Here is a 229,576-nt window from a genome sequence, read left to right on the forward strand (position 1 = left end):
GCCCGGCGAGCATGCGCAGCAACGTCGACTTGCCGCAGCCCGAGCTGCCGAGCAAGGCGAACAGCTCGTTCTTCGCGATCGTCAGGTTCACGTTGTCGACGGCGGTGCTGTCGCCGAATTTCTTCACCACGTTTTCGATGCGGACGAACGTGTCGTTCGGCTTGAGCATGCTCGTCGCCGGGCGATGCATCGCATCAGGTGTACTGAATGAATCCCGTTTCATGATGGTCCGTTTTAGGCAGGTAAGCGAATCTCAGGCGTCAGGCGCGACCGGTCCGACGGTCGCGCGGTGCTGGCGGAGAGGGATCGAGCGATTCCTCTTCCGGAACGAATGGCGCAGCGAAACAGGTGTGGGCAAGCGCACGGCGATCGGCGGCAGTCAGTCTCGATCGACCGGAGCCGCCGCGTTGGCTGTCATGAAGATTTCATCGGTTTTCATCGGGCTTTCCGCACGTTTCTGTCGTCTCCAGTGCGAATTTTTAAACCCGTCAAAAACCTTTTGGATCGCGGATTTCCGTTTCGGACATTGAACGGGATCGATGTTTGAGGAGGCGGGAAAACGGGGGCACGAGCCGGCCCCGTGCAGCAGCGCGGGCGCCCGGCGGCACGGGTGCCGCCGGGTAAAACGGAGGGTGGGGAAAACGAGCAGCCGGGAGGCTGCCTCGCGCGGCCGGAGCGCCGCGCGGGTCACGTCACTTCGCGTTCAGTTCCTTCCAGCGCCGGTAGACGTTGATCGCGTCGCCGTGCTTCTGCTGCACCATCGGCAGCCGGCGTTCGCCGATCGGCTTCGCATATTCGGCGTAGAACGTGTCGAGTTCGAAATACTTGCGGTCGTCGCGGTAGAACGGCGCGTAGTCCTCGCGCGTCGTGATGTAGATCACACGCTTCGGGCTGCAGTAGTACAGCGAGCCGAGACACATCGGGCACGGGCTCGCGAGGATATAGATCTCGCAATCGGTCAGGTGCTCGGTGCCGAGCTTGCGGCATGCGTCGCGCACCGCGAGGATCTCGGCATGCGCGGTCGGGTCGCTGGTCTGCGCGACGAGGTTCGGGCTCTCCGCGACGATCTCGCCGTCGCGGACGATTACCGTCGCGAACGGGCGGCCGCCCTCCTCCACGTTCTTCATCGCAAGATCGATCGTGCGTTTCACAAAATCCATGGCTGCGTCCTCGTCGAAACGGAATGGCGGGAACGTGCGCCGGCCGGCGGCCGGTGCACGTCGAGCGGAAGACTATGCGGCACCGCTGCCGCGGCGCCGCGCCGGCGTCAGAACGGCTTGGTCGGCAGGTACTTGCCGTCGAGCGTGATCACCGCGCGCGAACCGCCTTCGGGATCGTCGACCTTCTTCACGTCGAGCCGGAAATTGATCGCGCTGATGATGCCGTCGCCGAACTTCTCGTGAACGAGCGCCTTCAGCGTCGTGCCGTACACCTGCAGCATTTCGTAGAAGCGGTAAATGGTCGGATCGGTCGGCACGCGATCGTCGATGCTGCCGCGCAGCGGGATCGACTGCAGCAGCAGCACCGCGTCGTCGTCGAGGCCGAGCTTGTCGGCGACGCAGCGTGCCGCTTCCGCCGGCAGCGCATGCTGGCCGAGCAGCGCGGCCGTCACGAACGCTTCGCTCAGGCCCGTACCTTCGGTGAGCTGCGCGAACGACAGGTTCTTGCGCGCCTTCGCAAGCACGACGGTTTCGGCAAGCGCGTGGCGGGCGGTCTGGGTGTGCTGGGACTGGATCATGGCAATTCCTCGTGGTTGGGTAGGGGCGATTCAGGCCGCGACGGGAAGCGTCGCGGGTGTGGCGCGGACCTCGGGATGGTCCGCCAGGGAGACGAACCGGCCGCTCGCGCCGTCGTAGGCGTCGATGCAGCCCGATTCGATGTCGTAGATCCAGCCGTGCAGTGCGAGCCGCCCTTCTTCGAGCGCAAGCCGCACGGCAGGGTGCGTCTTCAGGTTCGCGAGTTGTGCGACGACGTTCTCGCGCACCATCGAGTCGATCCGCTCGCGTTCGCTGCGATGCGTGCGCGCCTCGTTCACGACGCGCGCCGAATCGGCGTAGCGCAACCAGTGGCCGACGGCCGGCATGTGGTCCATGCACTGGCAGGTGGCGATCGCGGTCATCGCGCCGCAATCGGAATGGCCGCAGATCACGACGTCGGTCACGCGCAGCGCGGCCACTGCGTATTCGACCGACGCCGACACGCCGCCCGGCTCGGGGCCGTACGACGGCACGATGTTGCCGGCGTTGCGGATCACGAACAGGTCGCCCGGTTCGCGCTGCGTGACGAGTTCGGGCACGAGCCGGCTGTCCGAGCACGAAATGAACAGCGCACGCGGGTTCTGGCTGCGCGCGAGATCGCGGAACAGCGCGGCGCGTTCCGGATAGGCGTCGCGCTGGAACTTCAGGAAGCCTTCGATGATGTCCTTCATCGTGTGTTCTCCGGTGTGGGTGAAATCGATGAAGGGCAGGTTACGCCGGACTTCCAATAACGTAAAAGACTGATTTATGATCTAGTGGATAAGCAGGACTTATAGGAACCGCCATGCTGCTACGCCATATCCACTACTTCCTGGCCGTCGCCGAGCACCGCAGCTTCACGCGCGCGGCCGCCGCGCTGCACGTGTCGCAGCCCGCGCTGTCCCAGCAGATTCGCCAGCTCGAGGAGACGCTCGGCGCGCAACTGTTCGACCGCACCGGGCGCGTGACGCGACTGACCGACGCCGGCGACGTGTATTTCCGCTATGCGCGGCAGGCGCTGCACGATCTCGCGGAAGGCCGGCGCGCGATTCACGACGTGCAGGATCTGAGCCGCGGCTCGCTGCGAATCGCGGTCACGCCGACCTTCACGAGCTATCTCGTCGGGCCGCTCGTCGAGGCGTTTCACGGCCGCTATCCGGATGTATCGCTGTCGGTGCGGGAGATGTCGCAGGAACGCATCGAGGCGCTGCTCGTCGACGACGAGCTCGATGTCGGTATCGCTTTCGAGGAAGTGCAGACGGCGGATATCGAAGCGCAAACGCTGCTGGTCGAAACGCTCGCGCTCGTCGTGAACCGCGAGCATGCGTTCGCCGGGAAGCGCAAGGCCGGCCTGCGCGCACTGCACGACGCGCCGCTCGTGCTGCTCACGGCCGAGTTCGCGACACGCGTGCAGATCGACCGATATTTCCGCGAGCACGACGTGCAGCCGCGCGTGCTGATGGAAGCGAATTCGCTGGGGGCGGTGATCGAGATCGTGCGCCGCACGAACCTCGCGACGCTGCTGCCCGCGACGATCGCGACCGGGCACGACGATCTCGTCGCCGTCGCGCTCGATCCGGCCGTCCTGCGGCGCACGGCCGTGCTGCTGCAGCGCAAGGGGGCGTACCGGAGCGCAGCTGCGCGCGCGTTCGTCGAACTGGCGCTCGCGCAGCAGGCGGGGAAAGGGAAAAAGGAAGGCGAACCACGCCCGGCACGTTCGAGGACGGCCGGGCAATGAACGCCAGCGGTGCCCCGGACCGGGGCAGGAACTCGCGTCAGTTGTACCCGAGAATCGCCACCGCCGCGACGTCCGGCCGGTCGATCGTATTCCCGACGAGCGACGTCATCGGCTCCTGCAGCACGGCCTGATACGACGTCACGCGCGCTTCGTCGGGCACACCCGCGTCATCCGGTGCCGGTTCGTCGAACGCGGCATCGAAACCGCTGTAAAACCCCGATTGCTTCTGCAAAAAGGTCATCTCCACTCCTTTACCTGATCATGTTTTAGATGTTCTAACCGACTTGCTTCAATGCCGCCGCATGCACCGGCGTGCCGTCATGCGCGGCCTCCGATCGTGCCAGCTGCGCACGCGTGCGCCGCGTGATGTGAATCACCGCGAACACGACCGGCGCGATCAGCAGGCCTTCCGCCAGTTCGGGATCGACCGGAAGGTTCATCACGTGCAGCGCCTTGAACGCCGCCGTCGCGAGCGACAGCACGTAGTACGAAATGGCCGCCACCGACAGCCCTTCGACCGCGTGCTGCAGATGAAGCTGATTGCGCGCGGTGCGCTCCATGCCCGCCAGCAGGCGCGTCACGTCCTTTTCCTGCGCGAGGTTCACGCGCGTGCGCAGCAGGTCGACCGCCCGCGCGATCCGTGCGGCGATCTGCTCGTGGCGTGCCCATACGCTGCGGCAGGTTTCCATCGCGGGCGCAAAGCGCCGCTCCATGAATTCGGCGATCGTCGGCATTCCTTCGATGCGCTCCTCGCGCAGCTCGTGGATGCGCGCCAGCACGAGCTTTTCGTACGCCCGCGACGCACTGAAGCGCGCGCCCGATCCCGACAGCGATTCGACCCGCACCGCGAGATGCGTGAGCTTGACGAGCAGCGCGGTGTCGTCGCCGTCCGCGCCGCTCGCGTCCATCCGCTGCATCAACGCGTGCAGCGCCGCGTGGATCTCGTCGAGCTCGCGGCTCATCCGGCGCGCGACGGGCAGCGCCAGCAGCGCCATCATCCGGTAGGTTTCGATTTCATACAGGCGCTGCAGCAGCCGGCCGCCCTGCTCCTCGCGGAAATCCTCGTCGACGACGAGAAAGCGCATGAAGCCGTCGTCGCGTACGTGCCAGTCGCAGAACACCTTGCCGCCGCCGAGCACGTTGCTGCCGACGAGCGCGGGGCCGTCGATCCAGCGGCGCAGGTCGCCGCAGACGAGCCGCGCGGCGTCGCCGGTCAGCAGCTCCATGCGCACCGCGACGAAGCGGATGCCGGCCAGCCGCGCGAACCACGCGGCCGGAATGCCTTCGATCGCGAGATCGTCGAAATAGCCGGTGTCGCGACGCGGCGCGACGAACGTGAAGGTCGAGAATTCGGTGTGGCGCTCCCACTTCAGGTGCCAGCCGCTCGGCGACTGCACCGCATAGTGTGTCGCGCCTTCGTGCGGCGCGGGGATGCCGGTATCGCGGCACAGCGCGTGCAGCAGCGTTTCGTGGATGTCGGGCTGGCCGTCCGCATAGATCGCGTAATGCGTGAGCGACACGGCTTCGGCGAGCCGCAGGAACGGCCGGGCATGCAATTCCGCGGCCAGTGCGGCGCGCAACGGATGGTCCATCATCGATACACCACGCTTTCCTGTTCAGTCCTGCACGCCGGATCGACCGGCCCGAACGCCGCGCCACCCTCGGGCGAAACGTCAGCGTGATCGCACTATGGCAGACACACAGTAACAATAAAAACGCATAATGCTGATCGTTACGTTCAGTTTTCCTGATACCCATGAAGATGCTCGATCACGACGTGCTGGCCACCGTCGTCGCCGTCGCGGAAACCGGCAACATGACCCGCGCCGCCGAGGCCGTGAACCGCTCGCAGTCGGCCGTCAGCATGCAGATCAAGAGCCTGGAAGACGCGATCGGCCGGCCGCTGTTCGTGCGCAAGCCGCGCAGCATCGTGCTGACGCGCGAAGGCGAGGTGCTGCTGGGATTCGCCAGACGAATGCTGGCGCTGCGCGACGAGGCCTGGGCGGCCGTGGTGCGGCCGGAAGTGACCGGCAAGGTCGTGATCGGCGTGCCGGACGACTATGCGTCGTCGCTGCTGCCGTCGGTCCTGAAGAAATTCTCGGCGACCTACCCGAAGGTCGAGATCCAGGTGATGGGGCTGCCGAGCAGCGCGCTCGCGCCGCTGATCAAGGACGGCACCGTCGATCTCGTGTGCGGCACGCGCATCAAGGGGCTGTCCGGCGACTTCATCCGCCACGAGCCGATGGCGTGGGCCGCGATGACGAACGGGCCGCGCGTGTGGGAAGAGCGGCCGCTGCCGATCGCGGTGTTCATGCCGGGCAGCGTCGCGCGCGAGAACGCGATCCGCAGCCTGGAGCGCGCGAAGGTGCCGTACCGCACCTCCTATGAAAGCCCGAGCCTGCTGGGGCTGCTCAGCATGGTCGAGGCCGGCCTCGCGGTCGCGCCGCTCGCGCGCTGCGCGATTCCCGCGCAACTGTCGATGCTCGGCCGCACGCACGGGCTGCCCGACCTGCCGCCGCTCGAGCTGATCCTCGCGCGCAGCACGAAATCGAAACGGCCGCCGTGCGACTTTCTCGCGGAACAGCTGATGGAAGACCTGCAGCGGCAGACCGGGCAAACCGGCGACGCGTGATCAGCGCATCGCGCCGAACCCGGCCGCGCCCAGCGCCGCGTTGACGTTCGCGGCCACCGCATCGACGAGCGCTTCGAGCGTATCGCCGCGCACCTGCGCGTGTTCCGGCGCGAGGTGCTCGGTGCGTTGCCAGCCCCACTGCGCGCCCGACGCGACCGACAGCGTCGCGCCGAACCGGTTGCCGTGGCGCAGGCCGAAGGTACTCACGCGCCGCCCGGCCACATAGTCCTGTTCGGGCAGACAGAGCCGGATCTCGACCGCGACCTGGTCGCGATCGTTGACGCGCGCGGCCGGGCTCACCGTCGCGGCGAACACCTTGCCGATCCGCCAGGTCACGCAGGTTTCCCACGCCGCGAGCGGCCCGCCGTCCGCGTCGACCCGCTCGGTGTCGACCGACCACTGATGCCTGTCGGGCACGACGATCGCCTGATGCAGCAGCACTTCGGCCACGCGCACCGTCGTCACGAGCTGACGCGCGAGCTGCTGGCCCGACGGCAGCGACGCCGTCCGTACGCGACGGTTTGCCGGCCGAGCGACCGGCACTTCTTCCGCGAGGTACATGGACACTCCGTATTCAGGATCGGCGCCGCGCACGCGGTGTCGCTCGCCTGTCCGTTATCCGAGGGCGGACAGCACGGCGACCGGCGATCGGGCGGCGGATCACACGACGCACAAGCGAACGGGCAACGCCCGCCGCCGCTTCACCGCGCCTTCGGCCCGAGACGCAAACGGCGCGCAACCGGCCCGATCACCGCATCGGCCTGCTGCGCGATCAGCATGTGCAGCGTGAAATCCAGGTCTTCCGGTGCGATGTCGAAGTGGACGTGAACCACGTCGCGCACGGCACGCGCGCTGACGACGTACACGCCGAGCGGGGAATGCAGCAGCGCCGCGAGCCGCGCGTGCGCGAGTTCGCCGGAATCGGCCGTCAAGGTGACGGGCAACTGCAGGCGCGGGCGCGGCGGCGGGAACGGAATGACGTTGTTGCGTGCGCCGGCGCGCAACCGGCGGCCGGCGACATCGAAGGCGGGAACGGGATGAATGAAGGTCATGGAGCGGACGGAAGCCGTCTCGGCTGTTCGACACATCCCCAGCTTAGAAGAGACCGCATAAACGTCGTGCAAAAAAACGCGCCGCCGATGCAAAAAACGGCATGGGGATACAACACGTCACCGGCCGGCGGCCGGCCTCGCAGTCGTCATGCGTGCGCGGCGGTCGCGCGCCACGACTCGCGTCAACCTCGCCTGCGCTGCGTTCGCGCCTGCGTTCGCCCCGTTACGCGGCGAACGCCTCGAGCGACGCGCGCCGCCGCTCGTCGACCATCGATTCGATCAGCGACACCAGATCGTCGGTCAGCGGATCGCAGATGCCCGGCGAGCGATGCAGTTCGAGATCGGCCGCCGGCAGCGACGGAAAGCCGTCCGCCTCGTCGAGCACGCGCCAGTTCTCGGGCAGCGTGCAGCGATCGATCATCGTCACGGCCGCGCCGTGGTTCACCGCGATCTTGATGCCGGTCGGGCTCTGGCTCGTGTAGACGACATGAAACGACCGGTCGGCCGTCGCGAGCGCCTGCAGCCCGCGCTGCCGGTAGCAGCACGTTTCCGGGAACAGCGCGAGCGGCACCGACGCATGGCTGTCGAGCGCGAAGTCGCGGTGCGCGGCCCACACGACGTCGTGCCGGCCGAGCACCCGCCCGCCCGCGCCGGGCCCATGCCGTACGACGAGCGCCACGTCGAGCTCGCCGGCCTGCAGCCGTTCGAGCAGTTCGAGCGACATCCGGCAATGCACGTGCAGGCGCGCGCCCGGCCGCCTCGCATAGAACGACTTCAGCAGGTCGGGCAGCCACAGCTCCGCGTAGTCCTCGGGCAGCCCGAAGCGCACGACACCGCGGTCGCTGCTCGCCTGCTTCAGCGCGAGGATCGCGTCGTTCTGCACCTGGATGATCCGGCGCGCATGGATCAGGAAGTTCTCGCCGTCGCGCGACAGTTCGAGCCGCCGGCTGTTGCGCATGAACAGGTGCGTGTCGAGCCGCTCCTCGAGCGTGCGGATGCGCAGGCTGATCGTCGATTGCGTGCGATGCAGTTGCCGGGCCGCCGCGGTGAAGCCGCCGCTCTCGACCACGGCGACGAATGCCCGGATCAGCTCCGGATCGAGCGAACTGAGCTTCGACCAATCGGGCTTTTGAATGGCAGCCATCGAAATTACTCGCTTTCGAAAAAAGAAGGGAAGACGAAAGATAGGGCTCGGAGTACGCCGATTGTTGTCCAGATGCGCCCGGCCCTCCAACCCCTGCCCGGGTATGACAAACCCGGAGCCGGTACGCGAATGTCCGCCCGCCGATCCCGCCCCGTCCGCCGTCACGGCATCGGCCGAGGCCCGCCCGGCGGGCGTCCGCGAGCCGGCCCCAGGGCTTTCCCGGAGACGACGAAAACTCATAGCCCGATCAGAAAACATCGATTCACCGGCCGTGCCGCGGCCCACCACAATCGCCTCACACCCAACTTCAACGACGAGACACCGCAATGACCGCATCCCAACCCAGGCAGCTTTACATCGGCGAAGGCTTCGAAGGCCCCGGCGTCAACCTCGCGCACATCAACGTGCTGGTCGGTCCGCGCAACGGCCCGGCGGGCCAGGCGTTCGCCACCGCACTCGCGACGCCGTCGGCCGGCCACGCACCGTTCGTCGTGATCGCGCAGCCGGGCGTGCCGACCAAGCCGCTCACGCTGTATGTGAACAAGGCGCAGATCGCCAACGATTTCCATGGCAATGCCACGTGGGGCGCATCGCAGGCCGGCATCGCGAAGGCCGTGGCCGAAGCGCTCGAGAACGGCACGCTGCCGCCCGAAGCGGAGAACGACTGGGTCGTCGTGTCGGCGAACTGGGTGAACCCGCAGACCGACGATCTCGACGCCGTGTTCGAGAACAACTATCGCGCGTGCTGCAGCGCGATCGTCGCCGCGATGGAAGGGCTGCCGCATCGCGACGCGGTGTTCGCCGCCGCGCGCGACGTGTCGAACCCGTTCTACACCCCGAAGAAAAACTGACGACGACAAGCGGCCGACACAAAGCCGCACCTGGAGGAAACATGGAATACGTCCGCCTCGGCCAGTCCGGCCTGAAGGTGTCCCGCCTGTGTCTCGGCACGATGAACATGGGCACCCCCGAATGGAAGCCCTGGATCTTCGACGAAGCGCAGAGCGAGCCGATCGTGCGCCGCGCGCTCGACGCCGGCGTCAACTTCATCGATCTCGCGGATTTCTATTCGACGGGCGTCGGCGAGGAAGTGGTCGGCCGCATCCTGAAGCGCAACGCGCGCCGCGAGGAGCTCGTCGTGACGACCAAGGTCGGCTACGACATGGGCAGCTATCCGAACGCGGGCGGCCATTCGCGCAAGCACGTGCTCGACGGCATCGACGGGTCGCTGAAGCGGCTCGGGATGGATTACGTCGACATCTTCATGCTGCACTTCTTCGACGTGAACACGCCCGTCGAGGAAACGATGAGCGCGATGCACGACATCGTGCGCGCGGGCAAGGCGCGCTATATCGGCGTATCGACGATGTACACGTGGCAGTTCGCGAAGATCATGCAGGCCTGCGAACGAAACGGCTGGGACAAGCCGATCAACATGCAGCTGCAGCTGAACCTCGCGTATCGCGAGGAAGAGCGCGAGATGGTGCCGTACTGCATCGACCAGGGCGTCGGCGTATCGGTGTTCAGCCCGCTCGCGCGCGGCCTGCTCACCTGCGAACCGCAATCGACGCGCAACCAGACCGACTTCTTCACCGCGCAGATGTACGGCGATGCATCGTCGCTCGCGATCGCGGAATCGGTCGCGAAGGTCGCGAAGCGCCGCGGCGTGCCGCCCGCGCAGATCGCGCAGGCGTGGGTGCTGAGCCGCCCCGGCATCGCGAGCATGCTGGTCGGCGCGGATTCCGTCGCGCAGTTCGACAGCGCGCTCGGCGCGCTCGAAACGCAGCTCACCGAAGAAGAGCTGCACGAGCTGGAACGCAACTACACGCCGTGCGACCTGATCAACGACTACACGGCCGGCAAGCGCATCGCGCGCGCGTCGCGTCCGGCGCAGGGCAGTTTCGCGACGGACTGAAGGGCTAACGGATAGATGTACTGAGAGGCTCCGAGGCATTGAAGGAACGACACACAATGAACGAATTTCTGAGGACCGGCCATTTCATCGGCGGCGAATGGCATGAATCGCATGGCGCGAGCGATGCAACCTACCCGGTGCTGAACCCCGCGACCGGCGACACGATCGCGAAGGTCGCGAAAGGCGGCGCCGACGACACGCAACGCGCGATCGACGCCGCCGCGCACGCGTTTCCCGCGTGGCGCGCACTGACCGCAAAGGAACGCGGCGCCCGCGTGAAACGCTGGGGCGAGCTGATGCTCGAAAACCGGGATGCGCTCGCCGAACTGCTGACGCGCGAGCAAGGCAAGCCGCTCGCGGAAGCGCGCGGCGAAGTCGCGTACGCGGCGAGCTTTCTCGAATGGTTCGCGGAAGAAGCGAAGCGCATGTACGGCGACGTGATCCCGAGCCCGAAGCCGAATTCGCAGATCGTCGTCACGCGCGAGCCGGTCGGCGTCGTCGCGGCGATCACGCCGTGGAATTTCCCGCTGGCGATGATCACGCGCAAGGCCGGCCCCGCGCTTGCGGCCGGCTGCACGATGGTGCTGAAGCCGTCCGAGGAAACGCCGCTGTCGGCGTTCGCGCTCGCGGTGCTCGCCGAGCGCGCGGGCGTGCCGGCCGGCGTGTTCAACGTCGTGTCGGGCGACGCGGTCGCGATCGGCGAAACGCTGACGAGTTCGTCCGTCGTGCGCAAGCTGTCGTTCACGGGCTCGACGCGGGTCGGCAAGCTGCTCGCGAAGCAGTCGGCCGACACGCTGAAGAAGCTGTCGCTCGAACTCGGCGGCAACGCGCCGTTCATCGTGTTCGACGATGCCGACCTCGATGCGGCGGTCGAGGGCGCGATCGCGTCGAAGTTCCGCAACACCGGACAGACCTGCGTGTGCGTGAACCGCTTCCTCGTGCAGGACGGCGTGTACGACGCGTTCACGCGCAAGCTCGCGGACGCGGTGCGCAAGCTGCGCGTCGGCAACGCGCTCGCGGGTGAAGTCGACCAGGGGCCGCTGATCAACGAAGCGGCCCTCGGCAAGGTCGAACGGCATGTGGCCGACGCCACCGCGAAGGGCGCGCACGCGCTCACCGGCGGCAAGCGTCATGCGCTCGGCGGCACGTTCTACGAGCCGACCGTGCTGACCGGCATGACGGCCGACATGCTGATCGCCGAAGAGGAAACCTTCGGCCCCGTCGCCGGCTGCTTCCGCTTCACGACCGAGGAAGAGGCCGTGGCCGCGGCCAACGACACGCCATTCGGGCTGTCCGCGTACTTCTACACGCGCGACCTCGGCCGTGCATGGCGCGTGTCGGGTGCGCTGGAGAGCGGGATGGTCGGCGTCAACGACGGGATCATCTCGACCGAAGTCGCGCCGTTCGGCGGCGTCAAGCAATCGGGGCTCGGCCGCGAAGGCTCGAAGTACGGCCTCGACGAATACGTGGAACTCAAGTACACGCTGATGGCCGGCCTCGGCCGCTGACCACCGGCCGCTCCCCGCGGTCGATCCGCGCCGCGCGCCGTCCGGCCGCGCGGCGCCTCGCACGGCACTCGCGGCGGCGTTCCGCCTGCGTGCGCCGCCGTGCGCCCGATAACAATCCAGGAGGCAGCTTGACTCAAGCCAACGTTCAATCCGGCACCGCGCGCGCATTGCCGCTGTCGCGTGGCGCCGATGCGCCGAACCGCCCCGTCGCGCTCGACGACGTGCCGCTCAACCGCTTCCACGTGAAGATCGCCGGCCTGACGTTCGGCGCGCATTTCACCGAGGGCTACACGCTCGGCACGATCGGCTATGCACTCGCCGCGCTCGGCAAGCAGATGCCGATCGATGCGTTCTGGATGGGGATGATCGGCAGCTCGGCGCTGATCGGCATCTTCTTCGGCAGCCTCGTGTTCGGCTGGCTGTCCGACCGCATGGGCCGGCAGAAGATCTTCCTGACGAGCTTCGTGATCATCACGGCGGCCGCGTTCGCGCAGTTCTTCGTCACGTCGCCGCTCGAACTGTGCATGCTGCGCGTGCTGATCGGCTTCGGGATGGGCGGCGACTTCACGGTCGGCCACGCGATCCTCGCCGAATTCTCGCCGCGCAAGCATCGCGGTGCGCTGCTCGGCTCGTTCAGCGTGATCTGGACAATCGGCTATGTCGCCGCGAACGTGCTCGGCCTCGCGTACAGCGACGTCACGCCGGACGCCTGGCGCTGGCTGCTCGCGTCGGCTGCGTTGCCTGCGCTGATCGTGCTGGTGCTGCGGATCGGCACGCCCGAATCGCCGCGCTGGCTGCTCGGCAAGGGCCGCGTGCAGGAAGCGCGTGCGATCGTCGCGAAGCATTTCGGGCCGCACGTGATGCTCGACGGTTCGACCGAGCCGCATGCGTACGGCGGCTTCGCGCGGCTGTTCCAGCGTGACCTGATCCGCCGCACGATTTTCAACTGCGCATTCTTCATGTGCCTCGTGATTCCGTATTTCGCGATCTACACGTTCCTGCCGACGATCCTGAAGACGATCGGCCTCGCCGAAGGTTTCGGCGCCGACCTGCTGCTGAACGGCTTCCTCGTGCTCGGCGCGCTGATCGGCATCTGGCTGACGATCCGGCTGTCGCGGCGCGGCTTCCTGATCGGCTCGTTCGCGGTGACGTGCGCGTCGCTCGTCGCGCTGGCCGTGCTGCCGTCGTCGGCGGCCATCGCGATGATCGTCGCGTTCGCGATCTTCACGCTGACGATGTCGGCGTTCAGCAATCTCGTCGGCGTGTTCCCGCCGGAGTGCTTTCCGACCGAGGTGCGTGCGAGCGGCGTGGGTCTCGCGATCGCGTGCAGCCGGCTCGGTTCGGCGATCGGCACGTTCCTGCTGCCGGTCGGTATCGCGACGCTCGGCTTTCACGCGACGATGTTCGCGTTGGCGGGTGTGCTGCTGGTGGGGATGATCGTGTCGATCGCGTGGGCGCCGGAGACGAAGCATCTGACGCTGGAGGAGGCGTCGGGGCATTGAGGTGGCGGGGGCGGGTTCGGCTACGCAGGGCAGCCAACCCGCCATAGGCCTGGCCGTTTGGTGGACTCGGCCGACAGGAGGCGCGGCGATATGCTGGGTGCGTTCCGTTTCTCGTCCACCGCCATGCCCGCTCAACCTGTCGATCTCAGTCACGTGTTGCCGTACGAGACGACGTACTTCGACGATCGGCTCGAGGTCAATCGAAACGATCTGGATATCTCCACGTTTCTTGGTGTGAACGGCGACGTCCCCGACGAACTGCTCGTTTCGTTGTGCGGAGCGCCTGCCGGATCGGACATTCAAACCTATCTCGACAGCAGAGGCCGGTTGACCTTCTCGGTCACGAACCCCACCTGGATCCGATCCGAAAACCGCGTGTCGGTACGTCGAGAATCGGACACATCCCTACTCGAACTCAAGACAATCGATCTCGTCGATCACGCAATCGCGGGATTCGGTGCGGCGATGCTGTGGCGGATCGTCAGGGCGTCTGATACGTTGGGCATCACCCGAATCATTGCATTCGCAGCGGGGGGCCGGAAGGCAGCGCCCAAACCGGGCGGGCGCCGGCTATTCGGGTACTACGCATGGCCACGATTCGGTTTCGACGCGCCCATTCCCGACAAGCGCGGTGATGAAGCGGCGCTGTTCCAGTATTTCCAGGGGCACCCGGTCGGTCTTGCCGACGGATCGCTCCGGTCGCTGCGTGCGCTTTATGCAACGCGATTCGGGAGAGATTTCTGGCGCGTAGCGGGATCACATCGCTGGATGACATTCGACGTCACACCGCACGGCACGTCCGTACAGGCACTGCAAAGATACTTGATCGAAAAGGGGATTTACGAATGAACGCAAAGCACACGCCGATTGCCGGATTCCGGGTCACGCGCCCCACGGCGAAGCGCGGCCGGCCAGCGAGCCGGCATCGTCTCGCCCTCAGCTCCGAAGCCAGGCAACTCCTCGATGCACTCGTCGCAAACGAACTCCATCACAGCCTGGCACGCGTCATGTGCAAGTCCGCCGTCGGGCACGACACGCGGCCGGACGACATGCCGGTATCCCCGCCGCGACGCGCCGTCTTCAACGTCGGGCGTATCGATCTCTCGAAGTGCCAGATGCCGGTCGAAACGATCGCCGACATAGAATTCTGGGGGCGCCGGGAAACACTCATGCACTTCGGGCACGACCCCGACCGGTAGCCGGCAACGACGAGAAGAAGCCGCATGGCCCGGGCCGTCAACGATCGTGACTTTCGCGGTTCCTGGTAACGATCGTTGACAGACGCCAACACCCCGAGAACTGCACGACAGGCGCGTACTGATCCGATTGTTTCCACGGAGGAATCAGCCGCGTCCCAAGCCCCCTACCCCCTCCTCCCCGCCTGCTCCCGCAACCACGCGGCAAACGCGACCACCGGCTCGACCGCGACGCTCTCCGGCTCGACATCGAGCCAATACCCGAACGGCCCGATCGGCTGCACCGGCGACAGCCGCACGAGGCTGCCTTCGCCGATCTCCTCCTCGATCATGTTCAGGTCGACCACCGCGAGCCCCGCGCCCTTGCGCGCCGCGCGGATCGCCTGTTCGAGCGTGGAAAACTCGATGCCGTCGCCGATCCGCGCCAGCGGCACGCCCGCCTGCTCGCACCAGTCGGCCCACAGCGCCAGGCGCTTGCCTTCGTGCAGCACATGCAGCGACGGCAGCCGGCCGAGCAGCACATCAAGCGCATCGCCGCGATAGCGCGGCGCGCCGACGAGCGCATGCCGCTCCATCATCAGCAGCTCCGACTGCATCCCGGCGCGCGCCGCGCGCCCGAAGCGGATGTGGCAATGGCAATCGTCGGCCGGCTCCGTGCGGATCGACAACTCGACGTCGGGCAGCGTCTCCGCGAGCGTGCCGAGCCGCGGCGAAAACCACTGCGTCGCGAACGTCGGCGGCAGCGACACCGTCAGCCGCCGCTTCGCACCCGGCCGCGTGGCGGCGATTTCACCGACGCCGCGCTCGATCGTGTCGAACGCCTGCCCGACGAACGGCAGCAACCGCTGGCCGGCATCGGTCAGGCGCACGCCCCTGTGATCGCGCTCGAACAGCCGCGCGCCGAGCGCTTCCTCGAGCAGCCGGATCTGCCGGCTCACCGCCCCCTGCGTCACGCACAGCGAGACCGCCGCGCGGTTGAAGCTCAGGTGACGCGCGGTCTCCTCGAAAAATCGCAGCGCGATCAACGATGGCAGGCGTCGCATGATGTGTGTCCCTTTCGTTCGTATCGTTCGTGTTGTTGCCGGCCGGCATCGCCGGCCTTCCTGCGGGCAGCCTTGTCGCAACCCGGCGCGCCCTCCGTCGCATCCATTCATCGTCCCCGCGCCCGCGCCACCCGCCTACAATAAGCATCCCGCACCAAACACGACACCGCCCCGTGAGACGCAAGATGCCGGCGCTGAATGCGCTGAAAGCCTTCGAGATGGCCGGCCGCACCGGCAGCTTCACGCGCGCGGCCGAACTGCTCAACGTGACGCAGAGCGCGGTGAGCCGCCAGGTTCGCCAGCTCGAGGGCCAGCTCGGCGAAACCCTGCTCGAGCGCCGCCATCACCAGCTCGAACTGACGGCGGCCGGCCGCGTGCTGCTGCGCGCGCTGCAGCAATCGTTCGACAAGATCGAGCTGACCGTGCGCAGCCTGCAGGAAAAAACCCACCTGAACCGCCTGCGCGCGAACGTGCCGCCCACCTTCGCCGCGCGCTGGCTGATGCCGCGCCTCGGCCGGCTGCGCGACGCGCATCCCGAATTCGAGCTGAGCCTCACGACCCGCATTCACGACAGCCTCGGCGAATCGCGCGTGCTCGACTGCGCGATCCGGTTCGGCGACGGCGAATGGGACGGTTTCGACAACGCACTGCTGATGCAGGAGCAGCATATCGCCGTCTGCGCGCCCGCGCTGTATGCGCGGCTGCGACAGGACGGCGCGCCGATCGACCTGAACCGCTTCACGCTGCTGCACGTGCTCGCCACCGACGACCAGCGCTACCTGACCTGGCAGCACTGGCTGAAGGCCGCCGGCATCGCCGACGTCGACACGCGCGGCGGCTACGAATTCGACCTGCTCGACCATGCGATCCGCGCGGCGATCGACGGCCTCGGGATCACGATCGCCGACCGTCACATGGTCGCGCGCGAACTCGCGACCGGGCAACTGATGCAGGTGCTCAACGTCCACGTCGACGGCCACCAGTCGTACTGGTTCGTCACGCGGCCCGAGCAGACGAACCTGCCGCACATCGTGCAGTTCCGCGACTGGCTGCAGCAGGAAGTGTGGCTCGCGAAGCGCCATCTCGAACCGTCGTCGCCGCTGCCGCAAGTGCCGCTGGCCTAGCGCGCGATCCGTCCCCGGCCGGCTTCGATCACCGGCCGCGGGCGACACCTTACCGGCTTCCCCGCCCGTCCGCATTCGGCCCCGTCGGAAAATACGACAGGCCTTCCCCCGCCCTGCCGCCGGCCCGCGCCACCGCCGCCTTACCGGACGGGCGACTCCAGCCGATTCGTCGAGTAACGTGCGTTTTTCTCATGCTCGGCGCGAAAATAAGTCGTTTGTCGTGCGCTAAACGCATGAACAGAATGGCCTCTGTCCCGTGCCGCGCGTGTCGCCACCCGAAGCGACCCGCCTGCATTCATCGGAGGAGTCACTTCATGCGCACCGAACGCAACTACGTGAACGGCCGTTTCGTCGCCCCGGAAAGCGACACGTTCATCGTCGTCCACAATCCCGCCACCGAAGCGCCGTTCGCACGCGTGCCGGCTGCGACGCCAGCCGACGCGCTCGCCGCCGTCGACGCCGCTGCCGCCGCGCAGAAGGCGTGGCGCAAGCTGCCGAGCGCCGAGCGCGCCGCGTACCTGCACCGCTTCGCCGACGCGCTGACCGCGCGCGCACCCGAGATCGGCGCGGTGCTCGCGCAGGAATCTGGCAAGAGCGTCGAGGACGCATCGAACGAAGCCGTCTACGCGGGCCAGATCACGCGCTACCACGCCGAGTGGGCGCGCCGGATCGAGGGCGAGATCATCCCGAGCGACACCCCCGACGAGAACCTGTTCCTGCAGCGCGAGCCGATCGGCGTCGTCGCGTGCCTGATCCCGTTCAACTACCCCGTCTACACGCTGCTGCGCAAGGTCGCGCCCGCGCTGATCGCCGGCAACACCGTGGTCGTGCGGCCGAGCAACCACACGCCGGTGTCCGCGTTCGAGATCGCGAAGGCTGCCGACGATGCCGGCTTCCCGCCGGGCGTCGTCAACATCCTGACGATGGACCACGCGACGGCCGAAGCGCTGTGCACGCATCCGGCGGTCGGGATGATCACGCTGACCGGCAGCGTGAACGCGGGCCGCAAGGTGCTCGACTACTGCAAGGCGAACATCGCGAAGCCGTCGCTCGAACTCGGCGGCAAGACGCCCGCGATCGTCGAGCCCGACGCCGACCTCGAACGCGCGGCCGCCGCACTCGTCGCGTCGAAGACGACGCACTGCGGCCAGCTCTGCACGGCCATCGAGCGCGTGTACGTGCACGACAGCGTGCACGACCGCTTCGTCGCGCTGCTGAAGGAGAAGATGGCGGCCGTGCGCATCGGCGACCGTGCCGAAGACGCGACGCGGATGGGCCCGCTCGTCAGCGCATCGGCGCGCGCGCACATCCACGGGATGGTCGAACGCGCGATCGCGGCCGGTGCGACGCTCGAAACCGGCGGCGCGATCCCCGACGGCCCCGGCTTCTTCTACCCGGCCACGCTGCTCACCGGCGTGCGGCAGGACATGGAGATCGTGCAGGAGGAAACCTTCGGCCCGATCATGCCCGTGCTGCGCTACACGACGATCGACGAAGCGATCGCGCAGGCGAACGACCATCAGTTCGGCCTGTCGTCGGTGCTCTACACCGAGCACTACCGCACCGCGATGACCGTCGCGAACGCGATCGAAGCCGGCGAGCTGTACGTGAACCGCACGCCGGCCGATCCGTACCAGGGCTTTCACGCCGGCTGGAAGCGCTCGGGGCTCGGCGGCGACGACGGCAAGCACGGGATGCTCGAATTCACGCAGACGCGCCTCGTCGTCATGAAGTACTGACGCCGCAACGCCGACGCACCGTTTCCGGCGCGCGCACCACGACACCACACCGCGCGCGCCGCCCCTGATCCAGCCAGAACATAAAAAACCTGCAGGCGTCCGCTTCAAGGGCGCCTCATGGAGGAAGACATCATGCCGACCCAACCGTCGACGCCCGCCGCGTCGCTCGCGTTGCACGACGACGCACATGCGTCGCAGCATTCGCGTGCACAACGTTACCTGCAACTGCTGCTGCTCGTGATTGCCGCGGGCGCGATCTACCCGATGCTGTATCTGCGGCAGGTGTACCAGCCGACGATGCTGCAGTTCTTCCATATCGACGACGTGCAGCTCGGCTACCTGTATTCGTCGCTCGGCACGATCTTCCTCATCAGCTACCTGCCGAGCGGCTGGCTCGCCGACCGCCTGTCGCCGCGCTGGCTGATCTGCTTCTCGCTGCTCGCCACCGGCGCGCTCGGGCTCGTGTACGCGACCGGGCCGTCGTTCAACACGCTCGTGCTGATCTTCGGCGGCTGGGGGCTGACCACCGGCCTCACGTTCTGGGCCGCCGTGATCAAGCGCGTGAACATGATCGCGGGCCCCGATGAACAGGGCCGCTTCTTCGGGCTGCTCGACGGCGGCCGCGGGCTCGTCGAAGCGCTGCTCGCGACGATCGCGATCACGTTGTTCGCGTACGTGACCCAGGCGCGCGGCGGCACCGATGCGGCCGGCTTCAAGCTCGTCGTCCACCTGTACGCATTCTTCTGTATCGCGCTCGGCGTACTGCTCGCGCTGGTAAAAGATCCGTCGCGCACTGCGGACCGTGCGGCGGGCACGAAGCGCACCAAGGGCAACGTGCTGACCGACCTGAAGACGCTCGCGGCGATCCCCGAGCTGTGGCTCGTCGCGGCGATCGTGTTCTGCGGCTACCAGGTGTTCTGGGCGACCTACAGCTTCTCGGCGTACCTGCACGAAGGCAATTTCGGGCTCAGCGCGACGGCGGCCGGCTTCATCACGACGCTCAAGCTGTGGATGCGCCCCATCGGCGGCATCGGCGGCGGCTTCCTCGGCGACCGCGTGTCGAAGGTGTCCGTGCTGTTCTGGGCGCTGGTGTTCGCCGCGCTGTCGCTCGTCGGGCTGATCGCCGCGCCCCCGCACAGCCCGCAGGCAATGCTCGTCGTGCTCGTGCTGTTCATCGGCATCCTCACCTACGCGATCCGCGGCCTGTACTGGTCGCTGCTCGACGACTGCAAGGTGCCGACGCATTGCGCGGGCCTCGCGATCGGCCTGATCTCGGTGCTCGGCTACTCGCCCGACGTGTTCGTGCCGCTGATCAACGGCTACGTGACTCAGACCTACCCGGGCGCGCACGGCTACCAGCTCTATTTCGGCTATATCGCGGCCATCGCGCTCTGCGGCGCGGGCGCCGCCGCGTACCTCAAACACCGCCTCAACCGCATCCAGGAGTCCGCATGAAGATCGTTTCGCTCGAAACCCATATCGTCGCCGTGCCGCCGCCGCATGTCGGCGGGATGTACTGGATCTTCGTGAAGCTGAAGACCGACGACGGCATCGAAGGCGTCGGCGAGATCTACTCGGCGACGTTCGGCCCGAAGGCGATGGCCCCGATCATCGACGACGTGTTCGAACGCCACCTGCTGAACCGCGACCCGCATCACGTCGAACGGCTGTTCCGCCAGGCGTATTCGAGCGGCTTCACGCAGCGGCCCGATCTCACGATGATGGGCGTCGTCAGCGGCCTCGAGATGGCGTGCTGGGACATCATCGGCAAGGCCGCCGGCAAGCCCGTGTATGAACTGCTCGGCGGGAAGATCCACGAGCGGCTGCGCTCGTACACCTACCTGTACCCAAAGAACGCGAAGGGCGAATACGACTACGACGATCCCGACCTCGCGGCCGAATGCGCAGCCGAGAACGTGAAGCTCGGCTTCACGGCCGTCAAGTTCGATCCGGCCGGCCCGTACACGGCCTACTCGGGCCACCAGCTGTCGCTCGAAGTGCTCGACCGCTGCGAGACGTTCTGCCGAAAAGTGCGCGAAGCCGTCGGCAGCAAGGCCGACCTGCTGTTCGGCACGCACGGGCAGATGGTGCCGTCGTCGGCAATCCGGCTCGCAAAGCGGCTCGAGAAATACGACCCGCTGTGGTTCGAGGAACCCGTGCCGCCCGGCCAGGAAGAAGCGATCGCGCAAGTCGCAAAGCACACGTCGATTCCGATCGCGACCGGCGAGCGCCTGACGACCAAGTACGAATTCCACAAGCTGCTGCAAGCCGGTGGCGCGTCGATCCTGCAACTGAACGTCGCGCGCGTGGGTGGCCTGCTCGAAGCGAAGAAGATCGCGACGCTCGCCGAAGTGCACTACGCGCAGATCGCGCCGCACCTGTACAACGGGCCGGTGGGCGCGGCCGCGAGCATCCAGCTCGCGACCTGCACGCCGAACTTCCTGATCCAGGAAAGCATCATGACGTGGGGCGGCTTCCACGCGGAAGTCGTGAAGACGCCGATCCGCTGGGAAGACGGCTACATCATCCCGTCGAACGAGCCGGGCCTAGGCATCGAGCTCGACATGGACGTCGTGAAGCGCCACACGCCGTACACCGGCGAACGGCTTCACCTGCAGATGGGCGAAAACCCCGTCGACGTGAAGGATCTCGCCCCCGCGAAGGGCTGAGCGCAAAGGACAGACATGAGCTACGACTACATCATCGTCGGCGCAGGCTCGGCCGGCTGCATCCTGGCGAACCGCCTGAGCGAATCGGGCCGGCACTCGGTGCTGCTGCTCGAAGCGGGCGAACGCGACGCATCGTTCTGGTTCAAGGTGCCGGTCGGCTTCACGAAGACCTACTACAACCGCCGCTACAACTGGATGTACTACAGCGAACCCGAGGCGCAACTCGCCGACCGCAAGCTGTACTGCCCGCGCGGCAAGGTGGTCGGCGGATCAGGCTCGATCAACGCGATGGTCTACGTGCGCGGCCAGCGCAGCGACTACGACGACTGGGCGAATGCCGGCAATCCGGGCTGGGCGTACGACGACGTGCTGCCGTACTTCCGCAAGCTCGAAACCCACGCGGCCGGCACGACCGATCCTCAGCATCACGGCGCGACCGGGCCGATCCACATCACGTCGATGAAGGCCGACGTGCATCCGATCGTCCACGAGTTCCTGAAGGGTTGCGGGCAACTGAACCTGCCGCGCACCGACGATTTCAACGGCGCGCAGTTCGAAGGCGCGGGCATCTACGACCTGAACACGAAAAACGGCGAACGCTGCTCAAGCAGCTTCGCGTACCTGCGCCCCGCGCTGGGCCGTTCGAACCTCACGCTGCGCTCGGGCGTGCTCGTGCGGCGCGTGACGTTCGACGGCACGCGCGCGACCGGCGTGGTCGTCGCGGGCGAGCACGGCGACGAAACGCTCGTGGCCAAGCACGAGGTGATCCTCGCGGCCGGCGCGGTCGATACGCCGAAGCTGCTGCAACTGTCGGGCGTCGGCGATCCGTCGCTGCTCGCGCGCGAGCGCGTGCCGCTCGTGCATGCGCTGCCGGCCGTCGGCCGCAACCTGCAGGACCACCTGTGCGTGAGCTTCTACTTCAAGGCGAACCGGCCGACGCTGAACGACGAGATGGGGACGCTCATCGGCAAGATGAAGATCGGCTTGCGCTACCTGCTGACGAAGCGCGGCCCGCTCGCGATGAGCGTGAACCAGGCGGGCGGCTTCTTCCGCGGCACGGACGGAGCGTCGGAGCCGAACATCCAGCTCTACTTCAACCCACTGTCGTACCGGATTCCGAAGAGCGACCGCGCGAGCATCAAGCCCGAGCCTTATTCGGGCTTCCTGATCGCGTTCAACCCGTGCCGGCCGACGAGCCGCGGCACGATCGAGATCGCGTCGAACCGCGCGGAAGATGCCGCGAAGATCCACATCAACGCGCTCACCACGCAGAAGGATCTCGACGAGGCCGTGCAGGGCAGCAAGGTGATTCGTGCGCTGATGCGTGCGCCGGCGCTGAAGTCGATGACCGTCGAGGAAATCTCGCCGGGGCCGCAGGTCGATTCGGACGAAGCGATGCTGCGGTACTTCCGTGAGCAATCGGGGTCGATCTATCACCTGTGCGGCTCGTGCGCGATGGGTCCGGACGCGGCGACGTCGGTGGTCGATGCCTCGCTGCGCGTGCACGGGTTGCAGGCGCTGCGGATCGTCGATGCGTCGGTGTTCCCGAACATCACGTCGGGCAACATCAACGCGCCGACGATGATGGTCGCGGAGAAAGGCGCGGATCTGATCCTGGCGGATGCGGGGCGGGGCGACATGGCCGGCACGCACGCAATCCGGCAGGAGACGGTCGCCCACTGAAGCACCCGGCCCGCGCCACGCGTATCATCGTGCGCGCGTGCCGGCGTTACCCGCCGGCCACCTCATTCGAGGAGGCCACCTCATGCTCGTTACCGTTCACCTGTTCATTTCCAGCGGTCGCTTCCACTCGTTCACTGACTTGCGCGCGTTTATCGACGCGCGCTGCACCGAGGACGGGGACGGCAGTCCTTCGGCGTTCATGACGGAAATCGGCCTGCGCGACTATGAGCCCGGATGCATCGAGGCGATTCATTCGGGCGAGCCCGTTCCCGTCCCGCAACTGCTGAGTGGTGCTTCCGGGGAATCGGCGTGGGTGCATGCCGTTCCTGCCAGCCTCGTCGCCGACAGCGCGATCTGCGTGTACTCGCCCAACATCGTCGCGACACCCGAAAATGCATCGGTAGACTACGTGGGTACCTACGAATTCGACACGCGCGCGGGCTGATTCCGGGCCGGGCGTGCATGAACGCAAAAGGGGCGGCACACCGTGCCGCCCCTTTTGCATGTTGCTGCAATACGTCAATTCACACTCGACCGCTTCTCCACGAACCGCCGCACATACTCATCCGCCGGCCGCGACAGGATATCGTCCGGCGTCCCGACCTGCACGAGCGTGCCGTCGCGCAAAATCGCGATCCGGTCGCCGATGCGCAGCGCTTCGTCGAGATCGTGCGTGATGAACACGATCGTCTTCGACAGCGTCGCCTGCAGTTCGAGCAACTGATCCTGCATCTCGGTACGGATCAGCGGATCGAGTGCGGAAAACGCCTCGTCCATCAACAGCACATCGGTATCGGCCGCCAGCGCACGCGCCAGCCCGACACGCTGCCGCATCCCGCCCGACAGCTCGTCCGGATAATGATCGCCATAGCCGTCGAGCCCGACCTTCGTCAGCCAGTTGCGCGCGGCCTCGGCCGCATCGTGCCGCTTCTCGCCGCGCGTGCGCAGCGCATACGCGGCGTTGTCGAGCACGGTCTGGTGCGGCAGCAGCCCGAAGTTCTGGAACACCATGCTGACCTTGAAGCGGCGCAGCTCGCGCAGCCCGTGCGCGTCGAGCTTGATCACGTCGCTGCCGTCGATCACGATCTCGCCTGCCGTCGGCTCGATCAGCCGGTTGAAGTGCCGCACGAGCGTCGATTTCCCGGAGCCCGACAGCCCCATGATCACGAAGATCTCGCCCGACTCGATGCCGAGGCTCACGTCGTTGAGCCCGACGTTGCAGCCCGTTTCGGCCAGTACGTCGGCCTTGCGCTTGCCCGAGCGCAGCAGGTCGAGCACGCGCGCATGCGCGGCCTGCGGCCCGAACAGCTTGTACACATGTTTGACGTCGATGGTCGCCATGTCTGTCTCCGTTCCTATGCACGCGACGACTGCGTCGCCTGATTCGAATCGACGCCCGCCGACGACGCCTTGCGCGGCAGCCGGTACGGCACGCGCGACGCGCCCTTCTGCCGGCGCTGCTGCGCGAGCCGCCGCCGTGCGCGGCGCTCCTGGCCGAAGCCCTGGCTGATCCGGTCGATCACGATCGCGAGAATCACGATCGCGAGGCCGGCCTGCGTGCCCTTGCCGACGTCGAGCGTCTGGATGCCCGCGAGCACGTCCTCGCCGAGCCCGCGCGAACCGATCATCGAAGCGATCACGACCATCGACAGCGCCATCATCGTCGTCTGGTTGATGCCGGCCATGATGCTCGCCCGCGCAAGCGGCAACTGCACGTTGACGAGCAGTTGCCAGCGCGTCGTGCCGAATGCGCGCGCGGCTTCCGTCACGTCCGGATCGACCTGGCGGATGCCGAGATCGGTCAGGCGGATCAGCGGCGGCAGCGCGTAGATGATCGTCGCGAGGATCGCGGGCACCTTGCCGAGGCCGAACAGCATCAGCACCGGGATCAGGTACACGAAGCTCGGCAGCGTCTGCATCACGTCGAGCACGGGCAGCAGCATCCGGCGCAGCCATGCGCTGCGCGATGCGAGGATGCCGACCGGCACGCCGATCGCGACCGACAGCACCGTCGCGACGAGCATCAGCGCGAGTGTCTGCATCAGCTTGTCCCACAGGCCGAAGCAGCCGATTGCGTAGAGCAGCAGCATGAAGAGCACGCCGAGGCCGATGCGGCGCGTCGCATTCCACGCGATCGCGCCGACGACCAGCAGCACGAGCCACGGCGGCGCCACGCGCAGCGCGCCTTCGAGCGGTACGAGCAGGTAGCGCAGCACCAGCACGCTGAAGTGATGAAAGCCGTCGCCGTATTGCGCGACGAACGTCTCGAGTGCGCTGTTCACCCAGTCGGCGATCGACAGGTGCAGAAAGAAGCCGTTCATGATGATTCTCCGTCGCGCCGCGAAGGCGCGTGACGGCGGCGGCAGGCGCGGGCCCGCCGCCGCGCGCAGGTTACGCGCCCTTCAGGCTGCCGGCGATCTTCTGCGCGACGTCGGCCGGCACCCACTGCTTCCACATGTCCTGGCGGGTCTTCAGGAACTGCGTGGCCATCGCCGCGCCGTCGATCTTCTTCGTGGTCATCTCGAGGATCGTCTGGTTCAGGAAGTCCATCGGGAAACGCACCTTGCCGAATACGCCGACGAGATCGGGGTTCGCATCGGCGAACGGCTTCGACACGCCCACCGTCAGCCGCGACACCATGTACGACGACGCGCACTGGTGCGTGCTGCTCTCGTCGCGCAACGTCTTCCAGCATGCTTCGTTATAGGCCGGCATCTTCAGCGCGGTGAACTTGTATTTCGCCATCAGCGCGGCGGGGCCCCAGTAATAGAACACGATCGGCGCGCCGCGCTGGTATGCGGACGCGATCGCCGCGTCGAGCGCCGCACCGGTGCCCGGGTGGAAATTCGTGTACGACTGGTCGAGCTTCAGCACGCGCAAGAGGCGCGTGTTCACGCGCTCGCAGTCCCAGCCCGTCGGGCAGTTCAGGAAGCGGCCCTTGTCCGGTTCCTCCTCGTCGGCGAACACCTGCTTGTACTTCGGCAGATCGTCGACCGACACGAGCCCCGGCGCGACCGGCTTGATGTTGCGCGCCGGATCGCCCTTCACCACGTAGTCGGGCACGAACCAGCCTTCCGTCGTGCCGCCCGGCAGCGTGTCGCCGATCAGCTTCACGGCGCCCGACGACACGGCCTTCGCGGTGATCTCGCTGCGGCCCGTCCATTGCTCGGCCCAGATCTGCAGGTCGTTGCGCGCGAGCGCCGTTTCGGTGGCGGCCGTGCTGCCCGGCACGACGTCCGTCTTGCAGCCGTAGCCCTTCTCCATGATCTGCCGCAGCACTTCGGTCGCGAACGACCCGCTCTCCCACGTGATGCCCGCGAAATGGACCGTCTTGCCGTCGGCGCACGCGCCGCCGGCCGCGTGGGCCGCGGGCGCGGACAGGATCGCCGCGGCGGCGAGAAGGACCGTTTTCAGTCGTCGAATCTGCATGGTGGGTCGTCTCCAAATCGAATCTGTTGTTTGTGCGTCGCGGCATGCGCGGCGACCGGCGAATCGTGAATCCAGTCACGTCCGGTCAGCCTGCATGTTTCAGCCGCCAAATTATTTAGGGAAACGAGTAATTCCGATCATTGCAATCGGCAGCGCCAATCGATCTTCTGGCACCCTGCCAGGCCCGCCGGACGGGCCTCCCGGCCAATTTCCCAAGCTCGCTCACGGTCCCGCACGGGCTGTGTCGCAACCTCGCGCGACGCTTGCCCGGCCCGTCTCGAACCATGACGCCGCGCACCCCGTTTCGACTGTCGAAACGGCCTTTCGCGCCCCCATTGGCGAACCCGATCCCATCCATCGAAATTACTCGCTTTCGATTCTGTTTCGGCTTGGGAAGAATGCGCGGTGTCATCGGAGGAGACACGACCCGACGCTGCCGTTCACCGCGCCGCCGCGCCTTGCGCGTTTCCGGCGCCGCACGCGTTGCGCCGGGTCGCCCCGGATGACGGGGCGCGCCTCGCCGGACGCGCTCACGACAACCGATACAAGCTGGATATCCCGGAGATCTCAATGAAAAAGACCCTGACGGCGCTTGCCGTAACGGCAACCTTCGCAGCCCCCGTATTCGCGCAAAGCAGCGTCACGCTGTACGGCGTGATCGACGAAGGCCTGAACTACACGAACAACGTCGGCACCGGCCACGTCTACGAGATGGCGAGCGGCTACGCGCAGGGCAGCCGCTGGGGCCTGAAGGGCAGCGAAGATCTCGGCGGCGGCATGAAGGCGATCTTCCAGCTCGAAAACGGCTTCGACGTGAACACCGGCCGGCTCAACCAGGGCGGCCGCATGTTCGGCCGCCAGGCCTACGTCGGCCTGAGCCAGACGCAGTACGGCACGTTGACGTTCGGCCGCCAGTACGACTCCGTCGTCGACTATCTCGCGCCGACCACGGCCAACGGCAACTGGGGCGGCTACCTGCTCGCGCACCCGTTCGACAACGACAACACCGACAACTCGTTCCGTCTCGACAACACGGTGAAGTACGCGAGCCCGAACTTCGGCGGCTTCCAGTTCGGCGGCGCATACAGCTTCAGCAACAGCACGAACTTCTCGGACAACCGCGCGTACAGCTTCGGCGCGCAGTACCAGAACAACGGCCTGCTGATCGGCGCCGCGTACCTGCAGGCGAACCATCCGGGCGACGGCTCGGCCGGCGCGATCACCGCGAACGACGCGAGCTATATCGCCGAGCGCATGCGCGTGTTCGGCGCGGGCATCAACTACACGTTCGGCCAGGCGACGGTCGGCTTCGCGTACACGAACTCGAACTACAAGAACCCGACCGGCAACGGCTACCTCGGCACGCCGGGCGCGATCATCGCGCCGGGGGCGACGGTCAGTGCGATCAAGTACCAGAACTTCGAGCTGAACGGTTCGTACCAGATCACGCCGGCGTTCATGGTCGGCGCGCAGTACGTGCTGTCGCTCGAGAAGTACGACGCATCGACCGGCAACGCGAAGCCGAAGATCCACTCGGCCGGGCTGATGGCCGACTACAACCTGTCGAAGCGTACCGACGTGTACGTGCAGGCCGCTTACCAGCACATCGCCGGCGACAAGACGAACTCGATCCTCGACAACGCGTTCATCCCCGGTACCGACGCGCCGTCGTCGACGTCGAACCAGGTGGCCGTGCGCGTCGCGCTGCGCCACAAGTTCTGACGCAACCCGGTTCTCCGTTCTTCACGCGACACCCGCGCCGGTCTGCCCGAGGTGTCTTTGCCCGCCCGCAAGCGCAAGCCTGCCGGCGGGCTTTTTCATGTGCGCCGCAACGCGTAACCGGCCGATGCCGCCGGAGTCGGTAAAAAACGCGCACTTGTCCCGTCAACCGTGACAGGTCAACAAACGACCATCCGTCGATACACTGTGCGCTTCCGCAACGGCCGCCATCCACACGCTCCTCGATGCCGGCCGTCGCCTTCATTGCGCACGGCCTGCCGCCTTCCGCCCGCCTGACGCACATCCCCAAGGAGGGTCACTTGAAACACTGGCGCAACGCGCGGATCGACCTGCTGCGCGGCGTATCGATCGTGCTCGTGCTGCTGCATCACTTCAACATCCCCTACTCGCTGCGCGACACGTCGCTCGCGCGCATATTCGGCTGGGACACGGTGCATGCGGTGGCGCGCAACGGCAACTACGGCGTGACGATGTTCTTCGTGATCTCCGGCTACCTGATCACGTCGAATGCGCGGCGCCGCTGGGGCAGCCTCGGCGCGGTCGACGTGCGCGCGTTCTACGTGTCGCGCGTCGCGCGCATCGTCCCGTGCCTGCTCCTGCTGCTCGCGCTCGTCAACGGCCTCGCGGCGGCCGGCGTGCCGATCTTCCAGAACCACGCGCCGGAGGGCATCGCCGTGTCGTTCTGGCTCGTGAACCTCGCATCGCTGACGTTCTGGATGAACGTGCTGATCGGCGCATACGGGTGGGTCAACTACGCGCTCGGCGTGCTGTGGTCGCTGTCGGTCGAAGAGGTGTTCTACCTGTCGTTTCCGCTGCTGTGCATCGCGCTGCGCCGCGATGCGCGGCTGGTCGCGTTCTGGGTGGTCATCGCCGCGATCGGGCCCGTGTACCGCTTCACGCACGCCGGCGACGAAGGCGGGTTCCTCTATGCGTACTTCGCGTCGTTCGACGGGATCGCGATCGGCTGCTGCACCGCGTTGCTGGCCGAACGCACGAACTGGCAGCGGCTGGCCGCACCGTTCGTGCAGTGGCCCGTCGCGGCAGCGATGGCCGTGCTCTATCTGGCCTGGCCGATCGCGGAAAGCCATGTCGCCGGCGTCACCGCGATGGCGCTCGGCACGGCCGTGCTGCTGATCGGCGCGCACGTCAACGGCGAGCACGTGCCGGGCCGCCTCCTCGCGCCGTTGGGCCGCGCCGGCAAGCTGAGCTACGAACTGTACCTGTTCCACCTGATCGTGCTCGGCGGGCTGCGCACGTTCTGGCCGCCGTCGGCCACGCATGGCGACGCGAAGCTGCTGTTGCTGATTGCGTATCTGGTGCTGTCGGCGGCGCTGAGCGCGGCGATCGCACGCGGCTACGCGACACCGCTCGACCGCTACATCAAGCGGGTCGCGTCGCGGCCTTCAGCGCGCGTGCCGGACGGTGCGCGCTTCTAGCGTGTCATCGGCAATGGCTGCCGGTCAGCCTCGAAAAAAACCGGCCAGGGCCCGGCCGTATCGCTTGACGATACCGGCCGGCCTGACCTCAAGCCCCGCGTACCAACGGTCAAAATCGTCGATCAGTCGAGATAGTCCGCGTATTCCTTGCGCGTATAGCTGGCGAGCGTCTGCCACGGCAACGTCTCGCGCCGCGCGGCAGGCGCCGGTGTCAGCGTCAGCTTGCGCACGACGCGGCCGTCGGCGCTCCGGTATTCGACCGACAGCGGCGCCTGCAGCTTCTCGCTCCACAGGATCCGGTTCACGCCGCGTGCACCGGGCGTATCGACCGCCTGCTCGTACCAGCGGGTACCGGGCGCGTCGCCGCGCTTCACCACCGCGAGCCGCTTCAACTGCGACGGCGGCGTGACGTAGTACGCGTTGTCCCACGAGCCGTCGAAGCCCGTGGTTTCGTACTCGGCCGGCGGCACGCCGACGACCGTCCGGTTCGCCGCGTCCACGTACTCGATGCGCGCCGTCTTGCCGTCGTACGTCACGTGCCGCGCGGCCGCCTGGAAGTTGAAATGCTTGTGGCCCGCGTGCGCGGCGGCCGGCTGCACGCCGGCGCGCGGCGGGGTCTCGCGTACACCGCCCGCGTCGTGGTCATGGTCGTGATCGTCGCCGTGTCCCGCTGCCGCCGCGACGGGCAGCACGCGTTCGACCCACACGTGCCCGTCGCGCCGCACCATCCGTTCGCGATACATCGTCGTGCGCGTCACGCCGTCGGCCGACACCGTGCGGCTCTCGTGCAGCAGCACGGCGTCGAGATCGGCCGCTGCAAGGGCCGGCAGCGCAACCCACCCGCAAGCGAGCGCGCAGAGAAGCTGACGTTTCATCGGGCGTTCCCGTTCTTCACGAAGTCAACGGATTCAGAAACCAAACGCCGAGCGCACGAGACCGAACACCTTCGTGTTGTCGATCGTGCCCTTGAACGCCTTCGCATCCGCACCGTCGGCGAACAGCATCACGTCGCCGCCGCCGTGCGTCTCCGAGCCCGCGCTGCCCATCCGCACACCGACTTCCTGCAGATACGCCTCGTTCGTCGCGGTGGCCGAATCGACCGACGCGCGCACGTTCGGCCGGTTCGCGCCGTTGCCGAACACGAGCGTCGTGTAGGTGTTGCCGTCGGCGTCCTTGCTCGGCTGGCCATCGCGGTAATTGCGGCTGATGTCGAGAATCGGGTTGCCGCGCTTCGAATAGCCGTTGATCGTCATCGTGTGGTCGTGGTCGGCCGTCACGACGATCAGCGTGTTCGACAGGTCGACCTTCGACAGCGCGACGCGGATCGCCTCGTCGAACGCCGCCGTGTCCTCCAGCGCGCGCTTCGCGTTGGTGCCGTGCAGCGCGTGATCGATCCGGCCGCCTTCGACCATCAGGAAGTAGCCGTTCGAGTTCTTCGACAGCACGTCGATCGCCTTCGACGTCATCTCCGCGAGGCTCGGCTGCGTCGGCCCTTCGCCCTTGCCCGCGACACGATCGAGTTCGTACTCGAGGTGGCTCGTCGAACTGAAGAGGCCGACCAGCTTGCCGTTGCCGGCCTGCGCGAGTTGATCCTTGGTCGCGACGACCGTGTAGCCCTTCGCCTTCATCTCGTTGAGCAGGTTGCGGCCGTCCGCGCGGCCGCGCTTGTTGGCCACCGGATCAAACGGCGTCCAGTGATTGCGGCCGCCGCCCATCAGCACGTCGACACCGTCGCCGAGCGACGCGTTGTAGCCTGCACCGCCCGGCGCGGCCTGCGCGGCGATGTCGTACTGCGCATCGCGATGGCAGATGTGCGAATAGGTCGCGGCCGGCGTCGCGTGCGTGAGCTCGGTCGTCGTGATCGCGCCGACCGCCTTGCCGCGCGCCTTCGCCAGCTCCAGCAGCGTCGCGACCGGCTGGCCGTTGCCCGCCGCGCAGTTGTTGACGGTCTTGTTGCCGTTGGCGTCGTTGCCCGGCGCGACCGCGCGCGTGTCGGACGACATCGACAGCACTTCGTTGTTCATCTTCACGCCGGTCATGTACGCGGCCATCGACGGCGCGCTGTCGGTCGTCTGCGCGTCGTTCGAGAAGGTCTTGACGCGCGCGGTGCGGGCCAGCTTCTCCATCGTCAGTTGTCCCGACTCACCGACCTTGTAGATCCGGCTCGCCGTCACGGTCGTCGGCCCCATGCCGTCGCCGAGAAAGAAAATCACGTTCTTCGCCTGGCCGGCGGCCTGCGCGGCGCCGCATGCGAAACCCGCGACGGCCAGCGCCGCCGCGATGCACTTGATGGTCGACATCCTGTATTCCCCTGTACCCGTATGGTCGGCGCTCACAGCTGCACCGCGTTGCGCACCAGCTCGAAGACCTTGTTGTTCTCGATCACGCCGTGGAACGCATCCGCGCCGCGGCCGATCGCACCGAGGAACACATCGGTGCCGCCGTGCGTCTCGTTGCCCTTGTCCATGCGCACGACCGCCTCCTGGCGATAGTCATCGGCGCCCGTCACCGCATCGGTGAGCGCGGTGCCCGCGCGGCTGCCCTGCACGCGGTTCTCGCCGTTGCCGAAGCCGATGATCGTGTACGGCGCGCCGTCCGCGTCCTTCGCGACCGCACCCGTCTGGTAGCTGCGCAGCACGCCCAGCACGCCGGGCTTGCCCGCCTCGGTCTTGCCGGTGCGCGCCGCATAGCCGTTCAGCACCAGCGTGTGATCGTGGTCGGCCGTGACGACGATCAGCGTGTTCTTCAGGTCGGGATCGGTCTTGCGTACCTTGTCGATCGTGGCCTTGATCGCGTTGTCGAACGCGACCGTGTCCTGCAGCGCGCGCTTCGCATTGGTGTCGTGCAGCGCGTGGTCGATCCGGCCGCCTTCGACCATCAGGAAATAGCCGTTCGGGTTCTTCTGCAGCACGTCGAGCGCACGCGTCGCCATGTCGGTGAGGCTCGGCTCCTTCGTCGCGCCGCGATCGAGGTCGTAGCTCATGTGGCTCGACGAGAACAGGCCGACCAGCTTGCCGCCCTTCGTCGCATCGGCGGCGAGCAGGTCGTCGCGGTTCTGCGCGAACGCATAGCCCTTCGCCTTCAGCTCGTTGACGAGGTTGCGCCCGTCGGTACGCTTGCCGCCGCCGTCCTTCGGCACGAAGAATTGCGTGCCGCCGCCGAGCACGACGTCGACGCCGTCGCCCAGCGCGCCGTTGTAGCCCGCGCCGCCCGGCACGAGCTGCGCGGCGATGTCGTTCTCGGCGTCGCGATGGCACACGTGCGCATAGGTTGCGGCGGGCGTGGCGTGCGTGACGCGCGTGGTCGTCACGACCCCGGTGGCCAGCCCCTTCGCCTTCGCGATCTCGAGCAGCGTCGTCGCCGATTTGCCGTTGTTCGCGCCACAGTTGCCGGTGAGGCTCGCGGCCGGCTCGATCGCCTTCGTGTCGGGCGACATCGAGATCACTTCGTTGTTGGTCTTGACGCCGGTCATGTACGCCGACATCGACGGCGCGCTGTCCGTCACCTGCGCATCGTTGGAATAGGTCTTCACGAACGCGGTTTCGGGCAGCGTGTCGATCGTGAGCGCGCCGTCTTCACCGACCGAGTAGATGCGCGCAGCCGTCATCGTCGTGATCCCCATGCCGTCGCCGAGGAAGAAGATCACGTTGCGCGCCGCCGCCTGCACGGGGCCGGGCGCCGTGCTGGTCGGGCCGTCGTCGCTGCCGCATCCGGCCAGTGCAAAGGCGCCGGCACACAGCAGCGCCGCCAGTTTGATTCGATTCATGTTGCCGATTCCCCCCGCCATTGATGCTTTCGAAATGAAAGGCGATGGTAGGAACCTGATGTGACGTCAATGTGAATGGTAATTGGAAGGTTTGGAAGGGATTACGAAAGGAGATGGCGAGGTGCCACGACCGGGCGCCCCGCTCACGGCGGCATCATTCCGCGTGTTCGGCGGTGATGCTGCGCACGGTCACGATGCGCGCAGGCGGAATGTTTGCCCACACGATCCGGCTGCCGCAGGCAACAAATGCCGAATCGCCGAGCGGATGTCGGCCGGGCGGCCGCAGGTCGTACGTGAACTGGATCATCACGCCGTCGGCCGACAGCACGCGACGGCACTGGTCGACGATGGCCGTCACGTCCTGACGTGGCAGCGTGCGCAGCGGCAGGCACGACACGATCGCGTCGACGCGCGCATCGGGCGGCAGCAGCCGCTCGAGCTGCCGCGCGTCGCCCGACACGATCGAGATGCCCGGAAAGCGCCGCCGCAGGTGCTGGACGAACGCCGGCGAACGCTCGACCACGACAAGCCGCCGCGGCGCGACGCCGCGCTCGAGCAACGCCGCGGTGATCGCACCGGTGCCGCCGCCGAGCTCGACGACCAGTCCGTCGCCGTCCGGCACCGCGTCGGCCATCTCGCGCGCCAATTGTCTCGAACTCGGGCACAACGCGCCCACCGCGGCCGGACGGCCGACCCACTCGCGCACGAACAGTGCCGAGACACGCCACGCGTTCGGCCACATCATGGGCGGCCCTCGCGCGGTTGTGCTGTCGGCCTCGACGTGCCGACGGCTTCGTGGAACAGGGCTACGGCGACACGGTGCTTCGGCATGCGCATCCTCCTGGACGAATCGGTCCGTCGCAGGAAGAGCGACGTTCAAATCGATTCTAGGAAACGCAAACTTAAGGCGACGTGAAGATTGTCCCTGATTCCCCTGATCAATTCGTGCCAGATGGGCCGCCGGATGCCCGGTCAGCGGTCGACGCGTTGCTGGAAGTGCGCGGGGTAGCGCTCGCCAACGATCCTGATCTGCTATTCAGCCTGCGCACAACGCCGACACCCGACTACGGTAATCGACGCGCATAGGCGAAAGTCAGGCATAAGCGGCTTACTGAATGGTTCTCCGGCTTTCCCGACCACCAGTCGTTGTCGACTGTTCGGCCACTACCTACAGCGATACCAACGTGCCAATGAGTGTTAGGGCATCGTAATATGCCAGTGCGTCGTGGTCGCCAAAACACCACATCACCGGGCTGAAGATCTTCGATCTTCGTGACCTTCGGCCAGCGAGACAACGCCGCATCAACAGCCGAGACTGAAGCAAGATTGCCGATCGGATGGCATGCAGCCCGGAAGATGGCACTCACCGTGTATGCGCACGATAGCAATCCGGGAAATTCCAGGCCGAGATAGTTGGCACGTGTCTCTACGGTCCAACGTTGTACACCGTAAAGAGAACCATCTCGTAGAACGGCGTCGGGCGATGCGAGCGCAGCCCGTGTCAGACGCTGCGCGAGTGGCTGTTCGCATTGCCTCGACGACATCTCATTGTTCATCCCATGTGTGCTACCGATTACCAAAGCCTGCGCCGCCAATGCGGTGACACAAAGGCGCATCAACGCGCTCATTCGATAGCTTGGCATTATCATCATCTGACGCACCACATTTGAAACAACCTTGATGCATTTCATGCATGTCTGCCGGTCCATTTAACCGCGATTCGCCCATATCGACTAGCTTCTTACGTCCGCCACAATAGTTTCAGCCGATACTGGGCCACAAGAATATACGCCGCCATTCGTCGAAATGATCCCGACCTACCGGAACCCGAAATTGACGCTCGCAACCCAAACGTCAATCTGTAACGATCACTTCAACACGACGATTTCTTGCTCTTCCCAATGCGGTACGGTTGTCCGCCAGCGAACCGATATCGCCGTTTCCCTCCACAGTAATACGTGGCGCAGATACACCAGCCGCAACGAGAATTTGGGCCACATGCCGGGCGCGTGCCTCGGAAAGCGCCTGGTTAGATGCTTGACGTGTCGAACTGATCGGTGTGCTATCCGCGTATCCCGCCACACGGACGGTTGCGCCCTCGGTCACAGCCGCGATTTCCCGGCCGGCCGAAGCCACCACCGAAGCGCCCCACGGCGCCACCGCTGCCTCGCCTGGCCCAAACATGCCGCTGAATCGGAGCGTCAACGCATTGCGCCCGGAGTCGCGGATCAATTCGAGATTCCCTGCGGCGACCTCGTCGCGAAGTTGCTGCTCCAGGTTTCGAGCGAGCGCATCGAGCGGCGAAGCCCGGAGCCTCTCTTTCGTGCGCACCCAACGGTTCGCCGCCGCGTAGCCCCCGGCCCCCAGCAATAACGCCACCGCGAGACCGCCTGCGAACCTCGCTCGCGACCGACGCACCGCCACCGGACGTACCCACGGATCGACCGTCTGTCGCGGACGTTTCAGCGGCTTTCTGACGCGACTCACGCTCTGCCCACCGGTCGTCACCACGTCGTGTACGTGTTCGCGAATGACCTGCAAGCGCTCTGGACCGCCTGCTTCAAACCGGTATCGCCCACGAAATCCAAGATCGAGTACGTTTTGGTACACCTCAATCAGATCGAGGTTCTCGTGCGGATTACGCATTGCGTCGTCGATCAGATGGAACACACGGTCGCCGCCTTGACGATCATGCCCCAACACACTCGCCAGGCTGTTGTCCTGCCATTCGACGCCCGTTGTTTCGCCCTTCCCAGGCGCCTGCATCGCCGCCTCGTCGAGTGCGGAGCACAGACAATAGCTTGCGCACCGGACATGCTCGGGTCGGATCTGGAGCTCATTGCAGACCCGGGTGAAGAGACGAACTTCCTGCACCAGCCATCGACGCCACCGTGCAATGGCATCGGCATCGAGCGTTTCAGGCGTATCGGCCAACGCCTGCAACAGGACGCGCGACGCTTCGAGCAGCGGGTTGATCGCTTGCTCCGCGGCCTTCAGCCGTGCAGCAACAGGTGGCGACGCCACGGCCCCTGCGTGGCCCTGCGGATCAGTTGTCGAAAGAATCATCGATCGATCCCTCCCGGTTCAGCGGGAAGCGCTTCCCGCGCTTGCCGGCAACATCCCTCGCGGCAACCCCGGCGGCGGGCCACTATCCGGCAGACCGAACACCGGCATCGTGCTGGGACACCGGAATGTCTTCAGCACGTCGCTCGTCAGCGGATTCGCGACACTCCCGGCACTCGCGACGTCGAGTGCCGCTTGACGACCGTCGAAACTGAACGCGACGCGCGTGCGGCCCGGTATCGCCGTCTCCGCCACACGACCTTTCTGGAGCAGTCGCATCAACGCCCACGGCCCGTCCGCTGCGATCGTCGACGTATCCGGCCGGATCCGCGGACTGGCCGTGATTTCCGTGTGGGCGCCGCCGCGCGGCCCAGGCCACGTGATCGTGAAAGGCGCGACCGGACCATGCTGGTAAAGCGTCGTCTGTCCGTCGATGTCGAGCGACAGGCTCATGATCGTCGGATCGAGTTCGGGAATCCGAATGTCGGCCTTCCAGGTCATCTGCTTGTGGCCGGGATCGTTGAAGAAAACGTCGCGGATTGCCTTCGCATGCTCGAACGGATCAAGATCCGGCCCCTGCACAGGTTCGGTCGCACCCGGCAGCGTCCGGTAGCGCCAAGGCTTCGCGGCCGTGTCGACGAACGGTGCAAGCGTTTTCGTGAAGAAATCATCGATCAAGCCCCCCTGCGCAAACACCCGGGTGAAATCATCGATGCTGACATCACGCTTGCTGTCCGGTGAAAACGGATAGTTGCCCTCGACAATCAGCCTGCATGTGTCGCCGACCACCGCCTGCATCTGGCGCGACAGCAGTTGGCCGATCCCCTGATTGACTTCTCGCGACCCATCAGCGGCAAGCTGCAGCAATACGGCACGAAACGGCGCTGGCATCGTGTCGGCCGTCATTTTCAGTTTCGCGGCTGTGTCGCTCGCCGGTGGCATGCTGTTATTTGATAGCGCATTGTCGGCAACAGTGAGCGCCGTGTAATAGTCGTTCAACAGGTTGGTGACGCCGTCCAGCCCCGTCTTGTCCGCCTGCGTGGCGACAGGCTGCGTATCAGATTGCACATCCACTCTCCCTGTAACGACCTCGCGCAGCGCCGCGAAGTGATTGTCGACGAGCTCGCGTTCAATGCGTTCCGACACCCGAATGCCCAACGCCTTGTCCGCCTTCTGACTGAGCTGATCGGCGGCCCGCTGAAGCAGCGAACCGTCCGACGCAGCCATCGGCTGCGTGAGCGTCGTCTCGTGCACGGCTGCGCGCGCAAGCCGCACGAGCGGTGAATCAGGCGCTGCGAAGCTGCGCAGCACCTTCAGATTGAACGCAAGGCTCGTGCCGCTCACGGTCCGGATGTCGTTGAGAAACGCGTCCCACTGCTGGGCATATTCCATCAGGTATTCGCGGCGGACCGCGTCGGTCAACGCATCGTCCGCGCCGGTCGCGTTGCTCACGATCTCAGCCGTTTTTTTTTGAGCCGAATCCGACAAACCCGCCAGATACGAGCGTCCCATCACCCACGCATCGTCGTCTCGCGCGATCTGCACGAATTCGGGTAATCGCTTGTCGAACAGATTCCGATAACCGTCGAACGTGAAAAGCCCCGACACGCCGCGCGACAACGGCGCGTCGCTCGCCCGCGTGAACACGGTGCCTGCCTGCGGGCCGACCGCGCGCAGGAGCGTAAACTCGTCGGGCGCTTCCTTGAGCATTGCCGCCTTCGCGCGCTGGTAAAGGCGATCGGTTGCATTGCTACCGTCGAGAAACGCGCGCGCCTGCTGCACCAGGGCATCGTTTCGGATCAGCGGCGACTGCACCACACGCTCTCCGGAGAAAAGCTGCTGCACGTGGTCGATCATCGACGCACGTCCACCAAAAACCGCCGCGCTGTCGGTCTTCGCCCAGTCGTCGAGCACCCAGGCCTTGACGTCGGTGGCATTGAACTTCGCCTTGTCGTACAGCATCAGGTATACGCGCAGTGCGTCGTAAGCGGCCTTTGGATCCTTGTTGGCAATCGCACCGGACATGACGTCTTCCAGGCGGTGAACGATCTGCGGCAGCAGCAGGTTGTCCTCAAGGGCGTCGTAGGCATGGCGGCTTTCGATTGCGATGTCCCGTGGCGTATAGAGACCGTAGCGCCACGTACTATCCGGATCCGACAGGTCCAGGCCCGGGAAGGTCGGCAGATAGCGTGCGTCGGTCAGCGTGTCCGGCACGGCTTCCGGTTTGGGTTCCTTGTAGAGCTGGGTGACGCGAGCCGTGAGCGCCTTCACCTTGCGGCCAACCGCATCGAGATAGTCGCTGTTGTGGCCGAAGCTCGCGCGGAGTCCGATTGCCAGCCACACGAACAACAGCAGCGCCAATGTGTGGCCGACCAGACGCAAAAACCGGTAGCGGTATTCCCAACGCAGGTTGGGGCTCACCAGATGCGCTTCCGGGAACACGACACGGGTCAGGAGGTCGTGCAGGAAGAAACCCTGGTTACCTTCGGCACGCGCCGACGAAACGGGAGCGTGGTCCTGAGTAGACAGAAGGCGTTGAACGACCGTACTGCGCTCCACAACGATCTCGCTGTCCCGTTGCCGCGCACTCGTGAAATACACGCCGCGCAACGTCGAATGGAGCTGGGTATCGTCGTACCGTGAATCGAGAAACACCCGGTCTATCAGGTCGAGCAGCGGTCCGAGCAGCGCAGAAAACTCCTCGGGTAGCGCAGCAAGCGACCGGCGCTTACGCGGATCGTACTCATCCTGCAGATGTGTGTCGATCGAACCGCCAAGCCGTTGCGCGAGTTCGGCAAGTTCCGCGTGGCAGCGCTCGCGCAGCCCTTCCTTCGCAACCGCTTCCTTGCCATACGGAAGCGTGAAACCCCATGCCTGCGCCCTTCCCTCGGCTGTCAGCGCCCCGAAATATTCGGCAAAACCCGTCAGACGGTCCATCTTCGTGACCATTACATAGACAGGGAAGCGAATACCCAGCTCCTGTCTCAGTTCGGCCAGCCGCGCGCGCAACACTGCAGCCTCGGCCACACGCGCCTGTTGGTCGGCGGCTGCCAACGTGGCAAGATCGATCGTCAGCAACGCACCGTTGATCGGCGCGCGAGGCCTGTTTCGACGCAGCAGGCTAAGAAACCCGAACCATTCCGCACGATCGACCTCGTGCCGACGGTCACCCGTACCTTGACCTGGCGAAACGACGTGGTCGCTGGCCGTTGACACGGCGGCGGCTTTCGATTGCGACGCCTCTTTCCGTTTCGTTTCGTCTTCAGCGCCCCCCACAGCTGGCTTGGCATCGGTGCCGTTCTTGCCCGGAACGCCGGTTGCGGGCTTTCCAGTTTCCGCGGTGGGTGCATTGACGTCATCGGCCGTCGACATACCATGACGCGTGTAGTAGCCGGTCGTGTCGATCAGCACGGCGTCGTTGGTCATCCACCAGTCGACCGAGGCAGCGTCGCCGACAGACGTCCCGGCCGCGCGCTGCATCTGCTCGGCAACGGGAAACGCCAACCCACCGTTGATCAGTACGCTCGTCTTGCCGGACCCTTGTGAGCCGAGCGTGATGTACCACGGTAGTTCGTACAAATAGCGCTTGCCCTGGAACAACTTGCCAAGGCCGCGCGCGCCGGTACGCATCGATTTAAGGCGCGCGAGCGCGCTCGTCACGATCCCTTCAATTTTTCGCAAGCGTGGTGCAGCAAGCGATTCATCCTTGCGGCGATCCATGCGCAGCATCTTCTTCAGGAACGCATCGTCTTCGCGCATCTTCTGCCACAGACGGAACATCCCGAAAAGAACGAAAACGGCCACCACCACCGCGATCGCAGTGAGTCGGGCCGACACCGGCTCGAATGGCGCCACGCGACCGAACGAGAGCAGCGGCGCCGCATACCAGATCAGCAAACACAGCAACGAGACAAACACGACGCTCGTCGACCAGCCCACCAGCCAGAGCAGCACGCCGGCGAGCAACAGCGCGATCGTCAGCACGCGCATGCCGGCCCCGGCGAGCGGCTTGAGCCCGCCGAACGCGAAAAGCGGGCCGACGAACCAGATCACCAGTGCGACGACAATCAGTGCGAGGAACGCGAGGAACTGGCGCGAGGCCAGAAACGACAGGAACTGGAACTTCTTCATGTGTTATTCCGGAAACGGATCTGGCTTATCGTGCGACGTCGATCTCGACGCGCCGGTTTTGCGCACGCCCCTGCGCACTGCGGTTGTCGCCGACCGGATCGGCATCACCCTTGCCGACGGCTTCGAGACGGTTCGCCGGCACCCCCGCGGCTTGCAGCATCTGCATGACCTGGATGGCGCGTTCTTCCGACAGCACCTGATTCGATGCGAAATGCCGGCTGCGAATCGGCACGTTGTCCGTGTAGCCGATGATCGTTACCTTGCCCGGCACCTTGGCGATCTCGCCCGCGATCTTCGAAATCAGCGGATTCATCGATGCCTGAACCGAAGCGCCGCCGGGCTTGAACATCGCGTCGCCGCGGAACGTGACGGCGCTGTGGCGGGCATCCTCGTCGACGCTGACGGTGCCGGCCGCGATTTCATCCTTGAGCAACTGCTTGAGGTGCAGTTGCTGTGGTGGAGCCGGCGGCGGGGTCATGCGGGCGATGTCGGCGATCTGCTTCTGAATGTCCGCGCTGCGACTGAACAGTTCGTACTTGAACCATCCGAAAAGTCCAAGCAGGATCACCGACAAGACGGTTACGGTGGTCCATACCGGAAAATCGGTGACCGACAGGCGCTTGCCACTCGCGGTCGATTGCCAGTGGGGCGATAGCGTCAGCGGCACAGGCTCGCGCTGCAACGTAATCACGTTGTAGAGTCGCTGACGAATCGCGTCGTGCTTGCGCTTGCCGTCGGTCACGCCTCGATAGCGGCCTTCGAAACCGAGACTGAGGACGCGGTAGATCACTTGAAGGAGGTCCCGGTGCTCATCCGGGTCCTCCAGCAAGCGGCCAATCAGAAGATAAACCTTGTCGCCGCCCTTGAGATCTCCGTGGAAAGTGGTTGCAAGACCGCCATTGATCCATTCGATCGCCGATGAGCCATTCTTGCCCCATGCGGTTTGCGCTACCGCTTCGTCGAGTGCCGTACACAGACAGTAGCTCGCGCCGATCATGTGATCGCGTCGAATATTGGCCCGTTCGCATAGTCTCTCGAACGCGCGGACCTCTTCCACGAGAAGCGTTCGTAACAACACGGTTGCATCTTTCGATTCGAACGTTTCGGGCATGTCGGCCTGCGCACGCAGCAAGACGCGCGATGCCTCGAGCAACGGGTTCCGTGCAGCCAGGATTGCATTCAGTCGCTGCGATTCCACTTGTCCCGGCGGGATGACGTAAGTCTTCAGGTTTCGATCGGGGTCGACGGTATCGGCAAACGTTGGAGCATCGGCGGGAATCGATACATCCTGCTTCTGGCCACCCAGATATTTCGCACGATCCATCATCCGATCCTCGCAACGGTATTGCTGACTAGTGCACATCCACACTCGGTTCGATGTCCGTGCAAAGCCACACGAATTCCACCGACCGTCAGCGTCGGATGAGCTTCGATAATCCTGTTCACTCCGTGCGGACGACCATCCGGATAACGTTGCGGACAATCAACCAGATCGTGAAGTCGTGCGATAGGCTTGCCGTCAATCGTGTGTGTGGCGGAACCCGTAATGATCTGGCCTCCGTGATCGGTGCCGTCTCCTAGTACTGCGATGGGAAGGGACATGAAATCGCCTTTGGTCATTATTCAGCCATATCGGCACTTTGAAATTCATTATTTCGATGAAGCTATGCCTTCACATCGGCTCCATCGGAATTTTCTCCGGGTTGCGCGACGCATCGCGAAGATATGGATCAAAAGGATCCACCTGGCACGCAGCCTCAATTTCAGCAGGCCATACCGGAATCTTGCTCGTGCGCATCGCGAACCATCGGCCCAACGACGCCACAAAGAAAACGGGAGAAAGTAATATCTGGCCGATAGGTTGACCATTTAGCGAAAAAAACATGTACCTGAGACCAACCCTGTATTTCTCACGTCGCTCGGCAATATCATGGCACCAGTAGACGTCGCGATAGACCGTGGCAGGACCTTCCTCCATGTATCGGCGGACGAACTCCCAACTGTGCTTCAACTGATCCACTAGCATCGTGTCGCCGGGCAAAGCGAATGTCTCTCGTACCGTTTCTCCATCTGCATCGAGTATATGGCCGCGGATATCCCAATTCTGCCGGCCTGCCGTTCGCTCACAACGTCCGAGGGTGAAGAATATATCATCCCACTTAGCTTCCAGAACCGTTCCATTTCGACGAAACACATACACTAGACGATTCCCATAATTAAATCTTATCGGAAAATGCGTCCACGAAAACGCCTCCTTTAGTAGCAGCCACACCATCAACATCCAATATGGAACAGATACCCCAAAAAAATATCAAAAACGCAAAAAACTCGATCCCGACCCTCATAAACAGCGGAATAAAAAATGAATAAATCGGCACCGACAAACCAAACAAACAAACGACCACCATCGACCCCCTACAAATAAACCAGCGATCAACACATTCGAGATACGTCGAATTCATTCCGACCACGGAAATGTTGTAGAACGGTGAAATATCGAGCGATATTCCTTGACAGAGCCGATTGGACCTCTCCTCGTCGGTCAGCTTTCAATTGATACGGTATTTCTTCGCATAAAGTCCCGTGTAGTCCATGTCACCCCCCAGTCGCGACCGCTAGATCGCTCATTTTTTCGATGAAGCTATGCCTTCACATCGGTTCCATCGGAATTTTCTCCGGGTTGCGCGACGCATCACGAAGATATGGATCAAAAGGATCCACCTGGCACGCAGCCTCAATTTCAGCAGGCCATACCGGAATCTTGCTCGTGCGCATCGCGAACCATCGGCCCAACGACGCCACAAAGAAAACGGGAGAGAGCAATATCTGGCCGATAGGCTGACCATTTAGCGAAAAAAACATGTACCTGAGACCAACCCTGTATTTTTCACGCCGCTCCGCAATATCGTGGCACCAGTAGACGTCGCGATAGACCGAGGCCGGACCTTCCTCCATGTATCGGCGGACGAACTCCCAACTGTGCTTCAACTGATTCACTAGCATCGTGTCGCCGGGCAGCGCAAATGTCTCTCGTACCGTTTCTCCATCTGCATCGAGTATATGGCCGCGAATATCCCAATTTTGCCGACCAGCCATTCGCTCACAACGCCCAAGGGTAAAGAATATATCACTCCATTTCGCTTTCAAAATCGAACCATTCGGCTTAAAAATATACACCATACGATTTCGATAATTAAATCTAATTGGAAAATGCGTCAACCCAAATGATTCCTTGAGCAGCCCCCACAGAAGGAGCAGCCACAATGGAGCTGCAAAAGGAAGAGCAAAAAACATGAAACCAAAATCCGATATTTTCGGAATTAAATGCACTGGCGAGAGCATGTACAACGGCATTGCAATCACGCTCGCAGTTATTGAAAAAAAATACAGACACATAGCCGTCATAAATCCCCGATGAATAAACCAACGATCAACACATTCGAGATACGTCGAATTCATTCTGACCACGGAAATGTTATAGAACGGTGAAATATCGAGCGATATTCCTTGACAGAGCCGATTGGACCTCTCCTCGTCAGTCAGCTTTCGATTGATACGGTATTTCTTCGCATAAAGTCCCGTGTAGTCCATGTCACCCCACAGTAGCGATCACCAGGTCGCTCATTTCAGCATCTACATTTTGATAGCGGTCTTTCGCGTCCAAGACTCCCCAGTAGCAACGCTTCAGCCACTTGTCGATCTTGTCGTCCTGCAGAAATGTGGCAATCACGCCCGATCCAACGAAAACCAAAATCGCAAAAATCGACCAAAGTACAGAACCGACTGCGATCAGGAGTGCGGCAGCCATTCCCGAAAACGCCGAAACAAAAAGTGCTCCCGATAGCGCGAAGTTTTTCTGCTGATAAGCTTCAAACGCATTTTTTCCATCCCAAAATGCATTAATTCCAGCGGCCAAGATTCCCAGACCTTTCGATACAACCCCGAACACACGTCCGACGACCTCCAACATCACGGCCCGCCCTCTCAGCAAAGTCGTCTCGGCCAAACTGCCAGTAGCCCTCGCTATGGAGTCGGCCACCGTGGAGCCCAACGCGATCACTGCGCTACCCAGCCTGTACTGACTTTCCAGCATGTCGTCTTTCATCGAACCCGCCAGATCTTTCGACACCTTTTGATATGCAGCCCACTGAAAGAGTCCCGCTAGCATGTTGCCGATAAACGGTATCGCTTTACCCGCGGTTGCTACCCTCTGCGACAGATTGATCCGCTCCCGCCAAGCCGACAGATTCAGTCTCTCGATCTCCTCGGCGGAACGAATCGAGTTCGCAAGCCATTTGGCCTGTTCGGTCTTGCTCAGTCCTTTTGGCATGCCTTTGATCGACTCCTCGTCGATCATCACCAGGAACTTCGACGAGACAACCGTACTCATCGGCTCCCCCCGAATCTGGAGACGGCGCAAGGCGAGCGACACCTCTCTCTGGAGAGCATTTTTGCCAATATTCTTACTGCCCGATGATTTCAAGAGTTGGCGGATAAGCGACGCGCGATATGTCTTGTACGAGCCAGTCAACTCGACCGGCACGACCGCTCGACCGCTAACCACGCCGCATGCGACCAGGGCATGACGGACCGGCCCATCCGCTGCACTTTGCAACACCTGGGTGATCGACCCGCCGAGCGATGCCAGCAATTTACCCAGCACCTCCGGCGCCTGCTTGGCCACGCCATCGATGGAATTGTTGAACGCCAGCATCAGGCCGTCCCAGCCGACGGCCTGCCACGTGACCTCCGGCTTGAGGCTTTCCGAAAATTTCTTCTTGTTGCTTTCAAGATTCAGAACGATGCCGCGCAACACGATATTCTTGTCATCGGAAATCACGCCGTTAAGCCAGCGCGCATACAACTGCGCGCAAGGCTTGAATTGCTCCGTGCCCTGGATGCACGCGGTGAGAATGCGAGCGTAGACGAGCCCAACTTCGGCCGAAGTGTCGTCGTGTGTGCAGTCCAGATAGTTCCGCATCTGGTTGCTTGTCATCCACTGAACGTGAGACGCTGCCAACGGATGCAGTATCTCGTCGAGGAACCGACCATACTCTTTGTTGAACTCACCCTGCCATTTACCACGCGCATCTTCGTCGTAGTCGAGCGCATACTTCGCCCACGATTTCGATGAAACTTTGCGTAGATCCGCCACCGTGGTATCGGGAAGTTTCGGTGGATTGGCCACGTAAGTGATACGCCCAAGCCCATCCGGAACGTAATGTCCGTCTTGCTCAAGTTCGTCGCCCGCCACAATCTCATTCATCTCCGCCCGATCGGAGACCGCACCCCGAAGGCTCAGAATTGCGGTAGAGACGCTCAGTTTTCTGGATCGGTCGGCAACGGTCATAAAGCTGTCATGAAGCTCGATGGTTCGAGCACCGATTTCCGTGGCCACGCTTGCCGGATCATCGATGACCAGCATGGCCGCAGGTTGAGGCCCCAGTGACGAGGCGGCGCGCAACAGGCCGTCTGTTGTCGATGCCCGTGAGTTGAACCCGTAGGGTGAAAAAGCAAAGGTTTCGACCTTCGCTTTCGGCGAATACTCCGCCACAACGGATGCCACGTCGTTCAAGGTCTCGGCATGAGATGCCTTACGGTTTCCCATCCACTTTTTCACATCGAATACGCGCATGTGGCGACTACGATACCCCTCGTCCTGATGGAGTTGAAGCACGCGCATCGTCCATTCTGCATCGGAATAACCAACCCAGATTCGCCTCGCGCTAGTCGGGTTTTTTACCGTAATGCAGGCCGCTATTTCCCGATGTCCTGTCTTGTCGCAAGGTTCACGGCCCACGGTATAAGCACCATTCAACGGCACGCCTACCGGCACCTTCATCAGATAGCCATGCTTGGTAATCCAGTACTTCTCCCACACCCCGCGTTCGTCGTACACGTATAGGAAGCCACTGCGCAATGTCCGGCCCGTATAGGCGGCCGCTCCTTTCAACGGAAGATTCTTTCCCCCATCACTATCGACGGGATGCAGATTGTCAGGCAGCTCTGGTGCGCGAGAATCGGGATGCATGACTGCTGCGCGAATCGGGAGAATTGCAAGACCTGATTTTCGGCAAAACTCGCAGTCGCCCAACGCAGTCTCTTTTGCCTTAGCCAATGATGTCGATGAAGAACTTGCGTTGGTCACGGTGCCTCCTGCTTCTGGTTAATCCGTTCGATGTATGTAATTAAGTTGTTCCATTCTTTCTCCGAGAACAATGCCGTCGCTTGTGCGTAGAGTCCGGGCGTTTCGACCGCATCTCGGAGATGAGGCACCAGCTTCGGGTGCTTGCTGAAACCGCGGCCGAGAAGGCAGCCGTGCCGAGCAAAAGCCACGCAGTCGTGCGCATTCACCAAACCGAACTCGCTCTGAGCTGCGCCCAGCCATTGATTTATCTCCTGACTGCAGCGCCACATTTGCTTTATGTCGTGCGGTTCCGGCATCGTCGCAAGCACGTCATTGACCAGTCCCACGTTGGTCAACGCAATCGATTGGAACTCGTCGAGCTTGCTCCACCGGGCTTCCGGTCTGTCACTGAACTCGAGCTCATACCAGAGGCCCTGGAAGGGCACCCACCAGCGACTCGCACCGTCGCAAAGCGAGGCAAGATGTGGAAGTGGCAGCACCCACAGCAAATGAACGAACACGGCAGGGTCTGCAAAGCGCAGCAGCGCACGCGAGTCATCGTCCAATGTGATGACGACGTGGCGAGCCAATTGACGCGCTTGGGCCTCGGCACTCAATTCGCTGCAGATCAACATCGCCGACGCGACCTCTGCAGAGTCTTCTGTCAGATACTGCTCGACCCTTTCACGTTGGGTATCGTCAAGCTCATCAAGGCGAAGCACTACCGGGAGCAAATGGTGTTCATTTGAAAGCCATTCAGGCACGACATCATGCCAAGGCAAATCGCCCGCCCAATCCTGAATGAGGAGACGATCAGCGAGCAGATGCGTAGTGACCGACATTGCATCGGAAAGTGAGTAGCTTTGCATGCGTCCCTCACGAAAGCGGCACGATCGCCGCATGCTGAGCCGCCGCTTTGACCGTACTCAACTCACAGACCTTTAGTTCGGCGGCCGGCACATCTCCCGGCGAACTTTTCGGTCCCGGCATCTGGTGAGTTGCGGCATAGGACTGCCACTGTCCCGGCGTGCCGTTGGTAATACCGGAATGATTGAGCGTGATGAAGCTCTTCCCGCCACGTAGCGATAGTTCCTCTTCGGCCCAGATTTCAATCCGCGTCGCAGTCTGCCGGATCCTGATTTTCGCCATCAGGTTAATGGCGTCCTTGAGGGCTTCGATGTCGATTGAGCCAGCGCCCGCAATAAGCTTGATCCCCGCCTCGTAGACAAAGATCCGCAATTTTTCCTTGACGGTTGCAAACAGTGATCGTCCAGTCGCAATGGCAAAATGCTCGCCCGTCGTCAACGCCAAGTGCTCACCGCTTGCGACGTGCGTGCTACCCGCTGTCGTTGTCTGGATGCCAACCGGACTGGCAAGCGTCAGGTGTGGCTCGACAAACTCCGGAAACGGGGCATCGTCTGACATTGCTCCACCTCGTATCGCATCGTTCTGGGCCCTCAACGCGGCCGTGACCTCACTTTGATCGGCGTTCGCGTCCTGCGCCAAGTTTTGCTGAGCCAGCTCGGCCAAACGTTCGTGGGTATCGCGCGCGTCCGTGAGTCGCTGGACCGTCTCACCCATATCCTTGGCATGTCCCTGCGTATCCGGCCGTGCCTCAGTCGTAATCAGCATTCCCATCGCCGAGCGCACCACGCCCCACTGGCTCGTTACCAATTCGAAGCCCCGACCGCGCTCATCCTGCCGCCCCGCATTGCCGGCAATGCGCGTGATATACCCCAGATTCAACTGGGAGGCACCTTCGTCGCTCGACAGGTGCGCCTGGATTTTTCCGTTCGTATCGTCGAAAGCAAGCGTATTCGCCCGACGACCGCCGACCTCTCGGCTGCGATAACCCGCCAGCGTCTGGTTCTTTGGCAACGCGAACGGCGGCATGTTGAACGCATTGGTCGCACTACCTACGATGATCGGCAAGTCCGGATCGCCGTTGACGAAAGCGACCTCGACCTCATGCCCTCGACGCGGCAGAAAAATTCCGCCGAACTGATCGCCATGCCACGCACCGGCCACGCGCACCCAGCAACTCGATCGCTCATCGTTCTGGCCCAGCCGGTCCCACAGAAACTGCAGCTTCACCCGCCCATATGCATCGGTCCAGATTTCCTGATTCTCCGGACACGTTACGACGGCATATTCGACGCCGTTCATACGTGGCTTTGCAATCGTACGCAGCAGCCTGAACGGCTCATTGGTCGGCTGCACCGTAAAATCCGCTTCGCAACGGTATCGCTGGCCGGATCCCGACGCTTCGCCGATCTCCTCGATCGTCAGCTTGCAGGCGATCACCGCATACTCGCGATTCGCCGCATCCTGCGGATAGTGCGACAGCACGAATGTCTGGCCGGTTACCACGCCCCGCAGGTTGCCATTGCCGTAGGCTCTCAGCCCCTGACAACGCCGAGCCTCCATCTGCACCAGCGTCAGGTATTCCGCTTCCGTGCGCGGCTCGTTGTGATCGCCCGAGAGCCCTGCCGCGCCAGCTTGCGGCTGCGCGTAATCGCCCCATGTGTAATGCTCCTGGTGGGCGAGCCCCGTGTCGCGAGGATCTTCCTGCATCACCTTCAGATCCGCCCGTGGCAACGTATAGTCGTAGTCGATGCTCGTCACCGCGCCCGTGGTCAGCGCATGGGAGACTGAGAAGTCCTGAATGTGTTCCTCGTCAAACCGTCGGCCGGTCGGCGGCTCGTAGCGAAGCGTGGCATAAGCGTCACCCAGCGGCTTGAGCGCGCCCATCGAGTCGCACAGCACAAGGCGATGCTTGCCTTCGCTATGCTCGAAGAAGTAGTAGATGCCCCACTCTTCCCACAGGCGCTGCAGGAACGTCCAGTCGCTTTCGAGGTGCTGGCGTTGAATGTCCCGCTTGGGCCATACCTTGTTCGGTCGCGGTGTCGTGAGACGTTTTTCGACCGGGAACGGATAGGACGAGAGCACGGTATCTGTGATCTCGACCACGGACATGTCCTGAAAGATTCGGCAGTCGCAATTCTTGGTTGCATGCCAGAGCCACGGCCGCAGCGTGAGCGCATACACGATCGAACGGCCATCCTCACGCACGATCGTCGCGTGGCTGACGATACCGGTGATCTCGCGCTCGCCGGCACCGAGATTGGCCATGCCGGCATTGCCGGCCAAGCCGGGGATGAAACGGCCCTTGCCCTCGATCTGAATCGATACGGTCACTTCCGTGCCGATCAGCTTGTCGAGTTTGACGTTCGCCGCGATGCTCTGCGAAAACCCGAGCGCGTCCGGCGTTTTCAGCTCGAGCCTGTACTCGAACAGCTCGCCAATGGTCTCGCCACCGGTGAGTTTCACCGGCGTAAGGATCGACTGACCACCGTACAGCGGCAGCGCAGCGCCGGAAACCGATAACGTCCGTGGTGCATCAAACAAAGCCATTCCGACATCTCCATTGAATCATTTGCGCCGCGGCTTACCTATAGCGCGTTCGGATTTCGACGCCTACGCTCCGATTCATTTCCAACCGTTGACGATTTGAGGTGGATTATTTGAAAAATAGATCAGCAAGATAATCGCAAAAGCGGTTAGCACACCAATTATCGATATAAGGCCAAGAAAGACGCCGCCTGCCACATCAGACTTTCCAAACAAAAACAAAATAATGGCGATACCAACAGCAACCAACTGCGGCGCGAGAAGACCATAGAGAGCCGAAGGCAAAAACTGCCCCATATCAAAAATAGAGGTGACGACGTAGCCCAAGAGTACAGTCAGCCAAGCCAGACCAATACCGCGTCGCATCGATTTTTTGGGAGTTGGCTCCGAAGACTGCTTAGTGAGATTTTCCATTTTTCATATTCGAGTTAATTAACGCGCGATCTTGGATCAATTCGCTATCTAGCTCGCTCGCAACTGGCGTACTTATGCGCGTACGCCCTACAATTCGAGCTTGAGTGACGGGAAATCGCCTGCAATGTGCAACGCGCCCCTTGATGCGCATGACCGCCTCTCAAAGCGGCCCGGCCTGCGTCAATACCGTTGTATTGGCCGGGTTGCGCAAATGCAGTGCGACGTCAACTCACATCTCGAGCCCTATGCTGATGGATCAAACTCTGCTTTCTGAATCTTGAGTCTCGAAAGTTGAATTCGACTCCGGGAATGTCGATCGCACTGCCTGAATGTCGCGAGTATTCTTCTGGACAGCAACCGCACCGAATAGGCCGAGCACAAAAGCCATGGCATAGAAACCCTTTTCGCTCAACGCGCGCGTTGCGTTGACCAGCCCGACGCAGAGCAGCAGAATCGCGAGAACCAGCGAGGTCCAGCTCAGGCCGTAGTAAATTCCCGTGACCGGAATCCCCTCGACGCGATCGCGAACGCTCTTTTGCAACGAAATGGCCGCGTAGAGTCCGTACGCCAGCACCGTGAAGTAATAACCGCGCTCGTTGAGCTGCATGTCTGAGTTCCACAAGCCAATCAGGTATGCACATGCGCCAGCAAGCAGCGCACCCCATGAGGCTGCAACGAATGCAAACGAAGGCTGTTGAGCTGAACGGTCGACCATCGGATTTCCTTTTTGAAGGTATTCGGTTCTTCGCGTGACCGCGCTTATGCGCGCACGCCCCACAATTCGAGCTTGAGCGACGGGAAGTCCCCCGCGACGTGCAGCGCAACGCCGCCGTGACGCACGACCTCCTCCCAAAGCGGCCCGCCCTGGGTCAATTCGTAATAGATGTAGCCCGCGTTGAATGGAATCTGCCGCGGCGGCACCGGCAGCGCCTCCAGGCCGATGCCCGGCAGGTGGCTACGCACGAGGCTCGGCAACTTCTCCGACGGCCCCGCCTTCGCCTGCGCAAGAAACTGCTGTTTCAACACATCGGCCGGCATTGCCGCGTGAACGGCCAGTACCAGAGACGCGAAACCCTGCATATCAACCGGATCGACCACCGCGTTGCGCATGCCGTGACCACGATCCTCGAGCACGATGCTCTGTGCGCTGCGCACCAACACGGCGTTGAGCAGCCGGTGCGTGTCGTCGACGACCGGTTTCAAGCACACGTGCGGCGTCGTATGCTGATAGGGCGGGTGCGTCTCGAGCGGCCGGCGCGTGTCGGTTCGCAGATGCGTCGACAATTCGCCCGCCATGCCGATCAGCAGCGCGTACACGTCGGCCGGCGACGTCGCCGCCACGCGCAGCAGATGCTGCAGCAGCGGCTCGTAGCGGTTCAGAATCTGCAGCAGCAGGTAATCGGTAACTGTCGCCGCACTTGCGGTCGTCTCGTCGGTGCCGGCGAGCCGCTGCGCAAGCGCATTCGCGCGCAGGCGCGCGAGATCATGAATCTTTGTGACCCAGCTCGTCAGTAGGTCGCTCGCGCCGTAACCGGATACCGGCGGCACGAGCGTGTCGTCGAGCACGATGCTTCCGTCCGCGCGGATCGTCTTAACGCACGTGAGTGCGAGACCGATCCAGGCATCGCCCAGCTCCTTTTCCGGCAGCAGGCGTACGCGCAAATTCGACAGCTGCACCGATTCGGGCGCAAGACCGATCGAGTTCGTGTCGCGTAGCTCCGTGTCGAACACCTGATAGCGTGCGAGCGAATCGGGTGTGTTGTCGAAGGTGGTCTCTTCGCAATTCGGCAACCGGATGGGCACGGCCAGGTAGATGACCTGGTCGAGATGCTCCTGCCGAATCGTCAACGGCGGCGGCAACGGCGTGTTGCCCGGTGCATCGAACGGCGTGCCGTCAGCGAATACACCCGCAGCCGATTTGACGATGACCTTGCCAAGCGCGAGCGCCTCGATGTCCAGCGCGAAGTGCGTGAAACCAAAAAAGAACGGCGACAGCGGCGCCGCGCGTTGATGCGCGTATTTCTCGAAATAGCGGTCCTGCTGCTGGAACAGCTGCGGACGGAAGAACAGCCCTTCCTGCCAGGCGACCTTGGCGTACCAGCTCATGCGTGCCGTCCGTTTTGTTGCGCGACATGTTTCATTTCTTGGCTTCCGTAATCCTGACAGCCTTGGCCTCGATATCGATGGTCAGTTTCAGCTTTGGCGTGAACAGGCGGTACCACGCCTTGTCCGGTGCGGCCGGCATTGCGTAGACTGCGCGCCATACCGTGTTCGGCAAGTCACGATAAGCCGCGATCACGCCGATGGTCTTCGTCGCCGGATCGGGCCGGCGTACGAGCGTCTGGTGCTCGCCAGGGCGCAACTGCAGTTCGTCGCGTTTCACAACGTCGTCGGCCAGCACCGTTTTGTCCTGGGTCTGCAGCGTAAAAAAATCGGCTGACTCGAAGGCACCGTCGCTCTTCAGTTCGTAGATGCGCACGACGATCGGCGCAGCCCTTCCCCGGTCGTCCGGATTGGCGTCGGGCAGCGCGTTCACGCGCATGTCGAGCCGAATCGGCTCCTTCGGCTTCGGCTCGCCACTGCTCGCGCAGGCGGAAAGCGCAAACGCGCAGGCGAGTGTGGTAACGGTCAGTAGCGAACGCATGCCGCGATGAACCCTCGTTGACAGTACGAGACACCCGACAACCGGCGGAGGCGATGCGCCTGCGCCAGTTGCGAGGCATCCACGTAATTACGCTTCCTTGTTGCCCTTGATGTCGAAGCTCGCGGTCACGGCGCCACCACTGCCGCCCTGCGCGTTCTGCACGACGTATTCCTGCTTGACCTTCGCGAACGACAACGACACCGATTCACGGCTCTTTTCCGCGTCGTTCTTGCTACCCGACGGTTTCACGCGCGTGACGATCACGTCGCTCATCGTGAGCTTCAGATATTCGAGCGGGTTGCCGCCGGCCTTGCGCATCACCAGCGTCGCCTGGTCGATGTGTTTACCCGTGAGCGCATACTTCATCAGGTTCGGACTTGCGCGGTCGATGTTGTGATCGAACGTCATATCCTTGACGGTCGCCTTGCCGGCACCGCCGCCGCTTCCGGCGTGCATCGTCGATTCCTGCTGGATATCCCACTCCCAGTTCAGAACCTCGATTTCGTCCTTGTGCTTGTCGTCAAGCGACTCGCCGTTGATGCCGTCGATCTTCAGGAAAATGTCCTGTGCCATGAGTAGTACTCCTATTGTTAAATGATTGAAAACTGACTGATCGTCATCTACTGAAGCAGTTCGATGTCCGCCCCTGCCGGACCTACCGTATGGTTAAGCCGCTTCCTTGATCGACGGCAGCTTCGTCACGAGCCGCAGCGAGACGGTCAGCCCTTCGAGCTGGAAGTGCGGACGCAGGAAGAATTTCGAGTTGTAGTAGCCGGGGTTGCCCTCGACCTCCTCGACGACCACTTCAGCGGCCGCGAGCGGCCGACGGGCCTTCGTCTCCTGCGACGAGTTGGTTGGATCGGCGTCGACGTAATGCATGATCCATTCGTTCAACCACCGTTGCATGTCCTCACGCTCCTTGAACGCGCCGATCTTGTCGCGGACGATGCACTTCAGGTAGTGCGCGAAGCGCGAGCACGCGAACAGGTACGGCAAGCGCGCAGACAGGTTCGCGTTGGCCGTCGCGTCCGCATCGTGATACTCGGCAGGCTTCTGCAGCGATTGGGCGCCAATGAAGGTCGCGTGATCGGTGTTCTTGCGGTGTACGAGCGGAATGAAGCCGTTCTTCGACAGCTCGGCCTCGCGCCGGTCCGAGATCGCGATTTCGGTCGGACACTTCATGTCGACTCCGCCATCGTCGGTCGGGAACGTATGGGTCGGCAGATTCTCGACCGTGCCGCCCGACTCGACGCCGCGAATCAGCGAGCACCAGCCGTACTGCTTGAACGAGCGGTTGATGTTGACGCCCATCGCGTACGCCGCGTTCGCCCAGCCATAGCGCCCATGGTTCGAACCGTTCGTGTCTTCCTCGAAATCGAATTCGTCGACCGGGTTGGTTTTCGCGCCATACGGCAGGCGCGCGAGGAATCGTGGCATCGCGAGCCCCACATAGCGCGCGTCCTCGGTGTTGCGCATCGAGTTCCACGCGGTGTATTCGAGGTTCTGCATGAAAATCTTCGTCAGGTCGCGCGGGTTCGCGAGCTCCTGCCACGACTCCATCTGCAGAACTGACGGTGCGGCACCGGTGATAAACGGTGTGTGCGCGGCAGCCGAGACCTTCGCGATCGAGCCGAGCAGATCTACGTCTGGCGGCGTATGGTCAAAGTAGTAGTCCGCAACAAGGCACCCGTATGGCTCGCCGCCGAGCTGGCCGTACTCCTCTTCGTAGATTTGCTTGAAGAGCGGGCTCTGATCCCAGGCAAGGCCCTTGTAGCGGCGCATCGTGCGATGCAGTTCGGCCTTCGAGACGTCCATGAAGCGGATCTTCAGGTGCTCGTCGGTTTCGGTGTTCGACACGAGGTGATTCAGGCCGCGCCAAGCGGATTCGAGCGCCTGGTAATCCTCGTGATGCAGGATCAGGTTGATCTGCTCGGAGAGCTTGTGATCGATCTGCGCGATGATCGCCGCGATGCTCTTGTAGGCGTCGTCGCTGATCGTCGCCGTTTGCACCAGCGCCTGCTCGGCGAGCGTCTGAACGGCCAGTTCAACGGCTTCGCGCGCGTCGTCGGTCTTGGGTCGGAACTCGCGTTCCAGCAGCTGACTGAAATCGGATTGGGTATCCGTCTGCGCAACCGCGGCCCGTGCTTCCTGTTTCGCCATGATGGTCATCCTTTATCGGTTCATCGGTCAGTTCGCGCCGTCTTGATCGGCAGTTTCGTCCGCTTGCCGCTCGGGCTTCGGCGCGGCGGCCAGCGACTTGAGCAACGCCGGGTCCTGCAGCAACTGCGTAACGAGCGCCTCGGCGCCCGATTTGCCGTCCATGTAGGTCTGCAGATTGGCGAGTTGCGTACGCGCTTCCAGCAGTTGGCGCAGCGGCTCGACCTTGCGCGCGATCGCGGCAGGCGAAAAATCCTCCATGCTCTCGAAGGTCATATCGACCATCATCTGGCCCTCGCCCGTCAGCGTATTCGTCACGGCGAATGCGACGCGCGGCCGGATCGCCTTCATGCGCTCATCGAAATTATCGATGTCGATTTCGAGAAAGCGTCGGTCCGATACCGCCGGCAGCGGCTCGATCGGATGCTTGCCCGACAGATCGGCAAGCACGCCCATCACGAACGGCAGCTCGACCTTCTTCTCCGAGCCGTAGACCTCAACGTCATACTCGATCTGCACACGCGGCGCACGGTTGCGCGCAATGAATTTCTGCGAACTGCGGGATGCGGCCATGAATGAAGCTCCTGAACGGTGGTGGTTGGATGACAAGCTCAGAGAACCGGCTCGTCTGAATGAAGGACGTTCGCCTCGAACGCGAGGGCCTGTGCTGGTGGGCGGGATGGGTCGGCCACGCCGATCGCAATACGCGACAGCATCTGCTTCGACGTAGAGGCATCGAGCCACAGCGCGGCCAGTCGAGGCAGCACGTGCTGCTCGATGAATCCGATCAACACGCGTGCGCCTGTCTCCTGCACGAGACAGCGGTCGACGATGTAATCGACGACCGCGTGGTCGTACGTCAGTGCGATGTCGCGGCCGTGGGCCATACGCTTGGCGACGCGCCCCAGATGCAGGCGGACGATGCTGGCGAGCGCACTGTCGGCAAGCGGCCGGTAGGGCACGACGGTCACGCGCCCGAGGAACGCCGCCGGGAAAACCTTGAGCAGTTCAGGCGTCAGCGTCTCCCTCAGGCCATCCTGATCCGGTGCGAGCAAGGGATCAGCGCAGAGACTCGTGCTCAGTTCGGAACCGACGTTGCTCGTGAGCAGGATCGTCGTGTTGCGGAAATCGATGTAACGACCGTCGCCGTCTTCCATGTAGCCTTTGTCGAACACCTGGAAGAACATCTCATGCACGTCGCGGTGAGCCTTCTCGATCTCGTCGAGCAGTACGACCGAATACGGACGGCGGCGCACCGCTTCGGTCAGGACACCGCCCTCGCCGTAGCCGACATAACCCGGAGGCGCCCCTTTCAGGCCCGAGACGGTGTGTGCCTCCTGAAACTCGCTCATGTTGATCGTGATCAGGTTCTGCTCGCCGCCGTAAAGTGCTTCGGCGAGCGCCAGAGCCGTTTCCGTCTTGCCGACGCCCGAGGGGCCGGCGAGCAGGAACACACCGAGCGGCTTCTTCGGGTCGGTCAGGCCAGCGCGCGCGGTTTGCACGCGTTCACCCATTTGACGCAGCGCGCCGGTCTGGCCAATCACGCGTGCCTCGAGCGTGTCGGGCAGCATGCGCACAGCCGCGACCTCGTCGGTCACCATGCGGCCCACAGGGATGCCGGTCCAGTCGGACACGATTTCAGCGACGATTGCCTCGTCGACCTCGGGGAAGACCAGGGGCATCTCGCCCTGTAGGTCGGCAAGCGCACGTTCGAGATCGCGGAGCTTCGTGAGCGACGCGGCCTGATCCCGTAAACACTCACCCTCGTCAGGCGCAATGGTCTCGCGGGCGGCCAGCAATGCCCCGGCGGCGGCGGCCTGAGCACGCCAGCGATCCTGGACTGCCGCCTCTTCCGTTACCAGCGCATCGATACGGCCCCGCACGCCGGCCAATGCCCTGTCGGCATCCAGACCGATGCGCGCTTCCTGCACGAGCAACGCTTCCTCGGCACGCGCGGCCGCAAAACGCTGACGCACGTCGTCCAGTTCACGCGGCGCGGCATGCTGCGACAACGCCACACGCGCGCAGGCGGTGTCAAGCAGGCTGATGGCCTTGTCCGGCAGCTGACGCGATGGGATATACCGGTGTGACAGCGTCACCGCCGCACGGATCGCTTCGTCAAGCACCACGACGCCGTGATGCCGGGAAAACGTATGTACGAGCCCGCGCACCATATCGACGGCGGCAGCTTCGGACGGCTCCGCAATCTGCAGCACCTGGAAGCGTCGCGTGAGCGCCGGATCCCTTTCGATGTGACGCTTGTACTCGGCCCATGTCGTCGCACCGATCGTACGGCTCGAGCCGCGCGCAAGCGCGGGTTTCAGCAGATTGGCGGCGTCGCCCGTGCCCGCCTGCCCGCCTGCGCCGATCAGCGTGTGAATCTCGTCAATGAAGAGGATCACCGGCGCCTGCGATTTTGCAGCGGCTTCGAGCAACGCTTTCAGACGCGCCTCGAACTCCCCTTTCATGCTCGCGCCGGCGAGCAATGCGCCGACGTCGAGCGACAGCAGCCGCACATCGGCAAGCTTCGGCGGCACGTTGCCCGACGCAATCGCGCGCGCCAGCCCTTCCACGACGGCCGTTTTGCCAACGCCGGCCTCCCCCGTCACCAGCGGATTGTTCTGCCGACGGCGCAGCAGCACGTCAATCATCGTGCGAATCTCGAGTTCACGGCCGATGACCGGGTCGATCTCGCCCGCGCGAGCGCGCGCCGTCAGGTCGGTGCAATATTGGTCGAGCGAACCACCCTTCAATGCGACTGGCATTGCGCCGGACGCCTCGCCCGGCGTTGCCGTCGAAAAGTCGCTGTGGTCGTACGGCGCATCGGCGGCTTCGGGCGAGCCGTCGATCCATGCGGGCAGTTGATCGTCCAGCCCGTCAACCGGGATCTTGCCGAACGCGGGGGAGATTGACAGCAGAACGCGCCGCAGCTCGGGCGTCGAGACAAGCGCAGCAACGAGCCACGCGCCGCGCACACGACGATCGCCATGACTCAGCGTCGCAAGCACCCATGCGCGCTCGATCGCCGTCTCGATGTGCCACGAGAAATCGCTGATCGAACTGGCGCCGGCCGGCAGCGCGGCCAACGCCCTTGCGAAATCCCGATCCAGTGCGTCGCGATCGATGCCAGCGTGGCGCACGATGCGATGCAGGTCACTGTCGGGTTGCTGCAGGAGCTGATGCAACCAGTGGACGAGTTCCACGTACGGATTGCCGCGCAGCTTGCAGAACTGTGTCGCCGATTCGATGCTGCGGTAGAGCTGAACTCCGAGCTTGCCGAACAGCGCCTGGCGTGAAATCGTCATGCGAACCTTTTTCTTGTTTATTCGGTATGTTCCCGGCCTCGGCCATAGCGATCGGGAATTCTATTCATGCGACATTTATCTACTGCCGCATTTCGCACACAAGGAAAATGAAAGCTTCTCAGGTCGCGCATTATTTCAACCAATTCGCGTCGCCGTCAACCCATGTGAACGATAAAAAACCGAGCCAAATCTCACCTCATCGCTTCTCACAAACCAAAGATGCGACATTCAAAAACCGTGTTAAAAATGCACAAACAGAACAAAAAGTACAACACGCAAACTGTTGTTTTAATTGACTAATTCAGACTGAAATGTGAATTATTTTTAACAAAAAAAACCATTACCAGACCCGCTATCTTGATATTCAGCAAGTCCGACAACACCCCTTATTAATTAATAAATTATTTCGAGACTTAATCTCGATAATATTTTCAAATAAAGACATCACACTTCAATTTGAAGAATTACCCGATCTCATGGGTAAAATGCGCATTCCTTCATATTCGCATCCTCCATGCGCTCATTCCGTATGCCGTGGCACCGCCGCCCCGACACCTCGCTTACCGAGCCCGAGCTGCGCAACGAGCCACCCGATTCCGAGAAGCGGGAGGACAGCGCGGACTTTCTCCTGTTCGAACCATCAGATCGCGTGGGCAGCAATACGTCGATCCTCAATCTGATCGGCAGCCACGGCGTGACTGCCGATACCGCGCGGGGAAAACGCGGCACCGGGTCGCAGGCGATGCCATTGCCTGAGCGCACCGACGACCTCGTCGAAACGCTTCACGCGCAATACTGGCGCGCGCTGACGGATCCACACACCGCCCTTTCCGGCTCATGGGGCGAACAACTAGACTCGCATGCGACACCTGTTGCCTCAGTCATGCCCGATTCGCACGACCTCTGGCCAACGCCGACAAACGCAGCCGCCTCCGGTTCGATCGAAGTGATGCTGTCAGGCAAACGCAACCTCGAGGACGCGTTCGGCCACCTGAACACGGGTTTCACTCCCGAGCTTGAGATCGAACCCGTGCCAGAAGTCCTGCGCCTCTTTGCGCCCCCCGAATTCCATGCGGCCGAAGCTCGCCGTGCGCCGGCCTTACCGCCCGCGCTCACCCGGCGCGAGCATCACGCGCTATCGGTCGATAGCCCGCTGGCCGCGCCTGTACGCAAGGACGACGCATGAACATGCCATTTGCTGCCGAAGAGCCGTTTAGCCGCGGCCTGGACAACCTGCCGATCGCCGCGCAGATCGAGCGGATCGAATCGCATATTCGCGCGCAGCCGGCCCTCGCCGCCCATCGGTGGGCGCTGTTCCAGTGGCTGTGCGTAACGGGCGACTGGACACGCGCCGTGATTCAACTGCAGACGTGGGCAAAGCTCGAGCCGCAACAGGCGCAGGCCGCCCAGGTTGTTCGTGACCTGATCCGGGCCGAGCGCTGGCGTCATAAGGTCGTCGTAGGGCGGGAGCGTCCAGGGTTCGTTCTCGAACCTGCGTCGTGGGTCAAGGAGCTGGTGGGTGCATTGGAATTGGCCGCGGACGGACACGACGAACTCGCCGATGACGCCCGCGCAAAGGCGCTCGACGCGGCGCCGCTCATTGCCGCACGCACACCGGGTGGCGTCGCAAGCTGGATCGCCGACAGCGATTCGCGTTTCGGCCCGGTGTGCGAAGTCATCACGGCCGGGCACTATCGATGGGTACCGTTCGCCGATCTTGCCGCGTGGCGCATTGCCCCGCCTGCGAACCTCATTGATCTAGTCTGGGCGCCGTGTGTGCTGACACTGAGCGACGGCAGTACCGTGCGCGGCTTCATGCCTGCCCGCTACCCCGGCTCGGAGGCCGCGATCGATGCCCTGCGTCTGGGGCACGAAACGGCCTGGCATGACGCTGGGCGTACCGCCGTCATCGCGCTCGGACAAAAAACCTGGACAACGGATCAGGGGGATTTCGGTCTCTTCGAACTGGCCCACGCGCAGTTCGGCTCGCGTATCGCGGACGGCGCCACCGCCGGAGAGCCGGTCGATGACTGAGCGCAAGCGGCATCCCACTCGGGGCGACTCGCTCGTCGCCCGCCCACCGCGGCGGGCAAACGCACACCTGATGCCGACTCTGCTCGACCGGCTGCGAGACGACGCACCGCATCGGCTCGTCGAAGCACCCGAGGAATATGCCATCACACGCAAGCAGATGCGCGACATCGTCCAGCGCGATCTCGCCTATCTACTCAACACGACAAGTATTGAAGACCGGATCGAGCGCGTACGCCACCCGCAAGCGGCCGCGTCGACCGTCAATTTCGGCGTGCCGCCGCTCGCGGGCACCTTTCTCGCGTCGCGCCAGTGGAATGACATCGAGCAAATGATCCGGAAAGCCATCACTGATTTCGAACCGCGGCTGATCCCCGATTCGCTGGTGGTGACGCCCCGCCAGGACGACGCCGCCAGCGGCCATCACAATGTGCTCGCGTTCGAAGTGCGCGGCCTGGTTCACATGGACCCGTATCCACTTGAATTCATGGTGCAGAGTTCGCTCGATCTCGATACGAGCGAAATCCAGATCACCGGCATGCGCTCCCGGTAGGCACCGCATAACGACAAAACGAGACCTTTCCGATGGATCCGCGACTACTCGACTATTACAACCAGGAACTCATCTACATGCGCGAACTCGCCACCGAGTTCGCGCAGGCGCATCCGAAAATCGCGCGCCGGCTCGGCATGCAGGCCGGTGAGGTGGCCGACCCCTACGTCGAGCGCCTGATCGAGTCGTTCTGCTTCATGGCCGCGCGCATGCAGCTCAAGCTCGATGCGGAGTTTCCGCGCTTCACCGGGCGGCTGCTGGAAGTGATCTACCCGAACTACGTCGCGCCCACGCCGTCGATCGCGGTCGCGCGCCTGTACCCCGGTCAGGCCGAAGGCAATCTGGCCGCAGGCTACCGTATCGCACGCGGCACGTCGTTCAAGGCGCGGGTTCCCGATGGCGAAAAAACCGCTTGCCAGTTTACGAGCGGGCAGGACGTCACGCTCTGGCCGCTCACGATCACCGACGCGCGCCTGACGGGCATTCCGCCCGACATTCCGGCGCTCGACCGCTATGTCCCGCCCGACCGACAGGTGCGCGGTGCATTGCGGCTGCGGCTGGCGACGACAGGCAACGTGCGCATCGCCGATCTGAAGGGGCTCGACCGGCTGCCCGTGTATCTGGCCGGCGACGAACAGGTCGCCTCGCACCTGTTCGAGCTGCTGCACGTCGCCGGCGTCGCGTCCGTGATTGCCCCTCCCGGCGAATTCGGCTCACCGGGCCGCCCTCCCGCCGCCGTGACTCACGGTGCGGTCGAACACGAGGGCTTGCGCACCGATCAGAACTTGCTGCCACTCACCTGGACGAAGTTTCACGGGCACAACCTGCTGCACGAATACTTTGCGTGCCCGGCACGGTTCTGGTTCTTCGCACTCAACGGTCTTGCAGAAGGGCTGTCCCGCGTGAACGGTCGCGAAGTCGAAATCGTCGTGCTGCTCGACCGGGTGCCGGGCCAGCTCGCGAACCTCGTCGACGCGTCGCGCTTCGCGCTGTTCTGCACGCCCGTCATCAACCTCTTCAAACGGCATACCGACCGCATCGAGATTTCCCCCCGCGAGACCGAGTCTCATCTGGTGCCCGCCAGGCTCGCACCGCTCGACTACGAAGTGTTCTCGGTGGAGACCGTGCATGGACAGGTCGCAGCGACTTCCGACGAACTGGAATTCCGTCCGCTTTATCAGACGCTGAACAACGACGAAGGTAATCACGGGCGGTACTTCTCGACACGGCGCGAACGGCGGCTCGTGTCCGATTCGGCCCGCCGTTACGGCACGCGTACCCCCTATGTCGGCACCGAAGTGTTTCTCTCGCTGGTTGACCAGAACGAGGCTCCTTATGGCGAGGACATCCGTTTCCTGTCAGTCGTTGCGCTGCTGACGAACCGGGATCTCGCCACGCTCGTGCCGCGCAACGGCGTGCGTGACCTGGAGACAGAGGAATCGGCGCCAGTCGAGAGCATCGGGCTTATTCGCCCGCCGAGCCCGCCGAAAGCGCCGTATGCGGAGCGAGAGATGGCGTGGCGACTGATCCGCCAGCTCAACTTCAACTACCTGCCGCTCGAAGGTCTCGATCACCGTGACGGCGGTCAGGGACTACGCGACCTGCTGCGCCTTACCCTTTCGAACGACAACAACGAGCATCTGCGGCAAGTTGAAAGTCTCGTCGGCGTCAAGACGCGCCCGGTAACACGCAAGCTGCCGGGCACGGGCCCGATGACGTTCGGGCGTGGCATCGAGTGTGCGGTAACGGTCGACGAGGCCGGTTTCTCCGGCGTGAGCCCCTATCTATTCGGTACGATTCTCGAACACTGGCTGGCACGGCACGTGTCGATCAACAGCTTCACACAGACCGAATTGCATTCGATGCAGCGCGGCCGTATCGCTCGCTGGCCCGTGCGCACCGGGACACGCGGAGTGCTGTAATGAAACGTGCCACCCTGCCGGCGCTCGTGCGCGACAGCACGCTTTCGCCCGACTTGCTAGAAAGTCTTCAAATGGAGCCGTGGCGCTTCGGGTTCCTGTCACTGCTGCGACGCATCGGCTCGAACTCTGCGGTCGACCCGGTCGGCACCGCGCGCCGACCGCAGGCCGAGCCGTTCCGGCTCGGACAACAACCGAGTCTCGCTTTCGCGCCGCGCGAAATCGCCAGCGTCCAGGAAACGGCGGGACGGCTCAAGGTGCGGCTCTTCGGTCTCGGTATGCTCGGGCCGAACGGGCCGCTGCCGATCCACGTGACCGAATGGGCGCGTGAACGCGAAGAGGGCCGTCACGACACGACGACGGTCGACTTCTTCGACATCTTCCATCACCGGTTCCTGACGCTGTTCTATCGCACGTGGGCATCGGCACAGTCGACAGCCGGCCTCGACCGGAAAGACGACGAGCGGTTTTCGTTCTACATCGCGAGCCTCACGGGCCACGACACCGCCGAAATCGGGCGGCGCCCCCTGCCCTCGCACGCGCGACTGGCAGCGTCCGCGCATCTCGTACGCGAGTCGCGCAACTCGGACGGACTGCGCGCCACACTCGAGCACTACTTCGGCGTGCCGGTCGCGATCGAGGAGAACGTATTCCACTGGATCGCAATCGCCCCGGCCGATCAGGGACGCATGGGCCGGCCGGGCCCCGCCGCGACGATGGGACAAGCCGCAATGCTCGGCCGCGTGGCGCCGGACCGTCAGCACCGGTTCCGCATCGTGATCGGCCCCATCGATCTCGACGCGTATCTGCGCTTCACGCCGCAGGGCGAGGATCTGCCGCGTCTCGTCGAATGGGTGCGTGCGTTCGTCGGCTACGAACTGGAATGGGAGCTCGAACTGCGCATCAGGCCCGAAAGCGCGCCGCCGGCCGTCATGGGCGGCCAGCAACGCATGGGATGGTCCGGATGGCTGGGGCGCCCGAGACCCGACCGGCCGATTACCGGCATGCGGTTCGAACCAGAACGTTATGTGAGGCATTTCGAACAACGCGCTACTGAATCCGACAATCGACCATGAGCAAAAAGCAGTCACCCCGACAGTCCGTATCCGGTAAAGGTACCTCGAAGGACACGCCGCATCCCGACTGGCTCGCGCCAGCGAGCGATTCCATGCCCTGCGGCCCGGACCTCGAATACGACCACGATTTCGTCGTGCTGTTCGCGACCGCGGCGCCCAGACAGGACGTGCAGTACGGCGCATTCGTCGGTGCCCCCGACCCTGTCAACTGGAGCGAGCTTGAACGCGACTGCCAGCGGCTTATGCTGCGTACGAAGGATATTCGGGTCGCCGTCCTGTATACGCGGTGCCGCACGCGGCTCGCCGGTGCCACAGGCCTTGCAGATGGCACAGGGTTGCTGGCCGCCTGGCTCGATGCGTTTGCCGAGCAGGTGCATCCGCAACCCGATGTCGACGGTGGGCGCGACGCCGCACATGAAATGCGAATGAATGCAATACAGGCGCTCGCCGATCCGGACGGACTGCTCGCCGACGTGCGCGAGATCGTTCTTTCGAAGTCGACGCGCGCTCGACTGCAGGTACGCGACGTCGAGCGTGCCTTTGCGCACCCTCGCCCCCCCGATGCCCTCGCGCCCGAGTCCGTTATGCAGCAGTTGCGGGATGTGTGCACGCAGCAGCCCGATGTGATGGCGGGGTTCGACGATACGATTACGTATCTCGCAACAATCGAAGCATGGTGCGCCGTGCATCTCGAAGGGTGCCTGCCAGACCTGTCGTCGCTCACGCGGCTCATCGGCAGGTTGAATGCGCCCGCGTCGATAAACGCGGTCGAGCAGTTGGAAGAATCCCGCGATCCCGCGCCGGCCTCCAACCAATCATCAGGAAGTGATGCGTCGGTGCAGCTCGAACCGGTGAATGACAGAACGGTTAGCGCCACCGAGCGCATAACGACCCAGCCGAGATCCGCACCGGCAGACCGCCAAGCCGCACTCACTCTGATTCGTACGGCGCGAACGTGGTTCGAGACCCACGAACCCAGCAGCCCGATTCCCGTGTTGCTCAAACGTGCGGAGCGGTTCGTCGGCAAGCCTTACGCCGAGGTCGTCACGGCGATTCCAGCCGAGCTTCTGGCGCAGTGGGAAGAAACCGAGCTTGGCGAATAGCAACGGACAGCCGCTATATGGCACGAGTGGATGTCTCAGGTGCGCAGACGGCTCGGCAGCAAGGGCCAAAAAGTTTTTCGAATTCCTGCCCTATCTAGCACAACCACATTCGCTCGATTCGGTCGCCGCCGAAATGTGTGTCACGCGTGGAACAGTGGCGTAGTGGCGACGGCGTTTCCGCACTTTGCTGTGGACGCTCGACCCGTCGGGACACTACGTGGACCGCGTGCGCCTCGGTCAAAAACCCGCGCTGCGCAAACGCACGTTTCCGTATTGCAAAAGTCAGGCTGACCAAAGATTTTCACGTGCATCCCCCTGGACGAATCGGTCCACCGCAGGAAGAGCGGCGATCCAATCGATCCCAGGAAACGCAAACTTAAGGCGACGTGAAGATTGTCCGTGATACGCCTGACCAATATGCGCCCGGGCATCTGCCCGCGGCCGGATGCCCGCTGCCAGCCCCCCCGCTGCCGGGTACCGGATGCCCGGTCAGCGATCGACGCGTTGCTGGAAATGCGCGGGGTAGCGCTCGCCGACGATCCTGATCTGCTGCAGCGCCGTCTCGATCGCGGCGAGATCGTCATCCGTCAGCACGACTTCGGCCGCGCCCACGTTCTCTTCGAGCCGGTGCAGCTTCGTCGTGCCCGGAATCGGCACGATCCACGGCTTGCGAGCCAGCAGCCACGCCAGCGCGATCTGCGCGCGCGTCGCCCCCTTGTCTGTCGCGATCCGGCCGAGCAGGTCGACGAGGCCCGCGTTCGCCTTGCGGTTCTCCTCGGAGAAGCGCGGCACGACATTGCGGAAATCGTTCTCTGCGAACGTCGTATTTGCATCGATCGCGCCGGTCAGGAAACCTTTACCGAGCGGGCTGAACGGCACGAAGCCGATCCCGAGTTCCTCTAGCGTCGGCAGGATCCGCGCCTCCGGCTCGCGCCACCACAGCGAATACTCGCTTTGCAGCGCGGCGACCGGCTGCACCGCGTGCGCGCGGCGAATCGTCTGCTCACCGGCTTCCGACAGCCCGAAGTGCACGACCTTGCCCTCGCGGATCAGGTCCTTGACCGTGCCGGCCACGTCCTCGATCGGCACATTCGGATCGACGCGATGCTGGTAGAACAGGTCGATGCGATCGACCTTCAGCCGCTTCAGCGCCGCGTCGGCCACTTCACGGATATGCGCGGGCCGGCTGTCGACGCCCTTCATCGCCTGGCCGTCCTCGAAACCGAATTTGGTGGCGATCACGACCTGGTCGCGAAACGGCGCGACCGCCTCGCCGACCAGTTCCTCGTTGATGAACGGGCCATACGCTTCCGCCGTGTCGAAGAACGTCACGCCGCGCTCGAACGCGGCACGGATCAACGCGATGCCGCTCGCCTTGTCGGTCGCGGGGCCGTAGCCGTAACTCAATCCCATGCAGCCGAGCCCGATTGCCGAGACTTCGAGGCCGCTCTTACCAAGCATGCGTTTTTGCATGACGCTCTCCTGCTGAAGATGAAAAAGTTCGACTGAATGCCGCGGAAGCCAGTGTAGGTTGATGGATACACCTCAACAATCGGCGTACCATTTCATGCGTTACTGAGGAAAATTCACAAATGCTCCGCACCGGCATCGGCGAACTGACGACCTTCATCACGATCGCGGAGCAGCGCAGCTTCAGCGGCGCGGCCCGCATCCTGGGCGTGTCGCCGTCGGCGCTGAGCCATGCGGTGCGCCACCTCGAAGCACGGCTCGGCGTGCGACTCTTCAACCGCACCACGCGCTCCGTCGCGCTGACGGAGGCCGGCGAGCAGTTGCTGCTGCGCGTGCGGCCCGCGGTGGCCGATCTCGAGGACGCGTTGAACGACGCAGCCACCGCCCGCAACCGTCCGTCCGGCCAGATCCGGATCAGCGCATCGGAAGCGGCTGCGCGCCCGCTGATCCGGCATGTGCTGCCCGCGTTCGTCGCCCGCTATCCGGACATCCACGTCGAGTTCGTCACCGATTCGCGATTGATCGACATCGTCGAGCACGGCTTCGACGCCGGTATCCGCGTTCACGAAGACGTGCCGCGCGACATGATCGCGGTGAAGTTCGGCGACACGATCCGCTTTATCGCGGTGGCGTCGCCCGACTACCTGTCGCGGCACGCGCCGCCGGAGCGGCCGCAGGACCTCACGCATCACCGGTGCATCCGCTACCGGTTCGAAAGCGGCGCGCTCTATCGATGGGATCTGATCCGCAAGGGCAAGCGCGTCAGCGTGGATGTCGACGGGCCGATGACGCTCGGCAACCAGGGGCTGATGATCGATGCCGCGCTGGCCGGCATCGGCATCGCGTGGGTCACGGAATCGCGCGTGACCGATCACGTCGCCGTCGGTCGGCTCGTGCGCGTATTGCCGGAATGGAGCCAGGATTTCGGCGCGCTGTGTCTCTACTACCCGGCGAACCGGCATCCGCCGGCGGCACTGCGGCTGTTCGTCGAGGCCGTGCGCGAGTGGGTGGCGGCCGGGCGCGAAGCGGCGCCGGCTTGAGCGCACGCGCAAGCACATACGCACATCATCGCGGCTGATGCCGAGCAGCGCGGCACACGGGTCCCGCCTGCGCTCCAGCTCAGCGCGTGGCGCGCATCAGAATGTTCGCGAACGGCAAGCCTTCGTCGTCCTCGGCGCGCCTAGAAATTTCCTCGAAGCCGAGCCGCGCATAGAACGCGCGGGCATCGCGATTGTCGGCGTATACCTCGAGATCGAGCGTGCCCTTGAGCGCGAGCGCATGCTCGACCAGCGCGCGGCCGATCCCGTGGCCGTGCATCGCCGGCGCGACGAACAATCCGCCGATCGACGCGTCGACCAGGCCGATGAACCCGACCGGTTCGCCGGCCCGACACGCGACCCAGGTTTCCGCCTTGGGTAGATAAACCTCTTCGATCAGCGTGCGCTGCTCGCGCAGCCGCGCGTCGCCGAGAAACGGATGCGCGAGCAGCGATGCGTCGAACCAGATGGCCGACAGCGTGTGCAGGTCGGATGCCTCGTAGGCGCGAATCTCGATTGCCATGTTTTTCTGTTGTTCCATTCGTCCTGCGACGACGAACGCACCCCGGCGCGTTCGTCGATGCGGTATGCCGCGCACGTTGCTCGAAGCATTGCGCGCAGCACTGCATTACCGCAGGTTGGTTCTCGCCAGCTCGACGATCTCGTCGCCGCGCCCGCTGAGGATCGCGCGCAGCATGAACAGGCTGAAACCCTTCGCATGCGCGAGTTCGATCTTCGGCGGCATCGCGAGCTCGTACTTCGACGTGACGACATCGACGACCGCCGGCCCGTCATGCGCGAACGCCATGCGCAATGCTTCCTCGACGTTCTCCGAATGTTCGACTCGCACGCTGAAGATGCCTGCGCCCTTCGCGATCGCCGCGAAATCGGTCGGGCTCAGGTCGACGTTCGTGTCGAGATAGCCGGCCGCTTTCAGCTCCATCGACACGAAGCCGAGCAGGCTGTTGTTGTACACGACGATCTTGATCGGCAGCTTGAGCTGGCGTGCGGTCAGCAGATCGCCGAGCAGCATCGACAGCCCGCCGTCGCCGGACAGCGACACCACCTGCCGCCCCGGATGCGCACCCTGCGCGCCGAGCGCCTGCGGCATCGCGTTCGCCATCGAGCCGTGATTGAACGAGCCGTGCAATTGCCGCTTGCCGTTCATCGTCAGGTAGCGCGCGGCCCACAGCGTCGGCGTGCCGACGTCGGCCGTGAAGATTGCGTCTTCCGTCGCGACTTCGTCGACGATCTTCGTCAGGTATTGCGGGTGAATCGCGCGGCCTGGCGGCTCGGCCACCGCGAGATCGTCGAGCCCCTTGCGCGCGGCCGCGTAATGCTTCAACGCGTTTTCGAGGAAACGCCGTTGCGTCTTGCGCGTGAGGCGCGGCAGCAGCGCCGCGATCGTCTCCTTCACGGTGCCGACGAGACCGAGCGCAAGCGGCGCGCGATGGCCGAGTTGCGAGCCCTTCCAGTCGATCTGCGCGACCTTCGCGTTCGACGGATAGAACGGCCGGTACGGAAAATCCGTGCCGAGCATCAGCAGCGTGTCGCACGATTCCATCGCGTGATAGCCCGAGCTGAAGCCGATCAGCCCCGTCATCCCGACGTCGAACGGGTTGTCCCATTCGACGAACTGCTTGCCGCGCAGCGCATGCACGACCGGCGCGCCGAGCGTATCGGCCAGCGCGACCACTTCATCGTGCGCGCCCTGCGTGCCGCTGCCGCACAGCAGCGTGACCGCGTCGGATGCGTTGAGCAGTGCCGCGAGCCGGTCGAGATCGGTGTCGGCCGGCAGGATCGACGGCGGCGCCGATTCGCTCCACGCCGGTGCCTCTTCCGGGCCGTCGCCGAGCGCAATGTCGCCCGGCAGCACGATCACGGCCACGCCGCGTTCCTCGATCGCCGTGCGCATCGCGCGCGCGAGCACGCGCGGGAACTGTGATGCGTTCGTCACGAGTTCCGCGAAGTGGCTACATTCGCGGAACAGCTCCTGCGGATGGGTTTCCTGGAAGTAGCCGAGGCCGATCTCGGTCGACGGAATGTGCGCGGCGATCGCGAGCACCGGCTGGTGATTGCGGTGGCAGTCGTAGAGCCCGTTGATCAGGTGCAGGTTGCCGGGGCCGCAACTGCCCGCGCATACCGCGAGCCGCCCGGTCGACGCGGCATCCGCGCCGGCCGCGAACGCGGCACTTTCCTCATGCCGCGTATGCATCCAGCGGATCGAGCCGATCTGGCTCAGGCTGAACGACAGGCCGTTCAGGCTGTCGCCCGTCACGCCCCAGATGCGCTCGACGCCCGCTGCCGCCAGCGTCTTCGCCAGATATTCCGCCATCGTCTGTTTTGCCATGCTGTCCTCGCTCGTTGATGGGTCGTCACACGAATGAATCGGCTTCGGTGGCCGCCTTCGCCACCGAACGGACGAGCATACGCGATCGCTTCGCGCGGCGTCGTGAAGGTGCGCCGCGCTTGCGCGCGTTTCGTTCGGTCCCTTTCGGCGGTGTCGGGCGACTGTCTCCGTTTCGTCGGCCAGCCGGCGGTATCGCTTGCGAAGGCGCGTTCAGCTCCAGTCGGAAGCCGACTCGTCCGGATCGACCAGCGTCAGCCCCGCCGCCGGCAACGGCAGCGCGGTCTTGTAGCGCACCTGCTTCAGCGCGAAGCTCGACCGGATGTTCGACACGCCGGGAATCGTCGTCAGGCGCTCGATGATGAAACGCTCGAGCGTGCGCATGTCGGGCATCACGACGCGCAGCAGGTAGTCGGCGTCGCCCGACATCAGGTAGCACTCCATCACCTCCGGCCGCTGCGAGATCGCTTCCTCGAAGCGCTGCAGTGCATCCTCGACCTGCTTCTCGAGGCTGACCTGGATGAACACGTTGATCCGCAGCCCGAGCGGTTCCGGGTCGAGCAGCGTGACCTGCTGCCGGAACAGCCCGAGCTTCTCGAGCGCGCGCACGCGGTTGAAGCACGGCGTGGCCGACAGGTTCACCGCCCGCGCGAGTTCCGCGTTCGTGATCCGCGCGTTCTGCTGAAGCTGGTTCAGGATGCCGATGTCGATGCGGTCGAGCCGCCGCGGGTTTGCGCTCATGGTCGAAATATTCCGGAAGAGTGGCCGTAACCGGAATATTTACACTATCCACACTGGAATTCCCAATGAAATCAGACGCATATTTTGCGGATCGGCGGGTAGCATGTTTCGACCGATTGCCACTGATTGCGCGCCGCTCCGAACCGGTGCGCGGGAGACCTGCGATGACGGACCTGTCGAACGGACTCGAAGCCACGCGGCGCGCGAACCTCGCGCACGCCGACGCCGACCCGGAAGAAACCGCCGAATGGCTTGAAGCGCTCGACGCGGTCGTCGCGCACGTCGGCAAGGATCGCGCGCAGTTCCTGCTCGACCGGCTCGCCGCGCATGCGCACGCGAGCGGCCTCGCGGCGGCGCGCGGGCCCGTCACGCCGTACGTGAACACGATCGCCGCGCACGACCAGCCGCCCTACCCGGGCGATGCCGAGCTCGAAGAGCGGCTGTCGGCCGCGCTGCGCTGGAACGCGCTCGCGATGGTCGTGCGCGCGAACCGCGCGTACGGCGAGCTCGGCGGCCACATCGCGAGTTACGCGTCGGCATCCGACCTGTTCGAAGTCGGCTTCAACCATTTCTTCCGCGCGACAACGGCAGAGGGCAGCAGCGGCCCCGGTGAACGCGGCACAAGCGGCGACCTCGTCTACTTCCAGCCGCATTCGTCGCCGGGCGTCTATGCACGCGCCTATCTCGAAGGCTTCCTCGACGAAGCGCACCTGAAGCACTACCGCCGCGAGATCGCCGGGCCCGGCCTGTGTTCGTATCCGCACCCGTGGCTGATGCCCGACTTCTGGCAGTTCCCGACCGGTTCGATGGGCATCGGCCCGATCAACGCGATCTACCAGGCGCGCTTCATGCGCTACCTGCAGCATCGGGGCCTCGCGAACACCACGAACCGCACCGTATGGGGCTTCTTCGGCGACGGCGAGATGGACGAGCCCGAATCGCTCGGCGCGCTGTCGCTCGCCGCGCGTGAGGGGCTCGACAACCTCGTGTTCGTGATCAACTGCAACCTGCAGCGGCTCGACGGCCCGGTGCGCGGCAACGGCCGCGTGATCGACGAGCTCGAGGCGCTGTTCGCCGGTGCCGGCTGGAACGTGATCAAGGTGTTGTGGGGTTCCGACTGGGATCCGCTGTTCGCACGCGATCATGCGGGCGCGCTTGCCCGCGCGTTCGCCGACACCGTCGACGGCCAGTTCCAGACCTTCTCCGCGAACGACGGCGCGTACAACCGCGCGCGCTTCTTCAGCCGCGACCCGGCGCTCGACGCGCTCGCCGCGCAGCTCACGGACGCGGAAATCGACCGCCTGCGCCGCGGCGGCCACGACGCGCGCAAGCTGCACGCCGCGTATGCACGTGCGTTGGCCCATCGCGGCCAGCCGACCGTGATCCTCGCGAAAACGATGAAGGGCTACGGAATGGGCACGGCCGGCCAGGGCCGGATGACGACCCACCAGCAGAAGAAGCTCGACGTCGACGACCTGAAGGCATTCCGCGACCGCTTCCGGCTGCCGCTGTCGGATCTCGACGTCGAGCAGCTCACGTTCTACAAACCAGCCGAAGACAGCCCCGAGATGCGCTACCTGCACGCTCGCCGGGCTGCCCTGGGCGGCTATCTGCCCAGAAGGCGGATGGTGGCGTCGGAGGGGCTCACCGTCCCGCCGACGCCGGCCTGGGGTGCGTTCGCGCTGGACGCGGGGGGCCGCGAGATGTCGACGACGATGGTGCTCGTGCGCATGCTGGCCGCGTTGCTGAAGGATCCTGCGCTCGGCCCGCGCGTCGTGCCGATCGTCGCGGACGAAGCGCGCACGTTCGGCATGGCGAACCTGTTCCGGCAGGTCGGCATCTACTCGCCGCTCGGGCAGCGCTACGAACCCGAGGATCTCGGCTCGATGCTCTACTACCGCGAGGACACGCGCGGACAGATTCTCGAGGAAGGCATTTCGGAGGCTGGTGCAGTGTCGTCGTGGATCGCCGCCGCGACCGCGTACAGCGTGCACGACCTGCCGATGCTGCCGTTCTACATCTACTACTCGATGTTCGGCTTCCAGCGCATCGGCGACCTGATCTGGGCCGCCGCCGACCAGCGCTCGCGCGGCTTCCTCGTCGGCGCGACGTCGGGCCGCACGACGCTCGGCGGCGAGGGGCTGCAGCACCAGGACGGCAGCAGCCATCTCGCGGCGTCCACGATCCCGAACTGCCGCGCGTACGATCCGGCGTTCGCGTACGAAGTCGCGACGATCGTCGACGCCGGCATGCGCGAGATGGTCGAACAACAGCGCGACGTGTTCTATTACGTGACGGTGATGAACGAGAACTACGCGCAGCCGTCGATGCCCGACGACGATCCTGCCGCGCGACGCGAAGGCATCCTGAAGGGCATGCACCGGCTGCCGTCGAGTTCGAATGCAACGGCGCGCGTGCAGTTGCTCGGCGCGGGCGCGATCCTCGGCGAAGTGCTCGCCGCGCAGCGGATGCTGAAGGACGACTGGGGCATCGATGCCGCCGTGTGGAGCGTCACGAGTTTCAGCGAACTGCAGCGCGACGGGATGGCAGCCGAACGGCTGTCGCGGCTTGGCGATGCGCCGCGCAGGCCGTATGTCGAAGAGTTGCTTGCGTCGACACAAGGCCCGGTAATCGCGGCGACCGACTACGTGCGCGCGGTGCCCGAGCTGATCCGCGCCTACGTGCCGCGCCGCTACGTGACGCTCGGCACCGACGGGTTCGGTCGCAGCGATACGCGCGAGGCGCTGCGTGCGTTCTTCGAAGTCGATCGGGCAAGCATCGTGCTTGCTGCGTTGAAGGCGCTGGCGGACGAAGGCGAGATCGATGCGGCGATCGTACGCACCGCACGCGAACGGCTCGGCAAGCAGCATGGCACCGCACCTTGGCAGCGCTGAGCGGTACTTCGTTCGCCTTCGCGCCGCGCGTCTGAGCGTCGGCCTTCGACACATCGGGAGCGCATTCCATCCCGCATCGCCGGCGAATGGCCCACACCCGCGCGCCATGCCATGACCCGACTCGCGCATCACCTCCGCTGAAATCCCCCACCGCGACCGACGTATCCGTCGGTCGCACCTTCACCGCTCGCGCACGCCTACACCGGCAGCGCATGCGTCGACAGAATCTCCTTGAGCACCATGAACGAGCGCACCTGCCGCACGCCCGGCAGGTACAGCAGCTGTTCCGCATGCAGCCGGTTGAAGCTGTCGTTGTCGCGCGTGCGCACCAGCATGAAGTAGTCGAATTCGCCGGTCACGACGTGGCACTCGACGCACCCCGACACCTTCTGCGCGGCCTTCTCGAACGCGGCGAACGCCTCGGGCGTCGAGCGATCGAGCACGAAGCCGATCACGACCAGCATCCCGGCACCGAGCGGCTTCGGATCGAGCAACGCGACGATACCGCGGATCAGCCCCATTTCCTTCAGACGCTCGACGCGCCGCAGGCACGCCGGCGCGCTCAGCTTCACCTTCGCCGCGAGGCTCACGTTGGAGATCGACGCGTCCTGCTGCAGTTGCCGCAGGATCGCGCGGTCGATGCGATCGAGCGCCGGTGTGGCGTCGGCCGGCGATGCGCTGCCTCGATCTAATTTCATTGCGTCATCCTCCTGCTCAACGAATCAAAATTGTTTATAGCGTTCTCGTATCGTCGATAACGTAGGCCAACGCAATTTATTTCGCAAGCTCATTTCTCGCGCTTCTCCCTATCATTTTCCTCGTCGGAACACGGCCTGCCGGCCGCACCCGAACGATTCCGTTTCCCGCCCACCGCTTTCCGGAGCACGCCGATGAACCTGCAACGTTTCCCCCGTTATCCGCTCACGTTCGGCCCGACGCCGATCCAGCCGCTCAAGCGCCTGAGCGAGCACCTCGGCGGCAAGGTCGAGCTGTATGCGAAGCGCGAGGACTGCAACAGCGGCCTCGCGTTCGGCGGCAACAAGACGCGCAAGCTCGAATACCTCGTCCCCGACGCGCTCGCGCAGGGCGCGGATTCGCTCGTGTCGATCGGCGGCGTGCAGTCGAACCAGACGCGCCAGGTCGCCGCCGTCGCCGCGCACCTCGGGATGAAATGCGTGCTCGTGCAGGAGCACTGGGTCAACTACGAAGATCCGGTGTACGACCGCGTCGGCAACATCCAGCTGTCGCGCATGATGGGCGCGGACGTGCGGCTCGTGTCCGACGGCTTCGACATCGGTATTCGCCGCAGCTGGGAAGAAGCGATGGAGAGCGTGCGGCAAGCGGGCGGCAAGCCCTACCCGATTCCGGCCGGCTGTTCCGAGCATCCGCTCGGCGGGCTCGGCTTCGTCGGTTTCGCGGAAGAAGTGCGTGCGCAGGAGGCACAACTCGGCTTCAAGTTCGACTACATCGTCGTGTGCTCGGTCACGGGCAGCACGCAGGCGGGGATGGTCGTCGGCTTCGCGGCCGACGGGCGCGCCGACCGCGTGATCGGGATCGACGCGTCGGCAACGCCCGAACGCACGCACGAGCAGATCACGCGCATCGCGCGGCACACCGCCGAACTCGTGGATCTCGGCCGGCCGATCACCGCGGCGGACGTGGTGCTCGACACGCGCTACGCCGGCCCCGAATACGGGCTGCCGAACGACGGCACACTCGAAGCGATTCGCCTGTGCGCACGGCTCGAAGGCATGCTGACGGATCCGGTGTACGAAGGGAAATCGATGCACGGGATGATCGACAAGGTCCGGCTTGGCGAATTCGAACCGGGGTCGAAAGTGCTGTATGCGCATCTCGGCGGCGTACCGGCGTTGAGCGCGTATAGCGAGATTTTCCGGAACGGCTGAACAATTCGAGATGAAACGCCGGCGCGCCATGGATCGCGTGCCGGCGTGTTGATCACGACGATCGCCCGGATCGTCGTCGTTGCTGCGCCCTCTACGCGCCCTCCGTCCCGCACGCCATTTCTTCGGCTGCCATCAACCCTCCCTTCCTCGCGCGCCACGCTCCGCTTGTGGCGAATCGTTCGCCTCGACGATCCGACATTGCGCGTCCTTCTAAAGACAAGTCCGACTCAGTCAATCTGTCATTCGGACGCGAATCCGACTGATTCGTACACGTACCAATCCATTTCCACGGCATTTAGTAGGCGTTCTATTTAAATCAGGCCCCTGCTTCCTGAAAATTAACCCCGTCGAGTCGGCCGCAACGTTTCGCAAGCATTCGTCCTTCATGGCACGAGGCACGGAACGCACCGTTTCAGCTGATCAGGTCGACCGGCACCCCAGGCAGCGTCTCCTTCCCCGATGGCATTTCCCATGCAGTGGAAACGGCGGCCGCGCTCTGCTCCGGCCGAGCGTGCGATTTCGCGTCGCAATCGGGACGACGGACGTCCCTTTCAATCAGAACGGCAGCAGAAGGGTATATGGATATTTCATTCGAACCACGGCACGCGCATTCAGCGCGTGCCGCAGGCGGCCTGATCGCGCGCATTGCTGACGTCGCCCTGATCTCGTTCGGCGCGCTGGCTGCCGCGCTGGTGTTGCCGGGCTCGGACAGCAACCGGTCGTCCGAACTGGCCGCCGTCGCCTGCGCGGCGACGTTCGCGCTGGTGCTGTTTCCCGCATTCCGCCTCTACCCGGCGCCGACGCGTACGCCCAAGCACCGCATGACGTTGCTTACCGCGTTTGCCTGGCTGATCGCGCAGGCTGGCGCAGCGATCGTGATGCTGGTGCTCGCGCCGACCCTTGCCATTCCGTTGCCCTGGTACCTGCTCTGGACCGCGACGAGCGGCGTCGCCCTCGTCGCATCGCGCCTCATCGCCGGCACGACACTCGAACGGATCGGCCGCCCGCAGGAAAGCGATCGCCTCGTCGCGATCGTCGGCACCGGCGCCCATCGCGACGCTGTCCTCGACCGCATCGCCAGTGTGCCGTCGGCCGGATTCCGCGCAGCAGCGATGTTCGATATCGCCAGTGCCAACACGACGAGCCCCGACGGCATGCCGCGCTTCTGCGAGCTCGATACGTTCGCCCAGCATGTCCGCACGCACGCGATTCCCGAAGTCTGGCTCGCGCTGCCGATCGGCGAGGCGCGCATCGTGATGGCCGTGCTCGATGCGTTCCGCGACGATCTCGTCAACATCCGCTTCATGCCGGACGTCAGCAAGCTCGCGATGTTCGACGGCGAAATGATCGACCTCGTCGGCGCACCGGCGATCAACCTGGTCGCGTCGCCGCTGTCGTCGCGCGCGCTGCTGCACAAGGCGATCTTCGATCGCGTGTTCGCGGCCGCCGTCCTCGTCGGGATGGCGCCGCTGCTGCTCGCGATCGCGGCGGCGGTGCGGCTGTCGTCGCGCGGCCCCGTGCTGTTCCGCCAGCAGCGCAAGGGCGCGGACGGCCAGGCGTTCACGATCTTCAAGTTCCGCACGATGCGGCTGCACGACGCGGGCAGCGAAGTGCACCAGGCGACGCGCAACGATCCGCGCATCACGCGGGTCGGCGCGTTCCTGCGCCGCACGAGCCTCGACGAGCTGCCGCAGTTCATCAACGTGCTGCGCGGAGAGATGTCGGTCGTCGGCCCGCGCCCGCATGCGCTCGAACACGACGACCTCTACCGGAAGATCGTCGACGGCTATATCCACCGCTACCGCGTCAAGCCCGGCATCACCGGATGGGCGCAGATCAACGGCCTGCGCGGCGAGACCGACCGCGTCGAAAAAATGCAGCGCCGCGTCGAAGCCGATCTTCACTACCTGCGCAACTGGTCGTTCGCCCTCGACATGCGCATCGTCCTGGCCACCGCCCTGCGCGGCTGGTCCCACCGCAACGCGTACTGATACGCACGCGGCACCGCCACCGTGCATCGCCGCATCACGATAAGGATGACTGATGACTTCCGCCATGATCGAGCGGGCCGGATCCGCACGTCCCTACCGCATGCGCACGCTGCTGGCCGCAACGGTCAGCGTCGCGCTGTCGGCCTGTGCATTCGCGCCCGGCATGCAGATGAGCCCACCGCCCGCCGCCGCTACCGACGGCCAGCCTGCCGGGCACGCGAACACCAGCGGGAGTGCCCTGCCGTTCCGGATCACGACGATCGACGCCAGCCTGATTCGCCAGCTCGACGTACAGGCCGCGCAGCAGCAGAACCTGCCATCCGACCGGCTGGCGGCTGCACCGGGCGCTTACCGCCTCGGCCTCGGCGACGTGCTGCAGATCACCGTCTGGGATCACCCCGAACTCGCTGCCGCGCAAGGCCCCGCGCAGCAGAACGCGCCGCGCACGGCCGATCCGGTCGCGGGCTTCGTCGTCGATCCGCACGGCAACGTGGCGTTCCCGTTCGCCGGCAGCGTGCCGGTCGCCGGTCTCACGGCCGACGCCGCTCAGGCGCGCATCGCCGCCGCGCTGTCGCGCGTCTATCGCAATCCGCAAGTGACGCTGCGTGTCGCGTCGTTTCGCTCGCAGCAGGTCTATATCGACGGCGAAGTCCGCACGCCGGGGGCGCAGCCCGTCAACGACGTGCCGATGACGCTCTACGAAGCGCTCGGCCGCGCGGGCGGGCTCGCCACGGCCGCCGACCAGAGCCGCATGACGCTCGTGCGCGACGGCGTGTCCTATCCGCTCGACCTGACGCGCATGCTGCGCGACGGCCGCAATCCGGCCGACGTCGTGCTGGCCGCCGGCGACCTGCTGCACGTGCCGGCGCGCAGCGACTACGGCGTGTACGTGATGGGCGAGGTGAACAAGCCGTCGCTCGCGGTGCCGCTGCGCGACGGCCGGCTGACGCTGTCCGACGCGCTGTCGCAGGCGGGCAGCGTGAACGCGAATACCGCCGACGCCGCGCAGATGTTCGTGATCCGCGGCTCGCAGACCGGCGACCCGCAGGTGTTCCACCTCGACGCGCGCTCGCCCGTGTCGATGGTGCTCGCCAACGAGTTCGCGCTGCAGCCGAAGGACATCGTCTATGTCGACGGCAACGGCCTGGTGCGCTTCAGCCGCGTGCTGAGCCTGCTGCTGCCCGGCGTCAACACCAGCGCCACCGCCGCGCTCGCCGTCAAATGAGCGCCGTCGCCACGCTGCTCGTCGTGTGCGTCGGCAACGTCTGCCGCAGCCCGATGGCGCAGGCGCTGCTCGCAGCGCGCCTGCCCGGCGTCGACGTGCGGTCGGCCGGCATCGGCGCGCTCGACGGCCAGCCGGCCGACCCGCATGCCATCGGCCTGATGCACGAGCGCGGCCTCGACCTCGCCACGCACCGCGCGTGCCAGGTGTCGTCACGACACGTCACGCGCGCCGACCTGATCCTGACGATGGACCTCGGGCAGAAGCGCTGGCTCGAGCGCCGCCACCCGTTCCTGTGCGGCCGCGTGTTCCGCCTCGGCAGCGCCGGTCATGGCTTCGACGTACCCGACCCGTATCTCGGCCCACGCGCGTCGTTCGAACACAGCCTGCGGCTCATCGAGCGCGGCGTCGACGCGTGGTGCGCGCGCATCGCGCCGGCCGCCGCCCCCTCCACCCCGCTTTCCGGACCGAATTGATGACCTCTCCCGTTTCCCGCGAACGATCGCACGATCGCGGCGCCGAGCTCGACCTCGCCGGCGTCGTCGACGTGCTCGTGTCCCAACGCTGGTTGATCGCACTGGCAGCCGCCGCCTGCGTCGGCGCCGGCACGCTGTACGCATTTCTCGCCCCACCGCAATACCAGGCCGACATCCTGCTCCAGGTCGAGGACAGCGGCGCCCCGTCCGCCGCGAACAGCATGCTCGGCGATGTGTCGTCGCTGTTCGACATCAAGTCGAGCGCGTCGGCCGAAGCGCAGATTCTCGCGTCGCGGCTCGTCGTCACGCGTGCCGTCGACGAGCTGCGCAGCTACATCGTCGCGCAGCCGAAGCGTTTTCCGCTGGTCGGCGATTTCGTGTCGCGCTTCAACACCGGCATCGCGCACCCCGGCCTCCTCGGTTTCGGCGGTTATGCATGGAGCGAGGAAACGATCGGCGTCGCGCGCTTCGACGTGCCCAGGCCACTCCAAGGCGAGCGCTTCGAACTGACGCTGCTCGACGGCCAGCGCTACCGGCTGACCGGGCCCGCGCTGCCGTCGGCCGTCACCGGCCGCATCGGGCGCCTGGAAACCTTCCCCACCGCGAGCGGCCCGATCGCGCTCGACGTCGCGCGCATCGACGCGAATCCTGCCACCCGCTTCACGCTCGTGCGCGAATCGCGCGCCGAGACGATCGACGCGCTGCGGCGCGGCCTCGACGTCCAGGAAAAGATCAAGCAGTCGGGCGTGATCGTCGCGACGCTGCGCGGCCCCGACCCGCAACGAATCCAGGCGCAGTTGCAGGCAGTCGCGGACCACTACGTGCGCCAGCACATCGAGCGCAAGTCCGCCGACGCGGCGCAATCGCTCGCGTTCCTCAACGCGCAGCTGCCGGTGCTCAAGCGCCAGTTGCAGGACGCCGAGCAGCGCTACACCGACATGCGCAACGCGAACGGCACGATCGACCTGACCGAGGAAGCGAAGCTGATCCTGCAGCAGACGGCCGACGCGACCACGCGCCGCCTCGAACTGCAGCAAAAGCGTGACGAGATGGCCGCGCGCTTCGCGCCGGGCCACCCCGACATGGTCGCGCTCGACGCGCAGATCGCCACGCTCGGCCGCGAACAAAGCGGGTTCGAGCGTCAGGTGCGGCGGCTGCCCGACCTGCAGCAAAACGCCGTTCGGCTGATGCTCGACGTGAAGGTCGACACCGATCTCTATACGGCGCTGCTCGCGAACACGCAGCAGCTCGAACTGGTCAAGGCCGGCAAGACCGGCAGCGTGCGGCTCGTCGATACGGCGATCGTGCCCGAGGATCCCGTGCGCCCGAAGCGGCCCGTCGTAATCGCGGCGGCCGCGCTGATCGGGCTCGCGTTCGGCATCGCGCTCGCCTTTGCACGCGACTTCCTGTTCGGCGGCGTCCGTCACGCGGACGAGATCGAGCGGCATCTCGACATCGACGTCTACGCGACGATTCCCGATTCGGCGGCCCAGCGGCAGATGGCGCGCCGCATCGCGCAGCACGCACCGGGGCCGAACCTGCTGAGCGCGCGGCACCCGCACGACCCGGCCGTGGAAAGCCTGCGGAGCCTGCGCACGGCGCTGCGCTTCGCGATGCAGGGCGCGCGCAACAACGTGCTGCTGCTGACCGGCCCCGCGCCGGGCGCGGGCAAGTCGTTCGTCGCGGCGAATTTCGCGGCGCTGCTCGCGGCCAACGGCGAGCGCGTGCTGCTCGTCGATGGCGACCTGCGCAAGGGGCATCTGCACGAATCGCTCGGTGTCCCGCGCGAGCGCGGTTTCGCCGAGCTGCTGTCCGGCACCGCCGCACCGGCCGACGTGACCTGCCGCGACATGGTGCCACGCCTCGATTTCATCCCGACCGGCACGGTGCCCGCGTATCCGTCCGAGCTGCTTGCCGACGAACGCGTTGCCGCGCTGCTCGACGTGCTGTCGGCCCGCTACGACGTCGTCGTGATCGACGCGGCACCGATTCTCGCGGTGACCGATGCGGTCACGCTCGGCCGCCATGCCGGCACCGTGCTGCTCACGGCGCGCGCCGCCTCGACACGCGTCGCCGAACTGGACGAAGCCATGCGGCGCCTCGCGCACAACGGTGTCGCCGCGAGCGGCGTGCTGCTCAACGGCGTCGATCCGCACGTCGGCCGGTACGGCTCGCGCTACGGCGCCTATCGCTATACGCAGTACCGTTACGCGCCGCCGCGTCGCGGCCTGGCAGCGTCGATCGGCCGCACGCTGCGCGCGCTCGTGTCCGGCCGCCGGGGAGAGCCGCGATGAGCGATACCCGTCACCTCGAACGCGTCGCGATACGCGATGCCGCGCCGGCGGGCGCTTCCGCCACGACCGAATCGTGCTCACCGCAAGCCCCGGCCCGTGCGGCGCGCCTGCGGATCGCGCTCGTCGTCGAAGCCGCGGGCGGCGGCGTGGCCGTCCATCTCGCCGACCTGATCGACGGATTGGGCGCCACCGACGGCATCGAACTGCACCTGATCGTGCCGCACGGCCCGCGTTTCGACGCAACGATCCTCGATGCGCGCGTGCTGTCACGCTGCGCAAGCGTGCATACGGTGCCGATGCAGCGCGCGATCGGCTGGCGCGACGCGCTCGCGATCGCCCACGTCTATCGCCACCTGCTGCGTATCCGTCCCGACATCGTGCACAGCCACAGCTCGAAAGCCGGCGCGATCGCGCGCCTGTGCCAGGGGCCGTGGCGGCAGGTGTACACGCCGCACGCGGTCTATACGCTGAACCCGACGCTGGGCAACCGCCAGCGCCGTTTCTACGGAACCATCGAGCGGCTGCTCGGCCGCCTGTTCACGCACCGGATCGTCGCCGTCTCGCGCGACGAGGCGCAACACCTGAACGAAGCGCTCGGCATTCCGGCTGCGCGGATCGACACGATCGTCAACGGCGTCCGACCGCCCGCACTGATGCCGCGCGAGGCGGCAAGACGGGCACTCGGCATCGCGTGTGATGCGCACGTCGTCGGTTTCGTCGGACGCTTCGATCATCAGAAGGGCATCGACCGTCTCGTGCGGATCGCGCGCGGCGTGTATCGCCAATGCGGCCGCACCGTGCAGATCGTCGCGATCGGTTCCGGCGACTTCATCACGGCGGCCGGCAACGAAGCCGACGATCTTCCGCCGAATCTTCACGTCGCCGGCCGCGTGAATCACGCGAGCCGCTATTTCTCCGCATTCGACCTGTTCGCGTTGCCGAGCCGCTACGAAGGCTTTCCGTACGTGTGTCTCGAAGCGATGGCCGCCTGCGTGCCGATCGTCGCCACGCGGGTGTCCGGCGCGACCGAGCTGATCGACACGCATGGCATCGGCGTCGTGGTGCCGAACGAAGACGACACGACGCGCTTCGCCCGCGCAATCGTCGCGCTTGCCAACGATCCGGCCGCACGCGACGCGATGCGCGCGAACTGCGCGGCGGCCTTCGGTCACTTCTCGGCCGAAACGATGGTCGCGCACACGCTCGACCTCTATCACACCCTTTCCCGACGAGGCCCGGCATGACTTCCCCCACTCACGTCGCGCTGCTGCACGCGTACAGCGCCCGCAATTCCGGTGACGGCCTGCTGGTCGACCTGTCCGTCGGCCTGCTCAATGAGGCCTTCGGCGATGCCGTCCGCGTGTCGATCGTCGCGGCCGATCCGGCTTCGTTTCCGGCATACGACGACGTATGCGCGGCGCCCGTGCTCGCGGCGCGCGGCACGGACCGGCTGGTCGGTGCCGCCACCGCCGCGCTGCCCGTTCGAATGAACGGCAGGTTGAAAGCACTGCGCGGCCTGCTCGACGAAGTCGACCTGATCGTCGGCGTGGGCGGCGGCTATCTGCGTGCGCGCACGGCCATCGAAGCGCTCAAGCTCGAAGCCGGCCACCTGCTGCAAATGCGGGCCGCGCTCGCTTCCGGCAAGCCCGCCGTCTATCTGCCGCAAAGCATCGGCCCCGTGCTGTCCTCGCGCGCCGTCGGCACGCACCTGCAGTCGCTGCTCGGCGCGTTCGATTCGGTGTTCGTGCGCGACGACCGCTCCGCCGCCTTCCTCGCCGCGAATCCGAATACGCGGCGCGCGCCCGATCTCGCCGTGCTCGACTTCGGGCATCGCAGCGAGACCATCCTTCGGCATGCCGCGCCGACAAGCGATACCGCCCGCCATGTCGCGTTCGTGCTGCGCCGCGCGCCCGCCTGGAGCGCGGAGCGACGCGCGCGCTACGACGCGTCGATCGCGCGGATGGTCGAACAGGTGCGTGCGACGTGCCGGGTCAGCTTTGCCGTGCAAAGCACCGGGCGCGGCAACGACGATCCTGCGTACTACCGCGGCCTCGGCATCCAGGAACCGCTGACGCCGCTCAAGACGCTCCTCGAAACCGACCGGCCGGACGTCACGGTGTCGGTTCGCCTGCACGGCGCGCTCGAATCGATCCTGCATGGCGTACCCGCCTTCCACGTCAGTTACGAACGCAAGGGTTTCGGCGCGTATGCGGACATGAAGCTCGGCGACTGGGTCGTCAACGGCGCGGACTTCGATCCGGCGCGCGTCTGCCGGACGATCCTCGCACCCGGCGCGGCTATGGCGTTCTGGAATGCCGCACAGGGCGGTTTTGCGAGCATCCGTGCCGCACGCGCGCGCGTGATCGATGCGCTGCGCGCGGCCCATCGTGCCGATTCCGACCCCGACCCCGACATCGAAACGAAAGCCAAAGCCAAAGCCAAAGCCAAAGCCGACGAGGCCGTACCATGCTGACGCGCCTGCTCCTGCGCGGCCTGGCGCTCGGCCTGAAATTCGCGCTCGCGATCATCGTCGCGCGCACGCTCGGCTTCGACGCGGTCGCCGCGTACGGGCTCGCGGTCGCCGCCGCCGTGATCGCATCGAAGCTGCTCGGCCTCGGCTTCAGTCCCGAACTCAACCGGCGACTCAGCGAACCCGATCCGCTGCCCGCGTTCGGCGCAATGCGCACCCTCTGCATCGTGTACGGCGGGCTCTCCCTGCTGCTCGTCGCGACGCTCGCCATTGCGACCGCCAACGGCGATGCGGCCCTGCTCGCCCGCTTCGGCCTATCGACGCGGCTCGCGTGGTGCGTGCTGCTCGTCGCGCTGTCCGAGCATGCGGCATTCGAGGCGAACGGCTGGCTGTTCTCGCTGAATCGCCCTCGCGCCGGCTCGCTGCTGCTGTTCGTCCGCACCGGCGCATGGGCCGGCGTCGCGGGAACGGGGTTGCTCGCCGGCACCCTGCATTCGATCGAATCGGTGTTCGCGCTCTGGTTCGCGGCCAATGCGTGCGTCGTCACGCTTTCGTGGTGGCGTATCGGCGCGGCTGCGCGCCGGGTGCGCGGCAACCCGCAGGCTACTCGCTCACCGGCCGTGCGCGAGCGCGGTGTGCTGTCGGTCTGGCGGCACGGGATGCCGTTCTACGTGGCAGGCATCGTCCTCGCATCGTTGCAATACGCGGAGCGGTTCATCGGCGGCGGCCACCTCGGCGCCGATGCGCTCGGCCGGTACGTGTTCGCTTGGTCGATCGCCAATGCGATCCAGGCACTCGCGTTCTCAACCGTCGTCGTGACGGCCGGCCCGCGCTTCGTGCGCGTGCTGTCCGACGCGCCGCACACATTCTCCCGGCTTGCCGTGCGCGCGACGGTGGCCAGCGTAGCCGTCACCTCGATCGCGGCAGCCGTGATCCTCGCGCTGCATCGCGACCTGCTCGCGCTCGCGCACGAGCCGGCGGGCACCGGGCAGTTCGCGCTGCTCGCGATCCTGCTCGTGTCGTTCGTGCTGCGCGGCGCGGCGGACGTGCTGTGGACGGCCGCGATCGCGCTGCGTACCGGCTGCACCGTGATGCTGTCGATGATCGCGCTCGCGCTGTCGTACCTGCCGCTTGCGTGGAGCCTGATCGTCCACGCTGGCGCGATGGGGGCGGCCATCGCGCATCTGGCGGCCAGCGCCGGCATCGTCGCCACGCTGGCGCTGATCGTCGCACGCACCGGCCGGTCCCGCGCGGCCGTCAGCAAGGAGACTGCCCTGCATGCTGCGTAACCTGATAGCCGGTGGCCCGGCACTGAGCCGCGGCGTGACGCGCACCGTCGGCGCGATGATCGTGTTCGTCTACTGGATCGTCTACGCCAAGGCCGGCACGCTCCTGCCCGAGTTCGTGTTCCGTGACGCGGAGAAGATCCAGAGCCAGATCGGCGGCGGCAGCACCTACGAGGGCACGTCGTTCGATGCGGTCGCGAAATTCTATGCGCTGCTCGGCCCGGCCGGCACGTCGCTGTTCGTTGCCGCGATCGGCACGGCGTTCATCTGGCGGATCGTCGGCGAAGGCCGCCGCCTCGGGTCGGTGGCCGCGACCATCGTCCTGCTGGCGCCGTGCGTGTTCTTCAACCTGTTCGTCGCAAGCAAGGACACGCTCGTCGTCCTGATCGCGCTCGTACTGGCCAGTACTGCGCGACGTCGATCGACCGCGTGGACCCTCGCGGCCGTCGTCGCGCTCTACGCCGGCTACGCGGCCGTCGTACGCAGTTACTTCGCGCTGGTTCTCGCGATCGCGCTGGCCGCCTTCCTGTTCCGGCACGTGTCATGGCGCGGCAGGACGTTGCTGATCGGCGCGGCCGCGATCACGCTGTTCCTGCTGCCGTCGGACGTGTACTACCTGCTCCAGCATCCTCGCGACATGGCCGCCGACTATCTCGCCTACGGCTCGCCGTTCGGCGCACGCACGAGTTTCTACAACCCGGTCGCTCCCGATTCGTTCATCGCCTTTTGCGCGAACTATGCGTATGCGGTGCTGCGGTTGAATCTGCCGCTGCTGTTCGACGTGGGCCTCAAGGAATGCGCGATGCAGTTGTTCGTATGGATCGCGCTGGCTGCCGTGTGGCGTCGCGCACGGCATCACGCGCATCCAGCCCGTGACCTTCTCGCCTGCGTCGTCATCGGTCACGTCGCCGTATCGATGTTGTTCGAACCCGATCTCGGCAGCTATACACGCCACCTGTCGAGCGTCGCCTTGCTGTGCGCGCTTCAGTTCGCGGGATTCGATTCGCGTGCCGGTCGACGCGGACCAAAGCGCGATGCCGCGACGAACGACACACCGCAACCAAGCGTTCCCGCCGCGCCGACGCTCGCCCGCCTGGCGCACGAGGACACCCCCCGCTGAACCCGACATGCAGACCTTCCCCATCCATTCCGGCATCTTCCGGAATCTCCAGTGCGCACGCGCATTCGCGGCGCTCGCCGTCGTCGGCTATCACATGGGCGTGCTGCCATTCGGGCAGGCCGGCGTCGATATCTTCTTCGTCATCAGCGGCTTCATCATGTCCGTCGTCGCGCCACGCGAGGGGCACGCGTTCCTGCGCAGGCGCCTGATCCGGATCGTGCCACTCTACTGGCTGACCACGCTAGGCGTGTTCGCGATCGCGGCCGTGAAGCCCCAATGGCTGAATTCGACGACAGCCGGCCTCGGCTATCTCGTCAAGTCGCTGCTTTTCGTGCCGTACGTGAAGGAGAATGGCCATTGGGGGCCGCTGAACCTCAACGGCTGGACGCTCGAATACGAGATGCTGTTCTACCTCGTCATCGCCGGATCGATGTGGTTCGTCCGCGCCCGCCATGCAACGACGTTCGCGGCCTTCGCGCTTGCGCTGTTCTGCGCGTACGTGGCCGCCGGCGGCCCGGCAGGCGAAGTCGCCGCCCATCTCGGCCAGCCGTTCGTGCTCGAATTCGGGCTCGGTGTACTCGCCTGCCGTCTGCTGGAAACCCGCATCGCCGGGCGCATTCCGCGCTTCGCGTGGCTCGCTGCGGCCGCGGCGGCGCTCGCGGCGATACCGCTCGCCGCCACGTTGTCCGGCACGCCGGCCGGCTTTGAACGTGTTTTCTGGTGGGGCATGCCGGCCTTCGTGCTGATCGTCGCGGCGGTCGCGCTCGACCTGCGGGGCTGGTCAATCGGGAGCGCGACGCTCGCCCGCCTCGGCGATGCGAGCTATTCGATCTACTTGCTGCATCCGTATGTGATCGGTGCAGCGAACAAGATCGTCGGGGTGCGCCTCGATACCGGTACGTGGCTGGGCACGGCGACCGTGCTCGCGACGCTGGCTACAGTCTGCGCATGCGGTTGTGCCTGTCATGCGTGGATCGAACGGCCAATGCTTGCTGTCTTGAAGCATTGGATGTCGCGGAAGCGCCGCGCATCGGCGGGCTCGTCGGGATCGACAACGGTGTGATCGACCATTCGCGGCGTACCGGCAGTGCCATCGCCGACCGCAATTTCGCGAACGTTCGACGTGTTCGGCAATTCGTCCTTGAGTGAATATCGCCAGAACTACAGCGCTCGCCGGTGTCGACTACCGGGCGCTATGGGGCAATCGTGCAAGCGGAAGCAGCGATGAACGGATCGGCAGCAACCTCGGCGTATTGATCCGTTCAGAATGAATTACTTGTTCGTACGGGTCGTGCCACGGCGGGCGGCGAAGCGCCATCGCCGTGGCACATCCGCTGTCGGTCGAATCGGCTAGGCGCCGCGGCGCCTCGCGATCGCGTCTATCCCCGCACGACGCGTTTGCTTTCCTTTAATGAATGCACCGCTGCCCGATTTTGCTTCCAGTCGTTTCCATCTGCGCGCCGACCGACATCATGACGCCCAGTCCGGCAGGATGCGCGACGATCCTTGACGATCACCGCGCCGCCTCAATGGCCGATCCGCTCCAGCGCATGTTCGATCGCAACCCGGAACGCGTCCCAGTGCAATGCGAACGCCGCGGCGCCGCCCGAATTCACGGTCGCTTCCATCTGTGCACACGCGTCGCGCGCGACACTGTCGCCGGCCAGCGCGAAACCACCGCGCATCGAGTGCAGTTCTATCGCAAGCGCATTCGCGTTGCCGTTCGACAGCGCCGCCTCGATCGTACCCAGCGAGCGCAGTGTGGCTTCGCGCAACGCGTGGCGAATTTCGTCGGTCACGACCGGTGACTGCTCGCGCGCAGCGGATTGCGCATGCTCCGCCCGCACGCCGCGTTGCCCCCCATGCCGCTGTAATGCCGCGTCGAGCACATCCATCGACAACGGCTTGAGCACGACCGCCGCCACCCCCACCTGTGCACAGCGGCGACGATCTTCATCGGTCGCGTGAGCGGTCATCGCAATCACCGGTACTTGCGCGCCCTGCTCGCGCAGGAAATTCGCCAATGCGAAGCCGTCTAGCTGCGGCATGTTCAGATCGGTCAGCACCACGTCGAACGGGTGCTCGAAGTACGCACGCATCGCTTCGACACCGTTCTCGACGATCGTCGCGTCGTGGCCGAGCGCGTCGAGTTGATCCCGCAGCAGCGCGCGGCTGGCCGGGTGATCTTCGGCCACGAGCACGCGTAGCGGCGGCAGGTCATCGTGTTGCTGCGGCGCGTTCGGAGCGTGCGCCGCATCCGGTTCCGGTTCTGCCCCCCGCCAGCCGGCAGGCGCGGCGGGTAGCGGCAGTGTTGCCACGAACGTCGACCCCGCGCCTACCCGGCTCTCGACCGTCAGCTCGCCGTGCATCAACCGCGCAATGCGCCGGCACAGCGGCAATCCCAGCCCGGTGCCGCCGAAACGGCGATAGATCGAAGCATCGGCCTGCATGTAGACGTCGAACAGCGTCGGCAACGCCTCCTCGGGAATGCCGACGCCCGTATCGCGCACGGCAATCTCGACGTGGCCGGCGCCGATGTCGCCGCGAGCGAGTCGCGCGTCGATCGCAATGGCCCCGCGCTCCGTGAACTTGATCGCATTACCCACGAGGTTCGACACGATCTGCCGCAGCCGCGTCGGGTCGCCGATATGGCCATCCGCCAGTTCGGCCGCGATACCGCACTCGAGCGTCAGCCCTTTCGCTTCCGCGAGCGGCCGGAAAATCGCAGCGACGTCCTGCAGCACGCGCTTCAAGTCGAACGGAATCTGCTCCAGCGCCATCTGGTTCGATTCCGCCTTCGACAGGTCGAGCACGTCGTTGATCACGCGCAGCAGCGCATCCGACGACGAGACGATCGTCTTCAGGCGGTGCCGCTCGACCGCCGGCAATTCGGCCCGCTCCATCAGTTCCAGGTTGCCGACGATCGCATTGAGCGGCGTGCGGATCTCGTGACTCATCGTCGCGAGGAACGTCGATTTCGCCTTGTTGGCATCGTCCGCGGCTACGCGCGCTTCGCGCAGCTTGTCCTCGGTCAGCTTGCGGGCCGTGACGTCGGTCAGCGTGCAGAGCAGCACGTCGACGCCGCGGAACCTGGTGCGGACGATGTACGCCGCGAGATACGTCGTGTCGTGACCGGTACGCTCGACCGCCAGTTCCTGCTGCATGACAAAGCGCCGCTCGTCCGCGCCGGCCCGTTGTCGCTCGCGACAGGCCCGCCAGATACGTTTGCCGAGCGGGAGCCCCGATACGCCATCTTCGTACGCGAGCGCGGCGTCGTTGCGCACCATCGTTTCGCCATCGGCCGCCGACAGCAGCAGCAGCCCGGCCGGTGCGTTGCGGATCAGCGTCCGGTTGAACGCCTCGCTTTCGATCAGGCGGATCGCGCGCCGGTTTGCCGGGCGCAGCGCGCGACGATCGAACACGACGATCGTGAACCAGAGGAGCGCAATGCCGAACAGCGCGATGCCGAGTGTCACACTCGCGCGGACCCAGATCGCTTTCGCCACGCTGCGCCACGAGAAAGTCGTCACCATGACGAGGCTCGAATCGGGCAGGCGGTCGCTGACGACGAACCGCGTGCCGATCCTGCGCACGATCACGTGCTCGCCGAACGGATCGCGAACGCCGGCCAGCGCATGCCCGATCATCGCCGGATCGCGCAGGTTCCCGAACACGATATTCCGGCGCGCATCGACCACCGCGATATCCTCGTCGTCCGAGTCCGGCGACATGACGTGGCCGAGGTTGAACGTGCCGTTGAACACGACCCAGCCGAACGGCCGTCCGGCCGCGTCGTCCAGCCGCCGGGCGAACCGCACGAGCGTACGCCCGACGATCGGATCGAAGCGGCGATCGAGCATGAACGTGGCGTCCTCCATGTCGGGCTTCTGCTTCGCCGCACCGGTGGGCATCAGCGCGGCAATCAGCGCCTTCACGTCGATATCGGGCGGAAGCGCACGTGCGCGCGCGACGAGCCCTTCGCCCTGCACGGCGAAGAACGGGGCGTCGAGCCCGATCAGATAGCCACCGAAGGGCTCGGCGTCGGCCGGCTTTGGCCGATATCGCGTATTCGAGCCGATTAGCCCGAGCGCGGTCCCGAGATACCGTGCATACGATTCGGCGGGATGGTCCACCCCGATCCCGGCCACCAAAAGAATCGGCTCTCCGCCGCCCTCGGTCCGCAGGGGCAACCGGCCCTGCTGCGCCGATAATGCCCGCATCGCTTCCGGCGACGGTCGCAAATCCCGATTCCAGGCCTGTTCCACTCGGTTCCCGAGGTTCAACAGCATCCGGTCCGCACTCTGCTGTGTCGCGTAAAACACGGCTTCGCGCTGCAGAAACGTCGAACGCGCCCGCGAGTAGTAGTCCTGCACGTCTAGCCACAGGACGAGCGCCGTGCAGACGAGCATGAACAGCGTGACCGCCGTGCCGCCGCCGTACAGCAAAAGCGCCTGCTGACGCCGGACCCGGTACGGATCGAACGCCTTGTGGCCGGTCACGGGCCTGGCCGCGTGCGACGCGAGTCGTTTCAGTTTTGCGGGCATGGATCCATTATCGGTGGCGGCGAACGCGGCAATCACGCGCCGGACGTGCGCATCCGGCAGACTGCCCGGCCGGATCGCCCGCCGCCGCGCTCGGCACTTTTCGATACATTCGGCGCGCCCCCGTTCAGCGCGCCGGCTATTCGCCAGCGGCCGGCGCGTCGGGCGCCGAAGCGTCGACCAGGTTGCCGTCGCTCGCATATCGGATCAGATCGGCATCGCGCACGATGCCGAGCTTCTTCATTGCGCTCGTCTTCTGCGAGCTGATCGTCTGCTTGCTGCGGTGAAGTTGGGCGGCAATCTCGCCAACCGTGTAGCCTGCGCCGAACAGCCGCACCACCTCGATCTCGCGCGTCGTCAGCGGCCGGGCCGAATCGGATGTGCCCGCGGACTCCAGCAGTTGCTTGATATGCGGCGACAGGTAGTTGGCGCCGACGTACGCCGCGTGCACCGCGCCGACGAGATGCGAGATCGCATCCGACTTGCTCAGGATGCAGCCGACGCCCTGCTTGCGGATCGCGTGCAGCACACTGGGATTATCGATCATCGTGATCGTCACGAGCTTCAGCGCCGGATAGCGGCGCTGCAGGAACGACAGCAGCACGAGCCCGTCGCCGAACTTGCCGCCGGGCATCACATAGTCGACCACCAGCACGTCGCTCGGTTTCTCGTCGAGCGCTGCCACGAGATCGGTCGAATTGGACACGGAGCCGACGAACCGGATCGTGCTGCTATCGGCGAGCGCCTGCGACATCCCGATTGCGGATGACGGGTGGTCATCGGCCACCATCACACGCACAAAGAATTCATCCATCGTCCCATTTCTCCCCGAGGCTTTTGATCGCGCATCCACCGACAGCCGCAGGATTCGGGCAACCGTTCCGGCTCCGTTCCATCCAGCCGACAGGCCGTCGATTCGACCCGTCGCATTCGACACATCGGAGAATGCAAGCGCGACTCGATTTTAAGATAAAACGTGGGCAAGACCATGAGCATTGGCCGACAGGCCGAAGCAGACTGCATGTCGCGTCGCCCTGCCGCATGCCTGGCATGGCCGCGCTGGCCGAACGCGTACGGGCGTTGCCGATCGGCATGCCCTACCGGGCCGGCGCTACGCATCAGAGCGAGACACGCGCCAACGCATGCGGCGGCTTCCCGGACCGGAACGCCGCATCGCACGTCACCCCGCCCCGTCCCGCTCCCTTGCCGCCGCAGTCACTCGCGCAGCAGCGAGCCTGCCGCGCATCGACCGCTTGCCGGTATCCGGATCGTCGTTATGGTCGGTGGACACCCTCGCCCGATTCGCCCCGTTCCTCGACCGCCTGCTTCCATTCGCTGATCGCGCGCCGCTTCTGCATGGGCGACATGATCAGGAATTCGTTCATCCTGCCTAGAAAGTCCTTTCTGGATTTCTCGGGAAGCGTAGCGAAATCGAGCAACATTACGAAGACTTTCACCATGTAGCGCACGGTCTTCCCCTCTTCTCACCTGATTGATCTGCTCCGCCGTTGCCGATGCGTCGCGCCGCCTTCCATTCTTCGGACCGCGTCGTCACCGCCCACGACAATCGACACGCGTTCATGTCGTGCCGCCGTGTGCGAAACGCGCGACGTCCTGTTCTTGTATTCCCGCTCCATGCTCCGACGCACCACGCCGTCGAGCGATGCCGGCCAACGCGCCGCGCAGATGCGCGAGCGTCACCGGCCTGGTCAGCACGCAGCCGATTCCGGCGTCCGCATAGCGCCGCCTGTCGACGGGCGCGACATGCGACGTCACGACCACCACGTCGCAGCCCGCGCCGACATCCCGCACGGCGTTCGCCAGCGCGCAGACCGACATGTCCGGCAGGTCGGCATCCACCAGCAGCACCTGCCATGCACCGGTGGCCAGCAGGTCGAGCGCCGCTTCGGCCGACCTCGCCGTCCGTACCTCGCAACCCAGCACGTGGAGTTGCTCCAGCAACAGCGTGCCGCTAACGGAATCGGTGCTGGCAAGTGCCACACGCCATGCGCGCTGTCGAACCGCTTCGACGTGCGTGCTCGCCGGCCGCTGTACGACAAGGCCGCCGGTGTCGGCCATCGCCTGCTCGAACGCGGCCTTCAAGCCGCGAAGTGCATAACTCGACACGCGTATCGTCCTGCCCGCCCGATACGCTTGCGGCGGGCCGTCCGGTGTGGCGAACACGACAGGGCAGTCGCCATCCAGGCTGTCGAACTCCGCGCGCGACCACGCATCCGAATCGCCGAACAGGACGATCGCGGCGGCCCGCGCACGACGGTCGGCCGGGATCCGAGCCGGGCGCTCGTACGCGTCGACGTCGAAGCCCCATGAACGCAGATGCGGCAACGCGAAGCGCTGCCATTCCGTACGTGCGACGACGATCAGCGGCGTGCGCGCGCCGCGCGCGGGATGCGCGTCGAGCGGCACGACAGCCATCCCGAGCGGCACCGTCAACGTGAAACGGCTACCGGTGCCCGGTACGCTCGCCACGTCGATCCGTCCGCCCATCGCGGCTGCGAGGCGATCGCACAACGCGAGCCCGAGCCCGGTGCCGCCATAGCGGCGCGTGATCGACGCGTCGACCTGCGAGAACGCCTTGAACAGCTTGTGCCGATCGGCGCCCGCGATGCCGATACCGGTGTCTTCCACCGCGATCGACAGCTCGGCGTCGCCGCATCCGGCCGACGCCACCGACACACGCACCAGCACGTGCCCATTGGCGGTGAACTTGACCGCGTTGCTCAGCAGGTTGCCCATCACCTGCCCGAGCCTGGTCGGGTCACCACGCATCCGCTGCGCGTCGCTCGCGTCGATTTCGCAGAACAGCGACAGCCCCTTCGCCTTCGCGACGGGTGCGAACGCGCCGAGCGTGCGCTCGATTACGCCGATCACGTCGAACTCGATCGCTTCGACCGTCATCGCACCGGCTTCGATCTTCGAGAAATCGAGGATGTCGCTGACGAGGCCGAGCAGCCCCGACGCGGCGGCACGCAGTGTTTGCACGCGGCCGTGCTGTGACGCATCCAGCGCAGAGCGGTCGAGCAGTTCGAGATTGCCGAGAATCACGTTGAGCGGCGTGCGGATTTCATGCGTGATCGCCGCCAGGAACGATGACTTGGCTGCGTTCGCCGAATCGGCCGCGCGCACCGCTTCCTCGAGCTGCTGGACGAGTTGCCGCCGTGCAGTGACGTCGGCGACCGCGACGATCAGCACGTCGATCTCCTGGTAACGCGCGCCGCACGCGCTCACCTCGAGATGCAACGGCGCCGCGCCGGCATCCGCATCGGCCAGCACGACATCGGTCTGCAGCGTGCCGCCGGCCGTGCCGCCCGCGATGAACGCGTCGTAGCGTGCCACCGCCTGCGCGGACAGCGTGCGATAGTCGCTGCCGAGCCGCGCGAGCATCTCGGCCAGTGCGGGGCTGACGAGCATGAAATGTCCGTCGGCGCGCGAGATCAGACCGAGGCCGATCGGCGCCGTCTCGATCACGCTGCGGCACAGCGCTTCGCTGTCGAACACGCGCTGCGAACGCGCGTAGACGGACGCGAACACTCGGCGATGGAAACGCACGAGCATGATCCACATGATCGCGATGGTGAGCAGCGACGCGCCGAGCAGGAGGCTCGCGCGCAACGCGACGCTCGCGACGACGTCCGCCCACGGCAATGCATACGCAAGCGTCCAGCCCGTTTCATCGAGGGTACCGTGGAAGATCACGAAGCCGTCGCGGAACACGGCCTGCTCGGGCTTCGTGCGATCGCGCAACGGATCGAGCGCCAGCAGGCGGCCGGTGCGCGCTTCGTCGCCGGCCACGCCGGGGCTCGCGGCGACGAGGCGGTTGTCGCCGGTCGTCACGAAGAAAACGCCGTCGACCGGATGCTCGGGAAGCCACGACAGCAGATGTTCGGGCGCATATTCGGTGACGAGCACCGCGAACGGCTCGCCGTCGACCTGCGCCTGCGCGGCGATCCGGATGCGTGCGGCGCCCGACACCGGATCGGTGAACGGCGGCAACCAGCGCACGTGCGGGCGACCGGCGGTACCGGCCACCTGCGCCGGGTCAGTGCCGAAATCGATCCGCAGTGCCTCCATCACGCGCGCGCGGCCTTCCGGCGTAGCAAGCGCGCCGCCGCCGGCCCCCGAATCCGGCACGAGCCCGAGCAGGCTCGTGCGCGTGCTGTAGTGATAGCCGACGAGCGTCTGCCCGCGATTGATCGAGCTCGCCGCGCAGATGCGCGCCAGCAGCACCGACAGCGACAGGTAGCGCGCCACTTCGGTTCGGTCGGGGGGCTGCTTCGACACGCCGAACACGACGGACGGATATGGCTTGATCGCGGCCCGCTCGCCCGCTTCATAGAACGCGTCGACCACACTGTCGGGCACCGGCCCGGTTTCCCGCCAGATCAGCTGTGCATTGGTCACGCCGTTGCGGAACGACGTCTCGCTCACCTTGATCTCGTTGAGCGTCTGCACCATGCCCGTCAGGAAATTGTGCCGCTCGCCGTCGAGATAGCCGTACACGATCGAACCCATCCCGAGCGCGCAGGCGATCAGGATCAGGATCGTGACGACGATCCCGCCGCCGAACACCGAGATGTTCTGATAGCGGCGGATGGATTGGAGCGGGCTGTAAGGCATGTCGCAATGCGACGATGCCGGATGCCGGCATGCGTACGTCTCCGGCTCCGGCATCGTGCAGGAAGGTGGCTCAGGACGATTGGAGTGCCACGATCATGCCAAACGACTTGCCGAAAATCAGTCCGTTATGAACGGTTTAGTACATGTCCAATATGATTTGGAGGCAGATTTGAACTTGAACGAAATTTGCACCCCCGCCCGGTCGTTGGGGGTCAGGATGCGGCCATGATTGCCGGATCGGCGCCGGACGAAAGAAAACGGGGCGGACACCGTCTTGCCGGTGCCCGCCCCGCCTCGAAAAAGCCGACAAGCGGCCGCGCGATGCAGCCGCCTCGTTCGCTCAGTTCTGCGTGAGCGGATTCAGCGTCGTGCACAGGAAGCCCGTGCAGTTCTTTGGCGTGAAATAGAACGACGCCATCACCGGGCTCGACGTGCCGAGCGCGATATCGCTCAGATAGGCGGCCCCCTGCGCGCCGAACGTGTTCGCCTGCTGGACGAAGCTCGCACCGGTCGACTGGATCGCGGCAGACTGGTACGTGAAGGTCGGCGACTGCGTCTGGTCCTTCACGTAGACCCACGAGATCGCCATGCCGAACGCCATCGCGCCCTTCGCGCGATAGCCTTTCGCCCCTTCGCTGTTGGCCTGCGCGATGAAGTCGCCGACAGTCGAGGTCGGCGCCAGCGCGTCGTACGTATAGGTCGCGTTCGATGCGTTGTTCTTCATGTAAATGTTCGCCTGCACCGACGCCACCGCGATCGGCCCCAGGAACCAGTAGCCCGACTGGCCCTGGCCGTTCGCCTGCGTGAGGAACGCGTTCGCATCGGCCGGCAGGCCCGTCGTCGTGTACGTGTAAGTGGCCGACGATCCGCCGTCCTTGCGATAGAGATCGCCGTACGTAAGCGGGCCTTCGTAGCGGTAGCCGCTCGCCCCTTGCGCGTTGGCCGCGTTGACGAAGGATGTCATGTCGGCCGGCGCCGTCTGCAACTGGTACGTGTAGGTCTGCGCGGTGCCGTCGTTCACGAAGATCGACTGCGTACCGCCGCTGGAAGCGTTGTAGTAGTAGTCGCCCAGATAGCGGTAGCCCTTCGCGCCTTCGCTGTTGACCAGCGTCAGGAAGCTCGCCTTGTCGGCCGCGACAGGCTGCGCCTCGTAACGCCACGTCAGCGTGCCGCCACCCGAGCCGCCCGAGCCGCCACTGCCGCCGCTTCCCGTCCCGCCCGAACCCGTGCCGCCGCTGCCGCCGTTGTTGCTCGTGCCCGATCCGCCACCTGACGATGCGGGCGAGGAATCGTCGCCGCCGCAAGCGGTCAGCGCCAGACAGGTCAGTGCGATCAATGCAACGGCTTTCATCGGGATCACCTCAATGCAAAAAGGACGAACGAAGCCGGTACGCGCGGATCTCGCCGCACGCACGGACAGTCACGAATCACGAATCAGGCATCGGCCGGCGGCGCACCGCCGGCCCGGGAGCGTCAGTTGACCTGGAGCTGGCCACCGCGGCCGAGGCCGCCCTTGACGTCCTGCGCCTTGTAGCTGCGCAGCGCAACGACCATCTTGTTGTACGCGTCGATGAACGCAACGACCGTCGCCTTGCCTTCCGGCGTCGCCGAGAAGCCGGCGAGCGCGCCGCCCACGCCGCCGCCGAAGCCGCCCAGCGCCGCGCCGTAGTTGGTCGCCGTCGAGCTGCCTTCCGACGCCGCGATCTGCACGGCCGAGCGCACGTCGAACAGCGTCAGCGTGACGACCGATGCCTTCGTCTGCAGGTGGCCGGCCACCGCCGCGACCGCGCCGTTGCCGATCAGCCCGCCGATCATGCTGCCGATGCCGCCGATCGGCGAATCGTTGATGACGATCTGCGGTTCCATGTAATAGTCGGCCGCGACACGCTGGCCCTTCTGCTGCTTCGAGCCCGCGCGGTATTCGCCCGAGTTGCGCTGCAGCTGCGTGATGCGCGACAGGCGCGCGTCGCTCTTCTGGTTGCCGATCGACGTGATCACGAAGCAGTTCGACTGCTGGACGGCCAGGCGCAGCAGCGGGTCGATGGTCGTCATCTTGGTCGCGCTGCCGAACGGGCCCCACCAGTCGGCGTTGCGGCCGTCGTCGACGGCGATCGTGCCGAGCGGCGACGCACAGCGCTGCAGCCCCGAATCGGCGCCGGCGCTCGTGCCGCCCGCGGCGGCACCGGTTACGCCCGCATTCTGGCCGCCGGGCGTCACCACACCGCCGCAGCCCGCGACGGACGCGCAAAGCGCTGCGACCAGCGCACCTTGAGTGAGACGTTGGGAAAGGATGGTCTTCATGTCGTTATCGATCGATTAGAGTCGTTGTTCGGCTTATGTGTTCGTGCGAACTTCGATAAGCCCCCCGGCTGGCGCGCGATGGTGGTCTCCCCGCTGCTGCCCCCGTTGCTTCAGGCCCGGTCAGTAGTACCAGTACGTCTGCTGCCAGACGCCGTAGTACGGATAGCCCGAGTACCAGTAGCCGTAATAGACGTCACGCCATTGCGTGCGCCATTTCCAGTCTTCTTCGTCTTCCTTCTTGGCCTTGCGCGCGAGATCGAGCAGCTTTTTCGATTCCTTGTCGCCGCGGCCGGCCGCGATCGACAGCCACTTCTCCGCTTCGCGTGCATCCGAGCCCATTTCCTCGAGGCCGAACAGGTAGAAGCTGCCGAGCGCCTTCTGCGCCTGCAGGTCGCCGCGCTCGGCGGCGTCGCGCATCCACTTGAGTGCCTGATAGCTGTCCTGGCGCACGCCGTCGCCGCGGAAATAACGCAGGCCGAGGTCGTAGGCGGCCTTCGGCTGGGTCTTCGCGGTCTGCTTCAGCGCAGCGATGCGGGGGCTTTCCTGGTCTGCCGAATCGTCCCTTTTTTGATAGGACACCTGATCTTTAGGACGGTCGGAACAACCTGTGTCGTCGCAGATCCGCACCGTGTTGCTGGTGAGGGACGGATCCTGCGCGCACGCGGCCAATAGCAACAGCAGCCCCGGTGCGAGTAAACGGCGGTACATTGTTACCTTCCTCAAGTTTTATTGGCGCCGCAATTCTTCGAGCTATCCCACCCCCGCGAGCTCGCACCCGGCTGCGCGCGGCGCAACGGATACAATCCGTCAACGCCGACACGCACTCCAAGGCTCTCTCAGGTTCTCTCTTCGAATCGTTCCGTCACTGCTTCATTGTTGTCGCTTTTCGCTGTGCCGATCATGGTCGGCATCGACCTCCAAACATGACGCGACAAACAATAGTGACGTGGTGAGCAATAATAATGAAGAAAAAAGGCATGTCAAGGTCATTCGCATTTTCAAAGTTTGCATGACGCGTCAGTTTTGATATGCTCACCCTCGCCCAAAACCCCTGGAGACCCCATCGAGATGTCCAACAGCGAGCAGGCCAACGTCGATCTCATCACCGCCAACAAGGTGCGCGACCTACTGAACCGCAACGGCATTCCACCGCGAAGTCACAACACGACGATCGCGAATGTGCTCGGCCTGAGCTTTTCGGTCGTCACGCGCAAGATGAAAGGTCTGATCCCGTGGAACCTGTCGCAGTTGCAGGACATCGCGACGCACTTCGGCGTGCCGCCCGCGATCCTGCTCGACGACAAGGGCACGCAGCCGGCCGCCGCCGAGATGATCGACGCGACGCTCGTGATCGAGTCGCGGCGTTTCCGCTGCCGCGCCGCGATCTCGTCGAAAGCCAGTAGCCAGGCCGAGACGGACTTCGTCGCGCTGCAGTGGCAAGGCGAATGGCTCATCACCGAGCGTCAGCACGCGCGCGAGGGCCGCACGTATCCGGTCGACGTCATTGAGCTGCGCTCGGCCCAGCCGAACGTGTATGCGGCGCGCATCGCCGTGGTCGACGATTCGCAGGACGTCGCCGAGACGGTATGTGAATATTTCATCGAAAAAGGCGTGAATGCGATCCCGTACTTCGACGGCGCGACGTTCCGCAAGGCGCTGGAGGTCGAGGATTTCGACGGTTACATCCTCGACTGGATGCTCGGCGACCAGACGGCCGCCGAACTCGTGCGCGGCATCCGCTCGAGCGAGAACAGCGGTGCGCCGATCTTCCTGCTGACCGGCAAGATCTCGACCGGCGAAGCCAGCGAGGACGAGATCGCGCACATCGTGTCGCACTACAACGCGCGCTGCGAGGAAAAGCCGGTGCGCCTGCCGATCCTGTTCGCCGAAGTGGCGCGCGAGCTGAAGATCACGCTGCCGGCCGCGGCCGCCGCGAACTGACACCACAACGACAAATCACCACCGCACGACCGAGGGCACGACATGCGAATTTCGACCATCTGGACCAAGAGCCTGCTGACGGCCTGCCTGCTCGGCATGGCGGCCGCGACCTGGGCCGCTTCGTCGTTTACGTTCACCGTCGACGGCAAGATCGACAAGCACAACCAGCAGGGCAAGACGGCGTACGTGTTTTCCGAGCAGGCGCTGATGGCGCTGCCGCAGCACACGATCGTCACGTCGACGAGCTGGACGCCGAAGGCAGCCTTCACCGGCCCGCGCCTGTCCGACATCCTGAAGACCGTCGGCGCGCACGGCACGCAGATCGAGTTCCGCTGCATCGACGAGTACACGTTCACGATTCCCGTATCCGACGCCGATCGTTACGGCGTGATCCTCGCGCGGACGATGAACGGCAAGGTGCTCGGCAACGACAACTACGGCCCGCTGTGGATCATGTACCCGCGCGACCAGTATCCCGATGAACTGAAGACGCCGCTCGGCGAAGCCAAGTTCGCGTGGCAGATCATCGGCCTGACGGTGAAATGAAACGCCGGCGATGGAAAAATAGAAAGATCATCCTGGTCCTCGGCTCGCTGTGGATCATGGGTTTTGCCGCATGGGCGTTCCTGCTGTGGGACCTCCTCGCCACGTCGGTCAACGAGGGCGTGCTCGAAGGGCCGCGCGAAGGCGTGTTCTGGACCGCCGCGCAATACCGGAACGTCTATGTGCGGTTCGACCGGCAACTGATCCTCTACGCGACGCGCGAGGACGACGACTTCAATCACGTGCAGATGCAGCTCGACAGCCTGTCGGTGTCGTTCGGTTTTCTGCAGCGGCCATCGGAAGTGTCCGAATACTGGCTGCGCATCCCGCGCGCGCGCAACGAGATCGACGCGCTCGGCGAATTCATGACGCGCCTGAAGCGCGAAGTGCCGTTGCTGCGCGACTCGCCGAAAAACGCGCAGCAGGTGATCGACGAAGTCAATGCGTACTGGCCGAAGGTCAACGGCCTCGCGAACTATTTCCGCGCGATCGAGATGGCGCAGCGCGACTTCACGTTCCATCAGCTGAAGGAAAAGCAGCGCGCGATCCTGATCCTCGGCATCGTGCTCGGCGTGATCCTGTGCGCGCTGTTCCTGCTGCTGTTCTATACGATGCGCACGCGTGACGACCTGCTCGAACGACAGGACGCGGCGCTCGACGCCGAACGCAAGGCGTCCGACCGCGCGTTCGAAATGATCGAGGCGAAGAACGCGTTCCTCGGGATGGTCAGCCATGAGTTGCGCACGCCGCTGCAGGCGATCTGCGGATCGGTCGAGATCCTGCTCGCGCGCCCGCAGTCGGACGCGAACCTGAAGACGATCCGGCGGCTGCAGAATTCGGCGTTGTCGCTCGAAGCGCTCGTCAAGGACCTGACCGACTACATCAAGCTGCGCTCGACGAAGCGCCTCGCCGAACGGGAAACCGTCGGCATCGCGTCGCTGCTCGCCGAGGTGCTCGACCCGCTGCGCGAGAAAATTGCGGCCAAGCGGATCGCGGTCGCGCAGCAGGTCGAGCCGCACGACCTCGCGATCCGTTCCGATCGCAAGCTGCTGCGCCAGGTGCTGTCGAACCTGATCGAGAACTCGGTCAAGTACACGCTCGGCGGATCGATCCACGTGTCGATCACGCTCGCCGACGCGCCGGCCGGCCAGCAATTGAAGATCGCCGTGCGCGACACGGGCACCGGCATCGCGAAGCCGCACCTGTCGAAGATCTTCGAGCCGTTCTACCGCGCGAACGACGCGGTCGGGCTGCACGTGGACGGGATCGGCATGGGGCTCGCCGTCGTGCGCGAAATCGTGACGACGCTGCGCGGGCATGTGGACGTGCGCAGCGTGGTCGGCGAAGGCAGCGAGTTCGTCGTGACGCTGCCGGCCGAAGTGCCCGGCATCGACACCGCAGGTAACGCGGCCGGCGACACGCCCGCGCTACCGCACGCGGCCGCGCACCGCGACCGGCGCGCACTGGTGGTCGACGATGACGACAACGCGCGCGAAACGCTCGGCGCGATGCTGTCGGCGCTCGGCATCGAAGCCGATCTGTGCGGCACCGGGCAGGAAGGCGTCGCGCGCTTCGGTACGAGCCGTTACGACATCGTCGTGCTCGATCTCGAACTGCCGGACTTGAGCGGCTTCGAGGTCGCGCGGCGCATTCGCGCGGTCGCGGTACCCGACGACGACGGCCGGCATCCGGCAATCCTCGGCGTCAGCGCGTATGAATCGACCGCGCTGAGCGAGAACAAGCAGGTGTTCGACGAATTCCTGCCGAAGCCCGTCCACCTGCGCGAACTCGGCGCGCTCGTCGAGAAGCTGCTCGCCTGAGCCGGCGCGCAGGCGAAGTGCCGCTTGTTGCCGCTTGTTGCCGCTTGTTGCCGCTTGTTGCCGCTTGTTGCCGCTTGTTGCCGTGTGTAGCCGCTTACTCGCCGATCAGATGCAGCACGATGTCGCGCCGGTGCGCCGCGCGGCGATGCTCGAACAGGTAGATTCCCTGCCACGTGCCGAGCACCATGCGCCCGTGCTCGACCGGGATCGACAATTGCACCTGCGTGAGCGCCGTGCGCAGGTGCGCCGGCATGTCGTCTGCCCCTTCGGTGTCGTGCTCGTAGCGCGCGGCGTCCTCGGGCGCGAGCGCCGCGAAGTAGCGCTCGATGTCGCGCTGCACCGACGAATCGGCATTCTCCTGGATCAGCAGCGATGCCGACGTATGGCGGCAGAACACGGTGAGCAGGCCCGTGCGGATCGCCTGCTGGTCGACGAATGCGCGCGCCTGCGCCGTGAACTCGACGAGGCCGCTGCCGCGCGTGTCGATGCCGATGTGCGTGATCGCCTGTTGCATCGCCGTGACCTCAGGCCAGCGCGGCGAAGCCGTCGGCTTCGATCTGCTTCGCGTCGGCCGGACGCACGACGCGTGCAACTTCGACACCGTCGCGCAGGAACACCAGCGTCGGCCACAGCTTCACGCCGAACGAGCGGCCGAGCGGGCGGCCCGGGCCATCCTCGATCTTCAGGTGCCGCACGGCGGGATGCGCGGAAAACGACGCCACGATCGCCGGCTGCGCGCCCGCGCAGATCCCGCACCAGTTCGCGCCGAATTCGATGACGGTTGCACCGCCCAGTGCGTCGACTTCCGCGCGCGTCGGCGCGTTGGCGGTGTAGCGTTGCTCGGTATCCATCAGGCCCTCGTGTGCGTTGGCGGAGCGGGGCCGCGCGCACCCGTGCGATCCGGCGGGCGCGGCCTGCGATCTCCTACTGTAGCGGAAAAGCACGCGCGGTGCCGACGGGTTCGGCCGGCGCACACGCGGCCTTCGCGCCCCTTCCGGAATGACACGACAAGATTCGGAGCGCCGCACCGCCGCGACAGGATCAGCATGCGGACTGATCCCTCAACGAAGGCACCGACCATGAATGCTCCGCATTGCGTCACCGAACCGAACATCCTCTATTTCGGCACGCCCGTCGTGCTGGTCAGCACGCTGAACGAGGACGGCACGGCCAATCTCGCGCCGATCTCGTCCGCGTTCTGGCTCGGCTGGCGCGGCGTGATCGGCATCGCCGCCAGTTCGCAGACCACCCGCAACCTGCTGCGCACCGGCGAATGCGTGCTGAACCTGCCGTCGTCGGCGCAGGCGCACGCGGTCGACCGGATCGCGCGTACGACGGGCACCTACCCGGTGCCGGACGGCAAGCGCGCGAAGGGCTACGTGTACGAACCCGACAAGTTCGGCACGGCCGGGCTCACCGCAGCCGCGTCGCAAACCGTCGCGCCCCCGCGTGCGCTCGAATGCCCGGTGCACATGGAAGCGGTCGTCGCGGCCACGCACGGCATCGGTGAAGAAGCGCCCGACGTGCGCGGCCACATCCGCGTGTTCGAGGTGCGCATCCAGCGCGTGCATGTACATCCCGACCTGCTGATGGACGGTCATCCGGACCGCATCGATCCGGACAAGTGGTCGCCGCTGATCATGAGCTTCCAGAAGTTCTACGGCCTCACGCCGCATCAGGTGCACGCATCGCGGCTCGCCGAGATTCCCGAGCGGGCGTATCGCAGCCCCGACATCGAGCGCTCGCGCGACGCGGGCGTGCCGGCCGGCGCGATGGCCGGCGTCACGTCGGACGGCTCGACCTGACGGACCGGCTGCACGGAACGGGGAGGTCGATCGCACAGTTGCGCGCCTGGACGACGCTGGTGAAACACGGCCCGCCGTCGAGGCGCGAGCCGCGCGGCGGCCAGTGCGCAAAGGCCGATCGGATAAGATACGGCCGGCCATGCTCATTGGCCCATGACCGAACCGACGGAGTGTTTTCAGTGATTCAACCGACCCAAGTATTCAAGGACAACCTCGCGCAACTGCCGGCCATCGACGGCGTCGCGCGCATCGATCTCGTCGGCGCGAACGGCGACGTGGTCGCGACCATCGAGAACCAGCCGGGCAAGCAAGGCTCGCTCGCGGTGTACAACTATCTGAAGCAGGCATTCGGCACGCTCGACGCGCAAGCCGCCGAGCACGGCCTCGCGGTGTTCGCCGAACATACGGCCGACGCACGCAACCGCCCGGGCGCGCATCCGAACGTCGATCGCCTGCTGGCGATCGTCGACGGCGGCGAAGCGCTGCGGATCGACGTCGTCGCGAAGGGCTGAATCGCCGGCGGCACGCCGGTGCGCTGCCGGCCGGTGCGCGCGACCGTGACACGCGGGCGAAAAACCGCGATCATCGCGCCCGTATCCCTTTCCCCGGAGACAGCCTGCGTGTCCCGCTTCGTTGCGTTGTCGTTTGCCCGCCGTCTGGCTTCGATCGTGTCGATCGCGGCCGTTACGTGTGCCGCGCTCGGCGGCACGGCCTCGGCCGATCCGCTGCGGACGGCCTCCGATATCGCCGGCGCGTCGCTGGTACCGCTCGGCGTGCTGCCGCACTCGCCGGAGAACGGCTCGCTCGACTCGTTCTGCACGCAATACCGCGCGAAGACCACCACCGCGGCCGGCCGCGAAGTCGCGAAGCGCGACTGGATCGTGACGTCCGAGGCGCCGCTCGGCCGCTACACGGTTGTCACGTTCGCGAGCGGATTCAGTGCCGGCACGAGCGCGATCTGTTTCGCGCGCAACGGCAACATCGGCGTGTTCGACGGCACGACGCTCGTCGCGCTCGGCTACACGGCGCGCAAGGCGGGCTGGCAGTTCGGCATGGCCGACCGGCTGGAAAACGGCGCGCTGCTGATCTGGGGCGGCGACGGCCCGGCTCCGCCCGTCGGCGAATTGCACGAAGAGAACGGCGGCCTGCGCCTGACCCGGGTAGCGGCTGAAAGCGCTTACTGCCAGGGCCGCGCGGTCGTGCCGAACGTGTACGGCAAACCGCTCGACGTCGCACGCCGGATCCTGATCGCGAAAGGCTGGCAACCGCTGCGTCCGCGCGAGAAACCGGATGCGACGGACGGCGCGGCGACGCTCGCGAAGCACGGCATCATCGAAGCCGAAGCGTGTTCAGGTACCGGCATGGGCTATTGCGCGCTGCGCTACCGGAGCGCGGCCGGCGTGCTCGGCGTGACGACGGTCGGCGGCGAGCCGGACAAGCCGTCGGCGAACACCGTGATCGACTATCAGGTGGCCTGCCGCAAGCCTTGAGCCGTGCGGCGATCGTCCGCACAAGGCGCTGCATCGGCGTGTACCGTTGACGCGATATCGAGCATTGTCGGCGCGCCAAGGGCAGCGCACGTGCATTGACGATCGGCCTCGACGGCCTGCCAGATCATCGTCCGTTCGTTCGATTGACCGGCCTCGCGCGCCCTCCTAAACTGACCTCCCTTTTACGCTGCATCCACGAAAGGGACTCCCATGATCGACCTCTCCACGCTCGCGCTGTTTTCCGGCGCGTGTCTCGCGCTGACCGCCACGCCGGGCCCCGACATGCTGCTGATCGCGTCCCGCAGCGTGAGCCAGGGCCGGCGCGCAGGTTTCGCGACACTCGCGGGCATCCAGGCCGGCACCTACTGCCACGCGCTGGCGGCTGCGCTCGGGCTGTCGCAGCTCTTCGTCGCGGTGCCGCTCGCCTATGACGCCGTGCGCTTCGCGGGCGCCGCCTATCTGCTGTATCTCGCGTGGAAGACGTTCCGTTCGGATGCGACCGCACTGTCGCCCGTCGCGTCGCAGCGTCGCCACTCGACCGCGACGATCTTCCGCCAGGGGCTGACGACGAACCTGCTGAATCCGAAGATGGCGCTGTTCGTGCTCGCGCTGTTTCCTCAGTTCGTGCGACCCGAGCACGGTTCGATCGCCGTGCAGATTCTCGTGCTCGCGACGGTGCTGAACCTGATCGGCATCGTCGTGAACGGCGCAGTCATTCTGTCCGCGAGCCGGCTGAGCCAGCGGATCGGCGCGCGCCGCCGCTCGTCGAAGCTGCCGCAGTATCTGCTCGGGTCGGTGTTCGTGGGGCTGGCGGCGCGGTTGGCGGTGGCGGGGCGGAACTGAAGACAGGCATCAGTTGCGCATCACGATTGGAACCGCGCACAGCCTGCTGATACACGCGGGTATCAAGCGCCGTAATCGGCGACCGGCTCGCGCGTATCCGCCACCACCCGCAACGCCTCGCTATCGAGCAAGCTCGCCGGCGTCACCGTGCGGCGGCGCCACGGAATCCGGCCGAAGTACCAGATCTTCCAGAAGCCGAGCGGATGATCGGGATTCCGGCGCAGCAGCATGTCGAAGGTTTCGACATCGCCGAGCACGATCCGCGTCGCATCGCGCACGACTTCGCGCACGAACCGCGAGCAGAACTGCCGGCGCGACGCGAGATTGAACCCCGTGTCGTACACCACGCCGATCCGGCGCATCGCGGCCGCCACGAGCCGGCGCCGCTGCGCGGCATCGAGCGGCTGCTTCAGCCGTGCGATCACGCACGCGCCGCGATCGGAGCGCGCGAGAAACCGCGACATCGTCGTGACGCGCGACAGCGGAAACGTACTCTCCGCGATCATCGGCTCGCCGCCGCGCTCGCCGACCACGATCCCGACGTGATTCGTCCACGAGCGCGTCGCGCTCGCCACTTCGAGGAACGGCCGCACGGTCACGCGGATGAAGACGATGTCGCCGATCTCCGGCTCGATCGGCAACGGCATGTCACGCGGATGGGAAGAACCCACGGAGAAGAAACGCCGCCGGCCCGCTTCGGGCGAGCGGATCATGAGCGGCTGGCAGCCGGTATCGACAACCATACGGACCTCGCGCGAGTGGAGATGGCGCGAGCATGTCAGCAGCTGCCGCGCGCCGCATCCGCTTCTTGCGCGAGGGCGGGTATCCGCGCTGCCGGGTGTCGGATTTCGATACCGGTGCGCGTGCCGCCGCGCTGCCGTCAGCGCGTCGCGCCCAACGCCACGCGCAGTCGCTCCATCAACTGCGTGTAGTGCCGCAGCACGTCGTCCTTCGGCACGACATTCGCGGTCGCGAAACGGTCCGACCACGCCGGTTTCCATTCATACGAGCCGTGCACGCTGCGATCGCCGTCGGGCGCCTGGATCAGCGAGCGGATCCGCGCATCGCGGCCCGGGCCCGTATGCACGTCGAACAGCGCGTGGATGTACGTGTGATACGCGTCGTACACGTCGTCATCGAACAGGTAGCGGTAGATGTGGAACGTGCGATCGAGCTCGCGCTTCGCGCGGATCACATCGTCCGGCGAGATGTCCTTCCAGTAGCCGATCCACGTGTAGAAGCACAGCAGCGCATTGAGCTGCGGCGCGACCGCGTCGTACAGCGCGAGCCGCTTCTCGATCAATCGCTGGTTGGTCCACTGCACGAGTTCGAGCCGCTTCAGCCGGCGCGCGACGAGCCAGCCGAGACACGCGACCGACAACGGCGTCAGCACGCCCAGCACGAGCTTGACGATTTCCAGCGAATTCCACGGATTGTTGATTGGCTGCATGAATGGCCCGACAAGAAGAAACGCATCCGCGCCGGCGCATGACCCGGCGCGCAGCGCCGCCTGCCCGATCGCGTCGACGTTGATCGTTAGTTGCTTGCGCATCGAACGTCGCGTGACGACACAAGCAATAGGTTCGAAGCGGCGTGATTCGTCAGTCTATCGGTCGATTGTCACCGAGCCGTGACCGTTCGTCGACCCGTCGTCGCGTAGTCACGCACGCCGCTCGCGCTAGGTCGGTAGCGCCGACGTGAGCTTGACCTTCTGCATCGGAATGTCGGTCTTCACGCTCAGCACGCCCGGAATGCGCGTGAGGTATTCCATCTGGAAGCGCCGGTAGTCGTCGATGTCGGCCGCGACGACGCGCAGCAGGAAATCGCAATCGCCCGCCATCAGGTGGCATTCGACGACTTCCGGCATCTGCTGGACGGCCTCGGCGAAGCGGTTCACCGATTCCGCGTCCTGCCCCTTCAGCCACACGCGCGTGAAGATCGTCAGCCCCTTGCCGACTTTCGCGGGATTCAGCACGGCCACGTATTTCTCGATCACGCCGGCTTCCTCGAGAAGCCGCACGCGCCGCAGGCACGGCGACGGCGACAGCCCGACCTCGTGCGCGAGCTCCACGTTCTGCATGCGACCGTCGCGCTGGAGCGCGCTCAGGATCCGGCGGTCGATGGCGTCAAGTTTCATTGGCATTCGATTCCAAAAAATTTTCAAATCACGTGTTCAATGCCAAATTCTGAGAAAAATCTGGCCACAACGCAACCCGATTCGAGTCAAAAAAGCAGACAATTCCTCCCCCGAAGGAGGAGTAATGAGCAGTAGCGTTTCAACGTCGTCAGGGCTTCGCGACAAGCCCGCCTATGTCGCCGAGATGGGTCGCGGTTTGCGCGCGGCGCTGCCCGTCATGCTGGGTTTCGTGCCGTTCGCGCTCGTGCTGGGCGCGCAGGCCGCGCAGAAAGGGCTGAGCCTGTTCGAAGTGCCGATGATGACCGGCATGAACTTCGGCGGCGGCTCCGAATTCGCGGCGATCCATCTGTGGACGTCGCCGCCGCACATCGCGCTGATCGTCGCGATGTCGTTCCTCGTGAATTCGCGCCACATCCTGATGGGCGCCGCATTCGAGCCGTATATCCGCCGCCTGCCGCGCCGCCGCGCGTTCTTCGCGCTGTTCTTCATGTGCGACGAAAGCTGGGCGATGTCGCTCGCCGACGCAAGGGCGCGCTCGGCCACGCACATCAGCGTGCCCTATTACGCGGGCATCTGCGTGGGGCTCTACCTGACGTGGATCTCGATGACCACGCTCGGCGCGGCGGTCGGCCCGACGATCGGCAACGTCGAGCAGTACGGCTTCGACATGGCGTTCACGGCCGTGTTTCTGGTGCTGCTGCGCGGGATGTGGAAAGGGATGCGCGCGAGCCGCCCGTGGTTCGTGAGCCTCGTCGTCGCGGCGGCCACGCACCTGGCCGTGCCCGGCGCGTGGTACGTCGCGGCCGGCGCCTGCGCGGGGCTGATCGCCGCGCTGCTGTGGGAGCCGCGCGATGCCTGAGCTTCCGGATTTCAGCACGGTCGCGACGATCGTGCTGATGGCGTCGACCACATATCTGTCGCGCATTCTCGGCTACGTGCTGCTGCGCAACCGCACGCTAAGCCCGCGGATGGCGTCGGTGATGGAGAACGTGCCCGGCTGCGTGCTGATCTCGGTGATCGCGCCGGCCTTCGTGTCGACCCGCCCTGCCGACCTGCTCGCGCTGGCCATGACGCTGCTCGCGGCGACGCGCCTGTCGATCCTGCCGACCGTCATCGTCGGCGTCGTGTCAGCCGGCCTGCTGCGGTACCTGCTCGGCTGATCGGTTCCGAGCCGCCGCGCACGCCGCGGCACGACCACCGACGAACGGGCGCACGATGCGCCCGTTTTCACATCCGCGCCGACCGCGCGACACGACGATCATCACGCGGGAATGCTAGCCTTGTGGCTTGCGCCACGCTGCACTCCCCTCTGATTACCCATCTCCGCGAGGATCGTCCCGATGCAAGAAACCCGCCCGCTGTTCGATCGTGTCCTGCTCACCAACGACGACGGAATCGACGCCCCCGGCCTTGACGTGCTCGAACAGGTTGCCACGCAACTGGCGCGCGAAGTATGGATCGTCGCACCGGCGGAAGACCAGAGCGGCACGTCGCATTCGCTGAGCCTGCACGAACCGCTGCGCGTGCATCGCAAGGGCGAACGCCGCTTCGCGGTGCGCGGCACGCCCGGCGATTGCGTCGCGATCGCGATCAGCCACCTGATGAAGGACGCACGGCCCGACATCGTGCTGTCTGGCGTGAATCGCGGCGGGAACCTCGGCACCGAAACAGTGTTTTCCGGCACGGTGGGTGCCGCGATGACGAGCATGCTGGTTGGCGTGCCGGCCATCGCGCTGAGCCAGGCCTTCACCGATCGCAATGCGGTGCCGTGGGACACGGCACTCGCGCTTGCGCCGGACGTGATTCGCCGGCTCGTTGCGGCCGGCTGGGACAGCGACGCGTGCCTGAACGTGAACTTCCCGCCGCGGCCCGCGCAGGACGTGCGCGGGCTGAAGGTGACGAACCAGGGCGCCGGCACGCTGCAGGGCGTCGAGATCGTGTCGGGGCGCGACCCGCGCGACATCGAGTATCACTGGCTGAAGCTCGCCCGCGCGCCGCGCGACGACGATGCGGATTCGGAGACGGTCGCGCTGGGTGAAGGGTATGTCGCCGTCACGCCGCTGAAGTTCGAGCGCACGCACGATCAGGCGCTCGCGCGGTTGCGGTCGAGCCTCGGCTGATCGCGCAGTCCGGCAAGCAAGCGGTCGCGGCAATCGCGCGTGGTACCTGCGCGCGGTTGCCCGGCTGCATCACTGCATTACCGCTTCGCCGCCTTACCGCCTCACCGCCTCACCGCCTCACCGCTTTACCGCTTTACCGCTTTACCGCTTTACCGCTTTACCGCTTTACCGCTTTACCGCTTTACCGCCCCACCGCTTCATCGAATGACCGAATCGCCACATCACGTCAGATTCATTCCCCCGTCGAGCATCACGACCTCGCCCGTCACGTAATCGGACGCGACGAGCATCGCGACCGTCTGCGCGATGTCGTCCGGTGTCGCCGCGCGGCGCATCGGTGCGCGCTCGCGCCAGAGCTGCTGCGCGTCCGTCCAGTCGGCCGTGAGCGGCGTATCGACGAGCCCCGGCGCGACCGCATTGACGCGAATCGCCGGCGCGAGCGTGCGCGCGAGCAAGCGCGTCGTGTGATTGAGCGCGGCCTTCGCCGCCGCATACGGAATCGATGCGCCCTTCGGCCGAACGCCCGCATGCGAACTGACGTTCACCACGCACCCGGCCCGCCCGTGCGACGCCGCCTCGCGCAATGCAGCCTCGGCCTCGGCGACGAGCCGGAACGGTGCGATCACGTTGATCTCGTGCATCTCGCGCCATACGTCGGGCGTCGCCGCGACGAGGTCGTCATGCGGAATCACGCGGCTGACACCCGCGTTGTTCACGAGCACGTCGAGCCGCCCGTGCACGGCCAGTGCGTCGCGGATCAGCCGCACGCGTTCGGCATCGTCGGCGAGATCGGCCTGCACGTAGGCCGCGCCGAGTTCGCGCGCCATCGCGCGCCCCACGTCGGCCGAGCTGCGCGAATGCAGGATCACCGCATAGCCGTCCGCCGCGAGGCGGCGCGCGATCGCCGCCCCGATTCCCGACGTCGATCCGGTGACGAGCGCGACCGGCCGATGCAGACGCGACGCACGCGGCTCGGCAACGGCTTCGGTTTCAGGTTCCGTTTCGGGAATCGGGGCAGAGATCGGCGGAAGCGGCGCGTCCATATCGGGGAACCCTGTCAGTGGCGTTCCCGCATCATAATCGCGACGACGCCCCCGGACGCGAACGTCACGGCGGCCACCACGAGGATCGCGGCGGCGAAGCCGAAGCGGTCGGCCATCAGGCCGGCCGACAGCGCGCCGATCGCATAGCCGAGATCGCGCCAGAAGCGGTACACGCTCAGCGAGCGCGCCCGCCAGCCGGGCTCGGACGCATCGGACACGGCCGCGATCAGGCTCGGATAGACCATCGCCGTGCCGAGACCGAGCAGCACGCTCGCGACGAGCCACCAGCGGAACTGCCCCGTCAGCGCGGTCAGCGCCAGCCCGGCCGCCTGTACCCACATCCCGGCGACGATCAGCCCCTTACGGCCCCACCGGTCGCTCAGCGGCCCGGTGACGATCTGGCAGCTGCCCCACACGACCGGATAGACGGCCTTCAGGATGCCGATCCGCTCGATGCCGAGCCCGAGCGTCGTGAAGAACAGCGGGAAGATGCCCCAGCTCATCCCGTCGTTGAGGTTGTTGATCATGCCGGCCTGCGATGCCGCGAACAGGTTGCGGTTGCGGAACGACGTCAGCATGAAGACTTCGCGGAACGACAGCGCGGACGCGCCGGCCGGCCGGCCGCTTTCCAGCCGCACATGGTCGCGCGTGTCGCGCACGACGAGGATCGACAGCAGCAGGCCCGCGACCGCGTAGATCACGCCGAGATAGATCGGCGTCGGCCGCAACCCGTAGCGGCTCGCGAGATAGCCGGTCGCAAACGCGGTCGCGCCCACCGCGAAATAGCCGGCGAATTCGTTCAGTCCGACCGCGAGGCCGCGGCTCTTCGGGCCGACGAGGTCGACCTTCATGATCACCGTCATCGACCACGCGAACCCCTGGCTCAACCCGAGCAGCACGTTCGCGGCGATCACCCATTCCCAGTTCGGTGCCGCGATGATCATGAACGGCACGGGCAGGCCGAGCAGCCAGCCGGCGATCAGCACGCGCTTGCGCCCCCACGTGTCCGCGAGCTGGCCCGACACGAGGTTCGCGAACGCCTTGACCAGCCCGAAGCTGACGATGAACGACGTGATCAGCGCGGTCGATTCGAGATGGAACTGCTCGGCGCCGATCAGCGGCACGACGGTGCGCTCGATGCCCACCATCCCGCCGACGAATGCGTTGACCAGCACGAGCAGCGCAAATTGCCGCCAGTTCTCGCGCAGGCCGAGCGCCACTGCGCGCCCGCCGCGCGCCATCGCTACGTTTGCCATCGCGCTAGCCCGCCGCGACGCGCGGACAAGCCCCCCGATCGGCGACCGGTTCGACCACCGCGCCGGTCGCCTTGCCGCCGCAACCGAACAGGTATGAAATGCCTCCCGTATCGGGATGCAGGAATGGTCTGACGATCATCGGATTGCCTCCGTCCAGCGAATGCGATAACATTCAATCAATTTGATGAATGATTGATCAAGGAGAGGCCACGTGTCAAGCACGGGACCCAAGCAAGCGATTTATGCGAGCCTCGCCGAGGTCGCGCAGGCGCTCGGCCATCCGAACCGGCTCGAATTGCTGGAGCACCTCGCGCAACGCGAACGGTCGGTCGAGGAACTGACGGCACTGTCGGGGATGACGTTCGCGAACACGTCGCGGCACCTGCAGATCCTGCGGCGCGCGCGCCTCGTCGATACCGAGCGGCGCGGCAAGCACATCGTGTATCGCCTCGCCGGCGACAGCGAGGTGGTCGTGCTTATGAAGGCGCTCGGCCGCGTGGGCGAACGCAACGTCGCCGAGGTCAACAAGGTGATGGGCGACTACTTCCATGCGCGCGATGCGCTGGAGCCCGTGTCGCGCGACGAACTGACCGCACGGCTCGCGGATGGCCTCGTCACGCTGCTCGACGTACGTCCGCACGACGAATTCGCGCAAGGGCACCTGCCGGGCGCGCTGAACATCCCGCTGTCCGAACTCGATGCGCGCGTGAGCGAGTTGCCGGCCGGGACGGAGATCGTCGCCTACTGCCGCGGCCCGTACTGCGTGTTTGCGGTCGAGGCGGTCGCCACGTTGCGCGCGCGCGGCTTCAAGGCCGCGCGGCTGGAAGACGGATTTCCGGAGTGGAAGGCGGCCGGCCTCGCGGTCGAGACGGGCGCCGCCGGATGAAACAATGCGGCCCGCGTCGATGCGGGCCGCTTGCTGGTGCCTGCCGGTGCCTGCTGCCAGCTGCTACTTGCCGGCCAACGCCAGCGACGGCGCGAGCGCGCTGTTGGGATCCTGTCCGTTCCAGGTGCCGACCCATGCGTCGTTCGGCGTCGACCCCATCACGAAGTCGAGTGTGCCGCCGGCCTTCATCTCGTCGTACGTGATGTACGGCCGATGCAGCGGCGTGCCGTTCAGGCTGACCGACTGGACGTAGCGATTCACCGATGACGGTGCGCCGCCACTCGCCGTGTGCGCAGTCACCTTGAAACGCCGCGTCGCGCCGAACTTCAGGCCCTTTCCGTCCCCGCCTCCCGAGGCGACCGGGATGTCGATCGTCGCTTCCTCGAACAGCGGCGTGCCGAGGTAGAACACGCCGCCCACCGGATTCAGCGAATAGATGCCGAGCGCGGACAGCACGTACCACGCGGACAGCTGCCCGCAATCGTCGTTGCCGGGAATCGCCGAATCGCGCACGCGGCGCGGGTCGGCCACCGCGGCCTTCAGGCTGTCGCCGCTCAAGAGCGCGCGATCGCCGGCGGTCAGCGTCAGCGAGTACATGTCGTCCATCACCGTGCGTACGCGATCCTGCGTCTTCGACGGCATGCCTGCGACGTCGTACAGGTACGGCAGGTGGTTCGCCGGCTCGTTCCCCGCGAAGAACTGGCCGCTGCGGCCGGTCAGGTCCGGAAAGCCCTGGTTGTAGAGGAAGGTCAGCGGGTTGGCCGGATCGAACGTGCGATCGAGCTGCGCGATGAACTGGCTCTTGCCGCCGAGCAACGCAACGAGGCCGGGGAAGTCGTGGAAGATGTTCCACGTATCGACCCACGAATTCGATTCGGAGAAATCCGTCTTCTCCGCGGCCGTCGGGTCGAAGCCCGCCACCCAGTTTCCTTGCGAATCCTTCGGCTGCGCAAACTTCCAGCCGTTGTTCGGCACCGGGTTGAACACGTTCCGGTAGTTCTGGCTGCGTTGCAGGTAGGGCCGGTAGTCGGCCGTGCTCTTGCCGGCCGCCTTGCCGACCGCGGCCGTCGCCCAGTCGTCGAACGAATAGTCCTGCGTGGTCGACACCGATGCGTTGTCGCCCGCGTACACGTAGCCGCTCTGCCGGTACTGGTCGAAGCCGTGTGCGCTCGCACTCTGCGTGGTCGTCAGCGCGGTCCAGATGTCGTCGATGCCCGCGCTCGTCAGGTGCTTCAGGTACGCATCGGCGATCAGCGGGATCGACGGGTGGCCGGCCATCGTGAAGGTTTCCGTCTGCGCCAGCGGCCACACCGGCAGCTCGCCCTTGCCGTTCTGCTTGAACTGCGTGAGCAGCGACTTCACCCAGCCGTCGACGCGCTCGGGCTGCACCAGCGTCATCAGCGGCGACTCGGCGCGGAAGGTGTCCCACAGTGAGAACGTCGACGAATAGTCGAAGCCCGGATTCGCATGCTTGCTCGTGGTCGGCGGCGACGTCGTGCCGTCGTTGGTCGAATCGGTGCCGACGTAGCTGCCGTCCGCATTGTTGTAGACGGTCGGCGCGAGCATCGTGCGGTACAGCGACGTGTAGAACATCGTCCGCTGGTCGGCGCTGCCGCCCTTGATCCGGATCCGGTCAAGCGCGGCGCTCCACACGCGCTCGGCCGCACCGCGCACCTGGTCGAACGACTTCGTGCCGACTTCCGATGCGAGATTGGCCTGCGCATCCGCGATGCTCGACGGCGAGATGCCGACCTTCACCGTGACCGCGCCGCCGCTGTCATTGCCGTCGGCGAACGTCAGGTACGCCTTGAAGCCGTCCGCGCTGAACGCGACGTGCTTCGTATCGAACGGCTTCGAGAAACGCGCGGCGAAATACGTCGGCTTGTTGTTCGCCCAGTTGTTCGTGAACTGCCAGCCGGCGATCGTCTGCGCATCGATGACCTGGATCTTGCCGCTCGCGGTCGAGCCGCCGATCGGGTTGTCGATGCTGACGATCATGCTGCGCTTCTGCGCGGCCGCGCTCGGGAAATACGTGTAGCGATGCACGCCCGCATGCGAAGTCGCCGTCATCTCCGCGAGGATCTTCGCGCCCTGCACGTTCCACGGCGTGTTGCCGCTGCCGACCGGCGCCATCTTCACGCGGTAGTAGCCGGGGCTCGCGGTTTCGTCGTCGTGGCTGAACGACGCGTTATAGGTGATCGACGCATCGGCGGCGACCTTCGCCAGCGTCGCGGTATCCACCGGCGCGAGCGTCGGCAGGAACCGCACTTCGCCGCCCGAGCCGATGCCGGTGCCCGACAGGTGCGTATGCGTGAAGCCGGTGATGAACGGATCGTCGTACTGGTAGCCCGACGTGCGATCCCAGTTCCACGGCAGCGTGTGCGCGCCGCCGGTCGTGTCCGGCCCGAGCTGCACCATCCCGAACGGCACGGTCGCGCCCGGGTACACGTGGCCGTGACCGCGCACGCCGCTGCTCCAGTCCGCGTTGATGTCGAGATTCGCGGTGCCGATCATCGGATCGACGCTGTGCAGCACCGACCGTTTGGTTGCACCACCGTTCCCGTTCTGATCGCCCTGGTCGTTCTGGTTACCTTGATCGTTCTGGTTGCCCTGCGCGTTCGACATCTGCGCGAGCACGCTCGCATCCGTCGAAACCTGATCGCCCCCGCACCCCGACAGCACGGCAAGGCACCCGATACCCACCACATGACGTAGCTTCATCCGTTCGTCCCTCCCTCTCTCTGCGTCGATCCTGTTGGCAAGAACCGCTCGTTGATCTTCGTGACTGTTACGGCGCGCTGGCCGCCTGCGGGAACGACGGCATCGCGGATGCGTCGGTGCCCCACGTCGTGGCGCTCGCGTCGGCCGTCATCGCGTACGACAGCTTCCCGCCCTTCGCGATCTGCTCGAACGGCAGCCACGCGGTCGAGTAAGGTGCGCCGTTCAGCTTCAGCGACTTCACATAGAACGACGCGCTGTCGCCCGAGCCGGCACCCGGCGCGACGATGTGCAGCAGACGGTAGCTGCCGTCCTTCTGCCCGACGCGCACCGTGATCTTCTCGAACTGCGGGCTCGACAGCGCAACGCCGCTCACGCCGGGCACGACCGGATAAAGACCGAGCGCGGCCCACACGTACCAGCCCGAGATCGCGCCGAGATCGTCGTTGCCCGGCAGCCCGGCCGCGCCGGTGCCGAACTCGTTTGCGAGCGACGCATGCAGCACGCGCTGCGTATGCGACGGCGCGCCGGCCCATGCGTAGGCCCACGGCACGGCCATCGTCACTTCGTTGCCGACGTAGAAATACGGCTGTACGGTGCCGATGTTCAGGTGCGTGAAGAACGTGTCGAGCCGCTTGACGACCGGCGCGGCACCGCCCGCCTGCGCGACCACGCCGGCGAGATCGTGCGGCACGTACCACGTGTACTGCTCGGAATTGCCTTCCATGAAACCCGTGCCGTCGGTGACCCATGCGCCGGCCGACGTCTTCGGCTGGATCGCGCCCTGGTCGAACAGGTTTTGCCAGTTGCCGCTCGACTTCAGCAGCGTGCCGGCTGTCGCCGTGTCACCGAGCGCCGTCGCGAAACGCGACACCGCGAAGTCGCGCACCGCATATTCGAGCGTGTTCGAGGCGGTCTGGTTGTCGCCCGAGCCCGACGACGGCACGTAGCCGAGCCGGTCGTAGTCCGCGCGGCTGCCCATCACCGGCGTGCCGGCGCACGCGGCGCCCGGCGCCGTGCTGCTCTTCATGATCGACAGCGCGGCCTGCGTGTCGAAGTTCGTCGCGCCGAACGCATGCGCGTTCGCGACGATGATCGAGCCCGCATCACCGGGCATCACGGCCGTCTCGGTATTGAAGTACGCCCAGCGCGGGAACGCACCGCACGCTTTCGCGTCGAGCACGAGCGACTGCACGATGTCGCTGGTCCGCACCGGGTCGAGCAGCGCCTGCAACTGGATGAACGAGCGGTCGATGTCCCAGCCGGAGAAGTTCGCGTACATCGTGCGGCCTTTCTCGACCTGACGCGTCGGCGCGGCCGGTGCGCCGTTCGACGCATAGAAATCCGGATACTGGCCGTTCACGTCGTTGAACACGTTCGGGTGCAGCGACGCGTGATACAGCGCGGTGTAGAACTTCGTCTTGTCGGCGTCGCTGCCGCCCGTGACCTGGATCGCGTTCAGACGCGCGTTCCACGCGGCGCTCGCCGCGCTGCGCACCTTGTCGAAACGCCAGTTGCGGCTGCCTTGCGCATCCGATTCCGGATTCTCCGCGCGCAGGTTCGCCTTCGCATTCGCTTCACTGACGAACGAGATGCCGAGCTTCATCATCACGTCGGGATGCTTGCGGTCGACATTGAACGTCACGGTCACCGGGCTGTTGTTCGACAGCGCCGGCTTCGCCGCGAACGGCTGGCTGAATTCCGCGTAGTAGTACACGGGCACCGCATGCCCTGCCCAGCAGAACCCGCCGCCCGCGATCGTGCCGGACAACGCGCGGTCGCCGACCTGGCTGATCGTGTCGCGCGTCGAGCCTTGCGCGCGGTTGTTCAGCACGGTCGGATCGATCGCGATCGTCGCCTGCTGGCCCTGCGCGAGTGCCGGATACGTGAAGCGTGCGAAGCCGGTGCGCACCGTCGTCGTCAGTTCGGCCTTGATGCCGTTGCCGAGCGTGACGCCGTAATAACCGGCCTGTGCGGTTTCGTTCGCGTGGCTGAAGCTGGCCGGCGAGCCGGCGTCGCCAGGCGCGAGCTGCGGCATCACGTTCAGGTAGCCGCCGTTCGCCCAGCAGCCGGTGCCGCTCAGGTGCAGGATGCTGAACGCATTGATCGACGTGTCGCCGTACCAGTAGCCGCCGGAGAAGCCGGAGCCGTCGCCCTTGCTGCTGTCGTATTGGGCGGTCGGTGTCATCGGGCTCCACTGCATCATCCCGAACGGCACCGTCGGCCCCGGGAACGTGCCGCCACCGAGGCCCGAGCCGACCGGATCGGCCGGCTGGTCGGTCGCGTAGTCGGTGCCGATCAGCGGATTGACGTATTGCGCGACGCGGCTGTCGGCGTTTTTCCTTGCCGCTTCGTTGCCGTTGCTGTTGTCGTTTTCATTGCTGTTATCGTTGCCGCCGTTGCCGTCCTGGTTGCCTTGCGAATGCGCCGCGGCCGACAGATTCGACGCCGCTACCGACGGCGAATCGCCGTCACCGCCACAGGCAGCCAAGACAACGCTCAGCGCCAGCAGCGCCGTTCCCAACCCCCAGTTCCTCGACATCGCCTGTCTCCGTTTCGCTCTTGAATCAAGCCATTTGTTCGAACTACTGATCTTTAAATCAGGAATCTTTTCGTGACTTGTCGCGTACGCGGTCAATCGGTCGAAACTGCCGGACGCGTGTATTTATTTCCGTACTCGAGTGCCTGGAAAGAGACGCGCCGGCATATGGCAATACCGGCGCCCAGGAACGGACAATGCGCACAAGCGTGCCCAAATAAACGCGTTTTCTCTACCCCGTGTTTTTACGAATTTTTATTTTGTTTATCTAAACAAGAGGTTAATGATTCCGTTTTTATGTGGAATGGGTCATTGAATGAACGATTGGCCATCAAGGCTGTTTCGGCAGATCGACATAGTCTTCGAGTTCGCCGGCGATATAAAGCCGCTTGCCGATTCGCGGGTATTCGCAGACATCGTGTTCGAGCCGCTGCCCGCCGACGAGCAGCTCCAGCGGCGTATCGCCGGTGTTCTGCACCGTATGCGCTTCGCCGCCGCGCGGAAAGCCCAGAAAATCGCCGGGCCCGATTGCATCGGTGCGCTCGCCGATCGTGACCGCGCCCGTACCGGACAGCACGTACACGAACTCTTCTTCGTACAGGTGACGGTGATACTCGGCCGATTCGTGACCGGGCATCAGCGTGAGCAGGTGAACACCGAATTGTGTCAGGCCGGTCAGGTCGCTGAGTTGTCGCTTGAGACGAACGGCATTCGGGTTCAGCGAATGCACCGCGCGCGCCGGTTCCATCTTCGCGATATCGGCGGCCTTCAGCAGTTCCCGGGGAAAGGGGGTCGACATGGGGATCTCGCAAGCGTGAATGCTTCGGTTGAACGCTGCGCCGGCGTGGCGCGCGCAGCGGCCATTGTCCGACATTTTCACGCTTGCAGAGGTGTCGCGAGCCCCACCATCGCACGTAGCTAGCGCGCGCAATCGGCCAGCAGGTTCGCCAGCACCGACGCGCCTTGCGCGAGGTGCACCGGGTCGGCATCTTCCGCTTCGTTGTGGCTCAAGCCGGCCTTGCACGGCACGAACACCATCGCGGATGGCGCGACGTACGACAGGTTCACCGCGTCGTGCCCTGCGCCGCTGCACATCTCCATGTACGGATAGCCGGCGGCAGCCGTGGCCTGCCGCACGCGCTCGATGCATTCCGCATCGAACACCACCGGCTCGTATTCGGCGATCGTCTGCACCTGCACGCTGGTGCCGCGCAGCGCGGTGCGCTCCAGGCAGATCGCTTCGATGTCGGCGACCAGTTGCTGCAACGCCGCCTGCGACGGGTGGCGTACGTCAACGCTGAACCGGACCTTGCCCGGAATCGTGCTCGGCGAATTCGGCTGGCACGCGACATGGCCGACCGTCACGCGCGCATCGGCGTCGAACGTATGGCCGTGCTCGACGATCGCGGCAATCATCGCGGCCGCCACGCCCATCGCGTCACGGCGCACGCTCATCGGCGTCGTGCCCGCATGCGACTCGAAGCCGGTCACCGTGACGTCGAGTTCGTAGATGCCCTGCACGCCCGTCACGACGCCGATCGGCAACCCGGCCTGCTCCAGCACCGGCCCTTGCTCGATATGCGCTTCGAAATACGCTTTCGGCATCTGCCTCTCGCGCGCGGGACCGGCGAAGCCCGTGCGTTCGAGTTCGTCGCGGAGCAGCACGCCCGTCTGCATGCATGGGCGATCCAGTGCGTAGTCGAGATCCAGCGCGCCGGCATAGACGGCCGAGCCCATCATGCCCGGCGTGAAGCGCGACCCCTCTTCATTGGTCCACGCGACGACGTCGATCGGATGCCGCGTCGCGATGCCGTGCTCGTTCAGCGCACGAATCGCCTCGAGGCCCGCCAGCACGCCATAAACGCCATCGAAGCGGCCGCCGAGCGGCTGCGTGTCGAGATGGCTGCCGCACGTCACGGGCGGCAGGCCGGGTTCCGTGCCCGGCCGGCGAGCGAATACGTTGCCGATCGGATCGATGCGGATCTCGCAGCCGGCTGCTTCGCACCACGCGATGAAGCGGCGCCTGCCGAGCGCGTCGTCGTCGCTCAGCGCGAGCCGGCAGCTGCCGCCGTGCGCGGTCGCGCCGATCGCCGCCATCTCCATCAGCGAATTCCACAGCCGTTGCTGGTTAACGAGAATCATCGTGACCGCTCCTGAAAAGCACCGAGCATATACACTCGACCCAATAAGAAAAATCCAAGATTTCGTTGTGGACGATAACTTTTACTTGTCACCCGGCGTTCCGCCCGGCCCCCCCCGCTTCCTTCGCACCCGGATCGGTCATTCATGAAGCTCAAGCAGCTCGATGCGTTTCTCGCGGTCGCCGAGCATCGCACCATTCGCGGCGCGGCGCGCGCGCTCGGCGTCACGCAACCGGCGATCAGCAGCATCGTGCGCGAGCTCGAACAGGAACTCGGCGTGCCGCTCGTCGTGCGCAGCGTGAAGGGGATTGCGCTGACCGATTACGGCAGCGCGTTTGCGGTTCGCGCGCGGCTGATCGTCGAGGAGATCCAGCGCACGCGCGACGAAATCGAGCAATTGCGGCTGGGCACGACCGGCTCGGTATCGATCGCGGTCAGTCCGACCGTCGCGCTGACGCTCCTGCCGCGTGCGTTCTCCGCATTCTCGCGCGACCTGCCCGGCGCGACACTGAACGTCGACGATGCGCTGAACGCGACGGATCTCGCGCGGCTACGCGACGGCTCGCTCGACTTCATCGTCACGCATCAGTTGTCGAACGCGATGCCCGACCCCGACGAATTCGCGAGCATTCCGTTGTTCCGGACGGCGTTCGCGGTCGTCGCGAGAAGCCGGCATCGGCTTGCGCGCGCCCGCTCGCTGCGCGAGCTCGTCGATGCGCAATGGTGCGTGCCGCGCTATGGCGAAGGGGGAGACGATCTGGTGCGTTCGATCTTCATGCCGTTCGGCGTCGACGTGCCGAAGCGGGTGGTCCACTGCCCGTCGTTTGCCGCGACGCTCGGGCTCGTGTCGCAGACGGATGCGCTCGGCGTGTTCGCGCGGCCGCTCGCCGACGTCGAACGCAAGTCACGCGGGATCGTCGCGCTGGATCTTGCCGAGCCGATGCCTGCGTTGACGGTCGCGATCGTGATGCGGCGGCATGCGTTGCTGACGCCGGCCGCGCTGCATTTCATCGAGTGCCTGAAGGTTGCGGCCGCGGCGATCGCGGGCGACGCCGACAGCCGGTGACGGACGTCGGCGACGCGACGGCGCGAACGACATGCGCCGTTTGCACACACACCCCTCCCCGCTGCGGCCTGCTTCGCGCAAACACGGCTAGCGCGCGAATTTCTCCTGCGTCGCGCTGCCGTAGACCGCGTAAAGCAAGCCCGCCAGCATCGCGAGAATCAGGCCGACGCTGATCGCGACGCGATAGACGCTGGTGATCTCGACGTAATGCTGCAGATCCGGCACGCCGATCTGAAGATAGATCCACCCGACCAGCGGTACGAGCGCATACAGACTCGGCAGCGCCATCACGCACAGAACGGCGAACAGGCTCCACTCCTTGACGAGCGCATGGCGCTCACGCATCACGCCCCAGAGCAGCAGCACCGCGAAGAACAGTTCGAATGCACCGTTCATCTGGAACGGCGTGCCGCCGGACGACGTGATCGCCGTCGGGCCGCCCAGCAACTGCCCCCAGTACAGCAACACGATGCCGTTTGCGGCAGTCAGCGCGCCAGTCGCGGCCGCGAGCCGCATCGTCCGCGCCGGCTGCGGCTTCCCGATGAACGCGGCACGCAGCAGGAACGGCGCGAGTGCGCACACGCCGATCGCACTGACCGCATAGAGCCAGCGCGAGCCGGGCGCCGCCCGCAGCACGTTGCCCTGGAACGCGGCGAGTCCGGCCGGAATCCAGTCCTTGCCGGCCTGGAACCGGTCGAGGCCGGGCGTCACCAGGTAGTGATCGACGACAGCGGCCAGCGCGGCGATGCTCAGCACCGACAGCACCGCGACACCCACCTTGGCAACGGCCTCCGTCACCGCGACCGGGAACACCGGGCCGGCCCGGCCCGTGGCCGGTCGAGACTTCTGGAACCAGCGATTCATGCACAGCAGCAGGTAGCCGAACAGCATGCATTGCGCGATCAGCACGGCGACCGCCGAGAAATTGGACGTATTCTGGTTGACGTCCGGATAGACCATCGCGGCCCAGATCCAGTCGATGCGCGTAAACGGCGCGGTGAGCAGGAAGCCGTAGTTGATCGCCATATAGGCCTGATGCTGGGCAATCTCGCGGCGGATCAGGTGATGAATCGACATCCACAGCGATGCCGTGACGCCCAGCGCGAGAAACCAGAGGCCGGTTGCGAACGTCAGCGTGTCGTACATCATCGCGACCGGCGTGCGCACCATGTAGGTCATCGCGCCGATCATCGCGATCTGCGACGAGACCATGTAGACCACGCCCGCCGCGCGATGCCAGCGCGGATAGTTGCGGCGCAGCGCCGGCCAGAACTGCAGCGCGCCCAGCAGCATGCACGTGCCGCCCATGATGTTGTGCAGCGACAGGATGACGATGTTGGCCTTCGGCATCCGCGCGTAATACAGCACGGTGTCGTAGAAGCCGTTCTCGCCGAACATGAGCCGCGCCGACGTCAGCCTGGCCGCGATCCAGATGAACGGATCGTCCGTGCCGAATACCTGCCCCCAACCGGGCTCGGCCCCGGCGATCGACATCGCGCGAAGCTGTTCGCGCGCATGCAGGAGCGCATCGCCCGATACCGCGCCGAAATTCGCCTGCCCGGTCGCGATGGCCGTCAGCGCATAGAGGACGGTGACGATGGCAAACGCCACGAACACCACGACGGCCCACGTCCGCAAGCGGCCGCCCGGCACGTCGCCGGCACGCGCCGCGATGGCGGAAGCCTGCGCCGCCGGGTGCCCGATGTCATTCGATCCTGCCATCACGTCTCTCCCTGATCCTGCGTCGTTATCGATGGATTCAAAGCCACGCCATGCCCTGCCGCACCGCGTCGTGCGCATGCTCGGTCAGCGGGTCGCCGTGCGCGAGCGCCACGCGTTCGAACGGCCACTCCAGCAGCCTGTCGATGCATGCGCGGGCCACGCGCCGGTCCCGATAGACCACGCGCAGCAGCGGATGCCAGCCGACCTGCCCGAGCACGCCGCCCAGGCGCAGGTAATGCCGCGTCAGCCAGTGCGGCGACGCGTGAAAGTTCTCGACGAGATCGCAGGCGATCAGCGTGCGGCTGCCCGGGTGATAAAACACCGTCTCGCGCAGCAGGCAGCCTTCGATCGTCAGCAGTTCGAAGTCGTCTTGCCAGTCCGGATGCGGCGTCTCCGTCAGCACCGCATCGAAGCGCAGATCCTTGCGCTTGCGCTGCAGCGCGGCCGGGCCGTGCAGCAACGCGCGCGGATACGCGGCGACCGCGCCGGCCGCATAGAGGTGGTGAAACAGGTTCGGGCAGACGATGTGGCCGACCTCGCCGAGTGCATCGATTTCCGCGCGCAAGCCGCCATCCAGCGGCACCGGCGAATGCAGCAGCAACCGGCCCGACGACAGCCGGACGACGGTCATGCGGGCACCGACATGCAGCCCCATGAAAGAATGAGGGACCGATGCAGTCCAGATATCCTTCGTCAACGAATCAAGGGCGGGCATCGCCAGATCCGACAATGTTTGAGTTGCAAACATTGTCGAACGTGACATTGAATACTGTCAAATGAGTAGAAACCCCGGGAATCAGAAAGCGGGCTACCACCACGGCAACCTGCGACAGGCCGTGCTGGATCTGGCCTTTGCCGCGCTCGAGCACGCGAACGGGCGGGAATTGAGCGTGCGCCATCTGGCGACGCAGCTGGGCGTGTCGGATTCGGCCGTCTATCGCCACTTCGTCAACAAGGAGGCGCTGCTGGTCGCGCTGGTGGTCGAAGGCTTCCGGCGCCTGACACAGGCGCAGGTCGACGCGTTTGCCGAGGAGATTTCACGCGGCGCGTCGGCACGCGACGCGTTTCGGGCCGGCGGGCTGGCTCACGTGAAGTTCGCGCACGCGCATGCCGAGTTGTTCCGGCTCATGTACGGCGGCTTTGCGGTTCAGCACCGCGATGATGCCGAGCTCGTCCAGGCCCGGCGCGAGAACAGCGAGGTGACGACGCAGGCGATCCGGAGGATGGTGGGATCCACCATCGACGAGCAGCAGATCCGCGCGTTCAGCGTCGGCGTGCGCAGCTTCGTGCATGGCTTCGCCGTGCTGTGGATCGACGGGCATCTGGAAGGCGGCGAGGCGGAGATCGACGCACTGGCGGAAGCCGCGTTCGAGTTCTCGATGCACGCGTTTCCCGACTCGGTGCGATGACGACGCGGCGTATGCGGCCTATGCGGCGCATACGCGGAACGCGGCGCGCGTGAGCGAGTGACCCTCCGCGCGCGCCGACGCGCTGCCACCGCTCAGCGCACGTGTACGCCACGCAGTTCCGTCAGCAATGCCACGAGACGATCGATGTGCGCATCTTCGGTGCGCCACGACGACACGCTGATCCGGAACGCCGGCCGCCCCTGCCACACCGTCGCACCGAACCACACGTCGCCTGACGCCTGCGCGGCCGCGAGGATCGCCGCCGTTTCATCATCGGTGCCGGCGCGCACGAGCACCTGATTCAGCACGACACGGTTCAACACGTCGTAGCCGGCGGCACGCAGCCCGTCCGCGACCCGCGCCGCCTGCGCGCAATGCTGCTCGACCATCGTGGCCACGCCGGCGCGGCCGAGCGAGCGCAATGCGGCCCACACGGGAATGCCACGCGCGCGCCGCGAGAATTCGAGGTTCAGGTTCTTCTGCGCGTCCTGCGCGCCGCTCAGGTAGACGGCATCGCTGTTCATCGCGGTCGCGAGCGCGGCCGCGTCGCGGCAGATCACCATCGCGCCGTCGTACGGCGTGTTGAGCCACTTGTGGCCGTCGGTGGTCCAGCTGTCCGCGCCGTCGATGCCGTCGGTCAGCGCGCGCTTCGACGATGCGCGGGCCCACAGGCCGAACGCGCCGTCGACGTGCACCCACGCGCCGGCCGCCTTCGCGGGCGGAATCAGCGCCGCGAACGGATCGAACTCACCGGTGTTCACTTCGCCGGCCTGCACGCAGAGGATCGTCATGTCGTCGAGCGGCGGCAGCTGTGCCGGGTCGATGCGGCCGTGCGTGTCGACCGGCGCGACGACGAGGCGCTTCATCCCGAAACCGAGCACGCGCAGCGCCTTCTTCACCGTGATGTGCGCAAGCTCGGAGATCACGACCTTCACTTCGGGCGCGCCGGTCAGGCCGTCCTCGTCGACGTCCCAGCCCTTGCGCGCGAGCAGCGCGCGCCGCGCGGCCACCAGCGCGACGAGCGTGCAGGCCGTCGCACTCGTGCCGAAACCGACCGCGCTGCCTTCGGGCAACCCGAGCACGTCGACGACCCAGCGCGCGGCCTGACGCTCGATCGTCGCGGCCACCGGCGAATTCGCATACGACGACGCACACTGGTCCCACGCGAGCATCAGCCGCTCGGCCGCCGCCGCGGCCGGCAGCGCGGCGCCGATCACGAAGCCGAAGTAGTTCGGGCCGTTCGACGCGACGGTCGCGGGCGTGCCGCGCTCGTCGAGCAGGCGCAGCACGTCGTCGGACGGGCGGCCCGTATCGGGCAGCGGCTCGTCGAACGCCGCAAGGCCGGCCAATGCGGCCGCGTCGGGAAACGCACGCCGCTCGTTCGATGCGGCCAGATACGCGTGCGCGCGCCGGTCGGCGTCGGCCAGCAGTGCAAGTTCGTCCATCTCGGTTGCCTCGGTGGGAGTCAGAGTTGCAAAAGATCGCGGCCGAGCTGCTGCAGCGCGCCGTCGATCCGCTTGTAGTACGTGAACTTGCCGGCGCGGGTCGCCTGCACGAGCCCGGCATCCGCGAGGATGCGCATGTGGCGCGTGGTCGTGGCCGGCGCGATGCCGAGCTTCTCGGTGATGTACGTGCAGCACACGCCGAGTTCGTCGAAATCGCCGTGCGGCTGCGGCGGGAAATGCTTGCGCGGCTGCTTGAGCCAGCGCATCACGGCCAGGCGGCTTTCATTGGCCAGTGCGCTGATGCGGGTGACGTCGTCCATGGGTTCGGGTTTCGTTTAACGTTTCGAATATTAGCTAAATGACGAAATGTGTGCAATCGATCGAGCGCCTGTTTCAGCCTGCGACGTCGTACTCGCAATCGTCACGCCGGCCTTCGCTGCGATCGCGTCTGGACAGACGCTGCAACGCTCGAGGGACCGCGTGAACCCTGTCCGCTACGCCCCGCCCAGCGCCTGCGCCAGCTTGTCGATCAGTGCGCGCACGCGCCGCGGCTGCACGGCGCTGCCCGGATAGACGATCTGCAAATCGACGTCGCCCGGCGAGAACGCGCGCAGGACTTCGACGAGCGCGCCGGACGCCAGATCCTGCTCGACGTCGACCAGCGACTTCAGCGCGACGCCATGCCCCGCGACGCACCACGCGCGCACGAGCGCGCCGTCGTTGGCCACCCGCCGGCCGCGCACCGTCACGCGCCGGAGTTCGCCATCGATACTGAATGGCCATTCGGCATACAGGTCCGGCCCGAAGCGCATCACGATGCAGTCGTGTGCGGCGAGATCATCCGGATGCCGCGGCGTGCCGTGCGCCGCGAGATACGCGGGTGACGCGCACACCACGCGCCGCGCACGGCCGAGCGAACGGCTGCGCAGCGAACTGTCGGCGAGCACCCCGCGGCGGATCGCGAAATCGAGCCCCTGCCCGACGACATCGACGTAACCGTCGCCGAGGTGCAGGTCGACCGTGACGCCCGGATGCTCGGCGAGGAACGCGTCGACGACGGGCACCACGCGCTCGCGGCCGAGATCGGCCGGCGCGCTCAGGCGCACGGGGCCCGACAGCGTCTGCACACCCAGCCGCACGCGGCTTTCGAGTTCGTCTGCTTCGGCCAGCAGGCGCCGCGCGCCGTCGACGAGCGTGCGGCCTTCGTCGGTCAGGCTGATCGCGCGCGTCGTGCGCGTGAGCAGCGCCGCGCCGTAGTGGCGCTCGAGCGCGGTCAGCCGTTCGGACACGGTGGCCGGCGACAGCCCGAATTCACGGCCCGCCGCGGCCAGCCCGCCCTTCTCCACGATGCGCAGGAACAGCGCGAGATTGTCGAGCAGCATTATTCGCCCCTTCCGAACGATATTTTCGAAGTCTGCCCAATTATCCGAAATATCCGCAAGCGATACAGTGTGGCAACACCCGGCCACGCGGCCGCCCCTCGACACTTCGAGCACCCAAAGGAAACCCGCCATGGAATACCGCACCCTCGGCCGCTCCGGCCTCAAGGTTCCCGCGCTGAGCTTCGGCGCCGGCACGTTCGGCGGCACCGGCCCGCTGTTCAGCGCATGGGGCAATACGGGCGTCGACGAAGCGCGCCGCCTGATCGACATCTGCCTCGAAGCCGGCGTGAACCTGTTCGACACGGCCGACGTGTATTCGGACGGCGAATCCGAGCGCGTGCTCGGCGCCGCGATCAAAGGGCGTCGCGACCAGGTGCTGATCTCGACGAAGACGGGCCTGCCGACCGGCAGCGGCCCGAACGACGCGGGCACGTCGCGCGCGCGGCTGGTCCGCGCCGTCGACCACGCGCTGCGCCGCCTCGACACCGACTACATCGACCTGCTGCAACTCCACGCGTTCGACGCAAGCACGCCGGTCGAGGAAGTGATGTCGACGCTCGACGATCTCGTGCGCGCGGGCAAGCTGCGCTACATCGGCGTGTCGAACTTCGCCGGGTGGCAGATCATGAAGTCGCTGGCGGTGGCCGATCAGCACGGCTGGTCGCGTTACGTGGCGAACCAGGTCTACTACTCGCTCGTCGGCCGCGACTATGAGTGGGACCTGATGCCGCTCGGCGCCGACCAGGGGCTCGGCGCGCTCGTCTGGAGCCCGCTCGGCTGGGGCCGGCTCACCGGCAAGATCCGGCGCAACGCGCCGCTGCCTGAAGGCAGCCGCCTGCATGAAACGGCCAGCTTCGGGCCGCCGGTCGACGACGCACGCCTGTACGACGTGGTCGATGCGCTCGACGCGATCGCCGAGGAAACCGGCAAGACCGTGCCGCAGATCGCGCTGAACTGGCTGCTGCAGCGCCCGACGGTATCGTCGGTGATCATCGGCGCGCGCAACGAGGAACAGCTGCGGCAGAACCTCGGCGCGGTCGGCTGGGCTCTGAGCGACGCGCAGGTCGCGAAGCTCGACGCGGCGAGCGCGGTGGAAGCGCCTTATCCGTACTTCCCGTATCGCCGCCAGCAGGCGTTCGCGCAACTCAATCCGCCGCTGCGCGGGTAAGGGCGACGACCGGCAGAGCCGGTGGCCGCAGTCGTGCGGCCCTCCGCCGGCACGCGCGTATCGCCGCGCCGAGCCGCACGACCTCACCGGCTGCCAGTCATGACAACGGGCTCATGACGCATGCAAGCGCCGAACGCCGACCACCCATTGCGAATACGCATCGAACCATTGCAGCCGCCGCCGAAACCGCGGCGGACGAAACATCCGGGACGGCCTCCTTTCCAGGGGAGGCTTGCAAATCCAAGCGCGGCGTCAGAACCGGGCCGCCTCTCTCCAGAACGGCGGTCAGTGCCCACATTGACATATCGGCAATTCTCGATATACTCGCTGCCCATGGAATTGCTCGACATCTTCAAAGCCCTCTCGAACCGGACACGCCTTGAAATCCTGCAGGGTTTGAAGGATCCCGTGAAGAACTTCCCTCCGCAGGATGAAGGGGACGTTCATACGGTGGGCGTCTGCGTCAGCAGTATTCAGGAAGGTGTCGGGTTGTCGCAGTCGACGGTGTCCGATTATCTTGCGACGCTGCAACGAGCAGGCCTGGTGGAAGTCACGCGCATCGGCCAGTGGACCTACTACAAGCGCAACGAAGCAGCCATCAGCGCGCTGGCCAAGACCATCGGGAAAGACCTGTAATTTTTTGCCCCATTACATCGATAATTCCCGATATCCCTTTTTATCGAAATAAGGATCTGCAATGAAAGCGCTGTTGCTCAAGTCATTTGGCGGCCCGGAATCATTCGAACTGCGCGACGTGCCCAAGCCGGTGCCGCACACGGGACAAGTGCTGGTCCGGGTACATGCGACGTCCATCAATCCGCTGGATTACCAGGTCCGGCGTGGCGACTATCCGGACCTGGTGCCACTTCCGGGCATTACCGGACATGACGTATCGGGCGTGGTCGAAGCCGTCGGGTCGGGTGTGACGGCCTTCTCGCCGGGAGACGAAGTCTGGTACACCCCGCAAATCTTCGACGGGCCCGGCAGTTATGCCGAGTACCACGTGGCTGCCGAAAGCATCGTCGGGAAGAAGCCTTCGGCGCTGAGCCACCTCGAGGCGGCAAGCCTGACCCTGGTTGGCGGGACGGCGTGGGAAGCCCTGGTCGTGCGTGCGGCACTGCGCGTGGGGGAAAGCATTCTGGTACACGGCGGCGCGGGAGGCGTCGGCCATGTGGCGATCCAGCTCGCCAAGGCCATCGGCGCCAGGGTGTTCACGACCGTGCGCGAAGCAAACGTCGAGTTCGCCCGAAGTCTGGGTGCCGATGTGGTCATCGACTACGAAAAGGACGATTACGTCGATGCCGTCATGCGGGACACGGATGGCCGCGGCGTCGATGTCGTGTTCGACACCATCGGCGGCAACACCTTGTCGCGCAGCCCCGACGCGCTCGCGCAACTTGGCCGCATCGTCACGATCGTGGATATCGCCCAGCCGCAAAACCTCATTCAGGCCTGGGGCAAGAACGCGAGTTATCACTTCGTGTTCACGCGACAAAACCGCGGCAAGCTGGACGAGTTGAGTGCGTTGATTGCGCGCGGTCAGCTTCGCCCACACGTTGGCGCCGTCTATTCCCTTGCCGACATTCCGCTCGCCCATGCGCGGCTGGAAAGTCCCAACAACGGGGTTCGAGGAAAAATCGCGATTGCGGTCAAGCCGTCGGCTTATCCCGACCGTGTTGCCGGTGCTCAAGAGGCGTGATCTGTTTCTCGTATGTTGACCGTAGCGAGTGGCGCGTGATTCGCGGTGCGCCACGAGCATCAGGGTTGCGCGGGGGCTGAACCTGTCAGCCCCAAGCGTAGCCGGCGCGATCACCGCGGGTTCTGACGGACCGTCGACATCGCGAGAATTGTGCGGATCGTGGCACCAAGAAATGCCGTCGTCATGGGCCTACCCATGGGGCCGCGAACTTCCTATCGTAGAGACCTGCGACGCGCCGGCCGGATCGGCGGCGCGCCCTCTTCTCCTCGACAGGTCCGCCAACATGAACGCCAACGACACCGGACTGACCGTACGCGCGGTCACGGAAGACGACTACGACCAGTGGCTGCCGCTATGGGACGGCTATAACCGCTTCTACGGCCGTTTCGACGACACGGCGCTGCCGCTGCGCATCACGCAGCTCACGTGGTCGCGCTTCTTCGACGTCTACGAACCGGTGCATGCGCTCGTCGCCGAACGCGCCGGCCGGCTCGTCGGGCTCGTGCATTTCCTGTATCACCGCAGCACGACGCTCGCCGGGCCGACCTGCTATCTGCAGGACCTGTTCACGCTCGACAGCGAACGCGGCAAGGGCGTGGGCCGCGCGCTGATCGAAACCGTGTACGACACCGCGCGTGCGCATCGCGCCGAACGCGTGTACTGGCAGACACACGAAACAAATCACACGGCGATGCGGCTCTACGACACCGTCGCGGAAAAGCCGGGGGCCGTGCTCTACCGGAAGGAGCTGTCGCGCTGAGCGGAATGGCGAAGCGTGGGCAAGCGCCATCTCGCGGATTGCCCCGCCCGATTGAACGCCCATGATCCCTTTCGGGAACAGCCGCTTCGGCAAACCTGGTAGCCCCGGGGATACAAGTTCATCCTTTCGGTCGATTTTTGTATCCTAGGGGCGACCAATTCAATCTACCGGCCGCGCCTTGACCCACAGAAACAGCGGCACGCGCGCCCACTGCTTCAACTGGTCCGTATCGGCCTGGTCGGGCGGCGGCTCGCGCAGCGACACGATCGCGAACCCGGCCGCTTCCAGTGCTTCCATGTACGCTTGCAGCGGCAGCGACCAGCCGGCGAAGTGCATCGACAGCCCGTCGCGCGTTTCCACACCGTCGAAGTGCTCGCGCCCGAAATAGCTGCCCTGCAGCACGAACGGCGCATCGGGTTGCGGCCCCGCGAAGCCGCCGCGATCGCGGAACGGATGCACGAGCGAGATGAACAGCGTCCCGCCCGGCTTCAGCACGCGGCGCGCTTCGTTCAACGCGCGCTGCATGTCGTCGAGATCCATCAGCACGTTGTACGCCATCACGAGATCGAAGCTGGCCGCGTCGAACGGCAGCGACGCCGCATCGGCGAGCTCGTAGCGATGTGCCGAATCCGCATGACGTGCGGCATCGAGCATCGCGGGCACCACGTCGGTCGCGGTCACGTCGTAGCCGAGCGCCTTCAGCTCGCGGCTCACGCGGCCTTCGCCGCAGCCGATCTCCAGCGCGCGGCCGGTGTCGCGGCCGATATACGCCGCGAGCCCCGCACGGTATTTCCAGAACGCATCGTGCCCCGGCTTGCCGGCCCAGCCGATCCATTGGTCGGCGACCTGCGTCCAGTGTTCGGTGATGGCTTTCGTATCGGTCATGTACGCTCCCGCCCGGTGTGCGTCGTTGGCTCAGGATGCGCATGGTAAGCCGAAGCGGCGGCACGCGTGAGCGGGGCGCGCCGTGCTGCCGGTTTCCGTTTCCGGCGGCGACGTTCTACAGTGACATAAACAATCCGAACAATCCGCGCCGCCGCGCGTCGTCCCGGCATCGACGATGCGCACCCGATTCCGAGGAAATCCCATGCCGAGCATCCTGGCCGCGCCCGCCAATCTTCCTCCCAGCCCCGTCGCATCGGAAACGCGCATGGTGCACGACGTCGCCACGCTGAAGCCGTCCGACTACCGTTCTGCGGACGGCGCGTCGTGGGTCATCTCCACCATCACGCCGGCCGCGGACAGCGGCACGAACGTGACCGGCACGACCTACTTCGACACCGCGAAAGGCCGGACCGTCCCGGTGCCCGACGCGCGGCGCCGCTATGCGAATCGCGGCACGTGGCAGGTCGTCGCGAGTTCGAGCCCTTCCGTGCCCGCCACCGGCCGCTACGACTGGCTGACGCTCGCCTGGCTGCCGATCAATCGTCGGCCGCTGCCGCAAACGCCCGAGCACCTGTATTCGCCGTTCATTCGCGGCGGCACGATCGTGTATCGATGGAATCCGGTCGCGGAAGGCGGCGAGCAGTTCGGCAACGTGCGGATGATCTTTCCGGAATGGACGCAGCAGGTGGCCGATGCGTTGCGGGCTGCTCCAGCAGCGTCGTCGGACGGGGCGAGCGCGTCGGCCGTATCGTCGGCGCTCGATCGCCTGAAAGCGGACACGAATCCGATGACCGCCGTGCTCGACTTCAGCGATGCATTGCGCGATGAACCGGTCGAGCGAATCGTTGCGCGGCTGCCTGACTTGCTGCGGGTGAGGGATCTGCACGAACTGTCGGCGATCGTGTTCCTGTGCCTCGCCGGATCACGCGCCGAAGACCGGCCGCGCTTCGCTGAAATGATCAACGGCGCGATCGCGTCGACCGACGACAGTGCGCGGCTGCTTGCGATTGCGTATGGCGCATTCGCGGCTGGCCGCGCGCGGCCCTATCCGTTCAACGATGCGGGGCAGACGGCACGTATCAATGACGTGTTCAGTGCGTTGAAGCGGCGGACGGCGGCACTCAACGTGCCGATCGGGGAAGGGTCGCCCTGGTACGAGTTCTTCACCGCGTATCGGCTCGGCGGCGCAGTGACCGGCAACGGACAGTGATCGTCCGCAGTAGTCAGCCCCGCGACAGCAAGACCCGATCGCCAGCCCCCCGATCCCTCGCAACGCGGCCAACCGGCTTTTCATCCGCGTACGACACCGCGACAAATAAATGCCGAATCGATTGTCGATCTATTCGACCTTTTGAATTGATTCGTCCGGTGTTAGATTTCTGCCCGGCCACAGAGCCATCTCAAATAACCCGAACTAAAAAGACCAAATCATGAAATCTGTATTCCGACATGCCGCACTGGCATTGGTGACGATCGGCTTCCTGTCGGGCTGCGCGAGCAGCGTGACACGCGACGCCAGCGATCAGGCGGGGGCCATCGCAACTGCATCGACGCCCAAATTCGGCTCGAAACCCGTGATCGTGCAAGTCACGCTCGACAATGCCGCGCAGGAAGCGCTGAAAGACAATCTGAAATTCAGCCCCGAGAACCTGAAAGGGAAAATCGAAAGCGCATTGGCCGCACGCAAGCTGCTGGCAACGGCTGGTTCGACCGATGCGATGCACCTGAACGTGGAAGTCACCGGCATTCGCGTGCGCTCGAGCTTCTCGGCAGTGATGTTCGGCTTCATGGCTGGCAACGATCATGTCGACGGCACCGTGACGCTCGCCGACGCCGACAATCACCCGGTCGACCGCTTCAAGGTGTCGGCGTCGTATGCGCTCGGCGGTATCGCCGGCATCGACAGCCTGCGCATGGACTGGCTGTACGAGAAATTCACCGAGAAGACGCTCGCGACGCTCGATCCGGCGGCCGACGCGCAACAAGCGGACGAAGCGCAAGCCAAGTCGAAAAAGCTGTAATCGCCGCTACCCGACGGGCCACGCATTCGCGCCCCGTCGGGTATCAGACGCCGCGCTCGCCCTTCGAGGACGAAGCGCGTATCGAGCGGGACGGCGTGGGTATCGCCGATGAACACTATTCCACTGACCATCAGACCGGGCTGATTTGCAGCCTGCCTGCATGAAAATCACGGAGTCCTGAGCCTGCCTCCTCCGTCGAATCAGCAACGCGCCGTTACGTTCTCGACGGGAACCCCCATACGCGGCGACCTGTCGAATCGCCACACGACCGTCGCCGGCTTCGCCGCCGTGGCGGACAATCCCCTCTCCAGCCCCGCTCGATCACGTCCCGCCCTTTCATGCTGAGCATTGGTCCCTTTTCGATCCGCGTCGTCGCGGTAGCCGTCGCCGCGCTGCTCGCGTGGCTCGTCGCCCGTTTCATCCAGCGCCGCCCGCCTGACGGACATCACAAGACCGCATCGAGCCTGATTCTCGATACCTTGCTGTTCGGCCTGCTCGCCGCGCGTATCGGTTACGTTGCGCAGTGGTGGCACGAGTACGCCGCCGCGCCACGCTCGATCATCTCGCTCGGCGACGGCGGCTTCGACTGGCGCATCGGCCTCGCGGCCGGGATCGTGTTCGCGGGCTGGCGCCTGCGCCGCCTGCCCGCGCTGCGTCGCCCGGTGATGGCCGGCATGCTTGCGGGTGTTGCCGCATGGGGCATCGCGCAGGGCACGCTCGCCACGTTGCAGCACAGCGCGCCGCCGCTTGCCGCGTTGCAGCTCGAAGCGCTCGATGCAACGCCAGTGCCGGTGCAACGCTTCGCGGGCAAACCCGTCGTCGTGAACCTGTGGGCCACGTGGTGCCCGCCGTGCCAGCGCGAAATGCCGATCCTCGCGCAAGCGCAGCAGGATCATCCGGGGATGACAGTGCTGATGGTCAACCAGGGCGAAGACGCGCAAGCGGTGCGCGCGTTCCTCGAACAGAAAGGGCTGCGATTCGATCATGTGCTGCTCGATCGCACGCTGCACGCGATGAAAACCTACGGTTCGCGCGGGCTGCCGACGACGCTCTTCTTCGACACGAAAGGCAACCTCGTCGAATCGCACATGGGCGAGATCACCGCCGCGCGGTTGAAGGATGCCGTGGCGGACCGCTTCGGCCAGTAACACGCGTCTGTCGAAAAACCGCGGCGGCGCTTCGTCACATCCGCGCCTCGACCACGGCCAGCCGGGCCGGGAGATGTTCCCGCAGCGCATCGACGGCGGCCCGGACTTTCAGCGGAAGATGAAGCGTGTACGGCCACACCGCCTGGATCGGAAAGATCACGCCCGGCCGATCGGGCAGCAGCTCCCGCAACGCGCCGCCGCGCAACGCGTCGCGCACCAGCCAGTACGGCAACCACGCGACGCCCAGATCCGCGACGGCCGCATCCATCAGTGCACTCAAATCGTCGGACAGCAAACGAACGGCGGGCTGCAATTCCACGCGCTGGCCATCGACGATGACGGGCCAGCGATGCACCTGGCCGAAACGCGTATAGGCCAGCGCCTTGTGCCGTTCGAGTTCTTCATAAGTCGCGGGTTCGCCGCAGCGGCTCAGGTACGCCGGTGATGCACAGAACGCCATCCGGTGCTCGCCCAGCGGACGCGCGACCAGGCCGCTGCTGTTCGGCAACGTGCCGACGCGCACCGCCAGATCGAAGCGCTCTTCGACCAGGTCGACGGAACGATCACTGAACGACAGGTCGAGATCGAGCTCGGGATGCGCCTTCGCCAGTTCGATCAGGATCGGCGCCACGCAAAGATGACCGAATAGCGTCGGCATCGACACGCGCAGGCGCCCCGTCATCTGCCATTTGCCGGTTTCCAGCAGCGCCTCGCCCGCCTGGATCTGCTCCATCGCGCGCAAACAATGGTCGTAGAACAACGCACCTTCGTCGGTCAGGCTCTGGCTGCGCGTCGTCCGCTGAAACAGCACGACGCCCAGCCGCTCCTCGAGGCGCGCGATGCTCTTGCCGACCGCGGACCGCGTGATGTGCAGCTTCTCCGCGGCCTGCGCGAAGCTGCTCGCTTCCGCCGCGGCGACGAAGACGTCGATGCCCTTCAGGTTGTTTCGCATGCGATTGGGGATAAATACGCTACACAGTGCGTCGATCTTATCGCTTTTGGCGATAAAAAGTGGATGCTACGATCGATTCCAGTCCTCACATTCACAACGGAGCACCCGCATGGCTCGGATCCTCGTCCTCAAATCCAGCATCAACGGCAGCCAGTCGCAAACCGGTGCGCTGATCGACACGTTCCTGGCCGAGCGTCAGGCCAACGGCCATGCCGACGACGTGATCGTGCGCAATCTCGTCGACGCCCACCTGCCGATGCTCGACAGCGAGCTGTTTCACGCGCTGCGCGGCGCGGCCAATCCAAGCGAGCGCGCGCAACGCGCGATCGTGCTGTCGGACGAACTGATTGACGAACTCAAAAGCAGCGACCTGCTGCTGATCGGCGCGCCGATGTACAACCTCAACGTGCCGACCCAGTTGAAGAACTGGTTCGACCTCGTCGCGCGCGCACGGGTGACGTTCCGGTACACGGAGACCTACCCGATGGGGCTCGTCGAAGGCATCAGCGCGATCGTGTTCAGTTCTCGCGGCGGTGTGCACGTCGGCCAGGAGACGGATGCGGTCACGCCGTACCTGCGTGCCGTGCTCGGCCTGATGGGTATCTCCGATGTGGAATTCGTCTATGCGGAAGGGCTCGACATGAAGCCGCACGGCTTCGAGGCTGGACTCGCGAACGCACGCCGGCAGATGGACGCGCTGCACGCATGAGTCGTGGCCGGCGTGGCGGAAAGCACGGCGGCGTTCCCGCGCAAGGTCGGGCGCTACCTGCACGGCGCGAATGACATCCTCGCGCAACGTGTGGCTGTCGGATCGAAGCATTCGACCGACACGCTTTCTGACATATCCCCAATGAAGTGATGATGCGTTCCGCCAGCGCAATCGCCGTGGAATCGTTGCGCAGCAAGCATGCAAGACATCGGTGGGGCCGTCGGTGCCGAAGAAGACACGCCCGACCGGCACCTGACAACGATCGATCTCGGCTAGAGTGGTTGCACGTTTTCGCGGGGAATATCAGGTTATTTCGTCATGCAAATCAAGTGACGGTACGCCGACCGAAATCCGCTGCGTAAACGAGCGCGGCCCGCTGGTGTTAGAGCACCTGCGGGCCGCTGACCACAACCCACTCATCATGGGAGTCAGTCATGGCTGACGCGAATCATAACGCACCGCTTCATTTCCACGATTGTTTCGTGTCCCCTCGAACGTCTTTTCAGACTCGCCGCATCGTTCCACACCTCAGGCTCACCGACATGGCGCCGCCGGTCCTCCATCTGTGGATGAAGCTGTCCGGCCGCTGGATCGAGGCAGCGGGTTTCGAACCCGAGCAGCGCTTGCAGATCGAGGTGACGCACAAGCGGCTGGTGATCACGCCGATCGAAGACGGGCACTGCGACGAATCCGGGAAGGACGTCGATCGCGCAACAGGACAGCCGCGGCGGAAGTTTTCGGTGATCACGGGAGATGCGCAATGAATCGATACGACTCGCGCCAACGCGGCGACACCTTGCCGGCTGACTTCGGCCTCGATGATGCGGGAGCCCTGTCGGCCAAGTCTGCGCTCGTACTGAAACTCAACGCGCTGATTGTCTCGCGCGGCCTGAGCGAAGACGAGGCTGCGGCGCTCACGGAGATGGCGCGGCCGGTCGTCACGCCCGAGCAACGCGAACGGCTCCGGAACGTTTCACTGGAACTGCTGATGCAGACGCTGGCGTCATTGGGCCAGCATGTGGAAATCGTGGTGCGGCCTGCGGGGCCGCCGCGTTCGGCAGGCATCACGGTGTCGGTCTGACTGCCGGCGGAATGAACGAAACCTAGCGTGTGTGGCGGCCTGGCCCGGCCGCCGCCGAATGCCCCCGTCACACGCGAGCGGAAGCAACGTGCCGGCGCTCCACGATCATCCTCGATACACCGACAACGTACTGATCACCGCGGGTTTCAACGACGCCCTGGAACTGACACTCAAGGCCGCGACAGCACCATCACGCGCCCCGACACGCGCTGCAGCTTCAGCCACCCCGTATCTGCGGTGAACTGAAGCTGATACAACGGAAAATCGAAGTCCGCGCGCTGCGCGGCGCTGATCACCGAATCGGCGATCCAGCGGATCAGTTCCTTGCCTTCGTCGGTCGTCTGGTTGCCGTTCTGGACGCCATAGAAATAGCGGTTCCCGGCGTTGACCTCGTTCTGAACCTGCATCCAGTGCCCCCGCAGGCCCCCGGGCGTCTTGAACAGGTCGGCCACCCGCTGCGTGGTCAGGCCGCGCGCCCACAGTGCGCCGTTCGCGGCGGGCCGCGCCAGGTTGTGGCGGTCGGCTTCCTGAGCCTGCCCCTTGATGTCGCCTTTAAGAGAGTCGGGTTTCGTCATGACGCTTTCCTCGCGATGAGCCCGGCAATGGGCCGGTTGAATGGAGAAGGACCACGGAGCGCGTAGCAGCCCGAACTACGGGCGGTTCACCCTCCCGACGTTCGTGGCCCCTACAAATGACATGCCGGCGACACGCGCCGGCATGACTTGCGAATGAGTCCGCACGATATCGACATCAAGCGGACGGCCCGCTCGGGCCGCATGAACGATACGCTCATTGTGGAAAATCGTCGCCTGTCAGCAATGTCAGGCCTCGATATCAGTGTCCGTCCCCAACATCACGACGTCCAATACACGACCGCGCCGACCACCACCGGCGCGGCCCCACGCTCCCCGCTTACGCGACGGCCTTCACCGCCGGCTGCGCGCCAAAAAACGTCGCCTGCGCCGCTTCATCCGCACGCGCATACGCGCGGTTGATACCGCTGATCACAGCGCGGATCGACGCGGTCGTCAGGTTCGCATCGATGCCGACGCCGAACGCGCTGCCGCGCACGCCCGTGCCGGCCAGTTCCGCGATCGCGATCGCCTTCGCATCGGCGCCTTGCGACAACGCGCGCTCCTCGTAGTGCTGGATTCGCAGCGGCGTACGCAACGCGTGCATCAGCGCGTCGAGCGGACCATTGCCTTCACCGCGCAACACGCGGCGCTCGCCGTGCACGTCGGCGGTCAGCACGATCGTCTCGCGGCCGTCGCGCTCGGTCAGCTCATGGCCGACATAACGCAGCGGTGCATCGCCTTCCACGTATTCCTGCTGGAACAGCGACCAGATCTGCGCGCTCGTCACTTCGAGCCCGCTGTCGTCGGTCAGGCGCTGCACGGCCGCGCTGAAGTCGACCTGCAGGCGGCGCGGCAGCGCGACGCCATAGCTCTGCTCGAGCAGGTACGCGATACCGCCCTTGCCCGACTGGCTGTTCACGCGAATGATCGAGTCGTACGTGCGGCCGACATCGCTCGGATCGATCGGCAGGTACGGCATTTCCCACACGGCATCGGGGCGCTGCACCGCGAAGCCCTTCTTGATCGCGTCCTGATGCGAGCCGGAGAACGCGGTGAACACCAGGTCGCCGACATACGGATGGCGCGGATGGATCGGCAACTGCGTGCATTCCTCGGCCGTGCGCGCGACTTCGTTGATCTGCGAGAAGTCGAGGCCCGGATCGACACCCTGCGAGTACAGGTTCAGCGCGAGCGTGACGAGATCGACGTTACCGGTGCGCTCGCCGTTGCCGAACAGGCAGCCCTCGATCCGGTCCGCACCGGCCATCACCGCGAGCTCGGCCGCCGCAACCGCGGTGCCGCGGTCGTTGTGCGGATGCACGGACACGATCAGCGCATCGCGGCGCGCGAGGTTGCGGTGCATCCATTCGATCTGGTCCGCGTAGAAGTTCGGCGTGCCGACTTCGACGGTGGCCGGCAGGTTCACGATCGCCTTGTGCTCCGGCGTCGGCTGCCACACGTCGAACACGGCGTCGCAGACTTCCTTCGCGAAATCGAGCTCGGTCGCCGTGAAGGTTTCCGGGCTGTATTGCAGCGTGAAATGCGTGTCGGTCGCGGCGTCGGCGAAGCGCTTGATCGTGCGCGCGGCGTTCACCGCGAGCGTCTTCACGCCGTCGCGGTCGAGGCCGAACACGATCTTGCGGAATTCCGGCGCGGTCGCGTTGTACAGGTGCACGATCGCGCGCTTCGCGCCGCGCACCGCGTCGAAGGTACGCTCGATCAGGTCGTCGCGCGCCTGCGTGAGCACCTCGATCGTCACGTCGTCGGGAATGTGGCCGCCTTCGATCAGCTCGCGCACGAAGTTGAAATCGGTCTCGGACGCCGACGGGAACGCGACCTCGATCTCCTTGAAGCCGATCGCGACCAGCATCTTGAACATCCGCATCTTGCGCGCCGCGTCCATCGGCTCGAACAGCGACTGGTTGCCGTCGCGCAGGTCAGTACTCATCCAGATCGGCGCCTGCGTGATCGTGCGCGTCGGCCACATGCGGTTCGGCAGGTTGACGGGCGTGAACGGCCGGTACTTCGTCGCGGGGTTCTTCAGCATCATGATGTTCGGTCCTCGGTCGGTTTGTCGGGAAACCGCCGCGCGCTGGCCATCAGTCGTGGTGGCAGGCTGCGCGCGCAGCGATGAAAACGGTAGAAAGCGGCACAACGGCAAAGCGGTACGGCAAGCGACAGCCTTGGCGGTTGAGCGACCGGGACGGAGCGGAACGATTCGGAAGAAGGACGAACTCAGGCGCCGGTCGACAACCGGGGCCAGGTCGGTGATGCGGGGGAAATCTGGCGCTTCAGGAAAGAAGCAGATGGAAAGCGCGCAGCCGCAGACCCAGCCCGGAGAAACGGGCTAGTAGTCGTAGCGAGAAGAGGGGCTGGGCGGCTTGCATGGCCGAAATCAAATCACAGGGGGATGGGGGCTGTCAACGGGCTGAGCGCAAATGGCGCCGAATTTGATCGCTCAGAATCAGTCCTGTCCGATAGGCGGCACGCAGCCCCGTCGATATGCTTCATGGGTGCGGTGCCGGTGGGGCCCCTGTTCACGTTCGGAGTGAGTTGGTCTACGTACTCCGCCGGTTGCCGCACGCCCTTCCTGTTGCGATCGGGTTTCGGTGTGGGCGTTCGGTGGTGGCCGGTGGGCGCGGCCACGACCGAGATGCTGATGTTGAAACCAACGCTGCCATATGCGAACGCCGAGCGTCCGCGCCGAAGCCCGATTGCCCCCGCCTCCCGGCCCGCTCTGCCTGCGCAACCGCGCATCATTCAGAAAAGCGACACGCACGTCGATATAATTTCCTGAATATATCGAAACACCCTCAATTAAACACACTTCATTAAATCAATTAACCTCAATTTTCGATTTACTGAACAATAGCCATTCCCCCGGCGAATATTTTCTTATTTATTTTTCGGCATGCTCGGTACGTCGCATTTCAAACGGCAAACGTTTGCGCGACACAGCTTGAAGCCTTACCCATCATTCCTCAGGAGGAAAGCATGGCCGATTCTCAAACGTCTTCCAATCGCGCCGGCGAGTTTTCGATTCCGCCGAATACCGAATTCCGCGCGATTTTCTTCGCGAATGCCGCCGAGCAGCAACACATCAAGCTGTTTATCGGCGACAGCAAGGAACCCGCCGCATATCACAAGCTGACGACGCGCGACGGCACGCGTGAAGCGACGCTGAATTCCGGCAACGGCAAGATCCGCTTCGAGGTGTCGGTAAATGGCAAGCCGTCGGCCACCGACGCGCGCCTCGCGCCGATCAACGGCAAGAAATCGGACGGCTCGCCGTACACGGTCAATTTCGGGATCGTCGTGTCGGAAGACGGCCACGACAGCGACTACAACGACGGCATCGTCGTGCTCCAGTGGCCGATCGGCTGACCTGAGGCACGCCTGACGCGCACCTGACGACTCACCACCGCCGGCCGCCTCCGGGCCGGCCGGCGGTTGCGCGCCGCATTCAGCGGCACCTCCCCCTTTTGCATCGAAACCCGCCCTACCAACGGAGACATCCATGCCACTCCTTTCGGCTTCGATCATCAGCGCACCCGTGGCGACATCGGAAACCTACGTCGACATCCCGGGCCTGTACATCGACATCGCCAAGGCAGAGATTCGAGACGGGAAACTGCAGGTCATCCTCAACGTGCCGACGCCGTACGCGACCGGCAACAACTTCCCCGGCATCTATTTCGCGATCGCGACCGACAAGGGCGTCGTCGCGGATGGTTGCTTCACCTATTCGTCGAAGGTGCCCGAAAGCACCGGTCGCATGCCGTTCACGCTCGTCGCGACGATCGACGCCGGCACCGGCGTCACGTTCGTGAAGGGCCAGTGGAAAAGCGTGCGCGGCAGCGCGATGCATATCGACTCGTACGCGAGCCTGTCCGCGATCGGTGACACGGCCGCGCAATCGTCGTCGCACGGCAGCGGAAGCGGCGAAACCGGAGCGGGCGGCAACCCGGGCGGCACGGGTAGCGGCACGATCGGCGGCGGCGGCGAGCGCGACGGTACGTTCAACCTGCCGCCGAACATCAAGTTCGGCGTCACTGCGCTCACCAACGCGGCGAACGACCAGACGATCGACATCTACATCGACGACAACCCGAAACCGGCCGCCACGTTCAAGGGCGCCGGCGTGCAGGACCAGAACCACGGCACCAAGGTGCTGGACTCCGGCAAGGGGCGCGTGCGCGTGATCGTGATGGCGAACGGCAAGCCGTCGCGGCTCGGCTCGCGGCAGGTCGATCTCTTCAAGAAGTCGTACTTCGGGATCGTCGGCTCGGAAGACGGCGCCGACGACGACTACAACGACGGCATCGTGTTCCTGAACTGGCCGCTGGGCTGAACACGATGACTCACGGCGCGGCAGAGTGCGCGCGCCGTTGTCGCACCTGCAATGGCGATGGGGCCAACCCCACGTTGCGGATCGATTCATTCGAGCAGTCCGTTGCAGTTCCACGCTGTACTCCGTGCGCGACAGCGGCGAAATCCATTCACCGGCCGCGCAACGCGAGACCTTTCATCGAGACGAGGACGACATGTCACAACCGTTTACCCATGACGATCTGTACGCCCTGCTGCAACTCGCCGGCAACGATGCAACCGCCGTACAGGCGAACGGCGACCAGGCGGTGCTCGACCGGATGCGCCAGTTCATGACCGCGCAGCTCGTGGAAAAGCTGCCGCAATACGATGTGTTCGTCGACATCGCGACCATCCCGTACAGCTTCGACGTCGGCAGCTGGCAAAACAAGGTGAAGGCCGATGCAGCCGGGCAGGTGGTCGCCTGCACGGTGACGTGGGCCGGCGCGCCCGGCGTGCTGCCCGGGGCCGCGGCGAAATTCGGCGTCGGTGCGGTGGTCAATTACTTCTCGAAGGCGACGCCGCAGCCCACGCAGCCGGATACCACGACGACCGGCGGCGGCGAACGCGACGGCATCTTCAACCTGCCGCCGAACATCGCGTTCGGCGTGACCGCGCTGGTCAATTCGTCGGCGCCGCAGACGATCGAGGTCTTCGTCGACGACAACGCAAAACCGGCCGCGACGTTCCAGGGCGCCGGCGCGCAGGACACGAACCTGAACACGCAGATCGTGAACTCCGGCAAGGGGAAGGTGCGCGTGGTCGTGACGGTGAACGGCAAGCCGTCGAAGATCGGCTCACGTCAGGTCGACATCTTCAAGAAGACCTACTTCGGTCTGGTCGGGTCGGAAGACGGGACGGACGGTGACTACAACGACGGTATCGCCATCCTGAACTGGCCGCTCGGCTAAGCCACGCAATCCTGGCCCCCATCGCCACGCCGCCCGGCGTGGCGATTTGCTTCGGCACGCCGGATCTGACGCTGCGAATGCGTCCCGCCTCCCTGACCAATCGGCCTGTCCTAATCGATTGCGCCAGGTCGCGGTACTGATGCGACCACGCATCGATCGCCTTTGCATCGAAGCGATTTCCCGTTCTCGACGCCACCTTTCGTCGGGTCGCTCCCTGATTGATCCACGCGCCATTCCGCACACAGGACTTGCGCTCCATAACTACGACTCATAGAATCGTAGTTATGGAGCGCATCGATGCGGCAAGCAACGTCGGTGTTCTACCGACCTCATGCATCAATCAACCGGAGTCAATCAGTGGCAAAGCGAATTCTTGTTATCGGGGCCGGCTTCGCCGGCATGTGGAGCGCGCTGAGCGCGGCGCGCGTGCTGGACGCGCACGGTCGAACCGACGTGGAAATCACCGTGGTGGCGCCGGATGCCCATCTGCACGTCCGTCCGCGCCTCTACGAAGAAGGCCCGGCAAACTTCCGGGCGCCGCTCGGCGAGATCTTCGACGCGGTGGGCGTGACGTTCGTCCAGGGTACGGTCGAACGCATCGACGTGGCGCGCCGGGCCGCCGACGTGCTGCGCACGGACGGTGAAGCGACGACGCTCGACTACGACCGCCTCGTGCTGGCGACCGGCAGCCGCCTGTTCCGCCCCGCGATTCCCGGCCTGGCCGAGCATACGTTCAGCGTCGATCAAACCGACGAAGCCGTCGAACTCGAAGCGCACATTCGCGATCTGGCGTTGCAGCCGGCCTCCACGGCCCGCGATACGGTCGTGGTGGCAGGCGGCGGATTCACGGGCATCGAGACGGCAGCGGAAATGCCGGCCCGCCTGCGCGCCGCGCTGGGCGAGCACGCGAACGTGCGGGTCGTGATCGTCGAGCGCAACGACGCAATCGGCCCCGACCTGGGCGCGGGCCCGCGCCCCGTCATCGAGGAGGCGCTGCGCACGCTCGGCGTGACGTGGAAGCTTGGATCCGGCGTCGCATCGGTCGACGCGGGCGGCATCACGACGGCGGACGGCGAGCGGATCGAGTCGAGCACGGTGATCTGGACGGCCGGCCTGCGGGCCAGCACGCTGACGGAACAGATTCCGGGCCGCCGCGACGTGACGGGGCGCCTGCACGTCGATCGCAACCTGGCGGTCGAAGGCGTGCCGGGTGTCTACGCGACGGGGGACGTCGCGTATGCGGCCACCGACGACGAAGGCAACCACACGATGATGTCATGCCAGCACGCGATGAACCTGGGCCGTTCGGCAGGGCACAACGTGGCAGCCGATCTGCTGGAGCTGGAACAGATCCCGTACAGCCAGCCGAAGTACGTGACGTGCCTGGATCTCGGCCCGTGGGGCGCGGTCTATACGGAAGGTTGGGATCGTGAAGTGAAGCTGACGGGTGCGGAGGCGAAGAAGCTCAAGCACCAGATCAATTCCGAATGGATCTATCCGCCGCGCGCGGATCGCGCGGAAGCGCTGGCGGCCGCGGATCCGCTGCGGATCGTCGTGGCCTGAGCAACGCGTTTGCCCGCACGATGCGCGGGGTGCAGTGGCTGCATCCCGCGTGTCGTCGTGCCGCGCCGCCGCGGCACGGCGGCACGGGGCGAATCAGCGCTCGCCGCCGCGGCTGGCCGCGCGGTCGGCAAACCAGCCGACCACCTTGGGGCCGTAGCCCGCAGGCGCTTTCGACCAGGCCTGCCCGGCGAGATCGGCGAGCGACTGCTTCCTGAGTTCCTCCCGCATCGCCCGTTCCGCCGCCTGCATCACCGCGTGAATCGAACAGGTGCCGCGCGTGGCCCACGCGGGCGGCTCGCCTTCGAACACCGCGCACTGGCCGCGCACTTCGCGGCAGTCGAACAACCGTTTGTCGCCGTCGATCGCTTCGACGACATCCTGCACGGAGATGTCCCGCGCGGGCCTCGCCAACGCGAAGCCGCCGCGAATGCCTTCGCTGGACACGACGATCCCGGCCTTCGCGAGACGCGTGAAAAGCTTGGCCGCGTAATCGACGGAGACGCCCTGCATCTCGGCCAGGTCGCGCACGCTCGCATCGCGAACGCCCGTGGAAGTGTCGGCGAGATAGAGCAGGCAATGCAGGCCATACTCGACGCCGGTGCTGATGAACGACATGCTATTGCGACTCGTGGTATCGGAGTTGGGAGCGTAGCGCAGTGCGGCGACAATGTCACCCGCCGCGCCATCCGTCCCGTTTTCGGCAGCGGTGATTGCTTGCATTCGCCAGCCCTGCAAGAACGATCAAATGCCCCCACCGCCGATACCATATAGTCCGCTCGACACCCTCAATGGCACGCCATGAATCCGATTGGACAAGCACTCTGGTTTATCGAAACCAAACTGGACCGCGAACTGACGCTCGACAGGATTTCCGCCAATTGCGACATGACGCGCTTCGGCTTCTCGCGCCTGTTCTCGATGAATACCGGCTGGCCGGTGATGCGCTATGTCCGGTCGAGGCGGCTGACGCGTGCGGCACGCACGTTGGCGGAAGGCGCGCCGGACATCCTGCAGGTGGCGCTCGATGCCGGCTATGGCTCCCATGAGGCGTTCACGCGCGCCTTCCGCGATCTCTTCGGCATCACGCCCGAGGACGTGCGGGCACGGCGCACTCTCGACGGATTGTCTCTTGTGGAGCCGCTACGCATGAAAGAACTGAAACTCATCGACGTTGCACCATCACGCTTCGAAACCGCCGGAAAGCGGCTGATCGCCGGCATGAGCGACCGGTACACCTTCGAAACCAACGAAGGCATTCCGGCGCTGTGGCAAGCGTTCATCCCATACATCGGTACCATTCCCGGCCAGGTCGACGACGTGACCTACGGCGTGTGCTGCAACCCGGATGCGGATGGCAGCTTCGAATACATCGCGGGTGTAGAAGTCACCGGCCGCGACCGGTTGCCCGCGCCCTTTCGATGCGTCGAACTCGCACCGCAGCGATATGCGGTCTTCGAACATAGCGGGCATATTTCCACGCTGCACCAGACGTTCTACAGCATCTGGAACGGCTGGCTGCCGACGTCGGGGTTCAAGGCGGCCGACGCGCCCGAATTCGAGCGCTACAGCGCGGACTACGATCCGGTGACGGGCGCCGGCGTGCTTGAAATCTGGTTACCGGTCGAACCCGCTGTGTAAGCGGTTTGCCCCGATCGGCCGCGACATGGCTCGTCGCGACCGGCACCTCGCCAATCGTCACCCGGCCCGCGATCCAGCGGGCTTTGACATCGCAACCGGCTGCGACCACTCAACCGACACCAGGCGCGTGCGCGCATCGAGCGCCACGCGGTTGAACGCCACGCGCCGCTCACCTTGCAGCTTCGCCGCCTTGCCCGCTTGTACCAACGCAATCGGGTCGACGAGACGGTCATGCCGCCGGACCTCGAAGTGCAGATGCGGCCCCGTGGCCGTGCCCGTGCTGCCGACCGCGCCGACCCGCTGGCCGCGCGCGACCCGCGTGCCGGTTCGCAGCGCCGGCTCGAATGCCGACAGGTGCGCGTAGTACGACGCATAGCCGCCGTCATGGCGGATCACCACGTACTTGCCGTAGCCGCGCGGCTCGGTGCCGATGAACGTCACGACGCCGCGCTCCGACGCATGAACCGCGCGCCCGGCCGGCGCCGCGAGATCGACGCCGGAATGCACATGACGGGCGCCGGTCACCGGATGCACGCGCGCACCGAAATGCGAGCTGATCCGGTTTGCGCTGACCGGCATCGCAAACTGCGAACCGACGAGCGGCACGCCGTCGAGGTCGTAATAGGCGCCGGGCGAACCGGCATCGGGCGCAAACCACACGCCCGCGACCTGCTGGCCGCGAAAGCGGAGCTCGAGCGCCGTCACGCGCACGCCACCAGGCAGTGTCGCGGTGCCGTCGGGTTCGTATGCAACGCGGAAGGTGTCGCCGAGCGCTCCGTGCTGTTTCAGGTCGACGCGCCCGGCGAGCATGCGGGTGATCTGCGCGGCAACGTCGGCCGGCAGATCGGCGCGCGCCAGCGACGCGTGCAGGCTGCCGACGATCGCACCGGCCCGCGCGCCATGCTCGGCTTCCGCAAGTACGAACGGCTCGGCGGCGGCAAGATCGACCGGACGCCGTTCGAACGCGGCCTGCTCGCCCATCGCGGGCAACGCCGACGCAAGACCGTAATCGAACCTCGACGCGTACGCGCGTTCTACCGCACCGCGCGCCGCGTCGCACAGCACGCGGTAAGCCACGCAGGCACCGAAACGCGCAACGGGGTCGTCGCGTTCGCCGGCCGTCGGCACGGACAACGCATGCGACGCATAGGCAACGTCGAGCGGCGCGGCCGTCGATGCGTGCAAGCCGCCCCACATCGTGCGCGCGGCATTGAAAAAAGGCACGTCGACAAGGTCGGCCGTCACGGGCGAAAGCGGCGCGGCGTCGTGAGACGCGTGTGCCACCGCACCCGGTGCGCCGGCCACACAGGCCGCCGCGACGACACCGCTCAGCAACGCGCGGCGCATCGGGAAACCGCAAACGCCGCGTTGTGCGGGTTGACCTTGTTCGCGTGCGAGACGGAAACGCAGGTCTAACCGCATGACGTCGTCACTCGCTGTCTGTCAGTGAAAAAACGGAAAAGAGCCGGGTATCGCGGAGGAACGATCGTCGCAACCCGGCAACGTGAATACGAGTGTATCGGCGAGATCAAGGCGGCTGAATAGGACTCGTCTCATTTGATCGAAAAGCCGCTTCGTACTAAGTCGAAATCGCGATTTCACGGCCTGGCGGCACGGCTGTGCGGCATTCGATCCCACCCGTTCGCGCGAACCATCGTGCGCCGTGTACGGTCGAACGCTGCCCGCGTGTGAGCGCAAGCCTGCCGCGACCAGCGGCCGGCACGCTACACGTCGCGCCCTGTTTCTTCAACCCGGAATCCCGTCATGTTTCTCGATCAACTACATCCGGAACGCTGGACGTTCCTGTGGAGCGCGCTGTCCACCCTCTCCCTCAAGCTGTGCGCCGGCCTGGCACTGCTCGTCGCCGGCTGGTGGCTGTCGAAACGCATCGGCAACTGGCTGAACCGCCTGCTCTCGAACAAGGAGCGCGTCGACGACACGCTGCGGCCGATCCTCTGCGACGTCGCCGTGTGGGGTGTGCGCATCGTCGCTATCGTCGGCGCGCTGTCGCAGCTCGGCATCGAAACTGCGAGCATCGTCGCGGTGCTTGGCGCGGCCGGCCTCGCGATCGGCCTCGCGCTGCAAGGCACGATGCAGAACATCGCGGCCGGCATCATGCTTCTGCTGCTGCGGCCGTTCAAGGTCGGCGACTATATCGACGGCGGCTCGGGTGTCGCGGGCACCGTCGACGAGGTCGGGCTCTTCATGACGCGACTGACGAAGCCGGACGGCATCTGCGAATACGTGCCGAACAGTGCACTGTGGGGCAGCTCGATCCGCAACTACACGCGCAACCCGACGCGCCGTCTCGATCTCGAAGTGGAAGTGTCGGTGCATGACGATATCGATCGCGCGCTCGACGCGCTGCGCGCGCTGGCCGCGGCAGATCCCGACGTGCTGCAGGATCCCGCGCCGGACGTGATGGTGATGCGCTTCGACGACAGCACGGTCGTCGCGAACATGCGCGTGTGGACGCATACCGACAAATTCTGGGCGATGCGCTGGCGCCTCGCGCGCCAGGTCCGCAAGACGCTCGCCGACGCGAGCTGCACGCTGCCGATCCGCACCCGCGAGCTGCACATCGTGCACGACGCGGAGCGTCGCGCCGACCGCGCACAAACGCGCGCGCTGTAAACGGCGAAGGCCGCGAAGCCCATCCCGCTTCGCGGCCCCTGCGACGTCAGCGCGACGTCACCGACACATCACATCTTCACGATATCGAGCAGCGCCTTCTTGCCGCTCTTGTACGTGAATACCGAGATCGCGCCGTGCTTCAGGTCGCCCTGCGGCGTGAAGCTGGTTTCGCCGATCACACCGCGGTAGTCGGTGGCCGGCATCGCGGCGAGCACCTTCGCCGGGTCGGTCGAGTTCGCGCGCTTCATCGCGTCGACGATGATATTGACGGCGTCGTACGAGAACGGCGCATACACCTGCATCGGCTGGTGGTAACGCGCTTCGTAGCGTTTCGCGAACGCCGCGCCGCCCGGCATCTTCTCGAGCGCGATGCCCGCTTCGGAGCACACGACGTTGTCGGACGCCGGGCCCGCGAGCTTCGGCAGGTCGGTCGAGCACACGCCGTCGCCGGCGAGGATCTTCGCGCGCATGCCGAGCTGGCGCGCCTGCTTGGCGAGCGGGCCGCCCGTTGCATCCATGCCGCCGTACATGATCGCGTCCGGATTCGCGCCCTTGATCTTCGTGAGGATCGCGCGGAAGTCGATCGCCTTGTCGTTGGTCGCGTCGCGCGACACGACCTTCATCCCGGCCGCCTTCGCGGCCTTCTCGAACTCGGTCGCGAGGCCCTGCCCGTACGCGGTCGAATCGTCGACCACGGCCACCGTCTTGATGCCCATGTTCTTCGCCGCATACATCGCGAGCGCCGGCCCCTGCTGCGCATCGGTCGCGACGACGCGATAGGTCGTCTTGAAGCCCTGCTGCGTGTAGGTCGGGTTGGTCGCGGCCTGCGAGATCTGCACGACGCCGCCGTCGCGATAGACGCGCGATGCCGGAATCGACGTGCCCGAGTTGTGATGGCCGACGACACCGACGACCTTGTCGTCGACGAGCCGTTGCGCGACCTGCGTCGCGGTGCGCGGATCGCCCGCGTCGTCCTGTGCGTCGAGCTGCAGCGTGACCTTCTTGCCGCCGATCGTCAGGCCCTTCGCATTGATTTCCTCGACCGCGAGGCGCGCGCCGTTCTCGCTGTCCTTGCCGAGGTGCGCGATCGCGCCCGTCAGCGGTGCAACGTGGCCGATGCGCACGATTTCGTCTGCGTGTGCGGGCAGCGCGCACGTGAGCGCCGCCGCAGCAGCCAGTGCCGTCATGGGATATCGAAGCATGTCTGTCTCCTGGTCAGTCTTGTGGGTCCCGTTCAATGCGGGACGTGTTGTGGTTCGGATGACGAAGCGTGGGCGATCAATGATGCAGCGCTTCCTGCACCGCGCGCCCCATCCCGGCCGGCAGCACGCCGGTCTCGCCGCGCGTCGCGACGCCGTACAGGTCCTTCGGATCGCGCGGCGCGGGAATCAGGTCGAGCTCGATGCCGATGTCACGCTCGCGTGCCGCCGCGTTCAGGTAGCGCAGCGCCGAGAAATCCTCGAGCGCGAAGCCGACCGAATCGAACACCGTCACTTGCGCATCCGATTCGCGGCCCGGCTCGGCGCCCGACACGATCCGCGCGAACTCGATCACCGGGAAATCACCCGGCATCTGCTGGATGTCGCCTTCGATGCGCGTCTGCGGCTCGTATTCGACGACGACGCGCGCGCGCCGCAGCACGTCCGCATGCAGCTCGGTCTTGCCCGGGCAATCGCCGCCGACGGCATTCACGTGCATCCCGTCCTCGATCATGTCCGGCGTCAGGATCGTCGCGTTGGTCTTGTCGGCGGTGACCGTCGTCACGATGTCCGCGCCGCGCACGGCGTCCGCCGCCGACGCGCAGCGGATCACGCGCAGCGCCGTGAACGGCGCGAGGTTGCGGATCAGCTTGTCGGTCGCGGCCGGATCGATGTCGAACACGCGCAGCTCGTCGATGCCGAGCATCTCGTGGAACGCGATCGCCTGGAACTCGCTCTGCGCACCGTTGCCGATCAGCGCCATCGAACGCGCATCGGCGCGCGCGAGAAAGCGTGCGACCAGCGCGGAGGTCGCGGCGGTGCGGATCGCCGTCGTCAGCGTCATCTCGCTCAGCAGCAGCGGATAGCCGGTATCGACGTCGGCCAGCACGCCGAACGCCATCACCGTCAGCAGATCGGCCTTGGTGTTCTTCGGATGGCCGTTCACGTACTTGAACGCGTACAGCCGCGCGTCCGACGTCGGCATCAGCTCGATCACGCCATCGGTCGAATGGCTGGCGAGGCGTGCGGTCTTCTCGAACGTCTCCCAGCGCCGGTAGTCCTGCTCGATATACGAGGCCATCGTCGTCAGGATCTGCGTCATCCCGACTTCGGCCACGAGCGTCGACACGCTCGTCACATCCAGGTATCGCGTCATGCCCTTGCTCCACGGTTGCGGCGGCGCGAAGGCCGCCGTTGAAACGGTCGGCGCCGCGTTACGCGCGCCCTTCGAATCCCAGCAGCACGTTGACCGCATTGATGCCGATCTCGTCGACCATGTAGCCGCCTTCCATCACGAACAGCGTCGGCACGTTCAGGCGCGCGAGCGCCGCGCCGATGCGCAGGTAGTCGGGCGAGCGCAGCCGGAAATGGCTGATCGGGTCGTGCTCGAAGGTGTCGACGCCGAGCGACACGACGAGCGCGTCGGGCGTATGCGCGGCGATCGCGGCGACCGCCTGGTCGAGCGCGGCGGCATAGGTGTCCCACAGCGTGCCCTTCGGCAGCGGCAGGTTCAGGTTGAAGCCTTCGCCCGCGCCGATGCCGCGCTCTTCCGCATAGCCGGAGAAGTACGGGTACGACACCGGCGGCTCGCCGTGGATCGACGCGAACAGCACGTCCGCGCGGTCGTAGAAGATGTCCTGCGTGCCGTTGCCGTGATGGAAATCGACATCGAGCACCGCGACGCGCGCGGCGCCCTGTGCGACGCAGTGCTGCGCGGCGATCGCCGCGTTGTTCAGGTAGCAATAGCCGCCCATGTACTCGCGGCCCGCGTGGTGGCCGGGCGGGCGGCACAGCGCGAACGCCGCGCGCGCCGCGCCGCTCGACAGCAGATCGGCGCCGGTGAGCGCCGAGTTCGCGCTCGCGCTCACGGCATCCCATGTGCCGGCGTTGATCGGCGCGCCGGCGTCCATCGCGTAGAAGCCGAGCTTGCCGTCGATGAACGCGGGCGGCGTCGCAGCGGCCGGCATCGCGCGCACCGGCCACACGAGCGGCAGCGCCTGGCAGGTGCGGCCTGTCGCGGTCCACTCGTCCCACGCACCGGCGAGGAAATCGACGTAGCGCGTGCTGTGCGCGGCCGCGTAGCTGGCACGGTCGAACGGCTTCGGCGCGATGACGTCGCCGAGGCCGGCGGCGCGCACCTGCGCGAGCACCGTTTCGGCGCGAAGGGGGTTTTCGAACGAATCGGTGATCGCGCCGTCCTTCAATTCGACGCCGCGATGCAGTTGGTGATCGCTGCTGTAGACCGTGAGCATGGTTGACTGTTGCGGTGAGGGTGGCAACAGTTTATTGACGGCAAGAGGCAATAGCTTTGCTTTCGACGCGCGCCTTTCGTACAATTTTGAGAAAACCGTCTACGGAATTCCGGAAATGAGCAAAAATCGCGCTTCGGCCGAACTGGATGGCGTCGACCGCGCCATGCTGCGCCTGCTGCAGGACGACGGCGCGCTGTCGAACGCGACGCTCGGCGAGAAGCTGTCGCTGAGCGTCACGCCCTGCTGGCGGCGCCGCAAGCGGCTCGAAGACGAAGGCGTGATCACCGGCTACCAGGCAAACCTCGACCGGCGCGCGCTCGGCATGAACGTGTTCGCGTTCGTGCAGGTGACGTTCAACATGCATTCCGACCAGGATTCCGATCACTTCGAGGACGTGATCCGGCAACACGACGAAGTGACGTCCTGCCACAAGATCACCGGTGCGGCCGACTACATCCTGCAGGTCGTCGCGGCCGATCTCGATGCGTATGCGGAATTCGTCGAGCGCGTACTGCGCAAGCAGGCCGGGGTGTCGTCGATCCAGTCGAGCCTCGCGTTGCGCGAAGTGAAGTTCTCGTCGCGCGTACCGGTGCCGGGCGACTGAACGATGCGGCGCACGTGCAGGCCGTCTCCCGATTCTCCGACACTCATCCCATGGAGCACTACTTTATGAAGCGTTTCCTCCCTTCCGTGTCGCTGGCCACCACGCTGGCCTGCGTGTTTGCACTGAGCGCCTGTGCCGCGCCATCCACGCCGCCGGCTCAATCGCCGGCGCCCGCCACACCGCCGATGGTCGGCGGCGATCGCGATGCGCACGGCTGCATCGGCTCGGCCGGCTATTCGTGGTGCGAACAAACGCAGCAATGCGAGCGCCCATGGGAACTCGCGAAGCAGAAGGGTTTCGCAAATTCGGCGCTGGCGTACGAGCAGTTCTGCCGGAACAATGTCGCGAAGTGACGCAACGTGACATGACCTGATCGGGACGCGGTGCAACGCCGCGTCCGACACCCCCGATCCCGCGCGGTTATCCACATCTTTCCCGGTTCCCGCGACCGTCATTCCGGAAACCCGGACACGCAAAAAACCCCACAAAAACAACGGTATTTTTCGTTTGTGACACAGCAAACGAGTTCGGTTACATTACGCGCCCCTTGCCACCCCGCCCCCGCAAAACGCGTCGCGCGCGGCCTCTTTCCACGCAGCCTGAAGCGCCTTCCGCTCAGGCTTGCCGCAAGGGCCCGGGCGCGTTGTGCGCCACTGTGACGCAGGCGCTTGCCTGCCCGCAGGAAGCCGATCCGAAGGTGTCCTTCCCGACGGTTTCGCGTGCGCAAATGCGACGGCGCGCGGCGTCGATCCGGAATTCCGGATTCGCGATCCGGATCTCCGGATCCGTGTTTCACCGCGGTCGACACGCGCCTGGGCGGCTTGGCAAACCGATGCATCCAAGTTGAAAAAAGGGATCTGCTGTGATCAAAACGTTACGGGTAATACTGTCGGCGCTCGCGCTGTGCGTCGCCGCGTCGTCCGCGCACGCCGCCGATACGAAGAAGGTCGACGTCCTGCTGGTGGGCGGCGGCATCATGAGCTCGACGCTCGGCGTCTGGCTGCACGAGCTTCAACCTGACTGGTCGATGACGATGGTCGAACGCCTCGACGGCGTCGCGCTGGAAAGCTCGAACGGCTGGAACAACGCCGGCACCGGCCACTCGGCGCTCGCCGAGCTCAACTACACGCCGGAGAAGGCGGACGGCAAGATCGATATCTCGAAGGCGATCGAGATCAACGAGTCGTTCCAGATCTCGCGCCAGTTCTGGGCGTGGCAGGTCAAGCAGGGCGTGCTGAAGAACCCGCACTCGTTCATCAACTCGACGCCGCACATGAGCTTCGTGTGGGGCGACGACAACGCCCGATTCCTGAAGAAGCGCTACGAAGCGCTGCAGGCCAGCCCGCTGTTCCGCGGGATGCAGTATTCGGAAGACTACGACCAGATCAAGCAGTGGGTGCCGCTGATGATGGAAGGCCGCGACCGCAACCAGAAGGTCGCGGCGACGTGGACGCCGATCGGCACCGACGTGAACTTCGGCGAGATCACGCGCCAGTTCGTCGGCTACCTGAAGACGCAGCCGAACTTCACGCTGTCGCTGTCGAGCGAAGTGCGCGAGATCTCGCGCAATGCCGACGGCACGTGGCACGTGAGCTGGGTCAAGCTGCACTCGGATGAACCGGCACAATCGGTCGACGCGAAGTTCGTGTTCATCGGCGCGGGCGGCGGTGCGCTGCACCTGCTGCAGGCGTCGGGCATCCCCGAGGCGAAGGACTACGGCGCATTCCCGGTCGGCGGCTCGTTCCTCGTGACGGACAACCCCGAAGTCGTGAAGCAGCATTTGGCGAAGGCATACGGCAAGGCGTCGGTCGGCTCGCCGCCGATGTCGGTGCCGCACCTCGACACGCGGATCATCGACGGCAAGAAGATCATCCTGTTCGGGCCGTTCGCGACGTTCTCGACCAAGTTCCTGAAGAACGGTTCGTACTTCGACCTGCTCAAGAGCACCAACACGCACAACGTCGCACCAATGATGCGCGTGGGTGTGGACGAATTCCCGCTGGTCCAGTACCTCGCCGGCCAGCTGATGCTGTCCGACGACGACCGCTTCAACGCGCTGAAGGAATACTTCCCGAACGCGAAGAAGGAAGACTGGCGCCTGTGGCAGGCCGGTCAGCGCGTGCAGATCATCAAGCGCGACCCGGTGAAGGGTGGCGTGCTGAAGCTCGGCACCGAGATCGTCGCGTCGCAGGACGGCAGCATCGCGGGCCTGCTCGGCGCGTCGCCGGGCGCGTCGACGGCCGCGCCGATCATGCTGAACCTGATGAAGAAGGTGTTCAAGGACAAGGTCGCGACGCCCGAGTGGCAGCAGAAGATCCGCCAGATCGTGCCGAGCTACGGCACGAAGCTGAACGACAGCCCGGCGAAGGTCGTCGAGGAGTGGACGTACACGAGCGACGTGCTGCAGCTGTCGCCGCCGCCGAAGATCGACGTCAACACGCCGTCGCAGGCCACTGGCAACGCGCCGGCCCGCCCGGCGAAGGCCTCGGCCGACATGGCGCTGTAACGCGCGGAGCGCCGCGCGACACCGTTGCGCCGCATGACACGGCCGCCCTCCGGGGCGGCCGTTTTTTCTTGGCGGCGGCGATCAGGGCCTGTTTTCGCAAATAACAGGCCATGAATGCCCGCCCTCCCCGAAAGCGTCGCCCGCAGCCGGTCGCCCGCAGCCGGTCGCCCGCAACCGGCCGTCCGCAACCGGCCGTCCACAGCCGATCGTCCGCAACCGGCCGCCCGCTTCCGCTAGAATTGCGGCACGCGCGACCCCGTCGCCGCCCGATCCATCATCCGCATCGACGCAATCCAAGCGACGCCCGATGCGGCCCGCGCCCGAGCCGCGCGAGCGCCGCACGCCGTTGCCGCGCCCGCCCGGGCGCGCCATCAACCGAATTCAGCTGGAGAAAGACCGTGTTTACCTGCCGAAACCAGAGCTGCGGCACGCAGTGGGAACAGTCCGACGTCGTCATCAAGGACGAAGGCCAGGGGCTGCTGTTCCGCTGCCCGCTGTGCGGCGCGCGCAACTACCTCGAACGCTTCGAAGACGACGAAGGCACGGTCGTCTACGAGCAGATGGAAGGCCGCCCCTACCTCGGAGACCTGTCTTGACGCAACCGACCGCCACGCCGTTCAGCGCGCTGCCGCTGACGCCCGCCACGCTCGCGAACCTCGCGCAGCTCGGCTATGTCGACATGACGCCGATCCAGGCCGCGAGCCTGCCGATCGCGCTGGCCGGCCAGGACCTGATCGCGCAGGCGAAGACGGGCAGCGGCAAGACCGCCGCGTTCTCGCTCGCGCTGCTGGCGCGCCTCGATGCGCGCCGCTTCGACGTGCAGGCGATGATCCTGTGCCCGACGCGCGAACTCGCCGACCAGGTCACGCAGGAAGTGCGCCGCCTCGCACGCGCCGAGGAGAACGTGAAGGTGCTGACGCTGTGCGGCGGCACGCCGATGCGCCCGCAGACACAGAGCCTCGAGCACGGTGCGCACATCGTCGTCGGCACGCCCGGCCGCATCATGGATCACCTCGATCGCGGCAACCTGAAGCTCGACGCGCTGAACACGCTGGTGCTCGACGAAGCCGACCGGATGCTCGACATGGGCTTCTTCGACGACATCGCAAAGGTCGCGCGGATGTGCCCGACCACGCGCCAGACGCTGCTGTTCTCCGCGACCTATCCGGACGGCATCGTGAAGCTGAGCCAGCAATTCCTGCGCAACCCGAAGGAAGTGAAGCTCGAAGAACGCCACGACAACAGCAAGATCCGCCAGCGCTTCTATGAAGTGACGGAAGACGAGCGGCTGCACGCGGTGGGCCAGCTGCTGAACCACTACCGGCCGGTGAGCACGATCGCGTTCTGCAACACGAAGCAGCAGTGCCGCGACCTGCTCGACGTGCTGCACGCGCAGGGCTTCCACGCACTCGCGCTGCACGGCGAGCTCGACCAGCGCGAACGCGACCAGGTGCTGATCCAGTTCGCGAACCGCAGCTGCTCGGTGCTGGTGGCAACCGACGTCGCCGCGCGCGGGCTCGACATCGCGCAGCTCGAAGCGGTGATCAACGTCGACGTGACGCCCGACCCCGAAGTGCACGTGCACCGCATCGGCCGCACGGGCCGCGCGGACCAGGACGGCTGGGCGCTGAGTCTCGCGAGCATGGACGAGATGGGCCGCGTCGGCGGGATCGAGCAGGCGCAGAAGCGCGACGTCGAATGGCATCCGCTCGCGGAACTGAAGCCGGCCGACGACGGCGTGCTGACGCCGCCGATGGAAACGCTGCAGATCCTCGGCGGGCGCAAGGACAAGATCCGCCCGGGCGACGTGCTCGGCGCGCTGACCGGCGACGCCGGGTTCGACGGCAAACAGATCGGCAAGATCAACGTGACCGAGTTCTCGACCTATGTCGCGATCGAGCGCGGCGTGGCGCACGACGCGCTGCGCAAGCTCAATGCAGGGAAGATCAAGGGCAAGCGGGTCAAGGTCCGGTTGATGGACGAGGAGTGATGCCGGCGCGCGCCGCGACACTCACGCGGCGCGCTCGCCCAGCATCGCCAGATACTGCCGTACTGCCCCCCATTCCGCGCCGACCCGGCTGATCGCGACGAGTTCGGAGCCCGGCACGCCGCCGGCGAGTTTCCGGTACACGATGTTCGGCGCCGCGATCCGGCTCAACGGCGACGGCACCAGCGCCACCCCGAGGCCAGCCCCCGTCAACGCCAGCACCGACAGCGTGCTGCTCACCTTGTGTGCGATGCGCGGCGTCTTGCCGAGCACCTGCCGCAGGATCGCAAGCTGCCCTTCGTCGTCACCGTCCGCCGCATAGAAAATGAACGGCTCGTCCGCGAGTGCCGCGACGCTCACCGAGCGCTGCTTCGCGAGCGCGTGCCGGTCGTTCATCATCACGTCCCACGCCCAGCTGCCGACCGTCCGCACGGCCAGCTTCGGATCGAACGCCGTGCCGAAAGCCGGGCAATAGCCGATGTCGAGCCGGCCCGCGAGGATCGCGTCCTGCTGCGCGGCCGGCGCCATCTCGTGCAGGTCGAGCGTCACCGCCGGCCACGCCGCATGAAACGCAATCAGGTCGTCGGACAGCCGACCCGTCGCGACCGCATTGCCGACGAAGCCGATCCGCACCACGCCCGTCTCGCCGCGTGCCGCGCGCTGCACGACCGCCTTCGCGCGCTCGGCCTGCTCGAGCGTGTGCCGCGCCTCGGTCACCAGTAGCCGGCCGGCGTCCGTTAGCGCCACCTTGCGCGTGCTGCGCTCGAACAGCGCGGTGCCGAGTTCGTCCTCGAGCGCGCGAATCTGCATGCTCAGCGCGGGCTGCACGATATGCAGCCGCTCCGCCGCGCGGCCGAAATGCCCCTCTTCGGCAACCGCGAGAAAGTAGCGCAAATGGCGAAGATCCATAGGGTCGATTCATCACTCAAAACAATCAATCCTGAAATTTAATCTATTGGATTGAAAAATCAACCGCGCGCATCCTGACGGTCAGACGCTGCACCGCAGCTCACTTCCCCAGGAGCCGAATCATGTCCGACCGCAACCGCATCGATGTCCACCAGCATGTCGTCCCGCCGTTCTGGGCCGACGCGCTGCCCGCCCACGGCGGCGACCCGTCGGGCTGGAGCAGCCCGACCTGGAGCCCGGAAAGCGCGATCGCGTTCATGGATTCGCTCGAGATCCAGACCGGCGTGCTGTCGCTGACGGCGCCCGGCGTCCAGGGCTGGACCGGCCAGGCCAAGCGCGACATGGCGCGCCAGGTCAACGAATACGTGGCCGGCCTCGTCGCAAAGTGGCCAACCCGCTTCGGCAACTTCGCGACGCTGCCGCTGCCCGACGTCGACGGTACGCTCGCCGAAATCGACCATGCGTTCGACACGCTGAAAGCCGACGGCGTCGTGCTGCTGAGCAACTACGGCGGCGTCTATCTTGGCGATCCGGCCTTCGAATCCGTCTGGGCAGAACTCGACCGCCGCCGCGCGGTCGTGTTCATCCACCCGGCGAAGCCCGCGATCGATGCGATACCCGGGATGCCCGGCCCGCTGCTCGACTATCCGTTCGATACGACGCGCACGGCCGTCCAGCTCGTGCTCAACGGCGTGATCGCGCGGCACCCGAACGTGCGGATCATCCTGTCGCATGCGGGCGGCTTCCTGCCGTACACCGCGTACCGCTTTGCCGAACTCGCACCGGGCGTGCGCAACGACGTGCCGAACCGCGACGGGCTGCTCGACCTGCTGCGAACGTTCTACTTCGATACCGCGCTGTCGTCGCCGTCCGCGCTGCCGAGCCTCACCGCGTTCGCGCAACCCGATCGCGTGCTGTACGGCAGCGACTTCCCGTACGCGCCGCCCGCCGTCAGCACGTCGTTCACCCACGCGCAGGATGCGTATGCGGCACTCGGCGCCGACCGCCACGCCGCGATCAACCATGCGAACGCATTGCCGCTGTTCCCGCGTCTCGCTGCGCTCGCGCGGTAACGTAGGACGCAGTAAAGCGTGACGCCCCGCAACGGCGGCGTCACGCGCGCAACCGGAGTCACGCCGTCAGGTCAGAACGGAATGACGGCCTTCGCCCACACGGCCTCCCCGGCCGGCCGGTTGCGCACGAAGAACTCCTTCACGACGCGCGCTTCCACGCTGATCTTGCTGAACTGATAGCGAAACCCCGGCCCGATCGCGAACGTCTGGCCGCGAAAGCCGTCGCCCGCGACCGGCTGCCCGTTCTGCATGTCGTCCGTGGTCTGCTTGACGAAGTAGCCCGACAACCCGACCCGCGCCTTCGGCGTGACCGCGTAGCTCGCCGAATAGTCGACGTGAAACAGGTTCCCCGAGTGATAGTGCGTGTCGTTGTTCGGCGAGTTGAAGCTGTACGTGATCTTCGCGGACACCTCGACCTTGTCGTTCGGCAGCCACGACACACCGAAGACCGGCCGCGCGGTGTAGTAGTTCTTGCCGGTGTTCAGCGCCGAATGCGCGTCGTACTGCCCGGTCGGGAACACGAACTCGATCGCCGCCACCGTGCGCAACGCGCCCGAACCCCACGCGATCAGCGCGGGGCTGACGATCAGGTCGCCGAGGTTGGTGCGGTCGAACGACGCGCCGCCCGCATCGAGCGAGAGGTGCTGCATCGGCAGCACCGCATACGCGCCGTAACGCCCGCCGAGCACCGACAGGTTCGACATCCAGACCACGCGCGGAATCAGCACGTCCGCATCGAGCTTGAAGCCGGGCACCGAGCCGTTGCCATGCGAATCGTTGAAGCGCGACGCGTGGTAATGCGTGTAGTACAGCAGCGCGTACAACCCGGCCGGCGGCAGCGCGCCGGCAAAGAACGCTTCCGCGCCCTCGCCAATCGTGTCGCCGCCGCCCTCCGTCGCCCATGCGCCCGAGCTCAATGCGATGCCCGCGCACGCGGCGAGCGCGCGCAACCCGAATGCAGACTTCCGTTTCATCGATGTCTCCAATATTCGTTCTACTGAATTGATTTTTTGTATGGGTGCTTTCATGAGCACCTGTGTTGCCGTCGCTTGCTACACGGCGGCAACACATCCTGCCGATTTGCTACGGCTACGCGCTGAAATGTTCGATGACGAGCTGGTTGAAGCGTGCTGCGTGCTCGATCTGCGTCCAGTGCCCGCACCGGCCGAACACATGAAGCTGGGCATTCGGCAACAACTCGAGCAGCTTCAGCGAACTGTCGAGCGGAATCACGCGATCCTCGCGCCCATGCACGATCAGCGTGTCGTGCGTCAGCGCGCGCAGTTTCGCTTCATTACTCGCCAGCGCGTCGACCCAGCGCTGGCGCGGCGCCGGAAACATGTTCGCGAACGCCTCCTGATAGCCGGGCCGCACGCTCGCGTCGTAGCGCAGCTTCGCGAGTTCGTCGTTCACGAGCGTGCGATCGAACGCGAAGATATCCAGCAGCGCCCGCATGTTCGCGATCGAGGGCGTGTAGCCCCACACCGCGTCGAGCCCTTCGGTCAGCGTGAAGCGCGTACCGGCCGCACCCATCAGCACGAGCCGGCCGACCCGCCCGGGCGCGCGAATCGCGAGTGCCAGCGCCAGCGCGCCGCCGAACGAATTGCCGACCACGTGCGCGCGCTCGATGTCGAGCGCGTCGAGCAGGCCGAGCGCGTGATCGACCCAGTGGTCCATCGAATAGCGGTACCCGGCCGGACGCTCGGTCTCGCCGAATCCCGCCATGTCCGGCGCGATCACGCGAAACTGCCGTGCGAGCGCGGGCATCGTGAGCCGCCAGTTCGCATAGGCCGTGACACCCGGCCCCGAGCCGTGGATCAGCAGCACGGGCGGCCCGTCGCCGGCGTCGTGATAGTTCGTGTCGATGCCGCCGGCGACGATCCGGCGGCCGATTTCAGGATTGGATGACATGACGCTCCTTCAGTCGATTCATGGGGGACGTTGCGCGTTACCGCCCGCGCTGTTTCGCGCTCTGCCCGCCGATGCCGAAATGCGCCTTCGGCATCTCGGTGATGATCACGCGCACCGATTCGACCGGCGCCTCGAGCGAGCGATGAATGGCCTGCGTGACCTCGGCGATCAGGCGTTCCTTCTTGTCGTCGTCGCGGCCTTCGAGGATGTAGAGATGAGCAACCGGCACGATGGCCTCCTTTCCGTTCAGATGAAACGCAGGCCGATCGAGCCGACGTCCTGCACGCGCAGCGTCACGCTGTCGCCGGCCTCGACGGCCACCGCCTCGGTGATGCCGCCCGACAGGATCACGCTGCCAGCGGGAATCGATTCGCCGCGCGCGCCCAGGTGGTTCGCAAGCATCGCGACCGCGGCGGCCGGATGCCCGAGCACCGCCGCGCCGGCGCCGAACGCCACCGGCAGGCCGTTCTTCTCGAGCACGACGCCGAGCGTGCGCAGGTCGACGCCCTCCACCGCGAGCGGCCGCCCGCCCGTGACGAAGCGCGCGGCCGACGTGTTGTCGGCCACCACGCTCTTCAGGTCGAACTTGAAGTCGCGGTAGCGGCTGTCGATCACCTCGATGCCGGCGATGACGAAATCGGTCGCGGCAAGCACCGCGCCGATATGGCAGCCCGGCCCTTTCAGCTCAGCCCTGGTGACGAACGCGATTTCGGGCTCCACCTTCGGATGGATCAGTGCCGACGTGTCGCACTCGCCGCCGTCGGGCAGGTCGTAGATGTCCGTGAGGAAGCCGAACACGGGCGTATCGACGCCCATCTGGCGCATCTTCGCGTGCGACGTCAGGCCCGCCTTGTAGCCGACGATCCGCGCGCCGCGCCCGAGTTGCCGGCGGCGGATCGCGTCCTGCACCGCGTAGGCATCATCCCAGTCCATCTCGGGATGGCGGTCGGTGATCTTCGGCGTGTCGCGCGCGTCGCGCATGCAGCCGTCGAGATGCTCGCCGAGCGCTTCGACGATGTCGGTGGTCAGGTTCATGCGGCCTCCCGCTTGGCTTGCGCCGCGCGCGCCTTCGCGAGCGTCAGCGCGGTGTCCTCGATCATGTCCTCCTGCCCGCCGACCATCCCGCGCCGGCCGAGCTCGACGAGGAGGTCGCGCGCCGGAATCCCGTACTTGTCGCCCGCGCGCTTCGCGAACAGCAGGAACGAGCCGTACACGCCCGCGTAGCCGAGCGTCAGCGCGTCGCGGTCGATGCGGATCGGGAAGTCCATCATCGGCACGACGAGATCCTCCGCGACGTCCTGGATCTTCCACACGTCGACGCCCGTCTCGATGCCCATCCGCTCGCACACGGCGACGAACACTTCGAGCGGCGTATTGCCCGCGCCGGCGCCGAGCCCGGCCGCCGCGCCGTCGATCCGGTTCGCGCCGGCCTCGATCGCGGCGATCGAGTTCGCGACGCCCATCGCGAGGTTGTGGTGGCCGTGAAAACCGAGCTCCGTATCCGGCTGCAGCGCGTCGCGCACCGCGCCGAGGCGCGCCTTCACGTCGTCGGGCAGCATGTAGCCGGCGGAATCGGTGATGTAGATGCAGTTCGCGCCGTACGACTCCATCAGCTTCGCCTGCTTCACGAGCCCCTCCGGGCTGTTCATGTGGCTCATCATCAGGAAGCCGACGGTATCCATGTCGAGCTTGCGCGCCATCGCGATGTGCTGCTCGGAGACATCCGCCTCGGTGCAGTGCGTCGCGACGCGGATCGTATGCACGCCGAGCGCGTGCGCCTCCTTCAGATGGTCGACGGTGCCGATGCCCGGCAGCAGCAGCGCCGATACCTTCGCGCGCTTGAGCAGCGGGATCACCGCGCCGAGGTATTCGGCGTCGGTGTGCGCGGGAAAGCCGTAGTTGACCGACGAGCCGCCGAGCCCGTCGCCATGCGTGACTTCGATCAGCGGCACGCCGGCCGCGTCGAGCCCGGTCGCCACCGCGCGCATCTGGTCGAGCGTCATCTGGTGACGCTTCGGGTGCATGCCGTCACGCAGCGTCATGTCGTGGACGGTGATTCGCTTGCCTTTGAGGTTCATTGCCGTTTCCTTGTTCGTCCGGTCGTGGGATGAGCGCGCGTCAGGCTGCCTGCGCGGCCGGCTGGAGCGCGAGGCGGCCGGCCAGCAGCTCCTCGGCGAACATCTCGGCGGTGCGCGCGGCGGCGGCCGTCATGATGTCGAGGTTGCCCGCGTACTTCGGCAGGTAGTCGCCGAGGCCTTCGACTTCGAGGTAGATCGACACGCGGTTGCCGTCGAACACAGGCCCGTTGACGAGCCGGTAGCCGGGCACGTAGCGCTGCACGTCGGCGATCATCGCGTGCACCGATTCGACGATGCGCGCCTCGTCCGGCGCGGTCTCGGTCAGGCAATGCACGGTGTCGCGCATGATCAGCGGCGGGTCGGCCGGGTTGATCACGATGATCGCCTTGCCCGCCTTCGCGCCGCCGACCTGCGCGACCGCCGCCGCCGTCGTGCGCGTGAATTCGTCGATGTTCTTGCGCGTGCCGGGGCCGACCGAGCGCGACGACACGGTCGCGACGATCTCGCCGTAGGCGACCGGCTGCACGCGGGATACCGCGCGCACCATCGGGATCGTCGCCTGGCCGCCGCACGTGACCATGTTCACGTTCATCTCGCCGGAGCCGATGTGGTCCATCAGGTTGACGGGCGGCACGCAGTACGGGCCGATCGCGGCCGGCGTCAGGTCGATCATCAGCACGCCGAGCGCGTTGAGCTTGCGGCTGTTCTCGGCATGCACGTATGCGCTCGTCGCGTCGAACGCGATCTGCACGCCGTCGGCCTGCACGTGCGGCAGCAGGCCGTCGACGCCGTCCGCGGTCGTCTTCAGGCCGAGTTCGCGCGCGCGCTTCAGGCCGTCGGAATCGGGATCGATGCCGACCATCCAGACGGGTTCGAGCACGGGGCTGCGCATGAGTTTGGCGAGCAGGTCGGTGCCGATGTTGCCGGGGCCGATCAGCGCGCAGCGGATCTTTCGGGTCATGGGGAATTCCTCGTTTGCCAGTGAAGGGGAACGGCGCCGCTCACGCGAACCGCACCGAACACGCGCCGATCCCGCCGATCGACACGCGGAAGTTGTCGCCGGGCCCGGCCGGCGCCATCGCGGCGAGCGCGCCGGACAGGATCACTTCGCCGGCCTTCAGCGGAATGCCGAGCCGGCCGAGCGTATTGGCGAGCCACGCGATTGCATTGACCGGCGAGCCGAGCGCGGCGGCGCCGGCGCCGGTGCCGATCACGTCGCCGTTTTTCTCGAGCACCATCCCGCAGGTCGCGAGATCGACGCGGCGCGTGCTCACCGCCTGGTCGCCGAGCACGAACACGCCGCACGATGCGTTGTCGGCCACGGTGTCGCCGATCCGGATCTTCCAGTCGCGAATCCGTGAATCGACGATCTCGAAGCACGGCATCACGCATTCGGTCGCGGCCAGTACCATCGCGTTCGTCACGCCAGGCCCGAGCAGGTCGCGCTTCAGCACGAACGCGATCTCGCCTTCCGCCTTCGGCTGGATCAGCGTGTCGAGCGCGATGCAGGCACCATCGCCGTACACCATTCCCGACAGCAGGTAGCCGAAATCGGGCTGGTACACGCCGAGCATGTCCATCACGGCCTTCGACGTGACGCCGATCTTCTTGCCGATCACGGTTTCCCCGGCGTCCAGGCGGCGCTGCACGAAGCGTTGCTGGATCCGGTATGCGTCGTCGACCGACAGGTCCTCGTGCTGCGACGTCAGCGGTGCGACGGGCGTGCGCGAGGTCATCGCGTCGTACAGCCGGTCGCCCAGCGCGGTAATCAACGTGGAGTCCATAAGAGTTTTCCGATCAGTAACGGAGTGGGTCAGAGCTTGATGCAGACGTTGCGGAGTTCCGTGTAGAACTCGAGCGAATGCACGCCGCCTTCGCGGCCGATACCCGATTGCTTCGCGCCGCCGAACGCAGTGCGCAGGTCGCGCAGGAACCACGAATTGACCCACGCGATGCCGACGTCGATCGACGCGGCGACGCGATGTGCGCGGGACAGGTTGGTGGTCCAGATCGCGGTCGACAGCCCGTACACGTTCGCATTCGCTCGGCCGATCACCTCGGCTTCCGAATCGAACGGCATCACGAGCGTGCACGGCCCGAAGATCTCGTCGCGCGCGAGCGGCGAATCGTCGCCAAGGCCCGTCCAGATCGTCGGCTGCACCCACGCGCCGCCGCGCAGGTCGTCCGGCATGTCGGGCACGCCGCCGCCCGTCACGACTGTTGCGCCGAGCTCGGCGGCCTGACGGTAGTACGACAGCACCTTGTCGCGGTGCTCCTGGCTGATCAGCGGGCCGATGCCTGTGGTCTCCGCTTCCGGGCGGCCAGGCCGCAGCCGCTCGGCGCCGGCCTTCAGCGCGGCGACGAAGCGCTCGAACAGCCGACGCTCGACATACACGCGCTCGGTGCCGAGGCACACCTGCCCCGCGTTCGCGAAGCACGAGCGCAGCGTGCCTTCGACGGCCGCATCGAAATCGCAGTCGGCAAACACGATCGCCGCGTTCTTGCCGCCCATCTCGAGGCTGACGGGCCGTGCGCCGTCGGCCGCCGCCTTCATGATCGCCGCGCCGGTGCGCGTCTCGCCGGTGAACGTGATCGCGTTCACGCCGGGATGGGTCGTCAGGAATTCGCCGGCCGAGCCGGGCCCGAAGCCGTGCACGACGTTGTAGACGCCGCGCGGCACGCCTGCCGCGTTCATCACTTCACCGAGCAGCGCGGCCGTCTGCGGCGTTTCCTCCGACGGCTTCACGACCACCGTGTTGCCGCAGGCGAGCGCAGGGCCGACCTTCCACGTCATCAGCAGCAGCGGCAGGTTCCACGGGCAGATCACGCCGACCACGCCGACCGGGCGGCGGATCGCGTAGTTGAGCGCGCCCGCGCCGTCCGGCGTCGCCATCTCGAAGGTTTCGCCCGGCACGTTCTTCACGACGTCGGCGAACACCTTGAAGTTCGCCGCGCCGCGCGGGATGTCGATATGGCTCGCGAGGCTCACCGGCTTGCCGGTGTCGGCCACTTCGGCTTCGAGGAAATCGTCGAAGCGGCGCGTGATGCCGTCGGCCACCGCATACAGGATCTCGACGCGCTGCGCGACGGTCAGGCCGCCCCACGGCCCTGACAGCGCTGCGCGCGCCGCGTGGACGGCCGCGTCGACATCCGCGCGGCTCGCTTCCGCCACGCGCGCGATCACGGCGTTGTCGAGCGGCGAGCGCTTGTCGAACCAGCGATCGCCCGCGCGATAGTCGCCGTCGATGAAGTTGCGGACGTACCGCGGTTCCGGCTGCCCGCCGGCGGGGCCGCGTGTCGCGGCGAGAGGTTCCGTGTCGTACATGATGTGGTTGCCGATAGTCGTGAATCCGTGATCCGGTGCGGCCGCGAAGGACGTTCGCGAGAGACGTTCGCAAAGTACGTTCGCGAGCCGCGTGCCGTGTTGCGTATGCCGCCCGTCACCCGCCGCCGAAGCCGGCCGCGTCGAGGCCCGCGCGGGCACAGCTTTCGTCCTGCGCCTCGCTGCCGCCCGATACGCCGATGCCGCCGATCAGCGCGCCGTCGTCGACGATCGGCAGCCCGCCGCCGAACGCGACGAAGCGCGGGCGCAAGACGAGCCCCTGCCGCACGGCCGCCGAATGCGCGGCCAGCGCGTCGTGCCACGCACCGGTCGGCAAGCCGAAGCTCGCGGCCGTGTACGCCTTGTCGATCGCGATGTCGATCGAATGCAGCGGCGCACCGGGCATCCGCACGAATGCCGCGAGCAGGCCGGCCGCATCGACGACCGCGACGTTCACGCGCACGTCGAGCCGCTCGGCGGCCTCAGCCGCCGCCTGCGCGGCGCGCGACGCGGCGGTCCAGTCGATCGTGCGCGTGACGACACTGCGGGTCGAATCGTTGCCAGCCATGACGCTGTGCTCCCGTGCGGGTCAGGTGTAGACGGTCGTGAACGCTTCGTTCAGCTCACCGGAATGGAAGAAGATCCCGCGCCCGAGCTCTTCCTCGGTCCACGTCGTGACCGGGCGGTCGGGCTGCGCGAGATAGCCGAGCCCCGCGAAGGTTTCGTTGCGGTTGCCGCTCGGATCGAAGAAATAGATGGTCGTGCCGCGCGTGATGCCGTGCCGCGTCGGCGCGACGTCGATCTTCACCTTGTTCTTCGCCATCACGTCGGCCGACTTCAGCACGTCGGCCCAGTCGTCGAGGAAGAACGCGATGTGATGCAGCCCGTTGCGCGGGCCGCCGACGAACGCGATGTCGTGCGGCGTCGAGCTGCGGAACATCCACGTCGCGGCCTGGATCGTGTTGCCCGGGCCGACCATGACCTGCTCGGCCAGGTGGAAGTCGAGGCATTCGGCCATGAAGCGCGTGTTCTCCTCGACGCGGTTCACACCGGATTCCGGGTTCAGCTCGCACATCAGCAGGCAGTGGTCGAGCCAGTGCACGGCCGAGCCTGGAATGTCGTCGGGCCACGGATCGGGATTCAGCGAGCCGACCGCGGTGCCGACCAGCTCCTTCTTCGCGAACAGGCGCAGCTCGTGCCCGCTCGGCAGCAGGAAGCGCAACTGGCGGCCCACCACCGGCAGCGCGCCTTCGGGCAGCATCTCCGTCCGGATGCCGTACGCCTCGATGCGCTGCTGCAACGCGTCGAGATCGGCGTCGTGCTCGACCTTGTAGGCCGCATGCTTGAGCCCCGCCTGATCGGACGGCGACAGGATCAGCGAATACCGGTCCCATTCGTCCCAGCATTTCAGGTAGACGTTGCCGGCCGCGTCGCGCATCGTCTCCTGCATGCCGAGCACGCGGATGTAGTGACGCAACGCCGCTTCCATGTCCATCACCTTCAGATTGACATGACCAATACGCATCACACCCATGGTGAGTCTCCTCCTGGTTACTTGTTGAATACCGGCGCCCCGGCACGGGCCGAGCCGCAGAAAAACGGCTTTTTCAGCCGGCCCGCCACTTCCAGTTCGACGTCGCCGTCCGGCGTGACGCGGCACGCGAGCGCATAGCCGTCACGCTCCTCGTCGGCGCTCACGTGCGCGCGGCTCACCGGCCCGAGCCGGTGCACGGCGCCGCGCAGCACGCGCACCTTGCACACGCCGCACCCTCCGTTCAGGCAGCCGACCGGAATGCCGCGCCGGCCGAGCTTCGCCATTCCGGCCAGCAACGATTCGCCGGACGCGCACGCATAGCGCTCGTCGGTCTGCGCGATCGTCACCGTGGCGCACACGCGGCCCGCGTCCATGTCACACCCGCCGGAACAGCGGGCTGCGCGTCTGTTGCGCGTCGGCCGCCGAGATGAACTTCTCGTGATAGATGTCGCGCTCGAACAGGCGGCCCTTCATCAGCGCGGTGATGCACGCATCGATCATCGCGGGCGGCCCGCACAGGTACGCCTGGTGGCCGGAGAAGTCGCCGTCGAAATGCGCGTTCGCGACGTCGTGCACGAACCCCTGCGCGACCCCGCCGCCGGCATCCGCCGCGCCTTCTGACAGCGCCGGCACGTACGTGAAATTCGGGTAACGCTCGGCGAGCGCGCGGAATTCGTCGTGGTAATAGAGTTCCTTCGCGTTGCGCTGGCCGTAGACCAGCGTGATCGGCGCGGTGACGCCGCCGTCGAGCAGGTCCGCGATCATCGAGCGCGGGCTCGACAGGCCCGATCCGCCGGCCATGAAGATCATCGGCAACGCGGCCGAGCGGCGCACGAAGAAGCGGCCGTACGGGCCCGACAGCCGCACGCGGTCGCCCGTCGCCAGCTGCTCGTGCAGGTAGCCGGTGCCGAGCCCGCCCGGCACCTGCCGCACGTTCAGCTCGATCTCGCCGGTCGCGGCCACGTCGGCCGGTGAATTCGCGATCGAGAACGCTCGGCTCTGCCCGAGCCCCGGAATCTCGAGCTGCACGTACTGGCCGGCCTGGAATTGGATCGGCTGCGACAGCTTCAGGCGGATCGACTTGATGGTCGGCGTGAGTTGCTCGATGCGCGTAACGTCCGCCGCGAAGTCCTTGACGGGGATGATCTCCGCGTCCGGTTCCTCGTCGACGTCGGCCTCGATCACGGTGTCGGCCTGCAGCGTCGCGCAGCACGCGAGCGCCTTGCCTTCCTCGCGCTCGAAGTCCATCAGCGCGAACGGGTTCGCGTCGCCGAGGTCGGTCTCGCCGTCGAGCACAGCAACCTTGCAGGTGCCGCACAGCCCGTGACAGCACGCGTGCGGAATGTAGATGCCCTGGCGCAGCGCCGCGTCGAGCATCGTCTGTCCTTCCTCGACCTCGATCGTGACGCCCAGCGGCTCGATGGTTAGTTGGTGGCTCATGATGGTTCGCCCGTCCGCGTCGCGGTCAGAAGCTCGCGCCGCCGAGGCCGTCGAGGCCCGGCGTGCGGAAGCTGATCAGGTCCTTGTGCCCGAGGCCGTTGCCGGCCAGGCTCTTCGCCGCGTCCGGCGCCCACGGCTCGCCGGAGCGGAACCACTCGACGCGATCCCAGTCGATCTTCGCGAAGTCGGGGTGGTAGCCGTAGACGGGCGGCAGCACGTCGCGCGCGAGCGCGCCGAACGGCAGGTCCGGCGGCAGCGGCAGGCAGAACGGCGCCGGAAACATCAGGTGGTCTTCCCAGCACACGTAGAGCAGCGGTGCGGGAAACTTCCCGACCGCGTCCTTGATCGGGAAGTCGTAGGGTTTGAGCGCGATGACGGCCATGCTTGTCTCCTGTCGGCCGGCGTTCGCGCATGTGCGCGTGCGCCGGTCTCGTTCAAGGTTGCGTAGGTGTTGCGTATCGATCAGTTGCTCGTGGCCTGGCCACGCCATGCCGCGAAGTTCTTCTGGTCTTCCGAGCCTTCGAAATCGAGGTTGTCGCGGCCCATGCCCACCGCGTAGTAGTCGAGCACCGCGGCGAGCGGATCGAAGCCTTCGGCGCTCGGGTCCGTGCCCGGCGGAAAGCAGTTGCCCTGGTGGATCTGGTGCACGGGCAGCCACGCCTGCACGTACTTCTGCGGCTCGTGATCGAAGATTTCCTTGCAGTGGTCGCTGCAGAAATGGAACTTGTTGCCGAGATAGTCCGATTCGCGCGCGCCGATCTTCCGCGGGTTGCCGGGCTCGGTGAACAGCATCGGGATCTGGCAGGTCTGGCACAGCATCGGCAGCGTCTTCATGTAGAAGCGGTTGCCTTCCTTCGCCTGCTCGCCCCAGTAGTCGAAGCGCGGGCGGTAGTAGCGGTCGAACGAGTCGGGATACTTCGCGGCCAACCACGCCATCTCGTCCTCGGTCGGCACCCACGTGTGGAACGCAGACGCCGCGTTGAAGCCGTAGAACGTCGACCATGCCTGATGGCTGATGTGGTCCTTGCCTTCGCACGCGTCCTGCCAGCCCTTCGGCTCGCGAATGCCGTAGCGCGCGAGATCCTTGAACAGCGCGCCGCCGTTCTGCTCCGCGTACATCTCCCACGATTCGCGCCAGCTCATCACCCGCTTCGGCTGCATGTAATCCATCATCATCGCGACGAGCGTCAGCAGCCGGTAGCCACGCCAGAACCACTTGTCGATCCAGCGCTGCACGATCGGTACGTTGCCCGGGTCCTGCTCGAGCAGGAACTTGATGCACTCGATGCCGAGCGTCATGTGGCGCGATTCGTCCGACTGCGCGGAGAAGCCGAACGTGACGGTCGACATGTCGCCGTTGTACGCCGCGCCCGACATGAACGGCACGAACAGCAGGTTCGTCAGCACGTATTCGAACGAGAAGCTCACGGCGGTCAGGAATTCGAACGGCCCCGACGAGTACGCATCCTCGAAGAACGACTTCGGCACCGACAGGTACCAGACGCGGTCGAACCAGTGATTCGAGTGATGGAACCCGTTGAAGAACTTGTTGTACGTCGACATCGCGTGCGTTTCGGTCTGGTAGTGCCGCAATTCGTCGATCGACTGCATCTGGCACGCGATGCGCGCGCCCTCGCCGGTGAAATGCCGGCCGACGTGCGCGAAGCCGCGATGCGCGAGGTATTCGAGCGGCGTCACGCCCTGGATGAACAGCTTCAGCGCGTTGATGTAGCGCGCATCGGTCACGCCGAGGAACGCGTTGTTCTGCGTGAACGCGTCGATCACCGCGTACAGCTTCTTTTCCTTCTCGCCCTGGTATTTCCAGTACGCGTCCATCGTCAGGCGGAACGGGTCGACCCACTTGTCCCAGTCGTGGATCTTGATGCCCTCGTAGCGGTCGTACGGGAAGACCTTGTCCATCGGCTGGTAGGTCGTCTCCCAGCCGAGGCCGCGCGTCATCGCCGCGTAGCGGTCCTTCAGGCCGAGTTTTTTCTTGAGCGTTGGCGTGTCCATTCGTGTCTCCGGTGTTGTCGGTGCGCGTGGCGCGTCGTTCAGTGCGTCCAGCTCAGCGTGAACTGGTCGTCGTCCTCGTCGATGTGGCCGGACAGCGTGATCAGGTTCACCTGAAGCTGTTGCAGGTCAAAGCGCGTGCCGGTCAGTTCCTCGATCGTTTCGCGGCGGATCGTCAGCCGGTCGGGCGAATCGATCTTGACCATGCCGGGCGACTCGACCACCACCGCGAGCGGGTTGTCGGCGACGATCGCCTCGACGATCGGTCTGGACTCCTCATTGGCCTGGAAGGCGATGAATACGTTGGACATGCTGGTTTCCTGGATGAAAGGTGGGCGGCCGGGCTCAGAGCGCGATGCCGAGCTTCGCGACACGCGTATGGAACTGTTCCCGCGCTTCGTCGAGCGCCGCGCGGCCGTCGTCCTGCAGCGCCAGTGCGGCCACCGGCGCGAGCGCCGCGTCTGCCCGCGCGGACCAGTCGCGCGTCCAGCGTGCCAGCAGCGCGCGGTTGTCGTCGGATTCGGCAGCCATCGTCTTCACGACGGCGTCGATCCAGCGGTTCGATTCGGTGTGCCATTCCGGCATGAACGCGGTCAGCATCGCAACCGCCGAGCCGCCCGCGAGCGCGATTCGTTCATCGACGAAGCGGTCGTATACGAGCGGGTAAAGCAGCCCGTCGAGCGCAAGGTTCTGCGCGACGAACAGCTCGACCGGATCGGCGACCACCAGCGTGTCCTCGACGTAACGCCGCAGCGGCTGCCACGCGGCGCCGGTGGCCCACACCGCCTTGGCGGTGTCGAGCACGTCGGGCTCGGCCATCGCGAGTGCGAGCCGTGTGAGGTATTGCGCGACCCCGAGGTTGTCCATCGCGTGAAACATCGCGGGCGCCGTGAATGCGGTGCCGTAGCCGAGCGCACAGACCTGCGCGTTGTTCATGTTCGCGCCCCACGCCGCGTGGCGCAGCGGCACCAGCACGTCGAGCGCATGCGCGGCGACGTCGTCGCGCATCAGGGCGATCATCCGGCGCGACTCGACGAACTCGAAGTTCGCTTCCATCGTGTCCTGCTGGCGCGCCCGCGTGGTCGCCCACGACGCGTAGTAGAACTGGCGCGGGTCCTTCAGCGCGTACCAGTTCGCCATCCGGATCGCCGAGCGCGACGCATCGAAGATCTCGTAATCGGGATCCCACGTCGGCCGGTAATGGAAGTTCGCCTGGGGCTGCGCGCCCATCATGCCTTCCTGGTAGCGCGTCGCTGTCTTGTCGCCGCCGATGTTCTGCGCCACGTGCGCAAAGGTGTGCCGGAGCGGCTTGATGTCGACTGTCTTCAGCTCGATGGTCACTTCTTGCTCCTCAAGGTCATGGGTTCGCTTCGATGTCCAGCCGCGTGACCTGCTGTTCGCGGCAGAACGCGTCGAAGGCGGCAGGAGGCAACGTCAGTTCGACGCACAGCTCCGGCGCGCCGCCGATCGACAACTCGAATTCGACGAAGCCGCGTGTGTTCGTGCCGGTGACGCGGACGCACTTGCGGCCAGGGTCGAGCGGGGAAAGATCGGTGTCGGTTGGATTCATGTCCGGTGTCGCCTCCATGCCGTCCTTCAATGCAGCATCCGTGCCACGCGCGGCCGGTTCGGCAAAAAATCTCGATAATTCAGGGAAAGCCCTGACGCGAAGTTTGAATTCGCGATCCACAATGGCGGTTAACCAGAATGGAAAGCACGCCCGGGCGATTGCGCCGAACCCCAGATTCGGCGGCCCTCTTCATCATTTGAGCAACCCGGCCGCACGCATTTGATGAAATGATCAAACGGCTGCCCGGGTTGGGGCGCCGCCAGTGGAAAATTCGAAAATCACGAGAAATCTCGACGGAGGAGACATGACGCGGCCCAGCCTGCCCCCCTTGCCGCCGGACACCGACCTGCGCAAGCTGATCCATTTTTCGGCGAGCGACGGCCGCATCTGGCTCGCCGGACAGCGGATGGTGCTGCTCCATGCCGGCGCGCTGGCGACGCTGCGCCAGGAGCTGATGGAAAGCGTCGGGCCGGCGCAGACGCGGCGGTTCTTCACGCGCGTCGGCTTCGCCGCCGGCGAACGGGACGCCGCGCTCGCCCGCGAGATCCGCAACGGCGCGTCGCTGTTCGACATGTTCCATGTCGGCCCGCAGCTGCACATGCTCGAAGGCGCCGTGCAGGTCACGCCGTTGCGCTTCGAGGCCGATCCCGCGACGGGCGCGTTCTATTGCGAATACCGCTGGGAACACTCATGGGAAGCCGACGTGCACCGCCGCACGTTCGGGCCGCAGCCCGAGCCGGTGTGCTGGATGCTGATCGGCTATGCGACCGGCTATACGAGCGCCTTCATCGGCCGGACGATCCTGTTCAAGGAAACGAGCTGCGTCGGCATGCACGACCCGCACTGCACGATCGTCGGCAAGCCAGCCGAGGAATGGCCCGACGCCGAGGAAATCTCGTCGTGGTTCAAGGCCGATTCGCTGATCAACACGATCCGCGACCTGCAGACCGAGGTCGAATCGCTGCGCCTCGAGATTGCGCCCGACGATGGCCGCACGCGGCTCGTCGGGCGCTCCGACGCGTTTCGCGCCGCCTATGCGCTGCTCGAGACGGCCGCGCCGACCAAGGTGGCCGTGCTGCTCACCGGAGAGACGGGCGTCGGCAAGGAGCGCTTCGCCCGCGCGCTGCACAGCCTGAGCCCGCGCGCCGCGAAGCCGTTCGTCGCGATCAACTGCGCGGCCATTCCGCACGCGCTGATCGAATCGGAACTGTTCGGCGCGGAGAAAGGCGCATTCACCGGCTCGCAGGTCGCGCGCGCCGGGCGCTTCGAGCGTGCGAACGGCGGCACGCTGTTCCTGGACGAGATCGGCGAATTGCCGCTCGACGTGCAGGCCAAGCTGCTGCGCGTGCTTCAGGAAGGCGAGGTCGAACGGCTCGGCGCGACCGACGGCAGGAAGGTGGATGTGCGCGTCGTCGCGGCGACCAACCGCGATCTCGAACAGGCCGTGCGCGACGGCACCTTCCGCGCCGACCTCTATTACCGGATCAACGTCTACCCGGTGCTGATCCCGGCGCTGCGCGACCGGCAGGACGACATCGCGCTGCTCGCCGACGCAATGCTGGAACGCTTCGCGTCGCTGCACGGCAAGCCCGCGCCCACGCTGACCGACTATGCATACGACGCGCTGCGCGGCTACCGGTGGCCCGGCAACGTGCGCGAGCTCGAGAACCTGATCGAGCGCGCGGTAATCCTGTCGCGCCCCAACCGGCCGGTCGACGCGAAGGACCTGTTCCCCGGCGTCGGTCTGCCGGGCGGCTCTACCGTCGACCGTGCGGGGCAGATCAAGCCGGCCGCCGCGCTGTCGATCGACTGCGCGACGATCCTCGACCAGTTGCAGGGCGGCGGCGGGCTCGACGGCCTCGAGCGCGCGCTGCTGCACGAGGCCGTCGATCGCGCGAACGGCAACCTGTCGGCCGCCGCCCGCCTGCTCGGGCTGACGCGCGCGCAGCTCAGCTATCGCCTCAACCGCAAACAGGATCAGGAGGACGCCTGACATGAACACCATCCTGCCCGCCCACCCGTTCGCCGACGCACTGCCCGACGACACGCCGCCCGCGATCGAGCCGGCCGCCGACGACGCGGTCGAGCCGCATGCACGCACGCTCAGCGAGCATGCGTACCACCAGCTTCGCCAGCACATCATCGAGGGGCACTACCCGCCCGGCGCGAAGCTGCGCGTCGAGCACCTGAAGAACGTGTACGGCGTCGGTGCGGGCACGCTGCGCGAAGCGCTCACGCGGCTCGTCAGCGATGCGCTGGTCGTCGCCGAAGGGCAGCGCGGGTTTCGCGTCACGCCGATGTCGGTCGACGATCTCGAAGCGATCACGCGGCTGCGCATCCATATCGAGGTCGATGCGCTGCGCGAATCCGTGCGGCGCGGCGACGATGCGTGGGAACAAAGAGTGCGGCAGAGCTTCGAGATGCTGTCGGCGTGGGAGCAGCCGGTATCGATCGAGCACCGGACCGCGTGGGAAGCGTGCAACCGGCGCTTTCACGAAGCGCTGATCTCGGCGGCCGCGACGCCGTGGACCTACCTGATCCTGCGCATGCTCTCGCAGCAAAGCGAACGGTACCGGCGCGTGTGCATCGGGCTCGGCGATTCGAAACGCGACGTGCACGCGGAACATGCGTGCCTGTTCGAAGCCGCGATGCGGCGCGCCGATGCACGCGCGGCGCTCGCGCTCGAAGACCATATCGGCACGACGCTTGCCGTCGTGCGCAACGCGCCGCCCGGTACGTTGCCGTTCTAGCTGGAAACGGCGACGCTCGCGCCACTCAGGCCAGCACGGGATACCCGTGCGCGACCGCCTCGTGCTCGAACCGCGCAATCGTGTCGTAGTCGCCTGGCGACAACCGTTCGAATCCCTTCAGCCGCAGCGCGCGCGCCCGTTCCGCATCGGCGACGACCACGCGATCGAGCGCGTCCCGCAACGCGGCGACCTGCGTTTCCGGCAGCGCGCGCGATGCGATGAACGGCAACCCCGGCGCAGAGGCTGTCGTACCGATGATCCGGATGTCCTCCAGCAATTCGGGCAGCGCGTCGCGCACGTACGCGAACGTCACGCAGTCGATCGCCGCGCAATCGGCTTCCGCTGAAGCCAGCGCACGCAGCACGTTCAGGTGCGAGCCGAGCGCTGCAACCGATCCGAAGAATCGTCCGTCGCGCGCATACGGCGCAACCGCATGCCGGAGCGCGTTCATCCCGCTGTGCGAATCTCGACCGTTGAATGCGGCACGCAGCCCGCGGCATGCGGCGAGCGTCGTCGCGCCGCCCGCATGCGCGTGTGCCGACACGGCGAGCACGCTGCTGTAGTGCGCACCGTGGCAGCCTTCCGCATCGAACACGGGCGTCGCGATCAGTCGCACGACATCGCGCAGGCCCAGCATCCGGTACGGATAGCCGCAGGTCTGCGACAGCAGCAGATCGTTGCGCCGCCACAGCGCGTGCAGATCGTCGAAGGGTTCATCGGGAAGCGCGACATCGGCGGCCCCGCCCGCGTTTGCGAACGCATCGAGTGCATCGCGCAGCAGCGCGCGCCACAGCGCGTCGTGGCGCGGCGTCACGTTGTACATCGGCAGGGCGGCGATCCATGGGCTCATGCGGGCATTCTACGCAGCGACGCTCGCTCAGCGGAACCTGATTCAATCCCGGCAAAACGGGGGCCGAACGTGACGCAGCGCGCCCGAAGCTTATCGGCCGCGCGACGATAAGCAAATGCGAATCGATTGGTTGGCCGCGTGGTGCGATCCCGGTACCGTCGTGATGCCTGCCCGAGCCTCGCCACCGCGCGTGATCCCGGACAGGCCGACCGTGATCCGCGAGACACCTGCGCACCCGGGCCGAGCGCACCGGTTCAACCGCTCGTTCCCCGCGCTGCCCGTTCAATCCCGCCTCAACGCCATGGCCGAATACTTCGACGTCGACCACGCGCGTGCGATCGCCGCGCTCGACACCCGCTTCACCGCGCGCACCGAGTGGCCGACCTGGCTGCTGGTCGTCACGATTTACGGCGGCTGGCTCGCCGTGCTGCTGCTCGTGCGCGACGGCACCCTGTCGCTCGCGGCCGCGACGCCGCCGCTGATCCTGCTCGGCGCGTGGCACCTGTCGCTGCAGCACGAGCTGCTGCACGGCCATCCGACGCGCTCCGCGCGCGTGAACAAGCTGCTCGGCTATCCGCCGCTGACGGTCTGGTATCCGTACACGCTGTATCGCGACACGCATCTCGACCATCATCGCGACGAAGACCTGACCGTGCCGGGCGTCGATCCCGAAACGAACTACGTCACGCGCGAGCGCTGGGCGCAGCTGCCGCGCTGGCGCCGCGTGCTGACGGTCGCCCGCAAGACCTTCGTCGGACGCTTCGTCGCCGGGCCGCCGTTGAGCATCGCCGCGATGGGCGTCGACGCATTCGCTTCGTTTCGTCGCGGCGATTTCCGCTATCTGCCGATGTGGGCGACGCACGTAGCCTGCGTGGCCGCGCTGCTCGCGTGGCTGCAATGGGCGATCGGCGTGCCGTGGTGGTATTACCTGCTCGCGGTCACGTGGCCCGCGTTGTCGATCGCGATGATTCGCTCGCTGTACGAGCACCGCGCCGCGCCGCATCCGAAGGCGCGCATCGCGATCAATGAAGCAGGCTTCGCAATGCGGCTGCTGTACCTGAACAACAACTATCACCTCGTCCATCACGACCTGCCGAAACTGCCGTGGTACGACCTGCCGCACGCGTACCGGATGCGCCGCGACGCGTATGCGCGGAAGTGCGGCGGCTTCGTGATTCGCGGCGGGTATCGCGAACTGCTGGCGCGCCATGCGTGGACGCCGACCGATACGCCCGTGCATCCGTTCGACCAGGGCACGGCGTCGTTGTCGACGGGGAGCGGCGTGAAGGTGGCGGTGGTCGACAAGGTGTTGCAGATCAGTACGTGACATGCGGCGAAGGCGCCGGATTCAGCAAACCGGGTGACAGGCCGCACGGCCACCGATTCATCCGCCCCGCCGCACCTTCCTTACGGAAAGCCGACAGCATCGCTCGCACCCGCGCATTGCCAATTGCGCCGGCAATGCCCAGAATGACGGCTCGTCCGGGGCTTCCAACAATCATTCGCCCCGGCTCTGCTCCCGGCCGCGCGCCGCACTCCCCCACGACGATGCAACCGAACACCCCGCCCGGCGCGATCCGCGCGATCGGCAACGACTGGTCCGTTTCCGCGATTACCGCGGGCTTTCTCGCAGTCCTGATTTCGTACGCGGGCCCGCTCGCGATCTTCTTCCAGGCCGCGCAGGCGGCGCATGCGTCGAACGCGATGGTGTCGTCGTGGGTCTGGGCGATCTCGATCGGCGCGGGCGTGTCAGGCCTGTTCGCGAGCTGGAAGCTGAAGGTGCCGGTCATCACCGCGTGGTCGGCGCCCGGCACCGCGCTGCTCGTCGGCCTGTTTCCGCAACTGACGCTCAACCAGGCCGTCGGCGCGTACATCACAGCCGCGCTGATCATCCTGCTGATCGGCGTGACCGGCTATTTCGACCGGCTCGTGCGCCACATTCCGCACGGCATCGCGTGCGGGATGATGGCCGGCATCCTGCTGCCGTTCGGCACGCATGCGTTCTCCGCCGCGTCGGAGCAGCCCGCGCTCGCGTTCGGGATGATCGCGGCCTACGTGATCTTCAGGCGCCTGCTGCCGCGCTACAGCATCGTGCTCGTATTGCTGACGGGCGCCGCGCTCGCAACGCTGCTCGGGATGACGCATCTCGGCAACGTATCGGCGAGCATCGCGCACCCGATCTTCATCGCGCCCGAATGGACGCTCGGCACGACGCTCAGCCTCGCGCTGCCGCTCGTCGTCGTCAGCCTCACCGGCCAGTTCCTGCCGGGCATGACGATCCTGCGCGTGTCCGGTTATCACACCCCCGCGCGGCCGATCATCACGGCGACCAGCGTGATGTCGCTCGTGGTCGCGTGCTTCGGCGGGATCACGATCGTCGTCGCGGCGATCACGGCCGCGCTCTGCACCGGCAAGGACGCGCACGAAGACCCGGACCGGCGCTACATCGCGGGACTCGCGAACGGGGCGATCTACCTGATCGGCGGGCTGTTCGCGGGCACGATCGTCGCGGTGTTCCTCGCGCTGCCGAAGGCGTTCGTCGCGATCCTCGCGGGGCTCGCGCTGATCGGCGCGATCGGCGCGAACGTGCACGGGATCTTCGCGGACGAGAACCACCGCGAGGCATCGCTGATCACGTTCCTCGCGACCGCGTCGGGCATGACGTGGCTCGGGCTCGGCTCCGCGTTCTGGGGGATCGTGATCGGGTCGCTTTCGTATGCGGTACTGAACAAGGTGCGGCGACAGGCGTGATGGGCAACGCGTGTCGCCGCCGCTGTTATCGGGCGTGCTGGCGCACCAGTTGGGCGAGCGCATCGGTCAGCGTCGTCGTCCCGTAAAGCCGCTCCGATACACCCGCCTCGACGTCGATCTGCCCGGCGTTGTGCACGTCGTAGAGATCGACGATCAACTGCGCATGGCGCTCGCTGAGGCCCGCACGCAGCAGCGTCGCGGCCCACGTCTCGCGCGGCAGTTCATGCGCGACGATGGCCCGGCCTGCCGCCGCGCCGAGCGTATCGGCGATCGCCGTCACGCTCACCCGCCGCGGCCCTTCGACACTGACGATGCGCGGCCCGTTGCCGCCTTCCGGTACATCGAGCAGCAGCCGCGCCGCGACGACGCCCACATCGGGCGCCCAGACCGTCGGGAACACCTTGCCGACCGGATGGTGAAAGCTCGGCAGCACGCCGGTGCCGAGCGCGACCGGCAGGATGCGCGTCCAGTTCTGCAGATGCTCGGCCGAACGCAGCAGCGTCACGTGCGTCGGGATCGTCCGCAGCCGTTCCTCGAAGTGATGAAACAGCCGGGTGATGCCCGTATTGCCGTCGCGCTCCGCGCCGTAGTCCGACAGCGCGAGCAGCACCGGAGGCGGGTTGGCGGCGAGCGCGGCGGTCGCGACATCGATCGTCCGCGTCATCGTCGCGGCCGGATCGGGGTCCGCGACCGGCACCGGGCACAGTATCTGCACGGCCTGTGCGCCGTCGATTGCCGACGCGATCGCGTTCGCGTCCGTCAACTCGGCGATCACGACGTCGCAGCCGAGCTGCACGAAACGTTCACGATGGCGTGCGCCGCGCAACACCGCGCGCACGGGATGGCCGGCGTTGCGCAAGGCCGTCACGGTCGACTGGCCGACGTTGCCGGATGCACCGAAGATCACGAACACGATTCGCTCCTGGGGGAGATGATGGCGTGGTGATTGTCGGGTTGCGCGGAGGGAACGGCGCGCACGGAGGGATGAATACAGCAGGAAAGGATGACGGATTGGGTGGCAGTTGCGATGCGAGTTGCCCACGGTCTTGTCTGTCGCTTCGAACCGTACGGTCTGCCACTAGCCGAAGGCGCACGCGGCAATTGTCCAACAGCCTGTTGGAGAATTGCCCCGGGATACAACGCGACACCTCATATCCGGCGCTGTGCCATCGCTCCGTTACGCCCCGCTCCCGCTACCCTCGCCGTCATACGCGAGCCGCAGCCCGCCCCGCGCCCCCGACCGCGCAATCTCGGTCGGCGTCGCCCCCAGCACGCGATTCATCCAGTTCGCCATGTGACTCTGATGCGCAAACCCGGCTTCGAGCGCGATCTGGCTGATGCTGAGCCGGCCTTCGAGCAGCAGCGCCTTCGCGCGCTCGACCCGGCGCCGCACGACGTACTGGTGCACGGGCATCCCGAGCGTTTCGCGGAACAGCACCTTGAAATGCGGCACGCTGATCGACACGAGCGCCGCGAGTTCGGCGAGCGTCATGCGCCGGTCGAGGTTGGCTTCGACATAGTCGATCACGCGCGCGGCCGCCTTCGGCGCCAGTGTGCGGCGGCGCTCGCGAAACGCCGGCTGGCCGTCGACCAGCCGCGCGACGAGCGCCGTGCACAGGCTTTCCGCATAGAGCGGATCCGACGCGTCTTCCGCTTCGAGTTCGGCGGCCATCGCCCACGCGATGTGCTGCAGGCGCGGATCGCGCACCTGCAGCCGGCGGCGGATCTGCCCCTGCGACGGCTTCAGCTCGAGCTGTTCGACGGTCCGCCGCACGAACGTGTCGCTGAGCGCGATATGGAGGATCTGGCAGTCGGCGCTGTCGGTCCACTGGCCGGGCAGGCCGGCCGGAATCACGTCAACGTCGCCATGCGCCTGGATGCGTGACACGCGCTCGCCGTCGCACACACAATCCGCGCGAACGGGCGACCCGATATGCACGCCGATCCGGTGATGCTCGGCCGCCGGAATCCGGTAGGTGCCCGCGCGGATCTGCAGCAGCGACGCACCGAAGCCGTGCCAGCCGAGCCCGCGGCTGGAGCGCAGGCTGACCGGGACGCCGTTGTCCGTCGGCGCCGCGAGAATCGCTTCGCTCATGGCCTTCCTCCAGTGGATGGGGATGTCGAACGCGCATTGTGACGCGTTTTCGGCCCGCCTGCCGGGCCTGCCGGCGGCGCGCCCCGGTTGAGCAGAAAAAGATCATCCGTTTCTGCTCGGGGCCATCCTTGCGTGTGCGCCGGCCGCCGCCGCGCCGCTTACGATGGCCCCATCCGACACCTACGGAGACCGTCATGCCCCATCAGTGCCTTGTTCAACGCGCAGCGTTCACCGCGCGCTCGCCTTCCGCCGCCACCCGCCCGTCAACCGGCCCCCGCTCCCGCAACGACCGCACCACGATCTCAGCCGGGTGCCTGCGCATCGTCGGCTGGTACCGGCTCGAACGGCTGCTCGCGTCGATCCCCGACAGCAACGACGACTTCGGGCTCGTCTGACCGGCCGCGCGGCCGCCCGACCGGCGTCGTCCGCCTACTTGCGCCGCCGCTCGTGCGGCGCGACCGTCGCGCCGTCGATCACCGGTGCGCCCTGCTTGATCAGGAAGTCGCGGAACAGCCCCGTGACCTGCGAAATGCGCCGGTCGGCGAGCGTGACCACATACCATTCGCGCTCGATCGGGTTGCCGGGGAACGGCAGTTGCCCGAGCAGCCCGGCGCGCAGTTCGAGTGCACACGCGTGCAACGACAGGAACGCAACGCCGAGCCCCGCTTCGGCCATCTGCTTGATGGCCTCGTTGCTCGACAGTTCGGAGCCCACATGGAACCGGTAACCCGCGTTCTTGAACAGGCTCTCGACGGTCGAGCGCGTACCCGCGCCGCGTTCGCGCACGAGCAGGTGCGCGGATTCGAGATCCTTCAGCGCAACGCGCTTGCGCTGCATCAGCGGATGGCCGGGCGCCGCGACGAACACCATCGGATGCTTCGCGAACTCGACCGCATGCGTGCGCAGCTCCTTCGGCGCGCTACCCATCACCGCGAGATCGATTTCATGCGTCGCGAGCATGCGGATGATGTCGTCGCGATTGCCCACCTTGAAATAGGTCTTCACATGCGGACGCGTCGCGGTGAATTTGACGAGCAGCGGCGGAATCAGGTACTCGGCCGTCGTGATCGCGCCGATCCGCAGCGTGCCGCCGAGATCGCCCGTCAGCGCGGCCACTTCGTCACCGGCCTCGCTCCACAGATGCAGGATCTCGCGCGCGTAGCGCGACACGATCTCGCCGGCCGCCGTCAGCTGCACGCCACGCCCCACCCGCTGCAGCAACGCGGCGCCCACCGCCTCCTCGAGCAGGCGAACCTGCAGCGACACGGCCGGCTGCGTCAGGTTCAGCTCCTCGGCCGCCCGCGACACGCTGCCGAGCCGCGCAATCATGTCCAGCGCCTTCAGCTGCCGGAACGTCGCGGTCTTTCCTATAAGTGAATACATATGAGTCGCTTATAAACATTAAATTGTTCGAGTGGGTTCGAAACTATATCGTCGGTTCTTGAGCAATGTCATCCGAATCGTCATTAAAGCGGGAGCCCAACATGGACAACACCACGCCCAACCTTGCAACGGACCGCGCACCGCGCCTGCCGCGCATCGTGATCGTCGGCGGCGGCGCCGGCGGCCTGCACCTCGCCACGCGTCTCGGCGATACGGTCGGACGCCGCGGGCAAGCCGAAGTCGTGCTCGTCGACCGCTACCCCACGCACTTCTGGAAGCCGCTGCTGCACGAAGCCGCATCGGGCCATCGCGACCCGGCATCGCACACGATCGAATACGCGGCGCAAGCGAAGCGCCACGGCTTCCGCTTCGTTCAGGGCGCGCTGCAACAGGTCGACCGCGCGGCACGTACGGCGACGATCGCGGCCGTGCAAGACGCGGACGGCACGGAAATCCTGCCGCAGCGCGAGCTCGGCTATGACGACCTCGTGCTCGCCGTCGGCAGCGTGACGAACTTCTTCAATGTGCCGGGTGCGGCGCGCCACGCGCTGCCGCTCGAAAACCTCGACCAGGCCGAGGATTTCCGCCGGAAGTTCCTCGCGGCCTGCACGAAGGCGAATCACCTGGCCGAGCAGCAGCCCGCACGGCACGCGGCGCCGATCTGCATCAACGTGATCGGTGCGGGCGCGACGGGCGTCGAGCTGGCTGCGGCATTGCGGCATGCGATCCAGCAACTGACGACGTACCGCTTCAAGGCGCTGGTGTCCGCGCGCGACGTGCACATCCGGCTGATCGAAGGCGGCCCGCGCATCCTGCCGGCGCTCGACGAGCGGTTGTCCGGCAAGATGCACGCGCAGCTTCGCGCGCTGAACGTCGACGTGCTGACCGATACCCGCGTGGCGGAAGTCGGCGCGGATGCCGTGACGACCTCGACGGGCGAACGGCTCGCGAGCGACATCACGATCTGGGCGGCCGGCGTGGCAGGCCCCGCGTTCCTGCGGGAGATCGGCAACATCGCGCTCAATCGTGCGAACCAGGTGATCGTGACCGATACGCTGCAGACGCCGGACGATCCGCACGTGTATGCGTTCGGCGACTGCGCCGCTTGCCCGATGGCCGGCGCGAGCGGCTTTCTGCCGCCGCGCGCGCAGGTCGCGTACCAGCAGGCCGTGTATCTGGTCAACGCGTTCGCGCGTCGCGTCGCCGGCAAGCCGGTGGCCGGCTTCACGTTCCGCGATGCGGGCACCGTCGTGTCGCTCGGGCATGCGGGCGCCGTGTACCAGGCCGACATCAGCGTGCGTTCGCGCTCGCTGATCGTCGACGGGCTCGCCGCGATCGGCCTGTACAAGTTCCTGTATCGCAAGCACCTGTTCAGCGTGGTCGGCGTGAAGCGTGCGCTGTTCCAGTCGCTGAGCCACTGGCTGCAAAGCCGCAACCAGCCGTCGATCAAGCTGCACTGATCGCGCCTGTTCACACGCGGTATCGCAAGACGGCATATCGGGCGTGCTTCGCTCGATATGCCGTTTTTTCATATGCACATGTGCGGTGCATTCACCGCGTGCGCGAATCTGGTGCATCACATCGAAGGCCGTCGATACGATGCCATTCGCGCGGAATAGGTCGTGCGACACGCATCCCGCGCCCACATTGGCTCGCAACCCTATTCATAAGTCAGATCGTATGAGTCTGATATAAATATTAATTGGTCGCAATTTCCGGATCGACGCTAAGGTGTGTGGCATTCCCGTCGGCGAACGGATCATCACGTCTCTGAAGAGGAATCACCGTGGTTATTGAAGCCATCGTCACCCGTCTCGACGCTGCATTCGCGCAAATCGAAGCAACACCGGATTCGCACGAATCGCGCCATCAACGCGACGCGATCATCCAGTGGCTCGACCGAGCATCGGAAGAAGGATATCGACTCGGTCTCGTCACGACGCTGCCGGCCGCACGGCTCAGCGATATGTTCGAAGGCCAGTTCGGCCGCGCGAACCTCGACCGCTTCTCGGTCGTCGTCACGGACGCCAATCAGCAGGACTCCAGATCAAACCAGCATCCTTTCGACGTCGCACTGCAGGCACTCGGCGTGCCGCCCGAACGCGCGCTGGCGATTGCGAGCAGTGAACCGGAGCGCCGCGAAGCCGAACACTTCGGCCTGTCGCGCTGCGTGAACGTCACCGACACCGTGCGCTCGATCGCATCGGCCGGCCTGCACTGAACGCCGGCACACGGGCCGGCGGCGGCCGGCCATGAACGATCCGGCGGCAATCCGACGATTGCCCGACCGAATTCTGACATTCTGCTGTCAAAGTCGCTTGCAACACTTCCGGGCTTGACCGATCCCTCCCGGAGACGGGACGACGCGAACCTGCATCGTCCCGCCCGTTGCACGCCACGATGACACGCCCGATCCGCACCGCCACCGCCCTCGCGATTACCTGCCTGCTGCTCGCCGCTTGCGGCGGCGAAGACTCGACACCGCCCGCGGCCTCTGCCGACAACAGCGGCTCGACGCCCGTTCCGCAGCCTCAGCCCAAGCCGACACCCGCGACTTACTACCAGACGAAGACGCCGTACCGTCCGCAGCAGGACGCCGCGACGTACGAAGCACCGCCCGCCGGCTACGCGCCCGTCTATGCCGAACTCGTCGCGCGCCACGGCTCGCGCGGGCTGTCGGGCTTCAAGTACGACGGTGTGATCTACGCGATGCTGGTCAAGGCCGAGGCCGACGGCGCGCTGACCGCGCTCGGCGCGCAGCTCAAGGCCGACACGTACGCGATGATGAAGGCCAATGCGCTGCTCGGCTATGGCGTGGCGGGCATCTCGACGCCGGGGTACGGCAACCTCACGCAAACCGGCATCCGCGAACACCAGCAGCTCGCCACGCGTCTCGCGCAGCGGCTGCCCGCGCTGTTCGCGGCCGGCAACCGGCAGATCGTCGTCGTCAACTCGGGCCAGGATCGCGCGGTCGACAGCTCGACGTATTTCTCTGCGTCGCTCGTGGCCGCGCAACCGGCGCTGGCCGCGGCGATCACGCTGCCGGCTGCGCCGTCCGGCTATCCCGCGAACGCACCAGTCGCGCAGCCGGCCGGCACCAACCGTTTCCTGCTGTACTTCCACTCGCTGAAGCCGGCCACCGATCTCGTGACCGATGCGGGCAATCCGTACTACGCGACCTACCAGGCGAGCCAGGCATACCAGGCCTATGCGAACGACACGACGGTGGCCGCGAAGCTCAACACGATCAAGGCCGCGCCGCAGGCGGCCGACGTCGCGCAAACGGTGCTGTCCGCGCTCGTGTCGCAGGCATTCATCGCGAAGCTCGGCACCAGCGGCTACACGTTCGCGAACACGGGCACCTATGCATTCACGTCGACGGACGGCAAGTTCACCAACACGCTGAAGGGCGACGGCAAGACGAAGATCGCGACGGCCGTCGATGCGGTGAACGTGCTGTACAACCTGCTGCAGGTCGCGCCCGCGATGACGGCGGAAACCGGCGGCGTCACGATGGAGAAGTACATCGGCGCGGAGCAGGCGCAGTATCTCGCGTATCTGCAGGATGCCGAGGACTACTACCAGAAGGGGCCCGGCATCCAGGAAGCGAACCCCGTCACGTACCGGATGGCGAAGGTGCTGCAGGACGATTTCTTCGGCGAAGTCGATGCGATCGCGCGCGGCGACCTGACCCGCGCCGCGAAGCTGCGCTTCACGCATGCGGAGATCGTGATTCCGTTCGCGTCGATCATGAACCTGAAGAACGTGTTCGTGCCGACGCCTCAGGCGCAGACGTACACGTACGCGAACAACCCGTGGCGCGGCGACCAGGTGTCGCCGATGGCCGCGAACATGCAATGGGATGTCTATCGGAACGGCTCGCGGCTCATCGTGAAGATGCTGTACAACGAGCGCGAAACGGATTTCCAGGCCGCGTGCGACGGCGCGAAGATCGCACCGGGCAGCCACTTCTACGACTACGCGGGGTTGAAGCAGTGTTACGGGTATCAATGATGTGACGCGGGCAGCGGGTTACGCAGCCCACTCGCCCCCGCTACCCGCCGGCCCTCTCCGGCTCGACCAGCATCACCTCGATCCGCTCCTTGCCCTTCCCGGTATTCCTGCGCTTGAGCGTCAGCATGCCGATCTCGCCGGTCGACGCCGGATGCGTGCCACCACACGCCATCGTCGCGAAGCCGTCGACCGCCCAGAACCTGCGTTGCGCGTCGACGTCGCTGAAGTCGGTCACGATGCGCAGGTCGCGCTTCGACAGATCGGCCGCGGCCGATTCGATCTCGGGAAACAGCGGCGCCAGGCTCGCGTCACTCGCGAAGTCGATGCGCGCCTTGTCCTGCCCGATATGCGCACCGATGCGCTCGATGCCGGGCCTGAGCCGATAGACCAGCTGCAGCACCATTTCTGCCGCGAAGTGCAGACGCATCAGCCGGTACCGCCGCGTCCAGTCGATGCGCCAGGTCACGTGATCGCCGCCCGTCAGCGAATGATCGTGCGGCAGCGTATAGACGATGTCGAGCCCCTGCTTTTCGGCCTGGATGACCGGATAGCCGCCAAGCGACCCCGCGTCGCTTTCCTGCCCGCCCGAAAACGCAAAGAAGATGGTCGCGTCCACCCGCACGCGATCGCCGTCGACGTGGCTGACGACGGTATCCAGCGTGGTCCGGTAGGGATCGTCCCAGAATACTTTCTTCGTCATTGCCCGCCGCACCTTTCGCCGAGGAAAGCACACAGGTTAGCCGGAGCGGGTACCCGTGGCTTGTACGATCTTGCGCCCTTGCGCCGGCGCATCCCCGTCAGGCATGGCACGCGACGCCGTCGCAATCGCATCCTCACCCTTGCGCTCGACACTCCATGTATGGATCGGCCGATGCCCCGGCCGCTCCCATTCGGGCGGCATCCACAGGTGCTTCAACCGCTGCAGGACGGGCCCCGGCGCGAACACGTCGCGCCACATGTCGACGAACTCGTGCAGGTTCAGCACCAGGAAGTTATACGAACGAATCTGCTGCGTGATCCCGTAGTCGACCGGCTCCGTTTCCTCGACATACGTGCCGAACATGCGATCGAAGATGATCAGCACGCCGCCATAGTTCCTGTCGATGTAACGCGGATTGCGGCCGTGATGCGCGCGATGATTCGACGGCGTGTCGAACACGTACTCGAACCAGCGCGGCAGCCGCCCGATCGCCTCGGTATGCACGAAGTACTGGTACGCGAGGTCGACCGCGAGCAGGAACAGCACGACCGCGGGCGGGATGCCGAGCCACACCGGCGGCAGGTAGAACACGAACACGCCGACGAACGCGTTCAGCAGCGACTGCCGCATCGCCGTCGTGAAGTTCATCACTTCGCCGCTGTGATGCGGCACGTGCGCGGCCCAGAACCAGCGCACGCGGTGCGACGTGCGATGGAACCAGTAGTAGCAGAACTCCACGCCGACGAAGATCGGCACGATCGTGAAGCCGTTCACCGGCACGTCGAACCAGCGGTGCCGGTAGACCCACGTGAAGATCGCGCCCGTAAACAGCAGCCCCATCACGGTCTCGGCCACCTGATAGCCGGCGCCGAGCGACAGGTTCGCGACGATCTCCTTCCAGCGAAACGGCTCGCGGCGGCCGCGCCCGGTCATCACCGCGTATTCGATCGCGAACGCGATCAGGAAGACCGGCGTCATGCCGATCAGCAGCACCTGCTTCCAGTCCACGTCGTTACCCAGGAACGCATGGAGCCACGTCATCAACTCGGTCGGCATGTTCGCGGCCTCGATCAAGAACTGACCGGCAGTATGGTCGCGCGCGGGTCGCTCCGCGTTGACACTTGCCGACGATTACTTGACACTTTCCGCCATGCCCGCCGCCTCCCCGCTATCGACGCAGCGCGTCTACTACTCGAGCACCTACGTGCGGCTGCTGTTCGACTATCTGTCCGAGCAGGGCAAGGATGCCGCGCGCGTACTCGGCGAGGCGCGGCCGCCCGAGGACGATCGCGGGCTCACGCTCTACGCCAGCGCGCACTGGCGGCGCCTGCTCGAATGCGCGGTACGCGCGCTCGACGATCCGCTGCTCGGCCTGCACGTCGGCCAGCGGATCACGCCCGCTCATCTCGGTGCGCTCGGCTATGCGCTGCATGCGTGCCGCGATGCCGGCGCCGCACTCGCGCGCTGGCAGCAATACGAACACCTGATCGCGAACGTCGCGCGCATGGAAGTGCGGGTCGAAGCGACGTCGGTCGCGATCGAATGGCACGACGCGCCCGAGCCGCTCGGCCCGCTCGTCGACGAAGTCGCGCTGACGGCCATCGTCCAGTTCGCACGCAATATCACCGGTACGCATCACGGGCCCGACGAGGTCTGCTTCGTGCACCCGTCGCCCGCCGACGAACGGCCGTACGTCGCGTATTTCGGCTGCCCGGTGCGGTTCGGCCAGCCGGTGAACCGTCTCGCGTTCCCGCTGCACCTGCTCACGCAGCCGCTGCGCCAACCGGACGACGCGCTGTTGCAGATGATGGAGCGCCAGGCGAGCGCGCTGCTTGCCGAATTGCGGCAGACGGACGATCTCGAACAGTCGGTGCGCGAAGCCGTCGCGCGCCTGCTGACGCACGGCGAAGCGAGCATCGAACAGATCGCGTCGGACCTTCATGTGTCGTCGCGCACGCTGCATCGGCGGCTTGCCGAACTCGGGCTCAACTTCCGGATACTGCGCGAGGACACTCGGCGGCGGCTCGCGATCGACCACCTGAACGATCCGCGGCTGACGCTCGCGGAAGTCGCGTGGCTGCTCGGCTATTCGGAACACAGCGCATTTACGCGCGCCTTTCGGCGCTGGACCGGTGAATCCCCGCAGCAGTGGCGCAGCCGGCAGCCGGCGCGGGCAGCGAACGTCGCACGCGGCTGAGCGCGGCGCGCAAGCGTACCGTCGACGAACTCGCGTCCGCCCGCGCGGTCGAACGAGCATCGCCGGAGAATCCCATGAAACGCGTTGCCACTGCCGCTATCCTGACCCTGCTTGCCGCCGTCAGCTTGCCGGCCGCCGCCGGTACGACATCCGGCAGCGCCGAGCCGGCTCCCGTTCAGGCGCACGCGAAAAACTGCGTCCCGTCCCGCGATGCCATGCCCGACGCCCGCTCGTCGTCGAAGGCGCCGCCGATCCGCGTATGCGTCAGCGATTCCAATACGCAACTGAACCTGCCGTGGTTCCTGACCGATGTGCTCACCGCGGTGGACACGCACCAGTCGGGCGGCGACCTGCTACGCAAGATGCGCAACGATTTCTGAATCGCGGCCCGCGCGGTGCACCGGCACCGCATCGTTCATTCACCATCGGACTCCCGCAGCACCTGCACGAACGTGCCGACGATGCCGGCCCACATCCCGGGGTCGGCAATGCTGCGTAGCAGCACGAGCAATTCCTTTCGTTCACCTTTCGAAAGCGAGCCATGTTCGCCGCTGATGGTGTTGTAGCGCGGCGTACCGCGCGATGCGAGTGCGCGATCGAGCAGGTAGTTGCGGGCCTGCCCGTCTACGTCGATCCGGATCCACAGCGAGCCGCCGTCGGCCGCGGCTGCACCATCGGTCACAATGACCGTGCGCACGGTATTTTCTTCCATCCCGAAGCTCCGGCGAGACGTGCGACCGTATCGCGCGGCGATCGATCGCACGCCGCCGGCTGGTCGACGAAGACAGCATCACGAAAGAATGTTTCCTGTCGAGACACAATGACAAAACTACACCAATTGTTGAATAACAATATTTCGCAATCTCTCGTCACATCTTATACTTGCCGCGCACCATCCTCGTGCCAAGAGACGGTGTTTTTCGTCCCGGCCGCAAGACCATGCGGCCGGGGGTTTTTTTAGTGCGCTACGCCAATATACATGCGCCATATGCACATGTTTATCGCGGCAAGCCTCCGGAATGAATGGTCGATTGCGACAGGGCTGTCGCAGTGCCCGCCGCGATCGTAGAATCGATCGCATCACGATACCGGCGCGTACAGCGCATTGCCCGAACCCGGCATGACGCATGCGCGCCGTTGGCGTAGCGACCGGTTCGACTTGCCTCTCCAAACACACAACACCAAAGGCGACCGCGGGAATGTCGGCGTTCACGCCAGGCTCGAAGCCAGTTTTCCAGCACAGCGGTGCGTGGCCGCGGATCGCCTTTTTCGTCGCGGTAATCGTTTGCGTGCTCGTACCGGCCTTTGCGATCGCACTGGCCGACCGCTACGCACGCGATACCGTCACCCAGCATGAACGCGTCATCGCGAACGACATCGTGGCATCGGTGGACCGCATCCTCGACGGTGCACGCCTGCGACATGTGGACGAACTGACCGCGCTCGTCGGGCGGCCATGCGCGACGGTATTCCGGACGCTCGCCGAGATCGGCACGCGCCTGCGCTACCTGCGCGCCGTCGCGCTGGTGCACGACGGCCGCGTCATGTGCTCGTCGGCGCTCGGGGCGATCGACTTGCCGCTCGGCGCTTACACACATGAGCCGGAACCGGGCTCGACGCTCGTCACGCTGCTGCGCCAGACGCCGTTCCAGCAGGGTATCCCTGTGCTGCCCGTGTTCTACGCCACCGCGCCCGGCGCGGGCGTGCTGTACCTGATCGAAGGTGACTACGTGGCCGACGCGCTCGCGCACGGTGCGCGCTACGGGACGGAAACCGCGACGCTGTCGATCGCGGGTTCGGGCCATCTCGATCAAAACGGGAAGTATTCGCCGGAGTCGGCCACGGAACCCGCAGGTGGAAGCACGATCCTGTCGCCCCGCTGGCCGTTCACGGTGCGGGTTGCCGCATCCACGCACTATGCGTCGCAAATACGGCATCGCTATCGGCTGATCGCCATTACGATCGTGCTGCTGGCGGACGGCCTCGTGATGGCGGCCTACCTGCTGGCGATGGCGCCGCGCCGGTTGCTGCTGAAGGCCGTGCGCAACGCGCTCAGGCGCGACGAGCTCCATGTCGTGTACCAGCCGATCGTCGATGTCGAGACGCGCAGGACCGTCGGCGTCGAGGCGCTGCTGCGCTGGCAGCATCCCAAGTGGGGGCCCATCAGCCCGGCCGTGTTCATCCCGCAGGTGGAGTCGAGCGCCGTGCTGCCGAAAGTGACCGAATTCGTGCTGCGGACCGCCGTGTCGGAACTGTCCGCGCTGGCGTCATCCGCGCCGCTGCGCATCGCCATCAACATCGCGCCGAAGGATCTCGAGCGCACGCGGTTCGTGTCCGTCGTCGAGGACGCGATCCGTGCGCTGCCGCCCGGCTTTACGCTGGTGCTCGAAGTCACCGAGCGCATCCTGCTCGAAAAGAACGCGCGAACCACCGCGATCTTCCATGCGCTGAGAGCGAAGGGCGCGAAGTTCGCGATCGACGATTTCGGCACGCATCACAGCAATCTCGACATGCTGTCGCGCTTTCCGTTCGACTACGTGAAGATCGATCGCCAGTTCGTCTCGCAACTGAACGACGGCAGCGCGGGGTTGATCGAAGGGATCGCGTCCGTTGCGCATCACTACGACCTGAAGATCATCGCGGAAGGTGTGGAGACCGAAGTGCAGCACCGCGCGCTGCATGCGGTCGGGATTCAGTATGCGCAGGGCTATCTGTATCAACGGCCGCAGCGGGTGGAGCATTTGAAGGAGGGGGTTGCGTGGGTGTCGGTGTAGGGGGATTGCCGCCGGCGCATACGCATCGGCGGCCACTGTACGCCGTATTGACTGTCTTCCCCGGAGTTTTTCGTTCGTCGGTGTTTGCGTGCAATCTGTCGTTCTCTCAGGAGTCCGACATTGATGCACATCCGCAGCGCCGCTCGTCAGTCGAACGTATGCACGATGGCGGACGCCTTGGTTGCGATCAACCAGTTGCCCTCCACCTTATGCATGACGAAGTGATCGTTGAACAGCCTGTTTCCGATCCGCACCCGCACGGTAGCCGTTGAAAGGCCGTCCGAGATATTCTCCATCGAGAGGATCGCCTCGTCTCTGGGCGCGCCGGTCGATCGCGGACTCGGCCTCCCGTTGATGAGCGCTGCATACTCCCGCGACGACAGAATGCGCAACTGGCCCGCATCCAGCCACTGAATCAGGCAGCTCGGGTGAAAGACCTTGCCGAAGTCACGGCTCTTCGGCTCATAAGCCAAATTGAAATAATCCTCGATCAACGCGACGACTGCTTGGGTCTGGTTCATGGCTGGCTTTCCTCGGTAGTGAACGGCTCGTATAGTGAGCGATCCTCCCCGCCTTCGGCTACGGCGACCCGGTTATCGCTGCCATTACAGGAACACATGGATCATGGAAGACCTCGATGGAGGACTTGTAAGCGGCTTGCTCGTCCTTGCGGCCCTGGCCGAATCCGGGAGCTTTGGTCGTGCTGCATCTCGTCTGGGCAAGACTCAACCTGCGGTCAGTCGTGCTATCCAGCGACTGGAGGACCGCCTGCGCGCGAAGCTCGTGCATCGCACCAGTCGACGCGTTGACGTGACGGACACCGGCCATGAGCTGCTGTCAAAGGTGTTGCCGTTACTCCAGGGGATCGAAGAAGCGACCGTCGGCGCCTCCGACCAGACCTCGGTCGTCAACGGAACGCTCCGCGTCGCGTGCGATGCCGTGTTCGCCCGCCTGGTGCTGGCGCCGGAGCTGGCCCAGTTCATGAAGGACCACCCTGCTCTTCACCTGAAGCTGGAGACCCGGAACGATCTCTCGGACCTGGTAAGCGACGGATTCGATCTCGCCATCCGATTCGGACCGCCATCCGTTTCAACCCTGGTCTGTCGCAGGCTATATAGTCCGCGGGTCCTGACCGTGGCCGCACCGTCCTACCTGGAGCGACGCGGTCGGCCGAAGTCGCCGCAGGACCTGGTCGATGATGGCCATGAATGCATCCTCGCCATCGACCCGGCTACCGGCAGACCTTTCGAATGGGAATTCTGGCGTGACAACGAGAAAGTAAAGGTGGCCGTAGGCGGAAACCTGACGCTCACGGACGCAGGAACCAAAATCGGCGCCTGCCTTGCAGGCTACGGGATCGCTCAGGTGATCGACCTCGGGATCGACACCCACTTGCGTGCGGGCACGCTGGAGCCGGTTCTGACGGATTGGTGCGACGAGACGTTCCCGCTTTACGTCTACTATCCCAGCCGGAACCACGTTCCCGCCAAGGTAAGAGCGTTCATCGACTTTGTTGCCGGCATGATGCCCGGGCTACAGTCGAAAGGCCATGGCGCCGGCCAGCCGCCGCAACCGGTTATGCTGGAGACGCTGCGTCGCGAGTAGTCTTCTTTCGCTCGCGCGCCTGACCTTCCGCGTCGACCGTCATCGCCATGTCGTCGCCTCCGTTGCGTTGCATCGGCATCGCCCGGCGGTCGCTTCATCATCGCGTCGACACCGCCCCTGGCCGGATGCGAAACGTTATGCTCCTTCGCCTGCCCGCGAACGGTCACACCTGCCGCCAACAGTTTTGAGGAATCGTGACGCCGGCCGGCGCGCACGAGATCGCGCATCGCCCAATGGCTTCCTGCCATCTGTTGCCACGCGCCCCCGTCGGCACGACCTCCATTCAAGCGCTAAAATCCGCCGCCTGGGCATCCACAACGAGCAAGCGTTTTGACGGCGTTCGAGCAGGGTTTCATCCTCACCCGCCACTGGCGGGACACCGCATCCGGCATCGAGATCAAGTTCTGGCTGGCAACCGAACACGGTCCGCGCCGCGTGCGGTTGCGCCCGCAGGAAGCCGTCGCGTTCATCCCGGCCGAACAGCAGGCGCTCGCCGAGCGCGCGCTGGCCGGCGAGCGCGAGGCCGAGTTGCGCCCGCTCGCGCTGCGCGACTTCCGGCAGCGTCCGGTCGTCGGCCTCTATTGCAAGCGCTATCGCCATCTGTCCGGGCTGCAGAAGCGCCTCGCGGCGGCCGGCGTCGACGTCTACGAAGCCGACGTACAGCCGCCCGACCGCTACGCGATGGAGCGCTTCATCACAGCCTGCGTGGAGTTTCGCGGGCAGCCCGGCCGCGACGGCACGCTGAACGGCGCCGAACTGAAAACCGCGACCGGCTATCGCCCGGCGCTGCGCTGCGTGTCGCTCGACATCGAAACCAGCGTACACGGCGAGCTGTATTCGATCGCGCTCGAGGGCTGCGGGCAACGGCAGGTCTACATGCTCGGCCCGCCGAACGGCGACGACAGTGACGAAGCGGGCGCCATCGACTTCCGCCTCGACTACTGCGACAGCCGGCCCGCGATGCTCGCGCGGCTCAACGAGTGGTTCGACGAACACGATCCCGATGCGGTGATCGGCTGGAACCTCGTGCAGTTCGACCTGCGCATCCTGCACGCGCACGCAGAGCAGTTCGGCGTGCCGCTGAAGCTCGGGCGCGGCGGCAGCGTGCTCGACTGGCGCGCGCACGGCCAGCAGCCCGACCACTTCTTCGCGGGCGCGGCCGGCCGGCTGATTCTCGATGGCATCGACATGCTGAAATCGGCGACGTGGACGTTCCCGTCGTTCAGCCTCGAATACGTGTCGCAGGCACTGCTCGGCGAAGGCAAGTCGATCGACAACCCGTACCAGCGGATGGACGAGATCCAGCGCCGCTTCGATCACGACAAGCCGGCGCTCGCACGCTACAACCTGAAGGACTGCGAGCTCGTCACGCGCATCTTCGACAAGGCCGACCTGCTGTCCTTCGCGCTCGAACGCGCGAGCGTGACGGGCCTCGCGGCCGATCGCACTGGCGGGTCGGTCGCGGCCTTCACGCACCTGTACCTGCCGCGCATGCACCGGCTCGGCTATGTCGCGCCGAACCTCGGCGACGTGACGGGACAAAACAGCCCCGGCGGCTTCGTGATGGATTCGCGCCCCGGGCTGTACGACTCGGTGCTCGTGTTCGACTACAAGAGCCTCTATCCGTCGATCATCCGCACGTTCCTGATCGATCCGGTCGGGCTGATCGAAGGGCTCGCGAATCCCGGCGACGATGCATCGGTGCCCGGCTTTCTCGGCGCGCGCTTCTCGCGTACCGCACACTGCCTGCCCGATATCGTGCGCCGCGTGTGGGAAGGCCGCGACGATGCGAAGCGGCAGCGCAACGCGCCGCTGTCGCAGGCGCTGAAGATCATCATGAATTCGTTCTACGGCGTGCTCGGCTCGACGGGCTGCCGCTTCTTCGACCCGCGCCTCGCGTCGTCGATCACGATGCGCGGGCACGAAATCATGCACCGCACGCGCGAGCTGATCGAAGCGCAGGGTTACGAAGTGATCTACGGCGATACCGATTCGACGTTCGTGTGGCTCGGTCGCGCGCACGACGACGACGAAGCCGGCGCCAAGGGCCGCGCGCTCGTCGAGCACGTGAACCGCTGGTGGCAGGCGCACCTGCGCGACCACTTCGGGCTCGAGAGCGCGCTGGAGCTGCAGTACGAGCGGCACTACCGCCGCTTCCTGATGCCGACCGTGCGCGGTGCGGAAGAAGGCAGCAAGAAGCGTTACGCAGGCCTCGCGGCAGCGGCCGACGGCGGCGAGGATCTCGTGTTCAAGGGGCTCGAAACGGTGCGCACCGACTGGACGCCGCTCGCGCAGCAGTTCCAGCGCGAGTTGTACCGGCGCGTGTTCAGCCGCGAGCCGTACCAGGATTTCATCCGCGACACCGTGCGGCGCACGCTGGCCGGCGAATTCGACGACCAGCTCGTCTACCGCAAGCGCGTGCGCCGGCCGCTGCGCGAGTACGAGCGCAACGTGCCGCCGCACGTGCGCGCGGCACGGATCGCCGACGAGTTCAACCACGCGCAGGGCCGGCCGCTGCAGTACCAGCGCGGCGGCTGGATCAGCTACGTGATGACGACGGCCGGCCCCGAGCCGCTCGAGACGATGCGCTCGCCGATCGACTACGCGTTCTACCTGAGCCGCCAGCTGCAGCCCGTCGCGGACGCGATCCTGCCGTTCCTGCGCGACGATTTCGAACGCGTGATCTCCGGGCAGGGGCAGTTGTTTCAGGAGTAGCCGCGCCACGTCGGGCACGGGAGAAACGTCGGGCCGGTTAAAATACCGCGCTGCTGCGCGTCCTGCCGCAGCCGAAGGAGATTCATCATGACCGCACGTCGCGGAACAGCGGTCGCCATCGCGCCCGGCCACGAGACAGCCAGCCTGTCGAAAGCCCAGAAAGCATTCAATGCGCTCGTCCAGCAGATCGAGAAGCGGCGCGAGCGACTCGGCGCGTGGGAAGCCGTGATGCCGGTCTTCCAGAAGAAATTCGTCGACGAGCTGTTGCCGCTCGAACAGACGTCGACCGCGCTGCGGATCCGGTTGCTCAATCAACTCGACGACGCGTACCTGCAAAAGGGACTAAGCAAGGCCGAGCAGCGCACCCTTTCCGGGATGATCGCCAACATGGCGCGCGACTTGCTCGACTTCAGCGACGATGCGCAGTTGAAGGCCATCCACGACCGGCACAGCGCGGCCGATCATGGCAGCGACGCGGCGGCCGAGCCCCGGCAGACCAAACCCGCGACGGAACCGGAATCGACGCCCGGCGTGGCCGCGGAAGACGATCTCGACGCGCTGTCGCCCGAAGAGCTCATGGCGCGCATGCAGGCCGAACTGGACGAACAGTTCGAGCGCGACATGGCCGAGCACGCGGCCCGCGAGGCACAGCGCGCCAAGCGCAAGAAAGCACCCCGGCAATCGGCCGCGCTGGCGAAGCGCGAAGCCGAGCAGGCCGAATCGAGCCGCTCGATCCGCGAGGTCTATCGGAAGCTCGCGAGCGCGCTGCACCCCGATCGCGAGCCCGATCCCCAGGAACAGGCACGCAAGACCGTGCTGATGCAGCGGGTCAACCACGCTTATGCGAACGGCAAGCTCCTGCAACTGCTGGAGCTGCAGCTGGAGATCGAACAGATCGACCGGCACGCAATCAACGGGCTCGGCGAGGATCGGCTCGCGCGCTACAACGGCATCCTGGAAGATCAGCTGCGCGAGCTGGATCAGGAGATCCAGGACGTCGAGACCGGATTCCGTCGCACTTACGGAATCGCGCCGTCGGTCAAGGTCGCGCCCGATACCATCATGCGCATGCTCACGCGCGACATCGCGGGCACTCAGCGCAGCATCCACGACCTGAACCTGACGCTGCGCGAGTTCGACGATCCGGCGAACGTCAGGGAATGGCTGAAGGACATGAAGCGCCAGCAGGCATTCCCGCGTTTCGACGACTAGCCGTGCCGGGCGGGCCTGCATCCGGCCGCCGAACATCGAATGCGCAGTCAGCCCGATGGCATGACTGTGCGCCCCTCATCGATCGGCATTCCGCGCGAACAATACAAGCAGAAACTGGCCACTCCGAACTCCGTACGTCACCCACTCTCACGGATTCAGGAACACAGCTGGACAGGAATCGCCATTTATTCGGCCGATCCGGGTTCCTAAACTTGTCTCGTCGGTTCAGCCAGCCGCAATCGCGCCGAACCGCAACGAAACCGTCTGAGGAAACCGTGAAATCCATCATCGTCACCATCGCCACTGTCGCAGCTACCGCCACCGCTCTCCTCGCCGCACCGACCGCGTCGTACGCGCAGTCGTCGCACTCGACGCTCACGCGTGCGCAGGTGCGCCAGGAGCTGCTCGACCTCGAGTCGGTCGGCTACGAGCCGATCGCCGGCGACGGCGACAACTATCCGGGCGACATCGTCGCCGCGCAGGAGCGCCTGGCGGCCAAGCGGCTCGCCGAACGCAAGAACGCCGAAGCGGCCTACGGGTCGAACGGTACGCCGGGCACGGATTCGGGCGCGCCGGCGGTTGCGGTGGTGAAGCCGTAACACCGGACGCAATCACGCGACGCACGGCCACGCATCGACGCAGGCGAGCGGCCACGCCACCCGGCCGCCGCGCTGCGTCGCGGTCACCCGCTCACGCGAACCGCCCCCGTCACGCCCGGTGCCCCGAGATCGGCCCCGCTTCGCCGGTCAGGTTGAAGATGCTGTCGATCCACGCAAGAAACGTCGAGAACGTGAAATCCGACCACTGCTGCGTGCGGAACGCCTTCATCACCGGCGTATCGGCCGGGTCCTGCTGGTTCAGCAGGTTGTCGACGAACGTGCCGATATCCGCGTCGATGCCGTTCTCGTGGATTCCCGACCCGGTGAAGCTGACCGCCGTCACCTGATGGTTGGCGATGAAGTCGTTGCGCGCCCACGGCATGAAGTAGCCGAAGTTCGGCAGCGGGTTCAGCGTCTGCTTCAGCCCGTCCAGTTCCTGGTCGAACATCGCGAGCGACAGCGCATCCTTCGTCGCGTCGTCGGGCGCCGCGATCACGGCCGGCACGAACGCGCGATAGTGATACGCGGCGATGATCTTGTCGCGCTGATAGCTCGAGAAGCCGAAGCGGTCGTGCGGGAATGTCGCCGACAGCGCCGCGTACGCGCTCCCCATGTTGCCGGGATCGAAATGGCTGGTCAGCCGGCTGTTCACGGTGATCATCCCGTCGGGGCCGGTCATCCCCCACTCGGTGCGCACCCGGTCGTACAGGCCGACCGACGGATGCGAGGCCGCATCCGCATCGAACGGCGTGTTGAACACGGTGCCCGCATCGTCGAGCAGCGAACTATGCGCCTGCGGCTGCAGCGTGTTGCGCAGCGTCGCGTAGTTCGCGAGCGTGCCGTAGCCGCCCGCGCTCATCCCGTACACGAGCAGCCGGCTCGGCTTGCCGAAGCCGTGCGACGTCAGCCACTGCGCGACGGCCTGGATGTTCTTCAGCCCGCTGTAGTGCTGCAACCGCCAGTCGCCGCTCGGCGACGTGTAGTTGCGCACCGCGCTGCCCATGTGGATATCTCCGGTGCAATAGGGCACGAAAACCTGTGTCCACTGCTGCGTCTCGACCTTCGGTTCGCCGACGAGAATGTGCGCGAGATCCATCCGCGTGAGCAACGGCGACAGGAACGATGACAGCAGCGCCTCGTTCGCGGTGCCGTTCATGTAGTTGTGCGGGATGCCGTCCGGGTTGAAGCCGCCGAGGCCAGCCTCGGCGCCGGTCGACGTCTGCGTGCAGGTGCCGTAGTCCCAGCACGCGCCGCCCGGCTCCATCATGTACAGCAGGTTGTCCGACTGCGCGCGATTGATGTAGAAGCGCATCGGCGTGCCGTTGCCGCACGATGCACCGGTGCTCTCCGGCAACGTCACTTCGTACCACGAATAATATGGAATCAACGGATCCGGCATCGTCGTATCGGCCGCGTGGCCATTCAGTGCCGCGCAACCAAGCAGCGCGGCAACGGCCGCGCGCAGCAGGCTTCGTGCTGTGGACATCTCCCCTCCTTGTCGATGGACATGACGCGGCCACCGGGCATCGTCCCGGCGTCGCGGATTCGGCGCTCAGTGCACGCCGGACGGTGAAGCGCCGTCGAACAGCTGGACGCGCAGCGCCTGCAGGCGTTGCGCGATGACGGCTTGTTGCTGGTCGGGATCGGGAATGCTCGCCTGAACCTGCCGGACGACGTCGCGGCTCTGCTGTTCGTACGAGAGATAGCGCGGGTCCTGCGCCGGCGACGGGCCGACCGTCTGCTGCGCATAGGTGTCCCATTGCGCGCGCATCGACCGGATCGCCGCGCTGCGCGTCGCGGGGTCGGCTTCGGTATCGGTCAGCAGTGCAGCGCTCAGCGCTTCGGCCTGCACGGGAACGATCTCGTTGCGCGCGACATGGTCGGGAAGTTCGTCGAGAATCCGGCGCGCAAGTGCGGCGCGCTCGTCTTGCGGCATGCTGTTGCGGCGATCCCCATACGCGGCAACCTCGTCGCGAAAGCGCGCGAACGCGACGATACGCTTCACTTCGGCGTCCGCATCGGGGCGCCCCGCGAGGCTGCGACGCAGCGCGTCGACGTCTAGCCGCCGCTCCTCGGGGCCGGGTGTCGCGGCGCCGGTGCCGAACGTATCGGCCGCGCCTGGCTGCGCGCTTGCCGTCGCGGCCGGCGTACCGGATGACGCGGCTTGCGCCGGTGTCGTCGCTTCATATCGCCAGACTGCAACGACGGCCACGCCGATCGCCGCGATCGCGCCCGTGCGCCGCCAGAGTGCCCTGTTCTTCTTCACGTCGCCTCCTCGTCACGTCATGCCGTTCTTCGCCGGTGCATCCGCGAGTAGGTTCTAGGTCGAATCCGGCATGCAGTCAAAAGCGGCGCTAGAACGCAGGCACTAAACCTGCTCGCGTCGGCCATGCCCGGCACAACGTTTGAAACGCATTTCGTTGTCGGATCGGCAAGCGCACTATGTCGCGCGTCACGCCCGTCCGGCGGTGGTTCGGGCCGATACGCGCCGTATGCGCCTCAACACCAAGCAAGCGGCGATCCAGCCGCACGGCGCGCGATGGTCACGCATGGACGTGGCCGATACGGATGGCCGGATAAGACCCGTCGAACGACCCGCTGAGCGCTTGGTCGTCATTTTGGCCAGCCCTATGCTGGTTTCCGACACGCGCCGAACGGTCGGCGCGACGCACACCCCACCCAGCCGAGCCCGTTCCATGAGCCGTGCAGACCTTCCCCATCGCGCACCCGCCGCCGTCCACGACTACCCGACCTATCGCGACGCGCTCGCCGGCCGCCGGCTACCCGCCGCCTTCGTCGACCTCGACTGCCTCGACGCGAACCTCGCCGACCTGAAGCGCCGCGCACGCGGCCTGCCGATCCGGCTCGCGACGAAGTCGGTGCGCTCGCGCGAACTGATCGGCGCGGTGCTCGCCGCCGGCCCGTTCATGCAGGGGCTGCTGTGCTACTCGGCCGCGGAAGCCGCGTGGCTCGCCGACGGCGGGTTCGACGACATCGTCGTCGCGTATCCGACCGTCGAGCCCGACGACCTGCGCGCGGTGGCCGCGCAACTCAGGCGGGGCCGCTCGATCACGCTGATGGTCGACGACGCCGCGCAGGTCGACGCGATCGACCGCGTCGCACACGAGGAACGCGTGACGATCCCGCTCGCGATCGATCTCGACATGTCGTCCGCGTATCCGGGCCTGTACTTCGGCATGTACCGCTCGCCGGTGCGCGACGTAGCCGGCGTACTCGCGCTCGCGAGCCGCATCGGCGAGCGGCAGCACGTGCGGCTCGACGGGTTGATGGGCTACGAAGGACAGATCGCCGGCGTGGCCGACACGGAGCCGGGCAACGGCGCGCGCAACGCGCTGGTGCGTCACCTGAAGCGCCGCTCGGCACGTGAAATCAACGCGCGCCGCCAGGCGGCCGTGCAGGCGCTCGCGGCGGCAGGCCATCGGTTGCGCTTCGTGAACGGCGGCGGCACCGGCAGTATCGAAAGCACGCTCGGCGATACGTCGGTCACCGAGCTCGCGGCAGGCTCCGGCCTCTACGCGCCCGCGCTGTTCGATCACTACGCGGCGTTTCATGCGCAGCCGGCCGCCGGCTTCGCGCTGCCGGTCGTACGGATTCCGCAGCCGGGCATCGTGACCTGCTCAGGCGGCGGCTATATCGCATCGGGCCCGGCCGGCAAGAGCCGTCTGCCCCGGCCGTGGCTGCCGGCCGACTGCACGCTGATCGACAACGAAGGCGCAGGCGAGGTGCAGACGCCCGTGCGCGTGCCGCACGGCGTCGCGCCGGCGATCGGCGATCCGATCCTGTTCCGCCACGCAAAGGCCGGCGAACTGTGCGAACGCTTCAACACGCTGCTGCTGATCCGCGGCGGCCGCGTGGTCGGCGAAGCGCCCACCTATCGCGGCGAAGGCAAGAGCTTTTTCTAGCGGGCCGCGCCGCCCGTCGTTCAAACCGGCCAACCCGTTCAACCCATTCAAACGACAACCACGGAGACAATGCCATGTGGCGCAACTGGTCGGGATATGTCTGCAGTCCTGATGCAACCGTGTCGACGCCTGCGTCGCACGCCGGGCTCGCGGCCGTGCTGCGCGACGCGGCGGCAGCCGGCGCCACCGTGCGCGCGGCCGGCGCCGGTCATTCGTTCTCGCCGCTCGTGCAGACCAATGACGTGATCCTGTCGCTCGACGCGATGCAGGGCGTGATCGACGTCGACCGCGACCGGCGCGTCGCGCGCGTGCATGCCGGCACGCGGCTGTGGGCGCTCGGCCCGGCACTCGCCGCGCACGGCCTCGCGATGGAGAACCTCGGCGACATCAACGTGCAGTCGATCGCCGGCGCGACCAGCACCGGCACGCACGGCACCGGCATCACGCTCGGCAACCTGTCGACGCAGATCGACAGCCTCACCTTCATGTGCGCGGACGGCAGCGAGATCCGCGCGAGCGCCGACACGCATCCCGACCTGTTCGCGGGCGGCCGGATCGGGCTCGGCGCGCTCGGCGTGCTGACCGAGATCGGCCTGCGCCTCGTGCCCGCGTTCAAGCTGCGCCTCGAGCGCGGCGGCATGCAGCTCGACGACTGCCTCGCGCAAGCGGACGCGCTGATCGCGAAGCATCGCTCGTTCGAGTTCTACTGGTTCCCGCATACGGACACCGTGCTGACCAAGGCATGGGACATGACCGACGAGCCGGCCGACTCGGTGCACTGGGCGAGCCGCGCATCCGAATCGTTCCTCGAGAACACGGTGTTCGGCGCGCTGTGCGGGCTCGGCAAGCACATGCCGTCGCTGTGCCCGGCGCTGAGCCGGCTGTGCGCATCGACGGTGTCGGCCGGCCGGCACGTCGATGCGAGCTACGCGATGCTGTCGACGGTGCGCCGCGTGCGCTTCAACGAAATGGAATGGTCGGTTCCGGCCGAACGCGGCGCCGACGCGCTGCGCGAAATCCGCGCATTCATCGCGCGCCGCAGCTTCCCGCTGATGTTCCCGATCGAATACCGCTGGGTGCGCGGCGACGACATCTGGCTGAGCCCCGACTACGGGCGCGACAGCGTGCGCATCTCGGTGCACCAGTATCGCGGGATGCCGTTCGACGCGTACTTCTCGGGCGTGCAGGCGATCTGCCGCAATCACGGCGGGCGACCGCACTGGGGCAAGGTCCATGCGATGAAGGCCGCCGAACTGGCCGCGTGCTACCCGCACTGGGACGATTTCCTCGCGTTGCGTGAACGGATGGACCCGCATGGCCGCTTCCTGACGCCGTACCTGCGCACGCTGTTCGGCCTGCCGCAACACGCAGGCGCAAGCGCAGCCGCAACCGCCCGCGCCGCGCCAGCCCGACGAGGGACACACCCGATGCACGAAACGGCCGGCATCGCACAAGATCGGCCGCGATCCAACCAGGAGGCCTCATGAGCACAGCCACCCTGCATGCCGCCGCGCAGTCGCGTCCCGATCCGTCGACCGGCGCCGTCGTCCGCCTCGCGCTCGCGTTCGCGGCGGCCACCAACGGCCTGATCCTGTCGCCGTTCCTCGTCGCGGCCGTGATGACACGCTTTAGCCTCGACGAAGGCACCGCGACCGCGCTCGTCAGCGCCGAGATCCTCGGCATCGCGATCAGTTGCGCACTGCTGTCGCACCGGATCGCACGCGCCGCGCGGCCGTTCACGCTGGCCGGCCTGGTCGGCACGATCGCCGGCCAGGCGCTCAGCGCGGTCGCGCCCGGGATCGTGTCCGCAGCGGTCGCGCGCGGGATGACGGGGCTGTTCGAAGGGATGCTGTTCGTCGTCGTCGCGTCCGGCGTGTCGCAGCGCGCGTCGACCGACCGCCTGTGGGGGCAAATCAACCTGCTCGCGGGCGTCATCAACGGCGGCATCCTCGTGCTGATCTCCGCATTGCCGGCCGCCTGGCTCGGCCGCTGGGTGTTCGCGCTGCTGGCGGCCGTCGTCGCCGTGCTGGCGCCCGCGATCCGCGGCATCGACGCGTTCGCGAGCGCGCCCGCGCAAACCCACGTGCGTGCCGGCACGCTGCCGTGGCGGCCGGTGATCGCGATCTGGGTCGTGACCGCGCTCGTCTACGGCGTGCAGGCGTCGCAATGGGCGATCGCCGGCTTCGTCGGCGAGCGTGCCGGGCTGTCGCCCACGACGATCGGCGTACTGCTGTCGGTGTCGTCGCTGCTGGGCTTCGTCGGCGCGGCGATTCCGTCGCATCCGGCCAGCCACCCGCACCGCCTCGCGCTGATCTGGGCCGCGCAGCTCGCGATGATCGCGTCGATCGAATGGTTCTTCAGCGCGCGCAGCGGCAGCGCGTACTTCCTGAGCCAGTTCGTGCTGAACAGCGCGTTCTTCGTGATCGTGCCGTTCCTCACCGGGATGCTGTCCGACGTCGACCCGGACGGCTCGCTGGTCGCGCGCACGCTGGTCGTCACGTTCTTCGCGGCCGGCATCGGCACCGCGCTGTCGGGCGCGCTGCTCGGCCGCTTCGGCGGCATGCGCGTCGCCCACGTGCTGTGCGTGGCCGTGCTGGCCGCCGCCCCGTTCGTGCGGCTCGCGCTGCGCCGCGCGGCGCCCGGTGCGGTGGCCAGCGCGTCGCCCTGACCGCAGTGCGCCATGCCGTGGCCGCGACGCACCGCGAGAATGGCCGCCGCGGCCTTGGCCCGTGCAAATTTGGCTTTCTACATTCGTTTCCGGCGGTACGAGCCACCCCCCATGTCGATGCGGAGTCCATAAGAATGAATCGTCACGATACCGTTCGCGCCGCGTGCTGCGCGATGATGGCCCTGGCAGTGACCGGCGCGCACGCGCAAAGCAACGTGACGCTGTACGGCGTGATCGATGCGGGCATCCGCTACGAAACGCACGGCGTGTCCTACGGCGCCGACGGCTCGCCGGTGTCGACCGGCCGCAAGATCTCGATGGCTGACGGCGGCGGCCTGACGGAAAGCTACTGGGGCCTCAAGGGGCAGGAGGATCTCGGCGGCGGGCTGTCCGCGCAGTTCAACGTCGAAAGCCACTTCGGCCCGAACAGCGGCGCGATCGTGCCGGCCGGCTCGCCGAACTTCTTCCAGGTCGCGTACGTGGGGCTGACGTCGACGTCGCTCGGCCAGCTCGCGCTCGGCCGCCAGTACAACGTGCCGTTCGAGATGGTGTCGCTGACCTACGGCTCGAACCTGTGGGCCGGCCCGCAGGATCCGTACTTCAACCTGTTCAAGCCGGAGCAGACGATGCTCGCCGGCTCGCGCACCAGCAACATGATCCAGTACTGCGCGCAAATCGGCAGCCTGTACCTGCTCGCACAGTACGCGCCGGGCGGCCATGCGGGCGGCGGCGCGCTCGGCAGCCAGGCCGGCGCGGCGGTCGCGTATGCGCCGGACAAGGGGCCGTTCACGGTCGGCGCGTCGTTCATGCGCAGCTGGGACGACGTCACGCACGCGAAATTCGACATCTATGGCGGCGGAGGCTCCGTCACGCTCGGCAACGCGACCATCAACGCCGGCTATATCGAGAACGCGCGCGACAACGACTTCACGTCGTTCACGAACGGCCCGTTCAGCTCGACCGATCTCGCCGCGCTCGGCATCATCTCGCCCGCGCAGGTGGTCGATCCGTCGGTGCCCGGCGGGTTCCGGCGCCGCAAGATGGCGCTCGCGGGGCTGACCTACAGGTTCACGCCGGCGTTCACGGCCGCCGTCAACGCATGGTGGACCACGCAGTCGGGCTACACGCCGGACTTCGACGGCCGCGCGCGCCAGTTCCAGGTGATCGCCGGCTACAGCCTGTCGAAGCGCAGCATGCTCTATGCAGAAGTCGACTACGCGATCTATCGCGGCGGCCTGATCGGCGCGCAGCTGGTCGGCATCAACGGGCAGTCGCCGAGCACGAGCACCACGCAACTCGGCGCGACGGTCGGCCTGCGCCACTACTTCTGAAGCGGGGCCGCGCAGGATGTGGGCAATCGTGGCCGGGGAGGCACCGGGTTTCCGGCCGGGCGGGACGAGTACAATCCATGGAAAAAAATACGGAGCATCCATGGACGATACCGACCGTTACACGACGGCGAATCTGCCGGTCCATCTGTTGCGGTGCCTCGCGGAGACAAGCAAGGAGCTGGGCATCGACCCCACGCGGCTGTGCCTCGGGCTCGGCTTCGACGTCGCGGACCTGTCGAATCCGTCGTGCCGGATTTCGTTGCGCCAGGCGAGCACGATGATCCGCCGCGCGCTCGAGATGGCGCCGGGGCGGGCGCTCGGCCTCGAACTCGGCACGAGCGAGACGATCGCGTCGATCGGGCTGGTCGGCTATGCGATGCTGACGAGCCCGACGCTGAAGGACGCGATCTCGGTCGGGATGGAACTGCAGCGCCACACGGGGCCGCTGCTGCGCTTCGACGTGACGTCGGATGCACGCACGCTGTCGATCCGCGCGACCAACGTCTTCCTCGAACCCGACATCGAGGCGTTCCTCGTCGAGGAAGCGTTCGGCAGCTTCATGAAGATCGGGCGCTCGCTCGTCGGCCCCGCGTTCCAGCCGAAGGTCGTCGATCTCAGCTACCCGCCGCCGGCCTATGCGGAGCAATACGCGCGCGTGTTTCCGTGCCCGGTGCGGTTCGAACAGGAGCAGAACCTGTTTTCATGCGACGCCGCGCTCGGCAACCGCCCGATCGCGACCCATGATCCGCTTGCGCATCGGCAGGCGCTCGAATTCCTGCAGGACGCGCTGCCGCCCGAACCCGAAGGCACCGAATTTCTCGAATCGATCGAACGGATCATGCGGCGCGACCTGCGCCACGCGCCGTCGCTCGCCGAGATCGCCGCGCAGCTGTGCATGAGCGAGCGCACGCTGCGGCGGCGGCTGGCCGATCAAGGCGTGTCGTATCAGACGGTGATCGATACGATCCGCCGCAAGCGCGCGTTCACGCTGCTGAGCAACCCGCGGCTGTCGATCGAGGACGTCGCGCACGAAGTCGGGTTCAGCGACGCACACAACTTCCGGCGCGCGTTCAAGCGGTGGACGGGGCACGGGCCGCGCGAGGGGCAACGGCCAGCGTAGCGCCCCCACCGCGCAACCGCGTCGCCGTTACGCCGCACCCGCGAGCGAACGATCGAGCGCAACGAGCGTTTGATACAGCACGCGCGTGCCGTCGAGCAGCTGCTGCGGCTCGATCCATTCTTCCGGGCAATGGCTGCGGCCGCCCAGGCACGGAATGAAGATCATCCCGATCGGCCCGGTCGGCGCGACGTACACGGCATCGTGCCCCGCGCCGCTCGGCAGCCGCATGCTCGGATAGCCGAGCTGCGTGGCCGCCTGTTCGACCGCGTCCATCACGAGCGGCTGGCAATCGGTCGGCCGTGCGCGGCTCACGTGCTCCGCGCGCGCGCTCAACCGCAACGCATCGAGCCGCGCGGCCGCACCGGCCAGCAGCGCCTCGGGGAAAGCGTCGAGCACCGCATCGCTGTCGCTGCGCACTTCGAGCATCAGCTCGACCTGCCCCGGCACCGCGTTCGGCACGTTCGGCGTCATCGCGATCCGCCCGATCGTCGCCACCACGTAGTGCGGATTGCCCGACTGCGCCGACGCGCGCGAATGCGCGGCCTCGATCAGGTGCGCGGCGCCGACGAGCGCGTCGCGACGGATGTCCATCGGCGTCGTGCCCGCATGGTCGGGCTGCCCGGTCACGGTGATCAGCACGCGCCGGATGCCGACGATGTTGGTCACGACGCCGATCGGCAGGCCGCGCGTCTCGAGTACCGGGCCCTGTTCGATATGCAGTTCGACGAACGCGGCCGTGCTGCCCGGCGCGCGCAGCGGTTCGCGCAGCGCATCCGGATTGCCGCCGATGCGGCGCAGCGCTTCGGCGAGCGTTTCGCCTTCGGCATTCGTCGCGCGCAGCATGCCGGCATCGAGCACGCCCGACAGCGCACGGCTGCCGACGCACGAGATGCCGTAGTCGCTCGGCTCCTCGGACAGGAAGTCGATCACCTCGAACGGATGGTCGAGCACGATGCCCTGCTCGTTCAGCGTATGCGCGACCTCGATGCCCGCGAGCACGCCGATGATCCCGTCGAAGCGGCCGCCGCCGACCACCGTGTCGCAATGCGACCCCGTGACGAGCGGTTTCGTGCAACGGCCGCTGCCTTCGCGGCGGCCGATCAGGTTGCCGCCCGCGTCCATCGACACGGCGAGCCCGGCTTCGGCGAACTGCGCGGCGAGCCATGCGCGCGCTTCGGTGAAGAGCGGCGAGAACGCGCGGCGCGTCCACGGGATGTCGGGCCGCGTAAAGCGCGCCAGTTGCTCGACGCGCGCATTCAGGCGTTCGGCGTTCAGCGGCGGGAAAGGCGTCGGATTCATGCGTGCTCCTGTTCGGTGGCGATCGACCGGCTGCCGTGCGGCTTCAGGAAGCGGCCCGAGCCTGCCGGATTGACGATGCGCTCGCCGTCGTACACGAGCGCGCCGCGACAGTAGGTGGCGGCGATCCGCACCGTGAATTCCATCCCTTCGAACGCGCTCCACTGCACGGCCGACAGGCTGCGCGAAGGATCGAACGCGTAACGTTCCGGTGTGAGAATCACGAAATCCGCATCGGCGCCGATATCGAGCGACCCTTTGCGGTCGTCGAGCAGGAAATGCCGTGCCGGGTTCGTCGCGAGCAGTTCAGCCACCCGCGTCGGCGCGATGCCATGCTGTTCGCAACCGGTCCAGAATGCGGGCAGCAGCGTTTCGAGCCCCGGGCCGCCCGACGCGTTGCGGAACACGTTCGGGTCGCCCTTGCGTTCGAGCCCCCAGCTCACGTGATCCGACGACACGAACGTGCATTCGCCGCGCGCGATGTGCGTCCACAGCAGATCCTGCTCCGCGCGCGGCCGGATCGGCGGGTAGTGCTTGGTTTTCGCGCCGAAACGCTTCGTGTGCGTTTCGTGGTCGAGCATCAGGTACTGCACGCAGGTCTCGATGCTTGCGCGATGGCCGGCCTGCCGGAACATGTTGCACAACTCGAAGCCCCGCGACGTCGACACGTGCACCGCGTGCGCGCGGGTACCCGTCTCCGCGCCGATCTCGTAGATCAGCGCGGTCGCGAGGTTCTCGATCAGCGGCGGATGCGCGCGCAGGAAGGCGTCCCAGCCCGTGTCGCCGGCCTCGATCATCCGCGCGATATTCTTGCGCGTCATGTCCTGCATCTGGTTGTGCACGCCGCACGCGAGGCCCGACGGCGCGATCAGCCGGAACGCGTCGTACAGCACGTCCTCCTCGACGCGCGGGAACCGGCCGGGCGTCGCCTCGAACGTCGAGAACTTGAACGCGCACACGCCGCCGTCGATCAACCCGGCCGCCGCTTCAAGGCCGTGCTTCGCGTTGAGCGTGCCGTACAGCGCGACGTCGACGTGGCAATCGCGCTCGGCTTCAGCGATCTTGCGGTCGAGCTGCGCGCGCGACGCGACCGGCTCCGGATCGTCGTACGGCATGTCGACCATCACCGTCACGCCCCCGGCAGCGGCCGCACGCGACGCGTGACCGAGCCCCTCCTGGTTCGCCTGGCTGGCCGCATGCACCTGCCCGTCGACGACGCCCGGCAGCACCCACTGCCCGCGCGCATCGATCGTGTCGCGCGCCGCCGGCGGCACGCCCGTGCCGCGCGCGGCGATCCGCCCGTTCCTGATCGCGAGCCAGCCGTCGTCGACCACCTCGCGCGCATCGACCAACCGGCCGCGCACCACCTGTTCGAATTCGCTCATCTGCGCCTCCTGCTTTTTTGATCACGAGCAGTTTAGGCAGCGCTCTGCCAGAATGTCTCATGCCGATTTATCACCCCCACATAACATGGAGTTAAGGCTGTGCGTCTGAACCTGCGCCAGATCGAGGTGTTTCGCGCCATCATGCTGACCGGCTCGATCAGCGGCGCCGCGAAGCTGCTGCACGTATCGCAGCCGGCCGTCTCGCGGCTCATTTCGTATGCCGAGCAGCGGCTCGGCCTCGCGCTGTTCGAGCGCATCAAGGGGCGGCTCTACCCGACGCCGGAAGCGCAGCGGCTGTTCGTCGAAGTGAATGCGGTGTACCAGGGCGTGCAGCGCGTCAACGAAATCGCGGAAGACCTGATCGAGAACCGGATGGGCCACCTGCGCATCGCGTGCAGCCCCAATCTCGGGCAATCGCTGCTGCCGCGCGCAATCGCTGCGTTCTACGAACGCTTTCCCGACGTGCGCATCATCCTGCACACGATGATCCCGAGCGTGCTGCTGCAGGCGGTGCTCACGCAGCAGGTCGAGCTCGGCATCGCGTTCCTGCAGGACACGCATCCGAACGTCGAGAGCCAGCGCCTCTATGAAAACCGGATGGTCGCGGCCGTGCCCGCGTCGCACCCGTTCGCGCGCCGCAAGACGCTGGCCGTGCGCGATCTCGCGGACCAGCCGCTGATCGGCTATGGCAGCGACATCCCGCTCGGGCAACTGGTGCGGCGGCTGTTCAGCGACGAAGGGCTCGTGCCGCAGGTCAAGATCGAGGTGCAGCAGGCGCACGTCGCGTGCGCGCTCGCGCAGGCCGGCACCGGCATCGCGCTGATCGACGAGCTGACGGTCGCGGGCCCGGTGTGGCCGCAGATCGTCGTGAAGCCGATCGTGCCGACCATTGCCGCGCCGGTCAGCGTGCTGCACCCCGTGCTCGCACCGCTGTCGCGCCTCGCGCACGAGTTCATCGACACGCTGCACGCGCTCTCCGCCTCCGCGTGAATTTCGTTGCCCGAACAGGCTGAAACCGTTGTCCAGCCTGCGTTTCATCGTCGTACAGACGGCGACGGATCACCCCGCTCGCCATCCGCTGCTCAAGCGTCACCGGGATTACCCTACGCTTAACATCGCGTTATGAAGTCTCCATAAAATAGCAATAACGCTCAATATTCGGCGTCCCTAGAATCGTTTGGACAGTACCGCCACACAAGGCTTTCCGGCCGGCGCGTACAGCCCTTTTTCCCTCTCAGGACAAACGACACATGGGACGCATTCTGTCTTCGAAGGACGTCGAAGCCGCCGTCAAGGGCGGTTCGGTTTTCGCATGCGGCGGCGGCGGCTGGGCCGACCACGGCCGTGAACTCGGCACGCTCGCGGTCACGATCGGCCGCCCCGAACTGGTAAGCATCGACGAGTTGCCGGACGACGCGTGGATCGCCACGGCCGCCGCGATCGGCGCACCGGGCGGCCTCACCGACTGGCAGATGCTCGGCGCCGATTACGTAAAGGCCGCGCAGCTCGTGCAGGACGCGCTCGGCGCGCCGCTCGCGGGGCTCATCATCGGCCAGAACGGGATGTCGAGCACGCTGAACGCGTGGCTGCCGTCCGCGCTGCTCGGCACCAAGGTGGTCGATGCGGTGGGCGACATCCGCGCGCATCCGACCGGCGACATGGGCTCGCTCGGCCTCGCGTCGAGCACGGCGCCGATGATCCAGGCGGCGGCCGGCGGCAACCGCGAACACCATGCGTACATGGAAGTGGTCGTGCGCGGCGCAACCGCGAAAGTGTCGCCGGTGCTGCGCAAGGCGGCCGACATGGCCGGCGGCTTCATCGCGAGCTGCCGCAACCCGATTCGCGCATCGTACGTGCGCCAGCATGCGGCGCTCGGCGGCATCAGCCGCGCGCTCGCGCTCGGCGAAGCGATCATCGACGCCGAGCGGCGCGGCGGCAGCGCGGTGATCGACGCGATCTGCGCGGCCACGCACGGCGAGATCATCGCGAGCGGCAAGGTCGAGCGCAATACGCTCGAATACACACGCGAAGCATTCGACGTCGGCCTCGTCTACCTCGGCAGCGGCGCGCAGCGCGTGGTCATTCATGTGATGAACGAACACATGGCGGTGGACGATTCGCATGGCGAACGGATCGCGACCTACCCGGACGTTATCACGACGCTCGATGCCGAAGGCCGCCCCGTCAGCGCGGGCCAGTTGAAGGAAGGGATGGAGATCCACGTGCTGCGGGTGGCGAAGGCGCACATTCCGCTGTCGTCGTCGGTGTTCGATCCCGCGGTGTATCCGCCGGTCGAAGCCGCGCTCGGCATCTCGATCGCCGACTATGCGCTCGCGCGCTGACCGGAGGGCACGATGACGAACCGCACCTTCGAAGTGACCTCGGGCACCACGCTGCGCTGCAAGGGCTGGCGCCAGGAAGCACTGCTGCGCCTGCTCGAAAACGTACTCGCCGTCGGCGAGGATCCCGACCAGCTGATCGTCTACGCGGCGCTCGGCCGCGCGGCGCGCGACTGGCCGTCGCACGACGCGATCGTGCGCGCGCTGAAGACGATGGACGAGAACGAGACGCTCGTCGTGCAGTCCGGCAAGCCCGTCGCGCTGCTGCGCACGCATGCGAGCGCGCCGCTCGTCGTGATGGCGAACTGCAACCTGATCGGCCAGTGGGCGAAAGCCGAGCACTTCTACGAACTGGAACGGCGCAACCTGATCTGCTGGGGTGGCCTCACGGCCGGCGACTGGCAGTACATCGGCTCGCAGGGCGTGATCCAGGGCACCTACGAGATCTTCTCGCGGATCGCCGAGCGCCATTTCGACAACGACCTGCGCGGGCGCTTCATCCTGACGGCCGGCCTCGGCGGGATGGGCGGCGCGCAGCCGCTCGCGGGCCGGATGGCGAACGCGGCGACGCTCGTCGTCGAGATCGATCAGACACGCATCGACAAGCGGCTGCAGATCGGCTTCCTCGAACGGCAGGCGCGCGATCTCGACGAGGCGCTCGCGCTGATCCGCGACGCGCAGGCCCGGCGCGAACCGATCTCGGTCGGCCTGCTCGGCAACGCGGCCGACGTGTTCCCGGCGATCCTCGCGCGCGGCGTCGTCCCCGACATCGTCACCGACCAGACGGCCGCGCACGATCTCGTGTACGGCTACGTGCCGTCGGGCTACACGCTCGACGAGGTGCGCGCGCTGCGCGACATCGACCGTACGAAGCTGATGGACGCGAGTCGCGCGTCGATCGTGCGGCACGTCGAAGCGATGCTCGGCTTCAAGGATCGCGGCGCGATCGTGTTCGACAACGGCAACCTGATCCGCACGCATGCGAAAGACGGCGGCGTTGCACGCGCGTTCGAGATCCCGGTGTTCACCGAAGCGTTCCTGCGCCCGCTGTTCTGCCGCGCGATCGGCCCGTTCCGCTGGATTGCGCTGTCGAACGACCCGAACGACATCCGCATCATCGACGACTACCTGCTCGAACACTTCCCGGACAACCGGATCGTCACGAACTGGATCCGCAAGGCACGCGAATGCGTGCCGTTCGAAGGGCTGCCGGCACGCATCGCGTGGCTCGGCCACGGCGAACGCACGCGGCTCGCGCTGGCGGTCAACGCGATGGTGCGCGACGGCGTGCTGGCCGGGCCGGTCGCGTTCACGCGCGACCACCTCGACGCCGGCGCGATGGCGCACCCGAACATCATGACCGAGAACCTGCGCGACGGCTCCGACGCGGTGGCCGACTGGCCGCTGCTGAACGCGATGATGAGCTGTTCGTCGATGGCCGATCTCGTCGCGATCCATTCGGGCGGCGGCGGCTACAGCGGCTACATGACGAGCGCGGGCGTCACCGTCGTCGCCGACGGCAGCGCGGCCGCGAATGAGCGGCTGACGCTGTCGATGACCAACGACACCGCGCTCGGCGTGATCCGCTACGCGGACGCCGGCTACGAAGAAGCGCTCGACGAAGCGCAACGCAAGCAGATTCCGCATATCCGGCTGTAACGGCCGGCTCGCACGACGACAGGACAGGAGATCGAAGTGAAGCAAACCGCGGTTCCCCTCGACACGGCCGACGCCGTGTCGCCCCCTACCTCGAGTGCCGGGCGCGCGATCGCCGCGGCGTCGATCGGCAACGCGCTGGAGTGGTACGACTTTTCCGTCTACGCGTTCTTTGCCGTGTATATCGCGCAGAACTTCTTCCATCGCGGCGACACCGGCACCGAGCTGGTCGAGGCGTTCATGGCGTTCGGGATCGGCTTCATCGCGCGGCCGCTCGGCGCGCTCGCGATCGGCGTGTACGGCGATCGCGCGGGCCGCAAGGCCGCGCTGACGCTGACCATCCTCGTGATGGCGGCCGGCACCGGCATCATCGCGTTCGCGCCGCCGTACACGGCGATCGGCGTCGGCGCGCCGCTGCTGATCCTGTGCGGCCGCCTGCTGCAGGGCTTCTCGGCCGGCGGCGAAGTGGGCGGCGCGGCGGCATTCCTGATCGAGCATGCGCCGGCGGACAAGAAGGGCCGCTACGCGTCGTGGCTGCAGGCGAGCATGGCCGCGTCGAACATCCTCGGCGCACTGGTCGCGACCGGCGTGACGCTCACGCTGTCGCGCGAACAGATCGGCGACTGGGGCTGGCGGATCCCGTTCATCCTCGGCCTCGCGATCGCGCCGGTCGGCCTGTGGCTGCGCAAGACGCTCGACGAAACCCCGCATTTCCGCGCGGAGATGGCACGCGCCGCGCATGCACCGGCCGAACGCAAGGCGCCGCTGCTGCAGGTCGTGCGCGACTATCCGCGCGCGCTCGTGGTCGGCACCGGGTTTTCGGTGTTGTGGGCAGTGTGCGTGTATGCGCTGGTGATCTACATGCCGACGCACGTACAGCGCGCACTGCATTTCGACGGGCGCGACGCGTTCATCGCGTCGCTGGTCGGCAACTGCCTGATGGCCGTCACCTGCGTGTGCGCCGGGAGCTGGTCCGACCGCTTCGGCCGGCGCAAGGTGCTGACGGCCGGTGCCGTGCTGATGCTCGTGTCGGTGTATCCGCTGCTGCACTGGCTCGCCGACGTGCACACGCTCGCCGCGCTGATCATCGTGCAGAGCGCGTTCTGCGTGATGGTCGCGATCTTCACGGGCGTCGCGCCCGCCGCGCTGTCGGAGCTGTTCCCGACCAAGGTGCGCGCAACCGGCATGTCGCTGTCCTACAACATCGCCACGACGATCTTCGGCGGCTTCGCACCCGCGATCCTCGCGTGGCTCACGCAACGGTCCGGCAATCCGTTCGCGCCCGCCTGGTATGTGATGGTCGCGAGCGTCATCGCGCTCGTGTCGATCGCCGCGCTGTCTTCCACGTCACGTCACGCCTGAAATCGGAGAACTGCTTCATGCAACGCTTCCTCATGCGGAGCGCGATCGCGCTCGCGCTTTTCGCCGCCGTCCCGGCCTTCGCGGACGTCACGCTCGACGGCCGGTCCGTCACGCCCGAATCGATCGCACGCATCGCCGACGGCGAAGCCGTGTCGATCGCGCCGGCCGCCCGCCAGCGGGTCGTCGCCGCGCACGACGTGCTGCTGAAGGCCGCCGCGGCCGGCCAGCAGATCTACGGGCTGACGGTCGGCGTCGGCCTCAATAAAGACCGCGAGATGGTCGATGCGCACGGCAAGCTGAGCCAGGAAGTCATCGACGCGTCGACGCGCTTCAACATCGGGCTGATCCACGCGCACTCGGGCAGCGTCGGCCCCGACATGAGCGTGCGCGTGGCCCGCGCCGCGATGGCCGCGCGCCTGAACGCGATGCTCGACGGCGGCGCCGGCGTGCAGCCCGCGATCGTCGATGCGTACGCGCAGTTCCTCAATCGCGGCGTCACGCCCGCGATGCCGGCGGACGGCTCGATCGGCGAAGCCGACATTACGATCCTCAGCCACGTCGGCCTCGCGATGCTCGGCGAAGGCGACGTGTACTACCAGGGCCGCAAGGTCGCGGCCGCCGATGCGCTGAAGTCGGCCGGCATCACGGCGATCCGCCCGTACGGCAAGGACGCGCTCGCGATCCTCAGCTCCAACGCGTACTCGGCCGGCATGGGCGCGCTGGCGCTCACCGACATGGCACGTCTCGCGCAGGTGTCGAAGGTCGTGTTCGCGCTGAGCCTGCAGGGGCTGAACGGCAACGTGTCGCCGTTCCGCGAGGACACGCTCGCGCTGCGGCCGTTCCCGGCCACGCTGCGCGCGGGCGCGGCACTGCGCACGCTGCTTGCGGGCAGCAGCCTGTGGAACCGCGATCCGGACCGGCCGCTGCAGGATCCGCTCAGCTTCCGTTCCGGCGTCTACCTGCTCGGCGAAGAGGATCGCACCTACGACGAAGCGCGCACGCTGCTGCAGGTGCAGCTGAATTCGAGCGACGACAACCCGGGCGTCGCGGTCGGCGTCACGCCGAAGTCGAACCGCGCGCAGGATGCGGCCGGCTATGTCGACGGCGGCGGCGCGGTGCTGCCGAGCGCGAACTTCGAGCCACTGCCGTGGGTGCTCGCGTTCGAACAGCTCGGGCTCGCGCTCGGCCACAACGCGCTGGCCTCCGCGCAGCGCATCGTCAAGCTGAACGACCCGCACCTCACGGGCCTCTCGCGCTTCCTCGGCACCGAGGACACCGTGCACGCGTTCGGCGCGATGGAGAAGCCGCCGACCGCGCTCGCGATGACGGTGAAGTCGCTCGCGATGCCCGTGTCGCTCGACTACCTGCCGGTCGCCGGCGGCATCGAGGACGTCGCGACGAACGCGCCCGACGTCGTGCAGCGCGTGCAGAAGCAGATCGACGCGAGCTACACGCTGCTCGGCCTCGAACTGATCGAGGCGGCGCAGGCGATCGACCTGCGCCAGCGTAAGCAGCCGTCGTTCACGCTCGCGCCGGCCACGCAGCCGCTGTACCGCGCACTGCGCACGAAGGTCGCGTTCCTCCAGCGCGACCGTCCGCTCACGCCCGACTTCCGCGCCGCCGATACGCTGCTGCGCGCGTATCGCGACTGAGCAGCGCACCGCCCTTCCTTCGTTACACCCGTTAGCTGCCGCACCCGCCGCCGCGATCGTCGTTCGATCGTGACGGCGGGCACGCGCGTCCGGACGTTTTCACGCAACCGCATCGCACCACCGCTCGCTGCCTTTCAACCACCCCGCACCGGAACACCATCATGAAAAAACTCCTGTTCGCGCTGCCGCTCGCCGCGGCCGCCACCGCCCACGCGCAAAGCAGCGTCACGCTGTACGGCATCGTCGAAGATGGCGTCGACTACGTGTCGAACGTGCAGGGCAAGCACCTCGTGCAGCTCGCGTCAGGCGTAACGGCCGGCAGCCGCTGGGGCGTGCGCGGCACCGAGGATCTCGGCGGCGGCCTGAGCGCGATCTTCCGGCTCGAAAGCGGCTTCGACCTCAACTCCGGCCGCCTCGGCAGTGGGCTCGCGTTCTCGCGCAATGCGTACGTCGGCCTGAACGACACGAAGCTCGGCACGCTCACGCTCGGCCGCCAGTGGGATTCGATCGTCGACTACGTCGAGCCGTTCACGCTGAACGGCAACATCGGCGGCTATTACTTCGCGCACCCGAACGACATGGACAACACCGACAACGGCTTCCCGATCTCGAACGCGGTGAAGTACCGCAGCCCGACGATCGCGGGCATCACGTTCGGCGGCCTCTATGCATTCGGCGGGCAACCCGGCCGCTTCTCGGACAACGCGACGTTCAGCGTCGGTGCGAGCTACGCGGCGGGCCCGGTCGGCTTCGGCATCGGCTATCTGCGGATCAACAACCCGGGCGTGTCGACGCAGGGCTACCAGAACTATCCGGGCTTCACGAACGCGATCTACGGCAACTACCTCGATGCGGCGCGTGCGCAGAAGGTGTTCGGCGTGGGCGCGTCGTACCAGGTCGTGCAGTGGCTCAAGGTGCTGGCCGACTTCACGAACACGAACTTCCAGCAGGGCAGCGCGGGGCACGACGCGACGTTCCAGAACTACGAGCTGTCGACACTGGTCACGCCGACGCCGGCCGTGACGGTGGGCGCCGGCTATACGTACACGACGGGCCGCGACCACGCGACGAACGCAGAGCCGAAGTATCACCAGTTCAACCTGAGCGTCGAATACGCGCTGTCCAAGCGCACGAGCGTCTACGTGATGGGGGCATTCCAGAAGGCGGCCGGTGACGCACCGGTCGCGCAGATCGCGGGTTTCAATCCGTCCGGCAACCAGAAGCAGGCGGTGGGCCGCGCGGGTATCCGCCACGCGTTCTGACGTTCGCGATGGCTGACGGTCAGGCGTGGTGCCTGCCGTCAGTCGTTCGGCAAACGCCGCGAAGCATTTGCGCGCGGGGCCGCTTTCCATTCGCTTCCTTCAGACCATTTGATCAGTATGCCTACTCATTCGAATCGAAGAAAAAACAGGCGACGCCACCAGTTCACACCGGCGGTCACCCGCCGGCTGCTGTCGGCCGTCGGCGCATCGCTGATCGCCTGCACGATTGCCGACGACGCAGTGGCCCAGTCCTCCGTGTCGCTGTACGGGCTGGCCGACGTCTACATCGGTACGCAAAAGAGTCTCGGCAAGCCGCGCGCGTACGCGATGAATTCGGGCGGCTTCACGACGAGCTTCTGGGGCATCGGCGGCCGCGAGGATCTCGGCGGCGGCTACGCGCTGCAGTTCGCGCTCGAAGCATTCATGCGCCCGTCGAACGGCGGCGCCGGCCGCTTCAGCGGCGATACGTTCTTCGGGCGCAACGCATATGTCGGCGTCGCGACGCCGTACGGCGTGCTGCGCGCCGGACGCAACACGACGCCGTATTACATCTCCGCCGTGCGCTTCAACCCGTTCTCGACGTCGTTCGGCTTTTCGCCGGCGCTGAACCAGATGTACAAGGGCGTAGCGGGGCAAGGCCTCGTCGGCGACAACAGCTGGAGCAATTCGGTGTTGTATTCGACATCCGGCGAACACGCGCTGCAGGCAAGCCTGATCTATGCGACCGGCAACGAGCCGGGCCATACCGGCGCGAACCAGTGGGGCGGCAGCGTCACCTACGACGGGCACCGCGCGTTCAGCGCGACGCTCGCGTTCCAGCAGGCGAAATTCGACCGGATGCCCGGCGACCTGAACGCATCCATCGCCGGCTTCACGCAGCAGGACGCCGTGCTGGCCGGCGTCGGCTACGACCTGAAGTTCGTGAAGTTCACCGCGTTCTACCAGTACGTGCACGACGCAATCGACGGCGGCGGGCTCGGCACGCATAGCGGGCAAGTGGGCGCGGCGGTGCCGCTCGGCTTCGGCACGGTGCTCGCATCGGTGATGGCCGCGAAAAGCCACGGCCGCGATCGCCCTTCACGAACGACCTGGGCGCTCGGCTACGACTACCGGCTGTCGAAACGGACCGACGTCTACGTGGCCTACATGCGCGACCGCGCAAGCGGCTACGGCAATGGCGATTCGGCCGGGCTCGGCCTGCGCACGGCGTTCTGAACACACGCCATCAACGCGCCGTGACGGTGCGCACGCGGCGTGTGACTACGCGTCCACTTCCGCGTGCAGCAACAACACCGCGTCGCGCTTTTCCAGCAAATGCCGCCGCAGGATCGCCGCGAGCGCCTTGCCGTCGCGCGCCTCCAGCGCCTTGATCATCTCCTCGTGATCGTGCACCGCGCGATCCCACTTCTCGACGTGCTGGTTCGAGCGGAACCGCATCGACATGATCCGGCGGTTGATCGACTGGTACGTGGCGCGCAGCGCCGAGTTGCGCGCGGCCTCGTTGATGCGGTCGTGGATTTCCTGGTTGCGGCTGTAGTAGCCGGGCAGGTCGTTCTGCATCCGGCACGCGAGCATCGAGTAATGCAGCGCCTTGATCTCCGCGAGCTCCGCGGGCGTGATGCGCTCGCACGCCAGTTCACCTGAAAACGCCTCCAGCCCCGACATCAGCTCGAAGGTTTCGCGGATCTCCGATTCGCTCATCCGGTACACGCTCGCGCCGCGATTCGGCGACAGCACCAGCAGCCCCTCGGCCGCCAGCACCTTGAACGCCTCGCGCAGCGGCGTGCGCGAGATGCCGAGCGTCTCGCACAGCTCGCGCTCGTTCAGCCGCATGCCCGGCGTGAGCACACCTTCGACGATGAATTTGCGCAGGTGCTCGACGACCGTGTCGTGCAGCCGCTGCCGCTCCAGTTTCGGCAGTACCGGCGCGCCGCCGCCCTGCTCCAGATCATTCAAATCTTGCATGCAAAATCCTTCCTTCTTGCTTCCCGCGATTCTACTGCAACTCGCCCGACCCGAATATCTCCCCGCCAATGTCGGGTAAACACCGGCATTTTCGGCGAAATCAGCGCTTTGTTTTGCCGCGATCGTTCTGCTAAAGTATTTTGCATGCAAAATTCAAAATGCAACCAAGGAGACAGAACGACCATGCTGCAACTCGACTTCCACCCGTCCGGCCGCCATTTCCTGCAGATTCCGGGGCCGAGCCCGGTGCCCGACCGGATCCTGCGGGCGATGAGCTATCCGACCATCGACCACCGTGGCCCCGAATTCGGCGCACTCGGCCTCAAGGTGCTGGCCGGCATCAAGAAGATCTTCAAGACCACGCAGCCGGTGATCATCTATCCGGCGTCGGGTACCGGCGCATGGGAGGCCGCGCTGACCAACACGCTGAGCGCCGGCGACACCGTGCTGATGTATGAGACGGGCCACTTCGCGACGCTGTGGAAGAAGATGGCCGAAGCGCTCGGCCTGAAGCCCGAATTCCTCGGGCTGCCGGGCATCGAAGGCTGGCGCCGCGGCGTGCAGCCCGACATGATCGAAGCGCGCCTGCGCGCCGACACCGCGCACGTGATCAAGGCCGTGTGCGTGGTGCACAACGAAACCTCCACCGGCGTCACGTCCGACATCGCGGCCGTGCGCCGCGCGATCGACGCGGCCGGCCACCCGGCGCTGCTGATGGTCGACACGATCTCGGGGCTCGCGTCCGCCGATTACCGCCATGACGAATGGGGGGTCGACGTGACGGTGTCGGGCTCGCAGAAGGGGTTGATGCTGCCGCCGGGCATCAGCTTCAACGCGGTGTCGCCGAAGGCGCTCGCCGCCAGCGAGCACGCGACGCTGCCGCGTGCGTTCTGGGGCTGGCACGAGATCATCGAAGCGAACAGGAACGGCTACTGGCCGTACACGCCGAACACCAACCTGCTGTACGGGCTGGCCGAAGCGCTCGACATGATCCTCGGCGAAGGGCTCGACAACGTGTTCGCGCGCCACCAGCGGCTCGCGGAAGCGACGCGCCGCGCGGTGCGCGCATGGGGCCTCGAGATCCAGTGCGCGGACCCGGCCGTCTACAGCCCGGTGCTGACCGGCGTGATGATGCCCGACGGCGTCGACGCGGACGCCGTGCGCAAGCTGATCTACGAACGCTTCGACATGTCCCTCGGGCAGGCGCTCGGCAAGATGCGCGGCAGGATGTTCCGCATCGGCCATCTCGGCGACTGCAACGACCTCACGCTGATGGCCACGCTCGCCGGCTGCGAGATGGGGCTGAAGCTCGCCGGCGTGCCGGTTGCCGCGAGCGGCATCATCGCGGCGATGGACTATCTCGCAACCAACACACACACGCCCGCGCTACGCGCGGCGGCCTGACCGCGTGTGCCTGCGGCCCGCCGCAGGCACCCCGCTCGCTCCCTTTTGCGGCCCGCACGACGCGCGGCCGCGCTGCATCGGCACGAAATCGACACGAAAGCGGCCCCAGAGCCGGTGCGGTTGCAGCGGCAAGCCAGACAACATCAAGGAGACACAACATGAAGCTGTTCCGGGCGACCGGCATCGTGCTGGTGATGCTATGCGTGATGTACTTCATCACGTACCTCGATCGCGTGAACGTGAGCACGGCTGCCGCCGGGTTCGGCCGGGAATTCGGGCTGAACAAGACGGAGATCGGCCTCGTGTTCTCCGCGTTCGCGTATCCGTACCTCGTGTTCCAGATCATCGGCGGCTGGGTCAGCGACCGTTTCGGCGCACGCCGCACGCTGCTCGCCTGCGGGCTGCTGTGGGCCGCCGCGACGCTGCTCACCGGGATGGCCGGCGGCCTCGCGTCGCTGCTCGCCGCGCGCCTGCTGCTCGGCCTCGGTGAAGGCGCGACGTTCCCGGCGGCCACGTCGGCGATGTCGCGCTGGGTGCCGCGCGAGAAGCGCGGCTTCGCGCAGGGCATCACGCATGCGTTCTCGCGCGTCGGCAACGCGGTCGCGCCGGCCGCCGTCGTCGCGGTGATGGCCGTGTACGGGTGGCGCGAATCGTTCTACATCTGCGGCGTGATCAGCATCGTGTGGGTCGCGGTGTGGGCGCTCGTCTATACCGAACACCCGAAGGACCACCCGCGCATCACGCAGGCCGAACTCGATGCGCTGCCGCCTCCGAAGCAGAAGCCCGCGAACGTGCCGTGGGGCCCGCTGTTCCGCCGGATGATGCCCGTCACGATCGTGTACTTCTGCTACGGCTGGACGCTGTGGCTGTTCCTGAGCTGGATTCCGCAGTACTTCCTGCACAGCTACGACCTCGACCTGAAGAAATCGGCCGTGTTCGCGTCCGCGGTGTTCTTCGCGGGCGTGATCGGCGACACGCTCGGCGGCATCGTCACCGACCGCATCTACGCGCGCACCGGCAGCCTCAAGCGTGCGCGCAGCTGGATGGTGTCGATCTGCATGCTGCTCACGCTGCTGTCGCTGTTGCCGCTGCTCTTCACGCATCAGCTCTACGTGTCGATGGCGTGCCTCGCGGCCGGCTTCTTCTTCGCCGAAATGACGATCGGCCCGATGTGGGCCGTGCCAATGGACATCGCGCCGGAATACTCGGGCACCGCGAGCGGGATGATGAATTCCGGCTCCGCGCTCGCGGCGATCCTGTCGCCGGTGATCTCCGGCTTCGTGATCGACCGCTTCGGCAGCTGGGAGCTGCCGTTCATCGGCAGCATGGTGCTGATGGGCGTGGGCGTGCTGCTCGCGTTCCGCATGCAGCCGGACAGCCGCTTCGCCGATGCCCCCGCCGAACAACCGGCCGCCAATCGCTCGCCGGCCTGACGCCAACGGGGCGCTGCCGCCGGCGGCGCCCGCCTCTTTTTTGACTGCAACGATGACCCAAGCTACCCACGACCTCGCCGTCCGGCTCGCCGCCGGCTGGCAACACGGCATCGCGTTCGCCGCGCTGCCTTCGGAACTCGTCCCCGCCGATGCCGATGCCGCCTATGCGGTGCAGGCGCAAGTGCTCGCCGAGCGCAGCGCCGCGATCGGTGCGTGGAAAGTCGGCGCGAAGCAGCCCGACGGCCCGATCCAGGGCGCGCCGCTGCCGGACGACTGCCGCCATGCGAGCGGCGTGACGCTGCCGCGCGGCGCGTTCCGGCCGCTCGGCCTCGAACTGGAGATCGCGTTCCGCTTCGGCCGCGACTTCGCGCCGCGTGCTGACGTGTATGCCGACGATGAAGTGTTCGACGGCATCGCGCAGATGGGCGCATCGATCGAGATCGTCGCGAGCCGCTTCCGCGAATGGCCGGACGTCGCCCCCGTCGCGCAGCTCGCCGACCTGCAGAACCACGGCGCGCTCGTGCTCGGCGAGATGACCGGCTATCGGGACGATTTTCCGTTCCTCGCGCCGGCTCCCGCGTTCTCGTTCGACGGGCACGACATCGCCGGCACAGCACCGGGCACCAACCCGGCCGGCGACCCGCGCCGCCTGCTGCCGTGGCTCGTGAATCACGCGTCGCGGCGCGGCATCGCGCTGCCGGCCGGCACCGTGGTCACGACCGGCTCGTATACGGGGATGTTTTTCCCTCAGGCCGCGGGCACGGCCGTCGGCCGCATTCCCGGGTTGCCGCCCGTCAGCGTGACCCTCGCCTGATCCCCGCCCGATCCGCTCTCACCCAATACCGACCGCCGCCATGACATCCGCCGTCTCGCCTTCGCTGGTTCGCCCCGTTCATCTCGTGCCGTCGCAAGGCGCCGCGCTGTCGCCGCTGTTCGAGCGGCTGCGCAGGGAAATGCGCGGCGACGTCTACGCCGACCGCGCAAGCCGCGGCCGCTATGCGACCGACGCGTCGATCTACCAGATCATGCCGCTCGGCGTGGTCGTGCCGCGCGACCAGGATGACCTGCGGATCGCGCTCGACATCGCGCGCGACCGCAAGATCCCCGTGCTCGCACGCGGCGCCGGCACGAGCCAGTGCGGGCAGACGGTCGGCGAGGCGCTCGTCGTCGACAACAGCAAATGGCTGAACCGGATCGTCGAATTCGATGCACACGCGCGCACCGTCACCGTCGAGCCCGGCATCGTGCTCGATCACCTGAACGCGTGGCTGAAGCCGCACGGGCTGTGGTTTCCGGTCGACGTGTCGACGGCCGCGCAGTGCACGATCGGCGGGATGGCCGGCAACAACTCGTGCGGATCGCGCTCGATCGAGTACGGCAACATGGTGCACAACGTGCTCGCGATCGACGCGATCCTCGCCGACGGCAGCGCATGCCGGTTCGGCTCGCTCGCCCAACCCGTGACCGACCGCCGCACGCTCGACCTGCTGCACGGCGTCGAACGCATCGCGAAGCGCGAGCGCGACGAACTCGTCGAGCGCGTGCCGAAGGTGCTGCGCCGCGTGGCCGGCTACAACCTCGACCTGTTCGACTGCCAGAACCCGCGCGCGTACACCGACGACGGTCACGCGAATCTCGCCCACCTGCTCGTCGGCTCGGAAGGCACACTCGCGTACAGCCGGCAGATCACGCTGAAGCTCGCGCCGCTGCCCGCGCACAAAGCGCTAGGCGTCGTGAACTTCCCGACCTTCTACCAGGCGATGGACACCGCGCAGCACATCGTGAAGCTGAAGCCGGTGGCGGTCGAACTCGTCGATCGCACGATGATCGACCTGTCGATGGAGAACCCGGCGTTCCGCCCGGTGATCGAACAGGCGCTGGCCGGGCAGCCGCAGGCGATCCTGCTCGTCGAGTTCGCGGGCGAATCGCGCGACGCGCAACTCGCGCAGCTCGACCGGCTCGCCGAACTGATGGCCGATCTCGGGCTGCCCGACAGCGTCGTGAAGATGACCGATGCCGGTGCGCAGAAGGCGCTGTGGGACGTGCGCAAGGCCGGGCTGAACATCATGATGAGCATGAAGGGTGACGGCAAGCCGGTGTCGTTCATCGAGGATTGCGCAGTGCCGCTCGAACACCTCGCCGAATACACGCGCCGCCTGACCGACGTGTTCCACAAGCATGAAACCGAAGGCACGTGGTACGCACACGCGAGCGTCGGCACGCTGCACGTGCGGCCGATCCTCGACATGCGGCGCGACGGCGCGACGCGCATGCGCGAGATCGCCGAAGAGGCGGCGGCGCTCGTGCGCGAGTACAAGGGCGCGTATTCGGGCGAGCACGGCGACGGGCTGTGCCGCGGCGAATGGGTCGCGTGGCAGTACGGCCCGCGCCTGAATGCGGCGTTCGCGGAAATCAAGGCGCTGTTCGATCCCGACAACCGCTTCAATCCGGACAAGATCGTCAATCCGCCGAAGATGGATGCGCGCGAGCATTTCCGTTTCGCGCCCGGCTATGCGGCGCTGCCGCTGCGGCCCGCGCTTGACTGGTCGGCGTGGAACGTCACGCGCAATCCTCTGACCGGCGACGAAACCGCGCCCGGCACCGGTGCCGACATCACGCACGGGCTCGCGTCGGCCGTCGAGATGTGCAACAACAACGGGCACTGCCGCAAGTTCGACGCGGGCACGATGTGTCCGAGCTACCGCGTGACGCGCGATGAGCAGCACGTGACGCGCGGCCGTGCGAACACGCTGCGGCTCGCGGTGACGGGCCAGCTCGGCGCCGATGGCCTCGCCGGCGACGACGTGAAGGCCGCGCTCGACCTGTGCGTGTCGTGCAAGGGGTGCAAGCGCGATTGCCCCACCGGGGTCGATATGGCGCGCTTCAAGATCGAGGCGCGGCACGCGTGGAACCGCAAGCACGGCACGACGCTGCGTGAACGGCTCGTTGCGTACCTGCCGCGTTATGCGCCGTGGGCAGCACGGATGCGTGGTGCAATCGCGTTCGCCAATGGCGTGCCGGTTGTTGCGTCATGGATGAAGCGACGGATCGGCCTCGCGCCGCAGCGGGCGCTGCCTGCGTTTGCGCGGCCGTTTCTGGCGAACGTCAGTGCGGATATGTCGGCGTCGTCTAAAACCGGCTCGACCACCCGCGAAGTACTGCTCTTCGTCGATACGTTCAGCAACTACCAGGAACCGGACAACGCCCGAGCCGCGCAGGCCGTACTCGAAGCGGCCGGCTATACCGTGCATTTCAACGTGCGCGAAGGCGAGCGGCCACTGTGCTGCGGCCGCACGTTCCTCGCGGCCGGGCTCGTCGACGAAGCGAAGGCCGAGGCGAAACGCACGCTCGATACGTTGCGGCCTTACCTCGAACGCGGCGTCGCGATCGTCGGGCTGGAGCCTTCGTGCCTGCTGTCGATGCGCGACGAATTTCTGGCCTACGGTCATGGCGACGAAGCCGCGCGGCTCGCGAGCCACGCGTTCCTGTTCGAGGAGTTTCTCGTGCGCGAGCAGCAGGCAGGCCGGTTGTCGCTGCCGCTACACGAAATCGATGCGAAGGAAGCACTCGTACACGGCCACTGTCATCAGAAGGCATTCGGCGCGTTCACGCCGGTGCAGACCGTGTTGCGCTGGATTCCGGGGCTGACGGTGTCGCCGGTCGAATCGTCGTGCTGCGGGATGGCCGGCAGCTTCGGCTACGAAGCCGAGCATTACGACGCGTCGCAAGCGATGGCCGAACTTTCGCTCCTTCCGGCGGTACGGGCGCGGGCCGAAGGCGCGATCGTCGTCGCGGACGGCACAAGTTGCCGGCATCAGATTCAGGACGGCGCGCAAACACAGGCCGTGCATGTGGCGAAGGTGCTGGCGCGGGCGTTGCGGAACTGATGGCGATCTCGACGGACAGCACACGTCACGCTGACACGGCCGCCACCGTCACGCCGCCTCGCCGATCCCGCCCATCAGCATCATCAGTTGCTCGCGCAGCCACCGGCTGCCCTGGTCCTGATCGGCGCTGCGATGCCAATAGCAGAAGTATTCGAGGGCCGGCATCTCGAACGGCAGTTCGAGAATGCGCGCCGGATAGCGCTGCAGCAGCCGCAGCGGCGCCGTCAGTGCGAGATCGCCGCGCATCGCGATCAGCGGCGCGACCATGTAGTGCTGCACGCGCATCTGGATGGTGCGGCGCAGCCCGAGGCGCGTCAGCTCCGCGTCGACGTGCCCGCTGCCCTTGCGGCGGCTCGACACGTGGATGTGCCCCATCGCAAGGTAGTCGTCCATGGTGAGCGTGTCGCCCTTGAACGGGTGGTCGTCGCGGATCATGCACGCATAACGGTCGCGCACGAGCAGCGCCTGGTGCAGGTGCGGATCGCCGATCAGCGGCGCGTCGATCGCGATGTCGACGGAGCCGTTCGCGAGCGCGGTCGCGACTTCGCGGCGGTCCATCGTGTAGCTGCGCACGTGCATGCCGGGCGCGTGCGTCTGCAGCAGTTCACCGAGCGCGGGCAACAGCAGCGCTTCGGTCAGGTCGCTCATGCTCATCCGGAACACGCGCGTCGACGACGCCGGATCGAACACGTCGCCTTCATGCGCGCTCGAATC

206 protein-coding genes and 1 pseudogene (1 of these 207 cut by a window edge) are annotated in these 229,576 nt (G+C 66.0%); 102 read left to right on the forward strand and 105 right to left on the reverse strand.

The window, feature by feature from the left end:
* Positions 1-190 (reverse strand): ATP-binding cassette domain-containing protein (locus G3O06_RS00005; RefSeq protein WP_241019426.1); only part of this gene is annotated, 190 nt, incomplete at its 3' end.
* Here G3O06_RS00005 and G3O06_RS00010 point away from each other — a divergent pair.
* Positions 162-530: a hypothetical protein gene (locus G3O06_RS00010; protein ID WP_205814593.1), complete on the forward strand. Its 369-nt coding sequence runs from the start codon at positions 162-164 to the stop codon at positions 528-530. The two genes, G3O06_RS00005 and G3O06_RS00010, sit on opposite strands and share 29 nt — an antisense overlap.
* 162 nt (positions 531-692) lie before the next feature.
* Here G3O06_RS00010 and G3O06_RS00015 read toward each other — a convergent pair whose 3' ends face one another.
* From G3O06_RS00015 to G3O06_RS00025, 3 genes are all read right to left on the reverse strand, one after another.
* A complete protein-coding gene (locus G3O06_RS00015; protein WP_175002482.1) occupies positions 693-1,160 on the reverse strand; it encodes a nucleoside deaminase in 468 nt (155 codons plus the stop codon).
* Between the two features lie 107 nt (positions 1,161-1,267).
* Positions 1,268-1,738: a cyanase gene (gene cynS, locus G3O06_RS00020; RefSeq protein WP_174968050.1), complete on the reverse strand. Its 471-nt coding sequence runs from the start codon at positions 1,736-1,738 to the stop codon at positions 1,268-1,270.
* 30 nt (positions 1,739-1,768) lie between these two features.
* The gene (locus G3O06_RS00025; protein ID WP_174968049.1) at positions 1,769-2,428 is read right to left on the reverse strand and encodes a carbonic anhydrase; all 660 of its coding nucleotides are present in this window, start codon (positions 2,426-2,428) and stop codon (positions 1,769-1,771) included.
* A 113-nt stretch (positions 2,429-2,541) separates the two neighbouring features.
* Here G3O06_RS00025 and cynR point away from each other — a divergent pair, with 113 nt between their 5' ends.
* On the forward strand, positions 2,542-3,474 hold the full coding sequence (cynR, locus tag G3O06_RS00030; protein WP_174979503.1) for a transcriptional regulator CynR: 933 nt from the start codon (positions 2,542-2,544) through the stop codon (positions 3,472-3,474).
* A gap of 37 nt (positions 3,475-3,511) precedes the next feature.
* Here the strand turns inward: cynR and G3O06_RS00035 are convergent, their stop codons facing one another.
* Both G3O06_RS00035 and G3O06_RS00040 read right to left on the reverse strand, forming a co-directional pair.
* Positions 3,512-3,715, reverse strand: a complete 204-nt coding sequence (locus G3O06_RS00035; protein ID WP_205814454.1) for a hypothetical protein — start codon at positions 3,713-3,715, stop codon at positions 3,512-3,514.
* A 34-nt stretch (positions 3,716-3,749) separates the two neighbouring features.
* Positions 3,750-5,069 carry a DUF3422 domain-containing protein gene (locus tag G3O06_RS00040; RefSeq protein WP_174968047.1) on the reverse strand — a complete coding sequence of 440 codons (1,320 nt, stop codon included), beginning with the start codon at positions 5,067-5,069 and terminating at the stop codon, positions 3,750-3,752.
* A 161-nt stretch (positions 5,070-5,230) separates the two neighbouring features.
* On the opposite strand from G3O06_RS00040, the gene G3O06_RS00045 reads away from it, so the two are divergent.
* A complete protein-coding gene (locus tag G3O06_RS00045) occupies positions 5,231-6,106 on the forward strand; it encodes a LysR family transcriptional regulator (RefSeq protein WP_174968046.1) in 876 nt (291 codons plus the stop codon).
* Here G3O06_RS00045 and G3O06_RS00050 read toward each other — a convergent pair whose 3' ends face one another.
* From G3O06_RS00050 to G3O06_RS00060, 3 genes are all read right to left on the reverse strand, one after another.
* On the reverse strand, positions 6,107-6,667 hold the full coding sequence (locus tag G3O06_RS00050; protein ID WP_174979504.1) for a hypothetical protein: 561 nt from the start codon (positions 6,665-6,667) through the stop codon (positions 6,107-6,109).
* A 140-nt stretch (positions 6,668-6,807) separates the two neighbouring features.
* A complete protein-coding gene (locus G3O06_RS00055) occupies positions 6,808-7,158 on the reverse strand; it encodes a hypothetical protein (RefSeq protein ID WP_175002479.1) in 351 nt (116 codons plus the stop codon).
* Between the two features lie 223 nt (positions 7,159-7,381).
* Complete coding sequence (locus G3O06_RS00060; RefSeq protein ID WP_174968043.1) at positions 7,382-8,302, reverse strand: LysR family transcriptional regulator; 921 nt, start codon at positions 8,300-8,302, stop codon at positions 7,382-7,384.
* A gap of 326 nt (positions 8,303-8,628) precedes the next feature.
* Between G3O06_RS00060 and fae the strand changes: the two genes are divergently transcribed.
* The 6 genes from fae (at position 8,629) to G3O06_RS00090 (ending at position 14,426) form a co-directional block, all read left to right on the forward strand.
* Positions 8,629-9,153, forward strand: a complete 525-nt coding sequence (fae, locus tag G3O06_RS00065; RefSeq protein WP_205814455.1) for a formaldehyde-activating enzyme — start codon at positions 8,629-8,631, stop codon at positions 9,151-9,153.
* A 41-nt stretch (positions 9,154-9,194) separates the two neighbouring features.
* The gene (locus G3O06_RS00070; RefSeq protein ID WP_174950465.1) at positions 9,195-10,217 is read left to right on the forward strand and encodes an aldo/keto reductase; all 1,023 of its coding nucleotides are present in this window, start codon (positions 9,195-9,197) and stop codon (positions 10,215-10,217) included.
* Between the two features lie 56 nt (positions 10,218-10,273).
* The gene (locus tag G3O06_RS00075) at positions 10,274-11,725 is read left to right on the forward strand and encodes an NAD-dependent succinate-semialdehyde dehydrogenase (RefSeq protein WP_174968042.1); all 1,452 of its coding nucleotides are present in this window, start codon (positions 10,274-10,276) and stop codon (positions 11,723-11,725) included.
* 167 nt (positions 11,726-11,892) lie between these two features.
* On the forward strand, positions 11,893-13,227 hold the full coding sequence (locus G3O06_RS00080) for an MFS transporter (RefSeq protein WP_241019427.1): 1,335 nt from the start codon (positions 11,893-11,895) through the stop codon (positions 13,225-13,227).
* A gap of 90 nt (positions 13,228-13,317) precedes the next feature.
* On the forward strand, positions 13,318-14,076 hold the full coding sequence (locus G3O06_RS00085) for a hypothetical protein (protein WP_205814457.1): 759 nt from the start codon (positions 13,318-13,320) through the stop codon (positions 14,074-14,076).
* Positions 14,073-14,426, forward strand: coding sequence for a hypothetical protein (locus G3O06_RS00090; protein WP_205814458.1), 354 nt, complete (start codon positions 14,073-14,075; stop codon positions 14,424-14,426). The genes G3O06_RS00085 and G3O06_RS00090 overlap by 4 nt, the downstream gene beginning before the upstream one ends.
* Positions 14,427-14,590: 164 nt before the next feature.
* Here the strand turns inward: G3O06_RS00090 and G3O06_RS00095 are convergent, their stop codons facing one another.
* Positions 14,591-15,466 (reverse strand): LysR family transcriptional regulator, encoded by an 876-nt coding sequence (locus G3O06_RS00095; protein WP_205814459.1) that lies wholly within the window; start codon positions 15,464-15,466, stop codon positions 14,591-14,593.
* Between the two features lie 185 nt (positions 15,467-15,651).
* Here G3O06_RS00095 and G3O06_RS00100 point away from each other — a divergent pair, with 185 nt between their 5' ends.
* From G3O06_RS00100 to G3O06_RS00125, 6 genes are all read left to right on the forward strand, one after another.
* Positions 15,652-16,590 (forward strand): LysR substrate-binding domain-containing protein, encoded by a 939-nt coding sequence (locus G3O06_RS00100; RefSeq protein ID WP_011356424.1) that lies wholly within the window; start codon positions 15,652-15,654, stop codon positions 16,588-16,590.
* A 314-nt stretch (positions 16,591-16,904) separates the two neighbouring features.
* The gene (aldA, locus tag G3O06_RS00105; protein ID WP_205814460.1) at positions 16,905-18,329 is read left to right on the forward strand and encodes an aldehyde dehydrogenase; all 1,425 of its coding nucleotides are present in this window, start codon (positions 16,905-16,907) and stop codon (positions 18,327-18,329) included.
* Between the two features lie 132 nt (positions 18,330-18,461).
* Positions 18,462-19,784: an MFS transporter gene (locus G3O06_RS00110; protein WP_205814461.1), complete on the forward strand. Its 1,323-nt coding sequence runs from the start codon at positions 18,462-18,464 to the stop codon at positions 19,782-19,784.
* Positions 19,781-20,998 (forward strand): mandelate racemase/muconate lactonizing enzyme family protein, encoded by a 1,218-nt coding sequence (locus tag G3O06_RS00115; RefSeq protein ID WP_205814462.1) that lies wholly within the window; start codon positions 19,781-19,783, stop codon positions 20,996-20,998. Before G3O06_RS00110 ends, G3O06_RS00115 begins: the two co-directional genes overlap by 4 nt.
* Before the next feature lie 15 nt (positions 20,999-21,013).
* Positions 21,014-22,681 carry a GMC family oxidoreductase N-terminal domain-containing protein gene (locus tag G3O06_RS00120; RefSeq protein ID WP_205814463.1) on the forward strand — a complete coding sequence of 556 codons (1,668 nt, stop codon included), beginning with the start codon at positions 21,014-21,016 and terminating at the stop codon, positions 22,679-22,681.
* Positions 22,682-22,763: 82 nt separating this feature from the next.
* Positions 22,764-23,126: an immunity 22 family protein gene (locus tag G3O06_RS00125; RefSeq protein WP_205814464.1), complete on the forward strand. Its 363-nt coding sequence runs from the start codon at positions 22,764-22,766 to the stop codon at positions 23,124-23,126.
* 74 nt (positions 23,127-23,200) lie between these two features.
* Here the strand turns inward: G3O06_RS00125 and G3O06_RS00130 are convergent, their stop codons facing one another.
* From G3O06_RS00130 to G3O06_RS00140, 3 genes are all read right to left on the reverse strand, one after another.
* Positions 23,201-24,022 (reverse strand): betaine/proline/choline family ABC transporter ATP-binding protein, encoded by an 822-nt coding sequence (locus G3O06_RS00130; protein ID WP_122948640.1) that lies wholly within the window; start codon positions 24,020-24,022, stop codon positions 23,201-23,203.
* 14 nt (positions 24,023-24,036) lie between these two features.
* On the reverse strand, positions 24,037-25,002 hold the full coding sequence (locus G3O06_RS00135) for a proline/glycine betaine ABC transporter permease (RefSeq protein WP_174914165.1): 966 nt from the start codon (positions 25,000-25,002) through the stop codon (positions 24,037-24,039).
* 70 nt (positions 25,003-25,072) lie between these two features.
* Positions 25,073-26,110, reverse strand: a complete 1,038-nt coding sequence (locus G3O06_RS00140) for an ABC transporter substrate-binding protein (RefSeq protein WP_011356435.1) — start codon at positions 26,108-26,110, stop codon at positions 25,073-25,075.
* A gap of 570 nt (positions 26,111-26,680) precedes the next feature.
* On the opposite strand from G3O06_RS00140, the gene G3O06_RS00145 reads away from it, so the two are divergent.
* Positions 26,681-27,832, forward strand: a complete 1,152-nt coding sequence (locus G3O06_RS00145) for a porin (protein ID WP_174914170.1) — start codon at positions 26,681-26,683, stop codon at positions 27,830-27,832.
* Between the two features lie 317 nt (positions 27,833-28,149).
* The gene (locus G3O06_RS00150) at positions 28,150-29,286 is read left to right on the forward strand and encodes an acyltransferase (protein ID WP_205814465.1); all 1,137 of its coding nucleotides are present in this window, start codon (positions 28,150-28,152) and stop codon (positions 29,284-29,286) included.
* Between the two features lie 122 nt (positions 29,287-29,408).
* Here G3O06_RS00150 and G3O06_RS00155 read toward each other — a convergent pair whose 3' ends face one another.
* The 22 genes from G3O06_RS00155 to tssH form a co-directional block, all read right to left on the reverse strand.
* Positions 29,409-30,161 (reverse strand): hypothetical protein, encoded by a 753-nt coding sequence (locus G3O06_RS00155; RefSeq protein ID WP_205814466.1) that lies wholly within the window; start codon positions 30,159-30,161, stop codon positions 29,409-29,411.
* 33 nt (positions 30,162-30,194) lie between these two features.
* Positions 30,195-31,586: an alkaline phosphatase gene (locus tag G3O06_RS00160; protein ID WP_174914176.1), complete on the reverse strand. Its 1,392-nt coding sequence runs from the start codon at positions 31,584-31,586 to the stop codon at positions 30,195-30,197.
* A 32-nt stretch (positions 31,587-31,618) separates the two neighbouring features.
* Positions 31,619-33,052, reverse strand: a complete 1,434-nt coding sequence (locus tag G3O06_RS00165; RefSeq protein WP_205814467.1) for an alkaline phosphatase — start codon at positions 33,050-33,052, stop codon at positions 31,619-31,621.
* 154 nt (positions 33,053-33,206) lie between these two features.
* Complete coding sequence (locus G3O06_RS00170) at positions 33,207-33,797, reverse strand: methyltransferase domain-containing protein (RefSeq protein WP_205814468.1); 591 nt, start codon at positions 33,795-33,797, stop codon at positions 33,207-33,209.
* A gap of 319 nt (positions 33,798-34,116) precedes the next feature.
* Positions 34,117-34,743 (reverse strand): C40 family peptidase, encoded by a 627-nt coding sequence (locus G3O06_RS00175; RefSeq protein WP_205814469.1) that lies wholly within the window; start codon positions 34,741-34,743, stop codon positions 34,117-34,119.
* A gap of 163 nt (positions 34,744-34,906) precedes the next feature.
* The gene (gene icmH / locus G3O06_RS00180) at positions 34,907-36,118 is read right to left on the reverse strand and encodes a type IVB secretion system protein IcmH/DotU (RefSeq protein ID WP_205814470.1); all 1,212 of its coding nucleotides are present in this window, start codon (positions 36,116-36,118) and stop codon (positions 34,907-34,909) included.
* Positions 36,119-36,136: 18 nt separating this feature from the next.
* On the reverse strand, positions 36,137-40,246 hold the full coding sequence (tssM, locus tag G3O06_RS00185) for a type VI secretion system membrane subunit TssM (RefSeq protein WP_205814471.1): 4,110 nt from the start codon (positions 40,244-40,246) through the stop codon (positions 36,137-36,139).
* Positions 40,247-40,271: 25 nt separating this feature from the next.
* Complete coding sequence (gene tssL, locus G3O06_RS00190) at positions 40,272-41,573, reverse strand: type VI secretion system protein TssL, long form (protein WP_241019417.1); 1,302 nt, start codon at positions 41,571-41,573, stop codon at positions 40,272-40,274.
* Complete coding sequence (locus G3O06_RS00195; protein ID WP_205814473.1) at positions 41,570-41,848, reverse strand: PAAR domain-containing protein; 279 nt, start codon at positions 41,846-41,848, stop codon at positions 41,570-41,572. Before G3O06_RS00195 ends, tssL begins: the two co-directional genes overlap by 4 nt.
* Before the next feature lie 70 nt (positions 41,849-41,918).
* A complete protein-coding gene (locus G3O06_RS48815; protein ID WP_241019418.1) occupies positions 41,919-42,527 on the reverse strand; it encodes a DUF6708 domain-containing protein in 609 nt (202 codons plus the stop codon).
* 368 nt (positions 42,528-42,895) lie between these two features.
* Positions 42,896-43,837: a DUF6708 domain-containing protein gene (locus G3O06_RS00205; RefSeq protein WP_205814474.1), complete on the reverse strand. Its 942-nt coding sequence runs from the start codon at positions 43,835-43,837 to the stop codon at positions 42,896-42,898.
* A 1-nt stretch (position 43,838) separates the two neighbouring features.
* Positions 43,839-46,394, reverse strand: a complete 2,556-nt coding sequence (locus G3O06_RS00210; protein WP_205814475.1) for a T6SS effector BTH_I2691 family protein — start codon at positions 46,392-46,394, stop codon at positions 43,839-43,841.
* A complete protein-coding gene (locus G3O06_RS00215; RefSeq protein ID WP_205814476.1) occupies positions 46,391-47,242 on the reverse strand; it encodes a DUF4123 domain-containing protein in 852 nt (283 codons plus the stop codon). Before G3O06_RS00215 ends, G3O06_RS00210 begins: the two co-directional genes overlap by 4 nt.
* Positions 47,243-47,249: 7 nt before the next feature.
* Positions 47,250-49,787, reverse strand: coding sequence for a type VI secretion system Vgr family protein (gene tssI / locus G3O06_RS00220; protein WP_205814477.1), 2,538 nt, complete (start codon positions 49,785-49,787; stop codon positions 47,250-47,252).
* Positions 49,788-49,862: 75 nt separating this feature from the next.
* Positions 49,863-50,198 carry a hypothetical protein gene (locus tag G3O06_RS00225; protein ID WP_205814478.1) on the reverse strand — a complete coding sequence of 112 codons (336 nt, stop codon included), beginning with the start codon at positions 50,196-50,198 and terminating at the stop codon, positions 49,863-49,865.
* A 256-nt stretch (positions 50,199-50,454) separates the two neighbouring features.
* Positions 50,455-50,913: an inner membrane protein YiaA gene (yiaA, locus tag G3O06_RS00230; RefSeq protein WP_205814479.1), complete on the reverse strand. Its 459-nt coding sequence runs from the start codon at positions 50,911-50,913 to the stop codon at positions 50,455-50,457.
* 44 nt (positions 50,914-50,957) lie between these two features.
* On the reverse strand, positions 50,958-52,304 hold the full coding sequence (tssK, locus tag G3O06_RS00235; protein WP_205814480.1) for a type VI secretion system baseplate subunit TssK: 1,347 nt from the start codon (positions 52,302-52,304) through the stop codon (positions 50,958-50,960).
* A gap of 31 nt (positions 52,305-52,335) precedes the next feature.
* On the reverse strand, positions 52,336-52,842 hold the full coding sequence (tssJ, locus tag G3O06_RS00240; protein ID WP_174914198.1) for a type VI secretion system lipoprotein TssJ: 507 nt from the start codon (positions 52,840-52,842) through the stop codon (positions 52,336-52,338).
* A gap of 87 nt (positions 52,843-52,929) precedes the next feature.
* The gene (locus tag G3O06_RS00245; RefSeq protein WP_174979552.1) at positions 52,930-53,415 is read right to left on the reverse strand and encodes an Hcp family type VI secretion system effector; all 486 of its coding nucleotides are present in this window, start codon (positions 53,413-53,415) and stop codon (positions 52,930-52,932) included.
* 93 nt (positions 53,416-53,508) lie between these two features.
* A complete protein-coding gene (tssC, locus tag G3O06_RS00250; RefSeq protein ID WP_205814481.1) occupies positions 53,509-55,002 on the reverse strand; it encodes a type VI secretion system contractile sheath large subunit in 1,494 nt (497 codons plus the stop codon).
* A gap of 27 nt (positions 55,003-55,029) precedes the next feature.
* Positions 55,030-55,572 carry a type VI secretion system contractile sheath small subunit gene (tssB, locus tag G3O06_RS00255; protein ID WP_205814482.1) on the reverse strand — a complete coding sequence of 181 codons (543 nt, stop codon included), beginning with the start codon at positions 55,570-55,572 and terminating at the stop codon, positions 55,030-55,032.
* Between the two features lie 38 nt (positions 55,573-55,610).
* Positions 55,611-58,304, reverse strand: coding sequence for a type VI secretion system ATPase TssH (tssH, locus tag G3O06_RS00260; RefSeq protein ID WP_205814483.1), 2,694 nt, complete (start codon positions 58,302-58,304; stop codon positions 55,611-55,613).
* A gap of 514 nt (positions 58,305-58,818) precedes the next feature.
* On the opposite strand from tssH, the gene G3O06_RS00265 reads away from it, so the two are divergent.
* Genes G3O06_RS00265 through G3O06_RS00290 form a run of 6 tightly spaced genes read left to right on the forward strand, consistent with a single transcriptional unit; the run spans position 58,819 to position 64,986 of the window.
* Positions 58,819-59,490 (forward strand): TagK domain-containing protein, encoded by a 672-nt coding sequence (locus G3O06_RS00265; protein WP_205814484.1) that lies wholly within the window; start codon positions 58,819-58,821, stop codon positions 59,488-59,490.
* A complete protein-coding gene (locus tag G3O06_RS00270) occupies positions 59,487-60,338 on the forward strand; it encodes a type VI secretion system accessory protein TagJ (RefSeq protein ID WP_205814485.1) in 852 nt (283 codons plus the stop codon). Before G3O06_RS00265 ends, G3O06_RS00270 begins: the two co-directional genes overlap by 4 nt.
* Positions 60,331-60,888, forward strand: a complete 558-nt coding sequence (tssE, locus tag G3O06_RS00275) for a type VI secretion system baseplate subunit TssE (RefSeq protein ID WP_205814486.1) — start codon at positions 60,331-60,333, stop codon at positions 60,886-60,888. The genes G3O06_RS00270 and tssE overlap by 8 nt, the downstream gene beginning before the upstream one ends.
* A gap of 32 nt (positions 60,889-60,920) precedes the next feature.
* Positions 60,921-62,810 carry a type VI secretion system baseplate subunit TssF gene (gene tssF / locus G3O06_RS00280; RefSeq protein ID WP_205814487.1) on the forward strand — a complete coding sequence of 630 codons (1,890 nt, stop codon included), beginning with the start codon at positions 60,921-60,923 and terminating at the stop codon, positions 62,808-62,810.
* Positions 62,810-63,883, forward strand: a complete 1,074-nt coding sequence (gene tssG, locus G3O06_RS00285; protein ID WP_205814488.1) for a type VI secretion system baseplate subunit TssG — start codon at positions 62,810-62,812, stop codon at positions 63,881-63,883. The genes tssF and tssG overlap by 1 nt, the downstream gene beginning before the upstream one ends.
* Positions 63,880-64,986 (forward strand): type VI secretion system ImpA family N-terminal domain-containing protein, encoded by a 1,107-nt coding sequence (locus G3O06_RS00290; protein ID WP_205814489.1) that lies wholly within the window; start codon positions 63,880-63,882, stop codon positions 64,984-64,986. The genes tssG and G3O06_RS00290 overlap by 4 nt, the downstream gene beginning before the upstream one ends.
* 489 nt (positions 64,987-65,475) lie before the next feature.
* Here the strand turns inward: G3O06_RS00290 and G3O06_RS00300 are convergent, their stop codons facing one another.
* Positions 65,476-66,459 (reverse strand): aldo/keto reductase, encoded by a 984-nt coding sequence (locus G3O06_RS00300; RefSeq protein ID WP_205814491.1) that lies wholly within the window; start codon positions 66,457-66,459, stop codon positions 65,476-65,478.
* Positions 66,460-66,578: 119 nt separating this feature from the next.
* Between G3O06_RS00300 and G3O06_RS00305 the strand changes: the two genes are divergently transcribed.
* A complete protein-coding gene (locus G3O06_RS00305; RefSeq protein WP_205814492.1) occupies positions 66,579-67,496 on the forward strand; it encodes a LysR family transcriptional regulator in 918 nt (305 codons plus the stop codon).
* Between the two features lie 79 nt (positions 67,497-67,575).
* Here G3O06_RS00305 and G3O06_RS00310 read toward each other — a convergent pair whose 3' ends face one another.
* The 3 genes from G3O06_RS00310 to G3O06_RS00320 all read right to left on the reverse strand — a co-directional run bounded on the left by G3O06_RS00310 (position 67,576) and on the right by G3O06_RS00320 (position 70,581).
* The gene (locus tag G3O06_RS00310; RefSeq protein WP_241019419.1) at positions 67,576-68,034 is read right to left on the reverse strand and encodes a GNAT family N-acetyltransferase; all 459 of its coding nucleotides are present in this window, start codon (positions 68,032-68,034) and stop codon (positions 67,576-67,578) included.
* A gap of 87 nt (positions 68,035-68,121) precedes the next feature.
* Positions 68,122-69,843 carry a ubiquinone-dependent pyruvate dehydrogenase gene (gene poxB / locus G3O06_RS00315; RefSeq protein ID WP_205814493.1) on the reverse strand — a complete coding sequence of 574 codons (1,722 nt, stop codon included), beginning with the start codon at positions 69,841-69,843 and terminating at the stop codon, positions 68,122-68,124.
* Positions 69,844-70,053: 210 nt separating this feature from the next.
* Entirely contained in the window at positions 70,054-70,581 is a 528-nt protein-coding gene (locus G3O06_RS00320) for an Lrp/AsnC family transcriptional regulator (protein ID WP_050017644.1), read from the reverse strand.
* Positions 70,582-70,745: 164 nt separating this feature from the next.
* Between G3O06_RS00320 and mdeB the strand changes: the two genes are divergently transcribed.
* Positions 70,746-73,475 carry an alpha-ketoglutarate dehydrogenase gene (mdeB, locus tag G3O06_RS00325; protein WP_205814494.1) on the forward strand — a complete coding sequence of 910 codons (2,730 nt, stop codon included), beginning with the start codon at positions 70,746-70,748 and terminating at the stop codon, positions 73,473-73,475.
* Positions 73,476-73,672: 197 nt separating this feature from the next.
* On the opposite strand, the gene G3O06_RS00330 is transcribed toward mdeB, so the two are convergent.
* Positions 73,673-74,173, reverse strand: coding sequence for an Lrp/AsnC family transcriptional regulator (locus G3O06_RS00330; RefSeq protein ID WP_175000213.1), 501 nt, complete (start codon positions 74,171-74,173; stop codon positions 73,673-73,675).
* Between the two features lie 192 nt (positions 74,174-74,365).
* Between G3O06_RS00330 and G3O06_RS00335 the strand changes: the two genes are divergently transcribed.
* The 10 genes from G3O06_RS00335 to G3O06_RS00380 all read left to right on the forward strand — a co-directional run bounded on the left by G3O06_RS00335 (position 74,366) and on the right by G3O06_RS00380 (position 87,304).
* A complete protein-coding gene (locus tag G3O06_RS00335) occupies positions 74,366-75,382 on the forward strand; it encodes a 1-aminocyclopropane-1-carboxylate deaminase (RefSeq protein ID WP_205814495.1) in 1,017 nt (338 codons plus the stop codon).
* A gap of 578 nt (positions 75,383-75,960) precedes the next feature.
* Positions 75,961-77,373, forward strand: a complete 1,413-nt coding sequence (locus tag G3O06_RS00340; RefSeq protein WP_241019420.1) for an undecaprenyl-phosphate glucose phosphotransferase — start codon at positions 75,961-75,963, stop codon at positions 77,371-77,373.
* A 52-nt stretch (positions 77,374-77,425) separates the two neighbouring features.
* Positions 77,426-78,598 (forward strand): polysaccharide biosynthesis/export family protein, encoded by a 1,173-nt coding sequence (locus G3O06_RS00345; RefSeq protein WP_205814496.1) that lies wholly within the window; start codon positions 77,426-77,428, stop codon positions 78,596-78,598.
* A complete protein-coding gene (locus G3O06_RS00350; RefSeq protein WP_205814497.1) occupies positions 78,595-79,071 on the forward strand; it encodes a low molecular weight protein-tyrosine-phosphatase in 477 nt (158 codons plus the stop codon). The genes G3O06_RS00345 and G3O06_RS00350 overlap by 4 nt, the downstream gene beginning before the upstream one ends.
* Positions 79,071-81,365, forward strand: a complete 2,295-nt coding sequence (locus G3O06_RS00355; protein WP_205814498.1) for a polysaccharide biosynthesis tyrosine autokinase — start codon at positions 79,071-79,073, stop codon at positions 81,363-81,365. Before G3O06_RS00350 ends, G3O06_RS00355 begins: the two co-directional genes overlap by 1 nt.
* The gene (locus G3O06_RS00360) at positions 81,362-82,609 is read left to right on the forward strand and encodes a glycosyltransferase family 4 protein (RefSeq protein ID WP_205814499.1); all 1,248 of its coding nucleotides are present in this window, start codon (positions 81,362-81,364) and stop codon (positions 82,607-82,609) included. Before G3O06_RS00355 ends, G3O06_RS00360 begins: the two co-directional genes overlap by 4 nt.
* Positions 82,606-83,838: a polysaccharide pyruvyl transferase family protein gene (locus tag G3O06_RS00365; protein ID WP_205814500.1), complete on the forward strand. Its 1,233-nt coding sequence runs from the start codon at positions 82,606-82,608 to the stop codon at positions 83,836-83,838. Before G3O06_RS00360 ends, G3O06_RS00365 begins: the two co-directional genes overlap by 4 nt.
* Positions 83,832-85,124 carry a polysaccharide biosynthesis protein gene (locus G3O06_RS00370; RefSeq protein WP_205814501.1) on the forward strand — a complete coding sequence of 431 codons (1,293 nt, stop codon included), beginning with the start codon at positions 83,832-83,834 and terminating at the stop codon, positions 85,122-85,124. The genes G3O06_RS00365 and G3O06_RS00370 overlap by 7 nt, the downstream gene beginning before the upstream one ends.
* The gene (locus G3O06_RS00375; RefSeq protein ID WP_205814502.1) at positions 85,114-86,241 is read left to right on the forward strand and encodes a hypothetical protein; all 1,128 of its coding nucleotides are present in this window, start codon (positions 85,114-85,116) and stop codon (positions 86,239-86,241) included. Before G3O06_RS00370 ends, G3O06_RS00375 begins: the two co-directional genes overlap by 11 nt.
* Positions 86,242-86,248: 7 nt before the next feature.
* On the forward strand, positions 86,249-87,304 hold the full coding sequence (locus tag G3O06_RS00380; RefSeq protein ID WP_205814503.1) for an acyltransferase: 1,056 nt from the start codon (positions 86,249-86,251) through the stop codon (positions 87,302-87,304).
* A gap of 463 nt (positions 87,305-87,767) precedes the next feature.
* Here the strand turns inward: G3O06_RS00380 and G3O06_RS00385 are convergent, their stop codons facing one another.
* The 7 genes from G3O06_RS00385 to G3O06_RS00415 form a co-directional block, all read right to left on the reverse strand.
* Positions 87,768-90,785 (reverse strand): ATP-binding protein, encoded by a 3,018-nt coding sequence (locus G3O06_RS00385; RefSeq protein WP_205814504.1) that lies wholly within the window; start codon positions 90,783-90,785, stop codon positions 87,768-87,770.
* Positions 90,786-90,921: 136 nt separating this feature from the next.
* A complete protein-coding gene (locus G3O06_RS00390) occupies positions 90,922-91,596 on the reverse strand; it encodes a response regulator (RefSeq protein WP_205814505.1) in 675 nt (224 codons plus the stop codon).
* Between the two features lie 460 nt (positions 91,597-92,056).
* Positions 92,057-92,251, reverse strand: coding sequence for a hypothetical protein (locus G3O06_RS48820; protein ID WP_174987722.1), 195 nt, complete (start codon positions 92,249-92,251; stop codon positions 92,057-92,059).
* Between the two features lie 109 nt (positions 92,252-92,360).
* On the reverse strand, positions 92,361-95,420 hold the full coding sequence (locus G3O06_RS00400) for an ATP-binding protein (protein ID WP_205814507.1): 3,060 nt from the start codon (positions 95,418-95,420) through the stop codon (positions 92,361-92,363).
* Between the two features lie 340 nt (positions 95,421-95,760).
* On the reverse strand, positions 95,761-96,771 hold the full coding sequence (locus tag G3O06_RS00405; protein WP_205814508.1) for a hypothetical protein: 1,011 nt from the start codon (positions 96,769-96,771) through the stop codon (positions 95,761-95,763).
* Between the two features lie 122 nt (positions 96,772-96,893).
* The gene (locus G3O06_RS00410; RefSeq protein WP_205814509.1) at positions 96,894-97,721 is read right to left on the reverse strand and encodes a hypothetical protein; all 828 of its coding nucleotides are present in this window, start codon (positions 97,719-97,721) and stop codon (positions 96,894-96,896) included.
* 120 nt (positions 97,722-97,841) lie between these two features.
* Positions 97,842-98,429: an SEL1-like repeat protein gene (locus tag G3O06_RS00415; RefSeq protein ID WP_174968007.1), complete on the reverse strand. Its 588-nt coding sequence runs from the start codon at positions 98,427-98,429 to the stop codon at positions 97,842-97,844.
* Between the two features lie 360 nt (positions 98,430-98,789).
* Between G3O06_RS00415 and G3O06_RS00420 the strand changes: the two genes are divergently transcribed.
* The 3 genes from G3O06_RS00420 to atsR are packed head-to-tail and all read left to right on the forward strand — an operon-like array spanning position 98,790 to position 102,025.
* The gene (locus G3O06_RS00420; protein WP_174914271.1) at positions 98,790-99,662 is read left to right on the forward strand and encodes a helix-turn-helix domain-containing protein; all 873 of its coding nucleotides are present in this window, start codon (positions 98,790-98,792) and stop codon (positions 99,660-99,662) included.
* 42 nt (positions 99,663-99,704) lie between these two features.
* A complete protein-coding gene (locus G3O06_RS00425) occupies positions 99,705-100,208 on the forward strand; it encodes a molybdopterin-dependent oxidoreductase (RefSeq protein ID WP_174914273.1) in 504 nt (167 codons plus the stop codon).
* Positions 100,205-102,025 carry a hybrid sensor histidine kinase/response regulator AtsR gene (atsR, locus tag G3O06_RS00430; RefSeq protein WP_205814510.1) on the forward strand — a complete coding sequence of 607 codons (1,821 nt, stop codon included), beginning with the start codon at positions 100,205-100,207 and terminating at the stop codon, positions 102,023-102,025. Before G3O06_RS00425 ends, atsR begins: the two co-directional genes overlap by 4 nt.
* Positions 102,026-102,119: 94 nt before the next feature.
* Here atsR and G3O06_RS00435 read toward each other — a convergent pair whose 3' ends face one another.
* Positions 102,120-102,539 carry a secondary thiamine-phosphate synthase enzyme YjbQ gene (locus G3O06_RS00435; RefSeq protein WP_205814511.1) on the reverse strand — a complete coding sequence of 140 codons (420 nt, stop codon included), beginning with the start codon at positions 102,537-102,539 and terminating at the stop codon, positions 102,120-102,122.
* A 10-nt stretch (positions 102,540-102,549) separates the two neighbouring features.
* A complete protein-coding gene (locus tag G3O06_RS00440; protein ID WP_021160574.1) occupies positions 102,550-102,876 on the reverse strand; it encodes a thioredoxin family protein in 327 nt (108 codons plus the stop codon).
* Positions 102,877-103,104: 228 nt separating this feature from the next.
* Between G3O06_RS00440 and G3O06_RS00445 the strand changes: the two genes are divergently transcribed.
* From G3O06_RS00445 to G3O06_RS00460, 4 genes are all read left to right on the forward strand, one after another.
* Complete coding sequence (locus tag G3O06_RS00445) at positions 103,105-103,830, forward strand: flavin reductase family protein (protein WP_205814512.1); 726 nt, start codon at positions 103,105-103,107, stop codon at positions 103,828-103,830.
* Between the two features lie 179 nt (positions 103,831-104,009).
* Positions 104,010-104,342, forward strand: a complete 333-nt coding sequence (locus G3O06_RS00450) for a DUF2322 family protein (RefSeq protein WP_174987742.1) — start codon at positions 104,010-104,012, stop codon at positions 104,340-104,342.
* A gap of 108 nt (positions 104,343-104,450) precedes the next feature.
* Positions 104,451-105,320: a hypothetical protein gene (locus tag G3O06_RS00455; RefSeq protein WP_205814513.1), complete on the forward strand. Its 870-nt coding sequence runs from the start codon at positions 104,451-104,453 to the stop codon at positions 105,318-105,320.
* A 210-nt stretch (positions 105,321-105,530) separates the two neighbouring features.
* Positions 105,531-106,163, forward strand: a complete 633-nt coding sequence (locus G3O06_RS00460; protein ID WP_205814514.1) for a LysE family translocator — start codon at positions 105,531-105,533, stop codon at positions 106,161-106,163.
* Between the two features lie 62 nt (positions 106,164-106,225).
* Here the strand turns inward: G3O06_RS00460 and G3O06_RS00465 are convergent, their stop codons facing one another.
* The 3 genes from G3O06_RS00465 to G3O06_RS00475 all read right to left on the reverse strand — a co-directional run bounded on the left by G3O06_RS00465 (position 106,226) and on the right by G3O06_RS00475 (position 108,300).
* Complete coding sequence (locus G3O06_RS00465) at positions 106,226-106,906, reverse strand: YebB family permuted papain-like enzyme (protein ID WP_205814515.1); 681 nt, start codon at positions 106,904-106,906, stop codon at positions 106,226-106,228.
* 137 nt (positions 106,907-107,043) lie between these two features.
* Entirely contained in the window at positions 107,044-107,613 is a 570-nt protein-coding gene (locus G3O06_RS00470) for a hypothetical protein (protein WP_175000228.1), read from the reverse strand.
* Between the two features lie 228 nt (positions 107,614-107,841).
* On the reverse strand, positions 107,842-108,300 hold the full coding sequence (locus G3O06_RS00475; RefSeq protein WP_006486309.1) for an Lrp/AsnC family transcriptional regulator: 459 nt from the start codon (positions 108,298-108,300) through the stop codon (positions 107,842-107,844).
* Between the two features lie 124 nt (positions 108,301-108,424).
* Here G3O06_RS00475 and G3O06_RS00480 point away from each other — a divergent pair, with 124 nt between their 5' ends.
* The 3 genes from G3O06_RS00480 (at position 108,425) to surE (ending at position 110,420) form a co-directional block, all read left to right on the forward strand.
* Positions 108,425-109,159 carry an AzlC family ABC transporter permease gene (locus G3O06_RS00480; protein ID WP_059696142.1) on the forward strand — a complete coding sequence of 245 codons (735 nt, stop codon included), beginning with the start codon at positions 108,425-108,427 and terminating at the stop codon, positions 109,157-109,159.
* Positions 109,152-109,460 carry an AzlD family protein gene (locus G3O06_RS00485; RefSeq protein ID WP_174967999.1) on the forward strand — a complete coding sequence of 103 codons (309 nt, stop codon included), beginning with the start codon at positions 109,152-109,154 and terminating at the stop codon, positions 109,458-109,460. Before G3O06_RS00480 ends, G3O06_RS00485 begins: the two co-directional genes overlap by 8 nt.
* Before the next feature lie 180 nt (positions 109,461-109,640).
* The gene (surE, locus tag G3O06_RS00490; RefSeq protein WP_174939532.1) at positions 109,641-110,420 is read left to right on the forward strand and encodes a 5'/3'-nucleotidase SurE; all 780 of its coding nucleotides are present in this window, start codon (positions 109,641-109,643) and stop codon (positions 110,418-110,420) included.
* Positions 110,421-110,641: 221 nt separating this feature from the next.
* On the opposite strand, the gene G3O06_RS00495 is transcribed toward surE, so the two are convergent.
* From G3O06_RS00495 to G3O06_RS49600, 3 genes are read right to left on the reverse strand one after another with little or no spacing between them, the layout of a single operon-like run.
* Positions 110,642-111,463, reverse strand: a complete 822-nt coding sequence (locus tag G3O06_RS00495; protein WP_205814516.1) for an SDR family oxidoreductase — start codon at positions 111,461-111,463, stop codon at positions 110,642-110,644.
* Between the two features lie 14 nt (positions 111,464-111,477).
* Complete coding sequence (locus G3O06_RS00500; protein ID WP_205814591.1) at positions 111,478-112,704, reverse strand: MFS transporter; 1,227 nt, start codon at positions 112,702-112,704, stop codon at positions 111,478-111,480.
* Between the two features lie 19 nt (positions 112,705-112,723).
* Entirely contained in the window at positions 112,724-112,858 is a 135-nt protein-coding gene (locus G3O06_RS49600) for a hypothetical protein (protein WP_277403678.1), read from the reverse strand.
* 72 nt (positions 112,859-112,930) lie between these two features.
* Here G3O06_RS49600 and G3O06_RS00510 point away from each other — a divergent pair, with 72 nt between their 5' ends.
* Entirely contained in the window at positions 112,931-113,605 is a 675-nt protein-coding gene (locus G3O06_RS00510) for a metalloregulator ArsR/SmtB family transcription factor (RefSeq protein ID WP_205814517.1), read from the forward strand.
* Positions 113,606-113,668: 63 nt separating this feature from the next.
* On the opposite strand, the gene G3O06_RS00515 is transcribed toward G3O06_RS00510, so the two are convergent.
* The 4 genes from G3O06_RS00515 to G3O06_RS00530 form a co-directional block, all read right to left on the reverse strand.
* Positions 113,669-116,326, reverse strand: coding sequence for a GH92 family glycosyl hydrolase (locus G3O06_RS00515; protein WP_205814518.1), 2,658 nt, complete (start codon positions 116,324-116,326; stop codon positions 113,669-113,671).
* 67 nt (positions 116,327-116,393) lie between these two features.
* Positions 116,394-118,865 (reverse strand): GH92 family glycosyl hydrolase, encoded by a 2,472-nt coding sequence (locus G3O06_RS00520; RefSeq protein ID WP_205814519.1) that lies wholly within the window; start codon positions 118,863-118,865, stop codon positions 116,394-116,396.
* A 328-nt stretch (positions 118,866-119,193) separates the two neighbouring features.
* On the reverse strand, positions 119,194-119,661 hold the full coding sequence (locus G3O06_RS00525) for a cupin domain-containing protein (RefSeq protein ID WP_174950402.1): 468 nt from the start codon (positions 119,659-119,661) through the stop codon (positions 119,194-119,196).
* A gap of 119 nt (positions 119,662-119,780) precedes the next feature.
* Positions 119,781-121,004, reverse strand: a complete 1,224-nt coding sequence (locus G3O06_RS00530) for a Zn-dependent hydrolase (RefSeq protein ID WP_205814520.1) — start codon at positions 121,002-121,004, stop codon at positions 119,781-119,783.
* 144 nt (positions 121,005-121,148) lie between these two features.
* On the opposite strand from G3O06_RS00530, the gene G3O06_RS00535 reads away from it, so the two are divergent.
* Positions 121,149-122,069 carry a LysR substrate-binding domain-containing protein gene (locus tag G3O06_RS00535; protein ID WP_205814521.1) on the forward strand — a complete coding sequence of 307 codons (921 nt, stop codon included), beginning with the start codon at positions 121,149-121,151 and terminating at the stop codon, positions 122,067-122,069.
* A gap of 87 nt (positions 122,070-122,156) precedes the next feature.
* Here the strand turns inward: G3O06_RS00535 and G3O06_RS00540 are convergent, their stop codons facing one another.
* Both G3O06_RS00540 and G3O06_RS00545 read right to left on the reverse strand, forming a co-directional pair.
* Entirely contained in the window at positions 122,157-123,791 is a 1,635-nt protein-coding gene (locus G3O06_RS00540) for a DUF2306 domain-containing protein (protein ID WP_205814522.1), read from the reverse strand.
* 37 nt (positions 123,792-123,828) lie between these two features.
* Entirely contained in the window at positions 123,829-124,554 is a 726-nt protein-coding gene (locus tag G3O06_RS00545; protein ID WP_346779474.1) for a DUF4336 domain-containing protein, read from the reverse strand.
* Between the two features lie 13 nt (positions 124,555-124,567).
* Between G3O06_RS00545 and G3O06_RS00550 the strand changes: the two genes are divergently transcribed.
* Positions 124,568-125,200, forward strand: a complete 633-nt coding sequence (locus G3O06_RS00550) for a TetR/AcrR family transcriptional regulator (protein WP_205814524.1) — start codon at positions 124,568-124,570, stop codon at positions 125,198-125,200.
* Positions 125,201-125,292: 92 nt separating this feature from the next.
* Here the strand turns inward: G3O06_RS00550 and G3O06_RS00555 are convergent, their stop codons facing one another.
* The 3 genes from G3O06_RS00555 to G3O06_RS00565 all read right to left on the reverse strand — a co-directional run bounded on the left by G3O06_RS00555 (position 125,293) and on the right by G3O06_RS00565 (position 128,027).
* Positions 125,293-126,645: a pyridoxal-dependent decarboxylase gene (locus G3O06_RS00555; RefSeq protein WP_205814525.1), complete on the reverse strand. Its 1,353-nt coding sequence runs from the start codon at positions 126,643-126,645 to the stop codon at positions 125,293-125,295.
* Between the two features lie 20 nt (positions 126,646-126,665).
* Positions 126,666-126,965, reverse strand: coding sequence for a helix-turn-helix domain-containing protein (locus G3O06_RS00560; protein WP_069250563.1), 300 nt, complete (start codon positions 126,963-126,965; stop codon positions 126,666-126,668).
* Between the two features lie 174 nt (positions 126,966-127,139).
* A complete protein-coding gene (locus tag G3O06_RS00565; protein ID WP_205814526.1) occupies positions 127,140-128,027 on the reverse strand; it encodes a LysR family transcriptional regulator in 888 nt (295 codons plus the stop codon).
* A gap of 130 nt (positions 128,028-128,157) precedes the next feature.
* On the opposite strand from G3O06_RS00565, the gene G3O06_RS00570 reads away from it, so the two are divergent.
* The 5 genes and pseudogenes from G3O06_RS00570 to G3O06_RS00585 all read left to right on the forward strand — a co-directional run bounded on the left by G3O06_RS00570 (position 128,158) and on the right by G3O06_RS00585 (position 131,654).
* Positions 128,158-129,195 carry an aldo/keto reductase gene (locus tag G3O06_RS00570; protein WP_205814527.1) on the forward strand — a complete coding sequence of 346 codons (1,038 nt, stop codon included), beginning with the start codon at positions 128,158-128,160 and terminating at the stop codon, positions 129,193-129,195.
* Positions 129,196-129,315: 120 nt separating this feature from the next.
* Positions 129,316-129,414, forward strand: a pseudogene (locus tag G3O06_RS48825) (IS5/IS1182 family transposase); the annotation flags it as partial.
* Between the two features lie 114 nt (positions 129,415-129,528).
* Complete coding sequence (locus tag G3O06_RS00575) at positions 129,529-129,831, forward strand: metalloregulator ArsR/SmtB family transcription factor (RefSeq protein WP_205814528.1); 303 nt, start codon at positions 129,529-129,531, stop codon at positions 129,829-129,831.
* A 61-nt stretch (positions 129,832-129,892) separates the two neighbouring features.
* Positions 129,893-130,894, forward strand: coding sequence for a zinc-dependent alcohol dehydrogenase family protein (locus G3O06_RS00580; protein ID WP_205814529.1), 1,002 nt, complete (start codon positions 129,893-129,895; stop codon positions 130,892-130,894).
* A 283-nt stretch (positions 130,895-131,177) separates the two neighbouring features.
* Positions 131,178-131,654, forward strand: coding sequence for a GNAT family N-acetyltransferase (locus G3O06_RS00585; protein WP_205814530.1), 477 nt, complete (start codon positions 131,178-131,180; stop codon positions 131,652-131,654).
* Positions 131,655-131,813: 159 nt separating this feature from the next.
* On the opposite strand, the gene G3O06_RS00590 is transcribed toward G3O06_RS00585, so the two are convergent.
* Positions 131,814-132,539, reverse strand: a complete 726-nt coding sequence (locus G3O06_RS00590) for a class I SAM-dependent methyltransferase (RefSeq protein WP_174987795.1) — start codon at positions 132,537-132,539, stop codon at positions 131,814-131,816.
* 202 nt (positions 132,540-132,741) lie between these two features.
* On the opposite strand from G3O06_RS00590, the gene G3O06_RS00595 reads away from it, so the two are divergent.
* The 3 genes from G3O06_RS00595 (at position 132,742) to G3O06_RS00605 (ending at position 135,708) form a co-directional block, all read left to right on the forward strand.
* Complete coding sequence (locus G3O06_RS00595) at positions 132,742-133,749, forward strand: hypothetical protein (RefSeq protein WP_205814531.1); 1,008 nt, start codon at positions 132,742-132,744, stop codon at positions 133,747-133,749.
* A gap of 220 nt (positions 133,750-133,969) precedes the next feature.
* On the forward strand, positions 133,970-134,560 hold the full coding sequence (locus tag G3O06_RS00600) for a DUF4410 domain-containing protein (RefSeq protein ID WP_205814532.1): 591 nt from the start codon (positions 133,970-133,972) through the stop codon (positions 134,558-134,560).
* Positions 134,561-134,898: 338 nt separating this feature from the next.
* Positions 134,899-135,708: a TlpA disulfide reductase family protein gene (locus G3O06_RS00605; RefSeq protein ID WP_205814533.1), complete on the forward strand. Its 810-nt coding sequence runs from the start codon at positions 134,899-134,901 to the stop codon at positions 135,706-135,708.
* Positions 135,709-135,742: 34 nt separating this feature from the next.
* Here the strand turns inward: G3O06_RS00605 and G3O06_RS00610 are convergent, their stop codons facing one another.
* Positions 135,743-136,660 carry a LysR substrate-binding domain-containing protein gene (locus tag G3O06_RS00610; protein WP_205814534.1) on the reverse strand — a complete coding sequence of 306 codons (918 nt, stop codon included), beginning with the start codon at positions 136,658-136,660 and terminating at the stop codon, positions 135,743-135,745.
* Between the two features lie 109 nt (positions 136,661-136,769).
* Here G3O06_RS00610 and G3O06_RS00615 point away from each other — a divergent pair, with 109 nt between their 5' ends.
* From G3O06_RS00615 to G3O06_RS00625, 3 genes are all read left to right on the forward strand, one after another.
* Positions 136,770-137,369, forward strand: a complete 600-nt coding sequence (locus G3O06_RS00615) for an NAD(P)H-dependent oxidoreductase (RefSeq protein ID WP_205814535.1) — start codon at positions 136,770-136,772, stop codon at positions 137,367-137,369.
* 434 nt (positions 137,370-137,803) lie between these two features.
* Positions 137,804-138,133, forward strand: a complete 330-nt coding sequence (locus G3O06_RS00620; RefSeq protein WP_174914335.1) for a SymE family type I addiction module toxin — start codon at positions 137,804-137,806, stop codon at positions 138,131-138,133.
* A complete protein-coding gene (locus G3O06_RS00625) occupies positions 138,130-138,450 on the forward strand; it encodes a helix-turn-helix transcriptional regulator (RefSeq protein WP_174914337.1) in 321 nt (106 codons plus the stop codon). The genes G3O06_RS00620 and G3O06_RS00625 overlap by 4 nt, the downstream gene beginning before the upstream one ends.
* Positions 138,451-138,620: 170 nt before the next feature.
* On the opposite strand, the gene G3O06_RS00630 is transcribed toward G3O06_RS00625, so the two are convergent.
* Together G3O06_RS00630 and leuA are read right to left on the reverse strand one after the other, a co-directional pair.
* Entirely contained in the window at positions 138,621-139,025 is a 405-nt protein-coding gene (locus G3O06_RS00630) for a peptide ABC transporter ATPase (RefSeq protein ID WP_174914339.1), read from the reverse strand.
* Positions 139,026-139,362: 337 nt separating this feature from the next.
* Positions 139,363-141,072 carry a 2-isopropylmalate synthase gene (leuA, locus tag G3O06_RS00635; protein ID WP_174997779.1) on the reverse strand — a complete coding sequence of 570 codons (1,710 nt, stop codon included), beginning with the start codon at positions 141,070-141,072 and terminating at the stop codon, positions 139,363-139,365.
* Between the two features lie 947 nt (positions 141,073-142,019).
* On the opposite strand from leuA, the gene G3O06_RS00640 reads away from it, so the two are divergent.
* The 4 genes from G3O06_RS00640 (at position 142,020) to G3O06_RS00655 (ending at position 145,867) form a co-directional block, all read left to right on the forward strand.
* Positions 142,020-142,409, forward strand: a complete 390-nt coding sequence (locus G3O06_RS00640; RefSeq protein ID WP_011356523.1) for a fucose-binding lectin II — start codon at positions 142,020-142,022, stop codon at positions 142,407-142,409.
* A gap of 133 nt (positions 142,410-142,542) precedes the next feature.
* Complete coding sequence (locus G3O06_RS00645; RefSeq protein ID WP_174914341.1) at positions 142,543-143,376, forward strand: fucose-binding lectin II; 834 nt, start codon at positions 142,543-142,545, stop codon at positions 143,374-143,376.
* A gap of 193 nt (positions 143,377-143,569) precedes the next feature.
* Positions 143,570-144,304 carry a fucose-binding lectin II gene (locus tag G3O06_RS00650; RefSeq protein ID WP_174967967.1) on the forward strand — a complete coding sequence of 245 codons (735 nt, stop codon included), beginning with the start codon at positions 143,570-143,572 and terminating at the stop codon, positions 144,302-144,304.
* 357 nt (positions 144,305-144,661) lie between these two features.
* The gene (locus G3O06_RS00655) at positions 144,662-145,867 is read left to right on the forward strand and encodes an NAD(P)/FAD-dependent oxidoreductase (protein ID WP_205814536.1); all 1,206 of its coding nucleotides are present in this window, start codon (positions 144,662-144,664) and stop codon (positions 145,865-145,867) included.
* Positions 145,868-145,960: 93 nt separating this feature from the next.
* Here the strand turns inward: G3O06_RS00655 and G3O06_RS00660 are convergent, their stop codons facing one another.
* Positions 145,961-146,482 carry an Rrf2 family transcriptional regulator gene (locus G3O06_RS00660; RefSeq protein WP_172209230.1) on the reverse strand — a complete coding sequence of 174 codons (522 nt, stop codon included), beginning with the start codon at positions 146,480-146,482 and terminating at the stop codon, positions 145,961-145,963.
* 183 nt (positions 146,483-146,665) lie between these two features.
* Between G3O06_RS00660 and G3O06_RS00665 the strand changes: the two genes are divergently transcribed.
* Entirely contained in the window at positions 146,666-147,505 is an 840-nt protein-coding gene (locus tag G3O06_RS00665; protein ID WP_205814537.1) for an AraC family transcriptional regulator, read from the forward strand.
* Positions 147,506-147,562: 57 nt separating this feature from the next.
* On the opposite strand, the gene G3O06_RS00670 is transcribed toward G3O06_RS00665, so the two are convergent.
* On the reverse strand, positions 147,563-148,927 hold the full coding sequence (locus G3O06_RS00670; RefSeq protein WP_205814538.1) for a M23 family metallopeptidase: 1,365 nt from the start codon (positions 148,925-148,927) through the stop codon (positions 147,563-147,565).
* A gap of 342 nt (positions 148,928-149,269) precedes the next feature.
* Here G3O06_RS00670 and G3O06_RS00675 point away from each other — a divergent pair, with 342 nt between their 5' ends.
* On the forward strand, positions 149,270-150,139 hold the full coding sequence (locus tag G3O06_RS00675; protein WP_205814539.1) for a mechanosensitive ion channel family protein: 870 nt from the start codon (positions 149,270-149,272) through the stop codon (positions 150,137-150,139).
* Between the two features lie 68 nt (positions 150,140-150,207).
* Here the strand turns inward: G3O06_RS00675 and G3O06_RS00680 are convergent, their stop codons facing one another.
* The 3 genes from G3O06_RS00680 to G3O06_RS00690 all read right to left on the reverse strand — a co-directional run bounded on the left by G3O06_RS00680 (position 150,208) and on the right by G3O06_RS00690 (position 153,590).
* Positions 150,208-151,341, reverse strand: coding sequence for a branched-chain amino acid ABC transporter substrate-binding protein (locus tag G3O06_RS00680; RefSeq protein ID WP_205814540.1), 1,134 nt, complete (start codon positions 151,339-151,341; stop codon positions 150,208-150,210).
* A gap of 76 nt (positions 151,342-151,417) precedes the next feature.
* Positions 151,418-152,494, reverse strand: coding sequence for an ornithine cyclodeaminase (locus tag G3O06_RS00685; protein ID WP_174967961.1), 1,077 nt, complete (start codon positions 152,492-152,494; stop codon positions 151,418-151,420).
* A 58-nt stretch (positions 152,495-152,552) separates the two neighbouring features.
* Positions 152,553-153,590 (reverse strand): histone deacetylase family protein, encoded by a 1,038-nt coding sequence (locus tag G3O06_RS00690; RefSeq protein WP_174914361.1) that lies wholly within the window; start codon positions 153,588-153,590, stop codon positions 152,553-152,555.
* Positions 153,591-153,705: 115 nt separating this feature from the next.
* Here G3O06_RS00690 and G3O06_RS00695 point away from each other — a divergent pair, with 115 nt between their 5' ends.
* From G3O06_RS00695 to dbpA, 5 genes are all read left to right on the forward strand, one after another.
* Positions 153,706-154,194: an Lrp/AsnC family transcriptional regulator gene (locus G3O06_RS00695; RefSeq protein ID WP_174914363.1), complete on the forward strand. Its 489-nt coding sequence runs from the start codon at positions 153,706-153,708 to the stop codon at positions 154,192-154,194.
* A 65-nt stretch (positions 154,195-154,259) separates the two neighbouring features.
* Positions 154,260-154,547 carry a hypothetical protein gene (locus G3O06_RS00700; RefSeq protein ID WP_205814541.1) on the forward strand — a complete coding sequence of 96 codons (288 nt, stop codon included), beginning with the start codon at positions 154,260-154,262 and terminating at the stop codon, positions 154,545-154,547.
* Positions 154,548-155,056: 509 nt separating this feature from the next.
* Positions 155,057-156,700 (forward strand): malate dehydrogenase (quinone), encoded by a 1,644-nt coding sequence (mqo, locus tag G3O06_RS00705; protein WP_205814542.1) that lies wholly within the window; start codon positions 155,057-155,059, stop codon positions 156,698-156,700.
* A 398-nt stretch (positions 156,701-157,098) separates the two neighbouring features.
* The gene (locus G3O06_RS00710) at positions 157,099-157,296 is read left to right on the forward strand and encodes a hypothetical protein (RefSeq protein WP_124454371.1); all 198 of its coding nucleotides are present in this window, start codon (positions 157,099-157,101) and stop codon (positions 157,294-157,296) included.
* The gene (gene dbpA, locus G3O06_RS00715; RefSeq protein WP_205814543.1) at positions 157,293-158,690 is read left to right on the forward strand and encodes an ATP-dependent RNA helicase DbpA; all 1,398 of its coding nucleotides are present in this window, start codon (positions 157,293-157,295) and stop codon (positions 158,688-158,690) included. The genes G3O06_RS00710 and dbpA overlap by 4 nt, the downstream gene beginning before the upstream one ends.
* Positions 158,691-158,711: 21 nt before the next feature.
* Here dbpA and G3O06_RS00720 read toward each other — a convergent pair whose 3' ends face one another.
* The gene (locus G3O06_RS00720) at positions 158,712-159,596 is read right to left on the reverse strand and encodes a LysR substrate-binding domain-containing protein (protein ID WP_205814544.1); all 885 of its coding nucleotides are present in this window, start codon (positions 159,594-159,596) and stop codon (positions 158,712-158,714) included.
* 122 nt (positions 159,597-159,718) lie between these two features.
* Here G3O06_RS00720 and hndA point away from each other — a divergent pair, with 122 nt between their 5' ends.
* Positions 159,719-160,669, forward strand: coding sequence for a 2-hydroxy-1-naphthoic acid nonoxidative decarboxylase (hndA, locus tag G3O06_RS00725; protein WP_205814545.1), 951 nt, complete (start codon positions 159,719-159,721; stop codon positions 160,667-160,669).
* A gap of 71 nt (positions 160,670-160,740) precedes the next feature.
* Here hndA and G3O06_RS00730 read toward each other — a convergent pair whose 3' ends face one another.
* The 17 genes from G3O06_RS00730 to G3O06_RS00810 form a co-directional block, all read right to left on the reverse strand.
* Positions 160,741-161,643, reverse strand: coding sequence for a transporter (locus G3O06_RS00730; RefSeq protein ID WP_205814546.1), 903 nt, complete (start codon positions 161,641-161,643; stop codon positions 160,741-160,743).
* 115 nt (positions 161,644-161,758) lie between these two features.
* A complete protein-coding gene (locus G3O06_RS00735) occupies positions 161,759-162,580 on the reverse strand; it encodes an alpha/beta fold hydrolase (RefSeq protein ID WP_205814547.1) in 822 nt (273 codons plus the stop codon).
* A 37-nt stretch (positions 162,581-162,617) separates the two neighbouring features.
* Positions 162,618-162,809: a 2-hydroxymuconate tautomerase gene (locus G3O06_RS00740; protein WP_174929897.1), complete on the reverse strand. Its 192-nt coding sequence runs from the start codon at positions 162,807-162,809 to the stop codon at positions 162,618-162,620.
* Positions 162,810-162,826: 17 nt separating this feature from the next.
* Positions 162,827-163,615 (reverse strand): 2-oxo-3-hexenedioate decarboxylase, encoded by a 789-nt coding sequence (dmpH, locus tag G3O06_RS00745; protein WP_205814548.1) that lies wholly within the window; start codon positions 163,613-163,615, stop codon positions 162,827-162,829.
* On the reverse strand, positions 163,612-164,658 hold the full coding sequence (dmpG, locus tag G3O06_RS00750; RefSeq protein WP_174987859.1) for a 4-hydroxy-2-oxovalerate aldolase: 1,047 nt from the start codon (positions 164,656-164,658) through the stop codon (positions 163,612-163,614). The genes dmpH and dmpG overlap by 4 nt, the downstream gene beginning before the upstream one ends.
* A gap of 40 nt (positions 164,659-164,698) precedes the next feature.
* Positions 164,699-165,619: an acetaldehyde dehydrogenase (acetylating) gene (locus tag G3O06_RS00755; protein WP_205814549.1), complete on the reverse strand. Its 921-nt coding sequence runs from the start codon at positions 165,617-165,619 to the stop codon at positions 164,699-164,701.
* Positions 165,620-165,659: 40 nt separating this feature from the next.
* Entirely contained in the window at positions 165,660-166,442 is a 783-nt protein-coding gene (gene dmpE, locus G3O06_RS00760; protein WP_034203024.1) for a 2-oxopent-4-enoate hydratase, read from the reverse strand.
* Between the two features lie 29 nt (positions 166,443-166,471).
* Entirely contained in the window at positions 166,472-167,983 is a 1,512-nt protein-coding gene (locus G3O06_RS00765; protein ID WP_205814550.1) for a 2-hydroxymuconic semialdehyde dehydrogenase, read from the reverse strand.
* Between the two features lie 115 nt (positions 167,984-168,098).
* Positions 168,099-168,548 (reverse strand): heme-binding protein, encoded by a 450-nt coding sequence (locus tag G3O06_RS00770; protein ID WP_205814551.1) that lies wholly within the window; start codon positions 168,546-168,548, stop codon positions 168,099-168,101.
* 21 nt (positions 168,549-168,569) lie between these two features.
* Positions 168,570-169,514 (reverse strand): catechol 2,3-dioxygenase, encoded by a 945-nt coding sequence (locus tag G3O06_RS00775; RefSeq protein WP_205814552.1) that lies wholly within the window; start codon positions 169,512-169,514, stop codon positions 168,570-168,572.
* Positions 169,515-169,531: 17 nt separating this feature from the next.
* Entirely contained in the window at positions 169,532-169,888 is a 357-nt protein-coding gene (locus tag G3O06_RS00780) for a 2Fe-2S iron-sulfur cluster-binding protein (protein ID WP_205814553.1), read from the reverse strand.
* A gap of 1 nt (position 169,889) precedes the next feature.
* Positions 169,890-170,954, reverse strand: coding sequence for a 2Fe-2S iron-sulfur cluster binding domain-containing protein (locus tag G3O06_RS00785; protein WP_205814554.1), 1,065 nt, complete (start codon positions 170,952-170,954; stop codon positions 169,890-169,892).
* A gap of 25 nt (positions 170,955-170,979) precedes the next feature.
* The gene (locus G3O06_RS00790; RefSeq protein WP_175022691.1) at positions 170,980-171,336 is read right to left on the reverse strand and encodes a phenol hydroxylase subunit P4; all 357 of its coding nucleotides are present in this window, start codon (positions 171,334-171,336) and stop codon (positions 170,980-170,982) included.
* A gap of 80 nt (positions 171,337-171,416) precedes the next feature.
* A complete protein-coding gene (locus tag G3O06_RS00795) occupies positions 171,417-172,967 on the reverse strand; it encodes an aromatic/alkene/methane monooxygenase hydroxylase/oxygenase subunit alpha (RefSeq protein ID WP_174956690.1) in 1,551 nt (516 codons plus the stop codon).
* A 38-nt stretch (positions 172,968-173,005) separates the two neighbouring features.
* The gene (locus G3O06_RS00800; protein WP_034203030.1) at positions 173,006-173,275 is read right to left on the reverse strand and encodes an MmoB/DmpM family protein; all 270 of its coding nucleotides are present in this window, start codon (positions 173,273-173,275) and stop codon (positions 173,006-173,008) included.
* Between the two features lie 34 nt (positions 173,276-173,309).
* Positions 173,310-174,305 carry a phenol hydroxylase gene (locus G3O06_RS00805; protein WP_205814555.1) on the reverse strand — a complete coding sequence of 332 codons (996 nt, stop codon included), beginning with the start codon at positions 174,303-174,305 and terminating at the stop codon, positions 173,310-173,312.
* Positions 174,306-174,321: 16 nt separating this feature from the next.
* On the reverse strand, positions 174,322-174,654 hold the full coding sequence (locus G3O06_RS00810) for a phenol hydroxylase subunit (RefSeq protein WP_254608223.1): 333 nt from the start codon (positions 174,652-174,654) through the stop codon (positions 174,322-174,324).
* Positions 174,655-174,838: 184 nt separating this feature from the next.
* Here G3O06_RS00810 and G3O06_RS00815 point away from each other — a divergent pair, with 184 nt between their 5' ends.
* Together G3O06_RS00815 and G3O06_RS00820 are read left to right on the forward strand one after the other, a co-directional pair.
* Positions 174,839-176,527 carry a sigma-54-dependent Fis family transcriptional regulator gene (locus G3O06_RS00815; protein WP_205814556.1) on the forward strand — a complete coding sequence of 563 codons (1,689 nt, stop codon included), beginning with the start codon at positions 174,839-174,841 and terminating at the stop codon, positions 176,525-176,527.
* 1 nt (position 176,528) lies between these two features.
* Positions 176,529-177,284, forward strand: a complete 756-nt coding sequence (locus G3O06_RS00820; protein ID WP_205814557.1) for a GntR family transcriptional regulator — start codon at positions 176,529-176,531, stop codon at positions 177,282-177,284.
* Between the two features lie 25 nt (positions 177,285-177,309).
* Here G3O06_RS00820 and G3O06_RS00825 read toward each other — a convergent pair whose 3' ends face one another.
* Positions 177,310-178,134 (reverse strand): PhnD/SsuA/transferrin family substrate-binding protein, encoded by an 825-nt coding sequence (locus G3O06_RS00825; protein ID WP_205814558.1) that lies wholly within the window; start codon positions 178,132-178,134, stop codon positions 177,310-177,312.
* Between the two features lie 301 nt (positions 178,135-178,435).
* Here G3O06_RS00825 and G3O06_RS00830 point away from each other — a divergent pair, with 301 nt between their 5' ends.
* Positions 178,436-179,461, forward strand: a complete 1,026-nt coding sequence (locus tag G3O06_RS00830; RefSeq protein ID WP_205814592.1) for a fatty acid desaturase — start codon at positions 178,436-178,438, stop codon at positions 179,459-179,461.
* A gap of 221 nt (positions 179,462-179,682) precedes the next feature.
* Positions 179,683-180,885: a benzoate/H(+) symporter BenE family transporter gene (locus tag G3O06_RS00835; RefSeq protein WP_205814559.1), complete on the forward strand. Its 1,203-nt coding sequence runs from the start codon at positions 179,683-179,685 to the stop codon at positions 180,883-180,885.
* Positions 180,886-180,910: 25 nt separating this feature from the next.
* Here the strand turns inward: G3O06_RS00835 and G3O06_RS00840 are convergent, their stop codons facing one another.
* Together G3O06_RS00840 and G3O06_RS00845 are read right to left on the reverse strand one after the other, a co-directional pair.
* The gene (locus G3O06_RS00840) at positions 180,911-181,798 is read right to left on the reverse strand and encodes an NAD(P)H-binding protein (protein WP_205814560.1); all 888 of its coding nucleotides are present in this window, start codon (positions 181,796-181,798) and stop codon (positions 180,911-180,913) included.
* A gap of 264 nt (positions 181,799-182,062) precedes the next feature.
* On the reverse strand, positions 182,063-182,980 hold the full coding sequence (locus tag G3O06_RS00845) for an AraC family transcriptional regulator (RefSeq protein ID WP_205814561.1): 918 nt from the start codon (positions 182,978-182,980) through the stop codon (positions 182,063-182,065).
* A gap of 194 nt (positions 182,981-183,174) precedes the next feature.
* Between G3O06_RS00845 and G3O06_RS00850 the strand changes: the two genes are divergently transcribed.
* The gene (locus G3O06_RS00850; protein ID WP_205814562.1) at positions 183,175-183,375 is read left to right on the forward strand and encodes a hypothetical protein; all 201 of its coding nucleotides are present in this window, start codon (positions 183,175-183,177) and stop codon (positions 183,373-183,375) included.
* 34 nt (positions 183,376-183,409) lie between these two features.
* Here the strand turns inward: G3O06_RS00850 and G3O06_RS00855 are convergent, their stop codons facing one another.
* Positions 183,410-184,363, reverse strand: a complete 954-nt coding sequence (locus G3O06_RS00855) for a LysR family transcriptional regulator (protein ID WP_174914383.1) — start codon at positions 184,361-184,363, stop codon at positions 183,410-183,412.
* A 101-nt stretch (positions 184,364-184,464) separates the two neighbouring features.
* On the opposite strand from G3O06_RS00855, the gene G3O06_RS00860 reads away from it, so the two are divergent.
* From G3O06_RS00860 to G3O06_RS00870, 3 genes are all read left to right on the forward strand, one after another.
* On the forward strand, positions 184,465-185,823 hold the full coding sequence (locus tag G3O06_RS00860; RefSeq protein ID WP_205814563.1) for an NAD(P)/FAD-dependent oxidoreductase: 1,359 nt from the start codon (positions 184,465-184,467) through the stop codon (positions 185,821-185,823).
* Positions 185,824-186,149: 326 nt separating this feature from the next.
* Positions 186,150-186,584, forward strand: coding sequence for a phosphatase (locus G3O06_RS00865; RefSeq protein ID WP_174967950.1), 435 nt, complete (start codon positions 186,150-186,152; stop codon positions 186,582-186,584).
* 179 nt (positions 186,585-186,763) lie between these two features.
* On the forward strand, positions 186,764-188,377 hold the full coding sequence (locus G3O06_RS00870) for a histidine-type phosphatase (protein WP_205814564.1): 1,614 nt from the start codon (positions 186,764-186,766) through the stop codon (positions 188,375-188,377).
* Positions 188,378-188,417: 40 nt separating this feature from the next.
* On the opposite strand, the gene G3O06_RS00875 is transcribed toward G3O06_RS00870, so the two are convergent.
* Entirely contained in the window at positions 188,418-189,077 is a 660-nt protein-coding gene (locus G3O06_RS00875) for an alanyl-tRNA editing protein (protein ID WP_205814565.1), read from the reverse strand.
* A gap of 36 nt (positions 189,078-189,113) precedes the next feature.
* Positions 189,114-190,133, reverse strand: a complete 1,020-nt coding sequence (locus tag G3O06_RS00880) for a sterol desaturase family protein (RefSeq protein WP_205814566.1) — start codon at positions 190,131-190,133, stop codon at positions 189,114-189,116.
* 94 nt (positions 190,134-190,227) lie between these two features.
* Between G3O06_RS00880 and G3O06_RS00885 the strand changes: the two genes are divergently transcribed.
* Positions 190,228-191,274 (forward strand): AraC family transcriptional regulator, encoded by a 1,047-nt coding sequence (locus tag G3O06_RS00885; RefSeq protein WP_174967946.1) that lies wholly within the window; start codon positions 190,228-190,230, stop codon positions 191,272-191,274.
* Positions 191,275-191,348: 74 nt separating this feature from the next.
* Entirely contained in the window at positions 191,349-191,654 is a 306-nt protein-coding gene (locus G3O06_RS00890) for a hypothetical protein (RefSeq protein WP_205814567.1), read from the forward strand.
* A 35-nt stretch (positions 191,655-191,689) separates the two neighbouring features.
* On the opposite strand, the gene G3O06_RS00895 is transcribed toward G3O06_RS00890, so the two are convergent.
* Positions 191,690-191,986 carry a hypothetical protein gene (locus tag G3O06_RS00895; protein WP_174967944.1) on the reverse strand — a complete coding sequence of 99 codons (297 nt, stop codon included), beginning with the start codon at positions 191,984-191,986 and terminating at the stop codon, positions 191,690-191,692.
* Between the two features lie 487 nt (positions 191,987-192,473).
* Here G3O06_RS00895 and G3O06_RS00900 point away from each other — a divergent pair, with 487 nt between their 5' ends.
* A complete protein-coding gene (locus tag G3O06_RS00900) occupies positions 192,474-194,048 on the forward strand; it encodes an EAL domain-containing protein (protein WP_241019424.1) in 1,575 nt (524 codons plus the stop codon).
* 146 nt (positions 194,049-194,194) lie between these two features.
* On the opposite strand, the gene G3O06_RS00905 is transcribed toward G3O06_RS00900, so the two are convergent.
* A complete protein-coding gene (locus G3O06_RS00905) occupies positions 194,195-194,569 on the reverse strand; it encodes a nuclear transport factor 2 family protein (protein WP_205814569.1) in 375 nt (124 codons plus the stop codon).
* Between the two features lie 103 nt (positions 194,570-194,672).
* Between G3O06_RS00905 and G3O06_RS00910 the strand changes: the two genes are divergently transcribed.
* The 4 genes from G3O06_RS00910 to G3O06_RS00925 all read left to right on the forward strand — a co-directional run bounded on the left by G3O06_RS00910 (position 194,673) and on the right by G3O06_RS00925 (position 200,179).
* Complete coding sequence (locus tag G3O06_RS00910) at positions 194,673-195,653, forward strand: LysR family transcriptional regulator (RefSeq protein WP_205814570.1); 981 nt, start codon at positions 194,673-194,675, stop codon at positions 195,651-195,653.
* Positions 195,654-195,983: 330 nt separating this feature from the next.
* Positions 195,984-198,368 carry a DNA polymerase II gene (locus G3O06_RS00915; protein ID WP_205814571.1) on the forward strand — a complete coding sequence of 795 codons (2,385 nt, stop codon included), beginning with the start codon at positions 195,984-195,986 and terminating at the stop codon, positions 198,366-198,368.
* An 87-nt stretch (positions 198,369-198,455) separates the two neighbouring features.
* Positions 198,456-199,580 carry a J domain-containing protein gene (locus G3O06_RS00920; protein ID WP_205814572.1) on the forward strand — a complete coding sequence of 375 codons (1,125 nt, stop codon included), beginning with the start codon at positions 198,456-198,458 and terminating at the stop codon, positions 199,578-199,580.
* A gap of 275 nt (positions 199,581-199,855) precedes the next feature.
* Positions 199,856-200,179 carry a DUF4148 domain-containing protein gene (locus tag G3O06_RS00925; RefSeq protein WP_205814573.1) on the forward strand — a complete coding sequence of 108 codons (324 nt, stop codon included), beginning with the start codon at positions 199,856-199,858 and terminating at the stop codon, positions 200,177-200,179.
* 109 nt (positions 200,180-200,288) lie between these two features.
* On the opposite strand, the gene G3O06_RS00930 is transcribed toward G3O06_RS00925, so the two are convergent.
* On the reverse strand, positions 200,289-201,665 hold the full coding sequence (locus G3O06_RS00930; RefSeq protein ID WP_205814574.1) for a pectin acetylesterase-family hydrolase: 1,377 nt from the start codon (positions 201,663-201,665) through the stop codon (positions 200,289-200,291).
* A gap of 66 nt (positions 201,666-201,731) precedes the next feature.
* Positions 201,732-202,445: a phospholipase C accessory protein PlcR gene (gene plcR, locus G3O06_RS00935; RefSeq protein ID WP_174987971.1), complete on the reverse strand. Its 714-nt coding sequence runs from the start codon at positions 202,443-202,445 to the stop codon at positions 201,732-201,734.
* A gap of 430 nt (positions 202,446-202,875) precedes the next feature.
* On the opposite strand from plcR, the gene G3O06_RS00940 reads away from it, so the two are divergent.
* From G3O06_RS00940 to G3O06_RS00960, 5 genes are all read left to right on the forward strand, one after another.
* Positions 202,876-204,102, forward strand: a complete 1,227-nt coding sequence (locus tag G3O06_RS00940) for an amino acid deaminase/aldolase (RefSeq protein WP_205814575.1) — start codon at positions 202,876-202,878, stop codon at positions 204,100-204,102.
* 74 nt (positions 204,103-204,176) lie between these two features.
* Positions 204,177-205,589 (forward strand): D-arabinono-1,4-lactone oxidase, encoded by a 1,413-nt coding sequence (locus tag G3O06_RS00945; RefSeq protein ID WP_205814576.1) that lies wholly within the window; start codon positions 204,177-204,179, stop codon positions 205,587-205,589.
* Positions 205,586-206,770, forward strand: coding sequence for an MFS transporter (locus tag G3O06_RS00950; RefSeq protein ID WP_205814577.1), 1,185 nt, complete (start codon positions 205,586-205,588; stop codon positions 206,768-206,770). Before G3O06_RS00945 ends, G3O06_RS00950 begins: the two co-directional genes overlap by 4 nt.
* 134 nt (positions 206,771-206,904) lie before the next feature.
* A complete protein-coding gene (locus G3O06_RS00955; RefSeq protein ID WP_174967930.1) occupies positions 206,905-208,101 on the forward strand; it encodes a porin in 1,197 nt (398 codons plus the stop codon).
* A 100-nt stretch (positions 208,102-208,201) separates the two neighbouring features.
* A complete protein-coding gene (locus G3O06_RS00960) occupies positions 208,202-209,221 on the forward strand; it encodes an AraC family transcriptional regulator (protein WP_174914458.1) in 1,020 nt (339 codons plus the stop codon).
* A 27-nt stretch (positions 209,222-209,248) separates the two neighbouring features.
* Here the strand turns inward: G3O06_RS00960 and G3O06_RS00965 are convergent, their stop codons facing one another.
* Together G3O06_RS00965 and G3O06_RS00970 are read right to left on the reverse strand one after the other, a co-directional pair.
* Positions 209,249-210,520, reverse strand: a complete 1,272-nt coding sequence (locus G3O06_RS00965; RefSeq protein WP_205814578.1) for a Zn-dependent hydrolase — start codon at positions 210,518-210,520, stop codon at positions 209,249-209,251.
* Entirely contained in the window at positions 210,517-211,902 is a 1,386-nt protein-coding gene (locus G3O06_RS00970; protein WP_205814579.1) for an amidohydrolase family protein, read from the reverse strand. The genes G3O06_RS00965 and G3O06_RS00970 overlap by 4 nt, the downstream gene beginning before the upstream one ends.
* A 99-nt stretch (positions 211,903-212,001) precedes the next feature.
* Here G3O06_RS00970 and G3O06_RS00975 point away from each other — a divergent pair, with 99 nt between their 5' ends.
* The 7 genes from G3O06_RS00975 to G3O06_RS01005 all read left to right on the forward strand — a co-directional run bounded on the left by G3O06_RS00975 (position 212,002) and on the right by G3O06_RS01005 (position 221,388).
* Positions 212,002-212,892 carry a LysR family transcriptional regulator gene (locus G3O06_RS00975; protein ID WP_174967926.1) on the forward strand — a complete coding sequence of 297 codons (891 nt, stop codon included), beginning with the start codon at positions 212,002-212,004 and terminating at the stop codon, positions 212,890-212,892.
* Positions 212,893-213,152: 260 nt separating this feature from the next.
* Positions 213,153-214,244 carry a DUF917 domain-containing protein gene (locus G3O06_RS00980; RefSeq protein WP_205814580.1) on the forward strand — a complete coding sequence of 364 codons (1,092 nt, stop codon included), beginning with the start codon at positions 213,153-213,155 and terminating at the stop codon, positions 214,242-214,244.
* 12 nt (positions 214,245-214,256) lie between these two features.
* A complete protein-coding gene (locus G3O06_RS00985) occupies positions 214,257-215,900 on the forward strand; it encodes a urocanate hydratase (RefSeq protein WP_205814581.1) in 1,644 nt (547 codons plus the stop codon).
* Between the two features lie 36 nt (positions 215,901-215,936).
* Entirely contained in the window at positions 215,937-217,259 is a 1,323-nt protein-coding gene (locus G3O06_RS00990) for an MFS transporter (protein ID WP_205814582.1), read from the forward strand.
* A 17-nt stretch (positions 217,260-217,276) separates the two neighbouring features.
* Positions 217,277-218,911, forward strand: a complete 1,635-nt coding sequence (locus G3O06_RS00995) for an aromatic amino acid ammonia-lyase (RefSeq protein WP_174997666.1) — start codon at positions 217,277-217,279, stop codon at positions 218,909-218,911.
* A gap of 161 nt (positions 218,912-219,072) precedes the next feature.
* On the forward strand, positions 219,073-220,173 hold the full coding sequence (locus tag G3O06_RS01000) for a porin (protein WP_174914475.1): 1,101 nt from the start codon (positions 219,073-219,075) through the stop codon (positions 220,171-220,173).
* 117 nt (positions 220,174-220,290) lie between these two features.
* The gene (locus tag G3O06_RS01005) at positions 220,291-221,388 is read left to right on the forward strand and encodes a porin (protein ID WP_205814583.1); all 1,098 of its coding nucleotides are present in this window, start codon (positions 220,291-220,293) and stop codon (positions 221,386-221,388) included.
* 45 nt (positions 221,389-221,433) lie between these two features.
* On the opposite strand, the gene G3O06_RS01010 is transcribed toward G3O06_RS01005, so the two are convergent.
* Positions 221,434-222,138 carry a GntR family transcriptional regulator gene (locus G3O06_RS01010; RefSeq protein WP_174914479.1) on the reverse strand — a complete coding sequence of 235 codons (705 nt, stop codon included), beginning with the start codon at positions 222,136-222,138 and terminating at the stop codon, positions 221,434-221,436.
* A 183-nt stretch (positions 222,139-222,321) separates the two neighbouring features.
* Here G3O06_RS01010 and G3O06_RS01015 point away from each other — a divergent pair, with 183 nt between their 5' ends.
* The 4 genes from G3O06_RS01015 to G3O06_RS01030 all read left to right on the forward strand — a co-directional run bounded on the left by G3O06_RS01015 (position 222,322) and on the right by G3O06_RS01030 (position 228,862).
* A complete protein-coding gene (locus G3O06_RS01015; protein ID WP_205814584.1) occupies positions 222,322-223,542 on the forward strand; it encodes an aminotransferase class V-fold PLP-dependent enzyme in 1,221 nt (406 codons plus the stop codon).
* Between the two features lie 158 nt (positions 223,543-223,700).
* On the forward strand, positions 223,701-224,975 hold the full coding sequence (locus G3O06_RS01020) for an MFS transporter (protein ID WP_174914483.1): 1,275 nt from the start codon (positions 223,701-223,703) through the stop codon (positions 224,973-224,975).
* 52 nt (positions 224,976-225,027) lie between these two features.
* Entirely contained in the window at positions 225,028-225,789 is a 762-nt protein-coding gene (locus G3O06_RS01025; RefSeq protein WP_205814585.1) for a 2-keto-4-pentenoate hydratase, read from the forward strand.
* Between the two features lie 40 nt (positions 225,790-225,829).
* Positions 225,830-228,862 (forward strand): FAD-binding and (Fe-S)-binding domain-containing protein, encoded by a 3,033-nt coding sequence (locus G3O06_RS01030; protein ID WP_205814586.1) that lies wholly within the window; start codon positions 225,830-225,832, stop codon positions 228,860-228,862.
* Positions 228,863-228,910: 48 nt separating this feature from the next.
* Here the strand turns inward: G3O06_RS01030 and G3O06_RS01035 are convergent, their stop codons facing one another.
* A protein-coding gene (locus tag G3O06_RS01035) for a LysR family transcriptional regulator (protein ID WP_174988022.1) crosses the window boundary here: on the reverse strand, positions 228,911-229,576 show its 3' portion. It continues 240 nt past the right edge of the window; only the last 666 of its 906 coding nucleotides appear in the window; its start codon lies beyond the right edge, outside the window — the gene reads right to left on this strand; its stop codon occupies positions 228,911-228,913.

It is taken from the genome of Burkholderia sp. Ac-20345 (genome assembly GCF_017104825.1).
Taxonomy (GTDB): Bacteria; Pseudomonadota; Gammaproteobacteria; order Burkholderiales; family Burkholderiaceae; genus Burkholderia; species Burkholderia lata_B.

What these genes read in the sequence shown, in the direction of transcription:
- G3O06_RS00015 (WP_175002482.1), bottom strand. Translation starts at nt 1,160, where the DNA reads ATGGATTTTGTGAAACGCACGATCGATCTTGCGATGAAGAACGTGGAG.
- cynS (WP_174968050.1), bottom strand. Translation starts at nt 1,738, where the DNA reads ATGATCCAGTCCCAGCACACCCAGACCGCCCGCCACGCGCTTGCCGAA.
- G3O06_RS00025 (WP_174968049.1), bottom strand. Translation starts at nt 2,428, where the DNA reads ATGAAGGACATCATCGAAGGCTTCCTGAAGTTCCAGCGCGACGCCTAT.
- cynR (WP_174979503.1), top strand. Translation starts at nt 2,542, where the DNA reads ATGCTGCTACGCCATATCCACTACTTCCTGGCCGTCGCCGAGCACCGC.
- G3O06_RS00035 (WP_205814454.1), bottom strand. Translation starts at nt 3,715, where the DNA reads ATGACCTTTTTGCAGAAGCAATCGGGGTTTTACAGCGGTTTCGATGCC.
- G3O06_RS00040 (WP_174968047.1), bottom strand. Translation starts at nt 5,069, where the DNA reads ATGATGGACCATCCGTTGCGCGCCGCACTGGCCGCGGAATTGCATGCC.
- G3O06_RS00045 (WP_174968046.1), top strand. Translation starts at nt 5,231, where the DNA reads ATGAAGATGCTCGATCACGACGTGCTGGCCACCGTCGTCGCCGTCGCG.
- G3O06_RS00050 (WP_174979504.1), bottom strand. Translation starts at nt 6,667, where the DNA reads ATGTACCTCGCGGAAGAAGTGCCGGTCGCTCGGCCGGCAAACCGTCGC.
- G3O06_RS00055 (WP_175002479.1), bottom strand. Translation starts at nt 7,158, where the DNA reads ATGACCTTCATTCATCCCGTTCCCGCCTTCGATGTCGCCGGCCGCCGG.
- G3O06_RS00060 (WP_174968043.1), bottom strand. Translation starts at nt 8,302, where the DNA reads ATGGCTGCCATTCAAAAGCCCGATTGGTCGAAGCTCAGTTCGCTCGAT.
- fae (WP_205814455.1), top strand. Translation starts at nt 8,629, where the DNA reads ATGACCGCATCCCAACCCAGGCAGCTTTACATCGGCGAAGGCTTCGAA.
- G3O06_RS00070 (WP_174950465.1), top strand. Translation starts at nt 9,195, where the DNA reads ATGGAATACGTCCGCCTCGGCCAGTCCGGCCTGAAGGTGTCCCGCCTG.
- G3O06_RS00075 (WP_174968042.1), top strand. Translation starts at nt 10,274, where the DNA reads ATGAACGAATTTCTGAGGACCGGCCATTTCATCGGCGGCGAATGGCAT.
- G3O06_RS00085 (WP_205814457.1), top strand. Translation starts at nt 13,318, where the DNA reads ATGCTGGGTGCGTTCCGTTTCTCGTCCACCGCCATGCCCGCTCAACCT.
- G3O06_RS00090 (WP_205814458.1), top strand. Translation starts at nt 14,073, where the DNA reads ATGAACGCAAAGCACACGCCGATTGCCGGATTCCGGGTCACGCGCCCC.
- G3O06_RS00095 (WP_205814459.1), bottom strand. Translation starts at nt 15,466, where the DNA reads ATGCGACGCCTGCCATCGTTGATCGCGCTGCGATTTTTCGAGGAGACC.
- G3O06_RS00100 (WP_011356424.1), top strand. Translation starts at nt 15,652, where the DNA reads ATGCCGGCGCTGAATGCGCTGAAAGCCTTCGAGATGGCCGGCCGCACC.
- aldA (WP_205814460.1), top strand. Translation starts at nt 16,905, where the DNA reads ATGCGCACCGAACGCAACTACGTGAACGGCCGTTTCGTCGCCCCGGAA.
- G3O06_RS00110 (WP_205814461.1), top strand. Translation starts at nt 18,462, where the DNA reads ATGCCGACCCAACCGTCGACGCCCGCCGCGTCGCTCGCGTTGCACGAC.
- G3O06_RS00115 (WP_205814462.1), top strand. Translation starts at nt 19,781, where the DNA reads ATGAAGATCGTTTCGCTCGAAACCCATATCGTCGCCGTGCCGCCGCCG.
- G3O06_RS00120 (WP_205814463.1), top strand. Translation starts at nt 21,014, where the DNA reads ATGAGCTACGACTACATCATCGTCGGCGCAGGCTCGGCCGGCTGCATC.
- G3O06_RS00125 (WP_205814464.1), top strand. Translation starts at nt 22,764, where the DNA reads ATGCTCGTTACCGTTCACCTGTTCATTTCCAGCGGTCGCTTCCACTCG.
- G3O06_RS00130 (WP_122948640.1), bottom strand. Translation starts at nt 24,022, where the DNA reads ATGGCGACCATCGACGTCAAACATGTGTACAAGCTGTTCGGGCCGCAG.
- G3O06_RS00135 (WP_174914165.1), bottom strand. Translation starts at nt 25,002, where the DNA reads ATGAACGGCTTCTTTCTGCACCTGTCGATCGCCGACTGGGTGAACAGC.
- G3O06_RS00140 (WP_011356435.1), bottom strand. Translation starts at nt 26,110, where the DNA reads ATGCAGATTCGACGACTGAAAACGGTCCTTCTCGCCGCCGCGGCGATC.
- G3O06_RS00145 (WP_174914170.1), top strand. Translation starts at nt 26,681, where the DNA reads ATGAAAAAGACCCTGACGGCGCTTGCCGTAACGGCAACCTTCGCAGCC.
- G3O06_RS00155 (WP_205814466.1), bottom strand. Translation starts at nt 30,161, where the DNA reads ATGAAACGTCAGCTTCTCTGCGCGCTCGCTTGCGGGTGGGTTGCGCTG.
- G3O06_RS00160 (WP_174914176.1), bottom strand. Translation starts at nt 31,586, where the DNA reads ATGTCGACCATCAAGTGCATCGCGGCGGCGCTGGCCGTCGCGGGTTTC.
- G3O06_RS00165 (WP_205814467.1), bottom strand. Translation starts at nt 33,052, where the DNA reads ATGAATCGAATCAAACTGGCGGCGCTGCTGTGTGCCGGCGCCTTTGCA.
- G3O06_RS00170 (WP_205814468.1), bottom strand. Translation starts at nt 33,797, where the DNA reads ATGATGTGGCCGAACGCGTGGCGTGTCTCGGCACTGTTCGTGCGCGAG.
- G3O06_RS00175 (WP_205814469.1), bottom strand. Translation starts at nt 34,743, where the DNA reads ATGAAATGCATCAAGGTTGTTTCAAATGTGGTGCGTCAGATGATGATA.
- icmH (WP_205814470.1), bottom strand. Translation starts at nt 36,118, where the DNA reads ATGATTCTTTCGACAACTGATCCGCAGGGCCACGCAGGGGCCGTGGCG.
- tssM (WP_205814471.1), bottom strand. Translation starts at nt 40,246, where the DNA reads ATGAAGAAGTTCCAGTTCCTGTCGTTTCTGGCCTCGCGCCAGTTCCTC.
- tssL (WP_241019417.1), bottom strand. Translation starts at nt 41,573, where the DNA reads ATGATGGATCGTGCGAAATATCTGGGTGGCCAGAAGCAGGATGTATCG.
- G3O06_RS00195 (WP_205814473.1), bottom strand. Translation starts at nt 41,848, where the DNA reads ATGTCCCTTCCCATCGCAGTACTAGGAGACGGCACCGATCACGGAGGC.
- G3O06_RS48815 (WP_241019418.1), bottom strand. Translation starts at nt 42,527, where the DNA reads ATGTTGATGGTGTGGCTGCTACTAAAGGAGGCGTTTTCGTGGACGCAT.
- G3O06_RS00205 (WP_205814474.1), bottom strand. Translation starts at nt 43,837, where the DNA reads ATGGACTACACGGGACTTTATGCGAAGAAATACCGTATCAATCGAAAG.
- G3O06_RS00215 (WP_205814476.1), bottom strand. Translation starts at nt 47,242, where the DNA reads ATGCAAAGCTACTCACTTTCCGATGCAATGTCGGTCACTACGCATCTG.
- tssI (WP_205814477.1), bottom strand. Translation starts at nt 49,787, where the DNA reads ATGGCTTTGTTTGATGCACCACGGACGTTATCGGTTTCCGGCGCTGCG.
- G3O06_RS00225 (WP_205814478.1), bottom strand. Translation starts at nt 50,198, where the DNA reads ATGGAAAATCTCACTAAGCAGTCTTCGGAGCCAACTCCCAAAAAATCG.
- yiaA (WP_205814479.1), bottom strand. Translation starts at nt 50,913, where the DNA reads ATGGTCGACCGTTCAGCTCAACAGCCTTCGTTTGCATTCGTTGCAGCC.
- tssK (WP_205814480.1), bottom strand. Translation starts at nt 52,304, where the DNA reads ATGAGCTGGTACGCCAAGGTCGCCTGGCAGGAAGGGCTGTTCTTCCGT.
- tssJ (WP_174914198.1), bottom strand. Translation starts at nt 52,842, where the DNA reads ATGCGTTCGCTACTGACCGTTACCACACTCGCCTGCGCGTTTGCGCTT.
- G3O06_RS00245 (WP_174979552.1), bottom strand. Translation starts at nt 53,415, where the DNA reads ATGGCACAGGACATTTTCCTGAAGATCGACGGCATCAACGGCGAGTCG.
- tssC (WP_205814481.1), bottom strand. Translation starts at nt 55,002, where the DNA reads ATGGCGAAACAGGAAGCACGGGCCGCGGTTGCGCAGACGGATACCCAA.
- tssB (WP_205814482.1), bottom strand. Translation starts at nt 55,572, where the DNA reads ATGGCCGCATCCCGCAGTTCGCAGAAATTCATTGCGCGCAACCGTGCG.
- tssH (WP_205814483.1), bottom strand. Translation starts at nt 58,304, where the DNA reads ATGACGATTTCACGCCAGGCGCTGTTCGGCAAGCTCGGAGTTCAGCTC.
- G3O06_RS00265 (WP_205814484.1), top strand. Translation starts at nt 58,819, where the DNA reads ATGCGCTCATTCCGTATGCCGTGGCACCGCCGCCCCGACACCTCGCTT.
- G3O06_RS00270 (WP_205814485.1), top strand. Translation starts at nt 59,487, where the DNA reads ATGAACATGCCATTTGCTGCCGAAGAGCCGTTTAGCCGCGGCCTGGAC.
- tssE (WP_205814486.1), top strand. Translation starts at nt 60,331, where the DNA reads ATGACTGAGCGCAAGCGGCATCCCACTCGGGGCGACTCGCTCGTCGCC.
- tssF (WP_205814487.1), top strand. Translation starts at nt 60,921, where the DNA reads ATGGATCCGCGACTACTCGACTATTACAACCAGGAACTCATCTACATG.
- tssG (WP_205814488.1), top strand. Translation starts at nt 62,810, where the DNA reads ATGAAACGTGCCACCCTGCCGGCGCTCGTGCGCGACAGCACGCTTTCG.
- G3O06_RS00290 (WP_205814489.1), top strand. Translation starts at nt 63,880, where the DNA reads ATGAGCAAAAAGCAGTCACCCCGACAGTCCGTATCCGGTAAAGGTACC.
- G3O06_RS00300 (WP_205814491.1), bottom strand. Translation starts at nt 66,459, where the DNA reads ATGCAAAAACGCATGCTTGGTAAGAGCGGCCTCGAAGTCTCGGCAATC.
- G3O06_RS00305 (WP_205814492.1), top strand. Translation starts at nt 66,579, where the DNA reads ATGCTCCGCACCGGCATCGGCGAACTGACGACCTTCATCACGATCGCG.
- G3O06_RS00310 (WP_241019419.1), bottom strand. Translation starts at nt 68,034, where the DNA reads ATGGAACAACAGAAAAACATGGCAATCGAGATTCGCGCCTACGAGGCA.
- poxB (WP_205814493.1), bottom strand. Translation starts at nt 69,843, where the DNA reads ATGGCAAAACAGACGATGGCGGAATATCTGGCGAAGACGCTGGCGGCA.
- G3O06_RS00320 (WP_050017644.1), bottom strand. Translation starts at nt 70,581, where the DNA reads ATGAGCGCAAACCCGCGGCGGCTCGACCGCATCGACATCGGCATCCTG.
- mdeB (WP_205814494.1), top strand. Translation starts at nt 70,746, where the DNA reads ATGACGGACCTGTCGAACGGACTCGAAGCCACGCGGCGCGCGAACCTC.
- G3O06_RS00330 (WP_175000213.1), bottom strand. Translation starts at nt 74,173, where the DNA reads ATGAAATTAGATCGAGGCAGCGCATCGCCGGCCGACGCCACACCGGCG.
- G3O06_RS00335 (WP_205814495.1), top strand. Translation starts at nt 74,366, where the DNA reads ATGAACCTGCAACGTTTCCCCCGTTATCCGCTCACGTTCGGCCCGACG.
- G3O06_RS00340 (WP_241019420.1), top strand. Translation starts at nt 75,961, where the DNA reads ATGGATATTTCATTCGAACCACGGCACGCGCATTCAGCGCGTGCCGCA.
- G3O06_RS00345 (WP_205814496.1), top strand. Translation starts at nt 77,426, where the DNA reads ATGACTTCCGCCATGATCGAGCGGGCCGGATCCGCACGTCCCTACCGC.
- G3O06_RS00350 (WP_205814497.1), top strand. Translation starts at nt 78,595, where the DNA reads ATGAGCGCCGTCGCCACGCTGCTCGTCGTGTGCGTCGGCAACGTCTGC.
- G3O06_RS00355 (WP_205814498.1), top strand. Translation starts at nt 79,071, where the DNA reads ATGACCTCTCCCGTTTCCCGCGAACGATCGCACGATCGCGGCGCCGAG.
- G3O06_RS00360 (WP_205814499.1), top strand. Translation starts at nt 81,362, where the DNA reads ATGAGCGATACCCGTCACCTCGAACGCGTCGCGATACGCGATGCCGCG.
- G3O06_RS00365 (WP_205814500.1), top strand. Translation starts at nt 82,606, where the DNA reads ATGACTTCCCCCACTCACGTCGCGCTGCTGCACGCGTACAGCGCCCGC.
- G3O06_RS00370 (WP_205814501.1), top strand. Translation starts at nt 83,832, where the DNA reads ATGCTGACGCGCCTGCTCCTGCGCGGCCTGGCGCTCGGCCTGAAATTC.
- G3O06_RS00375 (WP_205814502.1), top strand. Translation starts at nt 85,114, where the DNA reads ATGCTGCGTAACCTGATAGCCGGTGGCCCGGCACTGAGCCGCGGCGTG.
- G3O06_RS00380 (WP_205814503.1), top strand. Translation starts at nt 86,249, where the DNA reads ATGCAGACCTTCCCCATCCATTCCGGCATCTTCCGGAATCTCCAGTGC.
- G3O06_RS00385 (WP_205814504.1), bottom strand. Translation starts at nt 90,785, where the DNA reads ATGCCCGCAAAACTGAAACGACTCGCGTCGCACGCGGCCAGGCCCGTG.
- G3O06_RS00390 (WP_205814505.1), bottom strand. Translation starts at nt 91,596, where the DNA reads ATGGATGAATTCTTTGTGCGTGTGATGGTGGCCGATGACCACCCGTCA.
- G3O06_RS00400 (WP_205814507.1), bottom strand. Translation starts at nt 95,420, where the DNA reads ATGCCTTACAGCCCGCTCCAATCCATCCGCCGCTATCAGAACATCTCG.
- G3O06_RS00405 (WP_205814508.1), bottom strand. Translation starts at nt 96,771, where the DNA reads ATGAAAGCCGTTGCATTGATCGCACTGACCTGTCTGGCGCTGACCGCT.
- G3O06_RS00410 (WP_205814509.1), bottom strand. Translation starts at nt 97,721, where the DNA reads ATGAAGACCATCCTTTCCCAACGTCTCACTCAAGGTGCGCTGGTCGCA.
- G3O06_RS00415 (WP_174968007.1), bottom strand. Translation starts at nt 98,429, where the DNA reads ATGTACCGCCGTTTACTCGCACCGGGGCTGCTGTTGCTATTGGCCGCG.
- G3O06_RS00420 (WP_174914271.1), top strand. Translation starts at nt 98,790, where the DNA reads ATGTCCAACAGCGAGCAGGCCAACGTCGATCTCATCACCGCCAACAAG.
- G3O06_RS00425 (WP_174914273.1), top strand. Translation starts at nt 99,705, where the DNA reads ATGCGAATTTCGACCATCTGGACCAAGAGCCTGCTGACGGCCTGCCTG.
- atsR (WP_205814510.1), top strand. Translation starts at nt 100,205, where the DNA reads ATGAAACGCCGGCGATGGAAAAATAGAAAGATCATCCTGGTCCTCGGC.
- G3O06_RS00435 (WP_205814511.1), bottom strand. Translation starts at nt 102,539, where the DNA reads ATGCAACAGGCGATCACGCACATCGGCATCGACACGCGCGGCAGCGGC.
- G3O06_RS00440 (WP_021160574.1), bottom strand. Translation starts at nt 102,876, where the DNA reads ATGGATACCGAGCAACGCTACACCGCCAACGCGCCGACGCGCGCGGAA.
- G3O06_RS00445 (WP_205814512.1), top strand. Translation starts at nt 103,105, where the DNA reads ATGAATGCTCCGCATTGCGTCACCGAACCGAACATCCTCTATTTCGGC.
- G3O06_RS00460 (WP_205814514.1), top strand. Translation starts at nt 105,531, where the DNA reads ATGATCGACCTCTCCACGCTCGCGCTGTTTTCCGGCGCGTGTCTCGCG.
- G3O06_RS00465 (WP_205814515.1), bottom strand. Translation starts at nt 106,906, where the DNA reads ATGGTTGTCGATACCGGCTGCCAGCCGCTCATGATCCGCTCGCCCGAA.
- G3O06_RS00470 (WP_175000228.1), bottom strand. Translation starts at nt 107,613, where the DNA reads ATGCAGCCAATCAACAATCCGTGGAATTCGCTGGAAATCGTCAAGCTC.
- G3O06_RS00475 (WP_006486309.1), bottom strand. Translation starts at nt 108,300, where the DNA reads ATGAAACTTGACGCCATCGACCGCCGGATCCTGAGCGCGCTCCAGCGC.
- G3O06_RS00480 (WP_059696142.1), top strand. Translation starts at nt 108,425, where the DNA reads ATGAGCAGTAGCGTTTCAACGTCGTCAGGGCTTCGCGACAAGCCCGCC.
- G3O06_RS00485 (WP_174967999.1), top strand. Translation starts at nt 109,152, where the DNA reads ATGCCTGAGCTTCCGGATTTCAGCACGGTCGCGACGATCGTGCTGATG.
- surE (WP_174939532.1), top strand. Translation starts at nt 109,641, where the DNA reads ATGCAAGAAACCCGCCCGCTGTTCGATCGTGTCCTGCTCACCAACGAC.
- G3O06_RS00495 (WP_205814516.1), bottom strand. Translation starts at nt 111,463, where the DNA reads ATGGACGCGCCGCTTCCGCCGATCTCTGCCCCGATTCCCGAAACGGAA.
- G3O06_RS00500 (WP_205814591.1), bottom strand. Translation starts at nt 112,704, where the DNA reads ATGGCGCGCGGCGGGCGCGCAGTGGCGCTCGGCCTGCGCGAGAACTGG.
- G3O06_RS49600 (WP_277403678.1), bottom strand. Translation starts at nt 112,858, where the DNA reads ATGATCGTCAGACCATTCCTGCATCCCGATACGGGAGGCATTTCATAC.
- G3O06_RS00515 (WP_205814518.1), bottom strand. Translation starts at nt 116,326, where the DNA reads ATGAAGCTACGTCATGTGGTGGGTATCGGGTGCCTTGCCGTGCTGTCG.
- G3O06_RS00520 (WP_205814519.1), bottom strand. Translation starts at nt 118,865, where the DNA reads ATGTCGAGGAACTGGGGGTTGGGAACGGCGCTGCTGGCGCTGAGCGTT.
- G3O06_RS00525 (WP_174950402.1), bottom strand. Translation starts at nt 119,661, where the DNA reads ATGTCGACCCCCTTTCCCCGGGAACTGCTGAAGGCCGCCGATATCGCG.
- G3O06_RS00530 (WP_205814520.1), bottom strand. Translation starts at nt 121,004, where the DNA reads ATGATTCTCGTTAACCAGCAACGGCTGTGGAATTCGCTGATGGAGATG.
- G3O06_RS00535 (WP_205814521.1), top strand. Translation starts at nt 121,149, where the DNA reads ATGAAGCTCAAGCAGCTCGATGCGTTTCTCGCGGTCGCCGAGCATCGC.
- G3O06_RS00540 (WP_205814522.1), bottom strand. Translation starts at nt 123,791, where the DNA reads ATGGCAGGATCGAATGACATCGGGCACCCGGCGGCGCAGGCTTCCGCC.
- G3O06_RS00545 (WP_346779474.1), bottom strand. Translation starts at nt 124,554, where the DNA reads ATGTCACGTTCGACAATGTTTGCAACTCAAACATTGTCGGATCTGGCG.
- G3O06_RS00550 (WP_205814524.1), top strand. Translation starts at nt 124,568, where the DNA reads ATGAGTAGAAACCCCGGGAATCAGAAAGCGGGCTACCACCACGGCAAC.
- G3O06_RS00555 (WP_205814525.1), bottom strand. Translation starts at nt 126,645, where the DNA reads ATGGACGAACTTGCACTGCTGGCCGACGCCGACCGGCGCGCGCACGCG.
- G3O06_RS00560 (WP_069250563.1), bottom strand. Translation starts at nt 126,965, where the DNA reads ATGGACGACGTCACCCGCATCAGCGCACTGGCCAATGAAAGCCGCCTG.
- G3O06_RS00565 (WP_205814526.1), bottom strand. Translation starts at nt 128,027, where the DNA reads ATGCTGCTCGACAATCTCGCGCTGTTCCTGCGCATCGTGGAGAAGGGC.
- G3O06_RS00570 (WP_205814527.1), top strand. Translation starts at nt 128,158, where the DNA reads ATGGAATACCGCACCCTCGGCCGCTCCGGCCTCAAGGTTCCCGCGCTG.
- G3O06_RS00575 (WP_205814528.1), top strand. Translation starts at nt 129,529, where the DNA reads ATGGAATTGCTCGACATCTTCAAAGCCCTCTCGAACCGGACACGCCTT.
- G3O06_RS00580 (WP_205814529.1), top strand. Translation starts at nt 129,893, where the DNA reads ATGAAAGCGCTGTTGCTCAAGTCATTTGGCGGCCCGGAATCATTCGAA.
- G3O06_RS00585 (WP_205814530.1), top strand. Translation starts at nt 131,178, where the DNA reads ATGAACGCCAACGACACCGGACTGACCGTACGCGCGGTCACGGAAGAC.
- G3O06_RS00590 (WP_174987795.1), bottom strand. Translation starts at nt 132,539, where the DNA reads ATGACCGATACGAAAGCCATCACCGAACACTGGACGCAGGTCGCCGAC.
- G3O06_RS00595 (WP_205814531.1), top strand. Translation starts at nt 132,742, where the DNA reads ATGCCGAGCATCCTGGCCGCGCCCGCCAATCTTCCTCCCAGCCCCGTC.
- G3O06_RS00600 (WP_205814532.1), top strand. Translation starts at nt 133,970, where the DNA reads ATGAAATCTGTATTCCGACATGCCGCACTGGCATTGGTGACGATCGGC.
- G3O06_RS00605 (WP_205814533.1), top strand. Translation starts at nt 134,899, where the DNA reads ATGCTGAGCATTGGTCCCTTTTCGATCCGCGTCGTCGCGGTAGCCGTC.
- G3O06_RS00610 (WP_205814534.1), bottom strand. Translation starts at nt 136,660, where the DNA reads ATGCGAAACAACCTGAAGGGCATCGACGTCTTCGTCGCCGCGGCGGAA.
- G3O06_RS00615 (WP_205814535.1), top strand. Translation starts at nt 136,770, where the DNA reads ATGGCTCGGATCCTCGTCCTCAAATCCAGCATCAACGGCAGCCAGTCG.
- G3O06_RS00620 (WP_174914335.1), top strand. Translation starts at nt 137,804, where the DNA reads ATGGCTGACGCGAATCATAACGCACCGCTTCATTTCCACGATTGTTTC.
- G3O06_RS00625 (WP_174914337.1), top strand. Translation starts at nt 138,130, where the DNA reads ATGAATCGATACGACTCGCGCCAACGCGGCGACACCTTGCCGGCTGAC.
- G3O06_RS00630 (WP_174914339.1), bottom strand. Translation starts at nt 139,025, where the DNA reads ATGACGAAACCCGACTCTCTTAAAGGCGACATCAAGGGGCAGGCTCAG.
- leuA (WP_174997779.1), bottom strand. Translation starts at nt 141,072, where the DNA reads ATGCTGAAGAACCCCGCGACGAAGTACCGGCCGTTCACGCCCGTCAAC.
- G3O06_RS00640 (WP_011356523.1), top strand. Translation starts at nt 142,020, where the DNA reads ATGGCCGATTCTCAAACGTCTTCCAATCGCGCCGGCGAGTTTTCGATT.
- G3O06_RS00645 (WP_174914341.1), top strand. Translation starts at nt 142,543, where the DNA reads ATGCCACTCCTTTCGGCTTCGATCATCAGCGCACCCGTGGCGACATCG.
- G3O06_RS00650 (WP_174967967.1), top strand. Translation starts at nt 143,570, where the DNA reads ATGTCACAACCGTTTACCCATGACGATCTGTACGCCCTGCTGCAACTC.
- G3O06_RS00660 (WP_172209230.1), bottom strand. Translation starts at nt 146,482, where the DNA reads ATGTCGTTCATCAGCACCGGCGTCGAGTATGGCCTGCATTGCCTGCTC.
- G3O06_RS00665 (WP_205814537.1), top strand. Translation starts at nt 146,666, where the DNA reads ATGAATCCGATTGGACAAGCACTCTGGTTTATCGAAACCAAACTGGAC.
- G3O06_RS00670 (WP_205814538.1), bottom strand. Translation starts at nt 148,927, where the DNA reads ATGCGGTTAGACCTGCGTTTCCGTCTCGCACGCGAACAAGGTCAACCC.
- G3O06_RS00675 (WP_205814539.1), top strand. Translation starts at nt 149,270, where the DNA reads ATGTTTCTCGATCAACTACATCCGGAACGCTGGACGTTCCTGTGGAGC.
- G3O06_RS00680 (WP_205814540.1), bottom strand. Translation starts at nt 151,341, where the DNA reads ATGCTTCGATATCCCATGACGGCACTGGCTGCTGCGGCGGCGCTCACG.
- G3O06_RS00685 (WP_174967961.1), bottom strand. Translation starts at nt 152,494, where the DNA reads ATGACGCGATACCTGGATGTGACGAGCGTGTCGACGCTCGTGGCCGAA.
- G3O06_RS00690 (WP_174914361.1), bottom strand. Translation starts at nt 153,590, where the DNA reads ATGCTCACGGTCTACAGCAGCGATCACCAACTGCATCGCGGCGTCGAA.
- G3O06_RS00695 (WP_174914363.1), top strand. Translation starts at nt 153,706, where the DNA reads ATGAGCAAAAATCGCGCTTCGGCCGAACTGGATGGCGTCGACCGCGCC.
- G3O06_RS00700 (WP_205814541.1), top strand. Translation starts at nt 154,260, where the DNA reads ATGAAGCGTTTCCTCCCTTCCGTGTCGCTGGCCACCACGCTGGCCTGC.
- G3O06_RS00720 (WP_205814544.1), bottom strand. Translation starts at nt 159,596, where the DNA reads ATGGATCTTCGCCATTTGCGCTACTTTCTCGCGGTTGCCGAAGAGGGG.
- hndA (WP_205814545.1), top strand. Translation starts at nt 159,719, where the DNA reads ATGTCCGACCGCAACCGCATCGATGTCCACCAGCATGTCGTCCCGCCG.
- G3O06_RS00730 (WP_205814546.1), bottom strand. Translation starts at nt 161,643, where the DNA reads ATGAAACGGAAGTCTGCATTCGGGTTGCGCGCGCTCGCCGCGTGCGCG.
- G3O06_RS00735 (WP_205814547.1), bottom strand. Translation starts at nt 162,580, where the DNA reads ATGTCATCCAATCCTGAAATCGGCCGCCGGATCGTCGCCGGCGGCATC.
- dmpH (WP_205814548.1), bottom strand. Translation starts at nt 163,615, where the DNA reads ATGAACCTGACCACCGACATCGTCGAAGCGCTCGGCGAGCATCTCGAC.
- dmpG (WP_174987859.1), bottom strand. Translation starts at nt 164,658, where the DNA reads ATGAACCTCAAAGGCAAGCGAATCACCGTCCACGACATGACGCTGCGT.
- G3O06_RS00755 (WP_205814549.1), bottom strand. Translation starts at nt 165,619, where the DNA reads ATGACCCGAAAGATCCGCTGCGCGCTGATCGGCCCCGGCAACATCGGC.
- dmpE (WP_034203024.1), bottom strand. Translation starts at nt 166,442, where the DNA reads ATGGACTCCACGTTGATTACCGCGCTGGGCGACCGGCTGTACGACGCG.
- G3O06_RS00765 (WP_205814550.1), bottom strand. Translation starts at nt 167,983, where the DNA reads ATGTACGACACGGAACCTCTCGCCGCGACACGCGGCCCCGCCGGCGGG.
- G3O06_RS00770 (WP_205814551.1), bottom strand. Translation starts at nt 168,548, where the DNA reads ATGGCTGGCAACGATTCGACCCGCAGTGTCGTCACGCGCACGATCGAC.
- G3O06_RS00775 (WP_205814552.1), bottom strand. Translation starts at nt 169,514, where the DNA reads ATGGGTGTGATGCGTATTGGTCATGTCAATCTGAAGGTGATGGACATG.
- G3O06_RS00780 (WP_205814553.1), bottom strand. Translation starts at nt 169,888, where the DNA reads ATGGACGCGGGCCGCGTGTGCGCCACGGTGACGATCGCGCAGACCGAC.
- G3O06_RS00785 (WP_205814554.1), bottom strand. Translation starts at nt 170,954, where the DNA reads ATGAGCCACCAACTAACCATCGAGCCGCTGGGCGTCACGATCGAGGTC.
- G3O06_RS00790 (WP_175022691.1), bottom strand. Translation starts at nt 171,336, where the DNA reads ATGGCCGTCATCGCGCTCAAACCCTACGACTTCCCGATCAAGGACGCG.
- G3O06_RS00795 (WP_174956690.1), bottom strand. Translation starts at nt 172,967, where the DNA reads ATGGACACGCCAACGCTCAAGAAAAAACTCGGCCTGAAGGACCGCTAC.
- G3O06_RS00800 (WP_034203030.1), bottom strand. Translation starts at nt 173,275, where the DNA reads ATGTCCAACGTATTCATCGCCTTCCAGGCCAATGAGGAGTCCAGACCG.
- G3O06_RS00815 (WP_205814556.1), top strand. Translation starts at nt 174,839, where the DNA reads ATGACGCGGCCCAGCCTGCCCCCCTTGCCGCCGGACACCGACCTGCGC.
- G3O06_RS00820 (WP_205814557.1), top strand. Translation starts at nt 176,529, where the DNA reads ATGAACACCATCCTGCCCGCCCACCCGTTCGCCGACGCACTGCCCGAC.
- G3O06_RS00825 (WP_205814558.1), bottom strand. Translation starts at nt 178,134, where the DNA reads ATGAGCCCATGGATCGCCGCCCTGCCGATGTACAACGTGACGCCGCGC.
- G3O06_RS00830 (WP_205814592.1), top strand. Translation starts at nt 178,436, where the DNA reads ATGGCCGAATACTTCGACGTCGACCACGCGCGTGCGATCGCCGCGCTC.
- G3O06_RS00835 (WP_205814559.1), top strand. Translation starts at nt 179,683, where the DNA reads ATGCAACCGAACACCCCGCCCGGCGCGATCCGCGCGATCGGCAACGAC.
- G3O06_RS00845 (WP_205814561.1), bottom strand. Translation starts at nt 182,980, where the DNA reads ATGAGCGAAGCGATTCTCGCGGCGCCGACGGACAACGGCGTCCCGGTC.
- G3O06_RS00850 (WP_205814562.1), top strand. Translation starts at nt 183,175, where the DNA reads ATGCCCCATCAGTGCCTTGTTCAACGCGCAGCGTTCACCGCGCGCTCG.
- G3O06_RS00855 (WP_174914383.1), bottom strand. Translation starts at nt 184,363, where the DNA reads ATGTATTCACTTATAGGAAAGACCGCGACGTTCCGGCAGCTGAAGGCG.
- G3O06_RS00860 (WP_205814563.1), top strand. Translation starts at nt 184,465, where the DNA reads ATGGACAACACCACGCCCAACCTTGCAACGGACCGCGCACCGCGCCTG.
- G3O06_RS00870 (WP_205814564.1), top strand. Translation starts at nt 186,764, where the DNA reads ATGACACGCCCGATCCGCACCGCCACCGCCCTCGCGATTACCTGCCTG.
- G3O06_RS00875 (WP_205814565.1), bottom strand. Translation starts at nt 189,077, where the DNA reads ATGACGAAGAAAGTATTCTGGGACGATCCCTACCGGACCACGCTGGAT.
- G3O06_RS00880 (WP_205814566.1), bottom strand. Translation starts at nt 190,133, where the DNA reads ATGCCGACCGAGTTGATGACGTGGCTCCATGCGTTCCTGGGTAACGAC.
- G3O06_RS00885 (WP_174967946.1), top strand. Translation starts at nt 190,228, where the DNA reads ATGCCCGCCGCCTCCCCGCTATCGACGCAGCGCGTCTACTACTCGAGC.
- G3O06_RS00890 (WP_205814567.1), top strand. Translation starts at nt 191,349, where the DNA reads ATGAAACGCGTTGCCACTGCCGCTATCCTGACCCTGCTTGCCGCCGTC.
- G3O06_RS00895 (WP_174967944.1), bottom strand. Translation starts at nt 191,986, where the DNA reads ATGGAAGAAAATACCGTGCGCACGGTCATTGTGACCGATGGTGCAGCC.
- G3O06_RS00900 (WP_241019424.1), top strand. Translation starts at nt 192,474, where the DNA reads ATGTCGGCGTTCACGCCAGGCTCGAAGCCAGTTTTCCAGCACAGCGGT.
- G3O06_RS00905 (WP_205814569.1), bottom strand. Translation starts at nt 194,569, where the DNA reads ATGAACCAGACCCAAGCAGTCGTCGCGTTGATCGAGGATTATTTCAAT.
- G3O06_RS00910 (WP_205814570.1), top strand. Translation starts at nt 194,673, where the DNA reads ATGGAAGACCTCGATGGAGGACTTGTAAGCGGCTTGCTCGTCCTTGCG.
- G3O06_RS00920 (WP_205814572.1), top strand. Translation starts at nt 198,456, where the DNA reads ATGACCGCACGTCGCGGAACAGCGGTCGCCATCGCGCCCGGCCACGAG.
- G3O06_RS00930 (WP_205814574.1), bottom strand. Translation starts at nt 201,665, where the DNA reads ATGTCCACAGCACGAAGCCTGCTGCGCGCGGCCGTTGCCGCGCTGCTT.
- G3O06_RS00940 (WP_205814575.1), top strand. Translation starts at nt 202,876, where the DNA reads ATGAGCCGTGCAGACCTTCCCCATCGCGCACCCGCCGCCGTCCACGAC.
- G3O06_RS00945 (WP_205814576.1), top strand. Translation starts at nt 204,177, where the DNA reads ATGTGGCGCAACTGGTCGGGATATGTCTGCAGTCCTGATGCAACCGTG.
- G3O06_RS00950 (WP_205814577.1), top strand. Translation starts at nt 205,586, where the DNA reads ATGAGCACAGCCACCCTGCATGCCGCCGCGCAGTCGCGTCCCGATCCG.
- G3O06_RS00955 (WP_174967930.1), top strand. Translation starts at nt 206,905, where the DNA reads ATGAATCGTCACGATACCGTTCGCGCCGCGTGCTGCGCGATGATGGCC.
- G3O06_RS00960 (WP_174914458.1), top strand. Translation starts at nt 208,202, where the DNA reads ATGGACGATACCGACCGTTACACGACGGCGAATCTGCCGGTCCATCTG.
- G3O06_RS00965 (WP_205814578.1), bottom strand. Translation starts at nt 210,520, where the DNA reads ATGAATCCGACGCCTTTCCCGCCGCTGAACGCCGAACGCCTGAATGCG.
- G3O06_RS00970 (WP_205814579.1), bottom strand. Translation starts at nt 211,902, where the DNA reads ATGAGCGAATTCGAACAGGTGGTGCGCGGCCGGTTGGTCGATGCGCGC.
- G3O06_RS00980 (WP_205814580.1), top strand. Translation starts at nt 213,153, where the DNA reads ATGGGACGCATTCTGTCTTCGAAGGACGTCGAAGCCGCCGTCAAGGGC.
- G3O06_RS00985 (WP_205814581.1), top strand. Translation starts at nt 214,257, where the DNA reads ATGACGAACCGCACCTTCGAAGTGACCTCGGGCACCACGCTGCGCTGC.
- G3O06_RS00995 (WP_174997666.1), top strand. Translation starts at nt 217,277, where the DNA reads ATGCAACGCTTCCTCATGCGGAGCGCGATCGCGCTCGCGCTTTTCGCC.
- G3O06_RS01000 (WP_174914475.1), top strand. Translation starts at nt 219,073, where the DNA reads ATGAAAAAACTCCTGTTCGCGCTGCCGCTCGCCGCGGCCGCCACCGCC.
- G3O06_RS01005 (WP_205814583.1), top strand. Translation starts at nt 220,291, where the DNA reads ATGCCTACTCATTCGAATCGAAGAAAAAACAGGCGACGCCACCAGTTC.
- G3O06_RS01010 (WP_174914479.1), bottom strand. Translation starts at nt 222,138, where the DNA reads ATGCAAGATTTGAATGATCTGGAGCAGGGCGGCGGCGCGCCGGTACTG.
- G3O06_RS01015 (WP_205814584.1), top strand. Translation starts at nt 222,322, where the DNA reads ATGCTGCAACTCGACTTCCACCCGTCCGGCCGCCATTTCCTGCAGATT.
- G3O06_RS01020 (WP_174914483.1), top strand. Translation starts at nt 223,701, where the DNA reads ATGAAGCTGTTCCGGGCGACCGGCATCGTGCTGGTGATGCTATGCGTG.
- G3O06_RS01025 (WP_205814585.1), top strand. Translation starts at nt 225,028, where the DNA reads ATGACCCAAGCTACCCACGACCTCGCCGTCCGGCTCGCCGCCGGCTGG.
- G3O06_RS01030 (WP_205814586.1), top strand. Translation starts at nt 225,830, where the DNA reads ATGACATCCGCCGTCTCGCCTTCGCTGGTTCGCCCCGTTCATCTCGTG.